Annotated in this window: 199 protein-coding genes, 1 tRNA gene, 3 rRNA genes and 10 pseudogenes (2 of these 213 only partly in view); 134 read left to right on the forward strand and 79 right to left on the reverse strand. The window is 42.7% G+C overall.

The features are described from left to right. From MSWH1_RS13130 to MSWH1_RS13165, 9 genes are all read left to right on the forward strand, one after another. Positions 1 to 761, forward strand: partial view of an acyltransferase gene (locus tag MSWH1_RS13130; protein ID WP_048129211.1) — the 3' portion only. The gene continues 472 nt to the left of window position 1, outside the view; 761 of the gene's 1,233 nt are visible here — the last part of the coding sequence; the start codon falls outside the window, past its left edge; its stop codon occupies positions 759 to 761. A gap of 129 nt (positions 762 to 890) precedes the next feature. Further along, positions 891 to 1,244, forward strand: a complete 354-nt coding sequence (locus tag MSWH1_RS13135; protein ID WP_048129214.1) for a hypothetical protein — start codon at positions 891 to 893, stop codon at positions 1,242 to 1,244. A 474-nt stretch (positions 1,245 to 1,718) separates the two neighbouring features. Further along, positions 1,719 to 2,066, forward strand: a complete 348-nt coding sequence (locus MSWH1_RS13140; protein WP_048129216.1) for a hypothetical protein — start codon at positions 1,719 to 1,721, stop codon at positions 2,064 to 2,066. Between the two features lie 493 nt (positions 2,067 to 2,559). Then, the gene (locus MSWH1_RS13145; protein WP_048129218.1) at positions 2,560 to 4,797 is read left to right on the forward strand and encodes an amino acid permease; all 2,238 of its coding nucleotides are present in this window, start codon (positions 2,560 to 2,562) and stop codon (positions 4,795 to 4,797) included. Between the two features lie 32 nt (positions 4,798 to 4,829). Further along, on the forward strand, positions 4,830 to 4,940 hold the full coding sequence (locus MSWH1_RS20665; RefSeq protein ID WP_304413486.1) for an alpha/beta hydrolase: 111 nt from the start codon (positions 4,830 to 4,832) through the stop codon (positions 4,938 to 4,940). A 714-nt stretch (positions 4,941 to 5,654) separates the two neighbouring features. After that, positions 5,655 to 5,909 carry a hypothetical protein gene (locus MSWH1_RS13150; RefSeq protein ID WP_048129220.1) on the forward strand — a complete coding sequence of 85 codons (255 nt, stop codon included), beginning with the start codon at positions 5,655 to 5,657 and terminating at the stop codon, positions 5,907 to 5,909. A gap of 381 nt (positions 5,910 to 6,290) precedes the next feature. Beyond that, positions 6,291 to 7,058 carry a transglutaminase-like domain-containing protein gene (locus MSWH1_RS13155; protein ID WP_082088254.1) on the forward strand — a complete coding sequence of 256 codons (768 nt, stop codon included), beginning with the start codon at positions 6,291 to 6,293 and terminating at the stop codon, positions 7,056 to 7,058. Between the two features lie 338 nt (positions 7,059 to 7,396). After that, on the forward strand, positions 7,397 to 7,822 hold the full coding sequence (locus MSWH1_RS13160; RefSeq protein ID WP_048129224.1) for a DUF2892 domain-containing protein: 426 nt from the start codon (positions 7,397 to 7,399) through the stop codon (positions 7,820 to 7,822). Positions 7,823 to 8,422: 600 nt separating this feature from the next. After that, complete coding sequence (locus MSWH1_RS13165; protein WP_048129226.1) at positions 8,423 to 8,914, forward strand: hypothetical protein; 492 nt, start codon at positions 8,423 to 8,425, stop codon at positions 8,912 to 8,914. Between the two features lie 339 nt (positions 8,915 to 9,253). On the opposite strand, the gene tnpB is transcribed toward MSWH1_RS13165, so the two are convergent. Further along, on the reverse strand, positions 9,254 to 10,366 hold the full coding sequence (tnpB, locus tag MSWH1_RS13170) for an IS200/IS605 family element RNA-guided endonuclease TnpB (protein WP_048129228.1): 1,113 nt from the start codon (positions 10,364 to 10,366) through the stop codon (positions 9,254 to 9,256). 85 nt (positions 10,367 to 10,451) lie between these two features. On the opposite strand from tnpB, the pseudogene tnpA reads away from it, so the two are divergent. The 12 genes and pseudogenes from tnpA (at position 10,452) to MSWH1_RS13230 (ending at position 22,298) form a co-directional block, all read left to right on the forward strand. After that, positions 10,452 to 10,818 (forward strand): annotated as a pseudogene (tnpA, locus tag MSWH1_RS13175) (IS200/IS605 family transposase). A 256-nt stretch (positions 10,819 to 11,074) separates the two neighbouring features. Continuing rightward, complete coding sequence (gene cfbA / locus MSWH1_RS13180) at positions 11,075 to 11,467, forward strand: sirohydrochlorin nickelochelatase (RefSeq protein WP_048129230.1); 393 nt, start codon at positions 11,075 to 11,077, stop codon at positions 11,465 to 11,467. A gap of 28 nt (positions 11,468 to 11,495) precedes the next feature. After that, complete coding sequence (gene cfbE, locus MSWH1_RS13185; RefSeq protein ID WP_048130560.1) at positions 11,496 to 12,974, forward strand: coenzyme F430 synthase; 1,479 nt, start codon at positions 11,496 to 11,498, stop codon at positions 12,972 to 12,974. A 260-nt stretch (positions 12,975 to 13,234) separates the two neighbouring features. Beyond that, positions 13,235 to 14,347 carry a Ni-sirohydrochlorin a,c-diamide reductive cyclase catalytic subunit gene (cfbD, locus tag MSWH1_RS13190; protein WP_048129232.1) on the forward strand — a complete coding sequence of 371 codons (1,113 nt, stop codon included), beginning with the start codon at positions 13,235 to 13,237 and terminating at the stop codon, positions 14,345 to 14,347. A gap of 104 nt (positions 14,348 to 14,451) precedes the next feature. Further along, the gene (cfbC, locus tag MSWH1_RS13195; RefSeq protein ID WP_048129234.1) at positions 14,452 to 15,249 is read left to right on the forward strand and encodes a Ni-sirohydrochlorin a,c-diamide reductive cyclase ATP-dependent reductase subunit; all 798 of its coding nucleotides are present in this window, start codon (positions 14,452 to 14,454) and stop codon (positions 15,247 to 15,249) included. Positions 15,250 to 15,356: 107 nt separating this feature from the next. Next, positions 15,357 to 16,847, forward strand: coding sequence for a Ni-sirohydrochlorin a,c-diamide synthase (gene cfbB / locus MSWH1_RS13200; protein WP_048129236.1), 1,491 nt, complete (start codon positions 15,357 to 15,359; stop codon positions 16,845 to 16,847). A gap of 176 nt (positions 16,848 to 17,023) precedes the next feature. Further along, entirely contained in the window at positions 17,024 to 18,076 is a 1,053-nt protein-coding gene (gene endA, locus MSWH1_RS13205) for a tRNA-intron lyase (protein ID WP_048129238.1), read from the forward strand. A 241-nt stretch (positions 18,077 to 18,317) separates the two neighbouring features. Next, positions 18,318 to 18,713, forward strand: a complete 396-nt coding sequence (locus MSWH1_RS13210; RefSeq protein ID WP_048129239.1) for a DUF2209 domain-containing protein — start codon at positions 18,318 to 18,320, stop codon at positions 18,711 to 18,713. Then, positions 18,710 to 19,996: a GTPase HflX gene (hflX, locus tag MSWH1_RS13215; protein WP_082088152.1), complete on the forward strand. Its 1,287-nt coding sequence runs from the start codon at positions 18,710 to 18,712 to the stop codon at positions 19,994 to 19,996. Before MSWH1_RS13210 ends, hflX begins: the two co-directional genes overlap by 4 nt. Before the next feature lie 480 nt (positions 19,997 to 20,476). Next, positions 20,477 to 21,151 (forward strand): PHP domain-containing protein, encoded by a 675-nt coding sequence (locus MSWH1_RS13220; RefSeq protein WP_048130563.1) that lies wholly within the window; start codon positions 20,477 to 20,479, stop codon positions 21,149 to 21,151. Positions 21,152 to 21,260: 109 nt separating this feature from the next. Next, the gene (locus MSWH1_RS13225; protein ID WP_052722732.1) at positions 21,261 to 21,767 is read left to right on the forward strand and encodes an SRPBCC domain-containing protein; all 507 of its coding nucleotides are present in this window, start codon (positions 21,261 to 21,263) and stop codon (positions 21,765 to 21,767) included. A gap of 246 nt (positions 21,768 to 22,013) precedes the next feature. After that, the gene (locus tag MSWH1_RS13230; RefSeq protein ID WP_048129241.1) at positions 22,014 to 22,298 is read left to right on the forward strand and encodes a non-histone chromosomal MC1 family protein; all 285 of its coding nucleotides are present in this window, start codon (positions 22,014 to 22,016) and stop codon (positions 22,296 to 22,298) included. A gap of 180 nt (positions 22,299 to 22,478) precedes the next feature. Here MSWH1_RS13230 and MSWH1_RS13235 read toward each other — a convergent pair. Then, positions 22,479 to 23,259 (reverse strand): annotated as a pseudogene (locus MSWH1_RS13235) (IS110 family transposase); the annotation flags it as partial. 779 nt (positions 23,260 to 24,038) lie between these two features. Between MSWH1_RS13235 and MSWH1_RS20310 the strand changes: the two are divergent. The 4 genes from MSWH1_RS20310 (at position 24,039) to MSWH1_RS13260 (ending at position 27,203) form a co-directional block, all read left to right on the forward strand. After that, the gene (locus MSWH1_RS20310; RefSeq protein ID WP_231585448.1) at positions 24,039 to 24,467 is read left to right on the forward strand and encodes a hypothetical protein; all 429 of its coding nucleotides are present in this window, start codon (positions 24,039 to 24,041) and stop codon (positions 24,465 to 24,467) included. A gap of 791 nt (positions 24,468 to 25,258) precedes the next feature. Continuing rightward, positions 25,259 to 25,414 (forward strand): hypothetical protein, encoded by a 156-nt coding sequence (locus MSWH1_RS19295; RefSeq protein ID WP_156148184.1) that lies wholly within the window; start codon positions 25,259 to 25,261, stop codon positions 25,412 to 25,414. A gap of 63 nt (positions 25,415 to 25,477) precedes the next feature. Continuing rightward, on the forward strand, positions 25,478 to 26,650 hold the full coding sequence (locus MSWH1_RS13255) for a transposase (RefSeq protein ID WP_052723182.1): 1,173 nt from the start codon (positions 25,478 to 25,480) through the stop codon (positions 26,648 to 26,650). A 181-nt stretch (positions 26,651 to 26,831) separates the two neighbouring features. Next, the gene (locus tag MSWH1_RS13260; RefSeq protein ID WP_048129245.1) at positions 26,832 to 27,203 is read left to right on the forward strand and encodes a cupin domain-containing protein; all 372 of its coding nucleotides are present in this window, start codon (positions 26,832 to 26,834) and stop codon (positions 27,201 to 27,203) included. A 300-nt stretch (positions 27,204 to 27,503) separates the two neighbouring features. Here MSWH1_RS13260 and MSWH1_RS13265 read toward each other — a convergent pair whose 3' ends face one another. The 5 genes from MSWH1_RS13265 to MSWH1_RS13285 form a co-directional block, all read right to left on the reverse strand. Next, positions 27,504 to 28,634, reverse strand: a complete 1,131-nt coding sequence (locus MSWH1_RS13265) for an ATPase of the PP-loop superfamily implicated in cell cycle control (RefSeq protein ID WP_048129249.1) — start codon at positions 28,632 to 28,634, stop codon at positions 27,504 to 27,506. A 323-nt stretch (positions 28,635 to 28,957) separates the two neighbouring features. Beyond that, positions 28,958 to 29,998, reverse strand: coding sequence for a methylcobamide:CoM methyltransferase MtaA (mtaA, locus tag MSWH1_RS13270; protein WP_048129251.1), 1,041 nt, complete (start codon positions 29,996 to 29,998; stop codon positions 28,958 to 28,960). A 28-nt stretch (positions 29,999 to 30,026) separates the two neighbouring features. Continuing rightward, positions 30,027 to 30,470 carry a HEAT repeat domain-containing protein gene (locus tag MSWH1_RS13275; protein ID WP_048129253.1) on the reverse strand — a complete coding sequence of 148 codons (444 nt, stop codon included), beginning with the start codon at positions 30,468 to 30,470 and terminating at the stop codon, positions 30,027 to 30,029. 211 nt (positions 30,471 to 30,681) lie between these two features. Beyond that, positions 30,682 to 31,596 carry a quinolinate synthase NadA gene (gene nadA / locus MSWH1_RS13280; protein ID WP_048129255.1) on the reverse strand — a complete coding sequence of 305 codons (915 nt, stop codon included), beginning with the start codon at positions 31,594 to 31,596 and terminating at the stop codon, positions 30,682 to 30,684. A 368-nt stretch (positions 31,597 to 31,964) separates the two neighbouring features. Beyond that, positions 31,965 to 32,780: an aspartate dehydrogenase gene (locus MSWH1_RS13285; RefSeq protein ID WP_082088154.1), complete on the reverse strand. Its 816-nt coding sequence runs from the start codon at positions 32,778 to 32,780 to the stop codon at positions 31,965 to 31,967. A gap of 538 nt (positions 32,781 to 33,318) precedes the next feature. On the opposite strand from MSWH1_RS13285, the gene MSWH1_RS17640 reads away from it, so the two are divergent. From MSWH1_RS17640 to MSWH1_RS13325, 7 genes are all read left to right on the forward strand, one after another. Further along, positions 33,319 to 35,451, forward strand: a complete 2,133-nt coding sequence (locus tag MSWH1_RS17640) for a disaggregatase related repeat-containing protein (RefSeq protein ID WP_052723183.1) — start codon at positions 33,319 to 33,321, stop codon at positions 35,449 to 35,451. A gap of 173 nt (positions 35,452 to 35,624) precedes the next feature. Next, complete coding sequence (gene nadC / locus MSWH1_RS13300) at positions 35,625 to 36,458, forward strand: carboxylating nicotinate-nucleotide diphosphorylase (protein WP_048129259.1); 834 nt, start codon at positions 35,625 to 35,627, stop codon at positions 36,456 to 36,458. A gap of 1,085 nt (positions 36,459 to 37,543) precedes the next feature. Continuing rightward, positions 37,544 to 38,812, forward strand: a complete 1,269-nt coding sequence (locus MSWH1_RS13305) for a BatD family protein (RefSeq protein WP_197073938.1) — start codon at positions 37,544 to 37,546, stop codon at positions 38,810 to 38,812. A 113-nt stretch (positions 38,813 to 38,925) separates the two neighbouring features. Further along, positions 38,926 to 40,041 carry a cell division protein FtsZ gene (locus MSWH1_RS13310; RefSeq protein ID WP_048129261.1) on the forward strand — a complete coding sequence of 372 codons (1,116 nt, stop codon included), beginning with the start codon at positions 38,926 to 38,928 and terminating at the stop codon, positions 40,039 to 40,041. Between the two features lie 296 nt (positions 40,042 to 40,337). Further along, positions 40,338 to 41,552: an iron ABC transporter substrate-binding protein gene (locus MSWH1_RS13315; RefSeq protein WP_048129263.1), complete on the forward strand. Its 1,215-nt coding sequence runs from the start codon at positions 40,338 to 40,340 to the stop codon at positions 41,550 to 41,552. Between the two features lie 18 nt (positions 41,553 to 41,570). Then, the gene (locus tag MSWH1_RS13320) at positions 41,571 to 42,644 is read left to right on the forward strand and encodes an iron ABC transporter permease (RefSeq protein ID WP_048129264.1); all 1,074 of its coding nucleotides are present in this window, start codon (positions 41,571 to 41,573) and stop codon (positions 42,642 to 42,644) included. Beyond that, entirely contained in the window at positions 42,641 to 43,435 is a 795-nt protein-coding gene (locus tag MSWH1_RS13325) for an ABC transporter ATP-binding protein (RefSeq protein ID WP_048129266.1), read from the forward strand. Before MSWH1_RS13320 ends, MSWH1_RS13325 begins: the two co-directional genes overlap by 4 nt. Before the next feature lie 190 nt (positions 43,436 to 43,625). On the opposite strand, the gene MSWH1_RS13330 is transcribed toward MSWH1_RS13325, so the two are convergent. From MSWH1_RS13330 to hisS, 7 genes are all read right to left on the reverse strand, one after another. Next, the gene (locus tag MSWH1_RS13330; RefSeq protein WP_048129269.1) at positions 43,626 to 44,084 is read right to left on the reverse strand and encodes a 30S ribosomal protein S15; all 459 of its coding nucleotides are present in this window, start codon (positions 44,082 to 44,084) and stop codon (positions 43,626 to 43,628) included. 106 nt (positions 44,085 to 44,190) lie between these two features. Beyond that, positions 44,191 to 44,472, reverse strand: coding sequence for a hypothetical protein (locus MSWH1_RS13335; protein ID WP_156148185.1), 282 nt, complete (start codon positions 44,470 to 44,472; stop codon positions 44,191 to 44,193). Positions 44,473 to 44,497: 25 nt separating this feature from the next. Further along, the gene (locus MSWH1_RS13340; protein WP_156148186.1) at positions 44,498 to 45,769 is read right to left on the reverse strand and encodes a hypothetical protein; all 1,272 of its coding nucleotides are present in this window, start codon (positions 45,767 to 45,769) and stop codon (positions 44,498 to 44,500) included. Positions 45,770 to 45,964: 195 nt separating this feature from the next. After that, positions 45,965 to 46,528 carry a hypothetical protein gene (locus MSWH1_RS13350; protein WP_048130576.1) on the reverse strand — a complete coding sequence of 188 codons (564 nt, stop codon included), beginning with the start codon at positions 46,526 to 46,528 and terminating at the stop codon, positions 45,965 to 45,967. A gap of 28 nt (positions 46,529 to 46,556) precedes the next feature. Continuing rightward, on the reverse strand, positions 46,557 to 47,240 hold the full coding sequence (locus MSWH1_RS13355) for a hypothetical protein (protein ID WP_156148187.1): 684 nt from the start codon (positions 47,238 to 47,240) through the stop codon (positions 46,557 to 46,559). 11 nt (positions 47,241 to 47,251) lie between these two features. Next, positions 47,252 to 47,788, reverse strand: a complete 537-nt coding sequence (locus MSWH1_RS13360; protein ID WP_231585447.1) for a hypothetical protein — start codon at positions 47,786 to 47,788, stop codon at positions 47,252 to 47,254. 214 nt (positions 47,789 to 48,002) lie between these two features. Then, positions 48,003 to 49,244 carry a histidine--tRNA ligase gene (gene hisS, locus MSWH1_RS13365; protein ID WP_048129279.1) on the reverse strand — a complete coding sequence of 414 codons (1,242 nt, stop codon included), beginning with the start codon at positions 49,242 to 49,244 and terminating at the stop codon, positions 48,003 to 48,005. A 535-nt stretch (positions 49,245 to 49,779) separates the two neighbouring features. Between hisS and cobD the strand changes: the two genes are divergently transcribed. The 15 genes and pseudogenes from cobD (at position 49,780) to MSWH1_RS19715 (ending at position 63,390) form a co-directional block, all read left to right on the forward strand. Beyond that, positions 49,780 to 51,270 carry a threonine-phosphate decarboxylase CobD gene (gene cobD / locus MSWH1_RS13370; RefSeq protein ID WP_048129281.1) on the forward strand — a complete coding sequence of 497 codons (1,491 nt, stop codon included), beginning with the start codon at positions 49,780 to 49,782 and terminating at the stop codon, positions 51,268 to 51,270. Then, positions 51,267 to 52,265, forward strand: a complete 999-nt coding sequence (locus MSWH1_RS13375) for a cobalamin biosynthesis protein (protein ID WP_048129283.1) — start codon at positions 51,267 to 51,269, stop codon at positions 52,263 to 52,265. Before cobD ends, MSWH1_RS13375 begins: the two co-directional genes overlap by 4 nt. Positions 52,266 to 52,481: 216 nt before the next feature. After that, complete coding sequence (gene cobZ, locus MSWH1_RS13380; protein ID WP_048129285.1) at positions 52,482 to 53,024, forward strand: alpha-ribazole phosphatase CobZ; 543 nt, start codon at positions 52,482 to 52,484, stop codon at positions 53,022 to 53,024. Between the two features lie 17 nt (positions 53,025 to 53,041). Continuing rightward, entirely contained in the window at positions 53,042 to 53,878 is an 837-nt protein-coding gene (gene cobS, locus MSWH1_RS13385; protein WP_048129287.1) for an adenosylcobinamide-GDP ribazoletransferase, read from the forward strand. Continuing rightward, positions 53,863 to 54,474, forward strand: a complete 612-nt coding sequence (locus MSWH1_RS13390) for an NTP transferase domain-containing protein (RefSeq protein WP_048129289.1) — start codon at positions 53,863 to 53,865, stop codon at positions 54,472 to 54,474. Before cobS ends, MSWH1_RS13390 begins: the two co-directional genes overlap by 16 nt. 66 nt (positions 54,475 to 54,540) lie before the next feature. Continuing rightward, a complete protein-coding gene (locus MSWH1_RS13395; RefSeq protein ID WP_048129291.1) occupies positions 54,541 to 55,248 on the forward strand; it encodes an ABC transporter ATP-binding protein in 708 nt (235 codons plus the stop codon). A gap of 3 nt (positions 55,249 to 55,251) precedes the next feature. After that, positions 55,252 to 56,214: a SufD family Fe-S cluster assembly protein gene (locus MSWH1_RS13400; RefSeq protein ID WP_048129293.1), complete on the forward strand. Its 963-nt coding sequence runs from the start codon at positions 55,252 to 55,254 to the stop codon at positions 56,212 to 56,214. Between the two features lie 116 nt (positions 56,215 to 56,330). Continuing rightward, positions 56,331 to 56,696, forward strand: coding sequence for a hypothetical protein (locus tag MSWH1_RS13405; protein WP_048129295.1), 366 nt, complete (start codon positions 56,331 to 56,333; stop codon positions 56,694 to 56,696). A gap of 437 nt (positions 56,697 to 57,133) precedes the next feature. Further along, the gene (mtbC, locus tag MSWH1_RS13410) at positions 57,134 to 57,784 is read left to right on the forward strand and encodes a dimethylamine corrinoid protein MtbC (RefSeq protein ID WP_048129297.1); all 651 of its coding nucleotides are present in this window, start codon (positions 57,134 to 57,136) and stop codon (positions 57,782 to 57,784) included. Between the two features lie 6 nt (positions 57,785 to 57,790). Then, positions 57,791 to 59,197 (forward strand): annotated as a pseudogene (gene mtbB / locus MSWH1_RS13415) ([dimethylamine--corrinoid protein] Co-methyltransferase). A 419-nt stretch (positions 59,198 to 59,616) separates the two neighbouring features. After that, positions 59,617 to 61,104: pseudogene (gene mttB, locus MSWH1_RS13430) on the forward strand ([trimethylamine--corrinoid protein] Co-methyltransferase). A gap of 19 nt (positions 61,105 to 61,123) precedes the next feature. Beyond that, on the forward strand, positions 61,124 to 61,777 hold the full coding sequence (locus MSWH1_RS13440; RefSeq protein ID WP_048129310.1) for a B12-binding domain-containing protein: 654 nt from the start codon (positions 61,124 to 61,126) through the stop codon (positions 61,775 to 61,777). Positions 61,778 to 61,875: 98 nt separating this feature from the next. Next, entirely contained in the window at positions 61,876 to 62,922 is a 1,047-nt protein-coding gene (locus MSWH1_RS13445) for a DMT family transporter (protein WP_048129312.1), read from the forward strand. Positions 62,923 to 62,924: 2 nt separating this feature from the next. After that, a complete protein-coding gene (locus tag MSWH1_RS13450) occupies positions 62,925 to 63,221 on the forward strand; it encodes a hypothetical protein (RefSeq protein ID WP_048129315.1) in 297 nt (98 codons plus the stop codon). Positions 63,222 to 63,240: 19 nt separating this feature from the next. Beyond that, on the forward strand, positions 63,241 to 63,390 hold the full coding sequence (locus tag MSWH1_RS19715; protein ID WP_197073937.1) for a hypothetical protein: 150 nt from the start codon (positions 63,241 to 63,243) through the stop codon (positions 63,388 to 63,390). Positions 63,391 to 63,851: 461 nt separating this feature from the next. Here MSWH1_RS19715 and MSWH1_RS13455 read toward each other — a convergent pair. Together MSWH1_RS13455 and MSWH1_RS13460 are read right to left on the reverse strand one after the other, a co-directional pair. After that, positions 63,852 to 64,094, reverse strand: a pseudogene (locus tag MSWH1_RS13455) (hypothetical protein); the annotation flags it as partial. Positions 64,095 to 64,125: 31 nt separating this feature from the next. Then, complete coding sequence (locus MSWH1_RS13460) at positions 64,126 to 64,434, reverse strand: hypothetical protein (protein WP_048129319.1); 309 nt, start codon at positions 64,432 to 64,434, stop codon at positions 64,126 to 64,128. A 356-nt stretch (positions 64,435 to 64,790) separates the two neighbouring features. Between MSWH1_RS13460 and MSWH1_RS19305 the strand changes: the two genes are divergently transcribed. Beyond that, positions 64,791 to 64,931, forward strand: a complete 141-nt coding sequence (locus MSWH1_RS19305; protein WP_156148189.1) for a hypothetical protein — start codon at positions 64,791 to 64,793, stop codon at positions 64,929 to 64,931. A gap of 15 nt (positions 64,932 to 64,946) precedes the next feature. On the opposite strand, the gene MSWH1_RS13465 is transcribed toward MSWH1_RS19305, so the two are convergent. Next, positions 64,947 to 65,234 (reverse strand): hypothetical protein, encoded by a 288-nt coding sequence (locus tag MSWH1_RS13465; RefSeq protein WP_156148190.1) that lies wholly within the window; start codon positions 65,232 to 65,234, stop codon positions 64,947 to 64,949. 61 nt (positions 65,235 to 65,295) lie between these two features. Here MSWH1_RS13465 and MSWH1_RS19310 point away from each other — a divergent pair, with 61 nt between their 5' ends. Beyond that, positions 65,296 to 65,523, forward strand: coding sequence for a hypothetical protein (locus MSWH1_RS19310; protein WP_156148191.1), 228 nt, complete (start codon positions 65,296 to 65,298; stop codon positions 65,521 to 65,523). Between the two features lie 221 nt (positions 65,524 to 65,744). On the opposite strand, the gene MSWH1_RS19315 is transcribed toward MSWH1_RS19310, so the two are convergent. Together MSWH1_RS19315 and MSWH1_RS13470 are read right to left on the reverse strand one after the other, a co-directional pair. Further along, positions 65,745 to 65,852, reverse strand: coding sequence for a hypothetical protein (locus MSWH1_RS19315; RefSeq protein WP_369798532.1), 108 nt, complete (start codon positions 65,850 to 65,852; stop codon positions 65,745 to 65,747). 186 nt (positions 65,853 to 66,038) lie between these two features. Then, positions 66,039 to 66,245 (reverse strand): annotated as a pseudogene (locus tag MSWH1_RS13470) (ISAzo13 family transposase); the annotation flags it as partial. Here MSWH1_RS13470 and MSWH1_RS20940 point away from each other — a divergent pair. Further along, positions 66,245 to 66,614, forward strand: a pseudogene (locus tag MSWH1_RS20940) (IS5/IS1182 family transposase); the annotation flags it as partial. The pseudogenes MSWH1_RS13470 and MSWH1_RS20940 overlap by 1 nt on opposite strands. On the opposite strand, the gene MSWH1_RS13475 reads toward MSWH1_RS20940, so the two are convergent. Both MSWH1_RS13475 and MSWH1_RS13480 read right to left on the reverse strand, forming a co-directional pair. Beyond that, on the reverse strand, positions 66,591 to 66,836 hold the full coding sequence (locus tag MSWH1_RS13475) for a hypothetical protein (RefSeq protein WP_048129327.1): 246 nt from the start codon (positions 66,834 to 66,836) through the stop codon (positions 66,591 to 66,593). The pseudogene MSWH1_RS20940 and the gene MSWH1_RS13475 overlap by 24 nt on opposite strands. Before the next feature lie 522 nt (positions 66,837 to 67,358). Continuing rightward, positions 67,359 to 68,042, reverse strand: a complete 684-nt coding sequence (locus tag MSWH1_RS13480) for a DUF5591 domain-containing protein (RefSeq protein WP_048129329.1) — start codon at positions 68,040 to 68,042, stop codon at positions 67,359 to 67,361. Between the two features lie 393 nt (positions 68,043 to 68,435). On the opposite strand from MSWH1_RS13480, the gene MSWH1_RS13485 reads away from it, so the two are divergent. Then, entirely contained in the window at positions 68,436 to 68,837 is a 402-nt protein-coding gene (locus MSWH1_RS13485) for a helix-turn-helix domain-containing protein (RefSeq protein WP_048129331.1), read from the forward strand. Between the two features lie 99 nt (positions 68,838 to 68,936). On the opposite strand, the gene MSWH1_RS13490 is transcribed toward MSWH1_RS13485, so the two are convergent. From MSWH1_RS13490 to MSWH1_RS13500, 3 genes are all read right to left on the reverse strand, one after another. Beyond that, on the reverse strand, positions 68,937 to 70,115 hold the full coding sequence (locus MSWH1_RS13490) for an aminotransferase class I/II-fold pyridoxal phosphate-dependent enzyme (RefSeq protein WP_048129333.1): 1,179 nt from the start codon (positions 70,113 to 70,115) through the stop codon (positions 68,937 to 68,939). 82 nt (positions 70,116 to 70,197) lie between these two features. Continuing rightward, a complete protein-coding gene (locus tag MSWH1_RS13495; protein ID WP_048130578.1) occupies positions 70,198 to 70,689 on the reverse strand; it encodes an Lrp/AsnC family transcriptional regulator in 492 nt (163 codons plus the stop codon). Between the two features lie 70 nt (positions 70,690 to 70,759). After that, on the reverse strand, positions 70,760 to 71,137 hold the full coding sequence (locus tag MSWH1_RS13500) for a 30S ribosomal protein S8e (protein WP_048129335.1): 378 nt from the start codon (positions 71,135 to 71,137) through the stop codon (positions 70,760 to 70,762). 240 nt (positions 71,138 to 71,377) lie between these two features. Here MSWH1_RS13500 and MSWH1_RS13505 point away from each other — a divergent pair, with 240 nt between their 5' ends. From MSWH1_RS13505 to MSWH1_RS13530, 5 genes are all read left to right on the forward strand, one after another. Then, entirely contained in the window at positions 71,378 to 71,626 is a 249-nt protein-coding gene (locus MSWH1_RS13505; RefSeq protein WP_048129337.1) for a hypothetical protein, read from the forward strand. Between the two features lie 60 nt (positions 71,627 to 71,686). Next, positions 71,687 to 72,013: a DUF6951 family protein gene (locus tag MSWH1_RS13510; protein WP_048129339.1), complete on the forward strand. Its 327-nt coding sequence runs from the start codon at positions 71,687 to 71,689 to the stop codon at positions 72,011 to 72,013. Between the two features lie 261 nt (positions 72,014 to 72,274). Further along, positions 72,275 to 72,964, forward strand: coding sequence for a DUF169 domain-containing protein (locus MSWH1_RS13515; protein ID WP_048129341.1), 690 nt, complete (start codon positions 72,275 to 72,277; stop codon positions 72,962 to 72,964). Between the two features lie 704 nt (positions 72,965 to 73,668). Further along, positions 73,669 to 74,175 (forward strand): NOB1 family endonuclease, encoded by a 507-nt coding sequence (locus MSWH1_RS13525; RefSeq protein WP_048129345.1) that lies wholly within the window; start codon positions 73,669 to 73,671, stop codon positions 74,173 to 74,175. Between the two features lie 165 nt (positions 74,176 to 74,340). Next, complete coding sequence (locus tag MSWH1_RS13530; RefSeq protein WP_048129347.1) at positions 74,341 to 74,955, forward strand: orotate phosphoribosyltransferase-like protein; 615 nt, start codon at positions 74,341 to 74,343, stop codon at positions 74,953 to 74,955. Positions 74,956 to 75,171: 216 nt separating this feature from the next. Here the strand turns inward: MSWH1_RS13530 and MSWH1_RS13535 are convergent, their stop codons facing one another. After that, on the reverse strand, positions 75,172 to 77,304 hold the full coding sequence (locus MSWH1_RS13535; protein ID WP_048129349.1) for a DHH family phosphoesterase: 2,133 nt from the start codon (positions 77,302 to 77,304) through the stop codon (positions 75,172 to 75,174). Positions 77,305 to 77,835: 531 nt separating this feature from the next. On the opposite strand from MSWH1_RS13535, the gene MSWH1_RS13540 reads away from it, so the two are divergent. Together MSWH1_RS13540 and MSWH1_RS13545 are read left to right on the forward strand one after the other, a co-directional pair. Further along, positions 77,836 to 78,621 carry a slipin family protein gene (locus MSWH1_RS13540; RefSeq protein WP_048129352.1) on the forward strand — a complete coding sequence of 262 codons (786 nt, stop codon included), beginning with the start codon at positions 77,836 to 77,838 and terminating at the stop codon, positions 78,619 to 78,621. A gap of 50 nt (positions 78,622 to 78,671) precedes the next feature. Beyond that, entirely contained in the window at positions 78,672 to 79,976 is a 1,305-nt protein-coding gene (locus MSWH1_RS13545; RefSeq protein ID WP_048130580.1) for a nodulation protein NfeD, read from the forward strand. A 166-nt stretch (positions 79,977 to 80,142) separates the two neighbouring features. Here MSWH1_RS13545 and MSWH1_RS13550 read toward each other — a convergent pair whose 3' ends face one another. The 3 genes from MSWH1_RS13550 to MSWH1_RS18520 form a co-directional block, all read right to left on the reverse strand. Further along, complete coding sequence (locus tag MSWH1_RS13550) at positions 80,143 to 81,477, reverse strand: AIR synthase-related protein (protein WP_048130581.1); 1,335 nt, start codon at positions 81,475 to 81,477, stop codon at positions 80,143 to 80,145. A gap of 198 nt (positions 81,478 to 81,675) precedes the next feature. Beyond that, entirely contained in the window at positions 81,676 to 82,284 is a 609-nt protein-coding gene (gene hisH, locus MSWH1_RS13555; protein WP_048129354.1) for an imidazole glycerol phosphate synthase subunit HisH, read from the reverse strand. A gap of 224 nt (positions 82,285 to 82,508) precedes the next feature. Continuing rightward, the gene (locus tag MSWH1_RS18520) at positions 82,509 to 82,724 is read right to left on the reverse strand and encodes a hypothetical protein (RefSeq protein ID WP_082088157.1); all 216 of its coding nucleotides are present in this window, start codon (positions 82,722 to 82,724) and stop codon (positions 82,509 to 82,511) included. A 231-nt stretch (positions 82,725 to 82,955) separates the two neighbouring features. Here MSWH1_RS18520 and MSWH1_RS13560 point away from each other — a divergent pair, with 231 nt between their 5' ends. Together MSWH1_RS13560 and MSWH1_RS13565 are read left to right on the forward strand one after the other, a co-directional pair. Beyond that, the gene (locus MSWH1_RS13560; protein WP_048129356.1) at positions 82,956 to 83,438 is read left to right on the forward strand and encodes an Ig-like domain-containing protein; all 483 of its coding nucleotides are present in this window, start codon (positions 82,956 to 82,958) and stop codon (positions 83,436 to 83,438) included. A 24-nt stretch (positions 83,439 to 83,462) separates the two neighbouring features. Next, on the forward strand, positions 83,463 to 83,921 hold the full coding sequence (locus MSWH1_RS13565) for a hypothetical protein (RefSeq protein WP_048129357.1): 459 nt from the start codon (positions 83,463 to 83,465) through the stop codon (positions 83,919 to 83,921). 265 nt (positions 83,922 to 84,186) lie between these two features. Here MSWH1_RS13565 and MSWH1_RS13570 read toward each other — a convergent pair whose 3' ends face one another. From MSWH1_RS13570 to hisI, 3 genes are all read right to left on the reverse strand, one after another. After that, complete coding sequence (locus MSWH1_RS13570; protein ID WP_231585446.1) at positions 84,187 to 85,053, reverse strand: hypothetical protein; 867 nt, start codon at positions 85,051 to 85,053, stop codon at positions 84,187 to 84,189. A gap of 152 nt (positions 85,054 to 85,205) precedes the next feature. After that, positions 85,206 to 87,128, reverse strand: coding sequence for a PINc/VapC family ATPase (locus tag MSWH1_RS13575; RefSeq protein WP_048129361.1), 1,923 nt, complete (start codon positions 87,126 to 87,128; stop codon positions 85,206 to 85,208). A 268-nt stretch (positions 87,129 to 87,396) separates the two neighbouring features. Continuing rightward, positions 87,397 to 87,759, reverse strand: a complete 363-nt coding sequence (gene hisI, locus MSWH1_RS13580) for a phosphoribosyl-AMP cyclohydrolase (RefSeq protein WP_048129363.1) — start codon at positions 87,757 to 87,759, stop codon at positions 87,397 to 87,399. 155 nt (positions 87,760 to 87,914) lie between these two features. On the opposite strand from hisI, the gene MSWH1_RS20945 reads away from it, so the two are divergent. Then, positions 87,915 to 88,295, forward strand: a complete 381-nt coding sequence (locus MSWH1_RS20945; RefSeq protein WP_369798607.1) for a S8 family serine peptidase — start codon at positions 87,915 to 87,917, stop codon at positions 88,293 to 88,295. On the opposite strand, the gene MSWH1_RS13585 is transcribed toward MSWH1_RS20945, so the two are convergent. Beyond that, positions 88,205 to 90,184 carry an amylo-alpha-1,6-glucosidase gene (locus MSWH1_RS13585; RefSeq protein ID WP_048129366.1) on the reverse strand — a complete coding sequence of 660 codons (1,980 nt, stop codon included), beginning with the start codon at positions 90,182 to 90,184 and terminating at the stop codon, positions 88,205 to 88,207. The two genes, MSWH1_RS20945 and MSWH1_RS13585, sit on opposite strands and share 91 nt — an antisense overlap. A 160-nt stretch (positions 90,185 to 90,344) precedes the next feature. On the opposite strand from MSWH1_RS13585, the gene MSWH1_RS13590 reads away from it, so the two are divergent. The 6 genes and pseudogenes from MSWH1_RS13590 to MSWH1_RS13615 all read left to right on the forward strand — a co-directional run bounded on the left by MSWH1_RS13590 (position 90,345) and on the right by MSWH1_RS13615 (position 94,299). Continuing rightward, positions 90,345 to 91,490 carry a hypothetical protein gene (locus tag MSWH1_RS13590; protein ID WP_048129368.1) on the forward strand — a complete coding sequence of 382 codons (1,146 nt, stop codon included), beginning with the start codon at positions 90,345 to 90,347 and terminating at the stop codon, positions 91,488 to 91,490. 291 nt (positions 91,491 to 91,781) lie between these two features. Further along, a complete protein-coding gene (locus MSWH1_RS13595) occupies positions 91,782 to 92,102 on the forward strand; it encodes an iron-sulfur cluster assembly accessory protein (protein WP_048129370.1) in 321 nt (106 codons plus the stop codon). 299 nt (positions 92,103 to 92,401) lie between these two features. Next, entirely contained in the window at positions 92,402 to 92,755 is a 354-nt protein-coding gene (locus tag MSWH1_RS13600) for a nascent polypeptide-associated complex protein (RefSeq protein ID WP_048129373.1), read from the forward strand. Between the two features lie 146 nt (positions 92,756 to 92,901). Continuing rightward, positions 92,902 to 93,324: pseudogene (locus tag MSWH1_RS13605) on the forward strand (IS1 family transposase); the annotation flags it as partial. A 157-nt stretch (positions 93,325 to 93,481) separates the two neighbouring features. Continuing rightward, a complete protein-coding gene (locus MSWH1_RS13610; RefSeq protein WP_156148192.1) occupies positions 93,482 to 93,886 on the forward strand; it encodes a hypothetical protein in 405 nt (134 codons plus the stop codon). A gap of 191 nt (positions 93,887 to 94,077) precedes the next feature. After that, positions 94,078 to 94,299 carry a hypothetical protein gene (locus MSWH1_RS13615; RefSeq protein WP_197074596.1) on the forward strand — a complete coding sequence of 74 codons (222 nt, stop codon included), beginning with the start codon at positions 94,078 to 94,080 and terminating at the stop codon, positions 94,297 to 94,299. Between the two features lie 271 nt (positions 94,300 to 94,570). On the opposite strand, the gene rrf is transcribed toward MSWH1_RS13615, so the two are convergent. The 3 genes from rrf to MSWH1_RS13630 all read right to left on the reverse strand — a co-directional run bounded on the left by rrf (position 94,571) and on the right by MSWH1_RS13630 (position 99,345). Further along, positions 94,571 to 94,692: ribosomal RNA gene (gene rrf / locus MSWH1_RS13620) — 5S ribosomal RNA — on the reverse strand. Positions 94,693 to 94,766: 74 nt separating this feature from the next. After that, positions 94,767 to 97,671: ribosomal RNA gene (locus MSWH1_RS13625) — 23S ribosomal RNA — on the reverse strand. A 196-nt stretch (positions 97,672 to 97,867) separates the two neighbouring features. Continuing rightward, positions 97,868 to 99,345, reverse strand: a 16S ribosomal RNA gene (locus tag MSWH1_RS13630). Together the 16S, 23S and 5S rRNA genes form the textbook arrangement of a ribosomal RNA operon. A gap of 845 nt (positions 99,346 to 100,190) precedes the next feature. On the opposite strand from MSWH1_RS13630, the gene eif1A reads away from it, so the two are divergent. From eif1A to MSWH1_RS13645, 3 genes are read left to right on the forward strand one after another with little or no spacing between them, the layout of a single operon-like run. After that, the gene (eif1A, locus tag MSWH1_RS13635; RefSeq protein WP_048129379.1) at positions 100,191 to 100,520 is read left to right on the forward strand and encodes a translation initiation factor eIF-1A; all 330 of its coding nucleotides are present in this window, start codon (positions 100,191 to 100,193) and stop codon (positions 100,518 to 100,520) included. A gap of 8 nt (positions 100,521 to 100,528) precedes the next feature. Further along, entirely contained in the window at positions 100,529 to 101,311 is a 783-nt protein-coding gene (locus MSWH1_RS13640; protein WP_048129381.1) for a serine protein kinase RIO, read from the forward strand. Then, positions 101,308 to 101,856, forward strand: coding sequence for a KH domain-containing protein (locus MSWH1_RS13645; protein ID WP_048129383.1), 549 nt, complete (start codon positions 101,308 to 101,310; stop codon positions 101,854 to 101,856). Before MSWH1_RS13640 ends, MSWH1_RS13645 begins: the two co-directional genes overlap by 4 nt. A 32-nt stretch (positions 101,857 to 101,888) precedes the next feature. Here MSWH1_RS13645 and MSWH1_RS13650 read toward each other — a convergent pair whose 3' ends face one another. The 9 genes from MSWH1_RS13650 to MSWH1_RS13690 all read right to left on the reverse strand — a co-directional run bounded on the left by MSWH1_RS13650 (position 101,889) and on the right by MSWH1_RS13690 (position 115,381). Then, entirely contained in the window at positions 101,889 to 103,292 is a 1,404-nt protein-coding gene (locus MSWH1_RS13650) for a dihydroorotase (protein ID WP_048129385.1), read from the reverse strand. A gap of 115 nt (positions 103,293 to 103,407) precedes the next feature. Then, complete coding sequence (gene phoU / locus MSWH1_RS13655) at positions 103,408 to 104,058, reverse strand: phosphate signaling complex protein PhoU (protein WP_048129386.1); 651 nt, start codon at positions 104,056 to 104,058, stop codon at positions 103,408 to 103,410. 5 nt (positions 104,059 to 104,063) lie between these two features. Further along, on the reverse strand, positions 104,064 to 104,840 hold the full coding sequence (pstB, locus tag MSWH1_RS13660; RefSeq protein WP_048129388.1) for a phosphate ABC transporter ATP-binding protein PstB: 777 nt from the start codon (positions 104,838 to 104,840) through the stop codon (positions 104,064 to 104,066). A gap of 175 nt (positions 104,841 to 105,015) precedes the next feature. Beyond that, complete coding sequence (pstA, locus tag MSWH1_RS13665) at positions 105,016 to 105,894, reverse strand: phosphate ABC transporter permease PstA (protein ID WP_048129390.1); 879 nt, start codon at positions 105,892 to 105,894, stop codon at positions 105,016 to 105,018. A 44-nt stretch (positions 105,895 to 105,938) separates the two neighbouring features. Next, positions 105,939 to 106,829, reverse strand: a complete 891-nt coding sequence (gene pstC, locus MSWH1_RS13670) for a phosphate ABC transporter permease subunit PstC (RefSeq protein ID WP_048129392.1) — start codon at positions 106,827 to 106,829, stop codon at positions 105,939 to 105,941. Positions 106,830 to 106,857: 28 nt separating this feature from the next. After that, a complete protein-coding gene (locus tag MSWH1_RS13675) occupies positions 106,858 to 107,781 on the reverse strand; it encodes a PstS family phosphate ABC transporter substrate-binding protein (RefSeq protein ID WP_048129394.1) in 924 nt (307 codons plus the stop codon). A gap of 805 nt (positions 107,782 to 108,586) precedes the next feature. Beyond that, positions 108,587 to 111,433 (reverse strand): DNA-directed DNA polymerase, encoded by a 2,847-nt coding sequence (locus MSWH1_RS13680; protein ID WP_048129396.1) that lies wholly within the window; start codon positions 111,431 to 111,433, stop codon positions 108,587 to 108,589. Positions 111,434 to 111,545: 112 nt separating this feature from the next. Continuing rightward, entirely contained in the window at positions 111,546 to 113,666 is a 2,121-nt protein-coding gene (locus MSWH1_RS13685) for a putative cobaltochelatase (protein WP_048129398.1), read from the reverse strand. Between the two features lie 20 nt (positions 113,667 to 113,686). Then, positions 113,687 to 115,381, reverse strand: coding sequence for an S-layer protein domain-containing protein (locus MSWH1_RS13690; protein WP_156148195.1), 1,695 nt, complete (start codon positions 115,379 to 115,381; stop codon positions 113,687 to 113,689). 412 nt (positions 115,382 to 115,793) lie between these two features. Between MSWH1_RS13690 and MSWH1_RS13695 the strand changes: the two genes are divergently transcribed. From MSWH1_RS13695 to MSWH1_RS19325, 10 genes are read left to right on the forward strand one after another with little or no spacing between them, the layout of a single operon-like run. Continuing rightward, the gene (locus MSWH1_RS13695; RefSeq protein ID WP_048129402.1) at positions 115,794 to 116,387 is read left to right on the forward strand and encodes a hypothetical protein; all 594 of its coding nucleotides are present in this window, start codon (positions 115,794 to 115,796) and stop codon (positions 116,385 to 116,387) included. Between the two features lie 39 nt (positions 116,388 to 116,426). Further along, positions 116,427 to 117,932: a PQQ-binding-like beta-propeller repeat protein gene (locus MSWH1_RS13700; protein ID WP_048129404.1), complete on the forward strand. Its 1,506-nt coding sequence runs from the start codon at positions 116,427 to 116,429 to the stop codon at positions 117,930 to 117,932. 4 nt (positions 117,933 to 117,936) lie between these two features. Continuing rightward, on the forward strand, positions 117,937 to 119,655 hold the full coding sequence (locus tag MSWH1_RS13705; protein ID WP_048129406.1) for a WD40 repeat domain-containing protein: 1,719 nt from the start codon (positions 117,937 to 117,939) through the stop codon (positions 119,653 to 119,655). A gap of 9 nt (positions 119,656 to 119,664) precedes the next feature. After that, a complete protein-coding gene (cobN, locus tag MSWH1_RS13710; protein WP_048129408.1) occupies positions 119,665 to 123,648 on the forward strand; it encodes a cobaltochelatase subunit CobN in 3,984 nt (1,327 codons plus the stop codon). A gap of 13 nt (positions 123,649 to 123,661) precedes the next feature. Continuing rightward, complete coding sequence (locus tag MSWH1_RS13715; RefSeq protein ID WP_048130582.1) at positions 123,662 to 125,236, forward strand: hypothetical protein; 1,575 nt, start codon at positions 123,662 to 123,664, stop codon at positions 125,234 to 125,236. A gap of 27 nt (positions 125,237 to 125,263) precedes the next feature. Beyond that, positions 125,264 to 127,021 carry an ABC transporter ATP-binding protein gene (locus MSWH1_RS13720; protein WP_048129410.1) on the forward strand — a complete coding sequence of 586 codons (1,758 nt, stop codon included), beginning with the start codon at positions 125,264 to 125,266 and terminating at the stop codon, positions 127,019 to 127,021. A 25-nt stretch (positions 127,022 to 127,046) separates the two neighbouring features. Then, the gene (locus MSWH1_RS13725) at positions 127,047 to 127,940 is read left to right on the forward strand and encodes an energy-coupling factor transporter transmembrane protein EcfT (protein WP_048129411.1); all 894 of its coding nucleotides are present in this window, start codon (positions 127,047 to 127,049) and stop codon (positions 127,938 to 127,940) included. Further along, entirely contained in the window at positions 127,937 to 128,704 is a 768-nt protein-coding gene (locus tag MSWH1_RS13730; protein ID WP_048129413.1) for an ABC transporter ATP-binding protein, read from the forward strand. The genes MSWH1_RS13725 and MSWH1_RS13730 overlap by 4 nt, the downstream gene beginning before the upstream one ends. After that, positions 128,704 to 129,429 carry an ABC transporter permease gene (locus MSWH1_RS13735; RefSeq protein WP_048129415.1) on the forward strand — a complete coding sequence of 242 codons (726 nt, stop codon included), beginning with the start codon at positions 128,704 to 128,706 and terminating at the stop codon, positions 129,427 to 129,429. Before MSWH1_RS13730 ends, MSWH1_RS13735 begins: the two co-directional genes overlap by 1 nt. Beyond that, positions 129,426 to 129,593 (forward strand): hypothetical protein, encoded by a 168-nt coding sequence (locus MSWH1_RS19325; RefSeq protein ID WP_156148196.1) that lies wholly within the window; start codon positions 129,426 to 129,428, stop codon positions 129,591 to 129,593. Before MSWH1_RS13735 ends, MSWH1_RS19325 begins: the two co-directional genes overlap by 4 nt. A 175-nt stretch (positions 129,594 to 129,768) precedes the next feature. Here the strand turns inward: MSWH1_RS19325 and MSWH1_RS13740 are convergent, their stop codons facing one another. Further along, positions 129,769 to 130,773 (reverse strand): phosphate uptake regulator PhoU, encoded by a 1,005-nt coding sequence (locus tag MSWH1_RS13740; protein WP_082088255.1) that lies wholly within the window; start codon positions 130,771 to 130,773, stop codon positions 129,769 to 129,771. A gap of 557 nt (positions 130,774 to 131,330) precedes the next feature. On the opposite strand from MSWH1_RS13740, the gene MSWH1_RS19330 reads away from it, so the two are divergent. Genes MSWH1_RS19330 through MSWH1_RS13750 form a run of 4 tightly spaced genes read left to right on the forward strand, consistent with a single transcriptional unit; the run spans position 131,331 to position 135,270 of the window. Further along, positions 131,331 to 131,483 (forward strand): hypothetical protein, encoded by a 153-nt coding sequence (locus MSWH1_RS19330; RefSeq protein WP_156148197.1) that lies wholly within the window; start codon positions 131,331 to 131,333, stop codon positions 131,481 to 131,483. Between the two features lie 32 nt (positions 131,484 to 131,515). After that, positions 131,516 to 132,163: a PAS domain-containing protein gene (locus MSWH1_RS17645; protein WP_052723184.1), complete on the forward strand. Its 648-nt coding sequence runs from the start codon at positions 131,516 to 131,518 to the stop codon at positions 132,161 to 132,163. Positions 132,164 to 132,193: 30 nt separating this feature from the next. Beyond that, positions 132,194 to 134,431: a GAF domain-containing protein gene (locus MSWH1_RS13745; RefSeq protein WP_052722725.1), complete on the forward strand. Its 2,238-nt coding sequence runs from the start codon at positions 132,194 to 132,196 to the stop codon at positions 134,429 to 134,431. Positions 134,432 to 134,481: 50 nt separating this feature from the next. Then, the gene (locus MSWH1_RS13750; RefSeq protein WP_048129420.1) at positions 134,482 to 135,270 is read left to right on the forward strand and encodes a winged helix-turn-helix domain-containing protein; all 789 of its coding nucleotides are present in this window, start codon (positions 134,482 to 134,484) and stop codon (positions 135,268 to 135,270) included. Between the two features lie 366 nt (positions 135,271 to 135,636). On the opposite strand, the gene MSWH1_RS19335 is transcribed toward MSWH1_RS13750, so the two are convergent. Next, positions 135,637 to 135,780, reverse strand: a complete 144-nt coding sequence (locus MSWH1_RS19335) for a hypothetical protein (RefSeq protein ID WP_156148198.1) — start codon at positions 135,778 to 135,780, stop codon at positions 135,637 to 135,639. Between the two features lie 280 nt (positions 135,781 to 136,060). Between MSWH1_RS19335 and MSWH1_RS13755 the strand changes: the two genes are divergently transcribed. The 8 genes from MSWH1_RS13755 (at position 136,061) to MSWH1_RS13795 (ending at position 148,172) form a co-directional block, all read left to right on the forward strand. Then, the gene (locus tag MSWH1_RS13755) at positions 136,061 to 137,965 is read left to right on the forward strand and encodes a uroporphyrinogen decarboxylase family protein (RefSeq protein WP_048129422.1); all 1,905 of its coding nucleotides are present in this window, start codon (positions 136,061 to 136,063) and stop codon (positions 137,963 to 137,965) included. Between the two features lie 663 nt (positions 137,966 to 138,628). Next, on the forward strand, positions 138,629 to 140,563 hold the full coding sequence (locus tag MSWH1_RS13765) for a hydantoinase/oxoprolinase family protein (RefSeq protein ID WP_048129425.1): 1,935 nt from the start codon (positions 138,629 to 138,631) through the stop codon (positions 140,561 to 140,563). Between the two features lie 98 nt (positions 140,564 to 140,661). Further along, positions 140,662 to 142,161 carry a TCP-1/cpn60 chaperonin family protein gene (locus MSWH1_RS13770; protein ID WP_231591796.1) on the forward strand — a complete coding sequence of 500 codons (1,500 nt, stop codon included), beginning with the start codon at positions 140,662 to 140,664 and terminating at the stop codon, positions 142,159 to 142,161. Between the two features lie 752 nt (positions 142,162 to 142,913). Next, positions 142,914 to 143,627 (forward strand): winged helix-turn-helix domain-containing protein, encoded by a 714-nt coding sequence (locus tag MSWH1_RS13775; RefSeq protein ID WP_231585445.1) that lies wholly within the window; start codon positions 142,914 to 142,916, stop codon positions 143,625 to 143,627. Positions 143,628 to 144,005: 378 nt separating this feature from the next. Further along, on the forward strand, positions 144,006 to 145,076 hold the full coding sequence (mtaA, locus tag MSWH1_RS13780) for a methylcobamide:CoM methyltransferase MtaA (protein ID WP_048129429.1): 1,071 nt from the start codon (positions 144,006 to 144,008) through the stop codon (positions 145,074 to 145,076). A 212-nt stretch (positions 145,077 to 145,288) separates the two neighbouring features. Beyond that, positions 145,289 to 145,480, forward strand: coding sequence for a hypothetical protein (locus MSWH1_RS13785; RefSeq protein WP_197074597.1), 192 nt, complete (start codon positions 145,289 to 145,291; stop codon positions 145,478 to 145,480). 608 nt (positions 145,481 to 146,088) lie between these two features. Next, complete coding sequence (locus tag MSWH1_RS13790) at positions 146,089 to 147,780, forward strand: methylamine methyltransferase corrinoid protein reductive activase (RefSeq protein WP_048129434.1); 1,692 nt, start codon at positions 146,089 to 146,091, stop codon at positions 147,778 to 147,780. 41 nt (positions 147,781 to 147,821) lie between these two features. Then, on the forward strand, positions 147,822 to 148,172 hold the full coding sequence (locus MSWH1_RS13795) for a DUF6951 family protein (RefSeq protein WP_052722724.1): 351 nt from the start codon (positions 147,822 to 147,824) through the stop codon (positions 148,170 to 148,172). Between the two features lie 116 nt (positions 148,173 to 148,288). On the opposite strand, the gene MSWH1_RS13800 is transcribed toward MSWH1_RS13795, so the two are convergent. The 8 genes from MSWH1_RS13800 to MSWH1_RS13835 all read right to left on the reverse strand — a co-directional run bounded on the left by MSWH1_RS13800 (position 148,289) and on the right by MSWH1_RS13835 (position 157,759). Further along, the gene (locus MSWH1_RS13800; RefSeq protein ID WP_048130584.1) at positions 148,289 to 149,365 is read right to left on the reverse strand and encodes a uroporphyrinogen decarboxylase family protein; all 1,077 of its coding nucleotides are present in this window, start codon (positions 149,363 to 149,365) and stop codon (positions 148,289 to 148,291) included. A 186-nt stretch (positions 149,366 to 149,551) separates the two neighbouring features. Continuing rightward, positions 149,552 to 150,316, reverse strand: coding sequence for an ABC transporter permease (locus MSWH1_RS13805; protein WP_048129436.1), 765 nt, complete (start codon positions 150,314 to 150,316; stop codon positions 149,552 to 149,554). Continuing rightward, positions 150,313 to 151,305: an ATP-binding cassette domain-containing protein gene (locus MSWH1_RS13810; protein ID WP_048129438.1), complete on the reverse strand. Its 993-nt coding sequence runs from the start codon at positions 151,303 to 151,305 to the stop codon at positions 150,313 to 150,315. Before MSWH1_RS13810 ends, MSWH1_RS13805 begins: the two co-directional genes overlap by 4 nt. A 227-nt stretch (positions 151,306 to 151,532) precedes the next feature. Then, positions 151,533 to 153,254: an ABC transporter ATP-binding protein gene (locus tag MSWH1_RS13815; RefSeq protein WP_048129440.1), complete on the reverse strand. Its 1,722-nt coding sequence runs from the start codon at positions 153,252 to 153,254 to the stop codon at positions 151,533 to 151,535. A 2-nt stretch (positions 153,255 to 153,256) separates the two neighbouring features. Next, the gene (locus tag MSWH1_RS13820; RefSeq protein WP_048129442.1) at positions 153,257 to 154,216 is read right to left on the reverse strand and encodes an ABC transporter permease; all 960 of its coding nucleotides are present in this window, start codon (positions 154,214 to 154,216) and stop codon (positions 153,257 to 153,259) included. Next, complete coding sequence (locus MSWH1_RS13825) at positions 154,213 to 155,196, reverse strand: ABC transporter permease (RefSeq protein WP_048129444.1); 984 nt, start codon at positions 155,194 to 155,196, stop codon at positions 154,213 to 154,215. The genes MSWH1_RS13820 and MSWH1_RS13825 overlap by 4 nt, the downstream gene beginning before the upstream one ends. 27 nt (positions 155,197 to 155,223) lie before the next feature. Further along, positions 155,224 to 156,084 (reverse strand): class I SAM-dependent methyltransferase, encoded by an 861-nt coding sequence (locus MSWH1_RS13830; RefSeq protein ID WP_048129446.1) that lies wholly within the window; start codon positions 156,082 to 156,084, stop codon positions 155,224 to 155,226. Beyond that, complete coding sequence (locus MSWH1_RS13835) at positions 156,062 to 157,759, reverse strand: ABC transporter substrate-binding protein (protein WP_048129448.1); 1,698 nt, start codon at positions 157,757 to 157,759, stop codon at positions 156,062 to 156,064. The genes MSWH1_RS13830 and MSWH1_RS13835 overlap by 23 nt, the downstream gene beginning before the upstream one ends. Before the next feature lie 247 nt (positions 157,760 to 158,006). Between MSWH1_RS13835 and MSWH1_RS20950 the strand changes: the two are divergent. Further along, positions 158,007 to 158,102, forward strand: a pseudogene (locus MSWH1_RS20950) (hypothetical protein); the annotation flags it as partial. A gap of 256 nt (positions 158,103 to 158,358) precedes the next feature. Here MSWH1_RS20950 and MSWH1_RS13845 read toward each other — a convergent pair. Next, positions 158,359 to 158,468: transfer RNA gene (locus MSWH1_RS13845), tRNA-Met, on the reverse strand. A 799-nt stretch (positions 158,469 to 159,267) separates the two neighbouring features. Between MSWH1_RS13845 and MSWH1_RS13850 the strand changes: the two genes are divergently transcribed. The 4 genes from MSWH1_RS13850 (at position 159,268) to MSWH1_RS13865 (ending at position 163,507) form a co-directional block, all read left to right on the forward strand. Then, complete coding sequence (locus MSWH1_RS13850; RefSeq protein WP_048129452.1) at positions 159,268 to 159,651, forward strand: molybdopterin dinucleotide binding domain-containing protein; 384 nt, start codon at positions 159,268 to 159,270, stop codon at positions 159,649 to 159,651. Positions 159,652 to 159,723: 72 nt separating this feature from the next. Next, positions 159,724 to 161,028: a formylmethanofuran dehydrogenase subunit B gene (locus MSWH1_RS13855; RefSeq protein WP_048129454.1), complete on the forward strand. Its 1,305-nt coding sequence runs from the start codon at positions 159,724 to 159,726 to the stop codon at positions 161,026 to 161,028. Between the two features lies 1 nt (position 161,029). Then, positions 161,030 to 162,748, forward strand: a complete 1,719-nt coding sequence (locus MSWH1_RS13860) for a formylmethanofuran dehydrogenase subunit A (RefSeq protein ID WP_048129456.1) — start codon at positions 161,030 to 161,032, stop codon at positions 162,746 to 162,748. Beyond that, positions 162,749 to 163,507: a formylmethanofuran dehydrogenase subunit C gene (locus tag MSWH1_RS13865; protein ID WP_048129458.1), complete on the forward strand. Its 759-nt coding sequence runs from the start codon at positions 162,749 to 162,751 to the stop codon at positions 163,505 to 163,507. 364 nt (positions 163,508 to 163,871) lie between these two features. Here the strand turns inward: MSWH1_RS13865 and MSWH1_RS13870 are convergent, their stop codons facing one another. Together MSWH1_RS13870 and MSWH1_RS13875 are read right to left on the reverse strand one after the other, a co-directional pair. Next, on the reverse strand, positions 163,872 to 164,459 hold the full coding sequence (locus tag MSWH1_RS13870) for a hypothetical protein (RefSeq protein WP_048129460.1): 588 nt from the start codon (positions 164,457 to 164,459) through the stop codon (positions 163,872 to 163,874). A gap of 177 nt (positions 164,460 to 164,636) precedes the next feature. Then, complete coding sequence (locus tag MSWH1_RS13875; protein WP_048129462.1) at positions 164,637 to 166,637, reverse strand: S-layer protein domain-containing protein; 2,001 nt, start codon at positions 166,635 to 166,637, stop codon at positions 164,637 to 164,639. Positions 166,638 to 167,749: 1,112 nt separating this feature from the next. On the opposite strand from MSWH1_RS13875, the gene MSWH1_RS13880 reads away from it, so the two are divergent. The 7 genes from MSWH1_RS13880 to MSWH1_RS13910 all read left to right on the forward strand — a co-directional run bounded on the left by MSWH1_RS13880 (position 167,750) and on the right by MSWH1_RS13910 (position 176,078). Beyond that, a complete protein-coding gene (locus tag MSWH1_RS13880) occupies positions 167,750 to 168,325 on the forward strand; it encodes a hypothetical protein (protein WP_048129464.1) in 576 nt (191 codons plus the stop codon). Positions 168,326 to 168,615: 290 nt separating this feature from the next. Next, on the forward strand, positions 168,616 to 170,259 hold the full coding sequence (locus MSWH1_RS13885; RefSeq protein WP_048129466.1) for a tRNA uridine(34) 5-carboxymethylaminomethyl modification radical SAM/GNAT enzyme Elp3: 1,644 nt from the start codon (positions 168,616 to 168,618) through the stop codon (positions 170,257 to 170,259). A gap of 306 nt (positions 170,260 to 170,565) precedes the next feature. Next, on the forward strand, positions 170,566 to 170,811 hold the full coding sequence (locus MSWH1_RS13890; protein ID WP_048129469.1) for a hypothetical protein: 246 nt from the start codon (positions 170,566 to 170,568) through the stop codon (positions 170,809 to 170,811). A gap of 449 nt (positions 170,812 to 171,260) precedes the next feature. Continuing rightward, the gene (locus MSWH1_RS13895; protein WP_048125153.1) at positions 171,261 to 172,505 is read left to right on the forward strand and encodes an IS110 family transposase; all 1,245 of its coding nucleotides are present in this window, start codon (positions 171,261 to 171,263) and stop codon (positions 172,503 to 172,505) included. Positions 172,506 to 173,485: 980 nt separating this feature from the next. Continuing rightward, positions 173,486 to 173,881 (forward strand): DUF1699 family protein, encoded by a 396-nt coding sequence (locus MSWH1_RS13900; RefSeq protein ID WP_048130586.1) that lies wholly within the window; start codon positions 173,486 to 173,488, stop codon positions 173,879 to 173,881. Between the two features lie 255 nt (positions 173,882 to 174,136). After that, complete coding sequence (locus tag MSWH1_RS13905; protein WP_048129471.1) at positions 174,137 to 174,679, forward strand: hypothetical protein; 543 nt, start codon at positions 174,137 to 174,139, stop codon at positions 174,677 to 174,679. After that, positions 174,672 to 176,078, forward strand: coding sequence for a DHHA1 domain-containing protein (locus MSWH1_RS13910; protein ID WP_048129473.1), 1,407 nt, complete (start codon positions 174,672 to 174,674; stop codon positions 176,076 to 176,078). Before MSWH1_RS13905 ends, MSWH1_RS13910 begins: the two co-directional genes overlap by 8 nt. 149 nt (positions 176,079 to 176,227) lie before the next feature. Here the strand turns inward: MSWH1_RS13910 and nrpRII are convergent, their stop codons facing one another. The 3 genes from nrpRII to MSWH1_RS13925 all read right to left on the reverse strand — a co-directional run bounded on the left by nrpRII (position 176,228) and on the right by MSWH1_RS13925 (position 178,834). After that, positions 176,228 to 176,986, reverse strand: a complete 759-nt coding sequence (gene nrpRII, locus MSWH1_RS13915) for a global nitrogen regulator NrpRII (RefSeq protein ID WP_048129475.1) — start codon at positions 176,984 to 176,986, stop codon at positions 176,228 to 176,230. Positions 176,987 to 177,127: 141 nt separating this feature from the next. Further along, positions 177,128 to 177,868, reverse strand: coding sequence for a glucose-6-phosphate isomerase family protein (locus MSWH1_RS13920; protein WP_048129477.1), 741 nt, complete (start codon positions 177,866 to 177,868; stop codon positions 177,128 to 177,130). 216 nt (positions 177,869 to 178,084) lie between these two features. After that, complete coding sequence (locus tag MSWH1_RS13925; RefSeq protein WP_048129479.1) at positions 178,085 to 178,834, reverse strand: ribonuclease H-like domain-containing protein; 750 nt, start codon at positions 178,832 to 178,834, stop codon at positions 178,085 to 178,087. Positions 178,835 to 179,309: 475 nt separating this feature from the next. Between MSWH1_RS13925 and mdh the strand changes: the two genes are divergently transcribed. From mdh to MSWH1_RS13955, 6 genes are all read left to right on the forward strand, one after another. After that, complete coding sequence (gene mdh, locus MSWH1_RS13930; RefSeq protein WP_048129481.1) at positions 179,310 to 180,233, forward strand: malate dehydrogenase; 924 nt, start codon at positions 179,310 to 179,312, stop codon at positions 180,231 to 180,233. A 147-nt stretch (positions 180,234 to 180,380) separates the two neighbouring features. Then, positions 180,381 to 180,638, forward strand: coding sequence for a PRC-barrel domain-containing protein (locus tag MSWH1_RS13935; RefSeq protein WP_048129484.1), 258 nt, complete (start codon positions 180,381 to 180,383; stop codon positions 180,636 to 180,638). Positions 180,639 to 180,658: 20 nt separating this feature from the next. Continuing rightward, positions 180,659 to 181,390: a tRNA(His) guanylyltransferase Thg1 family protein gene (locus MSWH1_RS13940; RefSeq protein WP_048129486.1), complete on the forward strand. Its 732-nt coding sequence runs from the start codon at positions 180,659 to 180,661 to the stop codon at positions 181,388 to 181,390. A 38-nt stretch (positions 181,391 to 181,428) separates the two neighbouring features. Beyond that, positions 181,429 to 182,382 carry a tyrosine--tRNA ligase gene (locus tag MSWH1_RS13945; RefSeq protein ID WP_048129488.1) on the forward strand — a complete coding sequence of 318 codons (954 nt, stop codon included), beginning with the start codon at positions 181,429 to 181,431 and terminating at the stop codon, positions 182,380 to 182,382. A gap of 176 nt (positions 182,383 to 182,558) precedes the next feature. Continuing rightward, complete coding sequence (locus MSWH1_RS13950) at positions 182,559 to 183,731, forward strand: hypothetical protein (protein ID WP_048129490.1); 1,173 nt, start codon at positions 182,559 to 182,561, stop codon at positions 183,729 to 183,731. 866 nt (positions 183,732 to 184,597) lie between these two features. Then, positions 184,598 to 186,838, forward strand: a complete 2,241-nt coding sequence (locus MSWH1_RS13955) for a CARDB domain-containing protein (RefSeq protein ID WP_231585444.1) — start codon at positions 184,598 to 184,600, stop codon at positions 186,836 to 186,838. Positions 186,839 to 186,909: 71 nt separating this feature from the next. On the opposite strand, the gene MSWH1_RS13960 is transcribed toward MSWH1_RS13955, so the two are convergent. Together MSWH1_RS13960 and MSWH1_RS20315 are read right to left on the reverse strand one after the other, a co-directional pair. Next, positions 186,910 to 187,266 (reverse strand): DUF5518 domain-containing protein, encoded by a 357-nt coding sequence (locus MSWH1_RS13960; protein ID WP_048129493.1) that lies wholly within the window; start codon positions 187,264 to 187,266, stop codon positions 186,910 to 186,912. A 206-nt stretch (positions 187,267 to 187,472) separates the two neighbouring features. Continuing rightward, complete coding sequence (locus tag MSWH1_RS20315; protein ID WP_231591798.1) at positions 187,473 to 187,661, reverse strand: SemiSWEET family transporter; 189 nt, start codon at positions 187,659 to 187,661, stop codon at positions 187,473 to 187,475. Between the two features lie 220 nt (positions 187,662 to 187,881). Between MSWH1_RS20315 and MSWH1_RS13970 the strand changes: the two genes are divergently transcribed. The 5 genes from MSWH1_RS13970 to MSWH1_RS13990 all read left to right on the forward strand — a co-directional run bounded on the left by MSWH1_RS13970 (position 187,882) and on the right by MSWH1_RS13990 (position 191,213). Beyond that, on the forward strand, positions 187,882 to 188,301 hold the full coding sequence (locus tag MSWH1_RS13970) for an HIT family protein (RefSeq protein ID WP_048129497.1): 420 nt from the start codon (positions 187,882 to 187,884) through the stop codon (positions 188,299 to 188,301). A gap of 211 nt (positions 188,302 to 188,512) precedes the next feature. Then, positions 188,513 to 188,740, forward strand: coding sequence for a sulfurtransferase TusA family protein (locus MSWH1_RS13975; RefSeq protein WP_048129499.1), 228 nt, complete (start codon positions 188,513 to 188,515; stop codon positions 188,738 to 188,740). 19 nt (positions 188,741 to 188,759) lie between these two features. Next, positions 188,760 to 189,179: a DsrE/DsrF/DrsH-like family protein gene (locus MSWH1_RS13980; RefSeq protein ID WP_048129501.1), complete on the forward strand. Its 420-nt coding sequence runs from the start codon at positions 188,760 to 188,762 to the stop codon at positions 189,177 to 189,179. A gap of 149 nt (positions 189,180 to 189,328) precedes the next feature. Beyond that, positions 189,329 to 190,483, forward strand: coding sequence for a cysteine desulfurase family protein (locus MSWH1_RS13985; RefSeq protein ID WP_048129504.1), 1,155 nt, complete (start codon positions 189,329 to 189,331; stop codon positions 190,481 to 190,483). 67 nt (positions 190,484 to 190,550) lie between these two features. Then, the gene (locus tag MSWH1_RS13990; protein WP_048130587.1) at positions 190,551 to 191,213 is read left to right on the forward strand and encodes an iron-sulfur cluster assembly scaffold protein; all 663 of its coding nucleotides are present in this window, start codon (positions 190,551 to 190,553) and stop codon (positions 191,211 to 191,213) included. Positions 191,214 to 191,347: 134 nt separating this feature from the next. Here MSWH1_RS13990 and MSWH1_RS20955 read toward each other — a convergent pair. After that, a pseudogene (locus MSWH1_RS20955) lies at positions 191,348 to 191,857 on the reverse strand (cation diffusion facilitator family transporter). A gap of 65 nt (positions 191,858 to 191,922) precedes the next feature. Here MSWH1_RS20955 and MSWH1_RS20960 point away from each other — a divergent pair. The 5 genes from MSWH1_RS20960 to MSWH1_RS20320 all read left to right on the forward strand — a co-directional run bounded on the left by MSWH1_RS20960 (position 191,923) and on the right by MSWH1_RS20320 (position 195,477). Next, positions 191,923 to 192,090, forward strand: coding sequence for a hypothetical protein (locus MSWH1_RS20960; protein WP_369798535.1), 168 nt, complete (start codon positions 191,923 to 191,925; stop codon positions 192,088 to 192,090). A gap of 849 nt (positions 192,091 to 192,939) precedes the next feature. Then, entirely contained in the window at positions 192,940 to 193,077 is a 138-nt protein-coding gene (locus MSWH1_RS19720) for a hypothetical protein (protein WP_197073936.1), read from the forward strand. A gap of 245 nt (positions 193,078 to 193,322) precedes the next feature. Next, positions 193,323 to 194,141 carry an IS5 family transposase gene (locus MSWH1_RS14000; protein ID WP_048127483.1) on the forward strand — a complete coding sequence of 273 codons (819 nt, stop codon included), beginning with the start codon at positions 193,323 to 193,325 and terminating at the stop codon, positions 194,139 to 194,141. 215 nt (positions 194,142 to 194,356) lie between these two features. Then, entirely contained in the window at positions 194,357 to 195,094 is a 738-nt protein-coding gene (locus MSWH1_RS14005; protein ID WP_082088161.1) for a class I SAM-dependent methyltransferase, read from the forward strand. Positions 195,095 to 195,231: 137 nt separating this feature from the next. Beyond that, a complete protein-coding gene (locus MSWH1_RS20320; RefSeq protein WP_048129506.1) occupies positions 195,232 to 195,477 on the forward strand; it encodes a hypothetical protein in 246 nt (81 codons plus the stop codon). Here MSWH1_RS20320 and MSWH1_RS14015 read toward each other — a convergent pair. From MSWH1_RS14015 to MSWH1_RS14025, 3 genes are all read right to left on the reverse strand, one after another. After that, on the reverse strand, positions 195,412 to 196,281 hold the full coding sequence (locus MSWH1_RS14015) for a winged helix-turn-helix domain-containing protein (RefSeq protein ID WP_048129508.1): 870 nt from the start codon (positions 196,279 to 196,281) through the stop codon (positions 195,412 to 195,414). The genes MSWH1_RS20320 and MSWH1_RS14015 overlap by 66 nt on opposite strands. Positions 196,282 to 196,928: 647 nt before the next feature. Continuing rightward, entirely contained in the window at positions 196,929 to 197,144 is a 216-nt protein-coding gene (locus tag MSWH1_RS19345) for a transposase (protein ID WP_255350526.1), read from the reverse strand. A 348-nt stretch (positions 197,145 to 197,492) separates the two neighbouring features. Continuing rightward, positions 197,493 to 199,544: a glycosyltransferase gene (locus MSWH1_RS14025; protein ID WP_052723186.1), complete on the reverse strand. Its 2,052-nt coding sequence runs from the start codon at positions 199,542 to 199,544 to the stop codon at positions 197,493 to 197,495. A gap of 1,203 nt (positions 199,545 to 200,747) precedes the next feature. Between MSWH1_RS14025 and MSWH1_RS14030 the strand changes: the two genes are divergently transcribed. The 6 genes from MSWH1_RS14030 (at position 200,748) to MSWH1_RS14055 (ending at position 207,185) form a co-directional block, all read left to right on the forward strand. Further along, entirely contained in the window at positions 200,748 to 201,566 is an 819-nt protein-coding gene (locus tag MSWH1_RS14030; RefSeq protein ID WP_048129510.1) for a glycoside hydrolase family 16 protein, read from the forward strand. 612 nt (positions 201,567 to 202,178) lie between these two features. Next, on the forward strand, positions 202,179 to 202,886 hold the full coding sequence (locus tag MSWH1_RS14035) for a glycoside hydrolase family 16 protein (RefSeq protein WP_156148199.1): 708 nt from the start codon (positions 202,179 to 202,181) through the stop codon (positions 202,884 to 202,886). A gap of 1,048 nt (positions 202,887 to 203,934) precedes the next feature. Then, positions 203,935 to 204,939, forward strand: coding sequence for a YbhN family protein (locus tag MSWH1_RS14040; RefSeq protein WP_231585441.1), 1,005 nt, complete (start codon positions 203,935 to 203,937; stop codon positions 204,937 to 204,939). After that, positions 204,915 to 206,045, forward strand: a complete 1,131-nt coding sequence (locus MSWH1_RS14045; RefSeq protein ID WP_048129516.1) for a glycosyltransferase family 4 protein — start codon at positions 204,915 to 204,917, stop codon at positions 206,043 to 206,045. The genes MSWH1_RS14040 and MSWH1_RS14045 overlap by 25 nt, the downstream gene beginning before the upstream one ends. After that, positions 206,020 to 206,736, forward strand: coding sequence for a polysaccharide deacetylase family protein (locus MSWH1_RS14050; protein WP_048129518.1), 717 nt, complete (start codon positions 206,020 to 206,022; stop codon positions 206,734 to 206,736). Before MSWH1_RS14045 ends, MSWH1_RS14050 begins: the two co-directional genes overlap by 26 nt. Positions 206,737 to 206,861: 125 nt before the next feature. After that, positions 206,862 to 207,185 (forward strand): carboxymuconolactone decarboxylase family protein, encoded by a 324-nt coding sequence (locus MSWH1_RS14055; protein WP_048129520.1) that lies wholly within the window; start codon positions 206,862 to 206,864, stop codon positions 207,183 to 207,185. A gap of 67 nt (positions 207,186 to 207,252) precedes the next feature. Here the strand turns inward: MSWH1_RS14055 and MSWH1_RS14060 are convergent, their stop codons facing one another. Next, positions 207,253 to 208,182 carry a radical SAM protein gene (locus MSWH1_RS14060; protein WP_048129522.1) on the reverse strand — a complete coding sequence of 310 codons (930 nt, stop codon included), beginning with the start codon at positions 208,180 to 208,182 and terminating at the stop codon, positions 207,253 to 207,255. A gap of 482 nt (positions 208,183 to 208,664) precedes the next feature. Here MSWH1_RS14060 and MSWH1_RS14065 point away from each other — a divergent pair, with 482 nt between their 5' ends. From MSWH1_RS14065 to MSWH1_RS14075, 3 genes are all read left to right on the forward strand, one after another. After that, complete coding sequence (locus MSWH1_RS14065) at positions 208,665 to 209,741, forward strand: radical SAM protein (protein WP_231591799.1); 1,077 nt, start codon at positions 208,665 to 208,667, stop codon at positions 209,739 to 209,741. 101 nt (positions 209,742 to 209,842) lie between these two features. Beyond that, complete coding sequence (locus tag MSWH1_RS14070) at positions 209,843 to 210,889, forward strand: L-histidine N(alpha)-methyltransferase (RefSeq protein WP_048129524.1); 1,047 nt, start codon at positions 209,843 to 209,845, stop codon at positions 210,887 to 210,889. Continuing rightward, positions 210,876 to 211,892 carry a dimethylarginine dimethylaminohydrolase family protein gene (locus tag MSWH1_RS14075; RefSeq protein ID WP_082088162.1) on the forward strand — a complete coding sequence of 339 codons (1,017 nt, stop codon included), beginning with the start codon at positions 210,876 to 210,878 and terminating at the stop codon, positions 211,890 to 211,892. Before MSWH1_RS14070 ends, MSWH1_RS14075 begins: the two co-directional genes overlap by 14 nt. A gap of 72 nt (positions 211,893 to 211,964) precedes the next feature. Here MSWH1_RS14075 and MSWH1_RS14080 read toward each other — a convergent pair whose 3' ends face one another. The 6 genes from MSWH1_RS14080 to MSWH1_RS20325 all read right to left on the reverse strand — a co-directional run bounded on the left by MSWH1_RS14080 (position 211,965) and on the right by MSWH1_RS20325 (position 218,430). Next, positions 211,965 to 212,858 (reverse strand): prenyltransferase, encoded by an 894-nt coding sequence (locus MSWH1_RS14080; protein ID WP_048129528.1) that lies wholly within the window; start codon positions 212,856 to 212,858, stop codon positions 211,965 to 211,967. 259 nt (positions 212,859 to 213,117) lie between these two features. Continuing rightward, positions 213,118 to 213,339 (reverse strand): zinc ribbon domain-containing protein, encoded by a 222-nt coding sequence (locus MSWH1_RS18530; RefSeq protein ID WP_369798608.1) that lies wholly within the window; start codon positions 213,337 to 213,339, stop codon positions 213,118 to 213,120. A 1,177-nt stretch (positions 213,340 to 214,516) separates the two neighbouring features. Next, the gene (locus MSWH1_RS14085; RefSeq protein WP_048129530.1) at positions 214,517 to 215,239 is read right to left on the reverse strand and encodes an amino acid ABC transporter ATP-binding protein; all 723 of its coding nucleotides are present in this window, start codon (positions 215,237 to 215,239) and stop codon (positions 214,517 to 214,519) included. Next, positions 215,223 to 215,918 (reverse strand): amino acid ABC transporter permease, encoded by a 696-nt coding sequence (locus tag MSWH1_RS14090; RefSeq protein ID WP_231585438.1) that lies wholly within the window; start codon positions 215,916 to 215,918, stop codon positions 215,223 to 215,225. Before MSWH1_RS14090 ends, MSWH1_RS14085 begins: the two co-directional genes overlap by 17 nt. 458 nt (positions 215,919 to 216,376) lie before the next feature. Beyond that, complete coding sequence (locus MSWH1_RS14095) at positions 216,377 to 217,231, reverse strand: basic amino acid ABC transporter substrate-binding protein (RefSeq protein WP_048129532.1); 855 nt, start codon at positions 217,229 to 217,231, stop codon at positions 216,377 to 216,379. A gap of 824 nt (positions 217,232 to 218,055) precedes the next feature. Then, entirely contained in the window at positions 218,056 to 218,430 is a 375-nt protein-coding gene (locus MSWH1_RS20325) for a hypothetical protein (RefSeq protein WP_048129534.1), read from the reverse strand. Positions 218,431 to 218,869: 439 nt separating this feature from the next. On the opposite strand from MSWH1_RS20325, the gene MSWH1_RS14105 reads away from it, so the two are divergent. The 3 genes from MSWH1_RS14105 (at position 218,870) to MSWH1_RS14115 (ending at position 221,816) form a co-directional block, all read left to right on the forward strand. Continuing rightward, complete coding sequence (locus tag MSWH1_RS14105) at positions 218,870 to 219,439, forward strand: YigZ family protein (RefSeq protein WP_048129536.1); 570 nt, start codon at positions 218,870 to 218,872, stop codon at positions 219,437 to 219,439. A 353-nt stretch (positions 219,440 to 219,792) separates the two neighbouring features. Then, the gene (locus MSWH1_RS14110; protein ID WP_231591802.1) at positions 219,793 to 220,872 is read left to right on the forward strand and encodes a DUF5050 domain-containing protein; all 1,080 of its coding nucleotides are present in this window, start codon (positions 219,793 to 219,795) and stop codon (positions 220,870 to 220,872) included. Positions 220,873 to 220,955: 83 nt separating this feature from the next. Beyond that, positions 220,956 to 221,816 carry a GNAT family N-acetyltransferase gene (locus MSWH1_RS14115; protein ID WP_048129540.1) on the forward strand — a complete coding sequence of 287 codons (861 nt, stop codon included), beginning with the start codon at positions 220,956 to 220,958 and terminating at the stop codon, positions 221,814 to 221,816. Positions 221,817 to 221,926: 110 nt separating this feature from the next. On the opposite strand, the gene MSWH1_RS19725 is transcribed toward MSWH1_RS14115, so the two are convergent. Together MSWH1_RS19725 and MSWH1_RS19730 are read right to left on the reverse strand one after the other, a co-directional pair. Beyond that, positions 221,927 to 222,091: a hypothetical protein gene (locus MSWH1_RS19725; RefSeq protein ID WP_197074598.1), complete on the reverse strand. Its 165-nt coding sequence runs from the start codon at positions 222,089 to 222,091 to the stop codon at positions 221,927 to 221,929. Positions 222,092 to 222,101: 10 nt separating this feature from the next. Next, positions 222,102 to 222,362, reverse strand: a complete 261-nt coding sequence (locus MSWH1_RS19730) for a hypothetical protein (RefSeq protein WP_197074599.1) — start codon at positions 222,360 to 222,362, stop codon at positions 222,102 to 222,104. A gap of 93 nt (positions 222,363 to 222,455) precedes the next feature. Here MSWH1_RS19730 and MSWH1_RS14125 point away from each other — a divergent pair, with 93 nt between their 5' ends. Continuing rightward, positions 222,456 to 223,349 carry a DMT family transporter gene (locus tag MSWH1_RS14125; protein WP_048129542.1) on the forward strand — a complete coding sequence of 298 codons (894 nt, stop codon included), beginning with the start codon at positions 222,456 to 222,458 and terminating at the stop codon, positions 223,347 to 223,349. A gap of 70 nt (positions 223,350 to 223,419) precedes the next feature. On the opposite strand, the gene mtaA (MSWH1_RS14130) is transcribed toward MSWH1_RS14125, so the two are convergent. The 4 genes from mtaA (MSWH1_RS14130) to MSWH1_RS14145 all read right to left on the reverse strand — a co-directional run bounded on the left by mtaA (MSWH1_RS14130) (position 223,420) and on the right by MSWH1_RS14145 (position 229,948). After that, positions 223,420 to 224,445, reverse strand: a complete 1,026-nt coding sequence (mtaA, locus tag MSWH1_RS14130; RefSeq protein ID WP_048129544.1) for a methylcobamide:CoM methyltransferase MtaA — start codon at positions 224,443 to 224,445, stop codon at positions 223,420 to 223,422. Positions 224,446 to 224,836: 391 nt separating this feature from the next. Continuing rightward, a complete protein-coding gene (locus tag MSWH1_RS14135) occupies positions 224,837 to 226,531 on the reverse strand; it encodes a histidine kinase N-terminal 7TM domain-containing protein (RefSeq protein ID WP_048129546.1) in 1,695 nt (564 codons plus the stop codon). A gap of 1,115 nt (positions 226,532 to 227,646) precedes the next feature. Further along, positions 227,647 to 228,114, reverse strand: coding sequence for a hypothetical protein (locus MSWH1_RS14140; RefSeq protein ID WP_052723187.1), 468 nt, complete (start codon positions 228,112 to 228,114; stop codon positions 227,647 to 227,649). Between the two features lie 772 nt (positions 228,115 to 228,886). After that, positions 228,887 to 229,948, reverse strand: coding sequence for a hypothetical protein (locus MSWH1_RS14145; protein ID WP_048129548.1), 1,062 nt, complete (start codon positions 229,946 to 229,948; stop codon positions 228,887 to 228,889). A 417-nt stretch (positions 229,949 to 230,365) separates the two neighbouring features. Between MSWH1_RS14145 and MSWH1_RS14150 the strand changes: the two genes are divergently transcribed. Continuing rightward, a protein-coding gene (locus tag MSWH1_RS14150; protein ID WP_048129550.1) for a GNAT family N-acetyltransferase crosses the window boundary here: on the forward strand, positions 230,366 to 230,686 show its 5' portion. It continues 219 nt past the right edge of the window; the window shows 321 of its 540 coding nt (coding positions 1–321); its start codon is at positions 230,366 to 230,368; its stop codon lies beyond the right edge, outside the window.

A 230,686-nucleotide genomic window follows, 5' to 3' on the forward strand; every position in this document is an offset into this window, starting at 1 on the left:
TAGGCGGTAAGATGTCCTACAACCCGGTTTTATGGACGATGAAAATAGAATTTTTCGGGTCGATGTTCGTTTTTGCAATGGCATTACTGTTCGGATCACTGCGCAACCGCTGGACATTCTATCTTGCCGCAATCGTGCTTTTCCACAACTCTTACTATCTTGCTTTTACAATAGGAATGGTGTTCGCCGACACGTTCAACAATAAGACGCCGGAATTTAAAAAAGGTAATCAAATAATATTGTCTATTGTACTGATTTTGGGACTGTTTCTCGGGTCGTACCCTATGAGCCCTGTGAAAGCCGATTCCTTATACTCTTTTCTCAATACCGGCTTCTTCAAAACACCAACGGTGACCTATCATATCATAGGTGCCGGCATGATAATGTATGCCTTATTGAACAGCCGACGGATGCAAAACTTTTTTTCGTCCCCTGTGCCGGTGTTCCTCGGAAAAATTTCCTACTCTCTGTACCTGGTACATTTCCTGGTGATAAGCAGTTTCACCTGTGCAGTGTTCCTCGCCCTGTATCCGGTATTGCCATATGGAGCGGCTGTTTTAATATCGTGCTTCCTGTCACTATTTATAATAATTCCATTGAGCTATCTTTTTTATAAGTACGTAGACACAACAGGTGTGGAATTATCAAAGCTCTTTTACAATTGGCTGGTCAGTTCTTGCGGACGCGGCGGTGCCGAACACATGAAGCAGGAACATCTATCAAGCGCTATTTTTACAATATATAACAAATTCTTCAAATAATTCTAATTTTGAAATCCATTCTTTTAAAATCGTATGTTTATTATATTGTGAGAAAGATTCTTTACAATAAACATTTGATTTGTTTACTACTATGAATAAAAATTTAAATGAAAAAAGGAAGCGAAGAGTTTGGATAAACAAAAAACCAAAAATTTGGTTAGAGAATTTAATAATTATATTGAAATGAATAGGGATTATCAGGCTTATTCAGACTTTAAAGAAGGAGTAAATAAAGGTCTGGATATAGCCAAATACACCTTCGAAGAAAACGCTGGAAAGTTCTCTTTACCCTTAGATGAAGAGTGGACGGTTAGGATAAGGAGCTTACAGGATGAGTTTAATCAGCTTTTAGACGGCATTGTCCTGCCAAAAAAGCCAAATTGTTCTGAAGAACGTTTAGATGGAGTATATAGTGGATTTGAAATATCTAAAAAAATATATGGAGAATTCATAAAAGAGTCTTTTCCCCTGGAAGATTCATAAAAAATATTTACAATCTTAATAGAGCTTTTAAACTCTATTCTTTTCCTCTGTCAAATCTTAGAAATACATTCCTCATCCTTGTGAACTACCGCTAAACTAAAGATTTAGCGGCTTCCTGAGTCATCCTTCCCTCTACTGAGGACAAGTCATACAGACTCTGCCCCGTATACTACAGATGAGATGGAATGAAAGTTGACGCTTATATCCCATGAAATGAAGATTTCATGGGTTTTACGCTTCCTCCTATAAAACACGATTTCTGAGACCAGGCTCAGCAGTATAAGTAAAACTCACGAGCAAGAGCCAATAAAACAGGGATTGAAACGAAAGTACATATAAAGTAGTGATAATAAAAAGTAGTGATAATAATAATTAAATTCATTATTCAAAAGCAAGATCTGCTAAAATATTGATTTGAATTTCTTATTGTGGCATAAACGGTCTTTTTTATCTTTATCTAGGGAGGAGCAAAATTTGGATCAACTACTAATTACAAAAACAGTTAGAAAATTCAGTGATTTAATCGAGAGGAATAAGGATAGCCGGGCTTATTCAGATTTTAAAGAAGGAATAAATGAAGGTTTAGAGATAGTAAAAGATACTTTTGAAGAAAATGTGGACAAATTTCTTTCCCCCGCTTCAGGTGAAGATCCAGCTGCAAAGATACAGAGCCTGCAGGATAGATTTAACCTGATGATAGATACAATTGCAGTTAAAGAAAAACCAAATTATTCTCAGGATCATTTAGATGGAATTCATGAAGGCTTTGAAAGATCCAAAAAATTATTTGGAGAATGTGTAACAGAATACTACAACCCCTGATTTATATTTTATAAATACTCTTATCCCTGATTTATATTTTATAAATACTCTTATCCCTGATTTATATTTATAAAATACTCTTATTATTTAATAACATTCAGTTTAGTCTGGATGGTTCTGTTTTTAATTACCTCCAAAAGTAGCTTCTATTCTCAAAAACAAGACGGATAAGTATATGTACTATTCGAAAACAAGAGGCATTAAAGTATAATTGAACCTTTTGACCAGAAATGGGCTGTCTTCTTCCTCTAAATAACACTAAAGCAAAACCCGCTAAAATACGGATTGAAACCGTACTGCACGAGAAAAACGATATTTTTCGGAGATTTTTATTCGAAAGCAAAATCCATTAAGCAGGGGTTTGAACTCCCGCTATCTGCCCGGATGTATGGTGCGGAAATGTATGCTCAACACTATAAATATAATTATAAAATGAAGGTTTACACAGGGCTTGATTTACTGATTCGGGAGTCCTGAAAAGACGGGGTTATGGATGGCACCAGTTGAAACAACGGAAAGGCTGGGGCGCAGCCTGGGTTTTTTCTCAACTTTTGCAATAGGCACCGGAACAATGATTGGAGCAGGAATATTCATTCTTCCCGGAATAGCCGTAGCAAATGCAGGTTCAGGAGCAATAATCTCATTTCTGCTGGCCGGGCTCATTTCAATAGCCACAGCAATCAGCATGTCAGAGCTGGCAACAGGCATGCCTGTGGCAGGCGGCAGCTATTATTATATCAGCAGGACAATGGGAGCCGCACTTGGTGCAGTAATCGGGCTCGGCTCCTGGATGGCACTGATATTCAAAGGCACTTTTGCACTCATAGGGCTTGCAGAGTATTCTCAGGTCTTTTACCCTCTGCCGCTCTATTTAGTAGCAGCTGTTACAGGAGTGCTCCTGTTAATAATTAATTACCGAGGTGCAAAAAGTAGTGGTTCGCTGCAGAACATTATTGTCGTCATTTTGCTGGTAATACTGGTTCTATTCATGGGAGAAGTATCTTTCATGGTTAAGCCGGAGAATTTCTTCCCGGTAGCATCACATGGAATAATGTCGATATTCACTACAACAGGAATTATTTTCATATCTTATCTGGGACTCGCAGAAGCTGCCGCTGTCTCAGAGGAAGTAAAAAACCCGTCAAAGAACCTTCCGAGGGCGTTTATCGCTTCAGCAATTGTAGTAACCCTCTTCTATGTCGGTATAATAGCAGTAACCGTAGGATTTTCAGGGCCTGAAGGGACTGTAACAACAGTCACCCCACTGGCAGATATCGCAGGCCTGATTGCAGGGGACACCGGGAAATTCTTCATCGCCTTTGCTGCCCTGCTCGCAACACTTTCAACAGCAAACGGCGCCATACTGTCATCTTCCCGTTTTCCTTTTGCAATGAGCAGAGATTCCCTGATGCCAGAATGGTTTGTCCTGATCCATAAAAAATATGAGACCCCTCACAATGCCATACTGGTCACCGGAACTGTAATGGTTTCACTCCTGTTTTTTTTCAACATAGAGCAGCTGGCTAGACTTGGCGGGGCTTTTAACATTTTGATATTCATCCTGCTCAATATGGCAGTAATCATCCTCAGAAAACGGACTTTACCCGGATATGAACCAACATTTCGCGACCCCTTTTTCCCTTTCACGCAAATATTCGGGGTCATAGGGAGCATATTATTGCTGCCTCTTCTTGGTGGTTTTCCTTTATTGTTTTCCGTATTATTGATATGTGTAGGAGCTGGATGGTACATGTTCTATGGGAAAGGCAAAGCTATGCCGGCATATAACCTGTTTGACCTGCTGGAAAACAATGTAGAAAAGGTGAGCGTTGAGCCGTCTTCTGTTGGAAGGGTCCTTGTGCCGGTTTCCAATCCGGGGCATGAGAGTGACCTTTTAAAGCTGGCAGATTTCCTTGGAAGTGAGATAATTTGTCTGCATGTAATCGAAGTTCCGAGTCAGACAACCTTAATGGTAGCTCAGGAAGCCTATCACGAGAAAAAGATAGAAATGGACTGCCGTTTCAAGGAAGATTTTGAGCACTATCCTGCAAAATTCGGAAGTAAAAGAGAATATATCATTGCATTTGACCACAATATCTCAAATTCAATTATTGAACAGGCTGAAATAGAGAACGCAGGCATAATTATCATGGGCTGGCACGAATCAAAGAGGTTCAAGTACTCACTCGGGGATGTAACAAATGATGTTCTCCTGTCCTCAAAAAACCAGATAGCTCTCTTAAAAGGACACCTGCCTGACAATATCAAGAAAATCCTTGTAGCATATAATGGGGAAATAAATTCGGTACACGGCCTTTATCTGGCAAAAAAAATCGCTTCAAATACTGGGGCTACAATTAGAATAATCCGTATTATCAGCCCCGATGAAGATCCGGGAAATAAGGAAAAAATTGCCAGAGAACTTGAAGACCTGGTCAAAAAGATAACTTCAATACCTGTCAGCTTCAAACTGCTCGAAAGATACTCTGTAGAGGATGCCATACTGGAAGTTTCAAATGGTTACGACCTGACAATTATTGGTGATTCGAGCAAGAGGTTTAAAATTTCTTTGCTCGGGACCCTCTCGCAGAGGATTGCCAGGCATTCCAGAAAGCCGGTAATGATAGTTAAGAAATCAAAGCCAATATCAAAAGAAAGTCTGAATAACCTGCTGAAAAAATCTTCCCGGAAGGTGTATGAAAGGATCAGGAAAGAAAAAGACCCGAAGTAAGACCTGTTTCCTGCCATCAGGATTTGTATTTCTTGCTGCATGAACTCGGAATTGAACATGCACATGTATTGGGCTGCTCCATGGGGGAAGAAATAACCATTGATTTTACTCTCGAGCACCCTGAGATGGTGCTACCGCTATAGTTGTCAGTGGGATTCCGGGAAGCCTGGTGATATCGCCGTTCCAGAAAAAGGAATGTGGAATTTACTTATTTTGGTTTCTTCGGTAGCTGTAAATAGTTCCCTTTGAGACTTTTCTGTGTTTTCTTTTCTGGCCAATAATTTAACCGGAGTTTAGATTTTGTAGCATAAAACCACATCAAACGGCACATAAAATCTGAGATATAATAAAAAATTAAATCTGTGGGACAACAATTCAAAGCATTTTAATATAATACCGAAAATATAGAGCTATTAAAATAAACAAATGTATCAGAAAAAACAACTAATTTCCCACCTGTAGGGTTTAACACATAATCTCTTAACGAGATGCCCTATAATGGTTTCTTTATTATGGGGGAGACAGAAACCATATAAGTGCCTATCCGAAAAGTCAAGATAGGCTCTAAGTGCCAATCGGTGGACTAATTCAAGATGTAGTGACATCATAATTTAATTTAAAGGGGGTGGAAATTAATTAATTTTTTGTTATGCCTGCATAATATCAATAGCTATAACTCGATATTGATGATTTCTTATAAACTCCGGTTTAAGGCTTTGAAGGGGAAAAAGCCGAATTATATCAGTGATAAAAAGTTATAGACAAAAACATATAAAAATAATTAAATCTGAGTGAGTGTAGTTTATTTTTTTAAGCATCTGGCGACTAAATAACCATTTTTTAATGGGGGAATAATAATGTCTGTGAAAATTGAATGGAAAATCTTTACAGCTGAAACACAGAGTGATGGGACATGGAAGTCGAACAGCCCCAACCTTGCAGAACTGCTCAACATCATAGCCAGTCCTCTCAAGATTAAGGGTCCCACTCCGGATATCGAATACTCGATGGCTCAGCTGGCAATTAAGGGGCTGCCATACTTTAAAATAACCGAGGTTACTTCAGAAAATGCAATCCCCTTAGAGATTGAAACAGGGCAGATCCATGCTTGAAGAGAACACAATGTAACATATAATATATATGGACAATGCAATATTAACTACGTAGGAGAGTCCATATATGGGGATCTTGTCCATTATCTTACGCAAGAAATGTAAATATTCTTCATCGTGCCCCCAATTCCAGCCTAAAGGAAAATATTGTGAAGGGCTTGACTATCCCAAATGCGGGATATATTTAAAAAGAGAAAGAGAGAAGTAAACACTATATAAAACCCAGAGGTCAAGGTTATATATAAATTTACTTTATTATATTTAGAGAAGTTTATTAAGCTGTAATACTTATACAGTACCTCTGGATCTGATTTTGTGGTCTATGTGAAGGTTTCAAAATTTATATTTCTTATTTTTCTTGTCTCACTGACAGCCGGCTGTATGGATACTGGCAGCCTTAAGGAGAACATTGTCACTGATGAGGTGAATAAACTCCTGCCTGAAGGAGCTGTCCAGGAAAATGAGTTCAAAGCCGAAGAGACTGATCTTACCGGAGTTGGCGAAAGAGTTGAAAGTATTACCCCCCGGGGGATACCTGAGGTGCCCACTTATCCCAAAGAAAAGTCAGGTGCTGTTTATCCAAAAGAATACAGATTGCTGTCTCAGAACTTCCAGAGAGCTATAGGATCAGGAGAGGAAAGGGTCGGAGAAGAGGTCTTCAATATCACGGGAAAGACTTCAGGATACAATATGGAAGATGCCTGTGCAGTTTTTAATTACGTAAACAGGAATTGGCAGTACAGGTATGACAAAAACGCCGAGTTTTTCTTCGGGGCTTCCCAGACTATCGACAGTGGATATGTAGGGGACTGTGATGATTACTCAATTGTTATGTCTGCCCTTTTGAAAAATATGGGATTCAATACAAGGGTAGTTACGGCATACAACGAGTCTTATGGGCACGCTTATCCCGAACTCTACATAGGGAATGACAGGGATACGGCGTACAGGATACTGGATTATATTTCAGAAAGATACCCCTCTGCCAGGAATATCTGGTACTCGGAAAGATTCCTTGGAGAGGGGCAGGCAAAGCAATACTGGCTCAACTTCGACTGGAGCGGGTCAAACGGATACAGACATCCCGGAGGCGAATACTTCCGTGGGGCGTGTATTATATACTACCCAAACGGCCTGATCGAGTTCTAAAGCAGGAGTCAACTACCCCTGAGCTAAAACTCAGGGGCTTCCTGCTGAAGGTTTAAAAAAATAATCGGAGAATCAACCCCGCAAATAAGAGAGATTAAACAGTGAAAAACTGCTCCCAGGGTCAAAAGAATATTTTCCCCAACCAGGGAAACCGACTTTTAATTCTCAGTTACATATTTCTGCTGTTTTGAGCTATTATTTTCTCCAGATAAACTAAGTATCGAATAAATTTTTATGATTAACTTTATATGATCGTACCTCTACCCTCTTTTAATTACAGGCAGTTCCTATCAGGGTTAAAACCTGAAGATTTGTTTATTAAAAGGGGGAATTTTACATTGATAACTGATTTTGGTGAATTCGTAAGGGGAGACAGGGTAAGATCCAGAACCTCTCCCGAAATTAACGAGGCAATCGACCGCGAAATTGCAGCAACAGTCCGATTCTATGCGAGCAAGACCCATTACGAGATTTCAAAAAGAATCGGAGAGCTCGATAATGAATGGGATATAGGACGTTTTATTGAATTTCGTGCGGGGGTAGTTTCTATGATTGGAGTGATGCTTGGTTTAAAAAAGAGCAAGAAATGGTTTATCCTGCCCTTAATAGCTGCAACCTTCCTGCTTCAATATGCTATACTGGGCTGGTGCCCTCCGGTACCTGTGCTCAGAAGATTTGGTATCCGTACGAAACAGGAGATTAACGTGGAAAAATATGCCCTGAAAGCTCTGCGTGGAGACTTTGACAGAGTTGCTTCTCAGTAAAGTGAAATCAAAGTTGCGCTGGCGCACCCCGCTGCAAGCAACGGGGTATGTTCGCGCCACCGCCCCAAATTCCGTAAAAGGAAACAATAACCCTAATACGGTTTAGTTCGAGCAGAAGTCAATAAACGAAAGATGGAATTGATAAATCATATTATCATTAACGGTTACCGGGGAAGTTTTTCATCCCCGCAGCAAGCTAGCGGGGTATTCGACTGAAAATAAAAATGTCTAACATTTGCCTGAATTGAGTTTGTTTTTTGAAGAACCTTTCTTGATTTTCTTGATTTTCTTGATTTTCTTGATTTTCTTGATTTTCTTGATTTTCTTGATTTTAGAGCTTATCCTGAAAGTACCCTAGTTCGGCAGTTATTTCACGGGTTACATCTTCGGCTTCTTATACAACAAAAAATTGTACAAATTTACGACCTTTTCAGGGGCAAAGGGCACAGGGGAAAACGCCGACCTGGAATTTGTGGGCGATATCACAGAACTGATTAAAGGCTTGAAAAATAAAGAACATATTCAGCCGCTCCTGACTGGTTAATTTTAGTTGAAAAGAAGTAAATATCATGAGTATCAATTATATTTGGGGGTAATACTATGCGTATAATCGATAGTTTTGAGCACATGGAAAAACTTTCGTATGAATGCAAAAAATTTAAAGATATCGATGAGTTACTGAGTGAATATGACTATGACTTAAAGGACTGGTATGATAGCGACCGGATTCGCCTTGACATCTACATGTGGATGCTGCAACTTTTACGGGCAAGTTCATGTGTGCGCCCGATTGCTGTTTATGTCGCACTACTCGAAAACGGCTACAAAAGTAGCAGTGAACCACGGCTAACGCGCGAGGTGTGCATACTGACGATTGCGAAGTTGCAGCTGGAGAGTCTGTTGACGTGTGAACTTGAAGAAGAAGGAATCGTCACAGATTATACAAAATTTGAGCCAGTTAGAGGTGACCGATTTGACTATTTTTCATCACGGATATTTGAAATATCAAGAAATCGTATGATTTTTAACCATGGTGACGCTCGGATCTCAATCGATGATATAGATAGAGAATTATTCAAAATAATATCCTAAAGCTCAGACGCTTTAGGGATATGTCCAGGGATGCTTAATATCCCTTCAACCGCTTTTCAATTTATCGTCTCGGATATACATCATTAATATCCTCAAAATCACTGAGTTTGAGAATATATTATTTTATTTTTGGCTCTCGACTAGCCCAGGAAAATACGTACTTCCACAATCTATTTTTTCGTATACATTGCTCATGTTTTTCCCATTACTGTTTGAACTATACTTGAAACTAGCCTGGTTTGTGAACTACCACTCAGCTAAAGACTGAGTGGCTTCTTGGTTCATTCCTCCCTCTATTGAGGGCAAGTCCCCAAGCTCATCCCCGTAGTCCCTACGGTGTCATAATCCAATTAGATTCTGATCTATGAGAGCGAATTTTTTGATATTGATAGCGGCATTAATGTCTCTATCGTGTTTGGTTTTACAGTCTGGACAAATCCATTCTCTGTCTTTTAGCTGAAGCTCTTTATTGTGGTATCCACACACACTACATAGCTTAGAAGAGGGTCCAAATTGTCCTATTCTCAGGACGGTTTTTCCAAACCATTGAGCCTTATATTCCAACTTTGTTACAAAACTACTCCACGCAGAATCACTTATAGCCTGTGCTAAGTGATGATTCTTAACCATGCCTTTAACATTTAGAGTTTCCAGAGCTACAGCTTGGTTTTCGCTAACAAGTCTAAAAGAGAGTTTGTTCTGGAAGTCATTTCTCTGATTTGTTATTTTGTCATGGAGTACAGCAAGTCTTCGTTTAGCTTTTGCCCTGTTCTTAGAGCCTTTCTGTTTCCTTGAGACTCTTTTCTGTAATACTTTGAGCCTTTTAAGAGAGTTTTTCAAGTACTTTGGATTCTCAACCTTTTCTCCTGTTGAAAGGACAGCAAAGTCTTTGATACCTACATCAATTCCTACTGTTGTTGATTCTGTGAAAGCTTCCTTTACTGGAAGTTCTTTTCCATCTTCAACAAGGATACTGATGTAGTAATGTCCTTTACATGTCCTTGATACCGTAGCCGTTTTAGGCTCTCCTTCAAACTTCCTGTGAAGAACTGCTTTAATTGGTTCTATTTTAGGAAGCTTGATAGTATTAGTTTCAAAGTTTACAGTGTAGTGTTGAGGTACAGGGAAAGACTGTATCGGATTCTTTTTTGATTTGAACTTTGGAAACCCTGTTTTCTCTCTAAAGAATCTAGTGAAAGCGGATTCAACCTGCTTAGTCATCCCCTGTAATGATTGAGAGTTAACTTCTCCTAACCACTCATTAGAAGCCTTTAGAGTAGGAATTAATTTGTTTAAGTCAAATCTGGAAATTGATTCCCCTGTCTGCTCATAAGTTTTAATTTTCTGGTCAAGTGCCCAATTATAGACAAATCTACAGCTACCTATATGCTGATTCAATTGAATAGCTTGTGTAGTTGTAGGATAGAGTCTAAATTTGAACGCTTGCATCATACAAAGGCAGTATATGCTTTAACAATATATATACTTTTTGGTAAATACGAAGTATGAAACACGGAATCATAGCAAATTTTTGTTAATGTATCATGTTATTTTTGTTTGCAAATACCGAAAAGTCATACTTGAACCAATTAGCGAAGAACTCAAACAGATTATGATTGACATTTCAAAAGAGTCTAACTTTGAAATCCTTGAAATGGAAACTGACAAAGACCATATTCATTTCTTGATCAAGAGTGAGCCGAAAGTTAGCGTTTTGTCAATTGTCAGAAAATTGAAACAAGAAGAAACAAGAATATACTAACAGGTTATGGAAAACTCAAAAAGAATATCTGAAAAAGTATTATTGGGGTGAGAATACGTTATGGAGTGATGGTTATTTTGCGTCTACTATCGGAAATGTGAGTAAAGAGGCGGCAGAATATTACATACGGAATCAGGGTTGAAGTTGACGCTTATATCCCCTGAGCTAAAGACTCAGGGGTTTTACGCTTCTTCATATAAAGCAGCGAAACAGTGGTGGCTGACTTTATTAAGTAATTAAGACATATCCCCTTTAGAAACGAAGGACTTTTATCATATAAATCCTAACTATGTTAATCTCTTTGATGTTACAAATTCAAAGAATTGTGTTAAACACAATTTGAATGGACATAATCCGAATAACCGCTTTAAGCTTAAACTTAAAATGAGGTTTCAAAAATGACAGAGAAACTCGGAATCCTGGCCATCGGCCACGGGAGCAAGCTTCCTTACAACAAGGAAGTAGTCAGCCAGATCGCAGATTACATCGCCCAGAAGTACTCTGATGTTGTTGTTAGAGCCGGCTTTATGGAAAACAGTGAGCCAACCCTGGAAGAAGCAATTGCAAGCTTTGCAGGTACAGGAGTAACAAAGATATCAGCAGTACCTGTTTTCCTGGCTTCAGGCGTCCATATCACAAAGGATATTCCTAAAATCCTGAATCTTGATGAAAACGGCATCGGAACCCTGGAAATTGATGGGAAAGCAGTTCCCCTCTGCTACGCAAAACCCCTCGGAGCCGACTCCCTGATAGCTGACCTTGTCTTTAAAAGGGTTCAGGAATCCCTATAAATTTGAATATTCGGGTCCGGTTTTTATTATGGACCTTTTCCGGAAGAAGCTCGCCGTGCTCGACCTGACCCACGGCGGCATTCCAATCGCAAAAAAACTCGCAGCTCTGGGAAATGATGTGTCAGGAGTAGACGTTTACGGGACCGTAGACCAGGCGCTGCTCGGGGAGCTTGAGGATAAGTACGGCATACGCTGTTCAAAATCTCCTCTCCCTGTATCCAAATTAGATCTCCTTATAGCGCCTGTGCATCTGGACCCTGCCTATCCCATGCTTTCCCAAGCCAGGTCAGAAGGAAAAATAGTTCTCTCACACCACGAAGCCACAGGGAAAATCCTGCAGGACGACCCTGAGCTTTCGGGTATAAGAATAGTTGAGATAACAGGCGTAAAAGCAAAGACAAGCACTGCATCCCTGCTTGCCGACATGCTCTCCCGCAGATTTGAAGTCGTGCTCCATACCTCGCGCGGGCTTGAAGCCTGGAAAGATGGTGTCCCTTTTCTTATTTACAGGGGCCTGAGCATCACTCCCGGAAGTATCCTGACAGCCATTGAAAAAAGTCTTGAGGCCGGAATCAAGCCAGAATTCTTTATCTTTGAAATCTCGATAGGAGGTACGGGTGCCGCAGACCTCGGAATCCTGACAACCCTTTCCCCTGATTACGGGATTGCAAACAATACTTCCCTTGCAAGTGATGCAAAGCTCCAGCTCATCCTGAAAGCAAAATCCGGAAGCACCCTTCTTCTCAACGCCGGGGCAGAAAAAGCTCTTGTGGCTGCAAAAGGAAGCCGGGCAAAGATTCTCACCTTTAAGGACCCGTTTTATGCAGAGTCCCATGTAAAGACGTCTGAAGTTCCCGATTTTGTTCTGGAAACTGAAGCCGGGACTGCGAAATCCTCAGCTATTCCAGAATCGTCAACCCCCAAAGAACAGGCGATCACTCCCGAAGCTTCAGGCTCTGCCCTGCATTTTCTTCACAGAGGGGAAGAACTTTTTACAGCTTCCCTGCGCCCTGGATATAACAGTTTGGCATACAGGACAGCCTTTGTTGCAGCTTCTGCAGCCGCTCTCGAACTTGGGGTTGAGCGAAAAGCTGTTGTTTCCGTACTTGAAGAATTCAGGGGGCTTTCAGGCAGGATGCAGGAAAAAGAGCTTAATGGGACTTCCCTGGTTGACAATTCCAACTCCGGAATGGACATCCTTTCTGCAGAAAAAGCCCTTGAGTACGCTCTCCTGAAGAAAAAGGATGAAAAAAAGAGAAGTATAATCCTTGTCCTCGGAGAAGAAGCCTCTCAGGTCTGTGAGGGACTGTCTCCGGTCTCAGTGCAGGAATTTGTAGAAAAGTTCGGTATTAAGTGCAGGCATATCATACTCGTCGGAGAGCGGATGAAGGCAGTAGCTGCTAAAAATGTCTCTTATGCAGGCAACCTTCCGGAAGGGCTCTTGAAAGCTTCGGAACTTGCAGGCACGGAAGATATTATCCTCTCCTCAGTAAAATGTTTCCGTTGAGCGATGTTCTTCCGGTGATTTCTCATGCATATTGTTCCCTCATGTACATATTGTTCCCTCATGTAAGTTGTTCCTTTATGATACAATTTTATACAGGGTCTTCTAATCTGTATTCGTTTCCATTACTTGATTAACTTTCAACTGATCATGCTTCCGGATACCTTCTTCCCGTTCTGGTGGGGTTCACAGTCCTGCAGGATTCCGGAATCTCCCGGGTGAAACCCTTATTAATATTCATAGAATCAGAAAGAGGATTTGTCATGACTCAAAAAGAGATTTCAATTATTCACCCCCGACCGAGCTCAATCGTTGCGGCTCTTTATACCCTAAGGGACTTAAACGTCGATGTTGCAATTCTGCACGGACCCCCTGGCTGTTCATTCAAACATGCGAGACTGCTTGAAGAAGACGGGATCCATGTAGTCACTACAGGGCTTGACGAGAACGGCTTTGTTTTCGGGGGGCATGACCGGCTTGTACAGCTAATCAATAAGTCCATCGAACTCTTCAACCCGAAAATTCTGGGCGTTGTCGGCACATGTGCCAGCATGATCATAGGGGAAGAAATGCACGAAGCCGTACTTGAGGCAAACCCGGATATCCCTGTTATTGAAGTCGAAGTGCACGCAGGTTATCACAACAACACAAAAGGCGTGATCTTTGCCCTTGAATCTGCCCTCGATGCCGGGATAATTGACCGTAAAGAATTCGAGCGCCAGGAGTACCTCCTCTTGAAAGCCACAGAGGTTGAAAAGAGGTTCGGGGCTGCAAGTAGGGAATACCTTGCCCCCTCCAGGGGAGACCTCAAATATAAGGTTGCAAGGCGGCTTATTGAACTCCTCAAGGAAGGAAAGAAAGGGCTCATCATAATGAACGCCAAAAAAGAAACCGGCTACATGTTTGCAGACATCACCCTTGCAGTCAATGAGGTTGCAGCTGCGCTCGGGAAAAAGGAAAACCTGGTCAATATGGCAAATATCGACCCGGAACTCGGGCTTCCGCGAGTCAGGCAGCATGCCAAATACATTATGCGGGACTTCATAGCTCATGGGGTTGAGATTCATGAAATCCTCGGCGGTATGGATGAGTACCCGATTACAGGGGAAAAGGTCAGCGAACTAATAAAGACAAAATACAATGATTACGATTTTGCAGTTATCACAGGCGTTCCTCATGCAATCCCAATGGAGAACCTCCAGCACATGGAACTGATCTCGGTTACGAATGGTCCGAGGCAGGTCCTGCCCTTAAAAGAGATGGGGCATGAGCATGTTATGGTTGAGATCGACCTCCACCCAAAGACCCTTGGAGTCAGCGAAATAGTGGAATCCGAATTCGGAGCCACATTAAGGGAAGTTGCAAAGGAAGCCTGAACTGAAAAGAATCAGGATAAAAGTCAGGATAAAAGTCAGGATAAAAGTCAGGATAAAAGTCAGGATAAAAATCAGGATAAGTCAAGTAACGGGAGGAAGATCCTTTGAAAAAACAAAAGATCATTGCAATTTACGGAAAAGGCGGCATAGGTAAGTCGAGCACAGCCTCAAACGTTGCAGCTGCCTGTGCGAAAGCAGGGAAGAAAGTCATGATCATAGGCTGCGACCCAAAAAGCGATTCGTCCATAACCCTTCTCAGAGGCAGGAGAATCCCAACCATACTCGATCTCATCCGTGAAGGTGTGGATGTAAAAGAAAAAGATGTGGTTTTTGAAGGATATGCAGGCGTCAAATGTATAGAAGCCGGAGGGCCCGAGCCCGGCATAGGCTGCGCAGGACGCGGGATCATAGTTGCAATTAAAAAACTGAAAAGCATTTCAGAAGACCTCCTTAAAGAACAGGACCTTATAATCTACGATGTTCCGGGAGACATCGTCTGCGGCGGGTTTGTTGCCCCTATCCGGAAAGGCTATGTAAATGAGGCATACGTTCTGACCTCTGGAGAATATATGCCCCTCTATGCAGCAAACAACATCTGCAAAGGGCTTTCCAAAATCAGTATGCCACTTAGCGGGATTATCTGCAATTCCAGAAACGCGAGCCGGGAAGAAGAAATCGTCAGGAAATTTTCAGAGGAAATCGGCAGTCAGCTTATGGCTTTTATCCCCAAAAGGCAGATAGTCCAGGACTGCGAAAGAGACGGCTACTCTGTTATGGAGAAAGCTCCTGATTCCGACATTGCGGAAATCTACCGCCAGCTTGGAAAAGCAATTCTGACCAACGAAAAGAAAGTTATGGCAGCCCACCTGAGCGATGAGCGGTTAAGGGAAATGACAAAGTGAACTACCCATAAATCTTTAGATTTAACGGGTTTCCTATAACTCGAAAAAACTTACCTGTGCCGCATATACGTTCAATGGATAAACCGACCTCAGAGGGTATTGAAAGCATGTCCTACAGCAAAAGATCAGGAACAGAGGCAGGGAGCATTCCCAGAGTCCTTATTTCTGCAGACCGTTCCTCTTCAGGCAAGACCACAATTTCCATGGGCCTTATGGCTGCCCTTGTTTCAAGAGGGTATAAAGTCCAGCCCTTCAAGGTAGCTCTTGACTATATCGACCCCAGTTATCATACCGAAATCACAGGGAGGTTCTGCCGGAACCTTGATGGATACCTGATGGACGAAGCCGGGATTCTTGACGTCTACTCTCATGCCTGTGAAACCGAAGGTGGGGCTGACATTGCAATTATCGAAGGCGTTAGGGGGCTTTACGAGGGCTTTGAAGGTCTCAGTGACCTCGGAAGTACCGCCCAGATCGCAAAAATCCTCAAATGCCCTGTGGTTTTCGTAATCAATGCCCGCAGCATTACCCGTTCCGCTGCAGCCCTTATAAGTGGCTATAAGAATTTCGATCCTGACGTGGAAATTGCAGGCGTTATTCTGAATAACATCGGAGGCCTTCGCCATGCCGAAAAGGCAAAAGAGGCAATAGAGTACTATACTGGTGTGCCGGTTATAGGGATCATCCCAAGAGACCCCGCCATGCAGATATCCATGCGCCACCTAGGGCTCATGCCTGCGCTTGAAGGCAGGCGGAGGCTTGGAGACGGAGGGTTTGAGGACAGGCTTCGGGGCATTGAAGAGATTATCACTAAAGGAATTGATGTTGACCACTTCCTGAAAATCGCAGGGAGCGCAAAACCTCTGAAAAGTTCCGAAAATAGCATTTTTTTCCCTGCTGCCGGTGTAGGATCTCCCCGGCCAAAAATAGGTATTGCCCTTGACGAAGCTTTCAACTTTTACTACCATGATAATCTCAACCTGCTGGAACTTGCCGGAGCGGAAATTGTTTACTTTAGCCCGGTAAAAGATTCTCGGCTTCCTGAGGTTGACGGGCTCTATATAGGAGGCGGCTACCCTGAACTTTTTGCAGCCGAACTCGAAGCCAACGAGCCCATGCGGAAAAGCATCAAAAAAGCTTCAGCTGCAGGTATGCCCATATACGCCGAATGCGGGGGGCTCATGTACCTCACAGAAAAAATCAGTACCGGAGTCCCGGGAAAAGGCACATACCACGACGCTTCAATGCCTGAGTCCACCTATTTAATGGTGGGTGCACTTCCCGGCCACACAATAATGGGGCAGACAAGGGTTGTCAGTTACAATATCGGGACTCTTGGCAGGGACTGCCTTATCGGAAAAGAAGGCAACAGCTTCAAAGGGCATGAGTTCCACCACTCCGAAATTCGGGAAATCCCCGAAGATGCGGAATTTGCAATAACTCTCTCAAGAGGCACCGGGATAAAAGGAGACCAGGACGGGCTTATTGTTGAAAACACCCTTGGTTCTTACGCCCACCTGCACGGAGCCGCATACAGGGAACTTGCAGGTTCTCTTGTCGAAGCTGCCCGTAAATTTAGGGATTCCAGGACCTCCTGATAAAAATAAAACTTTGTAGGGTTGCTTGCCTGCCTCTGCAGGTCGAAAAAACAATATTATAGAAAGCCAGATTATTACACACCAGTTGCAAACTGGATTATGCAAGCATCCAGAATCTTACAAAATAGATTCTTATAAAACTTATTTTCATTCTATTTTCTTTTCAGGTGAAACTATTGAAAACACAACTTAAAGGAGACCGGGTCCTTGCCGGAAAGGAAGCGGTTGCCGAACTTTACAAAACAGGTTATTTCGGACGTCCCAGGGATAACGGGCTTGAACTCTCCCTTGTAGAAGCCGCATACCTTCAGTTTAGAGGAAAACTCGAGATTGAGCTGGAAGGAAAACTGCTTGATTTCAGGACTTTTTTCGAGCAGGCTTCTCTGAGACAGCCTAATTTCGAGCTGAAGTATATCGTATATAAAGACCTCAAAGAGCGGGGGTATTACGTCCAACCTTCAGCCGTGGACTTCAGGGTGTACCCGAGAGGCAGCCATCCTGGAAAAAGCGCAGCAAAAATCTTTGTCCATGTCCTGTCTGAAAGGCAGCTTCTTTCTGTAAAGCTCTTGCAGGATTCGGTCATCTCGGCAGAAAACGTGCACAAGCAGTTTATCCTGGCTGTAGTGGATGAAGAAAGTGACCTTACCTTCTACGAAATTAAAACCGCTGCCCCTGAGGGGGAGATGCCTGAACCCTCCCCTGCAGTCAAAACTGATGCAACTTTCCTCGAAGACAGGGTAATAGCCTGGGACGCTGAGGCTTCCGGAGCTCTTTATGCAAGAGGGTTCTACGGGAAAATGCTTGACCCGGAAAGGCTGCAGCTCTCTCTTGTTGAGTCTCTTTATCTTTTTTCGCGAGGGATCATAGTAGTCAGGGACAGGAAAGGAAAGGTTTTTTCATTCGAAGAGTTTGTTGAGAAAGCTTCGGAAATCGAAGGTTCTTTTCTGCGGAAATACAGCGCATATAAAGCTCTGCGAGACTCAGGGCATGTGGTCAAGACAGGTTTTAAGTTCGGGACCCATTTCAGGGTCTACAGGAAAGTCGAGTCCATAGAAAAAATTCCCCATTCCGAGTACCTTGTAAACGTAATCCCTGCAGATTACGAGTTCAGGCTTCCGGTTATGTCCGGGGCTGTCCGGCTTGCAAACAGTGTGCGCAAACGAATGCTCTTTGCAGTCGAAAAAGGAGAGGAAGTCGAGTACCTGGATATTGGCAGAGTAAAAATGTAATTCCATAATGTGATTTTATAATATGATTTTATAATGTGATTACAGATTCTGTTTTTATAGAAACGATACTATCTCATGTTTCGATAGAAACGATACTATAATTCTCCGAGAGGTTTGAGTAAGTATAATTTGTCTGAGCAGATTATTGGCCTGGAAGATTATTGACCTGAGTAAATATATTCATCGTTCTCTTGAAGGTTCATAAAACCAGGTTTTATCCAGGCAGGAAGGTGAAACATAAATGTGGGACATTATTGCAGTGGACATTTCGGGCAGGCATAGGATCAAGGACGGCTACTACATGGTCTGTGCAGCTGCAGCCCTTACTGTTTCTGCTGACCACATAGAGAAAGTTAAGCAGGTGAAGATCCTTCCATTCTGGCTTAAAAGAGCACCCGATTTGCTTGACATCGTGCAGTTGATTGAGGATACGGCTAACCAGCTTTCCTTTGAGGGAACAATTGTAGCGGAAAAAGGGGATATGTATAACCAGCCTCTGTGGGTGCCTGAAAGTATGTTTTCAAGGGCATTTAAGTACCAGGAGTCCATAGCTGAGAGAAGAGCTATCGAACTTGCTCACCATATCTCTTTGAGTGCTCGAAATTTACTTATTAAAGAACTTGATATTGAGGCGTGAAAATTCCAGCAGAACAAAATATAGAAAGCGAAAACAGGGTAATTCTCGTAAAAAGAACCAATCCACGAGCTGACCCTGAACGCGGCGAATATCTCTTTGAGGAACTCAGGGAGCTTACAAAGACTGCAGGCTATGTCCCGGCCGGGGAGCTTACTCAGACAAGGTTTCCGGACTCCAGGTACCAGCTGGGGAGAGGAAAAATAGAGGAGCTTGCCGAACTTGTGAGAATAAAGAAGGCTGAAAAGGTCATCTTTTATAACAAGCTCTCTACAATTCAGCTTTTCAATATCTCGGAAATCTGCGGGTGTCAGGTCATAGACAAATTCCAGCTTATACTTGAGATCTTTGCAAAAAGAGCTACCACTCGCAGGTCCAAGCTGCAGGTTGAACTTGCGAGGCTGAGGTATGAGGTCCCAAGGGCGAAAGCTATTGTTTCTCTTCTGAAAAAGGAGGAAAAGGCAGGTTTCATGGGACTTGGGGACTATGAGGACGCTTATGAACTGGACCTGAAAAAAAGGATAACAAGGATTGAAAATGAACTTAAGTCTGCAGAAAAAGACGATGAGTCCCTGCGGGCGTTTAGGCATAGGAAAGGCTTTTCCCTGGTCTGCCTTGCAGGTTATACCAATGCCGGAAAAAGCACTCTCTTCAATGCCATTGTTGATGAAAGCGTTGAAGCACAGAATCTGCTCTTTACAACCCTTGTGCCGACTACCCGGGCCCTTGACCTGGGCGGCAGAAAAGCTCTTTTGACAGATACTGTAGGTTTCATAGAGGATCTCCCACACTGGCTGGTTGACGCCTTCAAATCCACCCTCGATGAGATATTTCTTTCTGATCTTATCCTGCTGGTAGTCGATGTAAGCGAAAAACCTGAGATAATCCTTCAAAAACTTTCCACCTCTCATGATACTCTCTGGGACCGCATTCAGGGGGTTCCGATGATTACGGTGCTTAACAAGACAGATCTGCTTGAAGCATCCGAACTTGAAGCTGTTATGGAAGAAATAGGCTATATGGCTCCCAATCCTGTGTTCATTTCCGCAAAAGAAAAGGTTGGCATGCAGGAGTTAAAAGCCGAGATAATCAAACATCTTCCTGCCTGGTCTTTTTACTCCTTTTCCCTCCCGAACTCAGAAAAAGGGATGTCAATACTCTCCTGGCTGTACGATGAGGGTATTGTACACAGTGTTGAGTACGGGAAGCGAATTTCAGTGGATTATGAGGCAAGAACAGAAATTCTCAACCGGATTAAATCTCTGGAACAGGATATTGATGAATGACGCTGGATAATGTTTTTTGGCGTCTTCTCAGGAGATCTGGCTGAATAAAAAGTTTTACTAATTATATAAATCAATTAGTATATTATCCATACATTTCCGAATTTTTTTCTGTTCCGAAATTCTTTTATCATAACCTGAATATTGTTCGTATATTTACGAAAGATATTTATATCGGAAAGTTGTTTGTTTGTTTGCGAACGGGCGTCTACTGAAGACACAAACCCCTCCTAATTCCTAAACTACCCCTACACCAGACTTTTGATATACATTTGCCCGTTCGCTATTCCTCCTCCCATTATTCTTCGGTTTGCTTATCCTGATTCAACTCTCTTGATTCTTTTTTCCGAATTCAATTCGCTAAACCCCACTTTTTGTATTATTATTCCTATAATCTTTTTTGTTGATCGGTATAACCCTGGAAAGATTTTCAAAATTCCGGTTCAAAATTTATATAACTCCATCGATCATTTTTATATTAGCATGAAATTCGATCTTCACGTACATTCCGAATATTCAAGAGATAGTGAATCAAGCCATGAGGATATCCTCGAAACTGCCCTTAAAAGGGGACTTGACGGATTTGCTATATGTGACCATGATACGGTTGAAGGCGGACTTGCCTGCGCGAGAAAAGTCCTGGAACTTGGCCTTGAAATCACAGTCATTCCCGGTGTAGAGGTTAGCTCTTCAAAAGGACATATCCTGGTTCTGGGAATCAGGGAGAACATAGACCCTCTGTTAAGTCCGGAAGAAACTATCCGCAGGGCCCGAAAACTTGGCGGCACGGTGATTATCCCCCATCCCTTCAAAAGCAGTTCTCACGGGATAGGGAGTTTTGAAGGGCTTGATATTGATGCGGTTGAGGTCTTCAATTCTCGTTGCCTTTTTAACGAAGCAAACAGAAAAGCCTTAATCGAGGCAAAAAGACTTGGAATACCTGAAGTTGCAGGAAGTGACTCCCATATTCCCGAAATGGTAGGGCAGGCTTATACTGAAATCGATGCATCGGAAAACACCGTGGAAGCAGTGCTAAAAGCAATCAGGGAAGGAAAAGTCGCCCCTGCAGGAAAAAAAACACCCACCCCGATCATCCTGAAACAGATGGCGGGAAGCGCAAAACGAAAACTGAGGAATAAATTCTTCGGAAGGGCTTAAAGGACTTTAAGTAAAATGTCTTTTTGAGCTAACCAAACGTAAAGCCGGAAGTTTCTTTTTTCTACTTTATCTCCTCTGCCCCCGGTCTAAATAAGCAGGGTTAATAAGTTTGCCTCCGATAGACTCAAAAAACAGGAAAAGCAAAAGAGGAGTTGCAACCATCAGGTTCAAAAAAGAAATAAGCACAGAAATTGAGATCTTCGCTTCTGCGGACCGGATCTGGCAGATCCTTATGGATTTTGCAGCCTATCCCAACTGGAATCCCTACATAAATGAAATCAGTGGAGAGGCAAAGGTCGGGAGCAAAATTAAAGTCAATATGAAGCCGGAATGGGAAAGAAAAGGCGTGACCCTTCACCCAAGGATCATTCGCCTGGAGCCAAGAAAAGAGCTTACATGGAAAGGAAGTTTCTTTTTTCCCGGGCTGCTCGACGGGGAGCATAGCCTCATCCTTGAAGAAATTTCAGGTCACAAGGTACGTTTAATCCAGAAAGAGATATTCAATGGAATTGCAATTCCTATTATCAGTACTTCATGGTCTATAGAGAAGGGAACAGTACGTAGCTTTGGGGATATGAACAATGCCCTTAAAAAAAGGGCGGAAAGGGTCAAATAAATTTCTGAAATTCTTAACCTGTAATTTAAGAAAGCCAGCTCATTGAAATTTGTTAATCTAATTTCCGTAAATACAGTTATTGATATTGTTTTTTCTGGGCTGGCCAATTCCAAATAAAGTGTATACACAATTCCTAAATCAGGTCAATTTTACATAAACCAATAACTGTCGACAACATATAAAGAAAAATTATAAATACTTTTAATTTAATAAGTTTCTAATAACATATTTTTGGAGATAATCCCTATGTCTGACACAAGAAATTTTGTATTACGAGATGAAGAAGGCAATGAGCACGGTGTTTTCACAGGAAAACAGCCTCGGCAAGCTGCCCTTAAAGCTGCAAACAGGGGCACCGGAACCAAATCAAAACCAGATATTATCCGACTCAGGGAGCGCGGGACAAAGAAAGTTCATGTTTTCAAAGCATGGAAGCAAAATGTCGAAGCCCCAAAAAACAGGCCTGCCTGGATGCCAGCAAAAATCAGTAAGCCTTTTGTCAAGAAAGAGAAAATAGAAAAAATCGAGTAAAATCTAGTTTTCTTCATATACCTTGAAATTTAAGGTTATTTCTTTGGCATGAAAGTACCTCTGATTTCGCACTCCGGACCCTCATTCAGAATTTCTGATTATGTTGGAAGCAAATATAGCATTTTTGTCCTATTAAATTGAAGCCAGGGTCCGGAATGTAGAAGTGAGGACACTTCGCCTTCACTTAATGTCAGGTTTCTTTTTTTCAACAATTGCGAATATTTCACTAATTATTGAGATACGTTCATCAACTGAAAATATCTCGGTCTCAACAATCTTCCTCCTTTGAACTTCTCCCTTGACATATCCCGTTTCATCTTCGTACATCTCATCATTTGTGATAAGGTGCCATATTATTGTTGCAATTTTCCTTGTGAGGGCAAGAATTGCCTTTGCATGTCCAATTGACTTCTTTTTTCTGTTAAAAAACTCTTTTAACTTGCTATTTTTTGTTCTTGCTGCTGCCTGAGCAATCTGTGTTAGAATCCACCTTGCTACCTTTGATCCTCTCTTAGTAATCCTTCCATTGTGGTATTTATCTGCAGATTGGTACACATTAGGAACCAGTCAAAGCCATGAAGCAAGCTTGTCCCCTGAAGCAAAATCCTTAAAATTGTCTATTTCAGCAATTAGAGTTACCGCACCAAGTTTCCCTATACCTGGAACAGACATTAAAATTTCCATTTCCCGCTTATGAGTTCCATAAGCATAATTGAATATTTCTTTTCCCAAATGTTCAATAGAATCGTCAAAATTCTTTATTAGCTTTAAACATATCTGAAGCCTAATTGCAGCACTCTGGGAGATTTCTCTGTCCAGAAGCTCTCGAATCTGAGCGCTTTTTTTACGAACATTTGGAGAAAGGTTTTGTAGAATCTGGTCAACATTTTTACCTGAACAGATTCCTGATAGTATCTCTCTACCATTTTCCAAAAATGTCTGTTAGCACATCTTTTAGATTAAACATGTCACATTTGAGCCTTCGATGACAATTCAATGGTTAGTTTTTTGACGGCTTCGAAGAGCCAAAGAAAAAACAACCCTCCTGTCCTAAGATAATGATGGAGTTAATATACAAAAAAGGTAAGTGAAAAGGACTTTCATTTATTTGAGCATGTTATTCGAAGAATTTCATGTGCGTTTTTTGAATTGTTCTAACACAATATATTCTTTTATCTTCTGTCAGGCATGTATGTTGATATCACTTTTGCCAATTTTATGGTTTAGTGAAGAAAAGAATATTCAGATTATTTGCTAAAAGTGAGGTCAAATTCCTGACGCCAATTAGGACTCTGAGCCTTCATTATTTCAATGAAAAAGCTGATCATTTGAGTGAATGTTAATCAGACTGATGAATATTCGTCGTCGTAATTAATGTATAGAAGAAGGTTGATAGAGATTTTTGGATGTGAAGTTCAAACGAACTTTCCAGAGTGGATTTGAACTCCACATTGCCCGGAGGCATGAGTTAGTGTTAGCTTTGTGAATATTTAAGGTTTGCTTGATCCTGCCTCCTGGGAAACGAAACAGGAGTGAAAATAATGAAGAAACTGTCGAATAAGTGCAATATTTGCAGCAATACTTCTTGTGAGTATTGCTTTTGTACCGGCTGTAAGTGCAAAAGCTGACATTTCTCAAAACGAAAAGTATGGTGATGCAATAGATATCTCGAACGAAAAATAAATTTCTGAAGAAGACATCAAAAAAGCATTAGAAAACACGAATAAAATATCAGGAAGCATGAATGTATTATCAAAAACTGATAATGAAAAGATAGTATATTTCAAAAAAGATGAGGGGTCAATTGGATACGCTATTTTATGGAAAGATGAAAAGAATTCTAACAGAACATATTTTGCTGTTGTAGATCTGGATGAATTGGTAGCTGAAAAATTCGTATCTGCCACGAGTCTAAATGATAGTGCAGCAGTTGCAGCAGCAATCTCTGCGGCTAAGTCAAGTTTTGCGAATGGAAGTTATGTTGAAACATATGGTGATAACATAACAGGTGGACTGCACATCTACTTCTCTCCAAAAGATGCTGATCTACTTGCAGATGGAAGCTCAGCCATAGCTGGGGCATTAGTTGCTGTATTAGGTCTATATGTATCAGGTGGTATGCTTTCAATAGCATTGGGTACACTGGTCGGTCTAGCAGTGCAAACTTGATACTGGTATGAGCAAAATTCAGATGGCAGTTTAGATGTAAGAATACCTTACGTAAACATAGCTACAATACCACTAACAGGTCACGTTTACATGAAGATTGGTAGTCATTGGTATACGATTTAATTGAGTATCGGCTGATTTTTAATCAGCCATTTTTTATTTGGTGATAATATGGAAAGACAACAGATATTAAGGATTTTAATTCCAGTGTTTACGGTTGTTGTTGTGATCGTACTTAGCGGAGTTGTGGCTAAAAATGTAGTACATGATCATCGGTTAATCGAAATTTCACTTATCGGATCTTTTCTTTTTGGGTTTCTTACCTACTGGACTATTGTTAAGTTGGGAATTAATTAGGGAGGATTTTGTTAAGGAATAGCTGAAGAATAACTTCATGTTTATACTTTTGGAATTACCTTATAATTCCATTTTCCCAAATAATGTATCCTCTTCAAATATGAAGGGCTTTCAATCACAGGAAAAATATAATAGTTTTTCCATTTACCGGTATTCACATTTTGGATATAAAGATGACTCCTGAAGCTCTCACACAATTACTGGCCTCTCTGGATATCAATCCTGACAAGATAGAGGATGAAAAGTATGCCAAAATTATTCGTGTTCTACTTTTAATTATTGATGAACTGAGTAGGGAGATAGAATCCTTCAGGTCAGAGGTCCAAAAGCTTCGAGATGAAATCAGCTTACTCAAAGGTGAACAAACCAAGCCTGAAATTCGTTGCCCTAACAAGAATTAGGACATTTCTTCTGAAAAAGAGAGAAAAGAAAGAATGCCTAACAAGCCCAGGGAATCAAATTCAAGAAAGGATAAAATAGAGATCCATCATACTGAAACTTGCAAAATTGATAAATTTACTTTACCCCCTGATGCATGTTTCAAAGGGTATGATGAAGTGGTTATTAGGGACATTCTAATAATGCCCTGAAATACCAGATTTCAGATAGAGAAGTATTATTCACCTTCAGAGGGCAAGACATACAGGGGAAAATTGCCAGAAGGTATAAACGGTGAATTTGGTCCTGGAATTAGATCTGCTGTAATTGCTCTGCACCATATCTCTAATGTTTCAGAACCCAAAATACATGAATTCTTGGAAAATGTCGGTGTTTGCATATCCAGAGCTACAATTTCTCGGATGCTGACAAAAAATATTGATAACTTCCATGAAGAGAAGGCTGATATTTTTCAGGCAGGTCTCAAATCCACAACTTATCAGCAGATTGATGACATAAGTGCCAGAGTCAATGGGGAAAATTGGTATACCCAGATCCTTTGCAATCCTCATTACACTGCTTATTTTACAGTACTCCATAAGGATCGGGAAACAATTTTAGATATACTCTTGTGTGGAATGGAAAAAAAGTACTGCCTTAACGAAGAAGAATTTGATCTGATGGAAACGTTCAATGTAGCAAAAATATGGCAGCAAAAACTCTCTGATTACAAGAATAAGGTATTCAGTGATGAAGAAATGCATCGAATACTGGCTCTTCTATTATCACCAGATAGAAATAAAAATATTAAGAAAAGAATTCTTGAAGCTTGTGCAATTGCTTCATATCATCAGATGACAAACATACCTGTGGTTACCACCTTTTTAAGTGATGATGCTCCTCAATTCAAGCAGCTTACATACCATCATGCTCTTTGCTGGATTCATAATGGAAGGCATTACAAAAAGTTACATACGACAGTACCTTATTATCAGGAAAAGGTGAAAGCGTTCCTGAATAAGTACTGGGATTATTATGTTAAACTCTGTGAGTTTAGGAAAAACCCAAATTCAGACGTAGCGAAGCAATTGTCTGCTGAGTTTGATCGATTGTTTTCAACCGAAACAAATTATCCTCCACTCGATGATAGAATCAGTAAAACAAAAGAGAAAAAGGAAAGTCTATTAATGGTACTAAATTTTCCAGAAATTCCATTGCATAACAAGGGAGCAGAGTTAGGAGCAAGAGCAAAGGTCAGGAAAAGAGATGTCAGCCTTCAATCCGCGACCGATGAAGGAACAAGAGCAAACAATACATTCATGACGATTGTTCAGACAGCAAGGAAACTGAGCGTGAGTGCATATGATTACATCTTGGATAGAGTGAGCAATAGGTGTGAGATGATATCTCTGGCTCAACTCATCCGAGAAAAAAGTGCACTGAATTGAAACTGAAAAGCTTTCCGCTCAATTTGAAGAGGAGGACCTTTCTACCTTAATTTGATTTTGATAGATGCCAGCTTGATTCCGGACTGCCCGGCGTTTTTTTCATACATTCTACAGGACGACGAAGTATCTCCTCCCTTTGAATGAAAAATAATTATATAGTTGCCAGTTTCAGTAGGTCTGAATGCAGCTAATAACCAAATACAAAAAAATCGAACCCTACCCCACAAAAGACGGCTCGATAATCCGCGAACTCATGCACCCCGCAGTCCACGGCAACTCAAACCAGAGCCTTGCCGAAGCCACCGTACCTGCCGGAGGGACAACTCTCCTCCACAAACACAGGCTAAGCGAAGAAATCTATCACATCACCAAAGGCAGTGGGATAATGACTCTCGGCTCTGAAGAATTTGAAGTCCGAAAAGGAGATTCCATCTGTATTGGTCCCGGAACTCCGCACAGGGTCCAAAACACCGGAAAAGAGCCATTAAAGATTCTTTGCTGTTGTACGCCGGCTTATTCGCACGAGGATACGGAATTGGTGGAGTTGCCTTAAAAGAACCCTCTACATCATTTTTTTATTCAATCCTTCTTTTCATGTTGTTCTTCTCTTGTCTCCTTTTCATGTTGTTCTTCTCTTGTCTCCACAACTGCCCTCTTTTTGAAGTTATATCCCCTAAATTAGACCTGCGAAATAAAGTTTAATCCCTAAATTAGACCTGCGAAATAAAGTTTAATCCCTAAATTAGACCTGCGAAATAAAGTTTAATCCCTAAATTAGACCTGCGAAATAAAGTTTATTATCCCTTGAAAAATTGGTCGGTTTGTTAAGGTCTTTAAAGAGAAGCTATTTTACTTATTCAGCCAGTAATTCCTTTCGAATTATCTCCTCTTTATCCCTTTTTAAGTAAGAAATTTCGGTGATTCCGGTATTATCAAGTAGTTTCTGTATTTCATTCATATGTAATTTATTTTCATCTTTTAGCCTTGTTAGCGCTTCTTCACGAGTAATTAAACCTTCTCTCACCATTTTGGAATAAAAATCATCTTTTTCGGTCATGTTGAGAGTTTTCATGTACATAAAATCTTTTAAATGACTTACAATGCAGTCAAATCTCCAGGATGAACTGAATCGTTTCGGGCTTTCCCAGTTCAATTCCTGCTTTATTCTTGACAAAACTTCCTCTTCTTGCCAGGGAATGTAGTGAAATATGTCTATAAACTTAATATTCGGGGACAAAAACCTGGGTCCTAAACTGTAAGGATTTCCGTACAAAAATCCTGATATCATAGTGGGAATGCACATCGGATGGCAATAAAAAGGATTTTTTAACATCTCATTCGCAATTCCTCCAAATCCTTTTATGCCAAAACTTTTTGTTAAGAGATTCATGTAATTTTCATCTGTTGAAACATTCAGTAATTCCCTTTTAAAAGATATGTACTCATATGGATTACCTCCTGTTATTACACATCCCGCATCATACTTTTTTGCGTACTTAATCACATTTGGAAGAATCAATTTACAGGCAATACACATCATAGGTATAGCTGCAGGAGATGGTTTGCGGAGCCATGAAGTAAAATTATGTTTAAATGTTTTTTCATGAATATTATTCTTCAATTTGAAACTAACAACATCAACGTTTAGCGCTTCTACAGCATTTTCAATATTGGCTTTAGCCTGGGGATCAGTAAATGGATTATCGTAATTAACTGCCAGAACTTTTAGATTGTAATCTTTTACAAGTTTAAGGAGTGTATAACTGCTATCCCTTCCGCCACTGATTCCTACAACACAATCATATTTGCTGCTATCTTTGCGGTACGAGTGCAGTAATTCTCTAAGTTTTGATTCCCCTTCATACTGGACTTTTACATGAGAATGGCAAAAATTACAAACACCATCTTTATCAAAAGTAATATTTGGTGTTGTTTCGGGTAGTATACACATGCTACATCTTTTCAAGTATTCATTATCTGTCATAATTCCCCCCACGATGTACTTATTTAATTTTGAATGATTTACACACTTTATAATGAAACTAGACTGGAAAACTATCAAAAATATCTAAATTTGTGTGTGCCTTATCTAATTTCGCGATACTATACACATAATACTATAAATGAACTTAAAATTAACTAATTTTAATAATAATGGATGAACAGGGACTCTGGTCCAAAATTCAGTGATTAGTGTAAACTAAAAAATCACTGGATTTTGAGCCAGAGTCTGAACAAGTCCCCGTATGTTTTATTTATCTGAATCGTAACTTTTTCCCCTTACTTTTGCCCCCCCTCATTTGTTCTTCATTCCTTTTCCTCATACCACTCATCCCTCGCCTCCACAAGCGCCCTCATATTTGCAAGCGGAGTTCTCGGAGCAATCCCGCAGCCCGGGGCAAGGATATCCACGCCAGCTGAGAGACACTGTTTTGCCTCTTCTTTCACGGCGTCCGGGGTCCCGAAGAGCAGAGTCCTTGAGGGGGATACGTTTCCGATTAACCTTGTCCTGCCGCCGATGGCTTCTTTTGCGGCTTTTATGCTGACTTTTTCTTCAGTACTTATGGCTTCAAAACCGCATTCCGAAAGAGTTTTCAGGGAATCTCCTGCATCGCCGCAGATGTGAAGGATTACGGGGCCGTTTGTTTTTTTGCAGAGGCGTTTGTAGAAGGGTTTGACAGTGTTTTCCAGAACCGAAGGGGGCATCATCCTTGAGCCGACTATCCCGCCGTCGGGCATAGAGAGGGCGTCCGCGCCGTGGTCGAAGAGGGAGTTTGCGTATTCTATGCAGATTTCGGTGCAGGTTTCCATGAAAGCATTGACGTAGTCGGGTTTTCTTATAGTCCAGATCAGGTAGTTTTTGACTTCTGTAAGGTGGATTAAAACAGTAAGTGGTCCTTCCATACCTGCGATCAGGGGGATTTCTTCTTTCCCGGTTTTTCCTTCGGTCCGGGTTGCCAGGATTTCCGTTGCTTTGAGAGTGGTGGGGATTCTTCCCTTTTCGAGAAGGGCTTCAGGGACTTCCAGGTTTTCCGGACCTTCGGAGAAGGGATGGGACAGGACCGAGGGCTGGATATCTTTTGTGCCCATCCGCACATTGCAGCCCATGGCTTCGGCAAGCATGGTCAAACAATAGGGATAACTTACGGCTTCAAGGCCCGCAATCTCGTGACCTGCAAGGGCAAGAGCTGCCATCTTTTCCGGGTCCGAATGAGCGATTGGCCAGGCGGCACCGGTCAGGTCCATAAGTTCTACAGTTCCGGTCTGGGTCACGGAGCAAACTGGGACTCTGTCAACCGGCCTGCCCTGAAGCGCGTTAAGAAAGTTTTTCCTGAGATTCTTTACCATTTTTCTGGCTCCTATTTATTGATTTTATTCAGAATTCTAATTTCCTTGAAAAATCTGGATTTTGATTATTCTTCGGTTTCAAAGCTCTCCAAGTCCTCAAAAGCGAGATTTGCTGCAAATTTATTTTCGAGGCAAGTAAAACCTGCAGCTGTGCTTTATCGGATTTCGTACAGATTTCACTGAGTGCACGTGCAGCCTCTACATTTACGAAACGGTTCCAATCATAAAAAGTGTTGATAAGGGATTCGATTGTTTTTTCCGGTTTTATCCTGCTCAGAACCCTTGCCGCCGCCAACCTTGTGAAATCGTCACAGTCGATAAAAGCATTGATTAGAGGGTTGACTGTTTTTTCGACTTTAATCCGCCCAGAGGCTTCGGCTGCACCCCATCTGTCGCCATTGTTTTCACCAAACAGTGCCTCAATAAACGGATCCAGTGCCTCAATAAGCGGGTCAATGGTTTTTTCAGACATTATAACAGGGGGGCACAGAAGATCACGAATACCCCTTCCTTGTAATAAATTAGATTTATTTTTTAAGAGGGGGTCGAAATGTAAAAAAAGAAGAAAATGAAGAAAATTAGTGGGAATATTTGAAGAATATCCCTGTAAAGAAAGATCAGAGATTAATCAAAAATTCCCCTTCAGGAACGGAAAGTATCAAATAGGTAAATTATTCAGATACTTATTTTATTTTTACCGCAAGCATCCGGTCAAGAGCCTCCTTTGCCCTGATCCGAACATCTTCGGGAACAGTTACTACATGTTGCATCTTTTCAAGAGACTCCAGTACATTTTCAAGATTGACCATTTTCATGCTGGGACAGCAGGCGAATTCAGAGACGCAGTAATAAGTTTTTTCCGGAGCTGCCTTACGGAGCCCGTGGATGAGCCCGCACTCGGTGCCTATGATGAACTCCTGTTCAGGAGAGTTTTTCGCGTACAGAATCATCCCCCGCGTGCTTGCCACGTGATCTGCAAGTTCCAGGACATCAGGGCGACACTCGGGATGAGCGATGAATTTGGCAAGAGGATGCTTTTCTTTCATCTTCAGGACATCTTCCTTCAGGACCTGGTGGTGCGTGGGGCAGTGCCCTTCCCAGGGAATAACCTTTTTGTCGGTCAGGGATGCAACGTAGGCTGCCAGGTTTTTGTCAGGAACAAAAATAACCTCTTCGGCATCCAGGGAGTTTACCACTTCTACAGCGTTGGCAGAGGTACAGCAGATATAGGATTCTGCCTTGATTACAGCCGAAGTGTTTACATAGGAGACAACCGGGGCGTCAGGGTGCTTTTCTTTCAGTCTTTTAAGGCCTTCCACATCTACCATATCTGCCATCGTGCAGGTAGCATCAATTTCCGGCAACAGGACCGTCTTTTTAGGAGAAAGGATTGCAGCGCTTTCTCCCATAAAATGAACGCCGCAAAACACGATAACATCTGCGTCCTGGCGGACAGCTTCCTGGCTCAGGGCAAGGGAATCCCCTACGAAGTCCGCAATGTCCTGGACTTCAGAGCGAGAGTAATAGTGAGAAAGAATTACTGCGTTTCTTTTTAATTTCAATTCCTGGATCCTTTTTATAAGGTCTGCTTGATGCATGGGATCACCATAAATATTTTAAGAGAAAAATATAAATTTTAAATTTATTTAGTTTAAACAGGCTTTAATTAACTTTGAGATTTATCACGCAAAAACATTCTGGCAAAAGGGCACATTAAACGTATAAAGGGGTGCAATAAGGATAATTATGACCATAAGGCACTTTTTCACATACTTGCAACCTTCTCCTGAAGATTTACGTGCTTAACTCCTCCGGACTATATAATGTTTGTGAACCTAACGTTTGTGAACCTAACGTTTGTGAACCACACCTACCTTCAATCCGAAGATCCAGGTTAAGGTGCCTGAGTCCTGTTAGTTCAGGTTCAGCACTCAAGGTTCGACCCTCGAAATTCAGCCTGGAAGATTCAGGTCCCGACCTGGACAGGATTCAGAATTTTTTTCAGAGTCGAAACTGCAGAAAGGGCTGCAAGATAACTTGTTTTTGGATTTTCCGGGGAAGGAAGATTTTCCACTCTTGTACTAAACTTTCCGAATTCTCCTTCTACGGTGATCTCATGCACATTTCTGGAAAGAGAAGGGTCAGCTATGACTCTTACCCTGGTCTGCTCAAAACCTACGCCTGCAAGGCTTATCGTAGCTGCCACGTTAACGTTTGCAGGAAAGGCTTTTACGGCTTCTGAAGCAGTCCCTTCAAAAAGTACGGTTTCTTTTTCTAGTTTTTCAAGTTCTATACCGTGTTCCACAACATAAGGAGCTCCCCCGAGTCCTGAAGGAGGTTTCCTGGTGGTCAGAGTGACCGAGGAAATTCCATCCGCAGATGCTGAGTTTAACCCATCAATGCCGACAACTGCTCCCGAAGGGAAATAAAGCCTGCAGTTGTGCTGTTCTGCAAGCCCGAAAAGAGCTACCCTCAGTTCTTCATCTGCAAGAGCGCCCACGCTCAGGACCATCACATCACATCCTGCCTTAAGGGCCTGGGGTACAATGAATCTGACAGCATTCTGGGAGGCGCTTTCTATAACAAGGTCCACACTGCGTATGAGTTCTTCAATCTCCATATATGCAGGCCTGCATTTATTCAGGGAAGCTGAAAGGTCAAGTACCTTGTTTTCCGAAGAGTCACAGAGGGCGTACAGCTCTGCATTAACCTCTCCGTTATCAATTGCCCTGCAAATCTGCCCACCAATGAATCCGCAACCAACAATTCCGATTTTCAGTATTCCAGGCTCCTGAGAATAATCCGTAGATATTAATTGTTTTAGTTAGTAACTTAAGTTGTTTTAGCTGGTATTTTTCAATCCATTATAATTGCTTGCATTATAATTTTCTTTATAGGTCCGGCATAAAGTAAATCCGGTAACGGGATAACTGTATTCTGTCCTCTCACTTAAAATCTTCTGTTTTCCAGCTATTTATGTCACAAAATCGCCTGCACAATTTAGTTTTTTAACTTCTTTTAAGCTTATTTGAAATTCTCAGTTCGGATTTACAACTGAAATCGAAAATCAACATCAATAAACCTTCAGCCGTCTTATTAAAAAATATAATAATCAAGTCACAAGTTCTTGATTATATACATTAAATACGTGTATCCAAAGATATAAGAAGTGGTTGAGGTATCATATAGGGGGACATAAATACTGTTATTTTTAGCAAATGTTGTTAATACTTACTTGTTTCTCAAGCAAAGATATTCGAGGTAGCATTTTTGTGGACTTCAGGGGAAAGTAGGATCGAGAATAGCATTGGAGGATTATAATGAAAGAAAAGAAACGTGATGAAACACAAAGAGGTTATGCTCTTATTAGAATATTAGGACTGCCGATGCTAGTGCTTTTAATGCTGGCAAGTGTTGCAGGCGCAAATCCATATGCATATATTACGGACTCCGACGATGATAAGGTATCTGTAATTGACACAACAACAAACACGGTTACAGCCACTGTGGATGTAGGAGATCGTCCTTTGGGAGTTACAGTCACTCCTGATGGATCAAATGTGTATGTGACGAACTACGGCAGCAATACTGTCTCTGTGATTGACACAGCAACAAACACGGTTACAGCCACTGTGGATGTAGGAGATCATCCTTTAGGAGTTGCAGTCACTCCTGATGGATCAAATGTATATGTGGCGAACTACGGCGACAATACTGTCTCTATGATTGACACAGCAACAAACACGGTTGCAGCTACTGTGGATGTGGGACAAAGCCCCTGGGGAGTTGCAGTTACTCCTGACGGATCAAATGTGTATGTGACAAATATAGGCAGCTGTTCTGTTTCTGTGATTGACACGAGCATGGATACTGTTGTAACTACAATGGAAATGGGAAGAAGTCAACCTCGTGGAATTGCATTCACTCCTGATGGATCAAAGGCATATATGATATCCAGTCCTGGAACTGAGGGCTCCGATGCCTATGTAATTGACACCGCCACAAACACGGCTACATATTTAGATTTAGGAGGTATGGGAGAAGGTCCTTTTGGAGTCGCAGTCACTCCTGATGGATCAAAAGTATATATAACAGCCGGATATACTGATACTGAATCCGACACTCTATATGTAATTGACACTGCAACAAACAATCTTATAACCACGGTGGATGTAGGAGACGGTCCTCGTGGAGTTGCAGTCACTCCTGATGGATCAAAGGTATATGCAGTGAGCTATGATAACATGGTCTCTGTGGTTGACACAGCTACAAACACTGTTACAACCACGGTGAACGTAGGCAACCGTCCTTTTGCCTTAGGGCAGTTTATATGTACTATCCCAGCTTCTTTCGAAATTCAGATAACCCGAATCACCACAAGTGGATCAGCATCTAATCCTCATATTTACGGCGATAGAATTGTGTGGGAAGATAACCGCGATGGAAAAAATAATATCTACACGTATGACCTTTCCACAAAACAGGAAACTCAGATATCCACAAGTGGAACAGCAACTTATCCTGCAATTTATGATAATAAGATAGTGTGGTATGATAGCCGTAATGGGAAGTGCGATGTCTACATGCATGACCTTTCCACTAAACAGGAAACTCAGGTATCCACGAGTGGAACAGCATATGCTTCTTATCCTGGTCCTTATGTCTATACTCCTGCAATATCTGGTAACAGGATAGTGTGGGAGGATTATCGCAATGGACAGAATATCTACATGTACGACCTTTCCAATTCCAAAGAAACTCAGATCACCACCAGTGGCTCAGCGTTCAGTCCTGATATCTACGGTGACAGGATAGTTTGGGTTGATGGTAATGATATTTACATGGGTACTGTCTCAGAAGAGTCTAAGGAAACTGTAGTTTCCGAAATAGAAGTATCTGACAACCTTTTGCGTGAAGCTTCTCCTAACAAAGTCTACAAGAGTTTAACCTATATTGACATCGGTGGAGAAAATAGCTTCAGGTGGAGGAATGTAATAAGATTTAACCTGAGCGAATACAGCAGTGATACTTCTATCAAAAATGCAGCCCTTTCACTCTACTGGTATTATCCAGAAGGAAGTTCAAGACCTGAAGATACCGTAATTGAAGTTTACAGACCTGCTTCTACCTGGAACCCCAACTATGTGAGCTGGAATAAAAGGGACAAAGGCATTGCATGGAAAAATCCCGGAGGAGACTGGTATGATAAAAATGGTGTTTTGCAGGGTAACAGTCCATATGCTACAATAACTATTAAGGGAAGTGATATTCCTAACAACAGGTATTACAAACTGGATGTAACCGATCTCGTAAAAGAGTACACCAGTGGAAAGTATGAAAACACGGGATTTCTGATAAAAGCCCGCACAGAGAGCAATAACTATATTGCATTCTATAGCAGTGACTGCGGAAACGAAAGTAAGGAACCAAAACTTCAACTTGTATACAGCTAAAGGGCAAAATGTTTTTTAAAATGTCTTTAAAGAAGTACTCCGAAATGCTGGCTGCAAGAAATATTAATATTTCCAAGGCTTGCTTTTTGGAAAAAACCTTTTCCCGAAGTGTATAGGAGAAAAGCCCATACCTCTTATAAATCCGGACAGCATTAAGTATCGGGGTAAAAATCATGCTTATCAGAGAAGTAGAAAGCTTCATAGAAGAAGACCTGGGGTACGATGATGTTTCATGCACTATTGTTCCGGACAGGCCTGCAGAAGCCATCATTTTCACAAAAGAAGATTGTACGGTTGCCGGACTTAATGAGGTGGCATCAATATTTTGTTATTTTGGAATTCAGGTAGAAACTGATCTTAAAGATGGAGACCACCTCAGCAAAGGAGATATAATTTTTAGGCTAAGGGGAGGAGCTGTATCCATTCTCAGGGCAGAGCGCCTTAGCCTGAACTTCCTCGGGCACCTTAGCGGGATTGCAACCCTGACCAGGACCTGCGTGGATATCGTAAGAGAGCACTCAGAAACCACAAGGATCGCGTGTACAAGGAAAACCACCCCCGGAATAAGGAAATTCGAAAAGCTGGCTGTTGCTGTAGGGGGGGGAGACCCTCACAGATTTAACCTCTCGGATGCGGTTATGATTAAGGATAACCACATTAAACTCATGGGGATAGAAGCCGCAATCAAAGCAGCCCGAAAAACAAGTTTTACGCGGAAAATTGAGGTAGAGGTCGAGTCTACAGAAGATGCGATTCTTGCTGTGAAACTGGGAGTCGACATTATCATGCTTGATAATATGCCACCTGAGGCAGTCAAAGAGACTCTATCTTTACTTGAAGAAAAAGGACTCAGGAAATCGGTCCTTGTAGAAGCCTCAGGAGGAATTTCCCCCGAAAACCTTGAAGGTTATGCAAAAACAGGAGTAGATATAATATCAATGGGCTCCCTTATCCACAAATCAAGATGGATAGATATCAGCCTGGAAATCATCAACTCCGAAAACTGAAACTATATTTAGTTCGCGGAATCTGCATTTTCTGTGGGCATATATTTTCCTTATGGTCCACATCTTTATTGAGGCTAATGCAGAAATTTTGAGATTGGCTATAAATTAAACCAGTACCCATTAAACCAGTACTCATTAAACCAGTACTCATTTCTTTTTTTAGTTAGACCGGAGTTTATACTTTGTAGTATAAAACTGTATCAAGCGACACATAAAATGTAGGGTATAACAAAATATGAATTCTGTTTGGCACCAATTCAAAACATATTAGTATAAAATCAACAAATATATAACAATTAATATAAACGAGCGTGTAACAAAAAGAGCTAAATTCCCATATATAGGGTATAACACATAATCCCTATAAAAAGACGCTATATATTGTTTTCTTCCTTATAAGGAAGGGAAAAACACATAAGTACCAATCTTTGGGCAAATTCAAGATGTGGTGACACCAAGATTGAATTAGATGGGTTTAGAACTTAATAAATTATTTGTTATACATACACAATATCAATAGCTATAGCCCGATTTTCATGATATCTTATAAACTCCGGTTAAAGGATTTCCTATTGTACATGATTCATTTTCAAATTTATTTACACTTGTAAGTGCAGTAGTATTTAAAGTAGATTCCGTTTTTCTATAAGGAAGTTGAAAACACCGAAAAGATAAAAAGGAAGAAAAGGATAAATATTACAAAGAAGATAGTATAAAAATATAAAAAGATAGAAAGAAAATAAATAGAAACCCCAGATAAAAGGGACTGTGAAATTCAGTCTTTAAAAGTCCACTTGTATAAGAAGTTATACTCGAGGAAGAGGGGGAATATTATGAATCTACCCATATATTTTGCGCTTAAACATAGCAAAAAAAGAGATTAAGATAATAAGAGTTCAATCTGGTTTCCCTTATAAAACTGGACAATATAAATTACAATGTATTGATTGATTCCCGTATTAAACTTATAATAATTAGTTTTGCAGTTTAAAAAGAGAATCAAAAAATAGTTGTCAGAGAATAATTAGAAAGATAATGGCCTGCCATGAATGAACTTTTTTTATCAGAAATTAGAGGTAGCAGAAGTGAAACTGAAAGGGATCCATAAAACTGTTTTATTTACATTTCTTATCCTGCTGACGCTTGGCAGCACAGCGTCAGCAAGATCCACAGTGTATGATGGTGACATTGAGGAAGGAGAGGTATATCAGCTTAACAATTACGTAATAGAAATTACCGATATCTTCCCTGAAGCCAGCACAGCCTCATACTATGTGTACGAAAAAGATAAGGAAATCACAAATGGCCTGCTGAATATAAACGAGAGCTTCGAGTTTGATTTTGAGGATTCCGGGAAAGTCCAGATGCGTCTGAAGTCCGTGCATAGCGGAGGAGTATTACCCAGAGCTACAGTTGAGATAAGCATATCAAACTACAACATAGGAGACCTCTATGCAAGCGAGGTTATTGAAAGCGGACGCTCGGAGGCAAGCTTCGCAGGGGACCCAAAACTTGTAATAGTCAAGAGTATCGATAAGTCCGAAATTGAGGTAGGAGACACCATAACTGTTACTGTAACTGCAAAAACTACCGGAAACGATGCTGCAACCAATGTGCTGTTTACGGACCCCAAGCAGGAACATTTTGTCCTGGAAGAAATTACTTACGAAGTTTCGACCAGTATACCGAAAATTGAGTATGGGAAATCAGTCCCTGAAACCCTGGTGTATATATATAAATTAAAAGCAACCGAGGCAGGAACCTTCGACCTCAAAGCTGTGACTGCTACATATACGAACAGTGCCGGCCAGACCTACCAATCTTCTTCCAACATGCCTTCTATTACCGTAAGTGAAGGAAATAAGCAGAGTGCGAATGTTGACACCATAATGAATGTTGATCTCTCATCTGTAGAAAGGAACGAAAAAATTACCGCAACCATAATCCTGAGGAATAACGGAAGTGCCCCCGCCCAGGCTGTCCGCCTTGATATTATGATTCCGGAAGGTATGGAATATGTGGGAGGAGACGAGGGGATTGAAACCATAAGCGGAACCCCAAGGATATACATTGAAACTCTGCAGCCCAATAACGACAAAGAGTTCAGGTACACTTTAAAAGCAAAAGAAATGGGAACTTACAGTATAAATTCAGAACTTTCATATGAGTACAATAACGGTGTAGATACCCAGAACATTAAGCAGAAAGAGGAGTTTTCAACTTCCAAAATCAGTGTAAAAGAAGGAAAGTTCGATTTTCTGTTAAAAAACCCTTTATACATCATAATTCCGGCAATCATACTTGCAGTCATTGGATTTCAGATATACAGGCGGCACAGGGAATACAGGTATTAAAAGTACAGGTATTAAAAGAGGAGAACTGTAGTAATAAAATGAGGGGAAATAAAAGCCGTGATTGATTCCAGACAGGGAAACTGTTAATTCACCTTTAAAATGGAGGAGTTTTTTTGCTCAATATACTGGTAATAGGAAACGGGCAATGTGGAAACAGGATTCTGGATTCCATTAACCAACATGCAATGGGAGGGGGAAAAAGCTGCAACAAGCTTGCAAAGTTTTATTCAAAACAGAGATTTAAAAGCCATGTTGAAACCCTTGCCTTTAACACTGCCATTAACGACTTAAAAGAAATGAAGTTTACAAAAGCAAAGGATAGAGTCCATATACCCCACCTGCACGGAGTCGGTGCAAACCGAAATATCGGAAAGCGGGTCTTTGAAGAAAATAAAGAAATGATTATGCGGCAGATTGAGGAAAGAGGTAATTTTGATATTGCCTTTGTACTGACCTCAGCTTCGGGAGGTACTGGTTCCTCTTTTACCCCTCTTCTCGTGACAGAGATGAAAAAACGCTATGATTATCCTATTTATTGTGTTGTTGTTCTCCCTTTCAGAGAAGAAGGGACCCTTTACCTTCAAAACGCAGCCTTTTCTATCCGTGACATCCGTCAAAGCGGAGCAGACGGGATTATCCTTGCTGATAACCAGTACCTGAAAAATATAGGAGGAAGCATCCAGGATGCCTATAACGGCATCAATGACATGATTGCAGAACGTCTTCTCTTCCTCCTCGATGCTCTTGACAGTGAGATGATGATGGTAACGGACCTGGGGGATTTCAAGACAGTAATGAGCGGGGGTACAGGACTTGCAACGATCGGCTTTTTCAGGGCTGATAAGGAAATTCCTATCAAAACGGCAATCCAGAATGCACTCTCTCCTTCAGGCCTTCTGTTTTCAACCAATGTTTATGAAGAAGCAAGCAGGGCAATGATCATAATCAAAGGCGACCGCAAATACCTGAGCATAGACGACATCTCAACTGAAATAGAAAAGCTTTCCGGAGCCATAGGGCATGTCTTCAAGGGGATAGTCGTATGCAATGGAGAATATCCGCAGATCCTTTCACTCCTTACCCTGGAATCAGCCCATGAGCTAGAAAAACTCTATAATGTAGCAGTCCAGGCAATCCACTATGAAAAAGCAAAAAAACAGCGCGTGGAAGAAGGAGTGGAAATGGAAAAAACCTTTTCCCAGATTGAAGGGTTGGAACCTGAATATTGAAATACAGGTGCTTCTCCTTCGGACCTTCGTCCCATCTTCTTCTGACTTTTCTACTGTAATCTTTTTCGATTTGGACTTTTCGATTATAACTATGTTGATCCTGAATTTTTGTATTTTCTAAAGTCACAGAGGATTCATGATCTGTTCATGCCCATTGAATTAAATATTACCAAATAAATAAGGAATGGCAATAAATCATACCAATTTTTGGAAATAATTGATCTTATAAGAATTAATCGAATAAAGTAGTTAACTTTATGTAATACTCATTCTCTATTAAATTAGAGGAAAGTAACATGAAAATCTCCCCCTGTATTAAATTAACTAAAATTATTTTCATAGGAGTGCTTATCGCTGCCCTGGTTGTAAGCTCAGGGTGCACGAGCAAATCCACTCCCTCTGAGGACGAAATAAGCACGGCTCCAGCAGAGTCTGCAGGAATCACCACAGGAACCGATGAATTAGCAGAGTCTACGGGAACCACAATCACAGATGGGTTCGGCAGGAGTGTAACCATACCTGAGAACGTAGAAGAGGTCGTCTGCTCAGGATCCGGGTCCCTGCGATACCTTGTATACCTGCAGGCCCAGGACCGAGTAGTCGGAGTTGACAGCCTGGAAAAGAAGGAGTCGGAGATAGAAGGCCGACCTTATGCCCTTGCAAACCCGCAGCTTAAGGACTATCCCCTTATCGGCGAGTTCAGAGGCAATGATGACCCCGAAAAGATAATTATGGTCAATCCACAGGTTATCTTGAGAGCCGGCACAACTGGCCAGCCCCCTGCAACAAGCGCCGTTGAAGCTGACACTCTTCAGGATAAAACCAACATTCCGGTAATCTCATTTCCTTACGGGTCTTTGAAGAATGAGGATCAGAAAGCCGAAATGTACAGTTCACTCCGGATAATGGGTGAGGCAGTGGGTAAACAGGAAAGAGCAGAAGAGGTCATCGCTTATATAGACACTGTGATGGAAGACCTCGAAAAAAGGACTGCAGACATTCCGGAATCCGAAAGAAAGACAGTCTATGTCGGAGGAATAAGCAATGCAGGAGCTCACGGGATAATTTCCACTGAACCAGCTTATCCGCCATTTCTCTGGGTAAATGCAAATAACGTTGCAGCCGGAATAGGCACAGACCATGCAGATATTGCCAAAGAAGCGCTTGTGGACTGGGATCCCGATTATATCTTTATCGACATCGGTACAATCCAGCTGGGTAACGAAGGAGCCATTGGAGAGCTCAAGAACGATCCGTCACTCAAAGGGCTTTCAGCTGTGAAGAATGGTAATGTTTATGGGGTGATCCCCTACAACTTCTACAGCACCAACTATGAGTCAGTGCTTGCAAACGCTTACTTTGTAGGAAAAATGCTCTACCCGGACCAATTTGAGGATATCGACCCTGAAACCAAAGCCGACGAGATATATACTTTCTTCGTTGGCAAACCTGTGTTCTCTGACCTAAATAGACAGTACGATAACCTGGGATTCAAGCAGATCCCGCTATAAAACGGAGGGTATAAATAAGTGCATTTTGCAGATGGAGCGGTTCCCGAAGAATACCTCGTATACGTGCGAAGAAAATACTTCTGGATTATGGGGGGGTTCCTGTTCCTCTTCATTATGTTTATCTATTCAATCTCGGTAGGAGCGGTAACAATACCTCCTCGTGAGGTATTACAAACCCTGATGGGCCAGAGCGTCTCTGATGCATGGGATTCGATTATCTGGAACATCCGCCTCCCTCAAGCCCTGGCTGCGATAGTTGCAGGCGCCGGGCTCTCAGTTGCAGGGGTGGTAATGCAGTCTATCCTGCGAAACCCTCTGGGGTCTCCGTTTACTCTCGGAATCTCAAACGCCGGAGCTTTCGGAGCTGCCTTTTCGGTAATTGTTCTCGGAACAGGAAAGATGCAATCGAGCGTTGCAAATGCCGTCATCATCAACAACCCTTACCTGACCACAATGGTAGCTTTTATTTTCTGCCTTCTCGCCACAGGAGTGATCCTGCTCATCTCCCGGATCCGCGGGTCTTCTCCTGAGGTAATGGTGCTTGCAGGCGTTTCACTATCATCCCTCTTTACCGCAGGGACGATGTTCCTGCAGTACTTTGCTGACGATACCCAGCTTGCAGCAGTTGTCTTCTGGACCTTTGGCGATGTCGGAAGAGTGAAGAACTGGATGGAACTGGGAATTATGACAGGAGTTGTCCTGTTATCAGTCATATTCTTCATTGCCAACCGATGGAATTACAACGCAATCGATGCAGGGGATGAGACTGCAAAAAGCCTCGGTGTCAATGTGGAAAAGATCAGGCTTATAGGCATGATTATTGCTGCACTGGTCTCGGCTGTAATTGTTTCGTTCCTTGGTGTCATAGGGTTCGTGGGGTTGATCTGTCCACACATGGTAAGACGGGTCATAGGGGATGACCAGAGGTACCTGATCCCGGGCTCAACCCTCCTTGGAGCAATCCTCCTTCTGGTATCGGACACCGCAGCCAGGCTTATAGTGTCACCATATGTGCTTCCCGTCTCTATCCTTACAGCTTTCATGGGAGCACCGACTTTCATTTACCTGCTTATCAGGGGGTATAAACGATGATTCTTTCTGTAGATGAACTCCAGTTTTTATATCGTAACCGTAAGATCCTGCATGAAATCGCCTTTTCAATCGATGAGGGCGAAGTTGTTGCAATCCTGGGGCCCAACGGAGTTGGCAAGACTACCCTGTTAAAATGCCTGAACAGGATCCTCAACCCAAGAGGGGGAACAGTCCATATAGACGGGGAAAACCTTTCCGCCCTCGGGACTATGGAAATTGCACGCCTTATTGGCTATGTACCGCAGCGTGTTGAAACAGGAAGGCTGACAGCTTTTGATGCGGTCCTGCTGGGACGGCGTCCCCATATCAAATGGGATATTACGGAAAAAGACCTCAAGATCGTCGATTCGGTCTTCAAGTTACTCTCAATGGAAAACCTGCGCCTGTCCTATATCGATGAGATGAGCGGAGGCGAACTCCAGAAGGTAGCAATAGCCCGTTCCCTTGTCCAGGAACCAAAAGTCCTTCTCCTCGACGAACCGACAAGCAGCCTTGACCTTAAGAACCAGGTGGAGATCCTTGCAAATATCCGGCAGATAGTACTTGAACACAGGATTGCGGCTGTGATGACGATGCATGACCTCAACCAGGCTTTCAGATATGCAGACCGATTTATTCTCCTGAAGGAAGGAAAAGTTCACGCCTATGGAGGAGTGGAAGTAATTACCCCCCAGGTAATCGAAGAAGTATACGGTCTGCCAGTCGTTATCGGAGAGATTTCAGGTATGAGGTGTGTGGTTCCGGGGAGTCCGACATGGGATTGCAAAATAAGCTATGCTGCAAGTAAATAATAATTAATAAAAAAAGCAGCACAACTGTGAGCAACAAAAGTGAGCAACAAAACAGTGGGTTGAACTTTCTGAAACCTCATATTCGAGGCACAGGAAAGATTTAACTTTTTAAAAAGAACAAAAGGAGGTTTGCCGGAAAGGCAAACTCAATCCTTAAATGGAAAAATCTCTTGAATGGAAATTTCCAGGTTTATCTGGTAATCATCATTTCTGCGGTTTCAGGCTTGTAGAACCAATCTTTCGGAAGTACCTTTTCCTGTTTGTAGTACTTAACAAGCCTTCTGACCTTGGATTCTGTAAGGTTGAGGGAACGCTTGTTGTGGACATCTTTCTTGTTAATAGAAAGGTGTTTCCTCAGTTTCAGAGCCTTCACGATGAGGTTTGTAAGGTCTTCAGGAATGTTAGAATAAACGTTGTTTTCCTTGAGGATTGCTGTGATCTTCTTGCCTGTGATGAGCTTGGCGTCAGGGACTCCATAGCGGTCTCTTAAAATCATTCCGATTTCGGATGTAGAAACACCCTGTTTCCAGAGGTCCAGTGTAATTGAAGTAACTTCTTCTGCTCCAATCTTGCACCACTCGGGCGCTTCGGTTCTGTTAGGTCTGGTGGAACCTGAATTACCTTTTCTTTTGGTATGCATTTTTGCCATATCTGATTCTCCTGATATTAATTGATCGATACCCGAAAGAAAAACTCTTCGGGCTGAGGTTATATCTTTACCGATTATAACGGACCAACACATCGATCGGGAGATTTTAAATCCGCCACATCAAACTGCTGCGTGGCTTTTTCCAGGAACTCCTGCAAAAGCGTAATTGTTTCGGTAAAAACATCACTAGAGATTGCACCATATAATATATACTTTGTGTCGGGAAAAAGAGGAAAAAAGTTAAAAGCATAAAAATAGGATCAGAGCCTTTTCCAGCGAAAATATTTTCTGAAACAGGCTTCAATCCCCCTTCAATATCCCCTTCAATATTCACATTAAATATCCACATTAAATATCCACATAAAATATCCACATAAAATATCCACATTAAATATCCACATAAAATATCCACATTAAAATGGTTTCCAGAGGTAAAGGACTATTCTTGCCCCTCCGGGATTTATCTGCCTGTAAATTGATTCTATCCCGGTATCCCTTAGAACCTGAGCCTCAGAGAGATCTTCAGCCTTGATTATGGCACAAACAGTCTCGTTAATCTCACCTGAAAATTCAGCTTCGAGTTCTGCCCTTATCTCCTTTTCGATATAGTCTGCCAGCATGCCTTCAAAAAGAGAGAGTTCTGCAGTGGATGTATTTTCGGGATAGGTCTCGGAATCTAGTGCAAAACCTGCTTCAAGAAGGTCTGAAAAATAGGTATTAAATTCATCTTCCGTTGAGGAGGAATTTTCCTCACCCGCATTTTCAGAAACCCCATAAAGCAGGGTCTCAAAAGACTCATCTGCATCCTCTCCGAAAACTGACCCCGAATAATCCGACGGGAAAAGCAGCTCAACAACCGTCCCTGCCCCTTCAAGAGCCGCGGCATCAAGAGAAGCATGAAAAGCCTGGAAAAGTGCTGTTGAAGCTTCTTCGTCAGAAGCGTTAAGTGAAGCTTCAAGTACGGAATCATTCACACAGACAAGAAGAGCATCCTTAGAAGGTGCACTTGCATACAGAGGCATGGATAATTTTGTACTCTGTCGGATAGCATCCGCAGGAGGTTCTTCTCCGACTATAAGTTCACTTCCCATCGGGAAGGCTTCCACGGGATGCCAATAAGCTTCAAAGCGATAAGAAAATCTCCCTGCAACCTTTTTGTCCAGATAAGTAGCTATAGTTTCAGAAGCCTGATCGGAATAGTTCTCAGCAAGTGGATTAAGTGAAACAGCTGAGCCGCTGTTTGATAGGGTAAGGGATATGGACAGGTAGTCGGCTGTCAGGTCAGCAAAAGTCCTGTGTTTCTGCTCCTTTTCGAAAAGGGTATGAGCAGGACTTTCCACAATTGAGTCTTCGGGGACTGAAACGTTAAGTACTGAAAGAGGAGAGATTTCGTATTCGAAGTCCTCAAGTTTACAGGAAAGAAAGGATTCTAACAGATAAGAGTCCAGTTCTGAAGAAGTTACATATCCAGCTGCAATATACTGCTCATCAGCCTGCAGGGAAGGCATAAGAAGGACCCCGGAAAGTGAAATTAACACAAGCAAAAATAGGGCATCAAAAACGGTAGAATAACCTGAAGATTCCCAAATATAAACATAAGATTTCTTAACAGCATCACCCATTACTTCTGAATCATTTACTTTTAGTGACGCTCCGGAATTTTGAAAAGCTCTCAAAGGTTTCATCTATTTCACCTATTTCTGTTCTTAATCAGATTTCCTGTCCGGGGCCAGTCAAATCCTGCTTTCAAGAATTGCTCCTGCTTGATTCTGTGCTTGATTCTGTGCTTGATTCTGTGCTTGATTCTGTGCTTGATTCTGTGCTTGATTCTGTGCTTGATTCTGTACTTAATTCTGTGCTCAATCCTGCGTTTGCCCCTGTCACATCCACGGAGTTTTATAAAGCACCACAGTAAGGGTTCCAGGAACCGATTCTGCGGGATTCAACTCGATAACAACCGGTACTGAAGCTGCAACTTTTTCCTGTTTTCCCATGAGATACCCGGGTTCAACAATTTCAGGATCGATTAGCCACTGCCAGCGCCCATCTTCGGTCCGAATTTCAACCAGAAACGGATAGTTTCCGGAAAAAGCCGCAAAAAATTTCGTTTTTTCATCCTGTCCATCGGGGCCTGAAAAATTATCAAGGGCTGATGCAGAAAGCATGCCGGGACTTTCTGCTCTAAAAGCAGGTGCTTTTGCAAGCGTTCCTGCAAGAAGGGAAGCGCTTTCATAGTTCTCAAGGGCAAAAGAGCTGTCCTCATATCCCATGTATGCCCTGGAGAGAAGGGCTGTAAAGACCACGAAACCTATGACCGCAAGAGCAGTGGCAAGAAGATCTGAATGTGGTTCAAGAACTCCTCTTTCATCCCTGAGGATTGAAATATCAGATTTTTTCCAAAATTTTCTTCCAGCTGCCAGTAAATAATTGGTAAACAAGGACACAACCTTATTGAGAAACAAAGATCCAACCTTATTGGTAGACAAGGACACAACCAAAAGCAGAAACCTCCTCATTGTCCTTCACATAAATAAGTTCTTTTTTTATGGAGATGTTTTCACCTGCATTAAAAACCATTTCTTCAGTCCCGGAAACCTGAAGGAAAGCCTTAATTTTGTGACTATCAGCTGTAAGGGGAGAACTTTCACTCCCCTCAGCCCCAAATTTTGTATTCAGCTTTTCCCGGAGTATGTACTCGTTGAAAGGCAGGACCATGAAGGCAAAGGGCCTTACAGCACTGAAACTTTTTTCATCGTATTTCGCCTTCAAATGGACATATTCCCCTGAAACACAAATCTCTATATTTTCCCCGAATGGAGAAGCCAGAAAGACTTCATTCTCATCAAAATGAAAGGAAAGCTCCTCCTGATTCCTCAACGGATTCCCTACCTGGTTCTCCACCTGATACCCTTCCTGATACCCTTCCTGATACCCCTCCTGATACCCCTCCTGAAAACTTCCTGCTCCAGCTTTATCTACTGCGGTTTTGAAATCCCTTGCAAGGAAATCTAGCTGTTCCTGTGCCTCAAGATCTTTAAAACCGGCAGCCAGTTGAAAAAGGGCTGCAAAGAGGATTACGCTGGCAAGAATAAGGGCTGCTTTTGAAATTAAAAAATCAGCCCATGCCGAATCATCCCCTGAAAAATCCTTTATCATACGGACCTCTCCTAACCTAATGTTTGCTCATCAGCTCCGGTTTCAGAGATCAGTACGAAAAGCCTTCCGGACTCAGGCTCGGTCTTTGTTGAAAGGAATACTCTGTGCCTTCCCGGACCAAGTGAAAAGGGTCCTTTAAGCTCTTGATTCGAAAAGGAAGCAACTGCGGGATAAAAGGTTGACTTTCCTCCAGTGGTGATACAATAATTGTCCGCATCCTCAGGCCAGTTCCCCTCCTGACCAGGAAGAATCCCGAAATTTACGGATGCTCCGTCAGGTATCCTTATCTCAAAGGCAATTTCACTCCCTTCTCCGCGTATGGAGAGCTGTTCAGCAGAAGCTGTTAGTTTTGAAACCTCCTCCAGGGTCTTCTGTTCCTTTACCCCCTCCAGAAAATCAGAAACGTAGACGGAAGAGAGAAGCAGAAGTACCGCAAAGAAAATACCCGTAACTGTAAGCCTGAAAGGAAGCCCAAATACAGCAGACTCATCAGTTTCAATATTACAGGCTAAAACTTGATCATTACCAGCCGTGAATTTATCCCCCACACTGAAATTCCGGAAAACTCCGGAAATTTAGAACAATAAAATTTAGGTTGTGTGGTTATAAAAAGATTAGCTTTGGTTTTGATAGAAAAATGAGACAATAAATATATGGTCCAATAAATATCCTCAAAAATAATAAAAAGATAAATAGAGAATATACGTGAAAGAAAAAAAGGAATGGAAAAAACGATGCCTAAAAAGAACAAAAAGAATATATTCAGTTCTGATGCCCTGTAATTTTTCCAATAACTTCTTCCAGCGTTAGAAGTTCCTGTTCTCCAGACACCATATCCTTGAGGGTCAGTTTTCCTGCCTCGAGTTCTCTTTCCCCGACTATGACCACGTAGTCAGCATTGATGTTATTTGCATAGGTTAGCTGGGCTTTAAAATTGCGCTCCATGAGGTCTATATGGACAGGCAGGTAACCCCTCAGGGTAGTTGCAAGTTTTGCAGCTTCCAGATGAGTTTCGGGCTTTGAGACCAGCACCAGTTTTTTGGGTTCCGGGGTTTCGATCGGACAGATCTCCATTATCCTGTCAAAACCTATCCCGAAGCCTGTAGAAGGCACATCTCCGCCACCGAAAAGCTGGATAAGCTGGTAAGAGCCTCCCCCGCAGACCTGCTTCTGGGCGCCAAGACCTTCAGCATAAACCTCAAAGACCATACCCGTGTAATAGTCAAGCCCGCGGGCAATCCCGAAATCAAGTGAGTAATTGACGCCGTATGCATCAAGAAGTTTAAGGGTCTTTTCAAAACTTACAAGCTCGGGGATGTTCCCGACTATTTCTTTTACCTGTGGGAGGATGTACCTGCCTTCAAGGTGTATCAGGCGTAAGAGGTCGGACTTCAACTGTTCTTCTGCCCCAATTTCCTCAAGCAGAGCTTCAAGGCCTGCATACTCTTTCTTATCCACAAGCCTCATGACCTTACTGACGATATCGGATTCAAGCCCTTTTAAAAGTGTACGGATCACTGCAAGGTTTCCAAGCTTCATGTCGCCCTGAATGCCAACGGCTTTTAACAGGGAATCGGCAAGAGCAATGATCTCGGCGTCCGAGTCGGGTTTTCCGCTTCCGATGAGTTCGACCCCAAACTGCCAGAATTCCCTGAAACGGCCTTTCTGGGGGCGTTCGTAGCGGAAACAGTTTTCAAAGTAGAATAACTTCAACGGCTTGGGGAAAGACTGAAGTTCATTTACATACATCCGCATTACAGGAGCCGTAAGTTCCGGTCTGAGGGTCATCTCCCTGCCTCCTTTGTCCGTGAAGTTGTAGAGTTCCCCTATAATGCCTTCTCCGGACTTAAGGGTGAAAAGGTCCAGATGTTCAAACGTGGGCGTAATGATCTCACTGTAACCCCAATTGCGGACAACATTTCGCATAACGCTTTCCACGTACCTTCTCCGGGCAGTATCTGTGGGTAAAAAGTCCCGGGTCCCTCTTGGCCTGTTGACTGTCATTTTTTAATGCACCTGGTATATATCAAATTTTAGAGAATTTATGCTGAAGACTAACCACCTGTTTGGATAATCAGTCATAACCCATCAAGCAGGAAAACCCTGGGTCTTTAGCTCAGGGGTAGTTGACAAGCAGCATATAAAGCTCCTAAGCAGGATATAAAACTCTTGTTAAGCCTATATATATTCTTAATCTGCAGATTTACAACATATCCTGCAGTTGCACGGAAGCTTCTCTGTTCATCTCAGTTATTCTGGATGGAGTAGTCAAAAACAATCTATTTTACTTTTTCGTTATTTGCTCATTACAGGTTAAGAATATGGACACAGAAAGGAGTTAAAAAAGTAGATTATATAAATTATATAAAGGAAAAATCCACAAATAGAATATAAATACAATGTAAAATAAAGTAGAATGGATTACAAAAGGTATAGTTTTCGCAATCAAATAACCATAAAGCAAATAAAGGCAAGTTTGCACTGGTTAATATAATAAACAACTTAATATACATGATTACACTAAATATTTGCGATCACCGTGTCTGAGCAAAGAAATGTACCTCTGAGGAAGCATCTGCTGGCCCTAAAGCCCTGCCTTCATGGAGGGCTAATTCAAGAAACGTCTGAGACTTACGGGATTCCTGAAAGCGAAATTCTTGATTTCAGTGCGAACTTTAACCCGCTGGGAAGCCCTTTTGATTATCCAGAAAATGAATTAAACTTTGACGAGATTCTAAAAAATAGCCTTGAAAAATTTAGGGAGTATCCAGACAACAGATATATGGAGTTCAGGGAAGCTGCTGCCAGGTTTGTAGGACTCGGGGTAGCTCCATATAATATAATTCCTGGCAATGGTTCAACTGAAATTGTCAGGCTTGTAGTTGAATCTGTGGTAGAAAAAGGAGACAAGGTCCTTTTACCATGGCCGACTTTCGGAGAATATGAGATGCAGTGCCGGATCATGGGAGCAGAGCCGGTACATCCTGCACAGGAAGAAGTAAATACACTCTCGGATGAGATGCTGGATAAAGCAAAGATCCTTTTTATCTGTAACCCGAACAATCCGACGGGAAAACTCCGTAGTAGAGAAGAACTTAAAGCTCTTGCAGAACGCTGCAGGGAGCATAAAACACTTCTTTACGTAGATGAAGCCTTCATTGAGCTATCCGATCCTTCAAAGAGTGTTGCAGACCTTCCTGCAGACAACGACTATGTTTTTGTCATGCGCTCCCTTACAAAAGACTTTGCGATCCCCGGGATCCGGATGGGATTCGGGATAGCTTCTCCGGATATGGCTGAGATCTTGAACACAACAAGGTTGTCCTGGAACCTCGGAGCTCTTGCAAACATCACCGGAACCGCACTTCTCAATATAGAAGGCGGGATTGACAGCCCATACCTGAAAAAAGCAAGGAAAATGATCCTGGAAGAAGGAGAAAAACTCAAAGCAAAACTTGACAGGATAAGGGGCTTTGAAGCCGGGGAAGTAAATGTTAACTTTATCTGTGTCAACATCAGCAAATTCATGCTTGACTCAAGTGAGCTGGCTGCCCGCCTTGCAGCCCGCGGAGTCCTTATCCGGGACTGCGTTTCTTTCCACGGTCTCGGAAAAGATTACATAAGGGTTGCAGTCAGAACCGGAGAAGAAAACGACAGGCTCATTACTGCAATAGGGGACGTTATCGTCGAGTGGGGCAGAGAACAGGCAAAGAACGAACTGCAGCACGTAATCGAAAAAGCCAGTGAAGAAGGCATTGGAGGCAGGAAGACATGCGAATATTACCCCTGTCATTTTGAAGGCCAGAACTGCACCTTCTGCTTCTGTCCGTTTTATCCCTGTGAAAACGAAAAAACCGGAGGAAAATGGATCAAGAGTTCAAGAAGCGGCAGAATATGGAGCTGCGTTGACTGTCACCTTGTCCATAAGACGGAAATCGCTCAGAAGATCCTTGACTGCCTTATGCAGGAAGGAGACACCGATGAACTTATAAAAGTAGCCTGGAAAAAAGTAATGGAGCCTATTTTATGATTATCCCTGACAGCGGGCACCTTGCTCTGGTACTTCTGCTCGCTGCAGTCATCGACATTGTTTTTGGGGAACCTCCTGCTGCAGTTCATCCCGTTGTCTGGATAGGAAAATTAATCAGTTTTTTGAAAAACGCAGCCCCAAAAACCCATCGAAAAATCTATGGTATGGCAATGGCTCTTTGCTGTGTTTTCTTCGCATCTTTACTGGGCTATTCCGTCCTCTACATTGCAGCCCTTCTTGCAGCCCTTCCGGGAATTCCGGGCATTTTACCACTTTTTATAGAAGCCTATTTCCTGAAAGCCACCTTTGCGATCAACTGCCTGCTGAGCCCTGCCAGGAAGATTTACAAACACCTTGAAGAAAACCAGTTGGAAAAAGTAAGGGAACTGCTCCCTATCTACGTAAGTCGGAACACCTCCAAACTGACAAAAATTCAGATGTCTTCTGCAGTTATAGAATCCGTTTCCGAAAATTATGTGGACGGCGTCCTGAGCCCGATTTTCTATTACGCCCTTTTCGGAGAACTCGGTCTTGTGGCTGCCTACGCATTTAAAGCCATAAGCACCCTTGACTCGATGGTAGGGTATAAAACCGAACCTTACAGGGAACTTGGATACTTCTCAGCGAAGTCCGATGATGTGTTGAACTGGATCCCTGCACGGATTTCAGTTATCTTTATCCTTGCTGCAGCCTTTACAGTATCCTTATTCCCTAAAAACGGAAGAAAAATCAATCCTCTCGACAGCATAAAGACCGCTTTAGAAGACGGGATGAAGACTCCATCTCCCAATTCCGGCTATCCAATGGCTGCTACTGCCGGGGCTCTGGGAGTTAAACTTGAAAAACCCGACACTTATGTGCTGGGAGCTTCATACCCGCCTACCGAAGTAAAAGATATAAAAAGGGCATCCCAATTAATAGCAATTGCTTCAGGGTTTTCACTTGTTGCGTTTGTGGCAGTAATCCGGATAACGGGAGTTTACCTGTATCCGTGATCTGTAAATGTACCCCCATTAATCTGAACCCATTAATTAGCAGTAAAATCCATAACCCATTAATTAGCAGTAAAACCCATTATATATCCATTACATTAACCGATATAAAGGCTTAAAATAAATTAATCTTCTTAAAAGAATTAATTTTAAGATCAACAATTTTAAGAATTTAAGAAATCCTAAAATAACCGTTTTAACAACCCCGGAGTGATCAGTATGAAGTTATCCGATATTGAGGAAAGGGACCTGAAAAAAGGGCAGCCTGAAAAAATAGAGGGAAAAGCTACCGTCGATATCATCGATGTCCTGGCTGAAGAAGGAATAAGTATCCAGGACCTTGCGGACACAGCTCTCGAAATGTATGTCCCTCACCCCGGACTTGAGACAAGGGAAAAAGCCGAAGCTCTGTTTAAAAGAGAACTAAAATTCGCTCTTTCGGACCCGAACCTCTGCCTTTTGATTTATTCTGGGGTCCTGCTGGAGAGAGAAGGCAGAGCCGGAAACCTTCCAAACCTCAGCAAAAGTTCTTATGAAAAAGACCTGAGTTTCATAATAGCTGATGAAGTGCTGGGCAACAGCATCGCAAACTATATAAGCGGTTCAAAAGGGACATTCGAGTTTGTCAGGTATGACAAACAAAAGCCCGGAATCCTTGCAAATCTGGGGCCTTTCATGGACGACGTAATAGGAGGGCTTATCGGGGGTGTCTCCTCCAATATGTATTCAAGAGGTATGGCAGAGTTTGAAAGAAACGACTAAAAAACAGGCGATAAATAATGAATTCATATTTACTTGCATTTAAGTCCGGTTTTGGGTTCCTGTCCACGATCCCTGTAGGAATCACTATGGAAGGGATCGACGAACTCATGAAAAAGATCTACTTCTACCCTGTCGTGGGAGCTGTACTCGGGCTTCTCATAGGAGCAGTTGCATACGTAGGGCAGTTGATTTTCCCGGATCCTGTTCTGGCAGCTCTTATTATGGGATCTGTATATTATTTTACAGGCTTTAACCACCTTGACGGGGTCACTGACATAGGAGATGGTTTTATGGCCCACGGATCCCGTGAGAAAAAAATCAAGGCCTTAAAAGACACAACCCTCGGGACAGGAGGAGTAGCTTTCGGCATGCTTGTACTGCTTGCCTTTTACGGTTCCATAAGATCGGTTCAGGACGAAGGCATTACTGCTTTTGGTTCTAATCTTCCGCTGCTTATGTTAGGGTCCATGTTTATAGCGGAAGTCAGCGCCAAACAGTCAATGTTAACAATTGCAGCTTTTGGAAAACCACTCCCACGACCGGAAAAACAGGCATATCCTGGCCTGGGGGAAATGACAATAAACGGAGCAACCCTAAAAAATTTCCTCATAGGCTTTATTTTCGGAGCAGTTGTATGTTTCCTGCCCTTCGGGTTCATCGGGCTGCTTCCCTATCTGGCAGCATGTATCTCGTCCCTGGTGCTCCTGAACCGAAGTTATTCACATTTCGGGGGCTTAAATGGTGACGGAATAGGTACTGCAAACGAAATTGGCAGGGTAACTGCCCTGATTATTATTGCGGTTATCCTCAATCTTTCATTAAACACCGGAGGTCTTAAATGGACGCTATTGTAATGGCAGGAGGGTTCGGGCAGAGGCTTGGAATGGGGGAAAAGCCCTGTGTTGAATTACTCGGAAAGCCACTCATTACCTATGTGATAGATACCCTTAGATCAACAAAAAGTATAGACAGAGTGTTCGTAGCAGTCTCACCTGTTACCCCAAAGACCGAGATCATGATCCAGGAACGCTATAAAGGCGAAGTTAAGGTAATCAGGACCTTTGGAGGAAACTATGTCGGGGACATGATCCATGCAGTAGAAACTGCAGAAACGACGGGACCAGTAATGATTATTATGTCCGATCTTCCCCTGATAGATACCGAGCTTATTGATTCGGTAGTTCGGAAATACAGGGAAGAAGGAAAGCCGGCACTTTCCGTATATGTACCTATCAATGTCTGTAAGGGAGCAGGAACCAGGCCGGATACCGTATTTAACAAGGATGGAAAACTTATCGTACCCGCGGGAGTAAATATCCTTGACAGTTCTCAAATCCGAAACGAACAGGAAGACTTTAATCTGATACTTGATAATCCCAAACTAGCAATAAACGTAAATACCGTTAAAGACCTGCAGCGCTGCAAGGATTTACTGCGGTGTACAAACTAAATTCTGCAGTGCTCAAACAAAAATTTGCTAGAGGTGTCATATATTTTATCCTTAAAAAACCTGATATTGAGCCGGGATGGAAAAAAAATTCTGCGTGGGGTCAACCTCGAAGTAGGAGACCGGGAAATCCACAGCATCATCGGCGCAAACGGCGCAGGAAAAAGTACACTTGCCTACACCCTGATGGGGCTTCAGGGTTACGAACATGAAGAAGGCAACATCATTTTTGATGGGGAAGATATTGCAGTACTTTCAATAACCGAACGTGCAAGAAAAGGCATAACCCTTGCCTGGCAGGAACCTGCCCGCTTTGAGGGGCTGAAGGTAAGGGATTATCTTGCAATCGGGGCAAAAGGCAATGGAGGCATTACAGAAGAAAAGATAAAGGAAGCCCTCAGGAAAGTCGACCTGAAACCTGAAAAATACCTTGACAGAGAAGTAGGCGAGGCATTGAGCGGGGGAGAAAGAAAGCGAATCGAGCTTGCATCTATCATTACCATGAAGCCGAAACTTGCAATTCTTGATGAACCTGACTCCGGAATTGACGTGGTTTCCTTAAAAGAAATCGTCTCCCTGATCCAGGCGCTCAAGGAAAACGGTTCGTCGGTGCTTGTAATCACTCACCGGGAAGAAATTGCAGCCGCCTCGGACAAAGCATCCCTTATGTGCGAAGGAGTAATCCTCAGGAGTGGGGACCCCGTGGAGATAAGCGAATTTTTTAAAAACAGATGCATACCCTGTGACAGCAGGGTATCCCCCCCAAAGGTGATCTGAAAAATGACTCAGATTAAATTGAATGCGCTTTCTAGAGAAACTGAAGACATAACTGCAGCTTATACAGCAGCTGGAGGAGATGCTGCAGTCCTGCATAACCATGGGCTTGCTAGCCTTGTGGTAAGCGGGAACAAAGTGCTCAGCGCAAACGGAACCGAAGGCATAGTGCTTGAGAAGAAAGAAAACGAGCACGGTGTGGACATTAAACTGACCATCAAAAAAGGGTACAAAATCCCCCTTCCTGTCCACCTCTGCTTCGGGCTGGTCCCTAAAGACGGGCTTCAGGAAATCAAAATGGACTTCATAGCCGAAGAAGATTCGGCTGTAGAACTTATCGCCCACTGCACCTTCCCAAACGCTGAAAAGGTTATCCACAAAATGGAAGCTGAGATGCTTATCGGGAAGAACGCGTCCCTGAAATACACCGAGACCCATTTCCACGGGCCCCATGGAGGGATTCAGGTACTTCCGAAAGCCCATGTAACGATAGAGGAAGGAGGCAGGTATTACACGAACTTTTCCCTTATCTCCGGAAGGGTAGGGTATATGGAATTCGATTACAGTGTGGATGCCGAAAAAGACTCGATCTGCGAAATGGTTACCAAGGTCTACGGAAAAGCAGACGATATAATAAAGATATTTGAAAAGATCGCTCTTAATGGAGAAAATGCCCGCAGTGTAATTAAAAGCCGGCTTGCCATAACCGATCACGCAGAATCCGTATTCAGGGGAATCACTGAAGGCCACGCCCCGAGAGCCCGCGGACACGTAGACTGTATGGAGGTTATCCAGGGCAACGCAAAAGCTGAAGCCGTGCCAATTGTCCGAGTGGACAACCCCCTTGCAAAGGTTACCCACGAAGCTGCTATCGGCTGCGTGGACAAAAAGGAAGTCGAAACCCTCATGGCCCGCGGCCTTGAAGAAGACGATGCAATAGACATTATAGTAAAAGGAATGCTGGCTTAAAATCTGCCTTCATCCCTTATTTCTCTGAATCCGGCATTCTGTAAACGGAGTTCAGCCGAGCAAGAACAGTTTACCAGGAAAATTTAGGAATCTCAACATGGAAGGAGGTGGAAAGTATGAGTGGTGAAGTAACAATCCTTGAAAAAAAGTATTCGGAAAAAAATCTGCAGCTCATTACCGGAAAAAAGGACATCAGTTCGCATACGATGGATATTCCCGAAGAAATGTTGCTTTTAAGTGAAGCAATAGAGGACCCCAGAAAACTTCCTTACCTGCTGGAAACCTTTTATACTGCGCAGATAAAGAATGAAAAAGCTTTTCATTTTGCCCTGCTCAGGGTCCAGGTAGATTCGGATATAAGGATGCATGAAGACATCCAGAGATACCAGCTGAGAAAATACGTAGCTGAAACCCTTGAGAAACTGCTATACGGGGAACTTATGCTTTCAGTCGGAGAAAACGCGGGGCTTGAAGAGGACTGAGGGCTCTGGTATTAAAAGAGTTCTTTCCTACCTTTACTATATTTCTCTCCCTCAAATTCAGGGACTTGAAGCAGTAATGAGTTATCCAAAACTCCTATTTTGGCATGAAAGTCCTCCCAGGTACTTTCATTATTTGTGCCTGTTATTCGAAGAATTTCATGTGCGTTTTTTCAAAAACCCGGACTTTTGATTTATATACCCCAGATTGAAGAAAGCCGGGGTCCCACTTCGACCAGAAACAAAAACAATATAATAATATTGACTAAATATAAATATATTGATTCAAAACATATTAAATAGGGGGCATAGCCCAGAAAAACGAAACTCGTTTTCTGGAAGGGTGGTTTTTTTCTTTTCCAAATGTAAAGGTTGGGATTCTTCCGACATGAAGAACCCCACCGCTTTTACAAAACAAATCTGGAAAAAGGGGGTTATAAATGGCAAGCAAAGAAGAGTTACTTCAGGAACTTTCGGATGCGATCATTTCCTGCAAGAAGGACAGGGTGATTGAAGCCGTAGAAAAAGCAAAAGGAGTGATGGAACCGGCTGAAATCATTGAAAAGGGGCTTGCTGCCGGGATGAACCAGGTAGGGGTTCTCTTTGAGAGAGGAAAACTTTTCCTGCCTCACGTGATGATGGCTGCCGATGCGATGACTGCAGGGGTCAAGATCCTTGAGGCGGACATACCTGCAGGCGCCCCGAAAAAGACAATGGGAGTCATTGTTAACGGAACCGTAGAGGGGGATGTACACGACATAGGAAAGTCCATAGTTTCCACCATGCTCCAATCTGCAGGATTTGAAGTTCATGACATCGGAAGGGATGTCCCGATCAAAAACTTTGTCGATAAGGCAAAGGAGGTCAATGCGGACATGATAGGACTTTCAGCCCTGATGACCACAACTCTTCCCGGCCAAAAAGGGGTAATCGAACTCCTCAAAGAGGAAGGTATGAGGGAGAGAGTAAAAGTCATGGTTGGAGGAGCCCCTGCAACCCAGGCCTGGGCTGACAAGATAGGGGCAGACTGCTATGCAGAAAACGCCAGTGAAGCCGTAGCAAAGGCAAAGGAACTGCTCCTTGGGAAGTGAGAATAAATGGCAACAGAATACGCTCTGAGGATGGGAGATGGGAAACGTGTCTTCCTTACCAAAGAAAAGATTGTTGAGGAGATCGAAGCCGGAACTGCAAATGCTGCAGACCTCGGGGAGATTTCTGCCCTGGACGGAAACGAGCTTGAAAAGCTTGCAGAAATCCTGATGATGCCCGGAAAGGCAGTTAGTGTTGAACAGGGCATGGAAGTGCCTGTTACCCACGATATCGGCACCATCAGGCTTGATGGGGACCAGGGTAACAGTGGTGTTGGGATTCCTTCCAGCCGGCTTGTCGGCTGCATGATGCACGAAAGGGCTTTTGGCGCCGATACAATGGAACTTGGGCACATCGACTACAGTTTCAAGCCGGTAAAGCCCGTGGTCTCAAATGAGTGCCAGGCAATGGAAGTCTGCCAGCAGAATATGATCATCCCACTCTTCTACGGGGCAATGCCGAACATGGGATTATATTATACTCCGGATGGGCCTTTTGAAAACCCGGGAGACCTCATGAAGGCATTTAAGATTCAGGAAGCCTGGGATGCCATGGAACACGCCGCAGAACATCTTACCAGGGATACAGTCTGGATCATGCAGAAGCTCTTTGCTTCCGGAGCAGATGGGGTCAACTTTGACACCACAGCTGCAGCCGGAGATGCAGACTTCTATGGAACCCTCCACGCAATAGAAGCTCTCAGGAAAGAGTTCCCGAACATGTACATCGAAGCCGGGATGGCGGGTGAAATGGTGCTCGGGATGCACGGTAACCTGCAGTATGACGGCGTAACCCTTGCAGGGCTCTGGCCGCACCAGCAGGCACCCCTGATTGCAAAAGCCGGGGCAAACGTCTTCGGTCCAGTGTGCAACACTAACACCAGCATGACCTCAGCCTGGAACCTGGCTCGCTCCGTGACCTTCATTAAAGAAGCCGTAAAGGCCTCAACCCTGCCCTGCCACGTTGACATGGGTATGGGAGTTGGCGGAATTCCTATGCTTGAAACTCCTCCGGTAGATGCGGTTACAAGAGCTAGCAAGGCAATGGTCGAGATTGCCAGAGTCGATGGCATATAGGTCGGGGTCGGCGACCCTCTGGGTATGCCGATCGCACACATAATGGCTTCCGGGATGACAGGCATGAGAGCAGCTGGCGACCTTGTAGCAAGGATGCAGTTCTCAAAGAACATGCGCATAGAAGAGGCAAAAGAGTACGTGGCAAAGAAACTCAACGTCGACATCCCGGATCTCTCAGACGAACATGTCATGAGAGAACTCCGTGAAGAGCTTGATATTGGAGTCATCACCTCCGTACCAGGAGCTGCAAAGGGTATTGCAGCAAAGATGAACATCGAAAAGCTCCTCGATATAAAGATCAACTCCTGTAATCTCTTCAGAAAACAGACAGGAAGATAAACCCTGGAGAGAAGCTCTATCGAAAAATGAGATAAGAAGTTATCAAAAAATAATATATATAAGAATATACAAAAAAAATAAACTATATAGAGTATTATAAAAAAATAATCCGGAAAAATTCAATCAAAGGGGGCTTAATCCGGAAAATGTGGGGTATTTTGCCGAAAAACGGAGCAGCTTTTTCCCTGCAGCCACGTTGAGAAAAAACGGCTGTCTTTTTGAAAAGTTACGGAAAAACGGATAGTAGAGACTATAGATAAGGGTTTCAAAGAAGGGAATGGGGGGACACCGAGTTTTCCTTTTTTTAGAGGCCTGTAGCTGGAAGCTAACAGGTTTTATCAAAAATCGTGGATTTTCCCCTACAGATGAAAGACTAATGGAAGAAAAGTGAATAAATTCGAGAAGAAGGAGAAAATAAAATGGCACAATGTAATGCAATTGCAGGATTTAATTCTCTTGAGGGCGTGGAACTGAATCTTTTTACCCGTGATGAGCTAAAGGCCATCCACTACGCCACAATGGAAGTCCTGATGAACCCCGGAATCCAGGTCTCCGACCCGGAAGCCAGGCAGATCTTCAAGGAAAACGGCTGTGAAGTTAACGAAAAGACCCAGGTAGTAAAAATCCCTGAATATCTTGTAAGAAGAGCCCTTCAACTCGCACCCTCAAGGTTCGTGCTCTGGGGACGCGACAAGAAGTACAACACCGTACAGGAGTCAGGGGGTAAGGTGCACTGGACCTGTTTCGGGACAGGGGTTAAGATGTGCAGGTACAAGGACGGGAAATACGTCACATTGGACTCGGTAGAGCAGGACATTGCAGACATCGCAAAACTCTGTGACTGGGCCGAAAATATTGACTACTTCTCCCTCCCGGTGTCTGCAAGGGACTGGGCCGGAAAAGGCGCTCAGGACGTCCATGAGACCTTTACTCCTCTTACCAACACCGCAAAACATTTCCACCACATTGACCCTGTCGGTGAAAACGTCGAACACTACCGGGACATCGTAAATGCCTACTACGGCGGCGACGAAGAAGAAGCAAGGAAAAAGCCGATCTTCTCTATGCTGCTCTGTCCAACAAGCCCGCTTGAGCTCAGTGTCAATGCCTGTCAGGTCATCATCAAAGGTGCACGTTTCGGAATGCCTGTAAACGTCCTGAGTATGGCAATGTCCGGGGGTTCTTCTCCTGTATACCTTGCAGGAACCCTGGTTACTCACAATGCCGAAGTCCTCTCAGGTATCGTCCTCGCTCAGCTCACGGTGCCCGGAACCAAAGTCTGGTACGGAAGTTCCACTACCACCTTCGATCTGAAGAAGGGTACTGCTCCTGTCGGATCTCCCGAACTCGGCCTGATCAGCGCTGCTGTCGCAAAGCTTGCCCAGTTCTATGGCCTCCCCGCATTCGTGGCAGGCACCTAGTCTGATGCAAAGATCCCTGACAACCAGGCTGGACACGAGAAGACCATGACATGCCTCCTTCCCGCCCTCGCAGGGGCAAACACCCTCTACGGCGCCGGGATGCTTGAGCTTGGTATGACTTTCTCCATGGAACAGCTCGTTATTGACAATGATATCATCAAGATGACAAAGAAAGCGATGCAGGGAATTCCGGTTTCTACCGAAACCCTGGCAGTCGAATCCATCCAGAAAGTAGGAATCGGAAACAACTTCCTTGCCCTTAAGCAAACGAGAATGCTTGTGAACTACCCCTCCGACCCCATGCTCATCGACAGGCGCATGTTCGGTGACTGGGCAGCAGCCGGTTCAAAGGACCTTGCGGCCGCAGCAAATGAAAAGATGATGGATGTCCTCAAACACCACGAAGTCCCACCAATTGATGCAGACGTCCTCAAGGACATGCAGGCAGTTGTCGACAGAGCTGATAAGACTTTCAGAGAGGGTTAATACAAAGGAGGAGACAAAAATGGCAAGCAAAGAAGAGATTATAGCAAAAGCAAAAGCTTCAATCACCGAGTTTGATGAAGACATTGCAGCTGAAGCCGCAAATGAAGCCCTCACCGCCGGGATCGACCCGGTAGAAATTATCGAACACGGGTATACTGCAGGTATGCAGGAAGTAGGCGAACAGTTCGAGCAGGGGACTCTTTTCCTTCCCCATGTGCTTGCAGCCGCTGAAGCAATGAAAGCAGGAATCGAGGTTCTGACACCCGAGATGGAGAGGCGGAAATCCAAAACCACAAAGCTCGGAACAGTCGTCATCGGGACCATCGAAGGAGACATCCACTCCATCGGAAAGGATATAGTTGCCTCCATGCTCAACATTGCGGGCTTTGAAGTGGTGGACCTCGGAAGAGATGTGGCCGTCAAGGTTTTTGTTGAAAAGGCAAAGGAACTAAAACCCGACATTATTGCATCCTCCGCCCTTATGACCACCACCATGGTAAACCAGATCCAGATTGAAGAACAGCTCAAAGAAGCAGGCATCCGCGGTCAGCTCAAGACCATGGTAGGAGGAGCCCCGGTTACCCAGGACTGGGCAGACAAGATCGGTGCAGACATCTACGGAGAAAGTGCAACAGATGCCGTCAACAAGGTAAAGGCAGCCTTGAAGCACTGAGAATCGGAAGAGCAGGCAGTCCCGGGAGTCCCAAAGGCTATACAGACCTGTCTCCCAGCACACCTGCTCAAAAACTCTAACAAAAAGGAGGAGTTGACATGGGTCTGAAAGCTTTGAAAGCGCAGGAAAGCAAACGAAAAATCAGTAAAGGGTATATGTGGGCTCTTTTTTGTGCTGTTTTCTGGGGAATCTGGTACCTGCCCGGAACTGTTGTGTGGGTACTTAACCCGTTTGATGAAATGTATGGGGTTATTGCCGGGACCAGCGGAGATGCAGTGTCCCTGGTTGTAACAGCGGCCCTGATTACCGCATTTAATGCATTTACAGTTATGCTGGCCCTCATGCTCTGGAATGGGGTGCTTGGAAAATTCAGAGAATTGGGCCGAACACTTAAGGAATTTCATCCCTGCTCCAAGTGGTTCTTCCTGGCTTCAATTTTCGGGGGGCCCATAGCAATACTTGGCTCCTTTATGGCCATGGGTTTTATTGGTGGAGCGTTCGCAGCCGTTGCTGCCCTTCTCTACCCGGTAATCGGCTCGATGCTTGCTTATTACTGGTATGGGGAAAAGATCAGCAAGAGGGCAGCCACAGGAATTATAATCATTATTCTTGGTGGAATCACAATCTTTGGCGGTGGGGTTATAACTGAACTTGCTGCGGGGGGAGTCCCCTGGATTGGATATCTGGGGGGTTTGATGGCTGCTGCAGGCTGGGGGATTGAAGGTGCAATTGCAGGCAAAGGGCTTGACATTTCCGAGCCTGATGTGGGGCTTACCCTTCGGTTTCTTGGGGAAAACATCATCTGGTGGATCATTATCGTGCCAATCCTGGCAATAGTTGGCTACCCTATGTATTCCTTTGCGCTCCAAGCATTTGAACCTCTGACACTGCTGGTCCTGATTTTTGCAGGGATCACCTTCGGGTTCTGTTACGTTTGCTGGTACAAGTCATTCCCGCTGATAGGTGTCGGAAGAGGGCAGGGGATAGGAAACCTCTACGGTCTGTGTGCTATTATCTTCATATTCCTCTTCTTCGGAGATGTCCCGCAGTGGACCATTCTTGTAGGAGGCACCCTCTGTGTTATTGGCAGCTTCGTCATGTTTACGGAAGAAACAAGCGCACTTGAAACCCTGAGAGGTGAGTGAAGGTGGGTACAAACCGTCCAATAAAATTCAGGATACTGGAACTTTTCCTGGATGGAGAAGAGCACTGGAACTATGAAATAGTTTCAAAAATCCAGGAAGAATATAATATGAAGAGAAATTACGGCAGGGACAGCATCAACTTTGACATTATCGAACTGGCTTCCGGCGGGATGTTGAAGGATGTGGAACAGAAGGTTGACGAGGAAGGAATCTACAAAAAAGGATTCCTCCTGCACAAATATGTGATCACCGACTTCGGAAAGGTCCGGGGCTCGGATGCCTGTCTCAGGTATGTCTAAAGGTAAGGAGGGAATAAATATGGTACAAACGACAGCTGCTATGGAAGCTTACAATGCTTACTGGGCAAACTCCTTCATCCCTTCCGCAGAGATAATGTGGATGGTTCTTATCCTGATCCTTGCAGTTATTGCTCTCTGGCAGGCAAGAACCTTTGTTTCGCAGTTCTGAAGGATAGGCAACGAAAATTGGAACCGGCAGAATTTGATTGAAATAAGCAGAATTTAAAACCTGTTACAGGACGTACCAGTCAATATTTTAGACGGTAATAGAAGATATACTTTTAATGAAACTTGATATACTTTTAATGAAACTTGAGAATACATCACGAAAATCAAAAAACAAGCGCCTATTTTATGGCGCTTACTCTATTTTTCAAAATGGTCAATATGTTTCGTTTTTGGCTGCTGCATAGCACCCTCAACACCGGTCTGTATCTCTACTTGATCAGCATATGCAGGATCTGCATGAATGTGCACAGGCATCCATCCACTATCGACCTGTTTTCGGATTTTGTCAATACGAATCCATGAATAATACAAGTAGAATTGAAGCTATTACTGCAATCGGCACAAGATACTTTCCTTTCATACGTAAATCTTCCTCTTCTTTTGCTTCGACGGAATATATTATTATACGTGCGATTTTCCAATAGCCCCAGATAAGACTTTACCAGTGAAGAGAAAAGCAAGGTCACAGTTTGCAGAATCTCTTAAGCCTGAGTTCTCTGACTTAAATTCGCTTAACAAAAGATCCGCATTTGTACTGCTCAAATCGGAATCATAGTAGTAATAGTCTGCGTCTAAATTGACACCGATATCTGAAACTCCATACGCATCGTTCACATCAACCATCATGTTATAGATTTCAGTACCCGGACTAGGGAAATTGTTTACAAACTCAGTATCACATACCGAAAGAACGTATACAGCTTTGTCCCGCTAGCTGAATAGACATCTTACCTGAGTCTGCATCTTTTTTAAAAGCTTCAGGATTCATGAGCACAAGATCGTATTTAGTAATCGTGTCTGGCACATTTATCTTATAATCTCCATATTTTTCAAGCTCGTTAAAACTTATTTCTGTGTAGTACTGATTTAAGGGTGTATCTACAGATTCATAACTTATTTCTGCACTTGCAGTCTCCAAACCTGTAAAAAAACATAGGGCTGCTAATACTACAAGGGTAGCTCCTTTTATGGTTTTGATCTTCACTTATTTCTCACATTCTTCATATTTATGGGAAGGAAATACAGGTTTAAATAAGTGTATGAAAAACAGTTAGAAACTTTGCACAAAAATTATACTTAAAACAAGTCACCACCTATTGTTTGTGCTTGAGTAGATCATTAGCTGTAGATTACTATATGCAGAATTTTTTATAATAGTCCGCAGCAAATGGGTTGACGGTCAGAATCTAGAAATGGGTATTTGCTGGACTGGCTTGGTCAAGGTCATAGGATGTGGGAATGAAAAAATGTGGAGTGATGTACAGGCTGATGGTTGAATCCTGCCAGTCAGAATAGGATTTATATGGGCTTCTCCATATCAAGCCCATAGAAGTGACAGGAATGACAGTAAAAAGAAAGAAAAAACAGAAAATGAAACATGGAAGCTATTTCAAGACGGATAAAAACTTCGAAAGGATCGTCCGGAAAGTAATGGAAGATAGCCGAGAGGTTCTTCAAGCCTTGAAAGAGTCCGGAAACTGAGACTCCATAAGACTCTTACTTTATAGGATATCCCTGCTCTCTCCTTTTTGCCTCTACATCTGCCAACTCCCTGATTTCTTTTGCAGCCCCCGGCGGAAACTCGCCAAAAACAGACATTACATACGCATATTCGCGGGCTGTGTTCACAGTTCCACCCATAGACACACCGTCGCGAAGCACACACTTATCCCCGCGATAGAGCCTCAATGCTGGGAGTGATGCTGGCTCGCCGTATTCGATGTCAACAAGCTGATCAAAGGCAGGTATCTCCATTAGCTCGCGCAGCGTCTGGTGCATGACCATGCATTCACCGCCTCCGTGCACATAATCAAGATCCTTAATGCACTTGTTTTCCGGGAGGATATTGACTCGCAGTGTGTATGGTTTCTTTGCTGCCGAGACCAACCTGAACAGGATAGTAGAAAAGGACTCTTCAGGGTGGATTCTTGCCCTGCGAAGGGCATCATATACCTCATCTGATACCCAAAATACCCGCGTAGAACCTGTGGATTGTGGGAATGGGATTTCTTTCCTGGAAACACAGAACAGGAACTCAAAATTATCGTTTTGCCGTACCGGATATTTTCGCTGAATATTTGGTTATATAAGCCGATCGATATCAAAAATTTTATGAATTATCGATGTATACCAATAAATTGAATAATATACAGATGAATACTAGCGTGAACATAATGAACCTGATATCTGCACTAAGGAACTGTCACAAAATAACTTATGCAGCCCCCTCTTTCTTAGGCTTGAATGTATAGTTTCACTCTCCGTGAAAACTCATCACGAATAATTCCTAATTCTTCAACCTTGTTCCTTAGTCATTTTAATCCCCTTTGGGTATTCATTCTGATCTAACATGCACTTAACTTTAAGCCCTTTTGATGTAGTTGTTGCGACAATAAGATTCACAATTACTGGCTCTTCGCCGTTTCGAGTGGGTACTTATATTCGTCACATGAATGTTGAAGTAGCACTTCTAAAATTCGGAAACATTTTTTGATGAAAACTACATTCAAGCTTGATGTTTCTCTTTTTAACCTGGCTACTTCCTAACTAGGCAACTATTTTCAACCCACATAAAACGGCGAAGAGCCCAATTACTTCATAGCTTGTAAGTGGTTTCCCTCTCCAATTAAAAGTTATATGAGAAAATAGTCTGTGCTCTATTTTATTCCATTTGCTTGTTCCTGGTGGGAAGTGGCAAACCGAAATTTCCATTCCAGTTTCATCAGCTAACTTTTGTAATTCCATTTTCCATAATCGTACTCTTTATCCATTACTCCCACCGCAATCAACAGTAATACAGTATCATGGGCAGCTTTGATCCGGAGCAGTTTATCAACTTTGTTATTGGATTACTTGACAATGTTTGTTCTCGGCGTAAAAGAGGTTTAAATCATATCATAATCGACAGCATAGACATCAATCTTGATCTTAACTGGTTTAAAATTTAAATCTTTGATGGAAAATTGGGGAGCACTTAAGCCTATTAGATCCCTCATTGAGGACGTATTTAAATTAGCCAAAAAAGTATGCAATATGGAGAATTTACACAGGTATACAATGCGTTCTGTAAAAAAGTACTGCTCTTTGGCTGTATTTTTGACAGGGGCAGTTACAGCTTTCTTTATTAGCGATAAAAAGAGATTAAAACGCTTGGCTGAGAGTTAAGAAAAAAAGCACAATAAATCTATCAGATTTACGAGTTTTTGGTTCTCTCGCCCTGAAGTCCAGATACTTTTTTACAGCTTTGGAGGCTTCGGGGCTTAAAAAAGTAAAAAAGTCGATTTTCATTTTTTGCCGTCTCAAATCAAGATACTTCACCCCTGTTTCAGGGTCATAACCGTTAAAAAAATCAGAAACTTTTAAATTGCCGATTTCATTTGCAGCCAATCCTGAACTTACACCAACTGGAACAAGAGCCTTTTCTATTGGAGAACATACCTTTAAAATTTCTTGTATTTCTTCTTTTGTAGGTATTCATGTATTTTCTTTTTTTGTTTTTGGGCTACTGCTCCCTCGTTGCATTCTCGGCAGTTTAATTTCAAAATAAGAATAGAAACTTTTAACCGCTGTCATTCTATTCTTTGTATTCTGCTGCTCCTTTATCCTGCAAAAATTTTTTAAAACCGGTAAGATACGATTTTATCCGTCGTTTCAGAGTCTTCGGATTGTGTTCATCTTTATCGGCTTCCCCGATTAGCTCTGTGGGAGATTTCCCCAAAAATTCTGTGAATTAACGCAATCCTTGTGAAAAGAATATGACTGTATTTTTACTGTTTAGGTTATCCATCCATTCTATTACCATAGAGTCTTCGCGTAATGTTTATAAATCCATCCTAAGATTACCTATTAAAGATATAAAGTATTAAAGATATAAAGATAGTACTTATATAATAAGGGTATCTCTAGATATCACAAAATATACCAGTCCGTATCGTCAACAGAGAGGTCTTCCTTCAAGCCTACTTCCCGCCTGGGAAGCTCAAAAGCATCGGTAATTGCATCGGAAAGGTCCTGCAGGTACTCTTTAGAGGAGAGGCTGTTGTAAATAAAGGGCTTATCGGGCTGGATCATCCTCTGAATTGTAGATTCCCTCGGGACAATATCCACTTTTATGTCGACCATTTCCAGGGCTTTTTCCATTGCAGTCCGGAAATCCCCGATACAGTATGCTATCCTGTGCCTGTAGTTTGCCCTTGTCTTTTCAAGATAAGCGGCAATTCTTTCACTTTCTATTTTTATGAAGTCTCTCTTGATCTTTGTCACATTACATTTTCCCATCATGAAAGTGTAGTGCATGAAAGGGTACTCTGTATCAAGTTCCCTTGGGGCAATCCCGCAGGTCCCGAAGGTGACTATGTGTACATCCTCGGGCTTTAAGAGCCCGAAAATTATCCTGTCGAATTTTTTGTGGGACGGGCTTTCATGGTAAGGCTTTCTTTTGGCGCAGGGAACGAAAATACATACTTCCCTGAAAGGAGCTTCATACTCATTGAGAACCCAGTCATTGGCTTTTATCATATCAGGATGGTAAATAATTCTCTCAGTATCAAGAGGTTCTTCGGAACGTTCATCCTCAGGGATAATGGGCTTCATAAGACCTCAGAGCTTATTGAGTCAGGAAATTATATATATAATTAACTAACCAGAATTATTCAGGATTTATTATTTTTTTAAAAACGCCCAGAAAAGATAAAATGGAATATTTAGCAAATACTGCCTGAAAAAAAAACACAAGAGTTTAAGAGAGATAAATAAGTTTATAAATATATTCACCAATATTGGTAGCGAAATAACACATAATGATACTTAACACAATTGGGGAGTATGCTTTTAAAAAGCAAATTTGGAGACCAGCACAGAGTTTTCTATTTAATGAGCATCCTCAATCCATCTGATATAATGTCTTAACGTGCTGGCCGGTATCCTCAAAGAACTCGAAAGAAATTCAAAAAACAATAGGGCAAACCGTCCCCAAATAGTGGTTTTATGGCGAATTCTATTCATGAGATGATCAGAGCAAGCTTCAGATGCGAGGACATGGTAAAATGTGTACTCGGTCTGAAGTCCCTTGACATCGACGCATACAAGGCTCTGCTTATGCATGGTCCCCTGACAGCAGAAAAATTAGGAGAGATCCTTGACAGGGAAAGGAGCACTGCATACCGTTCCCTGCAGAACCTTATAACTTGTGGAATTGTTTACAGGGAAACACGATCCATCGATAGCGGAGGGTACTACTACGAATATGTAGCTATCGAACCTCAGGAAATGAAACAGATGGTAAAGAAAAACGTTGATGAGTGGTACAGCCAAATGAATGAATTGATTGAAAAAATGGATGATAAAGTAAGCGCCCTCGTCATGCGGATGGACGATGAAGAAAACTGAATAAAAAAAGAGATAGAAGCGAAAATTTAAAGCAAAAGTATCACAAAAAAAGAAAATGAGAAAATAAAAGTAGACCGAATAAAGCTTCGGTCAAATTCATTATTTTAATCCATCTACAAAATCTCCCATTCTCTCGATTGCTTTTTTAAGGTCACCCAAAGATGCTGCATAAGCGCACCGCAGGAAACCTTCGCCTGCATCCCCGAACACATCTCCGGGAATTGTAACAACCTTCTTTTCATTAAGAAGACGTTCTGCAAAAGCAGAAGAGGAAAGACCCGTGTTTCCTATGTAAGGAAAAGCGTAAAAAGCGCCTTTAGGGTTGCTGCATTCAAGCCCTATGCTGTTAAAGCCTTTTACGATAAAGTGCCTGCGCCTGTCATATTCCCGGACCATCCGCCCCATTTCTTCATTACCATTGCGGAGGGCTTCTATTGCCCCTACCTGAGCGGTTATGGGAGCACAGAGCATGGAGTACTGGTGGATCATCATCATCGAATGGATAATATCCGGAGCGCCCATTGCAAAACCGAGTCTTAACCCTGTCATTGCATAAGCTTTGGAAAACCCATTCAGCATGACAGTCCGGTTTTTCATACCTTCGAGAGAAGAGAACGGAACATGGCTGCCACCATAAGTCAGGCACTCGTAAACCTCGTCCGAGATCACAAATAAATCGTTCTCAACAACAAGGTCAGCGATGTCCTCCATTCCCCCCTGTTCCATAATTGCGCCTGTAGGGTTGTTAGGGAAGTTGAGGATGATTGCCTTGGTTTTGCTGGTGATTGCAGGTTTCAGGGCTTCTGCAGTAAGGGCGAACTCATCATCTCTGTGGGTAGAAACAATAACAGGCTTGCCCCCTGCCAGAACCACTGAAGGGACGTATGCCACATAGGAGGGTTGAACCACAATTACCTCGTCTCCAGGATTGACCACAGACCTGACTGCTATATCAAGAGCTTCGCTTACTCCTGTGGTAATCAGGATTTCGGATGCAGGGTTATAGTCCAGGCCGTAGCGCCTGTAATAGGTTCTTGAAAGTTCGTCTCTGAGTTCCGGAAGTCCGTAGTTTGAGGTATATGAAGTCTGCCCCTTTTCGAGAGAGTGGATGCACATCTCACGGATATGCCAGGGAGTGATAAAATCAGGCTCTCCTACACCAAGAGAGATTATATCCTCAAGTCCGGAAACCAGATCAAAAAAACGGCGTATTCCTGATGGAGGGATACTCTTTACAGCTTCCGCAACAAATTTTGAAGGATCACATGGAGGTCTCAAGCAAACACCTCTATAAAAAACTATATGAGTTATGTAAAATGTAAAACGTGATAAGGTGGATCAGGTCTTAAGCGCCATCACATTAAAACGATACCGGAAGCCTTTGAATTAACTCAGGTTCGTGGAGGATTACCCCATCTTCCTTATAGGTCTTCAGCACGAAATGAGTGGACGTACTCTGGACCTGGTCAAGAGTGGCGATTTTTTCTGCCACAAAAAAAGCCACGTCCTTCATTGACTTCCCCCTGACTGTAAGAGAGATGTCATAGTTCCCGGACAGAAGCCTGACAGACCTGACTTCCGGGAACTTGTAGATTCTTTCTGCAATTGCCTGATAGCCCTGGTTACGCTCGAGAGTGACCTTCAACTCAATTACGGCGTAAACGTAGTTTTCCCCAACCAGGTCCCAATCAACTATGGTCTTATAGTGCCGAATAACTCCTGTTTCTTCAAGCTTTGCAATCGTCTGGGAAATTTCCTGTGCGGATGTTCCTGTCAGGGTTGCAATTTCTTCCGGGCTTGTTCGAGCATCATTTTCAAGAATTTCCAGTATATGTCGAATTATTTCGTCCACGTTGATCACCGGCACAAAGTTATGGGATATTGGCACAGAACCCCGGATGAGGGGTAAGGGCTCTCTTCAATTATTCAATTAATACAGCGTTTACAACTCCGTCCTGCCCAGGTCTGCTTGTAACTCTAGCAGTGCCCATGGGAGTCCTTATAACGGAACCCTTTGTCAGAATGTTACGCCTGATATAGTGCTTGTTTGCAGTGTTATCAATTACAGTCTCAATGGGTGCGGTAACTGTCTTCCCGTCTTTAGGATTTGTCACATTTGCAACATTAGACTGGAGAAGCCTTACTTTCCTGTTACCTCCCATAGTAGAAACGTTCTTTCTTTTTACTTCGCTGATACGGGTTTCCGCAGATTCGCGGCCCATCTCAAACTTTCGCTTTCCGCGGGCAGCAATAACCTTCCCACCGGTAACTTTTCTTCTGGAGTTGCCTTGCCATCTCATTATTAAAACCTCGTTATTGTATTGAAATATAAGCCAAAATTTAGATTTAATATTGTATTTAATGCTACTACTAAAGCTGGTTTTTAGTGGACTTCACGAGTCCAAATAGTAAATATCCTGTAATCCTGGTGACCCTGATCTGGTGATCCTTTTTCAAAGCATAAGCATACCTGTCAGTGCTTAATTGCTCTGCTAATATATTAATGTATTAACAGGAATACTTTAATTAGCATATTTGCTATGGATTTAGCAATACGAATAGAATCGTATAAGAACTTTGCGATCACATCGCCAGAAAAACCTTATCTTCCGGAAAGCACCTGCATACGAGTAACTGTAGCTGAAAAAATAGCATCTGAAGACCGTAAAGTTACCGGCATAAAATGGGGCATAAAAAGTTGGCCACGGAAAAATATATATGTAAAATTAAATAAAAAAAGATTGAGAAAAAAAGATTCAGGTACAGGGCAAAAGGGAAATCTCATCTAATAATGTATTGAAGACCCTTCAGACCCCGGACGATTATGCAGAATTACAGGAGGAAAAACAATGGTTTCTGAACTTTCACTCAATACCGTCTGCGGACATACAACAAAAGTTATTGCTACAAAAGAAGGTAAAAACACACACGTGCATATCAAAACCACCTGTGAAAAACTAAGGAAATGGGGCACACAATTCGATATGGGTATGAAAGACCTTATGGGCGGCCCTGAGACCGTGCTTGCCCAGAAAATGGCTGAAGCCCCTTTAACTCCCACCTGCCTTGTCCCAGCTGCAATAATGAATGCCTGCTGGCTTGAAAATGGCATGATTTCTAAAAACCTTGCCAGGGAAATGGGAAAAATGGAGATTATTTTTGACAAACTTGAGTGAGGATTCCTTAATTTTTAGTAATTCAATCTTTATTATTCTGCTTGAGGCAGTAAGTTAGAAACCAAACTCACTAAAAAAGGAAGAGTACTGCGAAAAAATCCGTTATAGATCAAAACTCGAGAGTATTTATATCAGAGTGGGTTGTGTATAATTTAGCCAAAACTCAACAAACATATATATACAATAAGAAAAAAATAATAAGTAAATAATATACATTTCTTTTCAGAATTCTTTTAAATATTATACAAGAAGTGATGGAAAATGGACTTAAAAGAAATCAACAACTTCGGACAGGAACTGGTCGAACGCCTTAAACTCAAGACTTCCCCGGTTGCAATAAAACTGATCCCTACTGGAGGAGAAATTCCCGAAGGAATCAAAAAGGTAGATGACGTCATGAGACACTGCCAGATGATTGATCAGGTAAGGAGAACCGGTGACGAATTCTATTCCCTTGGCGAAGACCAGATGTGCAAAGGTGGATCCGCTTCCATGGGCCTTGGCACAATGCCAGTAAAAGTAGGTAGTGGGGAATTCTACTACAAGGGACTGAAGCATTTCAGCAACATAAACTCCGCAAGGCGTACCGTGGAAAATGCCCCCATGCTCCCTCCAAACAGCACCAGAGCAATCTTATACTCTCCCCTTGAAAAAACGTCTTTCAAACCCGATGTTGTGGTGGTAATATGCAACCCAAAACAGATTATGTTACTCACACAAGCTTTCATGTACAAAAGTGGAGGCAGGCTTGAAGTAAGTTTCGCAGGAAAACAGAGTATCTGCTCCGACGGTGTAGTTCAGGCTTACAGAGACGGAAAGATCGGAATTACCGTGGGATGCAGCGGTAGCAGAGCTTATACAGATATCGCAGATGAAGAAATGATCATGGGAATCCCTGTTGAACTTCTTCCAGAATTAATTTCCGACCTCAAGAAAATCTGTGCAGAATGAAACAAAAACCTACATTTTTCAGATATAAATTCCTCCATGTTAAAGCCCGATAGTGGGCAAGAAATTGATCAAATATGGCAAAACGGATACATTTGATTTGTTTTGTTATATTTGACAATCATTCTTCTGATCCTGATTCTAATTCTGATTCTGATTCAGATCATGATTCTGATCCTGATTATAATTCTGATTCTGATTCAGATCATGATTATAATTCTGATTCTGATTCAGATCATGATTATAATTCTGATTCTGATTCAGATCATGATTATAATTCTGATTTTGATACTGCTTTCAGTCGCTTATCCCATTATTAATTCTATCTGCTGATTGAACCAACCTATTTTAGTTTAGAACGTAATATTACTCCTGACCACTCAAGATGCTGTCATTATTAACTGTCATTATTAAAATACACGTAAAAACTGCAACAAAACGCTCGTTGTTAACTATAAAATCAATTAAAAAACATAGTAAGCCCTCTTGAGAAGATCGAAATATACTATTACTTGTCCCTAGGTTAATCCGTTTGAGCGAAGCAGAACGGACCACGTACTGCAGAGCCGCAACTCTGCTGGCGCAACTCGGGAGACAATGGATTATATACTAAAAGAGAAAACAAACATGGAATTCTTCAGATTACAGGCACAAATAAATGAAAGTAATTTTCAAATCGCAGTACTTTCATACCAAAGAGAAGGACAATGACCTCTTACATAGCAGACTCGGCAGTCTTTATAATGGGAAACTGCAGCGTGGATAGTTCACTGCTTATCACCGTCCCTTCGGTTGTAGACGAGTTAAAAAGCAGGGATTCCGTGCTCCGTTTTGACCTTGCAAAAGAGGGAGGACTAAGGGTAGAATGGCCAGAACCGGAAATGGTAAAAGAAGTTCGGAAAAAAGCTGAACAAACCCGGGACTCAGAAGAGCTTTCAAAAACTGACCTGGAAATTCTTGCAAAAGCCCTTGAACACAGGGAAAAGGCAATACTGCTCACGGATGATTATGCAGTCCAGAATGTTGCCATTCAACTCGGGATTCAGGTTAAACCAATAGCCCAGAAAAAGATAAAAGATATCATCATCTGGCAAAAGCGGTGTACTGGTTGTGGAAAAATCTTTGAGAAGGGGGATGACTGCCCTATTTGCGGTTCACCCATGAAGAAAAAGAGAAAAACAAGACTTAAAGGAAAAAGGTCTCAGGAAAGCTGAAGAAAAAGATATAATGCTTGATAGTGTAATAATATCTTAATTGAGAAAAGATATACGTGAATTATAGTTTTTCAGGCAGTAATTCCAGGCAGCATCCGTAAGAAGAGCTGCAAAAATCGGCCGGAAATACCGCCATACAAAAAAATTATAGGTGGGAATGGAGGCATGAAGAACATAGAAGATCTGATTCAGAAAGCTGTGGAACTGCAAAACAATGGGCTTGTAACCGGCCAGATTGCCGACGAACTTAACGTTTCAAGAGAAACGGTTACATGGCTTTTAACCCGCTCAAAAAAAGGAGGAGCAGTCCCCGCTCCAAAAGACATATCCGTAAACTGGAGCAGCATAGGAAAGAGCGCTACACGGCTTCACTACATCTCACTTGCACTCTGCGACATGGTGCTTGAGACCCTGGAAAAGACAAATGCTGAGGTGGACGTGGTAGTTGGTGTTGCGGCCAGTGGCATCCCTCTGGCAAGCATGATGGCAAACGAACTGGGGGCAGACTTTGCCCTTTATCATTCCCGTAAAGGACAGAATGTCGTCCAGCCCGGCCAGAAAGGGACAATCAGCAGAAACTTTGGAAGCGTTGCAGGCAAGAACTGTGTGGTCGTGGACGACGTTATCACGACAGGTTCGACAACCATGGAAGTAATTGAGCAGCTACGGGAAATGGACGCAAAACCCAGAGTCGTAGTTGTTCTTGTAGACAAAAAAGGCGCAGATACAATCGCCAATGTCCCGATTCAGTCCCTGGTAAGGATAGTTCGTGTTGACTAAAAAAACAATAAAAGATAAAACAGGAATAACTCTCTTTGATATGGAAAGCCTCTTATTCTGAGGGGTTTTCCAAAAATTTACACATTTTAGATTGTTTTTTTAGTTTTTTTCTACTTTCTTCTGGCACTTTTGAAAATTTTTGAGAGATTGTTGCTCATAACCAGTTCACTCCAATGCCGAGAAAGAGAAGAATTAAAGGCTTATTGAAGAAGCCTGTTAATACTCAACTTCCGTAGAAGCAATCTTTTCTACAAGCCTTGAGAGCACTTCAGTTCTCATCCCTTCCACGAACTTGATACTGCCTACAACAAGGTGTCCACCGCCGCTGACTCCGGCACCTTTCACTTCTTCCCTGAGTTCCCTCACAATCCGGGGGATGTTCATGAGCACACCTTTTGAGCGGATTACCGCAAAATCCGGGCCATAGCCCAGAGTGACCACGGGCTTGTTCGGGTTCCTTTTGGTGAGTACATCATGCACTTCCCCGGAGGTCTTACCAGGTGGCGGGAAGGTAAACTTCTGGGCATAGTTTTCGACATCTATCACATTCATGATAGTTCCATTCGCCAGTTTCTGGGACTTGACGTTAAAGAGACAGACTTCAAGCTGTTCCTTTATCATGGAATTTGCCTGCTCGCAAAGCAGGGATACCAGATTTTGATGGATTTTGTGATCGCCCAGATCCAGGATATCGTCAACAATTCCTTTCCCACTGCTGAATTTAAGCCAGAACTGTTCGTAATCCAGAGCCAAAGCCATCTCTTTTAATTCCTCAAGAGTATAGCGGTCCGAGACAAGAGAGATATACCTTCCAGCTTCCGGAGCTTCAGAACGGTCTCCTACTGCCGAAACAGCAGGAAGGTGCTTTATCGTATCACTGATACTGGGATTGATCATACGAGCAATTTCAGCACAGAGCATTCCTGCAGTAACCCCGAAGTCTCCCCCTACATGAGCAGGGTTTGCGTGTCCTATAAGATATTGATCAACAATGTCGTCCGGATGGTGGTGGTCAACGACAAGCATATCGATGCCATAGACCTGTGCCTGTCGCATAGAGGGCACGTCCTCTTCTGTTGATCCATTGTCTACAAGGATCACAAGAGGCATTTTCTGCCCGTGCCTGGCACAATCTTCAAGTGCAAAGGAAATATCCCTTGTAACGTCGGCAAGCTCGTAAAAAGGAGCCTTTGAAGGAGCCCGTTTGTAAAAATAGTATTCCGCATCAGTTCCACCGATTTCCGTAATAAGGGGGAGAATTGCCCGCTCAATGGCGATTGCGGAAGTAATTCCATCAGCATCAGCATGATGCCTGAGGATAATGGGTGTTGAATGTAAGATTGCCTTTTTTATCTCTTTGGCGACGTGAAGCATTCTGGGCTTGAGCTTTTCCATAACATCGCTTTCTATAAGGAAAGGAATATCAGCAGGTGTTGCTTTTTCCTCAATTACCCTCTCAACCCTGGACTTGACAGCAGCTTCCTTTTTTCCGGTCAGCAGTTTCATACTCATGACTTCGATCTGGACCTGCTCATCCCGCGGAGTCACTTCCCCGGTAATCGACACAATCATTCCTACATCGATATGTGGGTAAGACCGCTTTCCTGCACTCTCAAAAGCCGCACAGGGAATAAAGCCCCCTTCATCACCAATGGTGAAAATAGTAGGCCCACTGGTCTGTTTTACCTGGATAACTTCCCCTTCGATCCGGACGAGCCTGCCTTTCATGCTGGTATCTATTTCGGATGAACTCTTAAGTGTGAGCTCTTTTTCAAGCTCGATGGTTTCGTACTTTGTAAGAGTTTGTGGGATAAGATCCAGCTTTCCTCCTGCTTTAATACTTTTTACCAGGACGATCACAGAAGCCTTAACTTCCGGCTGGACCCCAACATTGCTTGAATGCATAAGCCCTCTTACATGAGTGTTCAGATCCACAAAGACTCCAAAAGAGGCGATACTGCTCACTATGCCGTGATAAAGTTTTCCTGCTTCCACGTCTTTGAGGTCACAGGATTCATCCAGAGCGTAAACAAGCTGGGAACGTGAACAGGAACTGCAGATCTCTTCATCTGTATCCTTTGATTCATGAATTCTTGCTCCACAAACCTTGCAGGTATAGATCTTTCCAAGCCCCTCGCAGGTTTCACAGGATTTGGTAACTTCGATTGTCCCCTTTCCTTTGCATTTCTCACATACTGCACCATTTTTCAAGAAACTGTCGATGTCTGTTTCCGAAATTCTCATGAAATCAACTGATTTTGACTTGCCTTTTCCCTTACACAAAGGGCAGACCTCAGTTGAAATAACATCATAGCCACGCCCGTGGCAGTCTGGACATTCCTTACTCATAAATATCAACACCAGTGGTTCTTCCGAACCTGTGCTTTCTTACTCTTACGGTTTTTTGGAATTCAAAATATCGCTTTGAACTCTATACGTTTATTATATGGTTTGTCGGTCTTTCAGTCTACTGGCAACTGCATGACCTTCACCCGGCCCGGAAAATCGGCGACTACATGACTCGTTATCTTCCTGCATATCTCCTGTATTTCAGTTCAATATCTTCTGTATGCAAGATATAAGTATTTGTCAGCATGCTATTTTGCACAGCGTCTACAGATATCCAGAACCTTCAGTTTTTGAGATGGTATCTGTCACTTTCAGATATGTAATCTTAAAGACAGGGAAACCGCGGTCTATGAAAAACCGGAGTGAGGACTTATATAGATTCACAGATAATTTAAATAGACGACAGAGCATAAAACTTTTAAATTAGGATTGGTTACTTCGTAAGAATTTTTTAGAATAATTCCCGGATAAAGAACACTTAATTATTATTAAACCCAATTTTAAGATTAATTGATAGGAGGGCATAAAAGTATGGTTAGTATCATCAATGAATTAATGCTTCCTGTATTAATAGTTGTAATATTAATACTCTCACAATCTATAAAAATGGTTAATGAATACGAACGTGTAGTTATATTCAGGCTTGGTAGACTGAGTGGCGTAAAGGGGCCAGGAATATTCCTTATTATCCCTTTTATTGATAAAGCTCTGAAAATAGACCTGAGAATTGTTGCCATTGATGTTCCTAAACAGGCAATTATCACCAAAGATAACGTCACAGTTGAAGTGGATGCTGTTGTCTACTACAAGGTAGTAGAACCTGGAGCTGCAATTACACAGGTTGAGAATTATATGTTTGCAACCTCAACCCTTTCTCAGACTACGCTTAGAGACGTGCTGGGTCAGATGGAACTTGATGAGCTGCTTTCGGAAAGGGAAAACATTAATAAGAAGATTCAGGAACTTCTGGATGCCTATACTGACCCCTGGGGAATCAAGGTTACAGGAGTAACTATCCGGGATGTAGCCCTGCCTGAAAGCATGAAAAGAGCAATTGCAAAACAGGCGGAGGCTGAAAGGGAAAAGCGGGCAAGGATCATCCTCGCAGAAGGGGAATACCAGGCTGCCCAGAAAATGAAGGAAGCTGCTACTCTCTATCAGGGCCTCCCAGTAGCCATCAAACTCAGAGAACTCCAGACCCTTGCCGAAATTGCCAAGGAAAAGAACCTGATAGTTGTTACACAGCAGTCCCAGGATATGCAAACCGGAAATATCGCAGCTCTTTCACAGGCCATCGTCGGAAAGAAAATGGAATAACGATGAGAATGGTCAGAAGAAACATAAAAAAGGAGAACGGATCGATAAACATGCATATGGAAAGGGCATCCCATTTCCTTTCTATTTTTATCCTGTGCTTCATCCTCATAGCTGCCTTTACGCTTCCTGCAAGTGCAGGGCCAGATGAGAAGGTGCTTGTCCTTGAAATAACCGGAGCTATTACCCCGGCTTCCGACAATTTGATAGCTGGCGCAATAGAAAGAGCTGAGATCGGGAACTTTGAGGCTCTCTTAATTACCCTGGATACCCCCGGTGGAGGGCTGGAAGAGACTCAAATAATCATAAAGGCAATTGAGAACACAACCGTTCCTGTGATCGGGTATGTGCCTGAAAGCGGGAAAGCCTGGTCTGCGGGAACCCTCATCCTCATGGGAACTGATATTGCCGCAATGGCTCCCTTTACAGTGATAGGATCAGCTCAGCCGGTGCAGATATCTGCAGAAGGGACAAAACCTATAGAGGATGAGAAAATTATAAATGCCCTCGTTAAATTCTCAACTGAGACGGCAAGAAAACACGGGCGAAATGAGACTTTTGCAGAAGAAGTAATTACCAAAAACCGAAACCTGAACGACGAAGAAGCTCTGGAAGAAGGAGTAATCGAATATAGAGCTCCTTCCGTTTCGAACCTGCTGGATCAGATTGACGGGCAGGTTGTAAAAGGTAGAAAACTGCAAACCGCAAATGCAGGAATAGAGACCTACGAACCTCCCTTTCCCATTTTCTTCCTGACCCTCATTTCAAACCCGGTCCTTTCCTCCCTTCTCCTGACAATAGGGCTTTATGGGATCATCTTCGGGATTTCAAACCCTGGGGCCGGAGCAGAAATTTTTGGCATTATTGCAATTGTGCTAGGGCTGATAGGCACAGGTTTCGACATTAATATAGCAGCATTTTTCCTTATCATTGTCGGAATAGGGCTTCTTATCCTTGAACTTAATTCCCCAGGATTTGGGGTTTTCGGGCTTGCCGGGTTTATCAGCCTGGTAATAGGGAGCATCTTCCTTGTACCTCTTGGAGGGGAAAACATTTACACTCCGGAATTCAGAAGACTGCTGACACTCACAGTTGTTACTCCCACGATTGTTTTCGGGCTTTTCCTTGTCTTTGCAATTTATAAAATCGCCGAAACAAGGGCGAAAAAGCCCGTTATTGGAGCCATTGTTGGAGATACTGCCCGGACAATAGACCCTATAGGACCGAAAAGCCAAGGTTATGTCCGCTATAAAGGAGAATACTGGAAAGCCAGGTCCGAAGAAGAAATAGGAACTGAAGAAGAAGTTGAAATTATAGGAAAAGAGATGGAAGTGCTTCTGGTAAAAAGAAAAATTTAATCCTTCCTTCTTTCTTTCCTTCCTTCTCTACTTTTCCTTTTTGTCTTTCAGCCACTATTAAGCTTAACCGTTAAGCTTAACCATTTCATTTTATCAGGTTTAGTTCCCCGATTTCTTTTTATTGATTTCTATTCCCATTTCTTTTTATTGATTTCTATTCCAGAGTTCACCTTTTCTTTTTATCCCTTATTTTTTCAAGGACTCTCTGCTTTTTATTGATAGCTTCTTCTGCTGCCCTGTCAATTGCATTTCTCATCTCCTCGAAATCTCGCGGGTTCTCTTCCCCGTGAACTTTTTTGACAGGAGTATATGCAGACTCTCTGAACCTGGGTGAAAAGTCCCGGGTTTCTCCATTGACGATAACTTCAGCTCCGTTTCCTTCTTCCACACGCCCTATGATGTCAATCACGACACCTGCAGCCCGGACGGTTTCAAGAATCTCCCCTGCATATTCTGGGGGGACAATAACCAGCAGGGCATCAAGAGATACTCCGAGGTAATCGATTTTAAGGAGCTCAAGCATGGAAAGCACCTTTGGATTAACAAGGGCTCTCATTTTTTCTTCTTCAAAGACCATTTTTACTTTTGCAGTCTTTGAGATTTCCCGTGCATCCCCACGTATTCCACCATTGGTGACATCGGTCATGGCATGGACCTTTTTGTACAACCCGGACTGCAGGAGAGCTTCACAGGCTTCAAGAAAACGGATGTTAATGGTTTCTTCCACAACGTCGTGCATCCCGTAATAAAGTGCAGTTGTAGAAATCGTGCCTCCACCTGCACCTTCAGTCATAAGGATAAGATCTCCTGCTTTTGTCTGGTTGCGTGAGGTAAGGGAAGACGTAACACCAACAGCGCCGACGCCGCCGGTCATTCGGTCGCCTATTACCATGTCCCCTCCTATCCGGAGAGTGCTTCCGGTAACAAGGGGAATTCCGGTAAGGTCGGAAACTGCAGTGATTCCTGCAATGTGGTCGAATATTTTTGCCACATCTCCATCGTCTGCAATATGGATATCCGAAAGCATGGCAAGAGGGCGGGACCCCATTGCATAAACATCACGCAGGGCTGCTCTTGCTACATGAAAACCCGAAAGGAAGGGAAAATCACTCAGGCGGGAGTGGATCCCGTCAATCGTAACCACAAGGTATTCATCACCTATTCTTACAACCCCGGAGTCGTCAAGCTGGGAGCTGTCAACTACTGCACCTGTACTACCTATAACCTCCCCCAGTTTGGAATGAACGTAAAAGTCCCCTGTTCCCCTCGAACCTACCCCGAACTCGCCCATGGAAACTCCTGAGAGAGTGGAGCTTAATACGTCCCCTTCCATGTGAAGAGTTGCTTTTGCTTCACAAATAACTGCAGCTGCAATCTCATGAGCCCTTTCGGGGTTTATGTTCTTGATTTCAAGAATTCTTGAAGCAAGCTGTTCCTCAAGTCCGGCTTCAGTTGAAGGGTCCTTCCTGAGAGCCCGTTTTGCATAGCCTTCTATATCCATTGTAACCATCCTCTTGCAGACATCTGTCACTGCTTTGAAAGGTGCAGGGCAGATAATTTTGGAATTCAAGCATTAATCTCTGGATTAAGTCATAATATAAAATACCTCGGAATTAAAACTTAACCGCCGAAAAAACGAGAAATAAAGGTTTAGCTGCAAAACCGAAGTGTCCTATCAGATACATGATTTCAACATATATCAACACATTTCAACGAAGTTTTTCAGAATCTTAAGCCCTGTGGCTCCACTTTTCTCAGGGTGGAACTGGGTGCCCATAACATTTCCTTTTGAGTTTACGACAGAAGCTGAAAAATCCAGCCCGTATTCACATGACACAAGGGTGTTTTCCACAGCTGTGTCCACATAATAAGAGTGTACGAAGTATACGAAAGAACCGTCAGGAATGCCTTTAAACAGAGGGTGATCCTGTATAATCCTGATGTTGTTCCAGCCCATGTGGGGCACTTTCAGTTCAGACTTTGGAAAGCGAAGCACCCTTCCCTGAATGAGGTTCAGCCCATCGGTCAGCCTGCCTTCTTCAGAAGAGCTCATCATAACCTGCTGTCCAAGACAGATCCCAAGCATTGGTTTTCCAGAGTCTGCAAATTCCGCGATAACCTCTTTGAGAGGAAACAGACATTTCATCGCATCTATAAAAGCACCAACTCCAGGAAGAATAACACCATCTGCCGCCAGGATCTCCTCCGGATTTCCGGAGATTGCGGAACTTGCTCCAACGTGTTCAAGCCCTTTTTGAACACTTCTTAGATTTCCAAGCCCGTAATCGATAATTACGATTCTTTTCATAGTCCTAACAAACAAAGTTAAGATAGATTAAGCTTACGAACAAAGATTTTGTAAAACGTGGGAAAAAAATATAGAAATTAGAAAAGAAAAAACGAAGAAAAAAACGAAGAAAAAAACGAAGAAAAAAACGAAGAAAAAAACGAAGAAAAAAACGAAGAAAAAAACGAAGAAAAAAATGAAGAAAAATAAACCTGAATAATACAATATAATATAAAAATTTCAGGTCAGTATCGGTCTGCAGAAAAATTGCAGGGTCTTTTCTCCTGCTCAAAAATCACCTTGTACTTGCCACAGCGTACACATTCGTAACGTTTTTCGCGTACTGTTGGCATACAGCAGAGCGCTCCGCTTTTTCGTTTCCAGTCATGCAGTCCGAAAAGACACAAAAAACTACGTCTATGGTCCGATTCATCTGTTTCATCAGAACATTCTTGAGTCAAAAACCTGTTTCCCCTTCTTAGCAATTAGTAAGGCTGGTTATACTATAGTAAGAAGAGTATGGTAAAAAGGACTATATAAGGGTATAGATTTCTTGAATTAATAACCACATATTTGATAATAAGAAGCCACATCAGAAAAAATATGACAAAGACATAAATAGAATGGTTGAATATTCATAGAATGTTGTATAATTATGACAAAAATTTACGGAGTGTAAACGGGGGGAAAACATGAAGGGACTTCAATTACTCAGAAATGATGAAAAAGCAATGGAATTACCAATAAATATCGTTGTTATGCTCGTTGTCGGGATGGTGGCTCTTGCAACACTTATCTCTATAATACCGACTCCTACAAAGGAAATGTCAGTGATTGTCAAAGAGACATCAGGAGCAGGAAATATTCAACCCGGGAACTCGATAATAGTAGATGCTACTACCGCACAGAACTCATTTGCCGTTTCCGCGGAAATAAATGTAACAGATAAAGACGGAAACCCTGTGCGAGATGCAAATGTTGTCCTCAGCGGACTCGGCGGGGCAGCCTCAAGCACAACGGACATTAACGGAATCGCAGTGTTGACAACGCCAGAAAATGCGCTGGTCCGACTTGACCCGAACCAGAATGAAGGGACTATGGACCTGAAAATCATGGCAGACGGCTTCTATGACTATGAGAGAAAGGATGCAATTATGATTATCAAAACTCGATAATACAGAGCTGGAGAGAAGCCGCATATGCAGCCTGAAAACTTAAAAGAGAATGAATCAGGAACTGTCGGGCTTCCGATCAGAATTGTAGTTCTTTCGATCGTTGGTTTTATCGGGTTTTATGCGATTCTTTCAACCCTTTCAGCTGCTCCAGCCCCTGCAGAGCCCATGTATGCAACAGCAAATACAAGCACATTTTCACTCTCCTCCGGAGGAGAGGAGTCCAACTTCAGCCTGCAGATAAGCGTGCTTGACAGGGAAAATCGGGGGGTGGGGGAAGCAAACGTAATTGTCTGGAGCCCGGACAGAAAAAAAGCGTATTCAGGCGTCACAAGCCCTGATGGAAATGTTATTATAATGATTCTAAATCCCCAGCTGCCTGCCGGGAAATCCGAGGGGTACGTTGCAGTAAAAGTAATGAGAACGGGATATAGAGATTTTAGCGAGGAGTATTTCGTAAAGGTAACAGGAGTTAAAGCTTCTTGAAAGAATCATTGCAAAATGTTGTTACTATTAATCATGAACCTATTAATCATGAACCACAGCCCAAAGAATGCCATAAAACCTCCGCAGAGGTATACCAGTTTTTCATGTATGGGCTGTGAAATTACTTCTGTTCCTCTGGAAAAGGATAAAGACTCAGCTACAAGAAATCCAAGGTCTGCTATGCAACAAAAAAAGTATTCTGGTTTAAATCAATCGATTTATTCCTGCAATTTTCTACATTATTACTGATTGAACATCACAATCATCAGTTCGTTAACGATTTTTGCTTCCGGTTAACCAGATAAAATTTTAAAAGTACAGCGCCTGCCATAATTACTGCAAGCCCGGTTGAGAAGTAAGGAGACCTTATTATATCCCAGCGGCCAGACCAGATAAGAAACCCTGTGAGGAGAAGAACGGAAGACCCGGCAATTCCTGAGATTTCTATCGGAATTTTTATAGAGCCCAGAGTAAAACGATCTCTATTTTCAATGGCTTCAATGCGGGATTCAGATTTTCGGATATATTCTTGTGATACGCTTTCCTGACCTTGAATTTCCCTGACTTCATTTCTCAGTTTTTCAACATCTGACACGAGGTTGCTGTGCACAAAATCCGAAAGTTCAGATATAGCAGCCTGTAGAGAACGGAGGCTTTCGGAAAGGCTGGAAAAAAGAGTACTTATATCTTTTACTCTGTAGCTGGTTCCTGAAACCTCGGAAGAGATGTCCAGAGAACTCATGGAAACATTTGAGGCTTCTGAAGAGGGAAGCACAGCACTGAAGGCAAAAGTTGAAATATTCTCTTCAGTGAGCGACGGAACAGAGTCAGAAAGCAGAGAATTTCCCGGAAGAGGAAAAGGAGCTTCAGGAAAAACAGAAGGCCCATGTGGAGAAACTGAAGAGCCTGCAGCAAGATTTGCGGAATTTATCTCCTGAAAAGAATCTGGCGACATGCCTGAAAAAGCTTTTCCAGCCTGTAAAGTCTGAGGTGCTTCAAGAGATAAACGGCGCTCAATGGCCCTCATCCGCTTTTCAAAACTTCTGATGCTCTGGTCAAAAACCTCGATTCTTCCCTGCAAATCGTCCCTGATTTCGGGCTCTAAGTGATATGATTTACTCAAATGAACCATAACCCCCATAAAATTTATAATATGAAATCACGCCCGTACAGTATATAAATTTTTTTACAATTTAGCAAAAAAATATATGAAGTATAACTTGAAAAAAGAAAGGACAGGTTGCCCCTTATTAATCAGTTAATATGCCCCTTGACTCCGAAAAATCAGATAGGTCTGACCTCAACAAGATCTCCGCTATCCTGAGCTTCCATAATTCCCACTGCAAGGTCCGAGTTCACCCTGAGTTTCACATCCCCATGCCGGCTAACAGTTGCGCTGAAGAGATATTCGTCTTCGATGAAAATCTCCACGTCCTTTCCTGCAAGTTCGGGAGCCCCAAGGATAAGGTGCTTCTTAGTCCTTTCGATTATCGGATGAACCGGGGATGCAGGAATACCTTTCTCATGCCCGATTTCTCTGGCCTTTCCCGGAAAGGTTTTGCGTTCAGCCCCGCGCTTCTGGGCTTTTACACCTCTTGAAATATCGGCCTCCAGCTCCCTGACGTCGATGTGGAGCCCAAGGATATTTTCGATCCTGTCAATGACGTTCCCGCCTTTGCCGATAACCTTTCTCATATCCTCGTCATGGACCTTTACGATTGCACTGTCGTCTGAAGTCACTTCCACCTCAACGGGACCTGTTGCATATCTGCTGATAACATTCCTTATCTCTTCTTCAGCAAGCTTCCAGGCAGGCTTCCGGCTTTCCCGGGAAGGACCAATTGGCATGACCACAACTTGTTCTCCATATGTGTAAATCTCATAATCGACCTTGCCTGTTTCGAAATCCGCAATGGTAATTACCGGCCTTGCAAGATCCTGCTCGGTCATTCCGTGAGGGACCTTAACTGTAAAGGCTAGTACCAGGACCTTTGTGACCTTTCCCTTGTCGATGAAAATTACAGTATCCACTACCTGTGGGATCACACCCAATTCAACCCTTCCGATAAGACGCTGAATGGCATCCACTGCCCGGGTCGCATGAACTACTCCGATCATCCCGACTCCTGCCAGGCGCATATCCGCAAAGATCAGAAAATCCCCGGTTTTTCGTACTTCATCATAGATAGTGTAGTCCGGCCTGACCAGAAGCAAGAGGTCTGCAGTGTCTTCCATCCTGCCATTGAGAGGAGAATACTGTGTGATCTCAGGAGGCACCTGAAGGTCTCTTGGGGATTCCATGGTTTTGACCACCTGCCCGTGGTCGTTCAGATATCTGGCAACTCCGGCAGCAAAAGTGGACTTCCCGGCACCAGGAGGTCCGGCAATGAGAATCCCACGCTGGCTTACAATACGTTCTTTCAATTTATCGCTCAGGCGGTAATGCTCAAGATCCACAACCACAGTTGGCCTGACAGTCGTGATTTCCATGTCATCGGAAAAAGGCGGGTGAGCAATTGCAATTCGCATGTTCCTTATTTGAAGAACGGTCGCCCCACTTGAAGACATCTCGATGAAAGACTCAGGGTCCAGCCTCGCCCTTTCAATTAGTTCTTTTGAGATGCTGGAAAGTTCCGCAGAAGTTGCAGGTTCATCACGAATCCGTACATACCGCACATTCTCCACAGGTCCCTTCTTGGCCATAGGAGATACACCATTTTTGAGGTGTACGGACATCGTATCGTCAGTGAAAAAATGCTCGATTTTAAGGGGGCCGAATTCTGAAGGATCCAGAACTTTGGGATAAATGTACTCAACATCAAGTCCTTTTGCCTTAGCTATAAGAGACTGTACACGATCTTCACTGACGAACAGCCCTCCAACTTCAAGAGCTGTGCGCCGGATAAGGGCATCCACCCTGCCCTCCTTAGAAAGCCTGATTTCCTCTGAAGTGGGCTGAACCCCACTGAACTGAAGATTAATCTCCCCTCTGCCTGATAGCTTCCGAAGTTCCAAAAGCTCTTCAAGCCCTTTGAAACCTATTTCTCTGCCCCTGTTTGCCTGGGCTTCAAGCTCCGATACCACAGCTTCGGGAACAACAACCTCAACACCCCTGAACTCACCACTTCTGACGCGGGAAGAGAGCCTCCCGTCAATTATCACGCTGGTATCCGGAACGATCCTCGATATCTGCTTCTCATCAGCCATATAAAGGGATATAGAGCCAGAAAGTATATAATAAAACTTCTGCTGCTTTTTTTCAGATGAATGAAGTAAAAAAAACAGGATTGGTGAGAAACCAGGTTTTAAAAAACCTGAAAAAAACCTGAAGAAGATGGAAATAAAGAAGGAGGGGAAAAAATAAAAAAAAGTGAAAAAAAATAAGAAAGGAAAGAAAAAACAAAAGAGTAAAAGAGATAATAGACTAAAAATTATAATAATGAAGAAAGCTCAAAAAAGAATAGAACTTTAGAGTTCAGTAAACATCCTCTGGCTCAAAGACCTTTTCCCCTACGACCTCTCCTTTGAGATTTCGATAGAAACACGACCGGTACCCCATATGGCAGGCCCCTCCAACCTGTTCCACGAGCAGGAGGATGGAATCCATATCACAGTCGATCCTGATTTCCTTCACTTTTTGTACATGCCCCGAAGTTTCACCTTTCTTCCATAGCTGTTTCCTGCTCCGGCTCCAGAAATGGGCAATTCCGGTTTCGACGGTCTTTTCAAGGGCTTCCCGGTTCATATAGGCACACATCAGGACCTCCCTGCTAATCTGGTCCTGAACTACAGCAAGGATCAGGCCGTTTTCATATTTTAGGGTATCAAAGTCAATCATGGGAGATAGATTGCCAAACTAGTATAAAAAGAGAAGTTTACAAAAAAATATAAATAGACAATTGAAAACCTGAAAAAGAACAAGAACATCGCATACATTGAGCCGGACTTTAAGGTTAAAGCTCTCGGGGAAACCTTGCCCTGGAGGATAGAAAAATAGGAGTTATCGGCGTTGCCCCTGAAACAAATTTATACGCACAAAAAATACTCGATAGTACGGGGAGCGGTTCTTCTGGTAACATTATAGCAGCTATCGACTGGGCAATAGCTACTCATGATGATGGAATAGATTCAAACGAGATCCAGATAATTTCAATGAGCCCGGGTTCAGATAGTGGAACGGAAACGCTTAATTCAGCATGTACTTTAGCATACGAGCATGGGATTCTGCTGGTTGCAGCTGTCTTTTTTATTTTTTCAGTAAGCAACTACTTTATTGAAACCTCTCACGGTTTGATTCCAAGAACATCCTCAACATATGCCCTTAAAATCTCTGCAACACTCCATGCCTGGGCAATGCAGCCTCCTGGAGTGTAAGGGTAATTACCATCAAATACCTCGGAAATGGTGCCTATGCCTGCCGTTTCAAGATGCATATCAAAGCCTCTGAGGAGGGAACGCATATCTTCAAGGCTCTCTTTTGAGTAGTTGTGTACTTTCCTGTAGGCTTTGACATAAGGTCCAAGGAGCCAGGGCCAGACGGTCCCGTTGTGGTATGCCAGGTCCCTTATTTTAGGCCCTCCCTGATAGCGCCCCCTGTAAGAGGGATTATCCATTGAAAGTGTCCTTAGCCCGAAAGACGTGAGCAGATCCTTTTCCACCCTGTCCACGATAGCCTTTTCTTTCTCAGGAGAAAGCATTGTGTAAGGAAGAGCCACTGCAAAAATCTGGTTTGGGCGGATAGACGGATCTTTAATCTGATTTCCCGCCTCATCCTCAGACACGACATCATAGAGGCAGTTAGCCTCCGAGTTCCAGAAAATTTCTTCAAATTTAGATGCTACCCCGGCTGCGAGAGTTTCATATGAAGAAGTTTCTTTGCCAAGGAGACCCCCAAGTATGGAAGCACTTTTCAGAGCATTATACCAGAGGGCATTTATTTCACAGGCTTTACCTGCTCTTGGAGTCACGGGATTATCTTCTATATTAGCATCCATCCAGGTCAGTTGAGGACCCTGCCGAATAAGATAATCAGAGTCCATGCCGATTCCAAAGTCTGTGCCTTTACGGTAATTATCTATGATACTTTCTACAGTATCCCAAACGTCAGAGAGAAACAGTAAATCTTTTGTGTATGCAAAATATCGGCCAAGGGCATGAATAAACCAGAGAGAAGCGTCCACGGTATTATATACTGCATCTCCTCCAAGAGCCGGAAATGCGTTAGGGACCAGGCCTCTTCGAGAGTGTCTTGCAAAGTTCTTGAGAGTGGACCTGGCTTCATCGAAGCGGTGGGGAACTAAAAGAAGACCAGGCAGAGAAATCATTGTATCCCGCCCCCAGTCAGCAAACCAGTGATATCCCGCAATCACCGAATTCTGGCCTGTAGAGGGATTCTTCACAATAAAAGAGTCAGTTGCCCTGAGAAGCTTAAGGGCAAAAGGTTCGGTAAGCCTGGAATTAAAAGCAAGAAGATTCTGTCGATATACCTCTCTTGTATAGAGTTCCTCAACCTGCTCAAGAGTAAGAGAAGAAATATCTTCGGTTGAAGCAGCAATAAAAAAACGAGAGGTTCCCAGTTTAAGTTTGCTTTCGAAATAACCGGGGTTAAAGTTGTCTTCCTGGAAAGCAAGTCCGCGTTCCTTTTCAGCATCAAATTCAAAATTGTAGTACCACTTCGGGTCACGATGATACTGGAGATTGGACGAAAGCGAGAAAGAAAAACCATTAGAACTTTCCAGTTTTAATCCTGTAGAATCTGCTTCCTGATAAAAGGAAAGGTATCCGGAGCGAGTAGTGTAATGGAAATCTCTTGAGTTTACCATAGGAAAAATTCTTAGCGAAGCACCCTCTTTTCTGGACCTGATATCATAGACGACACAGGTTGTATTATTATTATGAACCATGAAGACCTTTTTCTTCACGGTAAAAATACCGGGCTGGTAAACCCAGAGGGGAAAAGGGGCAAGAATGAATTTAGAAAGGTAATTGAAGCCCGCAGGAGATACAGTGCCCGGATACTTATGGGTTGCAAGTCGGTAGACTTCGTTATTGAGAGAGATTTCCTCATCAAGGGAAGAAAGTAACAAAACCCGCCCTGGGGAATTCTCTGGAGCCGCTACAAGTAGTCCGTGATAAGTCCTTGTTCCGGCTCCTATAACTGTAGAAGATGCATATCCTCCGAGCCCATTCCCTATAATCCATTCTTTTTTTATACCTTCTTCATAAGTAGAAAATGAATCTGCTCCAAGCCTGATCCCACTCATACATATCTGATTAGGATTTGATTTCTTATATAGTTGTATGTTTGGAAGGAGGGGTTTAAACATAGAAGGAGGTATACAGTATAATAAGTGTAAAAATAATTATATTTCAATTGTAAACATAAACTATTTTAGTTGTACAGGACATAAGAAAGTGAGAATCATGAATCAAGACCTTTTAGAAATCCTTGTTGACATCTTCAAATCATCCGGATACAATGTCATAATATCCAGCCAGTCTGATATCCGTGTAGAGAAAAATGGACATCAAGCTTATGTCATGTGCGCCCTGAAACCAAGCTATGAAGAAATAAAATATTTTTCCGAAAAGATAGCAGCTTGTACCGGAATCTATGTGATGACCCAGAAAATTTCGGGAAAACTGAATGAATATGCAGCTGAACTCGGAATATATATCTGGGACAGAGATGAGCTAGCTCTTCAGATAGGAAGGGCGGTTCTGGCAAATATGGAAAGAAAATCGAGTGCTTATCAGAAAGAGTCTGAAATACCTTTAAAGGAATCTCAGAAACAGGTAGAAACGGCCCCTGAACCCACTAAAGAAAACAGAGAAGACGATGGCTTCAGACAGGAGCTTTACTCTGATGGGAGACTTGTACCACTTCAAGACATGTCGAGAGAAAAAGAAAAAATCTCTTTTGAATCCAGAACCCTGCCAAAGCCGGTTGAGGGGAGAAAACCTCTAAAAAGACTGGAGAATAGCGAAGTTTCCAGAATTGAACCATATGATATGCTGAACATACAATCTGTAGAACCCAAGATATCTAAAGATCAGGCAATTATCATTTCAAAACCCTATATCAGCAGCCCTAAAGATGCGATTTTGAAATTCGTACCTTTCTGGAAGTATTCCTACAATGTTGAGGCAGAAAAACGATTCAGGTCAAAAGTTATGAGCATTACAGGAGAAGGGGAAGGCTATCTTAATGCTCTGAACAAGTCAAAAGAAAATATGGATATAGAAGGTCTTGGTACGCCTACCAGGATTCCGGCAGTGCAATATGAGGTGAAGAGGCCGAATGTAGATAAAAAACAAGCAGAGAAGGTCCTTCTTGAATTAATTATACAGGAAAATACACGCGAGATTCGCTTTAACAATATGGAAGGGCAGGCAATTATCTACGAACAGAAGAGCATCAGCCCAAAAGCCAATGAAATAGAACTTGACATGGATCTTGTATATATTCCTGTGTGGGAAGTGAAGGGTAAAAGGAATTCTCTTGAGATCAATGCTTATAATGCCAGCGTGCTTGAAGAACCTATAGATGAAGATGCCGAATTCCTTTAAGAGAAATTTTTAAAAATATTAGAAGAAAAATATATAAGATAGAAAATATATTTACATATTGGAAGAAAAGCGGATTTCTGGAAAAGAATCCACAATTTGCCCTTCGAAGACTTCTTTGATAAAACTTTTTCAGGAAAAAAGAGATGTCATCTCGCATAAGCGTTATATGTATTAGATGCAAGATTATATAACGCTAAGGAGTTATCTATAAGTTGTAACAGATGGCTTTTTATAGGAGATTAAGGTCTTCAGTGTATTAAACTTATCAAAAATAAAAAGAGGTATATATAAATGATTGAAATAACAGAGAAAGCTGCTGCAGAGCTAAAAGCACTGCTGGAACAGGAAGGGAAATCTGACCTTGCACTCAGGATCTTTGTTGCTGGAGTAGCCTGCAGTGGGGTCCAGTACGGACTCGCCCTCGACGAAGAAGTAAAGGAGGACGATGTGACAATGGAAAGCAACGGAATTAAGCTGGTAATGGCAAAAGACATTGAGAAAAGCTTCACTGAAGGCAACATTGATTTCGTTGAAGATGAAAACGGAAAAGGTTTCGTTATCCGCAACCTCGGTGCCGGCAGCGGATGCGGTAGCTGTGGTGGCTGCCATTAAATAAAAGTTGCGCTGGCGCACTCCACCACAAGCAACGGGGTATTTTCGCGCCACCGCTCCAAATTTCGTTAAAGAAAAAAATAACCCTAAAAACTTTAGTTTGAGTAGAAGTTAACAACCGGAAAGTGGAATTGATAAATTACATATTATCACTAACGGTTATCGGGGAAGTTTTCCATCCCCGCAACAAGCTAGCGGGGTATTCGACTGATAATAAAAGCAAAACCTTGCAAGGGCATGAAAAAATACCCGAACCTGAAGAAGCAAACAAAAAATGAAAACAAAGGAGAAGGGGATCTATGATTCCAGGAATGGGAGGCCGGGGGGCGAACCCGGCTAAAATGAAACAGATGATGAAGCAGATGGGGATTAATGTTAAGGAGCTTAAGGACATTGAAGAGGTAATTATAAAGACTGCGGACTCTAACATAATTATTGAGAACGCAAATGTCACTATAATGACAGTCCAGGGTTCGGAAACATATCAGATTGTAGGTGATGCAAAGGAAGTCCCAAAATCTCTGGAAATCCCTGCCGAAGACATCAAACTCGTAATGGAGCAGACCGGCGTCTCCGAAGAAGAAGCCAGGAAAGCCCTGAAGAACTCAAACGGAGATCTGGCAGAAGCCATTGTGGCACTTTCTTCTGCCTGATCCCTTTTCCTCATTTTATAAAGATCTCACTTTATGAACTTCTAATATTATAAACTTCGATTTTAGAATAATCTCATTTTTACCATATATAATAAAATTAGTTTCAACACTTTGATTTCAACACTTTATTCTAACCTGTTTTTGAAATTATATTCAAGAGGAACGATATAATTGGTGGACGTCAATGCTACAAATGCCATGATTGTGGATATAACTATTCTGTAGAGATGAAATCAACTGCTAGCTCTGCTTCTGTTAAGAGACAGGCTTTACAACTCTATCTTGAAGGATTAGGGTTTCGCTCAATAGGAAGAGTTTTGGGGGCAAGTCATGTTTCTGTCCAAAAATGGATAACGAAATTTGGTTAGGACTTAAAGGATCTAAAAAGCGAAAATGAGATCACTATTGTTGAACTGGATGAGATGCACACTTACATCGGTAACAAAAAAAATATTGCTGGATCTGGATTGCTATTGATAGAGTTGGGAAAAAAATTCATCAACTGTTCTTTTGGCAGCAGAGGAACAGAAACTGAAATACAACTCTGGAATAATTTAAAGAATAAAGAAAAAGTGTTCTTTCAGGTCTTACATAATTTATTAAATTGAAAACGGAAGAGAATACCCTATATCTTTACCATTTTGAGGGATTTCATGAAAAGAAATAAAATGCTGTTTACATCAATTCTAACAATAGCCATCCTACTAGCCCCAGTTGTATCGGCAAATGGAAATGACACAGAAAAAAAAAGAATTAGATTTTCGCCTACAAAAAAACGTTGAAGATTATAATATGATAGTTACAGATAATAACTCATCATATGAAGATGTCCTAATATGTACAGATCAGCTTTATCAAATTATTGATGAATTGAATAGTCTTGGTATGGATATCGAATCTATTCAAACTTCAAATGTAAAAGTAGTATCTAAAAATAAAGTTCTTCCAGCAACCATGTCGGTAAGAATTGTTCCACTTAAAGAAAAAAGTGAACGCATATCAGCTACTGCTAATGAAAGTCAGCTCAAAAAACTCAATGAAATCTATGGAAAAGATAAGTCAATTAGAGAATTAATGGAAGAAGTTTTCCCCGATGTGCAAGCAAAGACACCAAAAGATATAGTAGAATAAGATTATAAAACTAAAATGAGGTGGCCTACCCCAACATTACCTACTGCTAAGTTATTCCCACAATTTAAAATTGAAATACCTTCTCATATAGCATATGCTCAATCAAACCTTTATGCAAACTCAGCACCTGAAGTTGAATTTTCCTTAGGACATTTATGTTTTATCCAACTCCACTCACAATAATGCCCTATATGAAGGTACTTTCTTATCTATATTATCCAGCAGAGGATGAATATATACATGCGGCTGTTGAAGAAGATACATGGTGCTATTCAATAGAGGCAGAAGATAGCGAAGTCGCAGAAGATACTGGTTACTACTGTACAGTAGGATCACATTATGTAATTTTTATTTCAGGAAACCTATACAAATATGTAGCTAGTAACTCAGGCGAGCTATATGTAGATTTTTAAAGAAATAATCCCAAATCAATTTGATTTGACCTGATTATTACTGCTGAGATTACAACACCAAATGATATTTCTTTAATTTCATACTTTGGTAGCAGACAACGTAACAAGAGAAAGAAGAATTCAAAAAAACATTTCAAAAAATCAATATCAAAAAATCAATTTAAAAAATCAATATCAAAAAATCAATTTAAAAAATCAATATCAAAAAATCAATTCAAAAAAACATTTCAAAAAAACAATTTCAGAATAGAGTTAAAGTAGTATAGGGTGAGTTTGGCAGCGATCCAGAGTTCCCGAAGGCTCGCACACTTCAGTACAGTAAGGAACGTGGACAGGCTTATCTTCTGTGTTCGGGATGGGTACAGGAGTTGCCCTGCCGCTATGGCCGCCAAACTCTACCTATAAATGGGATATGGAAAAAGTCATGTATAGATGTGCTGCATACTGAATTTCGCCTGGACCTGAATTAGGTGAAAGGAACGGATAGTTAGTGAACGCGGACTGAACACCTCGTTGCCTTGGTGCTTACATCCCGTTTCTATCAAACCGGTCTTCTACCGGAATCCTTAGAGAGGTCTCTTTTTAGGTCAGATTTCGAGCTTAGATGCATTCAGCTCTTATTCCTTAGCGCGTAGCTGCCCGGCAATGCCTTGTCAGACAACCGGTACACCAGTGGCGCCGCTGCTTGGTTCCTCTCGTACTAAAAGCAGCTTACCCGCAGACCTCTGGCACCTCTAGTAGATAGTAACCGACCTGTCTCACGACGGTCTAAACCCAGCTCACGATCTCCTTTAATAGGCGAACAACCTCACCCTTGGCCGATGCTGCACGGCCAGGATGGAAAGAACCGACATCGAGGTAGCAAGCTGCCGGGTCGATATGTACTCTTGCCGGCAACGACTCAATTATCCCCGGGGTAACTTTTCTGTCATTTTTGGCCCCCACCAAGGAGGCTCAAAAGTTCGCTAGAACCGACTTTCGTCTCGTCATCCACTGCTTTGCTGAATAACGTCAGGCTGACTTATACTCTTGCACTCTTCAGCGAGTTTCCGACCCGCTTGAGTCAACCATTGCGCGCCCTTGATATCTTTTCAAGGGCGTCCCGCCCCAGGCAAACTGCCCACCTATCGGGGTCCTCTTCGCAGAGTTAGGGTCGTAGTTCCAGAAGGGTAGTGTCCCAATTGTGGCTCCACAGATGCTGGCGCACCCGCTTCGACGCCTCCTACCTACTCTGTACATCCAGAACCACAACCCAACGACAGGCTGCAGTAAAGCTCCACGGGGTCTTCACTTCCCCCTAGAGGTCTCTAGACTGTGCACTAGAATGTAAGCTTCACCGGACTCCAGTTAGGGACAGTAGGGCTCTCATTGATCCATTCATGCAAGTCGCCAATTAAGCGACAAGGTACTACGCTACCTTAAGAGGGTCATAGTTACCCCCGCTGTTTACAGGCCCTTCTTCCCGTTGAACCGGGGTTTCAGGTACCTGCACTGAGCAGGATTCAGAGATTGTACTAGCCCTTACGGGTTTGCAATCTCCTATGTTGGTATTAGACAGTTAGAGCCCCCTGGTCACTGCGACCTGCTGTCTTCACAGCAGGCACTCCTTCTCCCGAAGTTACGGAGCTAATTTGCCGAATTCCCTTAACTGAATTACTCCGACACGCCTTAGCCTTTTCAGCTAGGGGCACCTGTGTCAGTTCTCGGTACGGACATTTAGCTGTCCTTTTCACGGGTTCCTGGGTGCAGCCGACTTAAGCCATTACAGATTCGCCCGATTCTCGCCATTACGGCTCTCCACGGGATTCGCTGCTTAGACGGCGCGACGACGCCGCTCGGCCTGCCCGGAAACGTCAGAACTAAGTGCTAAATGGTACAGGAATATTAACCTGTTTCCCTTTTGGCGTACTCGAATTACGGTACGTCTTAGGACCGACTAACCCTCGGCTGACGATCATTGCCGAGGAAACCTGGCCCCTTCGGCGGCAGGGATTCTCACCCTGCTTTGCTGCTACTATTACCAGGATTTTCGTTTGTGAACGGTCCACAGGACTTTACAGCCCTGCTTCAGCCCGAACACAACGCCTTCCTACGAGATTACCTTGCGGTACTCCGTGGTATCGGTGGTCGACTTGAGCCCCGTCAATTTTCGGGGCCCCAAACCTCGACTGGTGAGCTGTTACGCACTCTTTGAAGGGTAGCTGCTTCTAAGCTAACCTTCCAGCTGTCTTGGGCTTGGGACGCCCTTTAGCGTTAACACTTAGTCGACACTTGGGGACCTTAACCACGGGCTGGGTTGTCTCCCTTACGGACTACAAGCTTACCCCAGTAGTCCGGACTCCGACTGTCTCAGATGACGGTGGGTTTGGAGTTTGACAGGCGGGCGAGGGATTTCTCCCCCGGAACCGCCAATCAGTGCTCTACTCCACCGACGATCTCAAGTCAGGTCATGCTGCGACATGTTTCGGAAGGAACCAGCGGATGCCGGGTTAGATTAGCATTTCACTACGAGACGCAGGTCACACGAATGATTTGCAGATCAATACCGCTTGCGGTCCTCCACGTAGCTTTCGCCACGCTTCAACCTGCCCACGCCTAGATCACCCGGCTTCGGGTCGTACCCCGGTGACTCCACGCACTTGTATACGTCGTGCCTCGCCCGAAGGCTGCGCACATGTTGCTTTCGCTTCGGCTGCCCAGATAAAAGGTTAGCCATCGCCACCAAGATACACTCCCTGGCCCGTTCTTCAAAACGTAAGATACAACACTGGCAGTGACATTCGTACTACATCCTCGCGGATGATTTCTTCATGTCAAAGATCCTTTCATGCCGTATCGTTCCATCACTATCAGGTTTCAGGCACTTTGCACCTCCCTTCTCGGGGTACTTTTCAGCGTTCGGTCACCCTACTATTTCGCTATCGGTCTCAAGGAGTATTTAGTTTTGGAGATTGGTGACCCCCAGATTCCCGCACGATATCCAACGCACGGTACTCAGGGACATGTTCCGGTCTGTTAGCTTACACCTAAGTGACTGTCACACTCTATGGTCTGCCGTTCCAGGCAAGTTCGGTTTTGCCGCAAGACGTTTGAACAGCCCTACAACACCACATTTCCCCGAAGGGATTCGGTTTGAACTGTGCCGGTTTCACTCGCCGTTACTAGCGGCATCTCAATTGATTTCTTTTCCAGCTCCTACTGAGATGTTTCAATTCGGAGCGTTCCCGATCATTACTGATCACTATGGAGAGGTCCCATTCGGAGATCCCGGGTTCATTGGATCCATGCACCTATCCCGGGCTTATCGCAGCTTGGCACGTCCTTCATCAGCTCTTGAGCCGAGCCATCCACCTGATAGCATAACTCCTGTTACACCTAACCAGGTCCAGTTAGCGTTCAATATACAGCACCTATACACGACTTCATATGCCCGCGGTTCCGCGCAGGCTATCCATCCTTCCCCGATAAACTACTTATCGGGTGCATTTGATGAGTTATAATTCGAATTTATTAATGGGGTGAGGATTTGTACGGTTTATCGGCATCTGGGTGATAGTGTTTTTAGCTTAGGAGGTGATCCAGCCGCAGATTCCCCTACGGCTACCTTGTTACGACTTAACCCCCCTTGCAAAATTCAGGTTCGAACACGGCACAGAGTCCGTGCCCTCACCCATACCTCACTCGGGTGGTTTGACGGGCGGTGTGTGCAAGGAGCAGGGACGTATTCACCGCGCTATATTGAAACGCGATTACTACGGATTCCAGCTTCACGAGGGCGAGTTACAGCCCTCGATCCGAACTACGGATGGGTTTGTGAGATTACCAGCCCCTTTCGGGGGAGGGACCCATTGTCCCATCCATTGTAGCCCGCGTGTAGCCCGGGAGATTCGGGGCATACTGACCTACCGTGGCCCGCACCTTCCTCCGATTTAACACCGGCGGTCCCCACAGAGTACCCATCGTCCCGGAGGACATGCTGGTAACAGTGGGCACGGGTCTCGCTCGTTGCCTGACTTAACAGGATGCTTCACAGTACGAACTGGCGACGGCCATGCACCTCCTCTCAGCGATTCAGGCAAAGTCTTCAGCTTGGCCTACATATTGCTGTCGCCCCCGGTGAGTTGTCCGGCGTTGAGTCCAATTAAACCGCAGGCTCCACCCGTTGTTGTGCTCCCCCGCCAATTCCTTTAAGTTTCAGCCTTGCGGCCGTACTTCCCAGGTGGCTCGCTTCACGGCTTCCCTGCGGCACCAGACACGGTCGCGCCATGCCTGACACCTAGCGAGCATCGTTTACGGCTGGGACTACCCGGGTATCTAATCCGGTTCGTGCCCCCAGCTTTCGTCCCTCACCGTCGAACCCGTTCTGGTAAGACGCCTTCGCCACAGGTGGTCCCACAGGGATTACAAGATTTCACTCCTACCCCTGTAGTACCTCTTACCTCTCCCGGTTCCAAGCCTGGCAGTATCCCCCGAAAGCCTAATAGTTAAGCTATCAGATTTCCCGGAGGACTGACCAAACCGGCTACGGACCCTTTAGACCCAATAATCACGATCACCACTCGGGCCGCCGGTGTTACCGCGGCGGCTGGCACCGGTCTTGCCCGGCCCTTGCTAACAGGTGTAGTTTAAACACCTGGACAGCCAGCATATGATGCTGGCACTCGGTGTCCCCTTATCACGGTTTCCCGCATTGTAAAGTTTTCGCGCCTGCTGCGCCCCGTAGGGCCTGGATTCATGTCTCAGAATCCATCTCCGGGCTCTTGCTCTCACAACCCGTACCCGTCGTTGGCTAGTAGGTACATTACACCCACTACTACCTGATAGGCCGCAGATCCATCCTTGGGCAGACGAATCCATTTGACGCATAAAGCATTCCAGCAGATATGCGGTATCCGGAATTATCCCCAGTTTCCCGGGGTTATGCCGGACCCAAGGGCAGGTTATCCACGTGTTACTGAGCAGTACGCCATGTTCACGAAGAACATATGACTCGCATGGCTTAGACGAACACCGATAGCAGTAACCTCTGGCAGGATCAACCAGAATTGTTATAGCACACTTGAAATTAAAGGTCTTGGTCGCAGAAACTTGCACTAACAACTATCTAATTCAGTTAGTTCATTTCGCGATAGATATTTGAAAAAACATCTATCACCCAGAATTAACCGAACCGACAAATCCTCGTCAGACAGAAAATAACTCCTGTCTCCATTAAATTGATAATGAGTAGTAATTGCTGCATTTATGATGCAGGAAATTATAGTTACGCACCCATAGTATTTAAAGATATCGAATCTCCCCTTTGACAGGAAGAACTTTCTCAAAATTGCTATGAGAAAAACCCTCTAGCATGTGTTAAGAAACACACTAGAAAAGGATATTTGCTTACACGCTCATAGTATATAAGAGTATCCATTCCCCTTCTAAGAAGAAGAAATATCAAACCATTGTACTATGAGAGAACCAACCAGCACAACAATATTCATGCTGGTACAGGAAACACATATACATTAGTATTAATATATAAAGCTTTTCATCCAGGCACATTTTAAAGAAAAACAAACATAACATATAAATGGAATTTTGTTTATTCAGTTCCTGAATTCCACCCTGGAATTAATAATTCAAGAGCGACGCACGCTTGTTTTACGTGTGAGACATACAAACACACATCCAATATATATACCTGTCGCCTTCCGGAGTACTTAGAAGAAAATAATAAGAAGAAAAGACTAAAAGAAAGCAAAAAAGCGTAGCATTAAAATAACAACAGGAAGTTGAAAGCTGCATGATGAATAACCTTAAAGCTCGAAAAAAGAGATATAATATTTAAGGTTATAAAAATAAAAAATACAAGAATAATTGCAAACTACATATAACGAGGTATCACACTGGCAGACTTAAAGAAACCTACATCAAAAGCCAATCCCAGCACGGAAGAGACATTTACAAGAGTACGCACTCCACGAAGGGAAAATAACGAGATTCTGGCAACCGTTGAAAGTCTTCTTGGTGCAAACCGTCTTAGACTCCGCTGCATGGACGGAGTAGTCCGTATGGGAAGAATTCCGGGCTCAATAAAGAAGAAGACCTGGATTAAAGAGGGAGATGTTGTCATTGTTGTGCCATGGGATTTTCAGAACGAAAAGGCAGACGTGATATGGAAATACACAAGGCCACAGGTAGACTGGCTTGAGAGAAAAGGGTACCTTAAAGGATAAACATAGGAATGGACCAGGACGAGAAAATAAGGCGCATTGACAGCGCCAAAGATAAAGCACGTGCCAGGGAAAAAGACTCCGAAAGGCTGAAGGTGGAAGAAAATGTATTCGATGTGCCCACCCTAAAAGTCCTTTATACCCTTTCCAATAAGGGAATAATAAAGGCGCTGGGAGGCTCCATCAGTACTGGAAAGGAAGCTAATGTCTTCTATGCAGAAGGCGAGGGAAGAGAACTGGCAATAAAGATATACAGAATGGCCAGCAGCACTTTCAAGGCAATGGATGCCTATATTATGAAAGACCCTCGCTTCACAAACATTAGAAATAACAAGCGAGACATAATTTTTGCATGGACACGCAAGGAATTCCAGAACTTGAAGCGTACAAAAAGCGCAGGAGTACGAGTTCCTGAGCCATTGGTTGCTGAGAAAAATATTCTTATCATGGAATTCATGGGAGAAGAAAAAAAACCCTATCCCCTATTGAAGAACACGCACCTGGAAAACGATGAAGCAAAGCTTGTTTATGACAAAATCGTCGAATATATGCACCTCCTCTACAAAGAAGCAAACCTTGTACATGCCGACCTGAGTGAATACAATATCCTCATTGATCCGGCAGACACGACCCCGATTTTCATAGACATGGGGCAGTCTGTGACTCTGGAACACCCCAATGCCAGAGAGTTTCTCTACAGAGACGTGCAAAATATACTCAGGTTCTTCGGCCGCTATGGAATCACGGACAAACCTGAAGAACTACTTTCAAAAATACAGGCGGAAACAACATGACCCAGTATCTCAAAATTCCCAAAGAGCGAATCGGAGCAATTATTGGTCCGAAAGGAGAAACAAAGAAATTTATTGAGGAAAAAACCGCTTGTCAACTGGACATAGACAGCGAAAGCGGAAAAATCGATATTACCTGCGAAGAGGATCCATTAAAAGAATTCAGGATTCTTGAGACCCTCAAAGCCATAGGAAGAGGTTTTAGTCCCGAAAAAGCTCTTGGAATCCTTGAAGACGACATGCTGATGCTTGAGGTCATTGACCTCTCCGACGTTGCCACCACTCCAAAAGAGCTCCAGCGCGTAAAAGGCAGGATTATAGGAAGAGGTGGGCGAACCAGAGAGCTTGCAGAAAGCCTGATAAATGTCAAGATATCCGTATACGGAAAAACCGTATCCATACTCGGATACCCGGAACAGAACACCATAATAAGGACAGCCATAAAAATGCTGCTTGACGGAGCCACTCACGGCGCAGTCTACAAATTCCTTGAGAAGAAGCATCAGGAACTGTTGCACTCACAGCTGGACTCAATCGACTTTTACTGAAAAAGTGTTTAAAAAAGGAGAGTTCCGGAACCTTAATCAGGTCCGGCCTCTTCAGAAATTTCATATTCATCTTCTTTGAATCTTTTACCACTGCCTTCAAGGAAATTACCCCTTCCCGGCTTTGCATTAATGGACTCTTCCATCCAGATTACCTCGCCCCTGGAGAGTGTATATTCCGGAAAGACCGCATCCATTCCTTCAAAGGGCGTCCAGCCAGCTTTACTGTGCAGCATTTCAGCTCTTATGGGTTGAAGGTTGCGCGGATCTACAATCATAAAGTCCGCATCAAAACCCACCTCAAGCCTGCCTTTGCCCTGGAGGTCCAACCCGAAAGCCTTTGCCGGGTTCCAGCTTGTAACCATTATCATCTGCGAAAGGGGCAGAATATTTTTTTTGACCGCAGCAAGCATGAGAGGCATAAGGGTTTCAACCCCCGGCACTCCGGAAGGAGCAACCTTTATATCGAGATCCTTTTCAGACTCAAGGTGTGGAGCGTGATCTGAAGCCACCATATCAATAGTCCCGTCATTCAGCCCGTTTACAAGCGCTTTGATGCTGTGGCTCCCCCGCAGAGGAGGGTTCATTTTGCCAAAAGCCCTGAGACGCTCCCAGTCCTTAGTAGAGAGAAACAGGTGATGAGGAGTAACCTCACATGTAAAAAGGGGTTTTTTATCTTCTCTTTTTGCAAGATATTTTTCTTTTCGGATCATTCCCACAGCTTCAAGCGTACTCAGATGGCAGAAATGTGCCCTAACCTGAAGTTTGGAAATGAGTTCAAGAGCACTCTGGACAGCCGATGCCTCACATGCATTTGGGCGTACTTTTGAATGGTAATCATAAGAAACATCATCTTTCAACAACTGCTCCAGTTCAAAGCGCATCTTTTCGTCCTCGGCATGAATTGTAGCGAGGGCTCCAAGACGTTTGATCTCAGCAAGGGCTTCTTCAAAGGTCTCCTCATTGATATTTAACCCGCCTGTAGACTCAGCCATGAAAATCTCCCCAAAAGCCGTGACTCCCAACCTCCAGAGTTCTTTGAGCTTCTCTACATTTCCTGTAACCCCACCGTTAATCCCGAAATCAACAATAGACTTATTTCGGGCAAATTTGAGCTTCTGTTCAAAAGAGCGCCGATCTGTTGTAGGAGGAATGGTATTTGGCTGGTCAATAACAGTGGCAATGCCCCCAGCAGCTGCAGAACATGACCCTGTGTACCAGTTTTCCTTAAGGGTCATACCCGGTTCCCTGAAATGAACATGCACGTCAATTCCGGCAGGCAAGGTAAGGGAGCCACCTGCATCTATCACCATATCCGAACTCGAGACTCTGAAGTCCTTTCCGATTTTTGTAATTTTGCCATTCTCAATAATGATTTCGGCAGGCTGAAGAGAATTATGATAATAAATTCTCGTATTTTTGATATGAATATCAGGCATGGGCGTCTATATGCTTATAAACATACTTAAAACATGTACATAACTGAAGATTGAAAAATAAGAGAAAAGAGGAGTAAAAAAAGAAAAAATGAAGAAAACTGGCCAGAAAACCTGTTCAGTTTAACTTAACACGTTCAGCCGTCGTTAGATAAATAACACTTTCACATATATTACAGCAGTGATCTGCAATCCTTTCCAGATAGCGAACCAGGAAGAGCAAATGTGTGGCTTTGGAAATAATACTTGTGTCTTTTGCCATCATCTCCAGAAGTTCAACCCAGACTGCATAAAAGATCTTATCGACCTCTTCATCCCGAGCGGCTGTCGTTCGTGCAAGTTCAGGGTCCCGTGTCTCGAAAGCCTGGAGGGAATTTGCAATCATATCTGCGGTGATGTCAGCCATTCTTTTGGTATCTATGAGCGGTTTGATATGCTCACCTTCGATTCGTCCAGGGATTTTGGCAATATTGATTGAAAGACCCACAACCCTTCTAAGGTCTGCCGCAATCTTAAGAGCCGACACAACAAGCCTGAGGTCACTTGCCATGGGCTGCTGAAGCGCCAGCAGGTCAAAAATGGAAACCTCAATACCTTCCTCAAGTTTATCTGCTTCTGGCTCAAGGGCAAGAGTCTTTTTGGCAAGCTCAACATTGAGGTCTATAACCGCTCCCATAGAGTCGTGAAAAATCATTTCAGACATTTCTCCGAGAGAAAGTACGGACTCCCTGAGCAGATCCAGTTGCATAAGATATCGTTCTCGAACCATTTAAATCACCCAAACCTGCCTGTAATATAATCCTCAGTGCTCTGTTCCTTTGGATTTTGAAAAATCTGCCTTGTCTGGCCGAACTCAATCAGTTCCCCCATAAGGAAAAAACCTGTATGGTCTGAAATCCTTGCTGCCTGTTGCATATTATGAGTTACAATTACTATGGTATAATCTATTTTAAGGTTCATAATCAGTTCTTCGATCCTTGACGTTGAAATGGGATCAAGAGCACTGCAAGGCTCATCGAAAAGAATGATTTCGGGCTTTACTGCCAGAGTCCTGGCAATACAAAGCCTTTGCTGCTGCCCCCCGCTCAGGGAAAGGGCAGGTGACTTGAGCCGGTCTGAGGTTTCATCCCAGATGGCAGCCGAACGAAGGGCACCCTCGACAACTCCACCCAGATATTTCTTAGTTACACCATGGATACGCGGCCCATATGCGATGTTGTCATAAATGGACATCGGGAAAGGGTTGGGCTTCTGGAAAACCATTCCCACATGTTTCCGGAGGTCAACAACATCCACGCCTGTTCCATAGATATCCTTACCTTCAATTGAAATTTTACCTTCGATCCTGCAGTTTTTGATAAGATCGTTCATCCTGTTTAAACACCGGATGAAAGTAGACTTTCCGCAGCCAGAAGGACCTATAAGAGCGGTTACGCTGTTTTTGGGGATATGCATGGAAATGTTCTTTAGTGCCTGCTTATCCCCGTACCACAGATTAAGATTTTCGACTTCAATCTGGGATCGAGCTACGTTTTGAACAGCTTCAGTCATTTATGGACCTCGATGATTATATAAATAGGACTTACACAGTTGAACTGAAAACCATAAACGGAAAAAACTTAACGGTATAAATCAGACAAACGTTGAAGAGTCCGTATGCACCTGATTTTATTCTCCAAGTACGTAAATCCTAATAAACACTGATACGTTATTAATAAAACTCAAATCAAATTTTCAATTTTTGCCTGTAATGCCTGCGGATTAGAACTGCTATGAGGTTCAAGCCCAGCACGATCGCCAACAGGACCATAGCCGTACCATACTGAAGGGGCCTGGTTTTGGCAATGTTTGTCCCGGCGGTGGCCAGCACGAAGAGGTGGTAGGGGAGAGCCATGAACTGGGAATAGATCGAGTCAGGCAGCCTTGGCAGGTAGTAAGCTGCACCTGTAAGAAGAATAGGAGCAGTTTCCCCTGCAACTCTTCCGATACTCAAGATGGAACCTGTAACAATTCCCGGGATGGCTGCCGGCAGCACCACATGCCTTATGGTCTGCCACTTGCTGATCCCAAGCGCAAGAGATGATTCCCTATATTCATTCGGAACTGTGATCAGAGCTTCCTGGCTGGAACGGATAATCACCGGAAGGATCAGGAGAGAAAGGGTGAGGGAAGCTGAAAATATAGAAGGACCAAAACCAAAGTACTTAACAAACATTGCAAGCCCGAAAAGCCCAAAAACCACAGATGGAGTTCCTGCAAGATTATTAACTGCCATTTCTATAATCCAGGTAGTCCTGGTTTCTCCTGCATACTCGTTGAGGTAGATGGCAGCCATAATCCCCATGGGAAGAGCCACCGCCATTGACCCTACTATAAGGGCTAAGGTACCCACAATTGCCGGATAGATCCCCCCCTGAGTCATCATCCGTCTGGGCATTTCAGTAAGGAACTCAATGCTAATTGCACTGTATCCATTAAAAACTATATATGCAAGAATTATCAGCACAAAGCTTGCAACTGTCAGAGCGGCAAGGCTGAGCATTGCAAAGGCAATTTTTTCACTTGTTTTTGCACTCAATCTGAAACTCAATCCACTGTGAATCATCCTCACCTTCTAATCGTCATTTATTTTTGCATTCAACCCCATGCTCAATCCACCTTGAACCTGTATCGCTTTTTAATTGAATCTGCAATCAGGTTAATCAGGAGCGTTATGATGAAAAGCACAGACCCTACTGCAAACAGGGCATGGAAGTGGGCACTTCCCTGAGGGACCTCACCCATCTCAAGTGCGATTGTGGCAGTCATTGTCCTCACGGGACCCAGAATACCTCCGGGAAAAGAAGGAATTATTGCAGTATTTCCGGTCACCATCATGACAGTCATTGTTTCTCCTATAGCCCTTCCCATGCCGAGCATTACGGCTGCTGAAATTCCGGAAAGGGCTGCAGGGACTATAACCCTGTATATAGTCTGCCATCTTGTAGCCCCAAGAGCAAGAGAACCCTGTTTCAGAGTGCTTGGAACAGAACTTATGGCATCCTCCGAAATAGTAATTATCGTGGGAAGCGCCATGATCCCGAGCATAATGGAGCCTGTGAAAGCAGATTGTCCCGTAGGCAGGTTGAAGGCACTCCGCACAAACGGGACCAGTACAACAAGCCCGAAGAACCCGAATACAACCGAAGGAATACCTGCCAGGATCTCGACAAAGGGCTTAAGGAAATCCGCAACCTTTGGGTGGGCAATTTCGGAAATATAGATAGCAGAAGCAATCCCCAGAGGCACAGCAAAAAGAATTGCTCCAGCGGTAACAAGAAGGGAACCAAAAAGCAGAGGCAATAACCCGAACTGCCTGTTTACGGATGTCGGATACCAGAACTTCCCTGTAAGGAAATCCAGAAGAGACGTGGCTTTAAAAAGAAGTAAACCGTCCCTGAATAAAAAGATGCATATAAGGAAAAGGATGACGACCGTAAGGGCGCTTACTGAAAAAAGCACCGATTCGATCGATTTTTCCTTATAATTTCGATCAAACATTTTATTCCCTTGAAATTGTTTTCCGATCTTACGAATTTATCGGGAAGTACCCGACTTCACTTACTATGCTCTGCCCATCTGCACTCATAACATAGTCTATGAATTCCTTTGTGAGGCCTGAAGGCTCCCCGTTGGTGTAAAAGTAGAGAGGTCTTGAAAGTGGGTATGCACCACTTATGATGTTGTCAGGACTTGGGGATTCAGAGCCGTTTCCACCATCAAGGCTCAGGGCCTGTACACTTTCATCGAGGTATGCTACACCTATGTATCCGATTGCACCTGGGTTCTGAGTGACCTCACTCACAATTCCACCGGTGGCAGGCTGGGTAAGAGCATCAACCCGGTATTCATCCCCGAACAACACGTCTTCCTTGAAGTATTCATAAGTTCCGGAACTGCTGTCTCTGGAGATTACGGCAATAGGCCTGTCATCTCCACCAACATCCTTCCAGTTGCTGATGCTCCCGTTATAGATGCCACGCAACTGGTCAAAGGTAAGTTCAGAAACAGGATTCTCGGGGTTTACAATCACTGAAATGCCGTCAATGGCAATAGTGTGCTCCACCGGATTGATGCCATTTGCTTTAGCAGCTTCGATTTCATCAGCTTTCATTTCTCTGGATACAGTAGCAATGTCAACCTCACCATCAATGAGCGCAGCAATCCCAACCCCGGATCCGCCCCCGGTAACTGTCACACTCTTATCAGGATATGCAATCATAAATTCTTCAGCTTCAGCCTGTGCGAGGGGGAGAACTGTGTCTGAACCTTTCAGAAAAATACCCTGTGCTTCGGTTACAGGGGCTTCGGCTGCAGGGGTTCCCTCAGAAGAGGTTTCCTGAACCGAAGAAGAGTCTTCACTATTTTCAGTTTCAGTACATCCAATTCCTATAAACACAAGCCCGATCACCATTATTGTCAGGATTGCATAAGTTTTTAATTTATTTACCATGTCACACATACTCCTTTATATAAATAATAATATATAAATAGATAAATAAATTATCTATATTTATCTAAGATGTTAAGATGTTTCCAGTACAATGCACTATAAAAAGAGAACAATATATAAAGATTCTCAACATATAACCTATTGTAGTATATACAAACAATAAACACTAATGAAATTATTAAACTATATAGAATTCACATAAAATATTTAATATAATGTCCAAAAAATATTAAAGGAAAAAGGACTGAGAGCATAAATAGAAGGATTGAGAAATAAAAATGGAAGGGAATAATACAAATTAATTTTGAGGAGCAAACGAATTGATGACCCCTGATTAATTAGTTGATCTATTTCGGAATCCAGGAAGAAATCTTTCAGTCTTCTCCCCCTGAGCCGCACGGCGCCTGGGTCCGCCTGTCAGCCAGATAGATAATTTCCTTTCCCCCGCAAACCTCTTTTCAAATTACAGGCAAATATAAGTACCTCCACAAGCCTGTCTGGTTGATCTTCAAAAAAGGAAGGAATTAAAAAAGAGATATTGAAAAATAGTGTTTTTTCAGGGGTTGCTTTTGATAGCTGAGTTCTTTTCTTTGTTTTTTGTAAGATCGCTCTCCTTCGTCGAGCGTAACAAGAAGGACCAAACATGGAGAATTACGGTTGTGCAGGCCATAAATATTTTTAAGTGGTCCTCTTGAGCACAGAGAAAGGGACCTCGTGCTGTTACGATTACATCGCAACTCCCAGAAAATCTACGATTTCCTGTGATCCCGAAGTGAAACTCGGGTACCGAAGCGCAATTCAGGTGTCAGAAATCAAACAGGGAACGCTGTTCTGCACGCCCGTTCTCCAGGCACTGGGTTTTCTCTTCCTGTACCATCCCTTCGTTCTCTTTTTGGGAAGATACTTTTTCTTTTTCCTGCATTTTTACTTCAGGTTTCTTAACCTCAGGTTTCTTAACTTCAGGTTTCTTAACTTCAGGTATCTTAACTTCAAAATCAAAGAGACCCTTCTGCTTTACGTCAAAGTCAAGAGATGATATTTTGACCCCAAAGACTTCCAGAATACGTTCAACAGGAGGCAATATCTGTTTCTTGACATAATAATCAACGTCTATAGGCACATTGAATTCGCGAACATAGTCCGGGTCTTCGGCACGGTCTACAAAGAGGCCTTTTCCTGCAGTGATGACAAAAGGAATCCTTGTCCCTATTGAAGGCATAACCCCGGTCCTTCTCTTCAGATTTTCCGCGACTGTCAGATGAGGCTGTTTGTTTTTATAGCTATCTGTTTTTCGGGTAAGGGTCCGGGTCAGGACAAGCTTTTCAATAAGTTTGGCATCTTTCCCCAGGTCAAGGTTTCTGACATCACTGACCACGTTACGGACATATTCTACAGCCTGATCAACATCACCCTCTATAAGCACAAGCTCAAGAACCCTGTTAAGGGTCATTGAAGTCAGTTCGCACCAGTCTCTGCGCACGGTTTCCATGCCTTTGACCTTGATTTTGTTTTCCCAGCCTGAATTTTTGGGCTCAAAAAGCCAGAGTGCATAGCGCTTCTTTGCAATGAGAAGAGCACGTTTTGCAACAGATTCAAACTCGAGCTCCATCGGGTCAGGCAGAGAAGCCGAAACAATCTCTGAAAGCCTGTTCCCTACGAGACTGATCTCTTCAAGGGAGATATCCCCTCCGGACCTGCAGTGCACAAAAACACTGTCTGTATCCCCGTAAGCAACTGACAGTTCAACTATTCTGTCCTGGGAGGAAAGTTCCCCTGCTTCTTCAAGAAGCAAAGCTGCCGGTTTTCGGAGGACGATTTTTCCTATAGTATTATTGATAAGGTCCCGTGTATTCAGGATATTACTTCTTCCAAAACTGGTAACAGCATTTGCAAGCGGCAGGCTGTAAAGCCTTGCCCGGGCATATCCGGAATAACCGTAAAAACTGTTCAGCAGGATTTTCAGGGCAAGCTGGGTGGCATCAAGCACACGATACTCGTTTTCATCCAGGGCCCGTTTCATCCTTTTCTTTGTTTCTCCTCTCTGGTTAAGCAAGTCTTCAAGAATGGAAGGCACAATACCCCTGTATACCTCAGGAGGAACGAATTCTCCCCCCGAAGGAGGCTTAATAGTTTCCCCATCAGGCCAGTCCCGGGTCACAACAGTTGTGTAACACAGATTGTGAGCCATCATGATGGTCGGATAGAGAGACTTGTAGTCAAGAATCAACACGTTTTCCAGAAGGCCCTTCTTCGGCTCCAGCACCTCTCCGCCCTTCAGGTCCGAACTCATATCATACCTTTTAGCCGAAAGCTCATCCCTTGGCTTTGGAAGAATAACCCTGTCCTTCCGACCGAATTCTCGGAGAAGAAGAGTCTCAACCATGGAAGTTTGACCCCCGTCAACAATCTCCTGGAGCAGGCTCCCGCTTACCTGGGCAAGAGCGATGTATTTATCAAGGAGCCTCAGCTCGAGGACAAGCTCCAGGGCAAGCTCGGAGTCCCTGCGTGAATAATCAACAAATTTTCGGAATTTATCCCCTGAGTCATTCCAGTGCTCTTCCATCTCCAGCGGAGCAACATCAAGTTTTTCACGGTTCAGAAGTTCTTTTGAGACGACTCTCAGGGTATACTGTTTCAGGCTGAAAGCTCTCCTTACAAGAGGAAGGGCATCCACAACCACCCTTCCTTTCATTTCCGTTCGAGTAATGAGCCCGAACCTTCTATAACCTATCTGGCTGCCGTCCCTGCCAACAACCGAATTGATCACTTCTCCTTTTGCAGCCAGAGCTTTGACCCTGTCCGTGATATAAGGAATATCAAAGTCCTGGTGGTTATACCCTGCAACAATGTCAGGGTCATATTCGCAAATAATCTCGAAAAAACGATTCAACATCTCAGTTTCATCCCTACAGGGAATGACATCGCCGTCCATATCGGCAGCAGGTTTTGCCAGCAGAATAAGGGTCTTATGCCCTTTATATTCGGGCTCGAAAGAAAAGCTGATCATAATTATGGGAGAGACATCGGGAGAAGGCATCCCCCCGTCAAGGGGCAGGCACTCAATATCAAAAGAGAGGTACTTAAGAGGAGCAATGCTCAGGCTTTCAACTCTCTTTAGCTCGGATGCAAAGATTACAGAATCACATGCAAAGTTTTCGCAGCGAGAACTCCCTGCAGAACCTGTCTTTAGGTATCTGGTAGAGTCTACTGACTGTTCTTCTGTAGAAACCCAGACCATGCCCCCAAGGCCCCTGTCAATTAAAAAGCGGTTTCTGAAAAGAATATCACTTTCATAAACCTGCCAGTCATCTTTGGAGTTAAAAACATCCCGGACCTTCAGAATCTCGTTCCTCATCTCAGGCACATCTCTTGGCAGGTGGGTAGTAATCCTGAGCATTTCTTTTTTTGATTTCTGGTACCCTACAGGTTCGAACTTTTCGACAATTTCGACCTTTTTGACCTGCTCAAAAGTATCTTTTATAAGCCTTGCTACGGCATGCAGGTCTCCAGAAGCTTTGAGATAAAAGTAAGGCTCAAAATCCGGGACAAAGCAGCATACACTTTTTCCGTCCGCCCCCCTGCCAAAGAGGCGAATGACAGGACTGCTGTCATTGGTGATTTCGTAATCTGCATCCAAGATCTGAAAATCCATAGGCAAGGTTTACAGCTTTAGATAGACATATAGCTTTTGTTGTATTTTTGAGAAATAAAACCCTGTTTTGAAAAACCTTACCATATCCGAAAAATAGGCAATCTAAAAGGGCTCAAACTGAAAAATCGCCTGAAGGCAACCGAACATCAAACGGAGCTGAAGCTCGAACCGCATCGACTATAGAATCTGATTTTAAATTTTCAAGAGTCAGGTATGTGGCCCCAAGGGCTGTAGAAATCTGCTGTGCAAGCCCGAATTTGATCATGCTGTTTTCCGTGTCAATTACGGCAGCTTGTATACCTTCCTCCCTTAACCGGGAAGCAACTGTTTTTGTTTCCTGAAGAGGGGATTCCCCATTCATACTGACATTGGCCCTGCCGTCAGAGATAAGAACCATAAAAGGGCAGGTATCGGGGTCCCGCTGGAGTTCGGTTTTTATGACCTCATACCCTTTTACAAGGCCCCGTGAAAGAGGCGTCTTTCCCCCTGTAGGCATTTCCTGCAAATACTTTTGAGCCAGTTCTATACTGGAGGTCGGAGGCAGGAGCAGTTCCGCACTATCCCCTTTGAAAGCGATAAGCCCCACTTTGTCGCGTTTCTGGTAGGCGTCCATAAGCATTGAAAGAACTGCACCTTTGGAAGCAACCATACGCTGCCGGGCTCCCATGGAACCGCTTGCATCAACCACAAAGAGTACAAGGTTACCGATCTTTTTCTCCCGGATTTTTTCCCTGAAATCGGATTCATGGATTGCTACGGAATTGCCATTTTTTTCCCGCATAAGCTGGAAAGGAGCGGCTGCCCTCAGGGTGGCATCAAAAGCAAGGTCCGTGGTTTTTTTATGAGGAATGAAACTCTTTATATACCTGCCTTTTTTAGATCTGGTCAGGGTTTTGCTGCGCCTACCGGATCCGTTTCGCTGGTCTCTACGAAATTCAGGAGACAATTGTTTTACCTGATAGTTTTCCCCGATTTCAAAAGTAGTTTCCGAAGAAGCGTCCGGATGCTCTGCATTCTGGTCTCCGGATTCTTCCGGATGATGACCTTCAGCCTGTTTGTGCTGTTGATCCGGGTCTTCGTTCGGTTCTTTTTTTTGCTGCTCGGGTTTATCTTTCTCATTTCCACCCTCATTTTTCTGTTTTTCTTCCTGATTTTTCTGTTTTTCCTTCTGCTTTTCCTTCTGCTTTTCCTTCTGCTTTTCCTTATGTTTCTCAATGCTGTCGTCCAGTTTATCCTGTTTTTCGGGCTGATTATCAAAAGGCTTTCTGCGCATGCGGTGAGAAAGGGTAAGCCCCGCAGCCTCCCGGACATCTTCCTCGGTTACTTTGGTTCTTCCATAAAAAGCTGCAAGCGTGATTGAGGTCTTCATCATGGTGAGGTCTGCCCTGTGCCCGTCCACTCCCATGTCAATACAGATCTGGCTGATCAGTTCAAGCATGTCATCTGAAATCCTGACCTCGGGAAGCAACTGCTTTGCATTGAGGATCTGCCCGCAAAGCTTGGTTTCGGCAGCCTTCCAGTTTGCTGCAAAAGCTTCAGGGCCTGCCTCATAACTGAGCCTGTATTTTATAAGTTCAACTCTTCGGGACACGTCACTGATGCCCTTTATATCCACACATAAACCAAACCGGTCTAGCAATTGAGGCCGCAGTTCCCCTTCTTCCGGGTTCATGGTGCCCACAAGCACAAAGTTCGCAGGATGGGTGTAGGAGATCCCCTCTCTTTCAATAGTGTTTACCCCCATTGCTGCAGAATCAAGAAGCACGTCTACAAGGTGGTCATCGAGAAGGTTAATCTCATCCACATACAGGATACCCCTGTGAGCCATTGCAAGCACTCCGGGCTCAAAACGCTTTTCCCCTGTTTTGATGGCATGTTCAATATCAAGGGTCCCGACAACCCGATCTTCGGTGGCACTTACAGGCAGGTCCGCAACTTTCATTTTTACCCGGGAAATTTTTAGAGCTCCTGCTTTTAGTTTTTCAAGGCATTTCTCACACAATTCGCTTCTATTATTTGGGTTGCATTTGAACTTGCAGCCTTCAACCACCTCAATTTCAGGCAAGAGGTTGGCAAGCGCCCGGACGGCGGTTGATTTGGCAGTTCCTTTTTCCCCCCTGATCAAAACTCCTCCCACTTTAGGGTTGATGAGATTTAAGATCAGGGCTTTTTTCATTTGTTCCTGCCCGACTATAGCGGTAAAAGGGTATGGAGTAATATTGTGGTTCCTCATGGTTTTGCCTCAAGAAGTTTTCAAATTCCGACCAGGTATTCTTCAATACTCATAGCGGGTATGGATACGGGAGTGGTGGAAGGAAGAATGGATTCCACATTTTCCACCCTGTTCATGTAAGGGTAAAAGGTCACATAGAGATTCCCTGAAGTCTTCTTTTCAAACCGGCCAATCCAGGTTTCTTCCATGACATTGATATCCGAACCGGACCAGACCACATGTTTATTTTCGAGCCTGAGTTTCGGATAGGTCTCAACAACAGTAAGCTCTCCGATCTCATCACCATAATTCAATTCCAGAGGGCTGTCAGAGAAATGCAAAAGATACTTCAGATTAACAGCAGAGAGCTCCTCGCCCTGTATGACGCTGTCAACATATACCGAAAAGAAGGGCACTTCAACCCCATTTAATTCCTTTGTGTAGAGGAGGGTGTGGGTACCCAAGTCTGCCGATTTGCCGGGAGAGATTATGCTTGAATACACCGGGAGGTTGTTCCTGAAAACAGTCAAACAGGCACTATCCGAATTTAAATCGGTGACTTTCAGGGTATACCCTTCTTTCAGGTAATATTCTTCACCCGGATGGAGGAGTTTCTTATCTTCATCCAGAAGGATATTTACAATTCCCCGGTCACTCCCAAGATATGCACATTTTTCACCATTCCAGCCAAGCACGGAATATCCTTCATTAAACCATTCATCCCCGTAATCGCTCATCTCCGGGTTTTTATATGCTATTTTAACAGGCAGGGATTCGTAAACCAGGCCCCCTTCAGGAATCCAATCATTTCCAGCATCAAGGGAAAGTTCAAGGCTTTCAGTACTGAGATCGTACTCAGGGTCGTAAAAAAACATACCAAAAGAATCAGCCGTCCAGATGCAGGAATCCATAGAGGAATCCGAGCGGTTTACAGCCAGGGATGTACCCCTGATCTTATACGATTTGATAGTATCCTTAGTCATGTTGTAAGAACATGCCCGGTATACATTATCGGCAACCTGAAAATCGAGTAGGTCGTCAAGGATGGTAGTATAATCTCCTAACTGCAGCCTGATAGGCACGCTGTTTTTCAGCTCAATATATTTACTCGTGACCGCAGTGACTTCGAACTTGCCGTATTCATCTCCTTTTTCGAGCTTAAGAGGTGTATCTGAATAATGATTTACGCTTTTAAGGCGCACAACGGGATCCTTGCTGTCAAGAACCTTTTCCAGGGTCCCTTCCAGGATCACATATTCTGTGCCGTCGACCTCTGTCTTGAAACTAAATTTAGAGCCCTCTTCTACGGATTCCGCAGTAATGGGGACAGAATATTTCTGGAACTCAAGCAGGGCGTAGTTCCCGTTTATACCCTGAAGCACCAGTTTACAGCCGTTCCCGAGATCAAAATCATTCCCCTTTTGAAGATCCCGGCTTCCGTAACTCACCAGGCTTTCACTGAGCAGCCCATCCTCAAGGACCTTATATTTCTTCCCGAAAAAAGCAGTTGAACCGGAACTGATTTTTGAGGTATAGATGGCATCTCCTGTTTCAATAAAGCCATCCTCTGAAAAAGAAAGTTCCAATGATTCATAGTATGTTCCGGAAGTGGTTGAATAATAAAATCCAGGGCAGTTTTCTGCATTGAGAATGTGATGATCTCCTCCTGCAATACTTATGAGTTGTCCTCGCTGTTCAATAGCACATTCTGATGGGATAATAATACATAAAAACATAAATATAAAAAAAGATACACAAAATATTTGAAAAATATAATATCTATTACCAATATTAGTCATAAGAATTATGACAATAATAATACTAAATAATCCTTTTGTTTTTTAGATGCAGGAAAGAACTTTAATTTATTGTAAAAACCCACAAACAAAATAAAATTTTGACTTATAGGGATTTTGCCTTTGAGTCATATATTTGAAATTTAAGCTATTGATATCGAAAATAAAATAAACATGATTCAAAAAATGATTGTTTACTGATTACTGCGAAAATTTAGAGTTAGTTATCGAAAACATAAATGTAAAAATCAGTACTAATAAGTAATCATAATGTGTAAAAAAGTATAACTATATTTGTAAAAGATAAATTTATTTCGAAATGTTTATTAACATCCAGGCATTGATTATTTTCATGCTTCCTGGAAAAAAGATCGTGCTGGGATTCATATTCCTGCTTTTTGCAGTTCTGGCAATATTGTATTTTCAAACAACGTCTGCTGAAAAGATAGTATACGAGGGAAATTTCGAAGATAACTGCAACCTTGAAGGAGACTTTCTTAGCTGCAAAGGCAACGAACTTTATCTTGATACTCAAACCCCTTTCCTGACCGGGGAAGGCATGTGGAATAAAAATGTAAGCCTGTCTCCGGGAAAAATTTCATGGAACTGGAATGGCGAAGACCTGGACAACTTCAGCCTGTGGTTAAAGATCACATTCAGCGACCATAAGTCAATTTATTATGTTACTGCAGGGAGCATGAATCCGCAATCAGAAGGGAATTATTACCGGGATCAGGAAAAAAGGCGGCGCTTTTCCCCTTCCGTTGTAATCGCAGGAATTCCCCTGAGTTATGTTGAAAGAGACCTCGTTGAAGATTATACCAAGTACTGCGGCCCTGCTGAAAATATTAAGGTCGTAAGCGTGAGTGCAGGGCTTGGAGATAACAGTACCCGGTGCAGGAATGTGTTGAAAATATCAGACCTGAAGATCTACGGCCAAGCATAAAAGGAATTAAAGGAGCCTGAAAACCAGAGAGGACTGAAAATGAAAAAGAATATTGTTGTATTGGTGCTCATTTTTTTAATTGTATTTTCAGTCGGTTCGGGATGCATATCTTCCGATGTAATGTCTTCCGCAAATACGTCTTCAGATGAAGCTGATGAAAACCCAGGAAAGAGTGCAGGCAGTGAGCCTAACCAGGAAAATATAACGCCTTATAAAAAATCCTCCCCCTACCTTTACTGGGAATATGAACTTGGAGATGTGACCCCTGAAAATATCCTGGTCGGAAGATCGAGCATCCAGGACTGTGTAAGTTTTGCCCCGGAGGGGAAATCCGTGGCTGTCGGAACAGGCTCGAACCTTACAGTTATTGACATGCCGGAAAAAAATGTGCTCTGGGAAAAGGCCCTCAAAGGAAACATTTCATATATAGCATTCTCAAAAGACGGAAAGTACCTGCTTGCGGGGGAGAGGGGTGCTGATGGTTATATATACTCCCTGGATGCCAGCACAGGAGACGAAATCCGGGTATACAGAACTGCCGATGATCTGGGGACAAGTACCAATCCAAAATACCAGCCCTGCATATACCGAATAACGGCTGCAGAGAATGCTGTGTACATTGCGGCAGGCAGATACTGGAAAGATTCCGGATACGGGCTGGCTTCAAGAGTTTACAGGTTCAGCTCCGATGGCACTCTCTTATGGAAACTTCCGGCGGTAGAAAATTACGCCCGGAGTGTGAACTGGATTGATTCAAGCCAGGACGGAAAAAATGTAGTATTTTCAACAGGAGACTGGACAAATTCCCTTGAAACAGATGCAGTCGTCTACTCTGTGGATGAAAACGGAAAGCTCCGCTGGAAATACGAAATTCCTGCCCTCAGACCTTATTTTGTTTCTGCAGCCATCTGGCACGGGCTTGATGTTTCGGAAGACGGGTCCCTGATAACGGCCTATACAGGAGACGGGAGAAAATACCTCTTTTCTGACTTAGAGATGAAAGAGCCAGGAGACAGAGAGTCCGAGTGGTACTCCGAAGAATATCAGTCCAATGCGACAGTTCCGGAGGAACTTGAAGGAAGTATCATCTACACTTATGGTGAAAATGCAAAAATCGCTGCCAAAAATGAGGTACTTTACCTCACCGGAGCCACACTTCCCGCATATTATCCCGATAAAATCCCCATGGCACACCCCCTTGAAAATTCACTCGTATCATGCAATGCAGAAACAGGAGAAGTTTCCTGGACTTATAACCTGGGAGGGCGCTGTGCAGGAATCTTCTTCTCTCCGGATATGAGGTTCTTTATCCTGCCAGTCGGCAAAGATACGTCCGCGGGCAATACTCAGGTCCACGGGGTCCATGCCTTTGATAACCAGAAATCCGGGAATGGAAATTCAAAGCTGCTCTGGACCTTCAATACCGAAGGGGTTGTTGTGGATGCTGTGATTTCTTCGGACTGCACCGTAGCCGCAGTTGAAGTCCCTCTACAGCTCAAAAATGGGGATGTAACCGGAAAACACAGATTAATAATTGTCAGGTGAGAAAATGAAATGGAAACTTTTGATAGCCCTGCTTATACTGGCTTTAATGACTGCAGGATGTGCTGAAAAAGATCAGGAGTCCGGCAGCAGCGGATCGGCCCAGGCTTCGGGGTCAGGGATACAGGATACGCAGGAAAGAAGTAAATCCGAATCTGGGGTGCCCATAGACTCGGTAGTTTTCTCAAGGACCGGAGCCCTGTTAACCCTGAAAGATGAAATGGAGATCTTAGAGATCAGGATTTCTTCAGACAACAACCCTGTGGCTTCGCTGGGTATTGAAAAAACCGAAGTCCAGGCCTTTGTAACTTTTGATTGGAACCCTGAAACCCGGTATAAGTTTGAGGTGATAACGGATTCAGGAACATCCAGTGCTCTTGAGGTATATGCGCCTGAAAAACCGGCTTTGAAAGAGGAGTACACCGTAGAGCTTGAGGATGTAACTCCCGGACCCATCGAAAAAACTTCAACGAATATAAAAGGTGTGACGAAATTCTCTCCTGACAATAGTTATCTTGCCATTGGGACTCATGGAGGTTCTCTGAAACTAATAGAAGTTGCAACAGGAGAAAAGGTATGGGAAAAGCAGCTTGTTAAGGGGATATCGGATGCGAGAATCGCGGACATAGAGTTTTCAGAAGACATTAAACGCCTTATTGTAGGAGAAGAGAGCCCTGATGCTTTTATATATTGTTTTGACCTCAACGGTACCGAACTCTGGAAATTTGGGGCAAGTGAAGACCTGGGTTCAGACCTCAAGTACATGCCTGCCATGAAAAAGATAAAAATTGATTTAAATGGGAATATTTATGTCGCTGCCAGCAGAGCCTGTGGCTATATAGGTGAGAAATACAAGTACCTCGGAAGGGTTTATTCTTTTGACCCTGAAGGCAAAATGCGCTGGAAATTCCCTGAAACCGAACTCATGGACTCAGGAGTTACATGGATTGATTCCACTCCTGACGGAAAATACGCAACGTTTGGCACCACCTGTTTTACAAAGGCAGATAAATGGCAAGATGGAACCGTGCATGTCCTGAACGGGAATACGGGAGAAGAGCATTGGAGCTACAAAATCCCACCAATTGAACCATTCTTTGACTATTCTGCAATCTGGTACAGCACACAGATCACCCCTGATGGGGAACAGGTAATAACAATGACAAGTGATGGCAGGGCCTTTTTATTCAATAATTCCCGGATAATTGAGACAGGAATTCCTGAGATTACGTGGCAGCAGAACATCTCAACCCCAATAGTCGTAAGTGGAGTCCCCATCTACGGCAGTGCGAATTATGCTTACATTGTCAACGACACCCTGATCTTTTCAATAGGGAGCACTTTTTCCAAAGATAAGAATAAGGATGCTCCTTTTGAACATCCCAATGGAAACAGCCTCTTTGCCTATGATTATGACGGAAACCTGCTGTGGAAATGGAGACTGGACGGCTATGCAGGGGAATGTGCTCGGAATGACCGTTATCTTGTGATACCTATTGCCCAAAACCTGGTAACAGAGGACAGAAGCGTTCACGGGGTCTATGTCTTTGACGTCTCAAAAAGCGGAGGGGCAAGCTCCAGGCTCAGCCAGATCTACGGCACCGAAGGAATAACGGTATCAGCTGATATCTCTTCTGATGGCAGGTATATTGCAGCCTTAGAAGCCCCCGCAAGGCTTGATGACGGCACGGTACTCGGAGAATACAGAGTTCATATCCTGACCTGAGGGGGAAAAATGAAAATCGTTTCAATAACCTGGAATTCATACATCCCCACACTTCTTGAAGCAGCAGAGGAACGTGGAATAGAGCTTGAAGCCTACTACTCAAAAATCCTGGAAGAAAATCCTGAAGAAACTGAGAAGGTGCTTTCTGCATGTGAGCACGCTGATGCCATCTTTATTTACCACATAGCCAACCCGTTCTGGGAAGAATTCTATGAAAGGCTCGAACCCTTAAAAACAAGGATACCCGTAATCTGTGTGGGGAGCAACCCCTCCAGTTTCACCCTTTCTTCCGTAAAACTTGAGATTGCAGCTACATGTTTTTCTTACATAATATACGGGGGAAAAGAAAACTTTGGAAATATGCTGTGCTACCTCCTAAAAGAGGTTTTTGGGGCTGAGCTTGAAGTAAAACCCCCGGAAAAGATTCCATGGGACGGACTCTATCACCCGGATGCCAGGAAAATGTTCTCAAGCCTCCGGGACTACATGAATTGGTACGGGCCCCTGAAAGGTAAAACCGTGGGGCTGCTCATATCCAGGACTTCCTGGGTAAACAATGACCTTGAGATTGAAAAGACCCTCATAAGAGATTTTGAAAACCTGGGCCTTTCTGTCGTCCCTGTTTTTGCATATTCGTTAAAAGATGAAGAACTCGGAAGCAGAGGCATGAATGAGGTCATTGAAGCCTACTTTATGGATAACGGAAAAACCGTCATAGACGCTCTTGTGAAACTCTCCCCATTTTTCATAATGAGCAGCAAAAACAAAGAAGATGAAAACTCATGTGCAGAAAGAAGCGTCGAACTGTTACAGAGCCTTGACGTCCCTGTTTTCCAGCCTGTAATTACCCACTACGTTACCTTAGAACAGTGGCAGGAGTCTCAGGGATTGAGTACAGAGATCGGGTGGGGAGTAGCCATGCCTGAGTTTGAGGGGGTAATTGAGCCCATCCTCATAGGGGCAGGCAAAAATGAAGGGAATTACATAGGGCGTGCCCCTATCCAGGAACGCTGCTCAAAACTTGCATCCAGAATCCTTAAATGGATAACCCTTCGGAAAAAACCGGTAAACCAGAGAAAGGTTGCCTTTATCCTGCACAACAGGCCCTGTACAGGGGTTGAAAGCTCAATTGGAGATGCTGCAAACCTTGATTCCCTTGAAAGTGTGGCAAAGATATTAAACCGGATGCAGGAAGCAGGCTATACTGTCAGTTCTCCCCAGAACGGGAAGGAGCTTATCGAGACCATTCTCAAGAAAAAAGCGATTTCCGAGTTCAGATGGACCCCAATTAATGAAATCGTAAAGAACGGTGGGGCTCTCGCTTTAGTGGAAAAAGAAGAATACGAGAAGTTTTTCAACACCCTGAGCCCGGTTGTCAGGCAGAGGGTAATTGAGAGCTGGGGGAAACCACCCGGGGAAGAAGTCAACGGCATTCCTGCTGCAATGGTCTATGAAAACAAAATCGTTGTGACAGGGATACAGTATGGAAACGCTGTAGTCTGTGTACAGCCGAAGCGCGGGTGTGCAGGAGCCAGATGTGACGGAAAAGTCTGCAAGATCCTGCACGACCCTGATGTCCCTCCAACCCATCAGTACCTTGCTACCTACCGGTATCTGGAAAACACTTTTGGAGCGGATGTACTCGTACATGTGGGGACCCACGGAAACCTTGAGTTCCTGCCCGGAAAAGGGGTGGGGCTTTCAGGAGACTGTTATCCTGATATCGGAATCGGGACTATACCCCACCTATATATTTACAATTCTGACAATCCACCGGAAGGCACTATTGCCAAACGCCGAAGCCTTGCCTGCCTTATTGACCATATGCAGACAGTCATGACCTCAGGAGGGCTTTATGGAAGCCTTGAAGAACTTGACAGGCTGCTAGGGGAATACGAACAGGTAAAATACGATAAGGGAAGGGCACATGCCCTGAAGCACCTGATCCTTGATGAGATTAAAAAATCGAACCTGGACTCCGAGATAAAAGCCGACAACCAGACTCCTTTTGAGGAGATTATAAGGAAAGCACATGAAGTCCTCGGAAAGATAAGGAACAGCCAGATCCACAACGGGATGCACATCTTCGGGCAGCTCCCCGAAGGCGAGAAGAAAGTTGAGTTCATAAATTCTATTTTAAGGTATGATGAGCAGGAAAGTGAGGGAAAAGGAGTTTCTATCCGGAGGCTTATTGCAGGGCTTCTTGGGCTTGACCTTGATGAACTGCTCTCTGACCAGAGCTTGATTTCAGCAAATGGAAAGTCAAATGGGCAAAGGCTTGAGGAGATTGATTCGCTCTCAAAAGATTTCATCAGGACATTCATAAGTAATCCGGAAAAAGTGCCTGCCTCGATAATTAAAGAGGTTCTTTCAGGGCAGAGTTTTGCAGAGCAGAATATTACAAAACAGGAGCAGAATATTACAAAACAGGTTTTGATAGAGCAGGATTTTACAGAGAAAAGTATTGCAGAAGAAAGTTTTATAGAGCCAATTATTACAGAACCGGGATTCAAAAAACAGAGTTTTGAGGTTCAGAGCATAGACCCGACCTCACCCCAGATCGCTGCTGCAATCTGTGAAAGGATTCTTGACCTTGAGTCCAGAATAGATGCCTCTCTGGAGATAGAAGCTCTACTCCATGGTTTTGATGGAGGGTACATCCCGGCCGGACCTTCAGGCCTTATCATGCGCGGAAGAGATGACGTACTTCCAACTGGCAGGAATTTTTATTCTCTTGACCCAAAACGGGTCCCGACAAAAGCTGCCTGGAGAGTGGGACAGCAGCTCTCCGGGGTTTTGATCGATAAACACCTTAGAGATGAGGGGCATTATCCTGAAAACGTAGCATTTTACTGGATGGCAAATGACATCATGTGGGCTGATGGAGAGGGCATGGCCCAGATTATGAGCCTGCTCGGGGTTGAACCGCTCTGGCTTGGCAATGGGCACCTTAAGGGGTTTTCCGTGATACCCCTGAAAGAGCTGGAAAGGCCCAGGATTGATGTTACTATCAGGATCTCGGGAATCCTCAGGGACAACTTTCCGAACTGTCTGGAGGTAATAGACGAGGCAATCCAGGCTGTGGCTTCTCTTGACGAACCTGAGGACATGAACTACCCACGAAAACACAGCCACAGGATGATTGAGGAAGGAGCGGATCCCAGAGAAGCTACTTTAAGGATCTTTTCAAGCAAACCCGGGACCTATTCAGCCGGGGTACAGCTTGCAGTCTATGCAAGTGCCTGGAAAGATGAAAAAGACCTGGCAGACATCTTCCTTTACTGGAACGGGTATGCCTACGGAAAAGAGGTAAAGGGCCAGGAAGCCCACACCCAGCTTGCTTCAAACCTCAAGACGGTTGATGCTACCTTTAACAAAGTCGTCAGTGACGAGTACGACCTCCTTGGATGCTGCTGTTACTTTGGAGTTCACGGAGGGCTTACGGCTGCTGCAAGGCAGGCTTCAGGCAGGGACGTGAAGGTATATTTTGGGGATACAAGAGAACCACAGCATGTAGAAGTCCGGGACATGGCCGATGAACTGCGGAGGGTTGTAAGAACCAGGCTTTTAAACCCAAAATGGATTGAAGGCATGAGACAACACGGATACAAGGGCGCACAGGACATTTCGAAGAGAGTCGGGAGAGTCTACGGCTGGGAAGCTTCCACACAGGAAGTGGATGACTGGATCTTTGATGATATCACAAAGGCTTTCGTGCTTGATGAAGAGATGCGCAGGTTCTTTGAAAAGAACAATCCCTACGCTCTTGAGGAAATATCCCGCAGGCTCCTTGAAGCGCAGTCAAGAGGCCTATGGAACCCGGACCTGCAGGTACTTGAAGCCCTGAAAAACTCTTACCTTGAAATCGAGAGCTGGATGGAAGAGCTGGCAGGAGAAGGAGAATTTCAGGGAGGGGCTGTGGACATCATGAGCTTTGAAGATGTCCCTGACTGGAATCGGAAGATGCAGGAAATCCGAAAAATCCTCAAATAAAAAAGGTTGTGGAATGAAAAACATAATTTTCTTCTTCCTTGTCCTGGGGCTGGCTATACAACCTGCAGCGGCACAGGTGCAGGAGGAATTCAAACCTGAAGATATGACCACATTCCTGATTCAGGTCCCGCATGGGGTGGAAGGAAACGGCCTTGCAGCAGGAGGCAACAACCTCTCTGCATACGTTTTCTTTGAGAGCTACTATGACGGAAACATGAATGTGACACTGGGACTTGACTTCCCTGAGGGTTTTGTGCTTAAGGACACACCTGTCCATTCCTTTTCGCTTCAGACAGAGTATGAAGACTGGTACAGGCTCGTTGATTTTTATGTGCCTGCTAACCTCCCCTCCGGGATCTATAACATAACTACGACTGCAATTGTTGAGGTTGAAGGAATTAAGCATACTATTGTGCGCAAAACCCTTCTTAAGGTCGCTTCGAGAGAAGAAATCGCAGAAGAAATCGAAGTATCTGGACTTACAGTGCCCTCGAATGAGGACGGATACGGAGATCTGAGCCATCCTGCCAGCACCCTGATCATCAGGGAAACATCGCCTGCTCTCAAAAAACTGCTTAAGGTCACAGACCTCCAGATCGATAGGGAGGAACTCACTTCAACCTACATAGGAATGGAACTTACCAACAAAGGAGACAGTACGGTCCCTGTTATAATTACCTATGATGTCCTGGATATTAAGACCGGAGAACCGGTAAAAGCCTTTAAACCAGCCATTATGGGAATGGACGCGGATACCCTCTGCTATACCACCTTAACCCTTGCCCCGGGTTCAAGTTCGCTGGTAAGCCTTCCCCTCTACATATCCGAGAATGCGATGGGAGGAGAGTACCTGCTAAGAGTTAAGGTAAAGCTCACAGGCAGCGACTGGGTTGCAGTAACAAAAGATCAAAAGATAACTGCAATCTCAAGGAAATGGGGACCCATAATAATCACTCTGGTTTCCACTTTATTTGGACTGACTGCCGTAAGCCTCTTCTTTTCAAGATCAAAGGAGATAATGGACAGGTTTAAGACCCGTAACCTTGTGCTGATCTCCCTTTTTGGCACTGTTTCTTTTGCAGCCATAAACCTGCCTATGACAATTCTTTGGGAGCTGTCCCATGCAGTTTTCGGGCCTTTCAGTTTCCTGTTTACGGGGCTCTTCTATGAGATTCTGCTTTACATGCTCATTGCCTCCCTTGTTGTCCTGATTCCAAAACCCGGAGTTGTAAGCCTTTTTATGATGGTGAGGTTCCTGCTTGGAGGCTTTATTACAGGAAATTTCACCCCGATCACTTTCATAACATTGTCCCTGAGCGCGGTACTGCTGGAGGTCATGATGTACACTACCGGCATAACCAGCAAAAATCCGAACCCGGAAAACCGGTTCAGGATGGGGGTGGTCTGCGGAATTGCCGATATGGCCAGCGGGTATGCGTCATTCAATGTCTGGATGGTGCTCTACAGGTTGTTCTACAGCGACTGGTATATTATGGCAAATATCCTGATCGATGGCTTCCTCTACACATTCATAGGAGCCTGGTTTGGAATAAGCCTGGGAAACCGGCTGAAAAAGGTAGCAGAATAAACGTCGCAGGTAGAATAAGGTGATACAGTGAAGCAGAATAAAGGTGATACAGTGATAGAGATCAAAGACCTGTGGTACACCTATCCCGGAAGAACAGACCCGACGTTAAAAGGGATCAATCTGAAAATAGAGGAGGGGGAATTCGTCCTCCTGACAGGACCTACCGGCTGCGGGAAGAGCACTTTACTCAAAACCCTAAACGGTATAATCCCCCATGAATCCGGAGGGATATTTTCAGGCAGCATCCGGGTCAACAGGATGGAAACCAGAGATTCAAACCAGATGGAGCTTTCAAGAAGGGTGGGCCTTGTTTTCCAGAACCCAGATGACCAGATCTTTTCTACGACCGTTGAGGACGAGGTAGCCTTTGGACCCGAAAACCTCTGCATGGAGAGAGAAGAGATTGATAAGAAGGTAGAAGAAGCCCTTCGGATGGTTGGGATGTCCGGACACAGACAGGATTCCACGAATTCGCTTTCCGGGGGACAGAAACAGAGGATCTGCATTGCAAGCACGCTTGCGATGATGCCTGAAATCCTTGCCATGGATGAGCCTGTAAGCCAAATGGACCCTCTGGGCACCCGGGAGGTCCTGAATACTGTGAGGGAACTTAACAGGAAACTGAAGATAACCATTCTGCTGGTTGAGCACAGGCTGCACGAACTTGTACCCTTTGCAGACAGGATTGTCATAATGGATGACGGAAAAATAATCTTTGACCAGCCCACTTCAAAAGCTTTTGATCATCTCGATGTATTTCACAGGCTGGGGCTACGGGTTCCTGAGCCTGTAGAACTCTGCCACAGACTGGAAATAAGGGCAAGTCCCCTCAGTGTCAGGGAAGCTCTTGCCGTTCTGGACAGGAAAAACTTTAAAGAAAATATGAAAACTCCTCAGTTCTTTCTAAACCAAGAAAATACTGAAGCACAATCTGAAACACGAACTGGCTCTCCCGAAAATAATGATTCTATAGGAAAGAATGACTCTATAATATCTATCCGGGACATGTGGTCCGGATATGAAAAAAACAAGATGGTGCTTAAAGGTATAAATCTGGAAATCTGTAAAGGCGAAAGAGTTGCAGTAATGGGTACAAATGGCTCAGGCAAATCAACCCTGCTTTTGAACCTTGCAGCCATACTTAAACCATACAAAGGAAGTGTAAAGATCTTTAAGAAGGACACCAGATCCAGAAATCCATATTCCTTTGCAGGCAGAATCGGGTTCGTGTTCCAGAACCCAGACCTTATGCTCTTCTGTAATTCAGCTGAGGAAGAAGCGAAATTCGGACCGGTCCAGTTAAAGTACAAAAATATCGAGGAAAGGGCAAGGACCTCACTTGAAGCCATGTCAATTCTAAACCTCAAGCAGGACCTCCCCCAGTCCCTGAGCAAGGGGCAAAGACTCAGGACAGCCGTTGCCTCGGTACTTTCCATAAATCCTGAAATCATTCTCCTTGACGAACCTACAACAGGGCAGGACAGAGTAAATATAGAACAGATGATGAATTATTTAAAAAATAACCGTACCACCCTGGTTTTCTGTACCCATGATATCGAAATTGCAATGCTCTATGCTACAAGAATCCTTGTGATGAATGAGGGCCGGATTATAGCAAATGGAAAGGGAAGAGAGGTCATAAAGAACATCGAGATCCTCAGGAAAGCCTCCCTTACCCAACCTCCTGTAGTTGAAATTGCTAAATATCTGGGACTGGACGCCTTTTCAGTCACAGAACTTGTGGAAATGCTGACCCGTAGAACTTCTGAAGTGATAAAATGCTGACCTTTAAAAACCCAGAAGTGATAATATGATAGGTGCCAGATCAATTGCAGAACCAACGATTAAAAACACAGTTATTCATAGAATGGATCCGCGGGCAAAGATCCTGATCCTTATTTCCACGGCTTTTGTAGCAGTAACCCTGGACAATCCCGAAACCATGCTTCTGCTGTTTCTGATCATACTTTCCGGATTCGCACTTGCAAGAATGCCGGCAATAAAACTCAAAACCCTGGCTCTATTACTCGTGCTTTTGATCTGGGGGACTATCTACTCCCAGGCCCTTTTTTATTCCCAGCTTCCAAGAACCGTGATTTTTACCATAATAAGTCCTGACTTTCCGTTTATGGGATGGCTGACAAACGGAGGGCTGTTCGTATATGAAGAAGGGCTCCGACACGGCGCAATTCAGGGTTTAAGGTCGGCTTCAATCCTGTCCCTTGGGTTGTTGATGTGCTGGACCACGGACTCGAGAGATATGCTAAACGGCCTGGTGGAACTCAGGGTCCCTTACAGTGTGGCCTTTATGGTGGTAACAGCAGTCAGGTTCCTGCCAATAATAATCACTGAGGTCCTCACTGTAGTTACAGTCCAAAGGCTCAGGGGTTTTAATCCTAAAAGGTTCGGGTCCGGGATTGTCAGGACATCACTGAATATACTGACACCGACGCTCTCAAACTGCGTAAGAAGAACAGGCACCCTTGCAGTTTCGATCCAGAGCCGGGCTTTTCGGGCAAATCCAGATAGGACATACCTCAAAAAACTAAAGTTTTCGGAACTTGATAAGGCAATGGTCACGGCATGTATTTTTGCTGCCATAAGTATTGTCATCATAAAGCTTCTTTATAATATGTACACAAGTGGAATTTACTATACTTCAGGTTTAAGGCCTGTTTATGCAATTGCAAGGGGATACCTGTGATAGAAATAAAAAAATTATCCCGGTCCTTCGGAAACCTGATTGCTGTTGATAATCTCGACCTTGATGTTGGAAACGAGATATTTGGCCTCCTGGGTCCCAACGGGGCAGGCAAAAGTACGACAGTAATGATACTTACAACCTTGCTAAAACCCAGCAGCGGAACTGCAAAGGTCTGCGGGTATGATGTTGTAAGGGACTCAAAAAAAGTGAGGTCAAAGATAAGCTATGTCCCCCAGGACATGGCAGTGGACCGAAAGCTCACAGGCAGGGAAAATGTGATGCTTTTTGCAAAGCTCTATGGAGTTCCGAACCGAAACTCAAAAGTTGATGAAGTGCTTGAAATGATGGCCCTCTCGGACCGTGCAGGCGACCTTGTCAAAACATACTCGGGGGGAATGAGAAGGCGCCTTGAACTTGCTCAGGCGCTTGTGCACGAACCTGAAGTTCTTTTTCTGGACGAACCCACCCTCGGCCTGGACATAAGCGGCAGAAGGAAGATCTGGGAGCATATCAGGATGTTGAAAGCCGAAGGGATGACCATATTCATGACCACCCATTACCTCGAGGAAGCAGAAAAGTACTGCAACAGGGTCGCCATTATTGATAAAGGCAGAATCACGGCTGTTGGCTCCCCGGAAAACCTGATAAGCTGTATAGGAGAAAATGCTTCTCTTAATGATGTTTTCCTTGAGAAAGTCAAAACCCCTGAAGAGCAGGCAGGGTTCAATTCAACCCAGTATAGAAACCTTCTGAGGCGGAGATAATGAAAGCCGTATTCTACTATTTTGAAAGGGACCTCGTAAAATGGCTCAGAGGAAGGGTAACCGTTATTTCCTCACTTGTCATGCCTGCAGCCTGGCTGGTGTTTGTCGGGCTTGCCCTGCCTACAAAGTTTACTGATAACTATCTTGAGTTTATTACCCCCGGCATCCTTGTCATGACAACTCTCTTTTCCTCCCTGCAAGGTGGCTCCCTTATGATCTTTGATAAAATCCTGGGTTTTTTGAATAAATTCCTCGCCATGCCCTCCCCACGGGAAAGCATGCTGTACGGAAAAATCCTTTTTATCAGCGTAAGGGGCCTCCTACAGGCAACAGTGATCCTCCTGATGGCTACACTCCTTGGAGTAAGAGTACTGAACCCTATAAACATAGTTCTGATATATCTGACCCTGTTCCTGTTCTCAGTATTTTTCTCTGCCCTCTCAACCATGATAGGCCTATACTTAAGTGACCATGACAGCTATGCAGCCGTAAACAGCATGATCAGCATGCCGCTCTTTTTCACGAGCAGTGCACTTATGCCCTATGAGGTCATGCCTACCTGGTTAAGGACAATGGCAAAACTCAATCCTGTCAGCTATGCAATAGACAGTACAAGAATGCTATTTGAAGGTGTAGTGCCAGTGTACGGAATCCTTGGACTCGCAGCAGGAGCCGGAATCATGGTTCTCCTCGGAACATATCAGTTCCGGAAGGCAGTTGTGTGAAAAATAGAAAAAAGGAGAAAGGAGAAAGGAGAAAGGAGAAAGGAGAAAGGAGAAAGGAGAAAGGAGAAAGGAGAAAGGAGAAAGGAGAAAGGAGAACGGAAAAAGGAAAAAATACTCCCCATGACCCGAGAACTGCTTCCCATGACCCCGGAAAACATGTATAATCCACTGTCATTAAGCGCCCCAGCCAGCTCTTCTGACCGGCCCTTCACTCAATTAGTCTTCTTAAGCGCAGCGAAAAGGACCGCGTACTGTTGCGATTACATCGCAACTCCCAGAAAATCTCCGATTTCCTGCGATCCCGAGGCGCAATTCGGGTGCCGAAGCGAAACTCAGGGTTTATACCTGCTTTATGTTCATGTTAAGGGCAACTTCTGCGATATCGGCGCTGTATTCCGAAACCCTCCGCAGGCTCTCCAGGATCATGCTGAGCTCGATATTGCCAGAGCCTTCTTCTCCCTTGGTTTCAAGAGAAACCCCAAACTGGGAAACTTTTTTAGCTTCAACAACGATTTTGTTTATAGCCTGTAGGTCTTCTTCCTGCATTGAATCTATTGAGCTCTCAAAAACTTTCCGGGAGAGTTCAGACATCTTGAAAATAGAGTCATCAGTACTGATTCCGGAGTCCATCTTAAGTACATTTGTAGCTATCTTAACCGCATGATCTCCTACACGTTCTATGCTTTTGGTAATAAGCCTGTACCCAAGACATTCCCGCGGGTGCCTGATTCCTATTTTTTCAGACAATTCTATATCCTCGATTGAGGCTTTGAGCTGGCGGACGGAAAGAAGATAGAAACGGTCCACATCATCATCCCTCTGGATAACATCCTCTGCGATCTCCACATTGTGGTCCCGAAGGGCAGTCATGGAGTCCTCAAGCATGGAAAGGACAAGCCCATACATGTTTTTGATAACACGGCCAAGAGGAAGGTCGTTGTAGTTCAGAAGGCACTGGAAAACAAGTTCATTTCGGGATTCCTCCACCAGTTCCAGACCTATAAGTTTCTGGCGCACAGAGTCCTTTATAAACTTGCGGTCATAGGCGCTGAAACCTTTCTTGGTGATCAACCTGATGACGTCATAACCTACCAGATAATGGGAAATAAGGATTCTCAAGTTGTTTTCCGCACTATCGGAGTGAAGGTAATCTATAGTTGCCTTAAGAGCAGAATGGTCTTTTGGAAACACACTGGAGGAAACCAGCAGGGTTTTGTTAGGCATGGGCGTAAGGGTAAGTGTGTCTCCAGCCTCGATCCCTATATCTCGGACCCATTTTATGGGAAGGGACACTATATAGGTAGAATTTCCGGTAAACTGGACTTTTCGTTTATCCTTGGTAATAAATAAGCCCCCTGAGGAGATACTAATGAATAATACAGGATCTATATAGACAATAGTGATATATAAAGGTATCCTGAAAGTCGAAGAGTAAAATGAGAAATAAACCATGAGTTTGTTGTCTAAGTATAGTATATAGGATTAGGAAAGGATCATAGAAAAACATAGAATTGTTTAAAGTATTATATACAATAAGAATATAAAACAATGATTATAAAAAAATACGGCTTTCCATAAACTCTCTTTGCTGGAAACTGAAAACGTATATTCTCAAGAAGGAACCAAAAGGGAAATAGACAAGAGAATTAAAAGGGAAATAGAGAAAAAAAATCAAAAATATAAAAGAAATACAATTTAAGTGAATATAAGGATAGATGAAAAATAAAAAATAAAAAATAAAAAAATAAAAAATAAAAAAATAAAAGAAATGAAAAATAAAAGAAATAAAAAAATAAAAAAATAAATAAGCCATTACTTCCATTTTATTTGGAAAGAATTCAGTTTTTTAAGCAGAGGCAATTCCTGAGTCCCTGAACAGAAAATGCTCAGAGAACCGGGTTATGGAAGTGGAAAACCGCCTTAAAGCGCTTATGCAGGCATATCTCATAACCCTCAATATTACAGTAGCTCAAAACCAGTGGTTTATGCAGTGTTTGTTCCCTTTACCCAGAACATACAAACATTTCAAGCTTATTGTTCATGGAAATGGGTAATCAGTAAAATTAAAACAAAGGAAATTGGATCGATGAAACAATTCGATATAAATCTGGAATCACTTATAAATAGCAGCCCTGTGGTCATTTTTTTGTGCAAATCAACAGAGAACTGGCCTGTGGAACTTATAACGGAAAACATCTGGCAGTTCGGCTACACAGTTGAAGACTTCATCTTCGGAAATATCCGGTATCTCGACATTATTCATCCTGAGGATATTGAAAGGGTAAAATCAGAGATTGCCGGATGCTCGGAAAAGGGATTCACCGAGTTGACACAGGAATACAGGATAGTGACCGCTTCGGAGGAAACGCGCTGGATTGAGGTAAAGGTTCTGATCCGGAGAGATGGGGATGGAAAAGTTAGCCATTACCAGGGCACCCTCTGCGATGTTACCCAGCGCAAAAAGGCAGAAGAGTCAGTGCAAAAGGCACTGAAAAAAAAGAATGAATTGAAAAACGTCATCAATAGCAGCCCTGTGTTTGTGTTTTTGTGCAAGCCGGAAGAAGGTTGGCCCGTTGAATTTGTTTCTGAAAATATCACAAAGCTGGAATACACCCCTGAAGATTTCACCTCCGGAAAAATAAAGTTTGAAGACCTGATACACCCTGAAGACCGTGAAAGAGTCCGTGCCGAAGTGGCAAAGTTTTCCAAAGAGGGATATAAGGACTGTACCTAGGAGCACCGGGTCCTGACAAAATCGGGAAAAGTGCGATATATAGATGATAGGACCCTCATCAAAAGAAACGAGAAAGGAGAAATTGTTCATTACCAGGGGATCGCTCTGGACATCACAGAACGCAAGCTGGCCGAGGAGATGATAAAAGGACAGAATCTGGTGCTCGGACAGTTGGCTTCAGGAGCTCCACTCGAAGAAGTGCTTCTCCTTCTAATTAAAAATATGGAAAAGATCAAACCGGGATCTATATGCTCGGTAATGCTGCTTGACCGGGAGAAAAAGCATCTTTTTTACTGCGTTGCTCCAGGGCTTCCCTGGTTTTACAGGCAGAAGACGACTGGAGTCGAGATTGGTTTTGGAGCGGCTTCCTTCGGAACCGCAGCCTTCTTGAGAAAAAGGGTAACCGTAGATAATATAATGGAACACCCCTACTGGACTGAATACAGGGAGCTTGCAGCTGAGGCTGGATTGAAAGCCTGCTGGTCAGAACCTGTAATCTCATCCTCCGGAGAAGTCCTTGGTGTTATTTCCATGTACTACGGCGAGGTGCACAGGCCAGAAAAAGAAGACCTGGATTTTATGAAAACAAATGCCCAGCTGGCAGCTATCGCAGTAGAACATAAACTGGCAGAGGAGACTCTCTGGGAGTCCGAGCATAAGTTCAGGACCATTTTCAATAATATCAATGACCAGCTGTACATCCGCGAACCTGAAGGAAAAAATTACATGGATGTAAACCAGGCAGTGGTAAACCGGCTGGGATACGATAAAGAAGAGATCCTGAAAATGGAGGCTGAGGAGATAATTCCAGCCGAGTACTGGGACTCTGTCCGGGAAAATCTAATAAAAATCCAGAGCGAGGGATCCCGGGTATATAATTCAGGGGCGGTATGTGAGGACGGCACAATTGTTCCCCTTGAAGTCAGTGCCAGAATTATTGATTATGACGGCAAGAAAACGATTCTCTCGGTTGCCAGGGACATTACCGAGCGCAAAAAAGCCGAAGCTGCACAGAAACTTAACGAATCCAGGCTTGAAGCCCTTGTAAAACTTAACCGGATGACAGGGGCTTCCTTAAAAGAAATAACAGATTTTGCCCGCGAAGAAGCGGTAAGGCTTACAGACAGCAAACTCGGGTACCTCGCTTTTATGGACGCCTACGAGACTTCCCTGATTATGCATTCCTGGTCAAAGAGCGCAATGGAAGAATGCACAATCGAAGACAAACCCTTTATCTACCCTATAAAAACAACAGGGCTCTGGGGAGAGGCAATCCGGCAGCGTAAGCCCATTATAACCAACGATTATCCAGCTCCGAGTTCCCTGAAAAAAGGATATCCGAAAGACCATGTGCACCTTACCCGCCATATGAACGTGCCGGTTTTTGACGGGGACAGGATAGTTGCAGTTGCAGGAGTTGGGAATAAGGATGAGCCCTATGATGAATCAGACTTACGCCAGGTGACCCTTCTCACGCAGGGCATGTGGCAGCTTATCCAGAGAAAACAGCTTGAGGACGCCCTTAAAACCTACTCGGAAGATATGTCAAAAGTCAATGATGAACTCAGGTCCCTGAACCGGATAAAAGCGGAATTTATGGCTGAAAGCCTCCCCCAGATAAAGGTGAATTACAGCGACCTTATGGATTTCGAGACCCTGGAGACTATCGAAGACCAGCAGCGTAAAGCTATAGATGCTGTAATCAACAGTTCGGAGCGGTTGAAACAGATGGTGGATTCCCTGCTCTACCTGAGCCTTGAACAGGCAGGAAAGATAGAGTACTCTTTTGCCAAAGTAGAGATAAAGAAGATACTTTCTGATGTTTACCTTAACCTAGTCCTCCTGATAGATGAAAAAGAACTGAAGGTCGAAAAGGAACTGCCTGCAAACCTGCCACCCATCCCTGGCGACAAGCAAAAATTGACAGACCTCTTCACAACCCTCATGAGCAATGCCATCAAGTTCACACCTCAAGGGGGGACGCTGGAAGTAACAGCCATAGAAGAAAAAAAGAACATCCACATAACCGTAAAAGACGGGGGAACAGGCATTCATAAAAGGTTGATTCCTCACCTTTTCCACAGAATCTACCAGGTTGAAGATTCTATGACCCGCAGATACCAGGGACTTGAGTCTGGGTTCTATATCTGTAAAAACATTGTTAACGCCCATGAGGGGGAAATCTGGGTAGAAAGCGAGGAAGGTTCGGGAACCACAGTGCATGTCAGGCTTCCAAAAAAGAACGTTAAAACCGGAAATGTGAATTAAATAGAGTCGAAGTTGAAAAATGTTCAAATTAAGTGGCTGGAGATTTTACGATGAAACTGGAACTACTGGGTACTCTGTTCCTTTCGGACAAAAGGAAAGACCTTCTTTTGCTACTGATGGAGGAACCCCGAAACATTGACGATATAAAAAACATACTCAATGTGACTTCAAGTGCGATTATGACCCAGGTCAAGATCCTCATCAGCCAGGGACTTATCATTCATGAGGACGACCTTTACAAACTCTCTGACATAGGGAAGGTAGTTGTTAAGAAAATGAGGCCTCTTCTGAACACCCTTGGCGTGTTTTCAGAGCATATGGACTACTGGGAAAACCACAACATCAACGCAATCCCTGTTCCTCTTCTGGACCGAATAGATGACCTCGGGCACTGTGAATTTATCGAACCCGAACTTGACAGGATGTATGAGATCCCCCAGAAAATAGAAGAAAAGCTGAACAGGTCAACACATGTTATGGAAGTTTCCTCTTATTTTAATCCAGCTTACCCGTCAACCTATGTAGAACTCGTGAAAAAAGGAACAGACGTATCTCTGATAATCACAAAACCGGTATTTGAAAGGCTGAAAAAGGAATACGGCACATCTCTCAAGGAATATCTGGATAGAGACAATGCAAAAATCTTCGTCTGCGACTACCCTGTAAAAGTAGCCTCAAGTGTGGTAACAGACCATTTTCTGGCACTTTCCCTCTTCTACAGAAACGGGATATACCACAACCATGCAATGATGAGTCTGGAAAAAACCGCCCTGAAATGGGGAGAAGACCTCTTTTTGCATTACATGAAAAATTCAAAGGAAATAAAGGAAATCGAATGAGAGAAAATCTGAGAGCTTCATCAGGAAATTAAACTCTACAGGATATAAAAAGATAAAACGCTCCAGAATGTGATGCAATGGATCGAAACAGATGACCTCCAGCCTCTTATTTTTCGATCCACTTAACCATTTGAAAATTTCACTCAATCAATTCACTAACAAATCTACCCGATCCATTCAACAAATCCACACATTAAATGATTCTGATTTACCGGAAATTCAAGATTCTTGTTATTATTCGGGGTTCTTGGCCCTTCTTATTCCCTATATCAATGACTTTTTGGGTTATGGACCTGTTAATGAACATATTTATTCTCACCAGGAGAATCTTCTTATTCATCCAACCCTCTAAATCCAAAATAAGAATCATGTGGCGTAAACAAGCTCCTGATCGCCTGCTTTTCTCCCAGGTTTTTCTGCCAGTTCAGGCGGATCATCCACTATCCGATCAAAGGCTTTGATCAGATGAAAGCCCCTGATCAAATGAGAGATCCACACGAGATCAAGCAAATCCGTAAAATTGGGTCAAACAACGAGATCATGAAGGTTAACAAAATAAGGAAATACTACTGGATCAGAGAGATTTATAAAATCAGGAGAATTAGCAGAATTAAGCATCAAGAGAGATGTTAGCTATGTTAATCAAATCTCTGCGTTTAGGTTATATGTTTTGCAGTAAATGTGTCAATAGAAGTTAACAGTCATACAGAGGTTTACCGAGCAATGAACCCTAATTGAGCTACTTACTGTTAACCAGGAACCCCTTTAATAAAATGGAGGAAGTTTTTTTATGGCAACAGATATTTTAAACCAACTAGCGGAAGCTGTCGTCGACGGAGACGACGACCTTGCAGAAGAACTTGCACAAAAATCACTAACTGACGGCGTTGACCCTTACGACGCGATCATCAATGGGCTGGCAAGAGGAATGGCAATTGTCAGCGACCAGTACGAAAAAGGAGAAGCTTTCGTACCCAACCTGCTCCTTGCCTCTGGAGCAATGTATGCAGGTATGGACATCCTTACTCCCCACATGAAGGCAGCAGACTCAGGCCTGCAGGCAGTGGGCGTAATAGGAACCATTGAGGGAGACGTGCACGACATCGGAAAGAACCTCGTCAAGACGATGCTCAGTGCCGGTGGTTTCAAAATGATCGACCTGGGAGCAGATGTCCCGATCGAGAAGTTTATCGAAACCGCAAAAGAGAACAAGGCAGACCTGATCTCCATGAGCGCCCTGATGACCACAACCATGACCAATATGGAGAAAGTCATTGAAATCCTCCAGGAAGAGGGAATTCGCGACTCCATGATTGTAATGGTAGGAGGAGCTCCTGTCTCTGAAGAGTATGCCGCAGGAATCGGTGCAGACTCAACTCACCCTGATGCAATGCACGCAAACGCCTGGGCATCTGAAGCTGTAAAAGAACTTGAGCCCAAAGATGCAAGATGGAGCGACATGAGGATCAACCTTGGGAAGATAAAATACAGGGAAATCCTCGCAAAGAAGGTAGTCTCCGAAAAGGTTGACATCGGGATTGAGACTGCAAACAAGATCAAGGAAGAATTTGAAAGCATTGGAGTGAAGAGTAAGGAGGAAATGACCCATATCGACAGGACCTTATCCGCTATGTCCGACAAGAAGGTCGACCACCTGCCCGTCTACCCGCTTGCCTGTGGTGTGCTCAGGAAGTTTGTCCCTGTTACCTACAAGAAATACGCAACAAACGAAGACGCTTTTGTCGAGAGCGCATTCCTCGGATCCAAATACCTGGACATGGACATGTTTGTGGGGCTTATTGACCTTTCCGCAACCTCCGCGGACTTCGGATGCAAGATCAAATACCCTGAAGACGACACTCCCTCCTCCGAAGGCCACCTTAAAGCCTACGAACAACTCGAGGTCCCCGAACTCAAGGAAGGCACCCGTGGCTACGAACTTGTCATGGCTTCAAAGAAGGCAAAGGATAAACTCAACAAGGAACTCAAAACCCCCTTCGTTGGCTTCCACGAAGGCCCGCTTCTCACCCTTACCCAGCTCATGGGAGCGGACAGGGTTCTTATGGACATGAGGACAAACCCTGACGTCGTCCTTGAAGGAGTTCAGAAGTGTACCGACTACATCTGCCAGCTTTCCGAGCTTTTCTTTGAAGAAGACGCTTGTGACGGACTCTGTATCGATAACCTCTGGTCCAACAACATCATCATGAGCGAGGAAGATTACTGGAAGTTCGACGGGAAGTTCGTCTACGACCAGCACATCCCTCTCTACAAGAAGTACAACCAGCCCTACATGGTCCACAACTGTGCTGATGCTGTACACTTCGATACCCAGATCAAGAAGTTCGGAACAAGTCTCTTCAGCTACGCCTACTACGAGAAATCCAGGGAAAAGGGCTCCAAGAACTGCGCAGACCTCATCCCCAAATACGGAGACATGTGCTGTATGATGGGAGAAGTCGACCCTGTTGAGTTCATAGACGGCTCCGCTGCAGGTGTCCAGAAGGTCACCGATGACACGAAGAACCTGCTCCAAAACGTAATCCCCGTACTCAAGGAGAGCGGACTCCAGTCCAAGTATATCTTATCCACTGGTTGTGAAATACCACCAGGAGGGCCACTGTCCACTGTCCAGGCAATGGTTAACACCGTAAAGGAACTCGGCCCGGAACTCCAGAAAAATATAATGGGATAAAATCTCCATAATGGAGTAAAATCTCCTTAATGGGGTGAGATCGACTCTCCCCATTTTTCTTTAAAGCCTTAAGAAAAATCAAAATTAAAAACCCAAAACAATACCTAAAAAACCAGAAAATCTCCATAAGAATTCAAAAATAAAAAACCAGAAAATTTCCATAAGAATTCAGAAATAAAAAACAGAAAAACCTCCAGAATCATGAAAATAAACAGAAAATCTCCAGAATCAAGAAAATAAACAGAAAATCTCCATAAGAATTCAGAAATAAAAAACAGAAAAACCTCCAGAATCAAGAAAATAAACAGAAAAAACAGATTTTAATCTCCATAAAGAAGTGAGAATAAGCTTCTGAGTTTCACACTTTTAAAAAAACACCGGGCGCTTCCCGTATAATCGAAAGCGTCATGGTGAAAAACCTCCAATTAATCAAACTCTGAAAAAATAAGAAGAGAGGATATTATCACTCTTCTCCTAATCAGGGGACGCCGGAAAATGTAAGCCATGTTATCTTTTTTTGAAAAACGGTTTGATGCCTTAGAAGAATCGGATTTAACCATTTATAGGCAAAAAAGATGAGAGAAGTATCCGGGCTATGAGAAATAATTGGGACCCGGAAAAAGGGAGAAAATGGATCATAGAAAATTGCAGAGGAGGAATTTAATGTATCTGGGACTGGGCATTGATACTGGTGGGACATATACCGATGCCGCCATTATGGATATGTCAAATGGAACCGTGATCGAGTCAAATAAAGCGCTTACAACTTATCCTGACCTTATAAGGGGAATAAAGAATTCAATTGAAGGACTGACCCCTGATTGCCTGAAAAGGATAAAATTCGTTTCCGTGTCTACAACCCTTGCTACCAATACTACTCTTGAGGGCAAAGGTTATCCTGCGGGGCTAATCCTTATAGGGCACACAATCCCGAAAAAACTTGCCAGCCGTTATGTAATATCAATAGGAGGCGGGCACGATTCAGATGGAAACGAAATAGCCCCTCTTGAAGACCTGGAAACCGTAAAAGAATTTATCAGGCAGGCAAAGAGCAAAGTGGCTGCTTTTGCAGTTTCCGGTTATTTCGGAGTCAGGAACCCGGAACATGAACTCAGGGTCAAGGGAGCAATTCAGGAAATAACTGACATGCCTGTTGTTTGCGGGCACGAACTTTCCATGAGCCTTGGAGCTTACGAAAGGGCTGTGACAGCTCTCCTGAACGCCGAGCTGATCCCGGTAAGCAAGCAGTTCATCAAATCCATCCAGGCAGTAATTGAAGAAAAAGAAATTAAAGCAACCCTGATGATGATGAAATGCGATGGATCCCTGGTCCGCATCGAAGAAGCCCTGCAAAAACCTGTAGAATCAATTTTCTCCGGGCCCGCTGCAAGCCTTGTGGGAGCTGCCCACCTGACAGGTCTGCAAACCTGCGTGACAATGGACGTGGGAGGCACAAGCACGGATATAGCCATGATTTCCAGAGGCATTCCCGAGATAAGCGACACGGGAGCAAAAGTCGGGGGCTGGAAAACAATGGTAAAAGCGATCAGGATGGACACCTCAGCCCTTGGAGGAGACAGCCTGGTCTGGATTAAAAGAAAAACCTACCTGGGGCCCGCAAGAGTGATCCCTCTCTGCCTGGCAACTTCAGAGTTCCCTGATATTCTGGAGAAACTCAAAAAAAGCGATGTTCCAGGTGAACGCATTATGGATGAGATTATACAGCCGACTTCGTTTTTTATAAGGAACGGGGTGAACTCTCCTGAGCTTCTTAGCGGGGAACTTGAAGTAGATGAGAGGGCAATAATCGAACACCTCGGAACAGAGCCTCTTTCGGTATTCGAGATCTCGGAAAGGACTGGAAAACACCCTCTAATGTTTGCAGGAACCCTGAAAACCCTCATCCGAAAGAGACATGTAAACCAGATAGGGTTTACCCCAACCGATGCCCTTCATGTGCTTGGAGAATATGAAAAATGGGACGGGAGAGCTTCCATCATAGGCGCTAAAATCCTTGGAAAGGCTATCAAAAAAGAAGCAAAAGAGTTTTCAACCCAGGTTAAAGCTGAAGTCGTAAGAAAACTCACCCTTGAACTTATTTCCTTCTTTGCAGAAGATCTGAAAAAAGAGGATATTGAAAAAATGATAGGAAAGGAAGCTTTCCTGAAATTCCATATAAAGGTCCCTGTAGTCCTGGTGGGTGCACCTGTAAGAGCCTATCTGAAAGAACTGAATGAGGCTGTGGATGCAGACATAAGGATTCCTGTATTCCACGATGTGGGAAATGCCGTGGGCGCCCTTGTAGGAAAAATCGTCCACAGGACAGAGGTCCTTATCCGTCCTTCGGCAGCAGGGAAAGCAGAATATTCGGTATTCTCCAGGCTTGGAAAGGAGATCTTTGAAGATTACGGAGAAGCCCTGGACTACGGGCTTAAGCTCAGCCACAGGCTGATTTCGGAGTACATGGACGGATACGACCTGGAGATGGACAACGTGGATTTCGACCTCCGACAGAATGACGTGGGAAGCAGGGGAAAAGCTCCGCTGGAAACCCGCCTGGTGGGAGTCGGAGTAGGAACGACTGGAAAGCTGGCATAAGAGAGAATGTAAAAACGGCAGGCACCAGCAGACCATAAACAGTAAGCTATAAACAGCAGAAACAAAACAGCAGGAACAGCAGCAAATGAGGTACGGACATGGCAAGCGAGCTAAAAACACAGGGCAACATGAGCCCGGAAAGCCAGGACGGAATGGCAAAACTGGCCCGGACGATAAGGGACAAGATTCTCATCGACGAGCCGGTAAAAGAAGAAAGGCTTATCGACCAGCTTGAAAGGGCAGCCATAGAGATTGACGAGCTGTTGGGCTCATCCCTTGGGCCAAAGGGGATGAACAAGATAATAGTAAACCCTGTGGGGGATATTTTCGTTACGAACGACGGGAAAGTCATCTTAAAGGAAATGGATGTACTTCACCCGATCGTAACGTCCCTTAAAAAGCTTGCCGAATCAATGGATAAAGCCTGCGGAGACGGCACAAAAACGGCTGTGATTTTTGCAAGCAACCTGATTAAAAACGCGGTAAGACTTATCAGGGCAGGGGTTCATCCGACAATCATTATAGAAGGATACGAACTTGCCATGCAAAAAGCGTATGAGATGCTGCAGTACAGCATAAAGCAGGCCTCAGAAGAGGATATACGCACAACAATAATGTGCTCGGCAACGGGAAAAGGAATTGAAAGGCAGCAGGCAGAAGCTGTTACGGACATCGTACTTCAAGTAATAAAGCACCTGAGCAAAAAGCAGGCAGGAAGACTCGACCTGAACAGGAACATCAAAATCCTAAAAAAGAAAGGTGGGTCGGAAATCGTTGCAATAGAAGGCCTGATTCTTGATGAAAACCCGGCAAGAGAAGATATGCTGAAAAGTTTTCAGGACCCTGCAGTCCTTATCATAAATTATGACCTCAAGAGAAAAAGCGGATACCTAAATCCCCAGCATAACCTCAAAATGGATTCTGTACAGACTTCCTTACTTTTTGAGGAGAAAAAAAAGCAGATGTGCGGGGAAATTGCCCGAAAGATCATTGATTCGGGTGCAAATGTCCTCTTCTGTGAAGGAGATATAGACCCTTATATAGAAACTCTGCTCCGGGACAATGGGATCCTGGCTTTCAAGAAGCTGAAGATGAAAGACCTTGAGAAGCTTGCAGAAGCAACAGGTACAACCCTGAAAGTCTTTCAGGATGAGATTCACCCCCGTGACCTTGGAAAAGCAGACAGCATAAAGCTTGAAAAGAAAAACGGGGAAAACTTTGTTTTCATCACCGTGAAAGAGAAAGCAATAGCCACCATCCTGATATGGGAACCTGTTAAATACGGGCTTGACAAGGTAGAAGAAGCGATAGACGATGCCCTGAATAATGCGGCATTCCTTATGAAAAATAGGAAAATCGTGAATGGAGGAGGGGCAATAGAGTTTGAACTGGCACATATGGTCAGGCTGTTTGCAGCAACACAGACCGGAAAGAAGCAACTTGCAGTTCAGGCGTATGCAGAAGCCCTCGAAAAGATCCCCACGATTCTTGCCAGAAATATGGGAATGAATGCAATTGATGCAGTGGCGCAGATGAGGAATTCATATTCAAGAGGAATAGAAGCCAGGATAGACCTCTCACGAAAGGTAACTGAATAAGGGGCCGGAAGTCTACGATTCGGCAACTGTTAAAAAACTTGCCATAATAGCAGGCACGGAGACGGCAAAAAACGTGCTCAGGATTGATGAGATAGTCCCGAAGAGATGAGATCACGCTGATGATAATGTCCCACCAGTATCCGTGGCATTGTTATCGTTTCCCCAAAAAGTGAGTTAGACCTGCAATACTTTTCCGGGAGGATACAGATTTGCCATTTTATGTGCCTCTCGAAAAGAAAAGTATAGAGCCAGAAAACCCCTCTCGGAAGGAGGCTTCGTGATTTCCTGTTTTAATCATTTTTTGATATCGAAGGCGAAACTCCTGAGACGGTGAGGAGGATATAGCCCATAAAAATCAAAGTGGTCTGAAAAAATGTACATCTGGAAAAAACAGGCCCCATGCAAAATTAAAGCTTTTTGTAAAACCAGAGCCCTTCTCGAGAAGACTCGAATTATGTTATATAGAGTTAGTCCCAAAATTGGATAAATTACCGGAACCCGGATTATTAGTTTAATTGTTGTTGCTGTGGAATCCTGCCAATCCTGGAAATTGCAAAAAATAAAAATCAGTCTGCATTCGGAACTGTCCTGTCCATGGGCGATTCTGAATAGGAGAAGGCACAAAAAGGAATGAACTGTGAGAGGAATTAATAAAAATAGTGATTCTGGGAATGGGGTTGGAAGTTGATATTATGAGTGGACTTATAGATTTGATTTTTTTTTCGGAGAAAAGGAAGGAAATTTTGATTCTGTTGACAAAAGGACCAAAAAGCGCCAATGAAATAAAAAACAGCCTTAATGGCGATACATTTTCAATAATGCCACAGCTAAAAAAGTTAAAAGATATGGATGTTATTGTCCAGGAAAAAAACATTTACAAACTCTCGGACATCGGGAAAATAATCGGGGAAAAAATACTTCCTCTGACGGATCTCCTTCAGGTTTTTGAGGGAAACGACAATTACTGGTCAAAACATGACAGAAGGCCAATCCCCAAGTTTCTGATGAAAAAACTGCAAATGCTTGGAAAATGCAAACTGGATGAACCTGATCCGGACCACCTTTTCGAATTCCCGGAGGATTTGAAAGAAATGGCATTCAGGTCCGAGAGGCTCAGAAGTTTTTATTCATTTTTTTGTCCCGAATGCCCTGCAATTCAGGCAACCTGTGCAAACAATGGAACAAAAGTGGACCTTATTCTGGATGAAAAGGTCTACAACCGACTAAAGAACGACTTTAAGGACACATACGAATCACTGCTTGAAAACGATGTTTCACTCTACATTTATAGGGAAAAAATAAAACCTTCATCCTTCATAATTTCAGATGAATTTATGATGCTGAAACTCTTCGGAAAAGAAGGACAGTTTGACCACAAAAAAATCATGAGTTTCAATAAAAGCTCCATTGAATGGGGAAACGAACTTGCTGATTACTACATAGGACTTTCTGAAAAAGTAAATTAAGCAAAAACGACGAAGCATATCTACACCTCCAGAATCTGAGTAGTTGTGTTTCCGCCAACCAATCCGAATATTTAGACAGCGAGAAAAGACTTCCTACTCCCTCCCCGAAAGTTCTCATTTACTAATCTTTCTTTTCTACAAGCTTTATTTTGTGAAATTCCCTGAATATTTTTTCTACAAGCTTTGTTACCACATAATCAAAAGAGATAGCTAAGACGCGATTTGTCTTCAGAAAAAGCATTTTTGAATGGATTTATATAATTAGTATACAGATATTTTAACTGAAAAATATAAAAGTGATCCAGCCTGTAATAAATATCTAGAAGAAGCCAACTATAAGGCTTAATGTAACAAAAGGATTTTTAATGGCAGGTTAAAATGGCAGATCCAGACCTGAGAGACCGTTTCCTGAATACCCTGAAAGGAAAAGCTGTAGATAAAGTGCCGGCTCTTTCGGTTACCCAGACCGGGACCGTAGAACTCATGACAGAGAGTGGAGCTGCATGGCCTGAGGCCCACTTTGATGCGGAGAAAATGGCAGCTCTTGCGCTTTCGGCCCACACCTTTGCAGGCCTTGAAGCCGTACGCTACCCTTTCTGCCTCACTGTGCTCTCGGAAGCCATGGGATGCAAGATTAATCAGGGAAGGTACGACATCCAGCCTTCTCCAGGTTCTCACCCTTTTGCAGAGGACCCGGAAAAAATGGAACTTCCCTCAGACTTTGCGGAGCGGGGAAGAATTCCCCTTATTGCCGACGTGACTTCGATCCTGAGAGAAAAAGCAGGTGAAGAGATCCCCCTCATAGCAGGTATGGAAGGCCCTGCATCTCTTGCTTCAAGATTGATTGGTACGTACAATTTCCTTACCTGGACACTTAGAAAGCCCGAAACATTAAAAGAATTCATTAAAGTCACCCAAACCGTCTGTTCCAGATACACAGAAGTGCTTTACGAAGCCGGGGCAGATGCTGTCTGCATAGTTGATGGAATAGCAGGGCCTGACACACTTGATCCCAAAGACTTTGAGATTTTTATGAAGCCCGAATATGAAAAATTCTGCAGAGCCGGAAAAGGAATAAAACTCGTACATATCTGTGGAAACTCAACCCCCATCCTCAAATCTATTTCAGAGTGTGGTTTTCAAGGTATAAGTATAGAAGAAAAAGTAACCGACCTGCGGGCTGCAAAAAAACTTGTAGGAAGCAAAACAAAACTGATAGGAAACCTTGCTTCATCAGGAGTCATGCTTAACGGAACCTGTGAAGAAATAAAAAAAGAAGCTCAGAAATGCCTGGAAGACGGTATTGATATACTCGCTCCCGGCTGCGGGATTGCCCCGAAGACTCCGATCAAAAATATAAGAGCGCTGGTTGAAGCAAGAGATGAGTATTACCACCCGAATTGCGCCTCGGGAGTACGCGGTCCTTTTCGCTCCGCTCAAGAGGACTAAACCATAAATGAGAGTCAGCCCTTACAAACCTTATTCGCTATACTGAAACCGTTCGTATCACGTTCGACGAAGGAGAGCAGCCTTTCCCACGAAAAAAGAAGAAATAAAGAACAAATAAGCCAGAATATTCAAACCTTGATCCGGGAGAATAGCAGACCTAGCATTAAACTGCTTCCGGAGAATCTGGAAAATAGAAAGCCATGGTGGATGTTTTGGCGATAATCCTGTTCAAACCTGCCATAAAAGGCTGGCAAATAGCTATTGCAGTTTTAATCAAACCTTTTTTCAATCCGGATAGGTCCCTTACAAGCAAGTATTACCCTCTTTTTCCAGCTTTCTCCGGCCCGAACCAGTTCATTTTCTTCAAATTCCAGGCCCTTGAAGCCCGAACATCTACCCTCTAAACTGTCCTCTAATCCTTAAAAGCCAGTCTAACTTCAGTATATAAACCCAACCCAGTCCAGAAAACTAGCTCAAACTAAAACCTTAAAAGACATCACACAATCCAAAAAACAATATAGTTTTTCTGAAAGTTTTTGAAAGAAAAAGACAAAAGCCAGGTAAAAATAGACTCGTACAGGTTAACAATATGATTTTTATTTTGCCTGTTTTATTAAAGTTGATTGATCACTTAGTTATCCTATAATATATAGGAATAGGCACAATTTGGACGGTTAAATAAAATAAAGGATTTCCGGGACTAAAATCTCCCCCTCCGATAGTATCATAGCTTCTGTAAATCACTGCCCTTAAAAAATCAATACCCCCTCAAAAATCAATGCCTTTACTGAAATCAAGACCCTTTACGATAAGCCCCGAATTATGTTATATACATTTAAGCCCAAATTTAGATAAAAAGAACTGAATAACAGTGATGAAACTACGCAGCAATTTCACTGTCTGAAGTTAACCCGGTATACAGTATTCTGAGTATACGGTATCCTGATGTGGACAGGATAGAGAGGGTATTTTTTCTTTATTTTCAACGACTGCTGCAAGTGGAGTATAAAAAATGTATGGGATCGCACTTGATCTGGGTACCAGCGGCTTTCGAGCGCAGCTCATAGACCTGGAAACAAAAAAAGTTGTAAGAACTGCCATGACGATGAGGCACCCCCTGCCAGGGGGCAATGTGATCGACCACCTGGACTTCGCACTGGAAGTCGGGGAAGATGTTGCAAACAACATCATACTGGACGCTGTAAGCAAAATTATTGAGACCTTTGGGGTAGATCCTGCCTGCATTAAGAAACTGGTAGTATGTGGAAACCCTATCCAGCTTTCGCTCTTCCAGAACTCGGAGATCAGGGACCTTGCCTTTGCCGGAAAAAACATGCAGAGAAGGCTTGGAGTAGAGAACGTGGACCGGAGTGCCAGGGTTTTTCCGGCATCCGAACTTTTCACGGATGTTCTGAACCTCCCAAATTGTGAAATAACTGTGCCTCCAGCTATTGCCCATGAGATAGGAGCCGATGCCCTGGCGATGATGATCGAAACTGACTTCCTGAACCAGAAAAAGGTTTCCATTGTCACTGACTACGGTACGAATGCAGAAATGGCGATAAAAACAGAAAACCGGATCATCACAGGCAGTGCAGCTGCAGGTCCGGCCATTGAGGGGCAGGGAATCAGCTGTGGAATGATTGCAAGCCCTGGTGCGATTTCCGACGTGAATCTCGAAAAGAGATGTATGGAAAAAGGCACAGAAAAAGACTGCTGGCGGCTTACGGTCCTGAACGAAAAGATGGAAGGAAGACCCGGAGCCCTTATCGATCCTGTTACCGGCGAGACAGTGGAAAGAGGAGAAATCGAAGCCGTGGGGATTACCGGGACAGGGGTAATTGCAGTCATTGCACTTGCAATGGAGACAGGGCTTATGGAACAGCCTCCGAAACTGCCCAACGGAAGGCTGATCCTTGGCAACGGGATAGAAATCACAAACGAAGATATCGCCGAAGCCGGAAAAGCCATAGGAGCAATCCGGGCAGCCCAGCTCACTCTGTTGCTTGAAGCGGGAGTGCCTTTTGATGAGCTAGAAAATGTCTACATGTCAGGAGCTTCCGGAACATATGTGGACTGCAGGAAAGCCAGAAAAATAGGTTCCTGCCCAGATTTCTCAAAGAAGGCAGTTCAGTTCGGGAACACTTCTATCGCCCTTGCACGCAAACTTCTACTTAATGAGTCCAGTCTTGAGGAAGTAATTGCCCTTGCGGGGTCGATAAAAGCCGACCACCTGATGATGGCTAGCAGCGAGACCTTCAAGAACATCTACACATGCGAGCTTTCCTACTGGACCGAAGGCATGAGCATGAAGTTGTACAAAAAGTTTTTTAAAATGTATAAATATCCACCTCTCCCGGAACCGGTAGAAAATGCGATGATGGAAAAGAAGGCCTCAAAGGATATCGAAGAAACAGGAAACGTGCCCGTAGAGATCGTGGAAGACGTGGGGATCACCATAGAGGTGCCTGTGGAAGGCTGTATCCAGTGCAGCCGCTGCAATGAAGAGTGCCCGGAGAATGCTCTTGTAACCATCGAGAGAAATGGGAGCTTCTTTGCAAGCTGCAGGACTCAGGACTGCCTGGGGACAAGCTGCAGGCGCTGTGTCCGGGCCTGCCCGATAAAGGCGATAGACTTCAAAAATATCGCAATTCAAAACATCGGCGGGCTTCAGAAAGGTAGTATCACCGGCGGCGTCTACTGAAGAGTGAATCTCTAAAAACATAACTGTCCGGAGTTCTGAAAATGACAAAAGTGACCATATCTTCCTGCATGTGCAGTTTTAGCCACATAATAATGGGGAGGGTTGAAGGAGATAAGATCATCATAAAGATCGAAACTCCCTGTGAAAAATTCAAAGAACTCACCTGCCTGGAATTCCCTCTTGAGGAACTGCCTGAGAATCAAAGTAATCTCGCCCTGGAGATGGAAAAACAAACGGACTGCTCCCTTGCATGCACCAGAGAATGCGCCCTGGATTGCACACGGAAATGCATGATTCCCCATGCAGTATTCAATGTCTGCAGTATAGAAAGAGAGCTTGCAGAAATGCCAATTCTTGAAAGTGAGGAATACACGATTTCAGAGTTGCAGTGACTGTTGAGGAGGGGGCTTTTCAAAAGATTACTCCCCACCCCCTCATTAACCAAATATTTAATAATTATATTTACATTGTCGGTTTTTATAAAGATCAGGATTCAGTGCCCGTTACTTCATTCATATCGACCGTATTTTTCTGCTGCATCTACCATTGCCATCACTTTAACAGGTGCTGCATTGACCGGAAATTCGCAGCCAGGTGAAAGAATAAACCCATTTGGAGAGTTTATACCTTCTTCGATGTTCTGCCTGCATAGTTCCAGAACTTCGTCATATGAACTACTAAGGAAAAGTGGAGGGTTTATATTGCCACAAATAACATCATGGTTCCCAAATGCCTTGATCTGATCTTTAATAGGTGTTTCCGGCCCAAAAAGCCAGAAATATTTTCCAGACCAGCCCAGATCTTCTCTTAATTTTGCATAATATGGAAGATTTAAGTTCTGGTCAGCACATGGATGCATGAGCACGGCATTTACACCTAGTTCCTTTGCGTGTGTATGAACCTTTTTCATATACGGATATGCGAATTCCTCGAACATCTGCGGAGAAATCATGTTATTTGATTCAGATGGCCCCCCATCAAAAGGAAGCAGATTTTCTGAACCATACTTATTTGCAAAATAATCCAGCGCATTGATGAACAGGTCACTTACCTTATCGAGTAACAGATGGACAGCTTTTGGTTCCATTAGAAGCCATGTCAAAAACTCAGAGGTATCCGCAACAACCGAAGCCGAAGTAAAATTACTACCTATTTGTATAGTAGCTGGCATTCCGAGTTCAGAACACCTGGCTGCGACCCTATCTGCTATTTTATATCCTCCAGGCAATTCCCTGTCAAAGTCTGGAACTTCAAGTTTTTCGATATCCTCTATGGTTACCACAGGATGTTTTTTTACAAAAGGTGCGCCCTGCCCTTTCCCATAGGGAAAACCTATCTCTCCTCCAAATTCCCACGCCCCGCAAGAAGCATATCCATACATTGGAGTTTGTTCATAACCATGAAGCCGCATGGATGCAAACTGCGCCTCGAAACATTTGTCCCCATCCGCGTAAAAATCTCCTAGAGATATGCCTGTAATTTGTGCAGCATACCCCTCTATAAACGGGATAACTGGTACACGATCAGGTTTTTGGCCGGACATAACAGCTGCCATACGTTCTGGTGATGTCATCCTGGATGCCATTAAAATTATTCCTCCACTATTTATTTTTTCTTTAAAATATGTGACTTTGAGCATAAATATATGCCGAAAGAGTGACAAGTAAAACAAAACAAATCCAAAAATCTCGTATATCCGGCATAAAATTCACAGAGAAGGGAAAGAAAATCCATACATTTTCGATTTAAAAACGAAAATAAATATATAAATTTATATAGTCTCTGCCCTCTGGAAGAAATAACTGCTAGCGCAGACCATCAGAACTGACAGTGTTAAAAGAATACATACGTCCAGTACTATTGAGAATTCACAATGGCCGATCAATACTCCTCGCAAAGCATCCACACCATATGTCAGCGGATCAAAGTAAGACAGAATCCTTATCGGGGCAGGCAAATTTGAAACAGGAAATAAAGCCCCGGATAAAAGGAAGAGGGGGAATGCAATAAAATTAATAACTGTGCTAAACCCATGAAAATCCTTCAGTACGGAGGACAAAATCAATCCTATATTTATAAAGATCATCGATATGAGAACCATTATCACGACAGAGGACAGAATTGCAGGAAGAAGAGGCAGTCTAAAACCTAGTAATACCGACATTATCATAATAATTAGTGCCTGAATGATTGATGTGGTTGCACTTCCGGAGATCATCCCGAGAACAATAGAGACTCTGCTTGCAGGAGTCACCATAACCTCTTTTAAAAATCCGAACTGCTTGTCCATTATGACACTCATACCTGCATAAGCAGCTGTAAAAAGAAGGGTCATCCCGATAATACCCGGCACAAGATACTGAAAATATCCTATTGATTCAGGCAGACCCGGAAATTCAACTCTTCTAAAACCCATACCCTGAAAGATCAGCATAAAAGCCGGCATGCCAATAGCACCCGCTATTCTGGATCTTGCCCTGAAATACTTTATTATCTCACGCCGCCAGAGGACATATACAACTCTTCCCTGAATCATCGGAGCATCCTCCTTCTCATCCGATCACGCCTGGCTGACTGCCTGCTGCCTTCCTGTTCTCGTATTATTGAACCTGTCAGGCGGAGAAAAACATCTTCAAGACTTGGTTTGCTGAAATTTATAGAACTGATCCCGATACCCAGATTGCCGGCAGTTTGAAAAATATAAGGAATATTTTTCCCATAATCCGATAGAATAACATCAAGCGTTTTTCCATTCGGGACAATTTCCTTCACCCATTCCTTCTCCTCAAGTGCAGCAGCAATGAGCTCAATCCTCCCCTCAATAGTCAGGCTGACACAATCCCCCCTAAGACAGTTCTTCAGACCTGATGGAGTATCAAGTGCAATGATCTTCCCATGATCAATTATCGCAATGCGATCACAGAGGTAATCGGCCTCTTCCATATAATGGGTAGTCAGAATTACAGACGTCCCGTAATTTCGGTTCAGGTTTCTGATATGGTCCCATATTGATCTTCGAGTCTGTGCATCAAGCCCGAGAGTAGGCTCATCCAGAAACAAAACCTTCGGATAATGAATAAGCCCCCTTGCAATTTCAAGCCGCCTCTTCATCCCACCCGAATAATTTTCAACAAGAATATCAGCTTTATCAGCCAGACCCACAACATCAAGCACTTCCCAGATTCTTTTTTTCCGCTCATCTGAACCAATGTTGTACATCATGGCATGAAATTCAAGATTTTCCCTCCCGGTAAGCCCTATATCAAGCGAAGGGTCCTGAAATATTATTCCGATACTATTCCTGATCTCACCGGGATCTCTTATAAGACCATATCCTGCAATTTCAGCATCACCTGCAGTAGGAAGAAGAAGAGTAGTCAGCATATTGAGAATAGTTGTCTTTCCCGCACCATTAGGGCCTAAAAGCCCGAAAAGCTCTCCGGGCTCAACCGAAAATGAGACCCTGTCCACAGCAGTAAATTCCCCGAATTTTTTTGTTAGCTCTTTAATAATTATTGAACTCATGTTAAACAAGACCTTCAAACCTAAACAAAACCTTCAAACCTAAACAAAACCTTCAAACCTAAACAAAGCCTTCAAACCTAAACAAAACCTTCAAACCTAAACAAAACCTTCAAACCTAAACAAAACCTTCAAACCTAAACAAAACCTTCAAACCTAAACAAAACCTTCAAACCTAAACAAAACCTTCAAACCTAAACAAAGCCTTCAAAAAACAAGACCCTTAGGGCTTAATGATTATGACAACACAGTCCTATTCTTGAACCCACGAGCCTTTTTGTATACTCATCCGAAGGTGAAAGCATAACATCGTGGGAATTACCCATCTCTACAATCTTTCCGGAATTCATAACGGCTATTCTGTCAGCAATCTTCAGTGTTAGGGAGAGATCATGTGAAATATATATCATTGCAAACCCTCTCCTGTTCTGAAGGCCCTTTAAAAGACGCAATACATTTGCAGAGGTTGAAACATCCAATGCCGAAGTTATCTCATCGGCAATAAGAAGTTTTGGCTCCATAACCATTGCTCTGGCAAGTGCAACCCTTTGCCTCTGCCCTCCGCTGAGTTCGCCGCAATATTTTCCGAGGAAATTATCAGTGGTTGGAAGACGGACAAGTTCAAGAGCATTTTTAACCATTTGCAGTCTATCTCCATTGGACCCGATCTTATTGATATAAAGAGGCTCTTTGATTGCATCAAGCACGGTAAACCTGTTGCTGGTTGAACTGAAAGGGTCCTGGAATACTATCTGAACACCGTTGACCCTGTTTCCATAGTTTCCCCTGCTGACATTCCCCTCCATAAATAATACCTCTCCGCATTCAGGCCTTATTACATTTGCAAGGATATGTGCAAGGGTTGACTTGCCTGAACCGGTCTGACCAACAACTGCAAGAACCTCCCCTTCCATCACTTTCAGATTAACATTATCAACTGCCTTTAGATATTCTCCATTTGGCAGAAGATACCTGAAACTCAGGTTTTTTGCCTCCAGGAGGCCTGCTATGCCGCCTCTATGGCATGCAATTTCCCGCCCGCCTCCTACCGGCATGAGAACCGGGGGAGCTTTATTACATATATCGATTTTTTGTGTACATCTTGGGCTGAAAGGACAACCTTTAAACTCATCCCCTGCCGGAACGTCCCCGGGAATTCCCCATAAATCTTTATAAACGAAAATATCCGGTGTCGAATGGACAAGGCCCCTCGTATAAGGATGACGGGGAGATACGAGAATATCCCTTACAGGTCCGGTTTCAACAACCCTTCCTGAATACATAACAGCAATCTGAGACGCCACAGAAGACACAAAAGTGATATCATGAGAAATCATTAACATCGTGTACCCGTTCTTCTTCTGAAGGTCAACCAGAAGATCCCTGATCTCCTTTCGGGTAAATGCATCAAGGGCAGAAGTAACTTCATCAAGAATCAGTAATTTCGGATCGCATGAAAGAGCCATTGCCAGAAGAACCCTCTGTCTCATACCCCCTGAAAGCTGATGCGGATATGAATCCATCCATTTCGGATCAAGGCCAACGGTCCAGAACAGGTCAGCACATTTACTCCGGGCGTTCTCAGGGCTGATATCAAGATGCTTTATCATTGGTTCCGTTATCTGAACGCCTACTTTCATAACAGGGTTCATCACCTCCAGGCCGTTCTGAAAAACTATTGCAATATCTTTCCATCTGAATCTGTCCATCCCGGATTCAGGCAAAGAAGAGATTAGCTTACCCCTGTAAAGAATTTCACCGGAAATGGCTGTATTTTCCGGCAAAAGCCCCATGATTCCAAGTGCAACAGTGGTCTTACCACTCCCGGATTCTCCGACAATGCCCAGAATGTCTCCTTCTTCAATTTCAAAAGAAATGCCGTCAACCGCCCTGACAGTGTTAATGTCAGTCAGATAATGGCATTTAAGATCATTAATTTTAAGCAGACTCATAATCAGAAACCTTTCTTTATCTTTAATTTCGGATCAAGTATTCTCTCCATATCCCTGCTTATGAACGCAAGACAGAGCAGGAGGAAAATAAGCATAAACAACGGAGGCAATAGCCACCATTGCCAGTAAGGTGTAAAATATATTGACCTGAAACCGGTTGCATGATTAAGCATCATCCCCCAGCTCTTGGAAGTAGGATCTCCGAGGCCCAGAAAGGCAAGCCCTGCTTCAGCTATAATTGCATGGGAAGATATGCCGATAACAAGCACAAGCAGAACAGGCATAACTTCAGGAAATATATGCCTCCAGAGCAGGTAAAATGGTTTTGCACCGTAATTCCGGGCGGCAATAATGTAGTTGTTCTGCTTTAATGACAGCGTCTGGGAACGTGCAATACGTGCGGGTTTGGCCCAGCTGAAAAGAACAAGTATGAAAATTATGTTAAGAACACTTGGTCCGAGAAAAGCGGATATTACAATCAGAAGAGGAAAACTCGGAAGAGCCATTGTCACATCAATTATTCTCATCAGTCCCTGATCAATGCGCCCTCCCATATACCCGGCCAGTATTCCGACAGCCCCTCCCCCAAAACCTGACAAAAAAGCTACTGCAAGCCCTATTGTAAGGCTCATCCTTGCACCGTAACATATCTGTGACCAGATATCCATACCAAGTTCATCGGTTCCGAGTATGTGTCCGGGACCCGGGGGTTCAAGTGAATCCCCTGTGAGCTTCTGAGGAGGATAAATTGTTATCACAGGAGCAAAAACTGCCATTAAAATGATACAGAGAATGCCGAGGACACCAATTTTACCTTCAGTACTGAACCTGGAGAATGGCTTAACTATAGTACTGGACCTGGAGAAAGTCCTGGCTATACTGCTGACAATTCTGTTAATATTTAAAGCCTGAATAAAAGAGAGTATTCCGGCATTTCCAGGGGCAGCAATGTCCTTTATCATATCACGACTCTCGGATCAAGTTTCCCATATATTTTGTCAACCAGCAGGTTGCAGATAAGTATGGAGACTGCAATAATCAGGAGAATACCCTGAATAAGAGGATAATCCCGGCCGATTACAGCACTTCTGAGTGTCATCCCTATGCCAGGATAAGAAAAAACACTCTCAACAAGTACAACACCACCCATCATTATACCGATCATAAAACCTGTTCTTGTTACTACCGGAAGCAGTGCATTTCGGAGTGCATGCCGGATCCATACAGTTTTTTCACCCAGGCCTTTGGCCCGAGCAGTCCTGATATAATCCTTTGTGGTCACTGTAATCAGAGTATTTCTGGTGAGCAGGTACACACCCGTTAGCTGTGAAAGTGATAGAGTCACAACAGGCAAAAAGGCATGGTATAGTATATCCCACGCCTGTTCTACCGGACCAGTATAATCTGCGAAGGGAGTAACAGCACCTGCAAGTGGGAAAAGCCTGAGATATACGCTAAAAATCAGAAGAAGGATCAGGCCGAGCAGAAAAGAGGGAATTTCTGCAAAGGCAATCATACCCGCCATCATGATTCTGTCACTCCCCTTTTTCCGGTTTATTGCCGAAAGTGTTCCGAGAACCACACCGGAGATTGTACTGATTACGGTAGCACCCACGATAATTAACATAGTCCAGGGGAGATGAAGCATTATTACATCACTGACCGGCATTTTGTAATAAATACTCCTGCCCAGGTCGCCAGTAATCAGATTTTTCATGTATACTAAAAACTGTTCATAAAGCGGCCTGTCAAGTCCGTAATAATTCATGTAATAAAGACGCTGTTCCTCTGTCATTACAATAATCTCTTCCCCGACCTCATCTGCGGAAGTGGTTGAGAACGGATCTCCGGGCATCATCCTTGGAAGGAAAAAATTTATGGCAAAAATTACAAAAAGGGTCGATAACAACCTGAAAATAAACGAATTCCTGTCCTTTACCATCCAATCATCTGCCCCTTTACCACCCGGTCATCTGCCGTTAACTTCCCAGACCATCATCCCGGTATATACATCCGACTCGGAACAGTAGATTCCATCCGAAGAGGCATTCTGATAATAGTCCATTATTTTTTCCTTTGTTTCGTCATCAAAATCCCGGCCTCTTCCAATAAACCCTATTGCCTGTTCTGCCGCTTCTTTCCAGTTTGTTTCGTCCTTCCATTCGGAATGGTTGATCTTGAGGGAGGGACTATAGCCTGAGAGGTAAAGATACATGAATGGGTAAATAATGCCGTTCATATTATTCTCGAATTTTTCCCCGAGTATCGAACTCCGGATATCACGATACGCCTTATCCTCAACTCTTCTAAGGAAGTTACTGTAATAACAGAGATTTTTTGAGCAGGCCATCATCATGTCAAAGTTTTCAACATCCTTTATTCCGGGGGTCATGGAGGCAATTACAAGGTCGAATTCGTTCCGGAATCCAAGCTTATCTATGTCTGCCGTCCACCAGGAGCATTCAATGACATCTACCGAAAGAGACTCCTTTTTTATGGCATCTTTTAGTCTGTTGAGCATTCCGGACGAGATATCAAGTGCAGTCACCTCTGCTCCGAACCTTGAAAGAGGAAGAGAAAGGGTACCGGGTCCACACCCGATATCCAGAACTCTGGAACCTTCCGGACTAAAACCGGCTTCTTCAAGAAATTCGAGAATCTCATCGGTTCTCTTATTTCTTTTATCTTTTACAATGTTATTGGCATAGTTATCGGAACGTTTGTTCCAGAAATCTGCCATCCTGCCCTCGTCATGGATCAGCCCGTTTCCCGTGGTTTTTTTCCAGCATTCAATCAGGCTATTAATATCATCTTTTTTCTGCAATTCCATCCCTCTCAAGATATGAAAGAATGCTGTGTGTCCTTGCATGGTGATCGTACATATTCATCCAGCCATCGTATTTTGAGATGCGCCATACATCATACGATGTAGTATAATATAGCGGGATTGCAGGCACATCATTTGCAAGCACGGTCTGCATGTCGTATACTATTTCTTTCCGTTTCTCATCGTCAAGTTCCTGCAGTTCCTGAGCACCAAGAGCATTCAGGGTATCATTGTGGTAACCATATACTGCTGCACCGGATGACACACTGTTTGATGAATGTGAATCCGTATCACAGTACCTTGTACGAAGATAATCTGCATCCTGTCCCCAGCCTCCAAAGCCGGTTATCAGGAGTTCAAAGTCTCCGTTCTTCAGATTGGTATCACGGGACTTGCTTTCAAGGGCTTTTACCTGAACGTCAACCCCCACTTCACTCAGCCTCTCTTTTATGAGTTCCCCGATACGAACTTCACCACTGCCAAGGGACAATACATATGACAGTTTTTCCCCGGTTTTATCACGTATTCCATCCCCATCCGTATCAATCCATCCGGCCTCTTCAAGCAATGCTCCGGCCTTATCCGGATCATAGCTATATTCCGGCTGGTCGGGATTATACCAGATGTGATCTTCTGGGAGTATGCCCATTTCACCGGGTTTTCCTGCACCTCTTGCGATCTTTTCCACCAGTTCCTCGCGATCAATCGCATAAGCAAAGGCCTGCCTTATTCTGCTGTCATTAAGCTCTGGACATTCTTTCATGTTGAAATAAAACTGGTAACCCCAGAAAGCCGGCTGCTGGACTACTCTTACATCAGGGTCCGATGTAAACCTATCAAGAGTATCAGGGGATATACTTGTGAAATCTATTTGCCCCTGTTCAAAAGCTATTAATGAATCACTGACCGGGATAAATTCAATGGACTTAACAGCAGTCTCCAGTCCCCAGAAATTGTCGTTTGTTACAAACCTGTATGATCCGTGCTCTTTATTGTACTCATCGAGAAGGAACGGGCCAGTACCGATGACTGCCTTTGGATCAAGGAAACTGGAAGGGTCCGAGACATCTTTATAGATATGCTCAGGTATGACATTAAAACCCGTGAGCTTGTAAAGGAATGTTGAAACAGGCTGGACCAGCACGAATTTGACGGTATTGGGGTCCACAACCTGGACATTATCTATAACTCCGGACTCAATTCCACCTGAGATAGGTACATTTTCCTGCTCATAATCGAAAGTAAATTTAACATCATTTGCCGTGAAAGGTTCCCCATCACTCCAGATTACACCTTTGCGGAGATGAAATGTATATTCTGTTCCATCTGCACTGACATCCCAGCTTTCAGCCAGCCAGGGAATTATACCGACTTCATCTCTTTCTAACAGACTGTCAAAGATCATTCCGACCTTTGATGAGCCAGGACCCCTCGGATATATCGTAAATGGCTGGGGATAGCCATAATCTCCACCGCTAAGATAAGCAACATCCGCGTGCTGTGACCCTTCAGCAGTATTCTCAGTCAGTGTCTCCTCAGCCAGAGCTTCTTCAACCGACATCCCCTTAGCCGATATTTCCTCAGCTTGGGAACTGTCCTGACTAACGCAGCCTGCCGTCATTAAGATCAGGGCTGTCAGGAAAACAGAAAATAATACAGATAACTTTTTTTTCTCCATTACAAAACACCCTTTTTTTGTGAATTACCCTACTAATCACCTGATAGTCTGAATAAAAGACATAAACAACACACAACGATATTACCTAAACATATAAGAGTATTACTAAATGAGCTCAAAATGAAAAGAACATCAAATAAGATCCTAAAATCCAATCCAATTTGACAATATTTTCTTAAAAATTCTGTTTCCTGTAGTATTTTGTATTTATATCAATACCAGTAGTTGATATGCTAAAACTCAAAAAAATCACTCTGATTTGGTTAGAACAGTTTCCGTCACCCCTGATGAAAAGTATGCTGTTTCAGCTTCAGATGACAGAACACTTAAGTGTGAGATCTAAAAACATGAAAGAAAAGATCAGCTTTAATATAGAAAGTTTTTATTATAGTGTTGTTTTATTTCCAGAAGGTACTATTGTTGTTGCGGAGAACAAGGTTAAAAAGTGCATTATTTCTATTGTAGAGGAACAATAATAAGATAATGAAATTGTTGAGATACAGTATAGAGAAATTAGAGGAATAACAACAAATATCCCACAAACCGAAAAAGCATGAAAACAGAACAGAATTTAAAAATACTTTAAAAAAAGAATCAGGTGCCCGGAGCGTGACTCGAACACGCGACCTCCAGATATCTCAGGAGATTAAAGACGCCTCATATAAGGTCCCTATGAGTCTGGCGCCCCAACCGACTAGGCTATCCGGGCTTGCAACACACAAATGGACAAAGATATATTAAAGGGTAACGATTGGAAATGGGTAAAAAGGGCTTTTTTCATAATTTGAGCATAAGGGGGCGCTCCTAAAAACCATAAGCCTGCGGATCTTTCAACTTTTTTTCAGACAGGAAGCACGTGCTGAAGTTTGTGCTCATTTTTTAAGATTTAATCAATGATTGCCCCCACGCCCCATAATTTGTTGTTCCGGAATGAGGCAGGAGAATAAAACAGACAGATACAGCAGGTATTCGGGAAATGGAAAGGGTAACAGTAAGCACGTTATGTTAGAAGTAACATAATATGGTAATATATAATAAAAAGGATTATTGGGTATGGTAAGTATAGCAGATCAATATATAATTTAAAAGATATAATACACATATTTCACATCGATTTTTAAAAACACGGGAAATATGGGAAAATCACACATAAAGGGTTCCCATCAATCAGGCATAATTAGGGAATGCCACTTATGCATAAAATCTGCTTAGATCTATATAAGCCGCATAATTATAACGAAAAATTAGTACAAATAACGGATAGGAAGAGAAGGCCCCAGATCCAGATAGTAGAGCCACTGGAACTGTAGGACCTTAAAGCTGGACCCTCGGGTGTCCACTCTCAAAAGAAGGACATCGACCCATGATTCAATTTAAACGTTATCAATGGACTTCAGAACCGATTTAGACCTGATCACTTGAACACTAAAAAGACTCAGCTAAGATAACGATTCAGTTTATCGAAACTCTTTATCAAAACTCTATTACACCCCAGATGAGGAATTTCCATGAAAATAAAAGCAAATCTCATATCCGGAAGGACCGCCGACCAGGGCGCACATCTGGAAGCAAAAACACACAAAGGTTATTTTGATGCCTGCGCTTACTGCGAACTGAACTCTGCAGACCTTGAGAGGTTGGGCGCCTCCGAGGGAGACAACCTGAAGGTTGCCACTGAATTTTGGGAAGTGGTGGTATTTGCAAAGGCAAACGAAGGAAATCCAGATGGTCTTGCCTTTATCCCTATGGGCCCCTGGGCAAATGCAGTGCTGAGCCCTGATACACACGGCTGCGGAATGCCAGGATTCAAAGGCGTCCCTGCGGAAATTGAGGTCACGGATGAAAAGCCTCTGGATATGAAGTCCCTGATGAAGAAGTATTTGGAAGATTAAAGGTCCCCTGAAACAAGAAATTCACATTTTCATCCAGGTCCGGAAAAACTTGAAAAATTCGGAGGAAAAAATATGCCAGTAATTAAGGACGCAGTATGTTCCCTCTGCGGATCTCTCTGCGACGATATCACAGTCACTGTTGAAGATAATAAGATTACAAAAATAGAAAATGCCTGTATCCTCGGACACAGCAAATTTGTCGGCATGTTTGAGCATGACAGGATAGAAACCCCGATGATCAGAAAAGATGGAGAACTTGTTTCTGTTTCCTATGAGGAGGCAATCGAAGCTGCTGCAAAAATCCTGGTAAGTTCCAGGAGGACACTTTCCTATGGCTGGTGCTCTACCTCCTGTGAAGCGATCAGCGGAGCAATTCAGCTTGCCGAAGAAACAGGTTCAATTATAGATTCTACAGCAAATGTCTGCCATGGGCCGTCAGCCCTTGCTGCCCAGGAAAAAGGATCCCCATCAGCATCCCTTGGAGAAATAAAGAACAGGGCAGACGTAATCGTCTTCTGGGGCTGCAACCCTGTACATGCCCACCCCAGACATATGTCCCGTTACTCAAGCTTTTCAAAAGGTTTCTTTACCGAGAAAGGCAGGAAAGCCAGGACAATGGCAGTTATTGATGTTAGAAAAACCGACACTGCAAAACTCGCCGATAAGTATGTGGAAATTGAACAGGGATCAGACCTGCTCCTTGTAACTGCTCTCCGCTCAATTGTAAACGGTCACGAGGATGTTATTCCGGAAACCGTTGCAGGTGTTCCTAAGGCAGAAATCATTGAGCTTGCAGAAACCCTGAAGAACGCAAAGTTTGCCTGTATTTTCTTCGGTATGGGAGTCACCCAATCCCGCTCAAAGTACAAGAACGGAGATGCCATGTCTTCCCTTATATCAGACCTTAACCAGCACACAAAAGCCGTAATGATCGGAATGCGTGGGCACTATAACGTTACCGGTTTCGGACAGGTAGCAACCTGGGAGACAGGCTTCCCGATGGCGATCGACTTTGCAAAAGGATACCCCTATTACAACCCCGGAGAAACCGGAGCAAACGACCTGCTTGTGCGCGAGGAACCGGACGCTGCAATTATAGCTGCAGCTGATGCCGGGGCCCACTTCCCACAAAAAGCTGTCAGGCATCTTGCAAGAATCCCTGTAATCCAGATTGACCCGTATGCCAACCCTACAACCGAACTTGCAGATGTGGTGATTCCATCGGCAATTGTGGGAATCGAAGCAGAAGGGACAGCTTACCGTATGGACGCAATTTCCCTGCACATGAAGAAATTGATTGATTCAAAATTCAAGACCGACGAAGAAATCGTAAAAGACCTGACTGAAAAGGTCAGGGAACTGAAGAGAGGTGCATAAGATGTCGGAAATCCTGATTAAAAACGCAAGCGTCTGTGATCCGGCTCAGGGGATTAACTGCGAGACTATGGACATCTGCGTAAGAGACGGCAAGATCGTAGACAGCGTATCTGGAAACGCAAAGGTTATTGATGCGGAAGGCAGGCTCACCATGGCAGGGGGCTTTGACGGGCATACCCACAGCGCCGGAAAAATCAACGTAGGTCGCTTTATCAATCCGAATGATGCCAGAAAAAACCTTGTACCCGGACTTTCGGGCCAGGTTGCACGCACAGAAAAGACGAGAGCGCAGGTAGGGTACAACACCCCCAATACTTACGCAATCGGGTACAGGTATGCAAAACTCGGATACACAACTATCTGTGAGGCTGCAATTCCTCTGCTTGCTGCAAGGCACACCCATGAGGAATTTAAGGAAATACCCATCCTTGACAAAATGGGACTTTCTCTCTTCGGAAGCAACTGGCAGGTTATGGAATACATCAGGGACAAAGAACCTGAAAAACTCGCAGCTTATATTGCCTGGGGCCTGAAAGCCTCAAGAGGATATGGAGTAAAGATCGTAAACCCGGGCGGTGGAGAAGCCTGGGGCTGGGGCAAGAACGTGAGCGGACTCTATGATCCCGTTCCGAACTTTGATGTAACCCCTGAAGAGATCCTCATGGGGCTTGCAGAAGCTAATGAACGCCTGCAGCTCCCTCATTCCGTACATGTGCACTGCAACAACCTGGGAAAGCCTGGTAACTATGCAACCACCATAGAGACCATGAAGCTTTTTGAAAAGGTAAAGCCAAGCAGGGACAGGCAGTCTCTCCACGTTACTCACGTGCAGTTCAACGCCTATGCAGGCACTTCCTGGAGGGACTTTGAGACAGGAGCCCCAATGGTTTCAGATTACATTAACGGGGCAAACCACCTGACTTTCGACCTTGGACAGGTCATCTTTGGCCCTGCAGTGACCATGACTGCAGACGGACCGGTAGAATACGCAAACTCAAGGATGCTGCACGAGAAGTGGAGCAACCAGGATATCGAACTTGAAGATGCTTCCGGTGTTGTGCCCCTGTTCTATTCCCCCAAGAGCTTCGTAAATGCAGTCCAGTGGGCAATCGGGCTTGAGCTTGCTCTGCTCGTAAAAGACCCCTGGAAAATCATGTTCACAACCGACAGCCCTAACGGCGGCTCTTTCGTGAACTATCCTGAAGCCTTTACCTACCTGATGAGCGCAAAAAGGAGAGAAGAGGTTATCTCAGGCTTTTCCAAGATGGCACTTGACAGAATGGTGCTGCCCGGAATTGACAGGGAACTGGACTTCTACGAGCTTGCTGTCATGACCCGGGGAACCCAGTCAAAGATATACAGCAGACCGGAGAAAGGAAACCTGAAAGCAGGATCAGATGCAGATATTGCAATCTATGACATCCTCCCAGGCCAGATTGACCCGGCTACAGAGTACCAAAAAGTAAAGAAAGCTTTCTCAGGTGCCGCGTATACCCTCAAAGACGGAGTTGTCGTTGTAAAAGACGGAGAAATCGAAGCCACTCCTAAAGGCAGGATCTACTGGGTGAATGCAAAGGTTCCCGAAAACATAGACAGCACCATGCAGAAAGATCTAGACTTCAAGTTTAAGAAGTACTACACTGTGAGCAAATCCAACTACATGGTTGAGGATATGTACCTCGAGAACCCTGTTGAAATCGGTACGGAAGGGGTGTTCTAAATGCAGGTTGTAAAACTTTCCCTCAAAAAAGCAAATAAAATCCCCATCGAAGCTGATAATGTAAACCCTGACAACCTTGCAGGCAAAACCGCAGAAGAGATAAAGGCAGTTTCTGTCTGGTACGGAAACGGACAGTGTCCCCTTGGGGACCTCTTCAATGTAGAGGTAGAAGGCAGTGACTCTGTGGAAAACACAAAGATTGTTTTCGAAGGCGATGTCTCCAGGGTAAAACGCATCGGGCAAAACATGAGCGCCGGAGAGATCGAGATCAACAGCAATGTGGATATGCACTGCGGCTTTGGGATGAAGGGTGGAAAGGTTGTAATCAATGGCGATGCTGACAGCTGGCTTGGCTGTGAGATGGCGGGTGGAGAAATTATTCTCAACGGAAACGCTTCCTATTATGTAGGTTCAGGTTACCGCGGAGAGGCCTGCGGCATGCGCGGAGGAAAAATAACCATCAATGGCAATACGAAGGACTACCTCGGAGAACATATGTGCGGAGGAGAGATCCTCGTAAAAGGCAATGTAGGGCTCCTTCCTGCAATCTCAAACAACGGAGGAAAAATAGTCATCGAAGGCAATGCAACCATGCCTGCAAGTGAAATGAAGAACGGTATGGTCATCATCAACGGTGAGGTATCCGACCTACTCCCCTCCTACAAAGAAGAAGGGACAGAAGAAGTTGAAGGCATTACCTATCGCAAGTTTGTTGGTGATGTAAACGCTGGCGGAAAAGGTGTTTTGCTTATAAAGTGAACGACTTTAAATAAGCGAAATTTAATAAGCGAAATTTTCTGATAGCATTCAGAAAGATCCTGAGTAGAATAAACAAAAGTCGGCGGATAAGAGATTGAAGTAAACAAACTCCCAGGGGTTTCTTTCTTATCCGCTTTACTGTTCTTTTGGTGCCCCTTGGTTAATTGGTTGGTATTATTCCAAAATGCCCTTTTATGTTGTATTCCCTTTTCCTTCTTTCCGCACATTGTGCCCTGCTTGAGCCCACCTGCGTACAGCAGATAAAAACGAAAGCATCAGGCAGTGGGGACCTGATACAAAATATTAACCGTGCACCTGGGAATGACCGTTCTTTTTGCTCACCTGAGTTTCGCTTCGAAGAGAATCAGTATCCTGTTGCTTCTGCCAGCTGCTTTACCAGGGTGTTGTCAGTGGTACTTCCGGAAACTACGAGCACATAGTTTTCGTTGCTCCAGATATAGGAATACCTTGGCACGTCAGCTCCTCCGGATCTTACATATTCTGTAATTTTCACGGCAGAGTGCCCGTTAAAGAACTCTTCAACAAAACGGGAGCCTGACTGCAGCGGCATGAAGGAAGACTGGTAGATAGAGATAAAACCGCTTGCATCCTCAGCATTTTCAAACTCGATTACGTCAATATAAAAGTCAGTTACATTTGCACTGGAATATTTGTAGAGACCCTCGGATCCTCCAAGAATTCCTGAGGCATTTTCAGCTTTATAGTCACTTTTAATATCATCTGTAGAGAGAGGAAGAGTGCCAACGTACTCAAAGCCGGTAGGGAGGGTTTCAAGCGTGCTTATTCCAGCTGCATCATCATCAGAGATTGCGTTTGTTTCCGGATTGTTTGAATCTGTCCCGTTAGCTGCAGGGGTATTGTTATCCACGCAGCCTGAAAACGCGATCATCAAAACCGCAAACACAGATATTAAAGCTATACTTTTTTTCATAAGATTCACCTTGATCTGTAAAACCCTGAAAAACCAGGTGGTTAAAGAATCAGGATTTCAGAATTAAAAAGAATCGTCAGAACTAAGAAATCTGCAAATAAAAAGTTATCTACAAAAAATAAACTCAAAAAAGAATTGAAAGAGAGAAGAGTTAAGAAAACCCTTCACTCAGAAAATTTAGTTGTTTCTCCTGACGAGGTAGACAACTGCGAGGAGTCCGACAAGTCCGAAGACAAAGCCGAATCCAGGAGCGCCGGGTTCTTCAGGCTCAGTAACTTCTTCAGTCACATTATCGTCTGCAGGCTCAGTAACTTCTTCAGTCACATTATCGTCTGCAGGTTCAGTAACTTCTTCAGTCACATTATCGTCTGCAGGTTCAGTCTCGGCTGGAGTTTCGATGTCTTCGACGTCGCCTTCTCCTCCAATGACCTTCTCAACGTATGGGTAGTACCTGAGAGCGCTGGAAGCTGTGTCAGCGATCTTGAAGTACATGCCTTCGCCGATTTCCTCTTCGGAGTCCCTGGTCAGAGTGAAGGTGTCTTCATTGCTGATGGTAAGGGTGTCACCGTCGATGGATACATCGTCAAGGTTGCCGAATTCGTCGTCAGACTCGATGGTCATTGCGTTTGCGTAGTCAATGAGCCAGAGACCTTCGATCTGGGCAATGCTGTCGACTGCGCCCTGGAAGACCTGGTTAACGTGGACTCTGAGGACAATAACATCGTCTTCGTCCTGAATGTCATCGAGTTCGACGTCCCAGGTGTTGTCACCGGTACCGACTGAGATGATTTCGTCGTCTACGAATTCTCCGTCCTTGGTGAATTCGAGCCAGACTTTCTCACCGTCAACATCGACCTGCTTGGCTTCGATAGAATAGCCTTCGCCGAGGTCAAGGAGTTCACCGGTTCTGATGGTGTACTTGTCATCGCTGTCAAGGATGAGTTTTGCAAGCTTGTCAGCTTTGTCAGGGTTGAGTGGGATGTATTCTTCTGCAAAGAAGCCGATAACAGGGTACTGGTCCCAGCCTGCTTCTGCATTGGCGTACTCGTAGTCAACGTTCTCGACGGATGTCTGGTAAACAAGACCACCTTCAGGGATCACGTTTCCACTAATGTCGGAGACACTGAGTGTTTCAGTGGATACATCATCGTCAACATCGTAGTAGAAGCCTGCAAAGTTGGCTGCATCCCATTCGAAGTCATCTGCATTAGGAGCGACTTCTCCTCTGATTTCATAGGTGCCGGGCTCTGTGATTTCCTTCATTGCATAGAACCTGAGCACGCTGGAGGGAGTGTCAGCTGTGGTAAAGAAGATGCCTTCAGCGACTTCTTCGTCGGAGTCCCTGGTAAGGGTGAAAGTGTCTTCATTGCTGATGGTAAGGGTGTCTCCGTCGATGGAAACATCGTCGAGTTCGCCGAATTCATCGTCAGACTCGATGGTCATTGCGTTTGCGTAGTCAATGAGCCAGAGACCTTCGATCTGGGCAATGCTGTCGACTGCGCCCTGGAAGACCTGGTTGATATGCACTTTGAGGACAACGACATCGTCTTCGTCCTGGATATCATCGAGTTCGACTTCCCAGGTGTTACTGCCAGTACCGACTGAGATGATTTCGTCATCTACGAATTCTCCGTCCTTGGTGAATTCGAGCCAGACTTTCTCACCGTCAACATCGACCTGCTTGGCTTCGATAGAATAGCCTTCGCCGAGGTCGAGGAGTTCGCCGGTTCTGATGGTGTACTTGTCATCGCTGTCAAGGACGAGCTTTGCAAGCTTGTCAGCTTTGTCAGGGTTGATCGGGATGTACTTCTCTGCGAAGAAACCGAGCAGACTGTAGTTGTCCCATCCATCTGCTGCATTTTCATATTCGTAGTCAACTTTCTGGATGGTTGTCTGATAAACAATTCCGCCTTCTCCAATCACGTTGCCTTCAGTGCCTGCAACGTCTTTAATGGAAAGGGTTTCGGTTGTTACATCATCGTCAATGTCGTAGTAGAATGCTGCAAACTTAGTTGCATCCATTGAAAGGATGGTACCGTCGCCATATGTATCAATTATGTCGTCGATACTAGAGCCGTTATACACTGGACCACGGATCTCAATTGCTGCACTTGCGGCGGATGCAAATACAGTGAGAAGCATGAGAGCAGCCAGTGATAATGCTGCAAATCTCTTCATTTTATTGTTTCCTCCATGTTTGTTAAGATATATCGTATGTAAGAAGAAGTGTCGGGATCGAACACTTAAAGGGTTTCACCATTCTTCACCAAATCAGACATTTCAATTTCGTCGATTGCCGAAGAGGATTTCATTCCCTCCTTATCCCTCTAAATTGGATTACAAGTGTTCTATAAAATAATTGCATTATTAAATCTTTTGTGGTCTATTTCAGAGAAATTAGAGAGGAAAAGCGCAAAACAACGATACAAATGACGGTAAATGTCGAAAGAACCCGGGCAGAATATTCGTCAGAGGTTAACATAGAAGATAAAGTCGAAATACTTATAAAATACTATGAAAAAAAGGTAATGTGTTTAGAGAGGTATGACTAAATAATTTGAAACAATACTAATTTTAAAAAACTATTATGTAAAAACACCATTTATTCGAGACGTATCTATTTTGAAAACCTTTAAGATCAGCAAAAATATCCGACACTTCAAACATGTCGATCTTTTCTCACTGCATAACCGAGTAGAGCATTATTATTCCAAAAGTAGGAATGTATTTTAGATTATACATTGGCAGGCATCTTCCAGAAAGAAAATGTACTTGAATATTCCATAGTAGGGCTGTTTTTTATATGTGCTTTGTTACTGCGCACACCAGGGAGCAGGAAAAGAATCAGTTCACAAAATAGTTCAGTAGGGATGACAAATTTAGATAATTATGGTAAAAGTGAGAATAAACTTTTGAAACAATTCAGTTATTTTTCGCATGGACTTTCATTAATTTTATAATAATAAAAGTCAAAAAATGCCTATTTTACACGATGTACAGTACATTATGCAGCATATTAGAAATTGACGATATAATAAAAGAAATATAAAATAGAGAAGATAAATAAAATAAATATAAAATAAGAAAGATATATAAAAGAAAAGAGTAGAAAATAGTCCGAAAAAAGGATGCCCTGAAGATAGGGCAATCTGGGATTATACAGATAACGATATACTCTGAGATTATACGGATAACGATATACTCTGAGATTATACGGATAACGATATAAGATCATATTTTATACCTGAACAATGCAACATAGGATTAAAAACAACGTGGGGTATCAAGCTTTGGAATGCCAAGATATTATCCAAGATGTCCTCTGCAGGATTAAAGCCATCAAAGGCGTGGAAGATACGTACATTTTGAATGAAGAAGATAAGGAGAAAATAGTTGAGCTCGAGAAAAAAGCCGAAGGTGCGGTCTTGATGGGCATGGGAATAGGAGATAACCAAGGGATCAAGGAAGTTTTCAAACGCCAGGTAATCATAGCCTTTACAACCAACATGGACTACGTCTGGCCTGAGGGACCAAATGTAATATTAATGCAGTATGGAGAGAAAGTAGGTGAAGATGTTTATGACCCCGAAAAACTCGAGGAGTGTAAAAAGTGCAAGGATATGATGGTGATGGGAAATTTTGTAATTTACAGGAGTGCAGTACCGAAGCCGCATATCGCAAAAAAAGAGCCACTTACTGTTGTACTCCCTCCCCAGAGTTGTAAAGAAGTAGAGTGCGTGAGCAACGTGGCTAATACCGTGCTTGCTTCCCCTTCCACTCCATCAGACGAGTACATCAGGTCTGTAATGGGCCTCAAGCCACGGGTAGGGCAGGGGACTTTCATAATCGGATTCGACGTCTGCTGATCACCCTGGACCTGTGGATGGTTACAGAAGAAATTGAGTACTAATTAATACAATACAAAAGGAAAAATTCAAACAACGATCTTAGCATAAAGATCGAAAATACCTTTTTTTAAAGAAATGAAACAGCAGGTTTCAGATGAAGCAAGTTTATTGAGAATTCAGACTACGAGAATTTAAAGAATCCGACATAAGGGAACTCCATACTTAGAGATAAGTCTCAAACCACTTTCATCTGAAACTGCTGCCAAAAGAAATAGCCGGAAATAAATGCCGGAAAGACGGAATTTAAAATGAAGGAAGCTGATTATAAAAGAGCCTGCCGGAGTGTCCTTGAAAAGACACTTGCCGGCGAAATAAAAGACGAAGTCCAGTTGAACAAAGTAAAAAAAGATGTGAGTAAGCTATATCATCTTGCCAGCCTGCCCAGAAATGGAGATATCATTATGCAGGGTACACCTGAGGAGCAGGCTATAATAAAAGAGTTCCTCAGGCGAAAACCCGTACGGACAATTTCCGGAGTTGCGGTAATTGCTGTAATGACCTCTCCTGCCCCATGCCCTCATGGAGTTTGCCTGCCCTGCCCGGGAGGTCCCAATTCAGCATTTAAATCTCCTCAGAGCTACATGGGAAGAGAACCTGCAGCAATGAGAGCCATTCGACACGAGTTTGACCCTTACGCCCAGGTCCAGTCCAGGCTATCTCAGCTAAAGGAGATAGGCCATGATGTAGAGAAAGTGGAGCTGATAGTTATGGGAGGCACATTTTCAGCGCGCAGCCTCGACTATCAGGAATGGTTTAGCAAACGCTGCCTGGAAGCGATGAACGATTTCACAGGCACCGAATGGAGAGAAAATGCCTGGAGGATCGGAAAATCCACCCCTTACATTCCACTTGAAGAAGTTCAAAAAGCCAACGAAACAGCTGAAATCCGAAACGTGGGCATAACATTCGAAACACGTCCAGACTGGGCAGAAGAAGAACATGTGGACGAATTCCTTAGGCTTGGAGGGACAAAGGTTGAGCTTGGAGTCCAGAGTGTTTATGACTTTGTCTTAACCAGAATGCAGAGAGGACATGGAATTGCAGAAATTGTCAGAGCTAACCGGGTTTTAAGAGACAGCGCCTTTAAGGTAGGTTTCCACATGATGCCTCACCTCCCGGGAGCAGATTCTGAACTCGACCTGAGAGGATTTAAGAAACTCTTTGAAGATCCGCGTTTCATGCCGGATTACCTCAAAATTTATCCAACCCTTGTGACTGAAGGCACAGCTCTGCACAGGATGTGGGAAGCCGGAGAATATCAGGCACTTTCAGACGAAGAGGCTGCAGAGCTTGTTGCAGACATAAAGGCTGTCCTGCCTAAATGGGTAAGACTTCAGCGCATCCAGCGAGACATTCCAGCCAATCAAATCTTAGCAGGCGTCAGAAAGAGTAACTTGAGGCAGCTTGCAGAAGAAAAACTCCGGAAAAAAGGAGGAAAATGCCACTGTATACGCTGCAGGGAAGTTGGGCACAACAGCCTGAAAGGAAAAAGGATGAATGAGAAAGATATCGAGCTTACTGTGGAAACTTACGAAGCCTGTAATGGCACAGAACATTTCATTGCTTTTGAAGACCTTTCGGCAGATGTCCTTATAGGTTTTACACGTTTGCGCTTCCCGGCTGTCCCCCACCGCCAGGAACTGCAAGATTCCGCCCTAATAAGAGAACTACATGTTTACGGCTCCATGGTACCCGTAGGAAAAGGGGCAAAACAAAAGGAATGGCAGCACAGGGGCTATGGAACAGAACTCCTTGAGCACGCTGAAAAAACTGCATATGAATCCGGCTACGAAAAACTTGCAATAATCAGTGGAATAGGTGCCAGGGAATACTACAAAAAACTCGGGTATACTCTCGACGGAGCCTATATGTCAAAAACTCTGAAAAACTAAAAAAGAGCTCTCATCCACTTATATGCCTTAAACTGAATATTCCAACCCGAAATTTTATCCTACATTCCGCAGTATTTTTTTGAAAATCAATATTTATTCCGATAGCGTTTTTCAAAAATTCTCAATTAATATACCCAAACTGAAATTTGAATAAAAATTGAATACTAAGTTTTTTGGTCTCTGAACATACCGTATAGCCATTTTTAACTCCTGCATAGAAATCCGAGAAATTCACGCTAGGACAAAAATCGATAGCAAGAAAAATAATGAATATACGAAAAATACTGCGGAAAGTGGGTTTATAGCATGATGTTTGCTTTTTTAACAGATGTTTTTGTTTTTCAGAATTATTTTGCTTTTTTAGTATATACTGAACTTCCAGGAACTACTGAACTTCCTACTGAATTTTCAGGAACTACTGAACTTCCTACTGAACTTCCTACTGAATTTTCAGGAACTACTGAACTTCCTACTGAACTTCCTACTGAACTTCCAAGAACAACATCTCAAGTCCCTGCCGTCTTCTCCATACCCTACATTTATAGAGTCTGATTTTCCACTAACTCTCTTTTCAACTCTCTTTATGTTCCAGTTTATCTAAAACTAACCCCTGTAAAAATTCAAATTATCTGAAAACTTACCCAGGACAATTTAGTTCAGATTTGGGTTAAGGAAAGTATACAGTAGAGATAAATATATAAACTTTGATTGTTAAAAATGTATTAATAAAGTTTAGTAATATAAAACGCATATGAAATTCTTCGAATAACAGGCACAAAGAAATGAAAGTACTTTTTTTTCCTTACCTTTTTTACCTATCAACCTCATCATTCTCTTGGGCAGTAAGGTTGTACTTATTTTGGTTCTTTGAAGCCGTGATAAAACTAACCAGTGAATTGCCATCGAAGGCTCAAATGTGACTTTGATCACGGATGCTAAATTGGCCTTTGAGGCAATTCTACTGCCCAAATTAATTTGGTGATCTAATTTGGTGATCTAAATTGGTTGAAGTCATTAACAAAGCTTGTGGTTTAGACATTCACAAACTCTTTTTCATTGCTACAATCCTCAGTAGATCTGGTGAAAAACAGCAACAATATTTCTCTAGAACCCCTGACGAAATTTTAGCTTTTAAAAACTGGGTTATATCAGATAAATGTGACGTTGTTGCCTGTGAATCAACGAGTGACTTTTGGGTTCCGATTTATGATGCGTTGATAAAACATCTACCTGTTATAGTTGGAAATGCCCGAGATATGAAGGCGTTTACACACAAAAAAACAGATAAGATCGATTCCGAATTCATCGCACAACTTGCATTGAATAATATGATTCAACCATCAAGAGTTTTCCCAAAAAACCATAGAACATTTCGTTCATGTATCCGGCTTCGCCATAACCTTGTACAAAAAAGAACAGATATAAAAAATGAAGCTCACGCCATACTCGCACCTGAAATGTTTAATCTGAAGAATGTGCTAACAGATATTTTTGGTAAGAGTGGTAGAGCAATTCTATCAGGAATTTGTTCAGGTAAAAGCGTTGACCAGATTATAGCAAGCCTTTCCCCAAATGTTCGTAAAAAAAGTGATCAGATAAGGGAAACTCTGGACAGAGAAATCTCTCAAGGTGCTGCATTCAGGCTTCAGATCTGTCTGGATATCATAAAGCATCTTGACAATGAAATCAAAATTTTGGAAAAAGAAATATTCAATTATGCTTATAAAAATCATAAGCAAGAAATGGAAATTTTAATGTCTGTTCCAGGAATAGGAGAACTTGGAGCGGCAACTCTTATTGCTGAAATAGGCGATTTCAAAGATTTTTCTTCAGGGGATAAGCTTGCTTCATGGCTTGGCATAGTTCCGAATGTGTACCAATCAGCGGATAAATACCATAACGGAAGAATCACTAAGAGAGGATCTAAGGAAGCAAGGTGGATTCTAACACAGATTGCTCAGGCAGCAGCAAGAACAAAAAATAGCAGGTTAAAAGAGTTTTTCAACAGAAAAAAGAAGTCGATTGGGCATTCAAAGGCAATTATTGCCCTGGCAAGAAAAATTGCAACAATTATATGGCATCTGATCACAAACGAGGAGATGTATGAAGATGAAACTGGATATAAAAAGGGGGAAATTCAAAAGAGAAAGATAGTGGAGACTGAGATATTCTCAGTTGATGAAAGGATCAAAATAATGAGTGAAATATATGTAATTGCGAGAAATGAAGAAAGAGAGAGTACGTGAGGAAGATCTCCTCATATACTTTCATGCTAAAATATAATATTATTACTTTAACGAGTAAGCTTGGAAAATATAATTAGTAATCAATAAAGAAACACGGACAAAATTGAATAACGTAGCTTTTCCATTATACTCCCGCTTGTAAATAAGGAAGACATAAGGTAAATCAAATAGAATATAATATAAAAATATAAATTTCTGAAAAAATTCAGTTTAGCCGTCAATGAGAAAGAATGATAGGGCCCATATAAAAAAATTAAAAAGTTAAGAAAGATGAGGAGTATTTTATCCACATTACCTGAAAGGTAGGGAAACTAGACAATAAAAAAGAATTCTTTAACTGAAATCCCTAGCCAGAGCATGCGAATCAATAGATTTCACAGGGAAGATTTACAGAAAAATATTAAATAGTATGGTACATTATCGTATATCATCTTCACTAATTATACAAAATGTTTACACCCAATAAATAAAATACCAAATTTTGGTTCCGTAAAAAATGCTCTTCAAGATTCAGGAAAAGAGCTTATCACTTAAAGATAAACTTGCAAAAAGGTAAACCTGCAAAAGATGAATTTTAAAACCTGAGAAAGAAAAAAAAACAGAATGCGCAAAACGTACTTTTATTAAGGGAATTGGCTTTAGGAATAAATTTTTTAGTAAAAAATATAAGTAAAAAAACATTCATAAAAAAATAAATATTATGAGACCTTAACATAAAAAAAACGTAATATATCAGATTCAAAAGCCCACTCAGGTTTTGAATTTAAAAAATAAAAACGAACTTTTAATTAAACCAAAAAAAACCCTGAATTAAACCTAAGAAACCCTGAATTAAACCTAAGAAACCCTGAATTAAACCTAAGAAACCCTGAATTAAACCTAAGAAACCCTAAAAAACCTAAAACAAACTCAAAATTAAACCTAAGAAACCCTAAAAAACCTAAAACAAACTCTAAAAACCTGGAAGAACGGTGATAAAAATGAAAATTAGAGTTGTAAGCTCAAAAGAAGAAATAGACACTTTAAAACTCAATGAGGAAATTATCCATCTAGCATTCAGACCGTCCAACAAGGATATATTTAAACTCATTCTAAAGTGTCCAGAAGTAAAAGCGATCCACATCCCGAGCTCATACAAGAGAACAATTTCCAGTTCTGCACAGATGTATCTTTCTATGCAGAACATTGCTTTGCTTGAGGGCGATGTGTGGGGTCACAGAAAAGACATTAACGAATATTCCGAAGTTTCCCAGCATGTATTTGACCGTATAAGGGAACTAAAAGAAGAAGGTCTTTCCGATGAAGACACTATAGAAAGACTTGTGAGGGAAACAAGGCTCAGTCCGGACTTTGTAACCTTTATCATATCGAATTGAAATAAAGTTATAAATAAGCCGATCAGAATCCTGATCGGCGTTTATTCTCCGGCAAAATTCCCTGCTTAACTTTTTTTAAATAGCTAGAGACAGGTCCTGAAGCAACCGTCATAAGTTTTATATCTGATTCAGGAAAAAATTATCAGAAAATATGTCTCCTGGAATTAATGAATAAGGGTTCCAGTCACCAGCAAGCTTTTAAAGGGAACTATCCTTCTGGATAAAAATTTATTTTAGAACAGGAGAAAGAATTTTATGACCGAGTTCGAACATGTGCTTGTAAACTCATTTAACGCATACATCGAGGAAAAAGGCATAAGAGCTATCTCCTATCGGCTTAAGCAGCACAGGTTTACTTCCCAGTTCCTTGACGTGCTTGTAGATTCCCTTGACCCTGACCTGTACCTGGGGATCGAATGTAAAAGCATCTCTGTGGAGAAAGGAGCAAATGCACTTTATTTTTCCCAGCATTTTACCGTAGACAAAAAAGGTATCCATCAAATAGACAGAATTTCAGATTACCTGAATAGATCGGGGAGGAGGGGATTTCTTGCAGTGGAGCTTCGCCTGGGGACAGGGCGCGAAAGGGAAGCGTATATGGTCCCCTGGGAAGAGCTGGAGAAGAGTTATCATACAAAAAATCTTAAACTCACAATACAGGAAATCCGAAATTTCCCGGAAATCAAAAGGGATGGAAAAGATTACACTATAAACCCAAAAGAATGGAAAAGAAAAAATCGCTGGGAAAAAGATAGTTTAACTGATGCAGCAGAGGATCTCGGAGAGAGTAATGACTGAAATGATGGAAGCATTTAGAAAAGAAGCAGGCAGGTGTGCCGAAGAGATTACAAAACACAGGTCAGTGCACGTAGTATCTCATATCGATGCGGACGGGTTGACTTCTGCAGGTATTATCTGCACAACTCTTGAACGGAGAAATATAGAATATACAGCGCGTTTTGTAAAGCAACTCGATGAAAAAGTCCTTGACACTATCGCAAATGAAAACCCTGAGTTTGTAGTTTTTACGGACCTCGGAAGTGGAATGTGCGAACATATAAAATCCCGCGGGATCAATGCTGTTGTTTCAGACCACCACCAGCCTCAGGGAACTCTGGATTTTCACCTCAACCCGCACCTTTTTGGGGCAAACGGGTCTTACGAACTGAGCGGTTCGGGAACAACTTACCTTCTGGCTTCAGCCCTCGGAAAGAACATAGACCTTTCCCCACTTGCCATAGTAGGGGCTGTAGGGGATATGCAGCACCTGAAAATGGGGCAACTTGTAGGGATTAACAGGGAAATTCTGGAGGAAGGAGTAAAGGGGAAGCACCTGGAATTCAAAAAAGACCTGACTCTGTTCGGAAAACAGACCCGTCCAATCTACAAACTTCTGCAGTACTCTTCTGACCCTTACCTTCCCGGACTTACAGGAAATGAAGAAGCTTGTATAGAATTCCTTCACTCCTTGAATATTCGCTACAGCCATAACGAACGCTGGAGACGCTGGATAGACCTTGAGATTTCGGAAAAACAAAAAATTGTCTCAGGGCTTTTCCAGTACTGCCTTAAATCAGGGATACCGGCATACAGAATCGAACGCCTGATAGGCGAGGTGTATGTCCTTCTCAATGAAAGGGAAGGTACAGAAATGAGAGATGCATCAGAGTTTTCCACTCTTCTCAATGCTACTGCCCGATACGACCATGCTGACATCGGGCTTGCAGTCTGCATGGGAGACAGGGAAAACGCCTACGAAAACGCCAAAAAACTGCTTGCTGAACACAGGCAAAACCTTGTTAACGGACTAATATACGTAAAAGAGAATGGTGTTACCCAGCTCGATAACATCCAGTACTTTGATGCAGGTTCACAGATAAAGGAAACCATTGTAGGAATAATTGCAGGCATGAGTTCCACAATAGTTGAAAACAGAAATCTCCCGATTATTGCCTTTGCAAACACAGAGGGAGGAATTAAGGTCTCAGCAAGAGGGACGCAGGACCTGATCCGCAAAGGAGTAAACCTATCTGAAGCAATGTCAATTGTCTCGGCAGAAGTCGGCGGTGCAGGCGGAGGGCATGATATTGCTGCAGGGGCAACTATTCCTGAGAACGCAAAAGAAGAATTTGCCCGAAAACTTGACCTTTTCATAGGAGGACAGATTCGACGAAAGACAAATTCAAAGCTCAGGTAATAAAGAGCAGGAGGTAATGAGGAGGTAATAAAGAACAGGAGGTAATGAGGAGGTAATAAAGAACAGGAGGTAATGAGGAGGTAATGAAGAGCAGGAGGTAATGAGGAGGTAATAAAGAACAGGAGTTTCTGGGCTGAGGAAAGCAGCCTTCAGACAAGATCTTCAATCCGACTCATTTCTTTAAAAGAAATTAACCTTGACATTGCACTTGTGTCTATAGGAATTCCATACTCCTGCACAACAGCCATCGGATTTGTTCCTCCAATAACGACTATTCCAAGGTGGTCTCTCTCAATAGGGACATCCAGAACCCTTGTGTTCGGTTCCCCTACCTCCAGAATTCCACTGAAGCCTGCATCCAGAAGGTCTGAAAGGCTGCTTTCGATCGCATCTCGTGCAACCATGGGAGCTTCCCTAAGGTTTGCGAGAACCTTTCCTGAACCTGTCCTGAGCATTTCAGATACGGAAGTGATTCCCTGAGACATCAGGACTTCCAGGGGATCTACAGTTGTACTTACATATGTCAGCACATCTGTAAAACGTACAGGGATCCCGTTTCGGATCTGGACAATCCCTCCAAGCTTCGGATTTACAGGAATTCCTGCTTTTAGCAGTACTCCATCAATAGTTATGCTGCAAACCGTCCCGACCCCTACTTTTCCTTTTTCAATGGTCAGGTTTCCGATTGATTCCCCTTCGGAAATTACTTTTACGTAAGGGGTCACGGAAAGCCCGCTTGAGATTACCATCTTGAAGATCCCGAGCACATCGTCCAGGTCTTTTTTATCGATAAGCGAGAGATTAAGTATGACGTCTCCATCCATTTTCTTCGGATCAAATGTAGTCCTGTACATGAGATCTCTGATTTTGGATGATGTAAACTGAATACGGTATCCATTTTTGTGCATTTCAACCCTCTAGTAATTGAAAGTATTTATACCTATTATAAGTTGTGTAAAAGATAAAAACTAAGGTTTCTCGGAGAAGTCTTCGGGAAGAAATGTATTCGAATGTGAGATCATATACATCATGAAAAACTCAAATCCTTTTCACAACACTCCCACTAAGAAGCCCATAAAGTCCTGAGGAGCCGTTAAGAATCTTAGTTTGTCAACTCTGTGCACAAGATCATACATGTACTCTCCGGAATCAAGCCCCAGTTCATCAAAGCTCAGTGGTTTAACATAACGAATGGGCGGGATATCCCTGTAAAGGGGGTTTTTGGCAAATCCATCATTAAGAAGGAAATAGGCAGCTCCAGAGAGTCTTTTTACAGGCTCATAGACTGAAGAGAAATCACGGCAAACCCAGTTTGCCATCTCAAGAGTCTTTTCTGAAGCGTTTATTGTTACATGCCCGTACCCGGGTGGGACAAGCACCATATCTCCTTTTTCTGCTTTGACTACGACCACATCCAGAACAATGTCCTCTTCTCCAGGCTCCACTTTCTGCAACAAATAAATAGCAGAGCCTTCAAGCACCTGGTAAATTTCAGGATAGGATACATCTGTCCCGGGAACATGAGGATGGTAGTGACCTACGGTTTTAATGTATTCCAACCCAAGCATTCCGGGAGGGATTCTTGTAATGTCATACCTGAGATGGTGGGATTTAATGGTCTCAAGATCAGCATCACTTTTGGCAAGATCCCTGAACATATAATACATGTCCTTATTTCTTTCATCTACCCTTTCAAACCATTCCCTGTCAAACACCACATCTTCCATGTCGTGGAGTTTTCTTACATCCGCTACAGTGACTTTATCCCCAAATTTCAGTGTTACTGCCATTGAATTCCCCTTTCTTTTAGAGCATACAGATAACGTTCAATACCACAGAGAGCCTATTCAATTACATACAAGATTTTGCCATAAAAGCTAGCAGTGAATCAGTAAGGCCAAAATCCAGAACAGCAATATGAGTGCATAATTTATTAACTGACAATATATACTTATTGCTGACATTTCTACTTTTTGGCGACACGCTGATAGGAAGATTACACTGTTTCACGTCTTCAAAGCTTTTTCAACCATTTTAGGGTAAGTAAGTTCAATAATAGTTTTCAGATTTACTATATCCTCCCGGTTATATTTAAGAAGCAGGTCCAGCGCTTCCCTGTCACCCTTCTCATACTGTCTCCAGAGCCGGACCGCATCAAATCCGTCCATTCCAATCGTATCCTCACTTCTGCAGATTCCAAGCAGCTTTTCGATATTTTTGAGACCCCCACTGTACCCGATACGCCTGAGTGGATACATCAGGTCGATATGGAGCTGCTTGAATTCTATTTCGGGAAATTCGGATTTTATGAAAGGAATATCAAAGCGGGCTCCGTTAAAAGATACAAGAAGCCTGTATTTTGAGAATTCCTCCACAATATCACCAAGATTAATCCCCCTTACATACATTTTGGACTCATTTCCGTCATAGATTCCAACAACTGTTATCCTATCCCTGCTGGGGGAAAGCCCTGTGGTTTCGATATCAAAGAAAGCGACAGAATCTGAAAACAAAGAATAAGCCCTCCAGTGTTCCGCAGAAGGCAGACGCTGTGAAAAAAAGAAGCAGTCTCTTTCATCCAGATGCTTAGAAGATATTTTTATTTCGTCGCATATTCTGGTTTTCCTTAAAGAAGGAATTGAGATACTATCTTCCATTTCCAGGAACTCGTCCCAGGTATTTATTCCTGAAGCCCAGATTTTCTGCTCGAGGGCTTTTCCAACGCCCGGAATGTGAATATATGTGTTCTTTAGCATTTTTCCCCTGAACCATTGGAGGTGATCTTTAATAAAAATACTGCATGAGGACTGAAAGTGATATAGAACACAGAAAGTTGATTTTACAAACTGTGAAACATGCAATAAACGATCAGAAGAGGTAAACTGCTCGCTAAACAGATCTTAATCCGGGAAAATTATTTTTGACATATATTTAAGAGTCAACCTTGCTGTGAGGAATCGTTTCGGATTCAAACCGACAAGATTAATATACTTTGAAAGTAATAATAAAAGTACTTTTTAATTCTTTGCGGGGGCAAAATATAAAGAGAGCTTATAAAGTTCAACTTAATAAGATTGGGGAAAAAACACAGGTAGGGATTTCTAAAAAGCCAAAAAAATAAATACCAAGATATAGTTACCACCAGACCAATTAGAAATTCAGGATCGAGTTTTAAAGGCAGGAATTAGGAAAGCATCCTGCAAATAAATCTTTGATACAGGTGTGCAAGTAATGTCTAAAATTTCCGTAATTGGTGCAGGAAATGTAGGTGCGACAACAGTCCAGCGGCTGGCCGAACTGGAACCTGGCGAAGTTGTCATGATAGATATTGTGGAAGGGCTACCACAGGGAAAAGCCCTTGACCTCATGCAGGCAGGGGCAATAAATGGGTACGATACACAAGTAACAGGTACTAACGATTATGCTGACATTGCAGACTCTGACCTTGTGATAATTACAGCCGGGATTGCAAGAAAACCCGGAATGAACAGGGAAGACCTTACAAAAACCAATTCAAAAATAATAGGAGAGGTCTCCCGAAATATTGCAAAGTATGCTCCAAATTCTATTGTAATAAACGTCACAAACCCACTTGACATTATAACATATGTAGCTATGAAAGCAACGGGCTTTGAACCAAAAAAGGTCTTCGGGATGAGCGGAGTTCTTGATGCAGGTCGTTTTGCAAGCTTTATAGCAGAAGAACTAAAGTGTTCGAAAAAGGATGTTGAGGCAATGGTTATAGGAGGCCACGGAGACCTTATGGTTCCCCTCCCCCAGTATACAACAGTGTCGGGAGTTCCGCTTCCAGAACTACTTCCGGAAGAGACAATTGCCAGGCTTGTAGAAAGGACAGTGAATGGAGGAGCCGAAATAGTAGGGCTTCTCAAACAGGGCAGTGCCTTTTATTCCCCGTCTGCGGCCATTGTGTGTATGGCAGAAACCGTGCTTAAAGATTCAAAACGCATTCTTCCGGCGTCTGCATATCTTGAAGGGCAGTATGGCCAGGAAGGAATTTACTTCGGTGTGCCCGTAAAACTGGGAGCAAACGGGATAGAAGAAATCCTGGAACTCAAACTTGACGAAAGCCAGTATGAGACACTCAAAAACTCCTCAGAAACAATAAGAAGGGAAATCTCTCAGCTGGAGATATAAAAATCTGGAAATATATTCTTTATAGGGAAAAGAGGCTGGTAAAACTGTAAGATATATAAGTATGTTTTTCATATAAGGTAGAGGAAGAGATTTAAATAAATTTAGGATGCATATATAACTTAAATTAATTAATAGAGCAGGGATATAATGCGCGCAGAACTCACATCACTCTTTGGCCTAAACATATACACAAACAATGGTGTTTATGTAGGGAAGTTGCAGGACCTTGTAATTGATGTAGAGGAACAGAAAGTTACAGGACTTGCTGTTTCGGACATTAACAGGGAACTTTTTGATCTTAGCAGCAGAGGTATTATTATTCCCTACCGGTGGGTTATAACAGCAGCAGATATTATCATAATCAGAGACGTAATCCAGAGATACAAAAAGAGGAAAGAAGACTGAATGGTCTTTAGAAAAGGTATATGAAAACCCGGGAAATCTATGCTGAAATGCGCTGTATCCCGCCAGTGGTCTTGCGCGCTGACGGCAGGAATTTCAAAAATACACTTTCAGGCCTGGGCTTTGAGAAACCCTACGATAAAACCTTCGCCAGAGCGATGGCGGACACTGCCGAACTATTTATTAAAAAAAGTGGTTTAAGCCCTCTTTTTGCCTATACTTTTTCAGATGAAATCAGCTTTCTGTTCACAGACCTTCCTTTTGACGGTAGAGTGGAAAAAATTGACACTGTTGTGGCGAGCTTTCTAGGAAGTGCTCTTACGATAAAACTGCGGCTTGAAGAACCCATAGCTTTTGATTCCAGACTGGTGGCTCTTCAAAAAGAAGAAATCCCAGAGTACTTTCACTGGAGGCAACTGGAAGCCTGGCGCAACTTTGTGGCAGCCTGGGGTTACTATACCCTCAGGAACAAAGGCGCAGGGAAAAATGAAGCTGCAAAGTGTCTGAGAGGAAAAAAGGAATGGGAAATCCACGAGATGCTTTTTGAGAGAGGAATCAATCTTGCGGCACTTCCTGCCTGGCAGAGGAGAGGCATCATTATCTCAAAAGAAGAATGGGAAATCCAGGGATTTAATCCGGAATCTGGCAAAGAGGAAAAATCCCTGCGAAGAAAAATAACCCAGAACTGGGAAATCCCGAAATTCAAATCCGAAGAAGGGATACCGTTTTTAGAGAAACTTATTAATAGAAAATGAGTTTTTCAGAATAAGAAAATAAAAGGAATGTAGACGCAATGGACAGACTTGAGCTTATAAGAAGAAATGTTCAGGAAATTGTAACCGAAGAAGAACTGGAAGGACTCCTAAACAATAAAGAAGCTCCCCGTGCTTATGTAGGATACGAACCGAGCGGAAAAATCCATATGGGGCACGTCCTTACCGTAAACAAGTTAATAGATTTGCAAAAAGCAGGGTTCAAGATCACTGTCCTGCTTGCAGATGTACACGCTTATCTGAACAGGAAAGGCACTCTGGAAGAAGTCCGGAAGATTGCAGACTACAACAGGCGCTGCTTTATCGCTCTCGGGCTTGATGAAATACAAACTGATTTCGTTTACGGGTCAGACTTCCAGCTGGGAGCCGAGTACATGTTAAATGTGCTCAAACTTTCAAGAACAGTCACCCTTAACAGGGCAAAGAGGAGTATGGACGAAGTCGGGCGTGCAATGGATGACCCGACGGTTTCCCAGATGGTATATCCTCTGATGCAGGCTGTTGACATTGCCATGCTTAGGGTGGATGTGGCGGTTGGAGGGATTGACCAGAGAAAAATCCATATGCTTGCCCGCGAAAATTTAAAGAACCTCGGATTTGAAACACCGATTTGTATTCATACTCCTATTCTCCTTGGGCTTGACGGAACCAAGATGGCTTCTTCAAAGGAGAATTTTATTTCAGTAGATGATACGAAAGAAGAGATCTACAGGAAGTTTAAGAAAGCTTTCTGCAAGATAGGAGACGTAGAAGAAAACCCGATTCTTGCTCTTTTCCGCTATCATATCATCCCAAGATACGAGACAGTTGTTATTGAAAGACCTGAAAAATTCGGTGGAAACCTCACATACCACAGTTATGCTGAGATGGAAAGTGAATTTATAGAAGAAAAAGTCCACCCAATGGACCTTAAAAATGCAGCTGCAAAATATATAAATGAGATTCTGGACCCTGTCCGAAAAGTTCTTATCTGAATTCCGGAAGGGAAAATCCCTTCCGGGAAACTTTAGAAAAATCCGGAATGAATGTACATTCTTACGGGGAGAATACAACATTATAAAGTAGCATACAAAGATACTGGATAAAATGTTATATAGCTATAAGGCATAGAATATTTTAAGAGTTAGTTCAGATATCCAGGGTGCTTTTTATGAAATATATTTACCAGGACTCCACGGAACTGCCGGTACAGAGGGATTTCATTGAAGATCTAAAATCATTCATAGACATAACTGCCCGAGTAATCCCTCTGGAAAATTCCATAATAGAACTCAAGTGCAAAAATAAAGAAGCGCTCCATGAATTGAACAACAGAATTACTGGAATGAATATTTTTGAAGAGAAACTCAACTCACTGATAAAGAAATTGGTAAATGACATAGGTACTGAGGATTTAATACCCTGTGCTGACGCAATCCTGATCACCTGCAGTGAAAATCTCGGGCGAAAGTATGAAATTCTAGAAATTGAGTCCAAAAAAATAGAGAGTGAGGCTGCGCATGAATATCAAAAAATTGAGAGTAAGGTCCTTGAAGTTCTCACTCCATTTTTTATTTCAGGAATATATGGAGCAGAAAAAAGATTTGAGCTTTCCAGCAGTATAAATGGAGTTTCAGGGGGAATGGAAGGTGAGTTCTCAGGCCTGAAATACTATTATAGACTCTGGTTTACAGAAGAGCCTCTGACAGTAGAGAGGCTTATTGGTAGCTTTAGCCTGCCAGGATGGACAAAGACAGGAATCCTGCGAAAAGAAGAGAAAATAAAAATGCAGGACCTCTCCGAGTTTCTCGTAAGTTCCCTTGAATATGACAGCGAGAAAAATATCCGTCTTATTTTTGAAAATAAAAAAGCAAACCGGAAGTTCAGGATCGAAGGCGGTGGGCTCAAGTACTTCGTATATGAAGATGAAAGGGAGATTACTGCTGACAAAGAGCTTGGAGCATTTATAGATATGGAAGTCCTTGCCAAAATTCCGGAGAAGGTCCAGAGGTATCTCCGGGAAAATCTCCGAACCTATACCCTTTCAAAGGTCCTGCTTGACGAAGAGGATGCAGTACCTACAAACCAGATTTTTGACTGCCTGAAAGTGATTGCCGAACAGTACGGTGTGATCGTCCATGAATGTTTGGCAAAAGGGCATAATAAAGAAGAAATTACCATCAAAATGGAAGAAGCTGACGGGACAAGAACCGAGAAGTATATCTCAAAAACTGAAATGTACACCCGTCTTTCCGACGTAGGAAGCGAAGGCGTTGAAATCGCTGAAATCCTCGGTGTGGACAGCAGGGCTCAGATTAAGGACAGAAAGTACCTGATCGCCTAAGTTAGTTATATTAGTATATTTCTTTTTTTATATTGTTTAATATATGTTGTGCATGCATGTTATATAAACTAATTTATTATAGATCGGTTAGTTATAAACTAATTTTTTATAGATCAGTTAATTATAAATTAATTTTTTATAAATCAATTAATTATAAATTAATTCATTATAAATCTATTTTTTAGACTTTTTCCACTCCTTTTATCACCCGTAGATATTTAGAGTACAACTCATGAGCTGGAACAGCTGGAGTAATGAAAAATAAAAAGGTATCCACTATGAAATTTTGACACTTTTTTTATATATTATAAAGTAGATACAATCGAGTCACAAGGGAAATCTTCCGGCGATTATTTATGAAAAATAAAATAAAAAAAGATAGATAAATAGATAATATGTCAGGTTTGTTTCTGCAAGAGTACAAAGAATAGAACCTCAAGAAGGCTGGCACTCGAACTACTTTGACAGAGAGAACCCTGAGCAATAGAAGAGGTTTTTTTACTTAATGCTGCAGGGACCAGGCAGAGAGCAAAACTCTCAGGAAAAAATGCTTGAAACAGTTATTCCTCCGGATGGCAAAGTTAGTGGAGGAAAAAAGAATAGAGAATGTAGAGCCTTAAATATGAAGCAAGAGAAGTAATGTATTGTACAAAGTAACCTTCGGGAAAGGTATAAATATTCGGGATCAGGAATTGTCCGAAAAATTTAGTCCGAGTAAAAATTAGAAGCTTAATTTCGACGAATTATATAGCTACTTGTCAATAAGCTACTTATGTACCTTAATTTCGATGAATTAGATATTGTCATAAGTTACTAATGTACCAGAAATTTCTGTTCATAGACTTGTGGGGCGGAGGCTAATAAAAATGAAAGTAAGTTATTTTTATTCTTTGATCTATGTGTTGATAATAACGCTGTTAATTCCGGGGATTATGCCGGTTGTGGTTGTTGCAGCTGAGGACATACCTTCCGAAGATGACGGAAATTCAACTTTTTTACTGCCTGACCTGGTGATTGAGGAGGTATCCTGGAACCCTACAACTCCAGAAGTTGGGACAGAGGTAACCATCTCAGCAATGGTAAAAAACCAGGGAGATGCAACTTCAGGAGCAACAAATCTGGTTTTTTACAGCAATGGGAATAAGATAGGAGAAAGCTCAGTCCCCGAAATAGAAGCTGGAAACAGTGAAGAAATATCGTATTTATGGACCCCAGAAACTGAAAGTGCAGTGGAAATAAGTGCAGAGGTGGACGAAGAAGATTCGGTGGAAGAAAGCAATGAGGATAACAATATCAAAACAGAGGGACATATAACTTTCAAAAAGAACAAATCCCCGGACCTGATAATAGACATTCTTGACTATCCTGAGAACCCCGAACCAGGCAAGCATCAGAGCATACGGATAAGTGTAAAGAACCAGGGGACAGCAGCAGCTTCAGAAACGACGAAACTGGTTCTCTACATTGACGGAAGCTCTGTTAAAGAATGGGATGTACCCAGGTTATTCAGGAAAGAAAGCAGCTATACCTCATATACATGGATTCCGACATCCCAGGGAACTGTAGAGATCAGGGCAGTTGTTGATGAAGAAAACCTGTTAGCTGAGAGTAACGAAGAGAACAACGAAAAAACAGCCACCGTAACAGTAGCAGAAGAATTTCTTCCGGACCTGATCATTGAAGACATTGTGCCTGAATCGGATGAAGGGGAAGTAGGAAAGACCCTGAACCTCACCATGAAAGTAAAAAACCAGGGCACGGTCCCCTCTGAGGAAACGAAGGCAAAATATTATATTAATGGAACCTCCCCCACACAAGATGACATCCAGATTCCAGCTATTTCGGAAGGAGAAGAGACAGATGTTATATTTTCTCTGGTCCCGGATAGAGAAGGACAAATGGAATTAAGAGTACTTATTGACTCCGGAACAGATGTTTATGAGAGTAATGAAAATAACAATGAATTCACAAAAATTATAGACGTGAAAACCATATTTCCGGACCTTATAATAGAGTCCCTTTCTTTAAACCCGGCAGCCCCCAGGATAGGAGACGACATTACTTTTACAGTATCAATAAAGAATAACGGGCTCAGCGACTCGGCAAGCAGCGAGCTAAAATATTATATAAACGGGATAAATGGAACTCAGGATGGAAAAGTATCGATACCTGAAATTGCAGTAGGGGAAACCACAACTGGTATTTTTCACTGGGCTCCTGAAGTAGAAGGAAACGTAGACGTGAGACTGGTAGCAGACTCCGAAAATACCATACGCGAAGACGACGAAACGAACAATGAACTGACCAGGACCGTAAGTATCTCCAAACAAACTACTTCCAGCAATGAAGGGAACTCTGGTTCCAGCGGCAGTAGCAGCGGCAGTAGCAGCGGCAGCGGCAGTAGCAGTAGTGGAATGGGAAGTGGCGTTTCCAAAGAGCCAGCCAGGAATGTAGAGGTCAAAGAGCTTGCTACAAGGAACATCATGAGCGGCTATCATGTCAAATATGATTTCGTGCAAAAAGTCACATGTATCACGTATATCGAGTTTGACCCGAAGAAGAATTTTAAGAAAACGACAGCAACCGTAGAAGTTCTCAAGGAAAAATCCATTTTTGTCCAAAACCAGCCGCCAGGAAGGGTATACAGGCAATTAAACATCTGGCTGGGGAATAAAGGAGCAGGAAGTCAAGATTCACTTCAGAATACCTATACGGGGTTCAAAGTTGAGAAGGAATGGATAGAAAACAATAGTGTTAATGAATCCAATGTAACCCTTCTATGGTACGACAGCAAATGGAAGCCTTTAAGCACCGAAAAAACCAGCGAAGACGAAGATTATGTTTATTTCAGGGCAAAAACAACCGCCTTCTCGTGCTTTGCAATAAGTGAATATACGGGAGAAGAAGGAACTGTAGAAACGGAAGAAGGAATACAAGAAACTCTGAGAGGCTGGGATGACGGCGGAAAGGCAATCCTGGACAGCAGTGCGGAAAAAGAAGGCGGCATCACAAAGGACCCTATGAAAGTAGCTAAAATACTTCTTGCTATTTCCCTGCCCCTGTTCATGATCCTTGTAGAGTACTTTGTTCTGAAGAAAAAGATTTGAAAAGATTCTTTTCTTCAACCCCTATTTTTACTATTCAAAAGATACAGATATTTAACACTTAAAAAAGAGTTTCAGACCATTTTTCTACCAGCCAGAAGAGCTCCGACTACAGAGCCGATAATGCCTGTTATCGCGGTATGAGCTACGATGACTACTGTAAATATAAGAGCAGAAGCTGCTACAAATCCTCCAAGAACAGGAGTATCACGTAACACGACTCCAAGGATTCCCCCAAGAAGAAAGCCAGGAATTATCATGAAAATCGTCATCAGGACTCCGGACTTAAGCCCTCCTCCGAAACCTCCGTCTGCATAATAACCAGCCAGTAAACCTCCCAGTAAAGGAGCTACTGAATTTACAAAAGGAATAAAATAAAAAATTAAAGTACAGACCAGACCTATTAATGCACCGCTTATGGTTCTACCCATTGTTTATATCTCCTTTTAAGCAAGTCGAACCAGAAAATAATATAAACATAGGTTAATAATTAATCAAATATATAGTTGAGCCTTCATACTTCAATATAGTTGAGCCTTCATACTTCAATATAGTTAAGCCTTCATACTTCACTTCCAGAGGGAGGTATTTTTATTTTTAGGTCCTCGAATCTTTTTGCTGAACTCGAAAACTAAACCTATACAATCATTTTTAAGCTTGAACCCCGAAGAGATGCAGCCAGTATAGCGGAAACGCTGTTTGCAGCAATTATTGTGGAATCATTTACCTGAATTCCGTAGAGCAGCCAGAGAGTCATGCCAGAAATCGAGCAAAGCAGCATTAGAAGAGATACATCTTTTGTGGATTTTGCAGTCAGAGTTTTCACAAGCTGAAAGGCAAAAGCTATGATTGTAAGAGCACCTGCAATATAACCAATCGTAATAATTTTACGCCCCAGTATTCCGATCCGATGCTAGGAAAAATGTATGTCAGAATAACTTTAGAATAAAGTAAATAAAGTAAATGTCCGTATTGTAATTAAAACTTATTAAAGAGACAGAACCCTGATATAAGTGTACCCTCCTAAACCTTTATGGAGATACCACATGACAGAAAACTGCCTTTTTTGCAAGATAATATCAGGAGAAATCCCTTCATACAGGATATATGAGGATGATGCCGTTTACGCATTTCTTGACATTTACCCGGCAAGCGAGGGGCATACTCTCGTGGCTCCTAAAAAACATTTCAGCAACTTTACGGATATGAATGCAGAAGACATTGCCCTGCTTTTTGAAGCTGCAAGAAAAGTTACGACTGCCGTTGAGAAAGCGTTTTCAGCAGAAGGATCGAACGTAGGCATTAATAATGGGGAAGTGGCAGGACAGGAAGTCCCCCATGTGCATGTACACGTTATTCCAAGGAAAAAAGGGGATGGGGGACGAGGAATAAAATCAATTGTATGGACTGAACCCGACACTACCAATCTAGGAGAAGTTGCAGAGAAGATAAGAAAAGCCCTGTGAGGAAAAAGAAAAACTCTAAGTAAAAAATGATACAGGCAAAAGACAGGCGAATAACCAGAGAGAAGAGACAGCTTCAGGATAATATTATCAATACGAAATGATAATATATTTTTTGGAATATAGTGAATTTAGGGGAAAAAGGCATAGTCATCTTTAGAAAAGTTCCATTTATCTTACTTTAGGGGGTAAGAACATTTAGGGGGTAAGAACAATGACAGAGCTGGAAGTAGACGTCAGGGGGCAGACCTGTCCAGTCCCGCTGGTAGAGTGCAGAAAAGCATTCAAAAAAACCTCTCCGGGAGACCTTGTAATTGTAAAGGGCACACATCCGGCATCAAAAAAAGAGATTCCCATGGCATGTGAGGCGATGGGGTTCAAGGTACTGGAGATTGAAGACAAAGAGGGAGGGAAAGAGTGGGAGATAAAGATCCGGAGATAAGACCGGAAAAGGGGGGAAAATGGGGGAAAAAGCAGTTATTGTCCTGCACAGTGGGGATATGGACAAGGTATACAGTGCGCTTATAATTGCAAACGGAGCCCTGGCAATGGGAATGGAAGCCTCCATATACTTCACCTTCTGGGGGCTCATGCGGCTTAAAAAAGGGGAGCTTGAAAATGGGCCGCTTTCCAAAATGAACATGATGGGCCTGGGCAGGCAGATGATCAAAAAAAGGATGGATAAAGCCAATGTTGTCTCACTTGAGAGACTGATGAGTGATTTCAAGGAACTTGGCGGAAAGATCATAGCCTGTGAGATGACCATGGAGATAATGGGCATAACAAAAGAAGAGCTTCGAACGGAATGGGTGGACGAATGGGGAGCCGTTGGCTCGTATATCCAGGAAGCAAGAGATGCGAACATAACTCTCTTTATCTAATCCTGAAAGGGGAAGCCAGAATTAAAATTTCTGCATTAGTCCAGATCTTCCGGGTTTGCTTCGATATTAAAACCCTAACACGTCCGTTTTGGCTGTAAATCTCACTATGAATTGAATTACCTGAGGAGGGGAAAGAAATATTTGAAAATATGATTTATCTTGACAACGCTGCATGCACCCGGCTTGATGAGAGGGTGCTTGAAGCAATGAAACCTTACTTTTTTGATACTTATGCGGTAGCAACATCTGAGTTTGGCTATTCTATGGGTATCGATGCAAAAGAGGGATTGGAAAATTCCAGGGAAGGTATAGCTTCAAGGCTTGGTGCAGCTTCCGAAGAAATTGTGTTCACTTCAGGGGATACTGAATCAAGCAACATGGCACTTAAAGGAGCAGCCTGGGCCCTTAAGGAAAAGAAAGGCAAGCATATTATCACCTCGAAGATAGAAGATTTTCCAGTCTTAAATACGGCAAAAACCCTCCAGAAGCAGGGCTTTGATGTAACTTTTCTGGATGTGGATGCAGAAGGATTTGCAGACCTTGAAGGGCTAAAAAAAGCAATTACAAAAGAAACCTTCCTTGTTTCGATCCAGCACGCCAATCAGGAAATAGGGACTGCCCAGGATCTTACAGCTATTTCTGAGATATGTGAAGAAAAAGATGTGCTCCTGCATACCGATGCTACCCACAGCTTTACCAGGCTTCCCCTCAATGTGAAGGAATTGCCTGTTGACCTGGTGACGTTGTCAGCCCATACAATTCACGGACCCAGAGGAATAGGGGCACTCTATATCCGGAAAGATACGCCCATAACTAAATTCATGGACGGAGGCTTTCAGGAATTTAACATGAGATCAGGCGTGGAGAATATTCCCGGAGCCGTAGGTTTTGCAACAGCTGTGGAACTTGTAACCGAAGAAGAAAACCGGCGCCTTGCAGCTATGAGGGACCGCATAATCGAAAAAGCCTTTTCCGAGATCACGGATGTAACCCTCAACGGAAGTCAAACGAAACGCCTGCCTCAGAATGCAAACCTGACTTTCCACTATGTTGAAGGAGAGTCCGTAACCCTGCATATGGACATGCGGGGCTTTGCTGTAAGTACTGGTTCTGCCTGTTTTTCCCGCTCCCTTGAAGCCAGCCATGTGATCAGGGGAATCGGAGGGGACCATGAGAGGGCTCACGGCTCGGTGCGTTTTACTTTCGGGCGCTACAACCAGATGGAAGATGCGGATGCGGCTATTGATGCCATGAGTGAAATTGTGGCAAGGCTCAGGGAAATAAGTCCGCTTGCGAAAAAATAAGCCAAAAAAAGAAGAAAAAAGAACACGTAGAAAGGGCAGGAAAAGAAAAGGAAGGGGAGAGAGGAATATGAAAGTCGAAAGGAAAAGTGAGGGTATAAAGTTTCCTTATAACGAAAAAGTGCTGGAGCATTTCAGGAACCCGCATAATGTAGGGAAAATAGAGAATCCTGATGGAAAAGGCCTGGAAGGAAGTCCGGCGTGTGGGGATATGGTCGCCGTATATATTAAAGTCGAACCCGAAACAAAGGTTATTGAAGACGTAAAATTCGAATCTTACGGGTGTGCTTCAAATATTGCTACAGGATCCGTAATCACAGACCTTGCACGGGGAAAAACTCTGGATGAAGCAAAGAAAATAACATGGAAACAGGCTTCTGAAGAACTGGGAGGGCTTCCTCCGATTAAAGCCCACTGCTCCGTACTTGCAGTTGAGGGTCTGCGTGCAGCAATCCGTGACTACGAGGAGAAGCACGGGCTTGTTACCGAAAAAGAGCCTACAACCGAAGAGGTCGTCCAGCGGAGGCTCAAACATGTTATGAATCCACTAACTGGCCTTGACATTATCCGTACAAACCTGATCCTTAAAACGAGTGTTGAAGCTGGAGTTGTCAGGGTGGTTGTTGACCTGCCTGCAGATCACCAGTTTGCTTCGGCAATAAAAGAAGATGTAATGGAAAAACTGGGAGCTTTGTGGGATGTAGAAAGAGTGGACGTAGTGTTTACAGCCTGAATAGGCTCTTCAGAGACACCACGCAGATGAAAACCTTTGTTGGAAAAAGTAAAAACCTGTGCACTAAAAGGAGCTCAGGAAAGAAACCTGAAACCTCTCTAAGGACCTCAGTTGGGATGGGTAGTCGAATCGTGTCAAAGACTATTTTCAGGATGGTTATGGTTATCAGTATTCCGATGATAGTCAATTATCGGGTACCCAAACCAGACTCCTGCTGCTCCTACCAGAACTGCAAGACTTGTAAAACCGTCGACTCTGGCATAGTAGCCGTCGGCAATTAAAGCCGCACTCCCGATTTCCTTCCCGACCTTCATCCGGAACTGGGCTACTACCTCGTTTCCGACTCAACCTATGATCCCGGCAATAGCTACAGCCTGCAAATGCCCTATCGTCTGCGGGTTGAAAAAGCGGTTCACAGACTCATATCCTGCCACGATCGCACTGAAGAGGATGAGGAAAACAATGATCACACCTGCCAGGTCCTCAACCTTGCCATACCCGTAAGAAAAACGTTTGCTCGGCTTTCTCCGAGCCAGGGTAAAAGCAATTGCAAGAGGAATTGCCATTGATGCATCCCCGAAATAATGGATGGTGTCAGCAAGAAGGGCAACACTGCCTGAGATATAGACAATGAAAATCTGCATGACGGCGGTAATAATCAGCCCGACAAACGACCACTTTACCCATATCCCTTTCTCGGTGGCAAGAATTGAAGGATCTACAGATCCATGGGTGTGACCGTGCCCATAGGAATGTGCCTGGGGATGCTTGTGAGAGTGAGAATGGGAGAGTTTGTGAGAGAGGGAGTGGGGGAAAAGATGCGATTTTAAAAATCTACCGTGTTTATGGCTTTACTCATGAGACTCCTCAGAAGTGATCTTTTTGTAATGCAGGTGAGCGCTGGAATTCTTTATGGACATTTTGCCTCCCCCCATTTTGATTCAGTTCTCTATATTAGACTTGACAATCGTTTTATAAATAGGCATTTATCTTTAAAAAAGAATTTATTATGCACTCAATTAAACCTATTTTATAGAAATAGCATAAAAAGGAGTTTTTTGATTTATACCGCCTACTTTCAGATTGTTGTAAGATACCAAAAAATTGAGTATTTATTACCAGGAAGCGGAACAGTGCCAACATTTCATACCCGGAGCTGACCATGACACAGATTTTTTAGAAACAGCGTTTTCTAAGAAGATTTAGGTTTGATTTTCGGACTCTAAGTTTGATTTTTAAATATAAGAAATTATGAAATTGTGTTATGACATGAACAAATGGGAAAAACATAGTTCGGGAAAGAAAAAATAAAGGGTATATGAGAAGAAGAAAGCAAAGCCACTTCCAGAAGGGAGTAGGGTTCCGAAAAAAAGGAAATTTGATTTTTCCCAACCAAAAAAATGAATTTATATAAAGCCTTATTTTATCTTGCCCGGTCAGGGCTCACAAATCAAGGGCATTCTCATAAATCAAGGGCATTATAACTAAAAACAGATTGTCTGAACTCGTTATCCTCAGAACTAAGACATGTTATCCAAATCCGTACCCTTACGTAGTTTTCGAGTTTTAATTAAAGTGGATAGAAATTAATCCACTATCCTGCAAAGCGAACATGCCTGAAATCAGCTGGCGCTTATCCCGGGAACTGTGCAACCCCGGGAGATATCCAGCAGGATAGAAAAAGGACAAATGCATAAAACCGAAAGGTGAAACAGGGAGGAATAAGATGATTCAAGCTAATGCAATAGCTAGAAAACCGGAGATCATGTGGGATCTCAATATAAGCAAAGACGGGAAATCCTACGAGGAAAATTTCATGCTCTTGTTTCCCAGATACGTAAGTGCCATAAATGAAGAAGAGTGAAAATATAAGAGTGTAAGTTTTTACTTTTAAAAAGAGCTCAAAAGAACAGAACCAGTTTTCAAAATCAAATATAAATATTGCTCGAGGGAGATTCTCTCGGGCAAACCTCCATTATCCTGCAATAATTAGAAATGGGATTACCCATGAAAACCTGAGAAATTTAACTTTTTTTACAGGGAAATCGAACCAGCATTTAGAGCCTATCCGAAAAGTAGAATAACTATATTTTAGGGTAATGTTGATTAGTGGTAACACGAAAAAACGGACATGACTACGAGATTTCTGATGAATTCTGGACTAAAATCAAACCATTATTACCTTTCCCTAAACCCAAAAAGAAGCCTGGACGACCTCGAAAAGATGATAAGAGAATACTGAGTGGTATTTTTTATCTTCTTCGTACTGGTTGCCAATGGAAGGCGTTGCCACGCTTTTATGGAGCTCCAAGCACTGTCCATGATCGGTTTCAGGAATGGCAAAGATCAGGGTTATTTGAGAATATGTGGAAAGCTGGTCTAGTGGAGTATGATAATCAAAACGGATTAGAGTGGGAGTGGCAAGCAATTGACGGTGCTATGACAAAAGCTCCACTAGGTGGAGCTGGGACCGGAGCTAATCCAACTGATCGTGGCAAAAAAGGTACAAAAAGGAGTCTGTTAACAGATGGTAAAGGTATACCACTATCGGTTACTGTTGATGGAGCAAATCGTCACGATAAAAAGCTTGTAAAAGAGACTTTAGATGCCATTATTTTTGAAAGACCGTCTCAAGATGATGTTATTCAGAATATATGTATGGATAAAGGATATGATTTTCCTGATATCAGAGAATTAGTTAAAGAATATGGTTATACTGCCCATATCAAAAGCCGTGGAGAGGAAAACATAAGAATAGAGATACCAGGTTTTAGGGCAAGAAGATGGGTTGTGGAAAGGACACATTCTTGGATAAACAGATTCAGAAGAATGCTTATTAGATGGGAAAAGAAAATTGAGAATTACTTTGCGATGCTTCATTTCGCATGCGCATGGATAACATTCAGAGCAGCGGGACTTTTCGGATAGGTTCTTAGTCCGGAATAACTCAGTCCTTTTTTCTGTCCGGAAAATTAATCTTTTTTAGTTCAGAATAACCTGCCCTCTCTGATTCAGAATGATTCAACCTTCCTATAAATCAGGAAAACTTCCACAATTCAGAATGAATTAACTTCCTGATTCGTTTTCTTCCCACTGGATAAAATAGACAGTTATATAAAAAGTAGGAGTATAAAACAGTACTAATGCAGGTTGAAAGGGGAGTTAACAGGAAGGAAGTGTATGAGATGAAGAAGGAAGCTACAGGTAGTGAAAAAGTAGATAACGTCATGGAAAAAGAGATCCTTAACAGGCAGCAGCCTCACTGGGAAAAAGTATTTTCAAACACTTGCTCGAGGTTTGGGGACGAGGCAAGTTATCCGGCCCGAAAAACTGCAGCCATTTTAGAAAAGGAAGGGAAAACGAAAATTCTGGAACTTGGAGGGGGCCAGGGGAGAGATACCTGTTTCTTTGCCAGCAGAGGTTTTTCAGTCCATTCTCTTGACTATACTGAAAGCGGGCCAAAAATGATAAAAGAAAAAGCCGAAGAAGCAGGATTAGGGAAATATGTTACAGCCCTCAGGCACGATGTAAGAAATTCTCTTCCCTTTGAAGCCGGGACATTCGATGCGTGCTATTCCCATATGCTTTACTGCATGGCCCTTACAACAGATGAACTGGAGTTCCTCTGCAGTGAGATCAAAAGGGTGCTCAAACCAGGCGGAATAAATATCTATACAGCCAGGCACACCGGAGATGCCCATTACGGGACAGGAAAGCACCGGGGAGAGGACATGTACGAAATTACAGGCGGCTTTATAGTGCATTTTTTCAGCAGAGAAAAAGTTAAGCACCTTGCAAAAGGATACGAGAGCTTCGAGCTGGAAACATTTGAAGAAGGCGGGCTCCCAAGAAAACTGTATATGGTAACAATGCAAAAATAAGGAAAAATATATTGCGGCTGCACTTAGCGGGGTTACCGACATCGTCAGAAGAGAAGGATATTTCAGAAGATAATGCTATATTAATTGATAACACCTGATACAGCACTGAATACCAAAAAACCGGGAGCTCCGCGTTCATGGCCGAGTATGTCCATGGTTATTCCGAAAGAGAAGCCCTTCGCCTTTCAGAACAGGCAGAAACGCTTGAAAAATTCCTCCATTATGATACGATCTATTTGCCTGGAGCAAAGGTGCTGGAAGCCGGCTGCGGGATCAACAGGAAAAGAGAAAGTAGAAAACCCAGAGAGCAGAAGAACTTAGAGAGAACGGATCTGCCTGGAATTCTGTTTGTAATATGCAAAAAGTTCTTCTCCCCATTTTAGAGCTCCGGGTTCAAAGCTTACAAGATAGTTGCGGTCAATTCTGTTATTTTTATCAAGCAGAGAAAGCGCAAAGATTTTATCGGTTACTACAAGCATCATTGGTTGTTTCTCCTCATCCGACACAAAAAAATGTGAGTTTTCGCAGGTCAAAAAGAACTGAACTTCCTTTTTGTATTCCGAAAGGTCCAGCTTGAGAACGGAGCTGTCACTGAAAGATGTGGCTGCCTGGGGGAAGCACTCATTCCGGATACTCTCGAAAACCGATTCCGTAAGGATAATTGTAACATCAATCTCTTTTTCTAGAAATTCCAGACAGAGCAGATGGTAAGCGGGATGGATTGCCGAAGTAAATACCATAATGCGGGAAGAACCCAGCATACATTTTACGATATCTTCCTGGACTTTAAATATATGAGAGAGATCAGGTTTCAGGACCTTGCACTGCCCCAACTCCCCGATTCTTATGAGAAGATGGAAAGGAATTGGACTCAAATCATGTTCGGACCAGAAAGCTCTGTTGTCGTCATATATCTTCAGGGTGTTTAGCAAAAACTGTACATTTGTGACTATCACTACCCCCATTTCAGAGAGGGAATACACTCCATCCGTATATATGACCAGATCCAGATCAACCAGCTTTTTGATCTGGGGAATCATTGATTTCCAGGGGAAGTCAAATGCATTTTTAATCTCATCACTGCTTTTAGGACCCTCCTCTTTTAACAGCATAAGAAGGTTCTTTCTTTTTTCAGAAAGGAAAATTGCGTCAAGCAACGAAGAACTGGTACCAGAAACTTGGCTCATGGGTCAATCTCACTTAGAATATATAATAACAAAAAGTTATGAGTTCACTGGAAAATCCTCACGAAATTCAGGATAACTCCCCTACTATTCAAAACTCATAACAAAATGGATAAGTTCCAATAGGAGTTGTAAGATCCAATGCCATTGGAATATTCTAATCGTAAAGTAAAAATCTTCATCGTTTTGGCTATATATGAATAGGAATTATATAAACTAGACAGATAGATAATACTATTCTATTGTCGTTTCGATTGGGTGAATATTAAGATGTGGTAGATACGCTGTGGTTATCTCCAGGAGCTGTCGAGTAGCAATAATATCCCTCAAGATGGAAACACTGTTGATGAAAACGCCTTACATCAATGTGTTTTTAGAAGCTCGGAGATATAACCAACAGCTACTAACCAACAGCTACTACAATTCTGATTTTTAAGAGAGCTGGATAACCAGTCATCGGAATTTCGCCATGTAAGATATGAGGCTCCGGAAATAAAACAGTAAAAGCCGAAAAAATTAGAAATCATTTTTCCAAATATCTTCACATTGCCAGCATTCCGTACAATTTGAAGCCTGGTCTTCAAGGCCACTGTACCGAACCTTTTTCACTTCTGCAGAATCAACCTGGAAACACTGATCTGCGCCGTGAACTACCCCACCCTGCTTTCTGATAGAAAGTGTTCTTTATCACACTCGATATTCAGCACTTCAACATCAAATGTTTCACTTATGCTATGGATTTTTGTTTTGAGAAAATCAACAACTAAAGGATTCGTTAGAGCTTTTCTTCTATATTTCATGCATTGAACGAAACGATAATGGAGTGAATATACAGAATAGCTTCTATGACCCAGTTTATACTTCATAGTTATAACTATATTGATATAACTATAAGTAAAAATAATTATGTTACTGTTGTTTTGTAGAAGTTGACGGCTTTCCTCCCCCACCTGTCGCTTACGCTCCGAGGAAGGGGACTTCCCGCTTTAGAGTTAAAACCGAAAATTACCACTTTCTTACTAGTGTCTTGACAGCTTGTTTATGCAACACTTTAGATATAAAAGCAATAACTAAAGAGATACCGCTATATAAATTGCGTTTCAGATTCAATTTGTCATGACACTAGCCGGGGTATTCGACTGAAAATAAAATATATTAGACATCGTTGGTTTTTAAGTTAAACCGCATAAGTCCATCCTCGTTTATTCTCCATTTTACTTTGCATCAATTGTCCGGGAACCGAATTTAATTTTCAAACCTATTCCTGTCAGATAGCAAATGTAGACATAACTGAGCACGAAGACCCTAAATGTGGAATAAATAATTACATAAGGTATCAATATCAGCAATAGCTTCTTATCGTGTCCAAATAACCAACCCGTCAATATAATATACAGTAGTACAGGGATTATGACATATAGTAGTCCACGCAAAGCGACATACGTCACATCATTGTATTGTAACATGAAATATGGGATCAATAAGATCATGAGAATTGAGCAAACACTAATTATGTAGCTCAGGTAATTATATATCATCCACGAATTTCCTACTGACCATTGCCTGTGTATTTTCCACACCTGAAGATATCCAAACCACCATCTCGTTCTTTGCTTATACCAGGCACCTAGCGTTTCTGGCGCATTCGTGTAAACTTTTGCTTGTAGATTTTGAACGACTTTCATAGATTTTTGAAGGACATTGACTGTGAAATCAGCATCCTCAACTATTGTATCATCACTGAACCTCACAACATCACATACGCTGCGCCTTACTGCAGTACTCGGGCCCGGGCACACAAGAATATTACCACCCAACCCCTGGAGATATCGCATGATTTCTTGCTCAAGCTGATATTCGATCATCTGGCAATATATCATTATTCTTCTCATCACACCACTTTTTTCAGGATTATTTATGAGCACAGTTCCAGTTACCATCTGAGCGTCACTGTCATCCATAAGCGTTTTTACCAGGCAGCTAATAGTATCCTTTACCATATTGGAATCAGAATCAGTGAAGACTAAAATATCGCCTTTTGCTTCTTCAATACCCCTATTAAGAGCATTGGCCTTTCCCCCGTTCTTCTTAAGATCTATGAATTTCACTGGATATGTCGAAATGATTTTGGCAGTTCCGTCACTTGAGCCATCATTGATTACGATTATTTCCATCGGGCCGCCATAATCCTGACAAAGGAGAGCTTCAATACATCTACCTATCGATTTTTCCTCATTATATGCCGGAACTAGTACCGAAACAAGATTAGGATATCTAGCATTTATTTCAGTCTGCGGATCATTTTTGTATTTTCTCTTATTCCAACTGGATAGTAGCCTCCAAACAACAAAGAAGGATAGTGGTAGCAGCGCAATTATGATGAAGAACAAGAAATAGAATTTCATTATGTCGTTCACCTTGATGTTATACACTACCGGGTCATCGTTATCATACACACCTGAAGGAATTATTGCGAATACAACCTTGCTTACTGATTTATATTGAGTAAACTTTGCTGCATCATTAATTACTTCTTTTGGAGTAGCCTGATTAATATCATCCATTCTTACTGTGATATCTGTCTCATTCGTCGATATCAAATAACTAATTAAGAACTGTTCAGTATACTTATTCCAGTCCTGCGCGTGTAACACAATAACTATAGGTTTATTTTGTCTTATTTCTGCAGAAGCTGCCTGGAATATAGGGTCATCAAAACTTGTCATATTTCTCCAGAGCCATGTATATTCGTATATTGGCTCTCCAATTGTTCCAATGGCAATACCTTCTTTTTTTATTGCTTCCACCACTTCTGGATTATCTGGAACTCCAAATATCTCATAAGGGGATACAAACAGTTCTGATTTTAGTCCAGCTTGTTTAAAAACAGCTTCACTTTTTTTTATATCTACTATTGCTTGGTCAGGTGACATCTCTGAATAGTTTTCGTGCTCCCAACCATGAATTGCCATAGTGACACCGCTAGCTTGCGCAGTTTGCAGTGCTTGTAGAAGCTCAGGTTCATCCAGAATAGTTTTATGAGTAAACAAGTTACTCATGTTGCCCGTTGACGTATAAATAAATGTACCCACAGAAACAGTAATCAATATAGCAAAAAAAAGTGAAATAACTGGTATGTATTTATTCTTTATAAATCGGCACACTGTCTTTTGACCGTATTTACCTTTATGTGTGACGTTTAAATCGGATTTAAGTTTAATACTTTTAGTTGTATCTACGTTTTCTATCTCGTTTTTTAGAACCATTCAAACACACCTGAAAACGATTTATTAGTACCTTCACAGCACCCATATTTTCTATATCCAGCAGTCTTAAATTGGAATTTTGAACACATATAGGGATAATTATTCATATAAATGGATAAAAATTGGACAAATATCGTTTTACATAATTATTTTTGCAAAGATATAATAACTAATTAAATATATTAGACAATAAATATTCCAATAGGATATTTATAAATATAAAAGTTTTCAGATCCACATTTAAAGATTTAAAAAAAAACAGATAGAGTTAATTAGTAAATTGCAAAAATTGTATAGATAATTAGTAGAAATCCAAAAGTTATCAAAAATTGATCTTATTTAGTTGTTTTTTGATACTGCACCTGAAAATTCCCCAATGAGTTTTTGATTTTGACACGTTTTGACTATAATTAGTCAATTATGTATTACATTTCCCCATTTTGAAAGGTTCAAATTTCCCCAAATTATGATGTAAATTTATTCAATTTTTTATGAATTCACTCAAAATTACTGGAACAGATTTTCTATTTTTATTTCCTGTTTTTCCTTTAATACTATCTGCAACTTTATTTAGAATGATAATCGTCATACAATAGTGAGGAATTGTTAAAGAGGAAAATAGATAGTATTTGTATGCGAATTTTAAGAACAATGAAGAATAAAAATAGAAATATTTTAAGATAAATAAATAAATTTAAAAATTAACTTATACACATACAGACAAAAAATATTTATATATTAATGTACAATTTAGAGACGTGTACATATATAAAATTTTCATGGATTTTTGAGATATAAATCAATATAATTCTATAATCCATTATAATTTTTAATCTTGGTTTGAAAGTAAATATTCGTTATTGTATTGGATTATACGAAACATGCATTGATAATTACTGATTTTTTAGAGAAGTTAAAGGTATAAAAACACCCTTAAGAAAACTAAATAAATTTTAACTTTTTGCAGGAGAAAAAATGTGAAAAATATCTATTATGATAAAAAAATAGAAAGACAGTGAGATAGAGGGGGGTAAACTGGAGTATATTATTATGACCAAAAGAGATTAAATTTAACCCCCTGTTGACATTAGAAATATAACCAGTGAGTTTGAGTTAGGAAAAAAGTATACACTTTTTCAGATTTGATCAATGGATTCTCCCGATCAACTAAACATCGAATAAAACAATTTGGGGAAAAATAACATGAGAACAGATAAATATTTAAGATGGTTCCTTGCTCTGTTTGTTGTAGTGGTTTCGACTATGCCCTCAGGAGCTACTGAGTACCCATCAAACGGTGAGCTTAACTGGAATGGTCTTACATGGGATGTAAGATCTGGAGGCGGGGCACCCGGGCCGAACACCTGGGATGCAAATGGTGTTTATATTGATGATCAAAACAGGCTGCATTTAACAATTGAAAAAAATGCAGGTGTATGGAAATGTTCAGAGGTTGACAGTCGCAACAAATACGGATATGGAACATTTACATGGACTGTGGACTCTCCTGTATTTTCATATGACAAAAATAGTGTTGTGGGACTTTTTACATATTTAGACGACTTACAGGAATTAGATGTGGAGATCTCCAGATGGGGTGTAGCCTCCGGGAATAACCTCTGGTACTCTGTGCAACCCTACAGCTTGAGCGGTAATAATCAGGGTTCGTTGGAGAGCTATACTGGTACAACTATCCATACAATTGACTGGCAACCATCCTCAATCAAATTTAAGTCCACAACTGAAAGCGGGAAGGTACTCTCTGAATTTACATATACTGGAAAAATCCCTTCAAATCCTCAATATGCGATTATGAATCTCTGGTTAACTGAAGGGTTAGCTCCATCCGATGGAAAGAACATTGATCTTATAATTAGTGACTTTTCCTATGTGGCATATCAGCAAGGATCTACATCAGAAAGCGTAGATGATACCAGTGATTCCAGCGATTCCAGTGATTCCAGTGATTCTAAAGTCACTAGATCCAGGTCGAAACATTCAGGAAGAAGACATAGAAGATGATTCATTGAACAGGGTTAAGGATTTATTTTCCTTCACCCCTCCCTCTTTTCTGAATCCAACTCCTCATTTGTATTCGAAACGTTCATCTTTGTGGTTATTCATAGAGCTGAATAAAAAAAGAACACTTCTTTTTATCTAACTGTAGAAATCAGGTGACATTAGACGGCATTGAGAAGTTACTTATGGTTAATATCCTGTAAGAAATATTAAGTAAATCAAAGTTAAATTAGTTAGATACGCTGATCCTGAATTCAGCACAAATACATATATACACATCTAAATGTTGAATTGAAACTTTTTGATGAGAAATCTGCAAAATCAACCTTATTCAGGCCAGGTTTCTAACGTTATTTGTGATATACCCTATTGACAATAAAATTGCAGTACATTGTCAACACTTCGGACCCACCGCGAAATAACATAGACACCTTTTTAGACTATACTCGTCCATTTTCACAAGTAAGCCACCCGAGTAACTTTCAAAATAATTATGCGTTATCTAGGTAATTTCGTAAAGAGTCCTTAGAGAAAAAGGCTTGATGAATTGAAAAACCAGCATTGACGTCGCAAAAGTCTGGAATGAGGGAACTGAGAATTATGGGAAAAACGAATATGCAGACAATTAAATATTTAATATGTTTATTTACTTTGTTGGTTGTGTTGATTACAGTTTTTCAGTCAGAAACGAATACATACCCATCAAATGGAGCAATTAACTGGAAAGGGCAAGATTGGTATTTGATGGGTGGAAGATCAGATCCAGGTGATAACTACTGGAATAAGACAGGTGCATGGATAGATAACCAAAATAAACTGCATTTAACAGTTGTAAAGGACAAAGGTATATGGAAATGTACAACTTTAATGAGTCAAGACACATATCTTTATGGCACGTTTACCTGGAAAGTCGCCTCGCCTGTCTATACATTTGACAAAAACAGTGTTGTGGGACTATTCACATATTTAAGTGATTCCCAAGAATTAGATATTGAAACTACAAAATGGGGTAAAACCGAAGGAAATCAACTTTGGTATTCTGTACAACCTGCTAAAACTGAAGGGAACACTCAAGGATATCAGGTTCCATTGAGCATTACAGGCACAGACACAATTTATAGAATTGAATGGAAACCCACGTATGTAAGATTCACATCCATGAAGGAAAACGGAGAAATTATAGCAAACTTAAATTACACAAATGTTTCTGGAATCCCGCAGCAGCCCGAGAAAGTTATGATGAATTTATGGTTGTTGGCTCCTCCATCAGATGGAAAAAATATTGAGCTTATTATCAGCGACTTCACAATTAATAACGATTAAATTCAGAAAAGTATTTGTTTCCGACCCAGGATCAACTTTTTGAGTCAAATTTAATCTACCCCAAAGATAAAGTAAAAGGTTGTGGGGGTAAATGATTGAAAAACAAAAGCATCCAACCCTCTCCCTCTATTTTAAAAAAACTGGTGTATGTGCTCATATTTACAGAGATGATTAATGCCTTACCCCCGCGATTGACTCTACTTACCCGGAAGATCATCTTTTTTCACATATAAAAGACCCAGATGGCCTTTTAGCTTACATTCCGCAGTATTTTTATGGGAATCAACAGGTTTCTTGAAAACATTTTTAAAATGAGGGGATCCGTGCCTATACAGCCCCATTTCACGATATTGTAGTAAGGATATAACAGATAATGACTATGCAAACCGGCAAAGCCTATATGTGAGAGAAGAAAGCGCACAAAAGTGAAGAAGAGATGGCATATTGAGGAGAAGGAGAGTTACCTGAAAATCTAAGAGTGATAAAACGGAAAATGATAGAAGAAGGCTAAAATCTTAAAAAACTGGATTATCATAGATATTATATAAAAAGAAATTAAATTTAAAATGGGAATTAAAGGAAAAGAGATGGAACATAAGGGTACCTAAATTAAAAAGGGAAAATATGCATTGATAGGGGAAAGACATTTAAAAAAAACAGGGAAGAAGCGTAATAGGGAAGAAACGTAATAGGGAAGAAGCGTAATAGGGAAGAAACGTAATAGGGAAGAAACGTAATAGGAAAGAAACGTAATAGGGAAGAAACGTAATAGGGAAGAAACGTAATAGGGAGAGGCGTAATAGGGAAGAGGTGTAACTTTGACCGGATATATCTCTTTTCGAATGAATCAAAATACTTGGATCAAAAAGTTTCCAGAGAGGGGGATCCGTGTCAATTACAGATAAGTTTAGTCTCGACAATGATGAAGGATCGGAAGGGTAATTTCCGGCCTTACGGATAGGAAAGACCATGAACCGAATCTGAATATTAAAGGACCTGGTAGTCCAGAAACAAAACTGAATTTTAAAGGATGAGAAAAACATACTGAGTGGGAACTCCCACTCCGAATACGTATTATGAAGGTGTACTGTTGAACCTCGGAGCCTTAAGAAAAGGCATTGCAGTCATCTTACTGTTCGCGATAGCATCAATTCTTATCTATACTCACCGAACAGAAATAATACTTCTTTTGGAGGAAAGCTGGAAGTTGCTCCGGCAAATCCAAATTCGTTATTTCGTTCTGGCGTTTTTAGTCTACCTGCTAAGCGTGTACTTCTTTGCGATTCGCTGGCAAAAGGTGCTCTCTTCCCTAGGATATAATCTAAAAGCAACAGATCTTTTTCCCATTCTCTTTGGAGCGATATTTGTAAATAACTTCACCCCGGCAAGCAGGTTTGGGGGGGAACCCCTCCGAATAATCTGGGTCAACCGACGCTTTGGAGTAAGATATACTCATGCCCTTATAACGATCCTCTTCGAAAGGATGGTTGAAGCAATTCCGATTACCCTGCTATTTCTCTACGCGCTTTATTTTTTTCCCCCCGCCCAGAACATTTTTCAGCTTCATAAAGGTGTTCTATCGTGGAGTACGGCCCTTTTCCTGTTCATAGTCCTCTTTGTAGCAGGGACAGGAACCTGGTTACTCCGAAAAAGACTTGAACCTCATCTGAACAGACTTTATCAAAATTGGGAACAACTCCACAAATCTTTTGTTCCTGCACTCCTGCTTTCATGTGGAGTCTGGGCTCTTGATATTGTGCGCCTTGGACTGATTGCTTCAGCCCTGAGCCTCTCTATCCCCCTGCACGTTATAGCAACTGTATCAATCCTGCACCTGCTGCTCGGATCCCTCCCCATTACACCTGGCGGGCTTGGAATTGTTGATGGGGGGCTGATCTACCTGCTCCTGTATTTCGGGCTACCGCTTGTATCTGCTAGCAGCTTCGTGTTTCTTGAGCGTTTCATATCCTATGGGCTCAGCAGCGCGATCGGATTTCTGTATCTGTTTTGTTACGGAGGGTTTACGGTATGGAAAAACACAAAATCGCACTGATCAGCGACTGGTATTTTCCAAAAGTAGGGGGAATAGAGTACTCCATTCATGCCCTTGCAAAAACCCTGAACCAGAAGGGTCATGAAGTACATGTTATTACCAGAAGCTACCCTGATATCCCCAAATACAGCATAAGGGATGGAGTCTCAGTAATCAGAGTCAAGAGCCGCCCCTTTCCAGGACAGCAGCGGTTCCTGATGCCAGGTGCGTATAAAGAGCTCTATCAGCTCCTTAAAGAAGGAAATTATGACATTGTCAACTCTCACGGGCTGGACTCCCCACTCAGTATGGTGGCTCTTATTGCATCCCGAAAACTGGAAGTCCCTTCGGTGGTTACCAACCATTCCCTGGTAGGGCATACGCCGCTTCGTCTTTTTTTGTATCTTGCAGGAAAGATACTTGTAGGAAATGCCGATGCCGTAATTGCTGTCAGTTCGGCAGTTGAAAAGGATACAAAACTAATGACAAAAAAGCCTGTTTACAGGATCTTCAACGGCATGGAATCTGAGAGAAGCAGCCAGAAAGTCCCCCTCCCCTTTGACAGGAAAGGAAAACTTATAATTATTACAGTTGCCCGCATGACAAAGAAGAAAGGTGTCCAGAATCTCGTTGGCATTGCTCCTTCCCTCCTTAAAAAACATGAAAACCTGATATTCCTAATGATAGGCGACGGCGCCCTTCGAAAAAGCCTGGAAAAAAAGGTGGAAAAATCCGGTTTATCTGAAAATTTCTGCTTTACAGGAGAAGTGCCCCGAAAGACAGTACTGGAATATATGGAACAGGCAGATATCTTTGCCCTTCCTTCCAGTGATGAGGCATTTGGGATTTCGATTCTGGAAGCAATCTCAAAAAATGTCCCTGTTGTGGCAATGAACCATAGTGGAGTCTCAGACATTATCAAGAACGGAGTTAACGGTTACCTTGCAAACGACCTTCCGGAATTTGAATCCTGCGTTCAGGATCTGATAGAAAAACCGGCTTTAAGAGCCGAATTTGCCCGAAAGGCCAGTGAAGGGCTTTCAAATTACGATTGGAACAAAATCTATGAACAGACCGACCTGGTATATAGAGGGGTCATTTATGAAAAACATCACAATAACCATTGATGTAGAAGAAGACTGCCCACCCATGCTTACAAGTACAAGGGGAATGGAAGAGGGAATGCCAAAACTGCTGCAACTCTTCAAAAAAGAAGAGATAAAGGCAACCTTCTTCGTGACAGGAATGATGGCAGAGCAGTATCCTGATCTTATCCGCCAGATCCCGGTAGATGGGCATGAACTGGGCTGCCACGGCTATACACACACCCGTTTTGACCGCATGGGAAGGGAAGAGGCAAAAATTGACCTGAAGCGGGCGGGAAATGTGCTCAGGCAATTTGAAAAGCGGATGGTCTCCTTCAGGGCTCCGAACCTTCAGTTCCCGGAAAGCTATCTTGAACTCCTGGAAGAAGAGGGATTTATGTATGACTCCTCTTTTGCAGCTTACAAGCCCCCCTTTTCCCAAAAAACGAGGATAAACGGCAAAATAACCAGGATTCCGGTAACAGTTACCTCCTCTTTTCTGAGATTATCCCCGGATATTTTCCTCCCACCACTCAGGCGCATAACAGCTCCTGTGATTTTTGTCCATCCCTGGGAATTTGTAGACATGTCCAAAATGCCTGTACGTCTGGACTGCAAGTTCAATACCGGAAAAAAAGCCCTTGAAAACCTTAAAGTTTTGATCCATGCCTTTAAAGCTGAAAACTGCCTTTTTTTAACTCTGGAAGAAAGAGCATCCCTCGAAAAATCATGAACAGGGATTGGGAAAGTGGTTTCAAAATATTTTGAACTAACCCTTAAATAATAAAATTACCTTAGTAGATATATTGATTAACAGCGTGAACCTGCAGGTGTGCGGGTAAAAAAGGAGCCATGGAAATGAGAATGCTGGAAGAATTTTTCCCTGAATTCACCCGGAAGCTGGACGAGATCGACCAGCTCTATGCCGAAAAAAGGATGATTGACGAAAAGACATACCAGTTCATCTGCTTTGCCCTCTCGATCAAAGCCAGATCCAAACCCTGTGTCCTGAAGCACTTCAAAGGTGCCCTTGAAGCAGGAGCAACAGTTAAAGAACTCTCATATATCTTTGCCCTGGTCATGAGGGAAGCCGCGGGTGCAGATGACTGCTGGACTCATGATGTAATTGGGGATTGGAAAGAGATCCTGAAAGGCAACATTTCCTGCAGCTGCGAAAAATAAAAGCTTAACTCTTTTTTACTATTTTTCCTTTTTTCATGCATTCTACAAAAGTAGTTCAAAACTCCTCTTAAAAATCCGTCAACCTGAGCTGCTTTGGGCTTGAAGATTTTATTTTTAAAGGTTTCATGTAGTCGGCTGAGAGATTGTATTTCTGCATGAGATTCCTGAGTAGCCCGTAAAGTTCAGCTTTATAAGCTCTGTCAGCCCCCCCTTTTGCATACAACCTGCAGTAAGGATCAAGAAGTTCGGGGAAATTGCAGGCAAGGAAATTGAAAAAGTGTTTTCTGGTCTCACCCCTGAGGTAAAGAAGACCCGGAAGAGCATAATCAACTTCACATTCGGCTGTGAGGGAAAGAACTTGTTCCAGATTTTCAGGATTGTCCGTAAGAAAAGGAAGAATTGGCATCATATGAAGCCCGGTAGTAGCAGCAGTGTCTTTGAAAGCCCGCATGACTGAGAATCGTTTTTCAGGAGGAGAAGCGACGGGTTCCAGCAGAGAACCTAGCTTTTCATCCATGGTTGTAACTGTAACCGCAATATTTACCTGCGTCAGATCAGCAAGTTCTGAAAGAAGGTCAATATCCCTCAGGATAAGATCCGATTTTGTGGATAAGGTAATAGGGTTTTTGTATTTGATCATAAACGCCAGAACATCACGCATCAAGCCATATTTTTCCTCAGCCGGCTGGTAGCTGTCACATACCCCGCCTATGTTGATTACCTCTTTTTTCCAGGAAGGGGCTCCAAGCTGTTTTTCGAGGGCTTCTGCAATGTTTGTCTTTACATAGATTTTTCGGAAAAAATCAGAGTCTTTTTTCCCTTTACAGGAAATTTTCTCTTCTTTTTCCAGATAGCTGTGAGAGTACATTGCATAACAGTAATTGCAGCCGTGTTCACATCCTCTATAGATATTAAGGTCCCATTGGAAAGGCAGTGAGAATCTACTTGTTTTCTTTATTTTATTGAGGGCTTTTTTAGCCTGAATTTCTTCAAACATCCTGGATAAGATAAGGTTGAAAGCTATAAGAAACTTGATAAAAACAAGCTCGTTTTCTATTATGATTGTTAGAAAAAAATAAAAAAAGCGATTTTCTTGTTGATTTTGCTCATATCAATACCTACAGAAGGAATTGAGACAATCCAAGCTCAAATGTCCAGTTTTTACTGCAGAAATTTAATGATCCATGTATCGTTATTTCTGCATTGATAATTAGTACAGTGTTTTTAGCCATCAATATAAAAAACACATATTCGATTTAGCATGTGTTCGCTCCAAAAAGCAGGTTCGATTCAAAAAAACACTTAGTTTCTTACAACTTGATAAATACCCATTTTCTAGTATTTTAAGGGCAAAATTTGTAAGTTAAGATAATAAATCAGTTAAAAATTAGGGGATTATTTTCAAATATTTAAGGGAGTGAGTGTATCAATCCAAATACAAAAACTCATTTTTCGCAGCCCCCCGTCCTGAGGGGATACATGTACGGGGCACAGGAAGCCCACGAGGCTCGGAATTCAAACAGGCTTTTAGCCATAAGGCTTGAAACGAATACATCATGCAATCTCCGCTGCCGCTACTGTTATGCACAGAGCGGGGAGGATTCCGTAAAAATAGCTGACTTCAATGTCCTCAAACGCATAATATCCGAGGCAAAAGAACTTGGGATCAGGTCTGTGGTTGTGATCGGGGGAGGAGAGCCGACTCTTTACCCTAACTTTAGAGAATTGATTGCCTGCATTGATTCCCTTGGAATCATCCCGATGCTGTTTACGAACACTGTTTTGATGACAGAGGAACTTGCAGGCTTCCTGTACGAACACAACGCCTCTGTTATGGGAAAACTTGATTCCCTCAGGCCAGAGGTCCAGGACTATCTGGCAGGAAGAGAAGGAGCTTTCGATGATATAAAAATCGGGCTTGAAAATCTTATAAAAGCAGGTTTTTCAAAACCTTCGGAGCCGGGAAAACTCCGCCTTGGAATCTCTTTTGTGAGCAATAAAATGAATCTTGAAGAGATTGAGGTGATCTGGCATTTCTGCCGGCAGAACAACATTTTTCCCAATATGGAGATCCTTACGCCGACGGGCAGGGCAAATGACGAACTTGAAGATAAGCTGCTTACAACCGATGAGATAAAAGAATACAAATTAAAACTCCTGGAAATAGACAGAAAATATTACAGGTACGACTGGCTGCCCTATACCCCAATCACTGCAAGCGGCTGCCTTCAGCACCTTTACAGCCTGTACATCAATATCGAAGGAAATGTCAGGCCCTGTGCACCTACAAAACTGGACGAACATCCTGCACTGAGGGTTAACGGAGAATATCCCTATAACATAAACAGGATGAGCCTGAGGGAGATCTACGATTCCGACCTTTTCTCATATGTTAGGAATATTGACAAAGTGCTCGAAGGCAGGTGCGGGAACTGCGAACACACAGAAGAATGCATAGGCTGCCGCGGATATGCCTACAGCGTCGGAATAAATAACGGAGCCGATCCGCTTGAAGCCCTGAAGATGGAATGTAAGCAATGCTTCAAAGAAAGATAAAACAATAAAAAAACAAAATTCAGGCAAGAAATTAGAAAAGTTGTTCATGTACGGAGCTGATATAATATAGATTATGAAATGATTCTGGGAGAAGTGAGAAGTTGAACGGAACAGATAAAGAGAGATTGGAACAGGCTCCGGAAAAAGAAGAAAAGATCATAAAGATCAGCAAGAAAAGTCCCGAAGAGAGGCTGTATGAGAGCCTGAAGAAATACGAACTACCTGATTATCTCCTGTATACAGGTGCGGGAGGAGCAAAAAACTGGCTGAAGCTGGACGGGTCCGGAACATTTCCTGTTGCCCGCCAGCTCAAAAAAATGCTTGAGGAGAATGTTGCTTCAATAGTCAGATTTATTCCTGCGTGCATGAGCCTTGTGAGTGTGGGAGTAGGGGATGGGGAAAAAGAAAGAATTCTTCTCGAAGAGCTGATTAAGAAAAACCGGGCTGAAAAACCAGCCTCGGAAAAAATATCAATACGTTACTATCCTGCAGATATAAACAGCCAGCTTGTAGATATCGCCCTTAAAAAAGTAAAGGACCTGCCTGTAGAAAAGAAAGGGATAGTCGGCTTTATTGAGGACATGCCACTCCTTAAAAAACACTGGCATCTTCCGGTTCTGTTCTGCATTCTGGGAAATACCTTTTGCAATTATGAACCTGAATTCATTCTTCAGCTCGTCCATGAAAATCTTGAGCAGGGAGACCTGTTCTTCTTTGATGCCAATCTTCTCTCTGCACAGGGCTCAGGGGAAGAGGCACAGTCTGCAAGGAAATCCATCCTAGGCACATATACATCAAGAGAAAATGCGCTCTTCAATATGTATCCCCTGCTTCAGTACGGAATGGCTCCTAAGGACTTCGACTTTGAACTTTTGCTTGCACATGTGGACTCCAGAATAGGGGCACTGTACAGGACCCGGAAGAGCCTGAATATCCTGAAGGACTCTGAGGTCAAGATCGGGGAAGAGACCATAGGCTTTAAGGAAGGGGACATCATCCGCATGGGCTTTACCTACAAATATACATATGACCAGATTCTCGCTTTTCTGGACATCTGCGGATTTGAGGTTCTCAAGGCTTTCCTGAGTGAAGACAGGACAAATACGATGATCCTTGCAAAAAAAGCATTTCAGAATGGCAATAATTGAGAATTACAATAAATTAAGGAGGGTTCTGGACATGGGTTGCCAGATAGAAAAATTGAGTGGGGAGAAAAAAACCGGATCGAATATTGCTTACGGCTGTGATGAACTGGGAAAGCTGAGAAGTGTACTTGTGCATACTCCGGGAGATGAACTCACCCTAGTCAACGAATCGAATTATAAACACTGGCTTTACGATAAGGTTCCTGATATCACCGGATATATTGAAGAACACAAACGTTACCAGGAAATTCTGGAATCAAACGGCATCAAAGTCTATGAACTTGCAGACAATGTGGAAGAGAACAGAGATATGATAAAGAAGATGCCAAATATTACGTTTCTGCATGATACTGCAGTCATCTCCAGAAAAGGTGCACTCCTTTCAAAAATGCGCCCGCCTGCAAGGGAAAATGAAGAGGTTGTCGTGAAGGAAGCTCTGAAAAACCTGGGAATTCCCATACTCAACGAATTCAATGGGGGAGAAGGTTTTTTTGAAGGCTGCCTTCTGCTATCAAAAGAAACGATTTTTGTTGCTGACACGGAAAGGCATACCTATCCCTTTATTCGGGAATTTATTTCGAATATCCTGAGCGAGTTTGATGAAGTCATCTACGTCCGCACTCCGAAAGCCAGGCGCTACATGCATCCAGATACGGTTTTCAATCGAATAAGAGAAGACCTTGCCCTTGCTTACCTTCCAGCCTTTGAAGAGACCTGCCTGTTCACGGAAGACTCCAGAGAAAGAATAGATTTTAAAAAGTTCATGCAGGAGAAAGACATGAATATCATCCCTGTTTCGGACTCAGAGCAAAGCCGCCTGGCCTGTTCTTTTGTCCCCCTTGAAAGCGGGACCATCTTCCACTATGACGTTGCACTTGACCAGGAAACAGGGAAAAGACTTGCAAGAGAAGGTGTTGAGATTATTCCTTTCCATCCGGAAGCCCTGCTTGCAGGAGGAGGGAGCCTGCGCTGCCATACCCTGAGGCTCTGCAGAAGAAAAAAATAAAAATATGGTTGAAAAAAGAGGGAAAGCCATGGAAAAAGCCGTGGAAAAAGCCGTAGACGGATTTCACGAAATTTAATAGAAGAAATCAAGAATTATCGAAACCGCATAGATTACCAGAGTTCCATGGTAAACAGGCAGTATCTTCATTCCGGCACCCGGACTTTTTTCATACCACAGGTAAAGGTTTGCTCCTGCAAGGGGTACAAAGCCTGCAAGAAAGCCATAGTGAGCAATAGTCCCGAGCTCCTTAAGGAAGAAAATAGCTGTAAAGAAATGCAGGAGCGTAAAGCCCGTAACCCAGCACATAGCCCCCTTTACACCATAAAGGACAGCAATTGAATTCATGCCTCTTGCCCGGTCGTTTTCCAGGTCTATAAAGTCGTTCAACCCCAGGTGAGCCATCGTCCAGGGATAGACAAAAACCATATAGAGCAGCATGGTCATATCCGGCTGCCCGTAGCAGAGATACCCTGCTGCAGGAAACAGGGTGATATCTGTTCTTCCCAGAAGCTGCGCAATCGGGTATTTCTGGTCTCTTTTTTTAATCTGGTAAAAAACTTCTATGCTGTAAGAATACAGCATTATTGCAAAGACATAGAGAGAATTGGGATATGGAAGGGTGAAGATAAGGGCAGAAGTAATCCCTGCAAGCAGGATAAACAGCCAGAAGGCATTTTTTGAAGAAATCGTCCCTGAGGGAATGGGCCTCTCTTTAAAAGGCCTCCAGTATTTGGTAAGGGTATTCTCGACATCAAACCTGTCTTTATGTCTGTCCACATAATCGTTGAGCACGAAGCCAGCTTCGAACCCCAGCAAGCCTATCAGAGCAGCTTTAATAATTAGAATCCAGGAAAAGCCGCCGTAATTCCCAAAAGCAAGCACAAGTCCGGAGCAGAAAATAAGGGGCCAGGCGGGGAGAAAGTGGGCACGGATGAGGTCGAGGTAGGCTTTCAGGGTTTCTTTCATTTTTTTGGCCTCAGCAACAATATATTTAAGTCTTTTGGCAGCCCAACGTCAAGCTAGCCAACACTTATTGAACGTCGAAATGTTAATAAATTGTAAAATGTAGATTTCGAACTAATTTTAAGTCAGTTTGACGAGTAAAGAGGTGCAGTAGTTCAATAGTATTCTTTTCTTTTTAAACCTTGCATAAATCTTAATAGAAGCTGTGAGCTACCCCGCCCTGCTTTCTGATGAAAGCGAGGACGGAACTTCCTTCGAGTGATTACGTCACCTGGATATTTGCAGTGATGCAAGTATCCATCTGTAATCCTGTTTGTCGAAGATTATCTGAAAAACTCTGATAGCCTGTCCACAAAACATTCTGTGATAAGGACCGCTTCATGATGTTGATAGCACTATTTCTATCTCTATCAATAACGTTTCCACAATCACATTTCATAGTTCTTTCCCAAAGAGGCAGGTCGTGTCTTTTCTTTAGTTGGATTGATCTTTATCTTCTTCGTCAGATGCATATTTGCCCTGGTTATCCACATATTGCTTCAGTATATCTAAGGTTACTTGTCCTTCTAAGGTTACTTGTCCTTCTAAGGTTACTTGTCCTTCTAAGGTTACTTGTCCTTCTAAGATTACTTGTCCTTCTAAGATTACTTGTCCTTCAAAGTTCAGTTCTTATTTAGTACTAAAAGCAGAATAGATTAGTATATTGGAAAGATGAGGTTTGGAAAGATGAGGTGTGACCCCAACGACTCATAAGAATAGTACCCTTGTCGATAGATCGGTTAATTTAACAAAAGCTTCGTAGAACTCTTCAGAATTAAACTCATATAATTTTTGAAAAAAGAGAAAATAATCCTTTAAAGGACATCTCACGAGCATCTAGTTAAACTTGACATTTATGCAGATTTTTAAACCTGGCACATAATTCATATAGTCAGTGAAGAGGGAGGCAAAGCCGAGTGAGATACTCACTGTATGTCAATTTCTATGAATTTTGTGCCCGAACCTGAGGTGATAAAGCTTCAATGCCGATTTTTTGCAAAAAAGCATTATTTTACGGTATCTTTTAGTTTAGGAGAATATGATATTGAAAAATTTAATCGGAGAATAAATAATTGAAAAAATAGAGAAAAAGAAAGGAAGGAGGAAAATTGATGAAGGTTGAACCCCCAACTCCCTATTCAGAGAGTTGAAGAGATAAATAACTCTCTGAATAGCATGCTCTAGGAAGAACGGTCGGCAAATCAAGTAAAATTGATTTACCAATGAGTAATACAACATTATAATAGATAAGTATTTCGAATTCATTCGAATTACTCATTACAACCCACAATATAACAAAACAAGTAAAACTGATAAATATAGATATTTAAAAACCGCAAGCTTGATATTTTTAAATAATAACGCACCACACGACTCACTACACGACTCACTAATACAAGCTATAGATCTTCGTTTCCCATAAAACCTTATTTTTGCAGGGCCACCAGACAGCCTGGCGAAAGAGTTGAGATTTTACTTAAATTGAAAAAAGATTTTGGGCTTAAGTAAAATATTCTCTCAACCAGGGGGCATTTCCACTATATGATCTCCGTTTATCTCTCTAATTACGGCACTGGCTTTTAATTTGGGATTTGCCTGGCTGGCAGGTTGGCAAAATTTCATTACAGAATCTTACTCAAAAATGACTTTGTCCTCTCGTTTTGGGCATTATGGAAGATTTCTTCAGGTGTACCTTTTTCTACTATGATACCGTCGTCCATAAAGAGGACACGGTCTCCGACTTCTCTGGCAAAGCCCATCTCGTGGGTTACGACAACCATTGTCATGCCTTCTTTTGCCAGGTCTTTCATGACATTTAAGACTTCTCCGACCATTTCGGGATCAAGCGCGGAGGTGGGTTCATCAAAGAGCATTGCCTTAGGGCGCATGGCAAGGGCTCGTGCGATTGCAACCCTCTGCTGCTGACCTCCGGAAAGGGAACTGGGATAAACATTTGCCTTGTCTTCAAGCCCTACTTTTTTCAGGAGGGCATAGGCGCGGTCGTAAGCTTCTTTTTCAGGAAGACCGCGGACCTTTATAGGGGCAATGGCTACGTTTTTAAGGGCGGTCATGTGGGGAAAAAGGTTAAAACGCTGGAAGACCATTCCGACTTCCTCGCGGATCTTGTTGATATTCACGTTGGGGTCAGTGACCTTCTCCCCTTCAATCCAGATATCTCCCGAGGTGGGAGTTTCAAGAAGATTCAGGCAGCGGAGGAAGGTACTTTTTCCGGAACCTGAGGGACCTATCACGCAAACCACTTCGCTCTCTTCAACTTTCTCGGTTATTCCTTTAAGGACTTTCAGGCTTCCGAAACTTTTGTGGAGGTTATTCACTTCTATCACTTACGCCAAGCCTCCTCTCAATGTAATTAAGCACGTGGGAAATTCCCATGGTCAGGGCCAAGTACACAAGGGCAACTGAAATGTATGTCGGGAAAGTAGCAAAGGTCTTTGAGACATAAAGCATCCCGTTCTTTGCAAGCTCATGCACGCTGATGATTGCAAGCAGAGACGAATCTTTCAAAAGGGCTATAAACTCGTTTCCGAGGGGAGGGATTATCAGCTTTACAGCCTGCGGCATAATGACTTCCCTCATGGCCTGCCTTTCGGTCATACCCAGGGAACGGGCGGCTTCCATCTGACCTCTGTCAACGGATTTGATGCCTGCACGCACAATCTCCGCATTGTAAGCTCCGCTATTGATACTGCACACCGCGATACCCGCGATAATCGGGTCGATCATGAAAGGATCTCCTGTAATCCCGATGATAAGGCCAGGTATACCATAGTAAAAAAGCAGGATCTGTACGAAAAGAGGGGTGCCCCGGATAAAATCAACATATATTGTACTCGGAATTTTGAAAACCGATCTTTTAGAGAGTTTTCCGAAAGCTGCAATTGTCCCCAGGATTAACCCGAAAAATATCGCAAAGGTAGTGACCTCTATGGTGATTACCGCACCCCGCAACAAACTCGGAAATACATTAATAGCGTGTTCAAGGTAGGACGCTAAAAGAGACAAACTATAACCTCAGTTATTTATAATATATAAAACGGATTACTTTTTGTGAATAATTAGTCTGTTTGTAATGTGTAGCTCCTCTTTGAGCTCGAATTAAATACACCCACCCGATCCAACCAGATGGGGATTTCTCTTCAGCAAATATCTCTGCAAATGGGCTGCAGTAATGCCTTTAGAGCGTGGGATTTTAAAGCAACATCCAGTGCAAATACACGTTTTACAGAAATATATAATTGAAAACACTTTTCCATTATATAAAACCAATCATTTGTAACAAAGATATCGGTGGACATATTTTGTAAATGAAGGGCAAGATAATTAAGGCAAAGCAAAAATCAAAAGATTTGGCCGAATATTGAAGAAACTAGAGAAAAAAGAGCAGAAACAAAACGAGAAGAGATGGGAGAGCAGCACAAAATGTGCCAGCTCTCGAGTTACAGTTAGATTTACTCTTAGATTTACTCTTCCATGTATGTTGGGAGTTTTGTCAGGAGTTCGTCGTACTTGCCACTGGCTTTGACGTTCTCAAGACCCGCGTTGATTTTAATAAGGAGTTCGGTGTTGCCGGTGCGGACGGCAAAGCCATAGTCTTCACTGTTAAGGGGCTCGCCAACGATCTTGATTACATCGGGCTGAGCTGCGATGAAAGCTTCCGTGACAGGCAGGTCGTTGACCATTGCATCGGCACCACCGATCTTGAGTTCTTCGATGGCTTCATTTACATGGGGGAAATCCTTAATCTCAGCAATGATTCCGGCTTTCTGGAGCTCTTCTGCCTTCAGGAACCCGGTAGACCCGGTCTGGACAGCAACGGTCTTGCCCTTCAGGTCATCAACACTCTGAATGTCTTCATTGCCAATGAGTACGGCAAGAGCCAGGCCCGCGTTGATATAAGGTTCACTGAAGTCAACCTCTTCTTCACGTTCATCGGTGATTGTCATGCCTGAGGCAATAATGTCAACATTTCCAGTCTGGAGAGCCGGGATAAGGCCGGCAAAGTCCTGATCAAGATACTCAACCTTAAAGCCCTGATCTTCAGCAATCGCGTTCATGAGATCAACGTCAAAGCCGATTATATTTCCATTGGAATTTACAATTTCAAAGGGTGGGAACTGGGCTTCTGTTCCTACAATATAAGTGGGCATTTCCCCGACGGAAGCATTTCCTTCAACACCGGATCCCTCTTCAGCTGGGGTAGTTTCTTCGGCGGCTCCTTCTGCTGCTTCCTCTGTACTCTGCTCAGCACAGCCGGCTGCAAAGACAACAGTCGTAATAACGAGGAGCATTGCAATGATCTTTAACATTTTTTGCATACAAGTACCTCTGAAAACTCTTCATTAATATTAAATATGTAAGATAATTAAACTTTTATAAAATATCAGACAAAAGATTAATAGCTTTGGATTTCAAATTAATTTCTTCAGATAGGAAAGTGAAATATTTTAAAATGGAAAAAGAACTTAACTAGAAAAGCCATAAAGTTAATAAAACTAAATTAAAAACCACCGGTACCTTCACTTCAATCATTATATTACATAAATACCCGATAAAAAAACTGAAATCTCTTTTGTACTTCCCACGGTACAGGATAGTTCAACAAATTTACAAACATGTGTTTCTATATATATTTCTATATATGTTTCGATATATGTTTTCATATATATATGGAGTCCACTGAAAAACTCTGTACGCACCTAATTTAGAGTATAAAGTTCAGGTAGAATTCAGCAAAGGGAAGAAAATTTGAGCGCACACAGGATACAGGTAAAATAAATTTACAATCCTCGCCGGGGCTCAAATAAGAAAAAATATTGATGTTAACAGGGCTTTGCCCAGAGACTGAGTTGTAAATATTTTATGTGGAAAACTGATATATTCGGAAAATGTCAGTGAGTTCAATATTTACCACATAGTCCCGGTTTTTGTATGATTATGTCTGGGACTTCTGGGTTTGTGACCGAAAAACAGAAGAAACACTCTGGTACAGAGATTTAATAAAAATGCTTTATTGCAATTTTACACTTGCAATTTTACACGGTCATAAACTGGATAATAACCGGTATTTCAAAAAAAGAAATGTGTAGCCTTAAAAGGCCACATTGGCGGATTGTAATTTATAAATTGCTTATGCAGTGGTTTATTCTTCGTCAGCTGGAGCTTTTTCTTCAGTTGAGTTGTCAGCGACGTCTTCTTCAGTTGAGTTGTCAGCGACGTCTTCTTCAGTTAAGTTGTCAGCGACTTCTTCAGTTGAGTTGTCAGCGACGTCTTCTTCAGTTGAGTTGTCAGCGACTTCTTCAGTTGAGTTGTCAGCAACTTCTTCGTCAACGGGTTCTACTTCAGCGACTTCTTCACCTTCAACGATATCTTCTTCTGCTACAGGAGCTTCATCGGTCACTTCTTCATGAGCTGCTTCTTCAGCAGGTTCTTCAGCGGTCTTGTCAGCACATCCGGCTGCAAAGACAACAGTAGCAATTACAAGAAGCATTGCAATAATCTTTAACATTTTTTTCATTAATTATACCTCTAATAGTTCTCTTCCTTTTTTTACACCCATCTCATACAAATTCATGAGATATTTATATGAGATATTTATGCATGAACCCCCAATGAGATTAAAACTTTTCGATTTGACAAAAAAATAAAAGGACGAAGGGTCCAAGACTTACCCAACAGACAAGCCTGATAGATTCTTTTTTGAAATTTACTAATTTATATTAGTGCAATATGAATATATTAGAGTACCAAGTGTCATAAATAAGTTAAGATGGAGAAAATATAGCCAGTTAGGGGGAAGCCGTGAGTCGTCAGTAGGCAGAAAGATTATTTAAAGACATCATAATATTCGTCCGGCGCGCATCTGCAAAACTTTAAAGCCTCAAGTGTAAAATTAGTTAAAAAAGCAGTATGAGGATAAGACCCTGAATACCTATAAAACCCTGAAAAGCTCTGGAATGGCTCAAAGAGAATTCAAAAAATCCATATTCATAGGATATGCCAGGCAGGTAAAAAATGAAACAGAAGCAAAGGCTTTCATAAAAGAGATAAAAGAGCTACATAGAGACGCAAACCATAATGTTTCAGCTTATTTTGTAAAAGAAGAAGGCTCTTTTGCCCTCAAATACGATGACGACGGAGAACCTGCAGGCAGCTCCGGAAAACCCGTTTTTAAGGTTATAGAATCAAAGGGGCTCTATAATACAGCTGTAGTTGTGACCCGGTACTTTGGGGGAATAAAGCTGGGCTTTGGGGGGCTTTCCAGGGCGTACAGGGAAACAGCAATTTCAGCTATTGAAAAGGCAGGTACTGTAGAGATCTTTGAAGAAGTAAGGTTCAGGATACGTTTCAGATATCCGGAGATTCAAAAGATTAAGAATCTCATTGAGGAACACGGAAAAGTAGAGGACGAAAAATATTCTGATAGCGTCGAATTTATTTTCTGTATAAGAAAGATTTGTGAAGAGAAATTTATTGAAAAACTGGTAAAACTGACAAGAAATAAAGTTGAGCTTGAGAAGATTTAACTTTAAGAAGTAGGACTGAACCTTGAATTGAGAGCAAGATTTTGAAATTAGCGCAGGATCTTGAATTAAACTTTAAAGAAGTGCCCCCTCAAATAAAGAAAAACTAAAATGCAGGAAACCGCTAAAAACTATAGGAGATATACATCCTTTAGAGATTGCTCAGCTATTGGGAAATATTCTATGCTAGAAAATGCATAAACTTGAAAAAGATAAGAAAGTTAAACCGAAATTTGATCCGAAGTTGAAAGTATCTATACTCAAAAAACCCACAATGAAACTCAAGAGGGAATATTGGAAGTGTAATATTGAGGTACAACAAATTTTCAATGATACTTATTTCAGTTGTTTTCTTCATGGTACTGAGCGCATGTGCAGGTTCAGCTGCCACCGAGCCATTGGAAGGAGACGAGCAGGAAATTAACTCGGCTATTAGCCACCAGATCAGCCCTGTAGTCTCAGGAGACTACATTGTCTGGCAGGATGAAAGAGACGGAAACTGGGACATCTACATGTACGACATGTCCGTAGGAAGAACTGAAACTCCCCTGTTCGCCGGCCCAAAAGACGAAATAGAACCGGCAATTTCAGGCAACCGAATTGTGTTTTCGGACGAAAATAGAGGCAACTATGATATTTATCTGTACGATCTTGACTCCAAGACCAAAACCCAGATTACATTGGACAGGGCAGACCAGAAAGAGCCGGCAATATCAGGCGACATAATTGTCTGGACAGACCGCAGGAACCAGGACACTGACATTTACATGTATGACATTACCACCAAAAAGGAAACCCGGATAACAACCGATAAAGCAGACCAGAGCCAACCTGCGATCTCGGGGAATATCATCGTCTGGAAAGATCCGCGCAACGGTAATGACGATATTTACATGTACGATATCAATACAGGCAAAGAAAGCCCTGTAGTTACGGACCCTGCAGGGCAGGCAAACCCTGTCATTGAAGGAAACTACATTGTCTGGGAGGACAGGCGGGATGGAAACCTTGATATCTACATGTATGACCTTTCAAGCAAAAAAGAAATACCTGTTTGTATTGACCCGTCCCCACAGAAAACCCCTGCTATCTCGGGCGGAAGAATAGTATGGGCTGATGGGAGGATAAAGGGAACAAACATCTTTATATACGACATAGCCACAGGACAGGAAAATACAGTTTCCACTGCATCTGAATATGAAAGCAACCCTGCAATCGACGGCAACCGGATAGTCTGGCAGGACAAGCGTAAAGGTACCATGGACATCTTTATGTTCACAGAAGAAGGTTCCGGGACAGGCGCTGCTGCCGGGGAAGAAACGGGAGACAAAACCGGGGCAAAAGAATCCCCTCTGGGCATCTATCCTGCATCAACTGCGATTATAGCGGCTTACCTGATAGTAACTTCAGGGAAGAACAGGAAGAGAAAAAATTAACTCCTGCAAACTTGATATTAAGTAAAAAACAGGTCAAGGAAGATACTTAAAAAATAAATAGAAAATGAGAATATTAAACTGTCATGGATAAAGATTCGAAAAAAATAAAAGGGCTTAAAGTCCGAAAAATGAGCAGGGAAGAAACCGGATTCGCAATTGAGATGGCAGTCGCGGAAGGTTGGAACCCTGGCATCCATGACGGAGAACTTTTTTACGAAGCTGATAACGAAGGCTTTTTTATTGCAGAGCTTGAAGGCAAGCCCGAAGGTTGTGCTTCTGCTGTCGCTTATGATGATTCTTTCGGTTTTTTCGGGCTCTACGTAGTCAAACCCGAATTCAGGAAAAAAGGCATCGGAATAAAACTGACCGAAAAATGCCTGGAATATCTGGAAGACAGAAACATCGGGCTAGATGGAGTTGTGGAAAACGAAAAAAAATACCAGCAGGTTATGAAATTCAGGTCTTCTTACAGCAACCTGCGTTTTGAAGGCAGGGGAGGAGGAAAAGTCCCGGATGGACTTGTAAAGATCTCGAAAGTCCCCTTTGAAAAACTGCTTGCCTACGACAGGAAGATGTTTCCTGCCCCAAGGTCCGGCTTTCTTGAGAAATGGATAAATCAACCCGACTCTTCCGCCTTTGCGGCAGTGGAAAAAGGTGACATGAAAGGGTACGGCGTAATCAGGAAGTGCAGGAAAGGGTATAAGATAGGTCCTCTTTTCGCAGACGACCAGGTTACAGCAGAGAAAATATTCAGGGCCCTCAGAGCATCAGTTCCTGAGGAAACCATTTATCTTGATGTCCCCGAACCGAATAAAAAAGCAATGGAAATAGCAAAAAAGTATCACATGAATGTAATGTTCAAAACTATCCGCATGTACAGCCGAAAAGAACCTGATATAGAGCTTGATAAGGTTTATGGGGTTACGAGTTTCGAGCTTGGATAACAAAGAATAAAGTTTCGGACTTGGATAATAAAGAATAAAAACAGACGAGAAGAAAAAACAGTTAAGGGCAAGGAGTATCGTAGGGCAATAGTTGTAGTTCAGGATATCAGTTAGAACTCGATATCCCTTATATGGTGCTCATACTTTTCTTCCCAGGCTGGAGTAGTTATGCAAATCTGCTTCAGGCTGCCCCGGAACCAGAACCTTTTCTCCAGAGGCACCACGACCACGCCCCCTACCCGGACTTCAAACACCCTGCCCTCAATTACCCACATGCCGAACCCTTCAAGAATATAATACAAAAAAATCGCGTTTTTCATGAACAAACTCTTCTGCATGTCCTGTTTCGGTTTCCTGGTACAGGACAACTGCATTCCGGTTGTCTTCTTTCGTAATATAGACCCTCATCCGGACTCCGTGTTTCTCGATTACTTCTGCATTTTCAGGTCTGGAAACTACACGAGAAAAATCCCCCTGAAGGAGCAGGGAGCTCAGGAGAAGAGGATTTTTCTTCAGGGGGATTAAACAGGAGCAGGTTCTCTTCAAACCCACACTTGCCCGGTTTTAACTTACAATGTATATTTTTTAACAGATACTGATCCAATAAATATATAAATGCTATACGTATATCCATGCAGAATGTTTCTAGAGAGCAAAAAAGCGCATATGGCCGTGATTTTAGGCTGTGTATTTTACAGCATGAATGGGCTTTTTATTTCCCGTATCCATGATATGGCTATTTCTCCGGTAATTTTTTACAGATTGCTCTTTGGGCTTCTGTTTTTCTCTATATATATAATTGCGAGAGGGAAAACTTCAGACCTCAGGTTAAAGAAAAAGAAAAAAAGCCTGTTCCTGCAGGGAGTACTCGTTGTTATATGCATGCTGCTCTATTTTACCTGCCTGAAGATTACATGCGTATCCATTGCAATATTACTCCAGTATACAGCTCCAATCTATGTCATGCTGGCTTCCCCTTTTCTCCTGAATGAGAAAATCGGAAAAAAAAGTATAGTTGCCCTCTTCATCGCAATCACAGGAGTTTTGCTTATAGTCAGGCCCGAAAACGGGCTTTCCGGAATTGAGCTTACCGGCACCTACATGCTGGGCATGATAGCAGGGTTGCTTTCGGGAGTTGTCTTTGCGGCTCTGATCCTGAACGTAAAAGTTTTAAAAACGGAATACCCGGAACTTGCAATAGTCTTCTGGCCCATGGGGATTGCTTTTTTGCTGCTAAGCCCCTTTGCATTTGAGGTTTCTCCGGCTGTCCTTTACAGCAACCTGAAAGTGCTTGCTACTTTCGGAATGGTATCCATAGGTTTCGGAGAGATCTTTACAGTTCTCGGACTTGCAAACCTTAAAGCCCAGACCGGAAGCCTCCTTTCCCTGATAGAACCTGTCAGCGGGGTATTTTTTGATGTGGCTGTACTTGGAATTGCACTTTCTGTTGAAACTCTTACAGGTTGTACCCTGATAATAGGTTCTGCAATGATTATAAGCCTTAATGACTCGGAGAAGTTTCCGAAAAACTAAGTGAAGGAACTCCACGGAGCTTGCTAAAAGAGCTTCCTCCGAAGATCCCTCCCAGAACCCTCAGGAAGATTCACAATGAGCAGTACTCATCCCTTGCCCGGAAAAGCGCTTTTATATTCTCGAGTGGGGTATGGGGAGCAAGCCCGCAACCCGGTGCAAGAATATCGATCCCATCTTCAAGGCATGCCCGAGCTTCAATTAGAACCTCTTCAGGCCCTTTTGTCAGCAGGGTATCAGAAGGGGACACATTTCCTATCAGACGCCCCCGGTTACCCACAATTCCCTTTGCAAAACTGATACCCACTTTTTCTTCAATGCTGATTCCCTCAAACCCGGCGTCTGCCAGAGGGTCAAGGACGGCTGTGGCATCCCCACACATATGGAGGATTTTTAATCCTTTCACCTCCCTGCAGAATTTACTATGGAGTGGAAAAACCGAAGTCTCAAACATCTGAGGGGCAATAATATCAGGCCCTGCTTCGGAGTCTATAAGCACTACGGCATCTGCTCCCCTCTCCAGCAAACCATTTGCATATTCAATGCAGGCTTCAGTCAGAGTTCCCATCAGTTCTTCAACAACTTCAGGATTTGTCACAAACCACATAAGGTAATTTTTCATGCCCGCAAGCATAGAAGCGAGTCCTGCAGGACCCACTAGCCCTGCAACAACGGGCACGTCTTCCCCTACATGTTCTTTTAGGATTCCAACTGCATCCAGAACTACCGATGTCCGCCTGCTTTCAAGAAGCAAATCGGGGACTGAAATCTCCTTAACGTCTTTCTTTTTCTTGCAGGGGAAATCAGTCACATAAGGCTGTATATCAACACTGCCTTCAGCGACTGTACAGCCCAGCGTTTCGGCAAGCACTGTAGTGCAAAAAGGACAGCGTACATTCTCAAACCCTGCAATCTCATGTCCTGCCAGGGCAAGTGCCGCCATTTTGCGGGCATCGTAATTAGCCTGGGGCCAGGAAACTCCTGTCAGTTCCATAAGTTCAACAGTGCCTGTCTGGGTTACGGAACAGACAGGGACCATATCAACGGCTTCACCTTTAAGCACCTTTCCAAATCTTGTATTCAAGGTAAATTCACTCATATTGTTCACCATATATAGTACAGAGATATTATGATTACTGAGATTCGGCTGTCAACTCTAAGAATGATTTCAAAGATATTAGTTATGTCATAATATACAAAGAAACAAATATAAAAGAAATATAAATTAATAAACGTCACAGAAGTTAAGAAGAAATTGATGGGTGAGAAGACTGGAAACCTTTATGGAGCTTTTATTCTTGGGCTTGCACTGGATAATACTATGTAAAGGACGGCTATAGGCATTGCAATAGGGATTGGAGCTGGAATAAGTTTAGGAGCTATCCTGAAGTTTGGACCAGACCAGAAAAAAGGAACAAAAAAGAAATTAAGCTGCTGATCACCATGGTGGTTACAACTTTGATTCTGGTCCTGTCAGCTGCATTTATGGCTTATTGAAAAGGGGCTCTACGCCAGTTTCCCGGAGGTACGCTAATTTCAAATCTTGCACCTTCTCCTTCGATTCCTGTTTCAGTAATTTCCATGCCTGTAATGGAAAGTATACCTCTGACAAGGAAAAGACCAAGCCCGGTATTTCGACCTACGGATTTCTCAAAAATAAGTTCTTTCATAACAGAAGAGACCCCTATGCCATTATCTTTTACTTCGATTACAACACTTTCCCCGACTATACGAGAGCTTACATCGATCTCACTGACGTGTTCTCCATGGTTTCTTGCATTGTCAAACAGGTTGTAGAAAGCTTTTTTGAGCAGGGGATCAGCATATACTTCAAGCCCGTTATCCTCGATGGAAAACTTCAATCCCTGCCCGGAAAAAGAAAAAGCTGCCTCTTTTGCAAGGCTGCTTATAGACTGCCAGGTAGGGGAAACAACTCCAAGTTCCTGGTAATCCTTTGTGAAAATAATCTGGCTGTGGATTGTTTCAATTCCTTTGTTAAGATTTCGGAGGTATTTTGAGATCCTTAGGTCTTCTTTTACATCCGGGGGAAGCATTTCCGATATCAACTCGGTATACCCTGAAAGTACATTCACCTGGTTGAGAATATCATGCCTGGTAATATTGCTCATGAGGTTTATCTTCTTGTTTGCCTGCTTCAAAGCTTCCTGATACCGATGTATCTCCGTGATATCATGGATCATTACCAGCTTGCCCTCTTCATAATCCCCTGCCAGAAGGGGACTGACACTGACCGAAAAGAACTTTGTTTCCAAATCGATCTTGAGTGAGATTTCCCTGCTGAAACTGTCCTCCGGAGAATTACCAAAAATCTCCACTCCCTCCCCGAAAATGCTATTTATGTTTTTCCCCAGGACCTCTTTTCTTCCTTTTCCGGCGAGTTCAAGTGCTGCCTGATTAATATCCACGATAGTGTTTGAAAGATCCACAACAATGTACCCATCGTTCATGGATTCTATCACGCTCTGCCTGGCAACAGGAATGATGTTAAGGAACTCATGCTCGATTGTTCCCCAGAAGAGGATCAAGCCGGTTATTGTAAAGGAAAAAGGGGTAGGATCAAAAAATGCAAAGGGCCCTATATCTGCTACGTGTATTATATTTGCAAGAACCGGAACACAGGCTGCTGAAAGGGCAATGGCTGCCGGGGTCCCGTAAGGCGTGATAAGATGGATAAACTGCCGGAAAAAGAAAAAGATTCCTGCAAAGATCAAAACAAAGGAGTAAATATAGAAAATCCAAAAAAATGCCCCATGCTCAAATACAAGGAGAGGAAAGCCTCCTGAAAAATCAAGATAGTAACCTCCAAAGTACAGCCCATGGATGCCATTTGTAAGCATTAGTAGAATTGAAATGAAGGGAAAAATAAAAAGCTGCTTCTCATACTTTCGGGCAAATTGTCTGCATATTCCGGAGTATTCAGCTGCAAATAAAAACCAGGTTACAGGAGCAAAGGCCATCCCCACGTACTGGAGACGAGCAAATAAATACTTATACTCAATATCCATGAACCCGATTTCAAAAGCGTAATTCACAGACCAGAGAGCCATACAGAGCATAATTAAGATAAAATATTTTGAAAAAGGCAAACTGCGGTGATTAAAGGCTTTATATGCTCTGATTGCAAGCAAGGTACATATAAGCCCTGAAAAGATTAATGCCCCCATATAGGGTAACGCAGCGGTGTGGATTTGCAGGCTGATAAGACGACCTTCCTTTTTTGAATTATTGCTAGGGAACAGGGAGAGCCAGGAAATATAAGTAAAAAACACCAAACGTTTTAATAAAAAAACAAAGACTATCTATATAAATTTATGCATTGAATGCAATGGATAAATAAGTTTGCGATGATACTGCTCACGATATAGATTTCCTGAACATAAAAATAAAGAGCCACAAAATTTGCTCTGTTAAAAAAACAATTTTTTTGCTCAGATTAAATATCCATATCATTTAGAGAGCTTTCAGATCATTTGCTCAGACTGTTTAGAAACATATGCGGATTAGAGGCATATGCTGATCATTTATTATCGACAGGTTAACTGAACATCGAAAATCCTTAAGTTTTCCAGATGTTTTTTATTTCCCATTACCTGCAAATATTCCTTTTTAACTAAGTCCCAATTCTTGAAATTTCGTGTGAAATTTCCTCTATACATCATAATCTTTCTTCTTATTGAGTATACATTATAACCTTTCTTCTTATTATATTAGATTATAACCTTTCTTCTTATTGAGTATACATTATAACCATTCTTCTCATGGAATATACATTATAACCTTTCTTCTTATTATATTAGATTATAACCTTTCTTTTTATTATAGTATATTATAACCTTTCTTCTGATTATATTAGATTATATTTCTACCAGGAAGTTACTCTGCATAAAGTTTGATTCCAAATGCAAATTTAAAAAAAGAAGAAAAAATGAAAAGCAAAACAAAACTTTTGTAGAGAATTTAAGAAAACCTTCCCATACCTGTAAAATAAATATTGAGGGGATTTGATATGGATTTTAGATTGCTACAGCTCCTGGCCAAAATGGAATAGATCCTAAGAGGAAATTCCTTAAAGGAAACTCCAGGAAAACTGCTACATAAAAACTGCTACATAAAAACTGCTACATAAAAACTGCTACATATTTTCTTATCAGACTCTATTGTTTTTAAGAGTTGCAAGGATATTGGTGAATTCACTTTGAACCTGCACTTCCCAAAATCTGACGTGTCCAAGATTTTCTACTTAATGTTTTGTAGATCATTCATAAAACATCTTGAATCTTCAAAACCGGATAATCCGGATTTTCCGCACCCTAGATACTCCCCAAAAGGCAAGACATTTACCTCCAGGATTTCCAGGAACCTGGGGGGGGTCAAGATCTTTTGAAAAATAAGTGTCCAGAACAAGAAGATTTACGATTATCTCATAGAATTTTAGAAGCTCGTAGTCTTCACTTCCGGAACTGCAAGAAGAAGCTGTCCTGTAAATCAGTCCATGAATACAGGTCAGATAGATGGAAAGTGTGTTTATCAGGGATTCAAGGTTTTTTTCTTCAGGAAAAACAATAGGAATACGCCTTAAAACTTCCGGATTCGGGCTCCCATTGTAAAACCTGTCATTCTGGCAGATCTCGAAAAAGACCCTTGAAATTGAACTGTTAAGTGCGACGAGGACGTAAGAATATCTTGAAGGGTCCTGAAGCACGATTCCACCACCTTTTTCAAAGATACTGTTTTTGCTCCAGAACATGATTGATTTCACTTCTTTATAAGCCCAGGGTTTATTTAGGGACGGAATTTTGTATATAGAATCAACATTATATTACCAACATTGTATTGTTAATAGTATAATATTAAAAGCATATTATTATCATAATAGTATTAAAGACATATTACCGACGTTATAATATTAATATAATATTCCTAACATCATATCATCAACATATTTATTTAGATAGACGAAAATTATTTTAAATTGTGCAGAGCCGATTCCGGAAACAAAAGGAAATATGGGAAATGAAATTTATGTGGATTAAAAAATTCGGAAGGATTCAGACCATACGTATTAACTTCTAATAAGCAGACCCTAACTTCTAATAAGCAGACCCGTTAATCCGGTTCTTTAAAGGGTAAAAATTATCTCAGGGATATCGTTTTCATTAAAATTTTCGAGCATTAAGGAGGAGGAATGAACTGTCAGGATTGATATCTATGCTCCCGCAGCACCGGAGCCAGGGAAATTAATCCTTCTGTACAGCAAAGATCTGAACCTTTCACAGGCTCAGTGATTCCAAATGGAAAAACTGTCATTCTGCCCTGAGAGCACTTTTACCCCGTGGGTAAAAAAAGGTCAATATATATAAACTTTTTCATAAAAATCTAAATGTAAAATAATGAAGGATAGGGTACTCGAAAAAAAAAATGAAACGGAAAGTAAAAAGCAAAAAGAAACGGAAAGTAAAAAGCAAAAAGTGAGGTCTGAATAAACTTCAAATAAAGAGTTATTCAAACCCTTTATCTATTTAAAGGAAGCTGAGGATTCCAGGGAATTCGGAGTCGAATGCGTACTTTTTAAAGTTAGAGGTTTCGAGAATCTTCTGCTTTATGTAGTAGAGCACACTCATAAGGCTTTCACTGTTTTCCGATTCCATATCTCCTGCATATGGGTGGATATTATCTTCAAGGGCACCCAGAAGCTTCGGATCAATACCATCTCCAAAGTAAACATCCATAACCAGAAGGTTCGAAATTTGCTCATAAAAGTCTGCAAGCTCATCAAGCCAGCCCGCAACACTATTCCCTGCTGCATACTTCTGCCGGTTAAGGAACATGAGATAGCCGGAAATATTAGCGATCAGATCCTCAGTCAGCCTGTCTTCAGGAAATACAATTGGGAATCGTTTCATTACTGCAGGGGTTACAAAGCTTGAGTATATCATCTCATACTCACAGACTGCTGGAAAAAGTCTGGCGATCTGACTGTTAAGGACCGCAGTTACATAAGGGTATTTTTCCGGTTCTTTAAGGACAATCCCACAGCCACCCTCAAATACACGGTTTCCGGAAGCGTCATAAGCTGCCTGCAAACGATAGCCTTCGGTAGCAATGATTTTCGGAGTGCTAAGGTACTCCAGAAGTTTCCTGCCCCTCACACTATAGTAGGCTGCAGAGTCAAGGGGAGAGTTATCATGACCGAACTGATTTTTGAATTCCAGGATCCTCCTGTATGCCATAGGGAACCTGACTTTCAGTTCTTCTGGAGGAATCACTCTGCACTCCTTCCTGTTGCCTTTGTCTGACAGCTCATAAGGCAGCATAAAACGGTAAGGTGAAGAGTTAAATGCAAATCTCTCGGAAAATGTGCCTGAGACATAGGGATAAATTAGTTCAGGTTCTAAAATTACGGGTTTACAGAGACCTTCACAGAGATAAAGCGAGTCAGAATCGCTACCTTCTGGAACGACAAGCCTGTGCAGCAAACCATTTTTTGTGCTGATACCTCCGAAGATACTTTCAGATATGTCTTCAAGTGTGGTCGGGAGTTCACAGATTCTTTCTACAATTCTGTTTTCATTCAGTAACATCTATTATTCACTTCTGTAGAAATATATTGAGAAAATTCCTTTTCTCCTGTTTTTACTCTCAGGGCTGGATCTTACCTGAGTTGTTGAAAAATAATTTAATCTCAGCACTATAGACTTTGATGCCCCATTAAAACCATCAAAATCCGGCCTGAAACGCAGGATAAGTTTTGTATAGTTACCTGCAGGAAATAGTAGAATAACATAGATATATAAATATATTCTCACTGAAAATTAATTATAAATATAAATCATGACAGATAGCTGAAGGGAATAAATATCTGCTTACTGCAAAGTTTCAGGTATGTAATTCTGAGATCCAAAATTAAAGATCCAGTTTTAATTCCATTATTCAAGAGAAGGAAGGGAGGGAGGGACTAACCAAAAAAATTTAAATATTGATTTTCAGACTACTTACATATGCAAGGAAGCAAATATTCCGAAAAATATCAAATAAGAGAAGCTGTAACCGAAGACATTTCCGGAATGCTTGAGGTCTTTAACTATTACATTGAAAATAGTTTTGCAGCATATATAGAAACCAAGGTTGGACCCGAGTTTTTTCAAGCTGTTCAGAGTGAAAAAGAGCAGGATGAAAATGAACATTTTCCTTTTTACGTTATTGAAGAAAAGGGCAAAATAATAGGAATCGGAGCCCTCAGACCATATTTCCCATTCCCGAATTTCCGGCACACAGGTGTAGTTTCTTATTTTATCCTGCCCGGGCACACAAGAAAAGGC

The sequence above is a fragment of the Methanosarcina sp. WH1 genome (genome assembly GCF_000970005.1).
Taxonomy (GTDB): domain Archaea; phylum Halobacteriota; class Methanosarcinia; order Methanosarcinales; family Methanosarcinaceae; genus Methanosarcina.

What these genes read in the sequence shown, in the direction of transcription:
- MSWH1_RS13805 (WP_048129436.1), bottom strand. Translation starts at nt 150,316, where the DNA reads ATGATTCAGGGAAGAGTTGTATATGTCCTCTGGCGGCGTGAGATAATA.
- MSWH1_RS13890 (WP_048129469.1), top strand. Translation starts at nt 170,566, where the DNA reads ATGATGTTTGCTTTTTTAACAGATGTTTTTGTTTTTCAGAATTATTTT.
- hisH (WP_048129354.1), bottom strand. Translation starts at nt 82,284, where the DNA reads ATGAAAAGAATCGTAATTATCGATTACGGGCTTGGAAATCTAAGAAGT.
- MSWH1_RS13615 (WP_197074596.1), top strand. Translation starts at nt 94,078, where the DNA reads ATGAAGGTACTTTCTTATCTATATTATCCAGCAGAGGATGAATATATA.
- MSWH1_RS13220 (WP_048130563.1), top strand. Translation starts at nt 20,477, where the DNA reads ATGAAATTCGATCTTCACGTACATTCCGAATATTCAAGAGATAGTGAA.
- MSWH1_RS19720 (WP_197073936.1), top strand. Translation starts at nt 192,940, where the DNA reads ATGATTCAAGCTAATGCAATAGCTAGAAAACCGGAGATCATGTGGGAT.
- cobZ (WP_048129285.1), top strand. Translation starts at nt 52,482, where the DNA reads ATGAAGTTATCCGATATTGAGGAAAGGGACCTGAAAAAAGGGCAGCCT.
- MSWH1_RS13830 (WP_048129446.1), bottom strand. Translation starts at nt 156,084, where the DNA reads ATGGAATTGCAGAAAAAAGATGATATTAATAGCCTGATTGAATGCTGG.
- MSWH1_RS13335 (WP_156148185.1), bottom strand. Translation starts at nt 44,472, where the DNA reads ATGTGGATATTTTATGTGGATATTTTATGTGGATATTTAATGTGGATA.
- MSWH1_RS13795 (WP_052722724.1), top strand. Translation starts at nt 147,822, where the DNA reads ATGACAAAAGTGACCATATCTTCCTGCATGTGCAGTTTTAGCCACATA.
- MSWH1_RS14015 (WP_048129508.1), bottom strand. Translation starts at nt 196,281, where the DNA reads ATGAGCCAAGTTTCTGGTACCAGTTCTTCGTTGCTTGACGCAATTTTC.
- MSWH1_RS13685 (WP_048129398.1), bottom strand. Translation starts at nt 113,666, where the DNA reads ATGAGGAACCACAATATTACTCCATACCCTTTTACCGCTATAGTCGGG.
- cobN (WP_048129408.1), top strand. Translation starts at nt 119,665, where the DNA reads ATGAAAATCGTTTCAATAACCTGGAATTCATACATCCCCACACTTCTT.
- MSWH1_RS13575 (WP_048129361.1), bottom strand. Translation starts at nt 87,128, where the DNA reads ATGGCTGATGAGAAGCAGATATCGAGGATCGTTCCGGATACCAGCGTG.
- MSWH1_RS13675 (WP_048129394.1), bottom strand. Translation starts at nt 107,781, where the DNA reads ATGGTAAATAAATTAAAAACTTATGCAATCCTGACAATAATGGTGATC.
- MSWH1_RS13765 (WP_048129425.1), top strand. Translation starts at nt 138,629, where the DNA reads ATGTATCTGGGACTGGGCATTGATACTGGTGGGACATATACCGATGCC.
- MSWH1_RS17640 (WP_052723183.1), top strand. Translation starts at nt 33,319, where the DNA reads ATGAAAGAAAAGAAACGTGATGAAACACAAAGAGGTTATGCTCTTATT.
- MSWH1_RS13950 (WP_048129490.1), top strand. Translation starts at nt 182,559, where the DNA reads ATGAAATATATTTACCAGGACTCCACGGAACTGCCGGTACAGAGGGAT.
- MSWH1_RS13505 (WP_048129337.1), top strand. Translation starts at nt 71,378, where the DNA reads ATGGATTTAGCAATACGAATAGAATCGTATAAGAACTTTGCGATCACA.
- mtaA (WP_048129251.1), bottom strand. Translation starts at nt 29,998, where the DNA reads ATGGTAAAGAATCTCAGGAAAAACTTTCTTAACGCGCTTCAGGGCAGG.
- MSWH1_RS13275 (WP_048129253.1), bottom strand. Translation starts at nt 30,470, where the DNA reads ATGTCTGAAAAAACCATTGACCCGCTTATTGAGGCACTGGATCCGTTT.
- nrpRII (WP_048129475.1), bottom strand. Translation starts at nt 176,986, where the DNA reads ATGCACAAAAATGGATACCGTATTCAGTTTACATCATCCAAAATCAGA.
- MSWH1_RS13390 (WP_048129289.1), top strand. Translation starts at nt 53,863, where the DNA reads ATGGACGCTATTGTAATGGCAGGAGGGTTCGGGCAGAGGCTTGGAATG.
- MSWH1_RS14030 (WP_048129510.1), top strand. Translation starts at nt 200,748, where the DNA reads ATGAGAACAGATAAATATTTAAGATGGTTCCTTGCTCTGTTTGTTGTA.
- MSWH1_RS13735 (WP_048129415.1), top strand. Translation starts at nt 128,704, where the DNA reads ATGAAAGCCGTATTCTACTATTTTGAAAGGGACCTCGTAAAATGGCTC.
- MSWH1_RS13465 (WP_156148190.1), bottom strand. Translation starts at nt 65,234, where the DNA reads ATGGTCATGCACCAGACGCTGCGCGAGCTAATGGAGATACCTGCCTTT.
- MSWH1_RS13340 (WP_156148186.1), bottom strand. Translation starts at nt 45,769, where the DNA reads ATGAAACCTTTGAGAGCTTTTCAAAATTCCGGAGCGTCACTAAAAGTA.
- phoU (WP_048129386.1), bottom strand. Translation starts at nt 104,058, where the DNA reads ATGGTTCGAGAACGATATCTTATGCAACTGGATCTGCTCAGGGAGTCC.
- MSWH1_RS20325 (WP_048129534.1), bottom strand. Translation starts at nt 218,430, where the DNA reads ATGAAAAAAATGTTAAAGATTATTGCAATGCTTCTTGTAATTGCTACT.
- nadC (WP_048129259.1), top strand. Translation starts at nt 35,625, where the DNA reads ATGCTTATCAGAGAAGTAGAAAGCTTCATAGAAGAAGACCTGGGGTAC.
- MSWH1_RS13885 (WP_048129466.1), top strand. Translation starts at nt 168,616, where the DNA reads ATGAAGGAAGCTGATTATAAAAGAGCCTGCCGGAGTGTCCTTGAAAAG.
- MSWH1_RS13920 (WP_048129477.1), bottom strand. Translation starts at nt 177,868, where the DNA reads ATGGCAGTAACACTGAAATTTGGGGATAAAGTCACTGTAGCGGATGTA.
- pstB (WP_048129388.1), bottom strand. Translation starts at nt 104,840, where the DNA reads ATGACTGAAGCTGTTCAAAACGTAGCTCGATCCCAGATTGAAGTCGAA.
- MSWH1_RS14105 (WP_048129536.1), top strand. Translation starts at nt 218,870, where the DNA reads ATGGCTCAAAGAGAATTCAAAAAATCCATATTCATAGGATATGCCAGG.
- MSWH1_RS13405 (WP_048129295.1), top strand. Translation starts at nt 56,331, where the DNA reads ATGAGTGGTGAAGTAACAATCCTTGAAAAAAAGTATTCGGAAAAAAAT.
- MSWH1_RS19295 (WP_156148184.1), top strand. Translation starts at nt 25,259, where the DNA reads ATGCCTAACAAGCCCAGGGAATCAAATTCAAGAAAGGATAAAATAGAG.
- MSWH1_RS13265 (WP_048129249.1), bottom strand. Translation starts at nt 28,634, where the DNA reads ATGACAGATAATGAATACTTGAAAAGATGTAGCATGTGTATACTACCC.
- MSWH1_RS14055 (WP_048129520.1), top strand. Translation starts at nt 206,862, where the DNA reads ATGAGAATGCTGGAAGAATTTTTCCCTGAATTCACCCGGAAGCTGGAC.
- MSWH1_RS14045 (WP_048129516.1), top strand. Translation starts at nt 204,915, where the DNA reads ATGGAAAAACACAAAATCGCACTGATCAGCGACTGGTATTTTCCAAAA.
- MSWH1_RS13315 (WP_048129263.1), top strand. Translation starts at nt 40,338, where the DNA reads ATGAAAATCTCCCCCTGTATTAAATTAACTAAAATTATTTTCATAGGA.
- MSWH1_RS13970 (WP_048129497.1), top strand. Translation starts at nt 187,882, where the DNA reads ATGACAGAAAACTGCCTTTTTTGCAAGATAATATCAGGAGAAATCCCT.
- MSWH1_RS13515 (WP_048129341.1), top strand. Translation starts at nt 72,275, where the DNA reads ATGGACTTAAAAGAAATCAACAACTTCGGACAGGAACTGGTCGAACGC.
- MSWH1_RS20310 (WP_231585448.1), top strand. Translation starts at nt 24,039, where the DNA reads ATGAATGTATTATCAAAAACTGATAATGAAAAGATAGTATATTTCAAA.
- hisS (WP_048129279.1), bottom strand. Translation starts at nt 49,244, where the DNA reads ATGACAGTCAACAGGCCAAGAGGGACCCGGGACTTTTTACCCACAGAT.
- MSWH1_RS13210 (WP_048129239.1), top strand. Translation starts at nt 18,318, where the DNA reads ATGTGGGACATTATTGCAGTGGACATTTCGGGCAGGCATAGGATCAAG.
- MSWH1_RS13500 (WP_048129335.1), bottom strand. Translation starts at nt 71,137, where the DNA reads ATGAGATGGCAAGGCAACTCCAGAAGAAAAGTTACCGGTGGGAAGGTT.
- MSWH1_RS13925 (WP_048129479.1), bottom strand. Translation starts at nt 178,834, where the DNA reads ATGCTAAAGAACACATATATTCACATTCCGGGCGTTGGAAAAGCCCTC.
- MSWH1_RS13905 (WP_048129471.1), top strand. Translation starts at nt 174,137, where the DNA reads ATGACCGAGTTCGAACATGTGCTTGTAAACTCATTTAACGCATACATC.
- cobS (WP_048129287.1), top strand. Translation starts at nt 53,042, where the DNA reads ATGAATTCATATTTACTTGCATTTAAGTCCGGTTTTGGGTTCCTGTCC.
- MSWH1_RS13690 (WP_156148195.1), bottom strand. Translation starts at nt 115,381, where the DNA reads ATGTTTTTATGTATTATTATCCCATCAGAATGTGCTATTGAACAGCGA.
- MSWH1_RS13165 (WP_048129226.1), top strand. Translation starts at nt 8,423, where the DNA reads ATGCGTATAATCGATAGTTTTGAGCACATGGAAAAACTTTCGTATGAA.
- MSWH1_RS19330 (WP_156148197.1), top strand. Translation starts at nt 131,331, where the DNA reads ATGGAAGTGGAAAACCGCCTTAAAGCGCTTATGCAGGCATATCTCATA.
- MSWH1_RS13400 (WP_048129293.1), top strand. Translation starts at nt 55,252, where the DNA reads ATGACTCAGATTAAATTGAATGCGCTTTCTAGAGAAACTGAAGACATA.
- MSWH1_RS19725 (WP_197074598.1), bottom strand. Translation starts at nt 222,091, where the DNA reads ATGTGGGTAATTGAGGGCAGGGTGTTTGAAGTCCGGGTAGGGGGCGTG.
- MSWH1_RS13600 (WP_048129373.1), top strand. Translation starts at nt 92,402, where the DNA reads ATGATTCCAGGAATGGGAGGCCGGGGGGCGAACCCGGCTAAAATGAAA.
- MSWH1_RS13445 (WP_048129312.1), top strand. Translation starts at nt 61,876, where the DNA reads ATGGGTCTGAAAGCTTTGAAAGCGCAGGAAAGCAAACGAAAAATCAGT.
- MSWH1_RS13855 (WP_048129454.1), top strand. Translation starts at nt 159,724, where the DNA reads ATGCCAGTAATTAAGGACGCAGTATGTTCCCTCTGCGGATCTCTCTGC.
- MSWH1_RS14060 (WP_048129522.1), bottom strand. Translation starts at nt 208,182, where the DNA reads ATGTTTGAAGAAATTCAGGCTAAAAAAGCCCTCAATAAAATAAAGAAA.
- MSWH1_RS13770 (WP_231591796.1), top strand. Translation starts at nt 140,662, where the DNA reads ATGGCAAGCGAGCTAAAAACACAGGGCAACATGAGCCCGGAAAGCCAG.
- MSWH1_RS13790 (WP_048129434.1), top strand. Translation starts at nt 146,089, where the DNA reads ATGTATGGGATCGCACTTGATCTGGGTACCAGCGGCTTTCGAGCGCAG.
- MSWH1_RS13705 (WP_048129406.1), top strand. Translation starts at nt 117,937, where the DNA reads ATGAAATGGAAACTTTTGATAGCCCTGCTTATACTGGCTTTAATGACT.
- pstA (WP_048129390.1), bottom strand. Translation starts at nt 105,894, where the DNA reads ATGATTCACAGTGGATTGAGTTTCAGATTGAGTGCAAAAACAAGTGAA.
- MSWH1_RS13645 (WP_048129383.1), top strand. Translation starts at nt 101,308, where the DNA reads ATGACCCAGTATCTCAAAATTCCCAAAGAGCGAATCGGAGCAATTATT.
- MSWH1_RS14025 (WP_052723186.1), bottom strand. Translation starts at nt 199,544, where the DNA reads ATGGTTCTAAAAAACGAGATAGAAAACGTAGATACAACTAAAAGTATT.
- MSWH1_RS13910 (WP_048129473.1), top strand. Translation starts at nt 174,672, where the DNA reads ATGACTGAAATGATGGAAGCATTTAGAAAAGAAGCAGGCAGGTGTGCC.
- MSWH1_RS13955 (WP_231585444.1), top strand. Translation starts at nt 184,598, where the DNA reads ATGAAAGTAAGTTATTTTTATTCTTTGATCTATGTGTTGATAATAACG.
- MSWH1_RS13550 (WP_048130581.1), bottom strand. Translation starts at nt 81,477, where the DNA reads ATGGATATAGAAGGCTATGCAAAACGGGCTCTCAGGAAGGACCCTTCA.
- MSWH1_RS20320 (WP_048129506.1), top strand. Translation starts at nt 195,232, where the DNA reads ATGGCCGAGTATGTCCATGGTTATTCCGAAAGAGAAGCCCTTCGCCTT.
- MSWH1_RS13870 (WP_048129460.1), bottom strand. Translation starts at nt 164,459, where the DNA reads ATGAAAAAAAGTATAGCTTTAATATCTGTGTTTGCGGTTTTGATGATC.
- MSWH1_RS14050 (WP_048129518.1), top strand. Translation starts at nt 206,020, where the DNA reads ATGAAAAACATCACAATAACCATTGATGTAGAAGAAGACTGCCCACCC.
- MSWH1_RS13835 (WP_048129448.1), bottom strand. Translation starts at nt 157,759, where the DNA reads ATGGAGAAAAAAAAGTTATCTGTATTATTTTCTGTTTTCCTGACAGCC.
- cfbB (WP_048129236.1), top strand. Translation starts at nt 15,357, where the DNA reads ATGTCCTACAGCAAAAGATCAGGAACAGAGGCAGGGAGCATTCCCAGA.
- MSWH1_RS14095 (WP_048129532.1), bottom strand. Translation starts at nt 217,231, where the DNA reads ATGCAAAAAATGTTAAAGATCATTGCAATGCTCCTCGTTATTACGACT.
- MSWH1_RS13850 (WP_048129452.1), top strand. Translation starts at nt 159,268, where the DNA reads ATGAAAATAAAAGCAAATCTCATATCCGGAAGGACCGCCGACCAGGGC.
- MSWH1_RS13860 (WP_048129456.1), top strand. Translation starts at nt 161,030, where the DNA reads ATGTCGGAAATCCTGATTAAAAACGCAAGCGTCTGTGATCCGGCTCAG.
- MSWH1_RS13985 (WP_048129504.1), top strand. Translation starts at nt 189,329, where the DNA reads ATGATTTATCTTGACAACGCTGCATGCACCCGGCTTGATGAGAGGGTG.
- MSWH1_RS13375 (WP_048129283.1), top strand. Translation starts at nt 51,267, where the DNA reads ATGATTATCCCTGACAGCGGGCACCTTGCTCTGGTACTTCTGCTCGCT.
- cfbE (WP_048130560.1), top strand. Translation starts at nt 11,496, where the DNA reads ATGGACCTTTTCCGGAAGAAGCTCGCCGTGCTCGACCTGACCCACGGC.
- MSWH1_RS13800 (WP_048130584.1), bottom strand. Translation starts at nt 149,365, where the DNA reads ATGGCATCCAGGATGACATCACCAGAACGTATGGCAGCTGTTATGTCC.
- MSWH1_RS13485 (WP_048129331.1), top strand. Translation starts at nt 68,436, where the DNA reads ATGGCGAATTCTATTCATGAGATGATCAGAGCAAGCTTCAGATGCGAG.
- MSWH1_RS13990 (WP_048130587.1), top strand. Translation starts at nt 190,551, where the DNA reads ATGAAAGTCGAAAGGAAAAGTGAGGGTATAAAGTTTCCTTATAACGAA.
- MSWH1_RS14065 (WP_231591799.1), top strand. Translation starts at nt 208,665, where the DNA reads ATGTACGGGGCACAGGAAGCCCACGAGGCTCGGAATTCAAACAGGCTT.
- MSWH1_RS13875 (WP_048129462.1), bottom strand. Translation starts at nt 166,637, where the DNA reads ATGAAGAGATTTGCAGCATTATCACTGGCTGCTCTCATGCTTCTCACT.
- MSWH1_RS13750 (WP_048129420.1), top strand. Translation starts at nt 134,482, where the DNA reads ATGAAACTGGAACTACTGGGTACTCTGTTCCTTTCGGACAAAAGGAAA.
- hisI (WP_048129363.1), bottom strand. Translation starts at nt 87,759, where the DNA reads ATGATTGACTTTGATACCCTAAAATATGAAAACGGCCTGATCCTTGCT.
- MSWH1_RS13535 (WP_048129349.1), bottom strand. Translation starts at nt 77,304, where the DNA reads ATGAGTAAGGAATGTCCAGACTGCCACGGGCGTGGCTATGATGTTATT.
- tnpB (WP_048129228.1), bottom strand. Translation starts at nt 10,366, where the DNA reads ATGATGCAAGCGTTCAAATTTAGACTCTATCCTACAACTACACAAGCT.
- MSWH1_RS13755 (WP_048129422.1), top strand. Translation starts at nt 136,061, where the DNA reads ATGGCAACAGATATTTTAAACCAACTAGCGGAAGCTGTCGTCGACGGA.
- MSWH1_RS13810 (WP_048129438.1), bottom strand. Translation starts at nt 151,305, where the DNA reads ATGAGTTCAATAATTATTAAAGAGCTAACAAAAAAATTCGGGGAATTT.
- pstC (WP_048129392.1), bottom strand. Translation starts at nt 106,829, where the DNA reads ATGTTTGATCGAAATTATAAGGAAAAATCGATCGAATCGGTGCTTTTT.
- mdh (WP_048129481.1), top strand. Translation starts at nt 179,310, where the DNA reads ATGTCTAAAATTTCCGTAATTGGTGCAGGAAATGTAGGTGCGACAACA.
- MSWH1_RS13980 (WP_048129501.1), top strand. Translation starts at nt 188,760, where the DNA reads ATGGGGGAAAAAGCAGTTATTGTCCTGCACAGTGGGGATATGGACAAG.
- MSWH1_RS13230 (WP_048129241.1), top strand. Translation starts at nt 22,014, where the DNA reads ATGTCTGACACAAGAAATTTTGTATTACGAGATGAAGAAGGCAATGAG.
- MSWH1_RS13715 (WP_048130582.1), top strand. Translation starts at nt 123,662, where the DNA reads ATGAAAAACATAATTTTCTTCTTCCTTGTCCTGGGGCTGGCTATACAA.
- MSWH1_RS13700 (WP_048129404.1), top strand. Translation starts at nt 116,427, where the DNA reads ATGAAAAAGAATATTGTTGTATTGGTGCTCATTTTTTTAATTGTATTT.
- MSWH1_RS14125 (WP_048129542.1), top strand. Translation starts at nt 222,456, where the DNA reads ATGTTTCTAGAGAGCAAAAAAGCGCATATGGCCGTGATTTTAGGCTGT.
- MSWH1_RS14035 (WP_156148199.1), top strand. Translation starts at nt 202,179, where the DNA reads ATGCAGACAATTAAATATTTAATATGTTTATTTACTTTGTTGGTTGTG.
- MSWH1_RS14075 (WP_082088162.1), top strand. Translation starts at nt 210,876, where the DNA reads ATGGCAATAATTGAGAATTACAATAAATTAAGGAGGGTTCTGGACATG.
- MSWH1_RS13595 (WP_048129370.1), top strand. Translation starts at nt 91,782, where the DNA reads ATGATTGAAATAACAGAGAAAGCTGCTGCAGAGCTAAAAGCACTGCTG.
- MSWH1_RS13480 (WP_048129329.1), bottom strand. Translation starts at nt 68,042, where the DNA reads ATGAAGCCCATTATCCCTGAGGATGAACGTTCCGAAGAACCTCTTGAT.
- nadA (WP_048129255.1), bottom strand. Translation starts at nt 31,596, where the DNA reads ATGCATCAAGCAGACCTTATAAAAAGGATCCAGGAATTGAAATTAAAA.
- MSWH1_RS13145 (WP_048129218.1), top strand. Translation starts at nt 2,560, where the DNA reads ATGGCACCAGTTGAAACAACGGAAAGGCTGGGGCGCAGCCTGGGTTTT.
- MSWH1_RS13590 (WP_048129368.1), top strand. Translation starts at nt 90,345, where the DNA reads ATGAATCAAGACCTTTTAGAAATCCTTGTTGACATCTTCAAATCATCC.
- MSWH1_RS14115 (WP_048129540.1), top strand. Translation starts at nt 220,956, where the DNA reads ATGGATAAAGATTCGAAAAAAATAAAAGGGCTTAAAGTCCGAAAAATG.
- MSWH1_RS13900 (WP_048130586.1), top strand. Translation starts at nt 173,486, where the DNA reads ATGAAAATTAGAGTTGTAAGCTCAAAAGAAGAAATAGACACTTTAAAA.
- MSWH1_RS13975 (WP_048129499.1), top strand. Translation starts at nt 188,513, where the DNA reads ATGACAGAGCTGGAAGTAGACGTCAGGGGGCAGACCTGTCCAGTCCCG.
- MSWH1_RS13680 (WP_048129396.1), bottom strand. Translation starts at nt 111,433, where the DNA reads ATGGATTTTCAGATCTTGGATGCAGATTACGAAATCACCAATGACAGC.
- MSWH1_RS13650 (WP_048129385.1), bottom strand. Translation starts at nt 103,292, where the DNA reads ATGCCTGATATTCATATCAAAAATACGAGAATTTATTATCATAATTCT.
- MSWH1_RS13815 (WP_048129440.1), bottom strand. Translation starts at nt 153,254, where the DNA reads ATGAGTCTGCTTAAAATTAATGATCTTAAATGCCATTATCTGACTGAC.
- MSWH1_RS13640 (WP_048129381.1), top strand. Translation starts at nt 100,529, where the DNA reads ATGGACCAGGACGAGAAAATAAGGCGCATTGACAGCGCCAAAGATAAA.
- mtaA (WP_048129544.1), bottom strand. Translation starts at nt 224,445, where the DNA reads ATGAGTGAATTTACCTTGAATACAAGATTTGGAAAGGTGCTTAAAGGT.
- mtbC (WP_048129297.1), top strand. Translation starts at nt 57,134, where the DNA reads ATGGCAAGCAAAGAAGAGTTACTTCAGGAACTTTCGGATGCGATCATT.
- MSWH1_RS13565 (WP_048129357.1), top strand. Translation starts at nt 83,463, where the DNA reads ATGCAGCCTGAAAACTTAAAAGAGAATGAATCAGGAACTGTCGGGCTT.
- MSWH1_RS14080 (WP_048129528.1), bottom strand. Translation starts at nt 212,858, where the DNA reads ATGAAAGAAACCCTGAAAGCCTACCTCGACCTCATCCGTGCCCACTTT.
- MSWH1_RS14140 (WP_052723187.1), bottom strand. Translation starts at nt 228,114, where the DNA reads ATGTTCTGGAGCAAAAACAGTATCTTTGAAAAAGGTGGTGGAATCGTG.
- MSWH1_RS13820 (WP_048129442.1), bottom strand. Translation starts at nt 154,216, where the DNA reads ATGATAAAGGACATTGCTGCCCCTGGAAATGCCGGAATACTCTCTTTT.
- MSWH1_RS13825 (WP_048129444.1), bottom strand. Translation starts at nt 155,196, where the DNA reads ATGGTAAAGGACAGGAATTCGTTTATTTTCAGGTTGTTATCGACCCTT.
- MSWH1_RS13540 (WP_048129352.1), top strand. Translation starts at nt 77,836, where the DNA reads ATGGTTAGTATCATCAATGAATTAATGCTTCCTGTATTAATAGTTGTA.
- MSWH1_RS13940 (WP_048129486.1), top strand. Translation starts at nt 180,659, where the DNA reads ATGAAAACCCGGGAAATCTATGCTGAAATGCGCTGTATCCCGCCAGTG.
- MSWH1_RS14110 (WP_231591802.1), top strand. Translation starts at nt 219,793, where the DNA reads ATGGTACTGAGCGCATGTGCAGGTTCAGCTGCCACCGAGCCATTGGAA.
- MSWH1_RS13610 (WP_156148192.1), top strand. Translation starts at nt 93,482, where the DNA reads ATGGAAATGACACAGAAAAAAAAAGAATTAGATTTTCGCCTACAAAAA.
- MSWH1_RS13440 (WP_048129310.1), top strand. Translation starts at nt 61,124, where the DNA reads ATGGCAAGCAAAGAAGAGATTATAGCAAAAGCAAAAGCTTCAATCACC.
- MSWH1_RS14135 (WP_048129546.1), bottom strand. Translation starts at nt 226,531, where the DNA reads ATGGGGGCATTAATCTTTTCAGGGCTTATATGTACCTTGCTTGCAATC.
- cfbA (WP_048129230.1), top strand. Translation starts at nt 11,075, where the DNA reads ATGACAGAGAAACTCGGAATCCTGGCCATCGGCCACGGGAGCAAGCTT.
- MSWH1_RS13725 (WP_048129411.1), top strand. Translation starts at nt 127,047, where the DNA reads ATGATAGGTGCCAGATCAATTGCAGAACCAACGATTAAAAACACAGTT.
- MSWH1_RS13585 (WP_048129366.1), bottom strand. Translation starts at nt 90,184, where the DNA reads ATGAGTGGGATCAGGCTTGGAGCAGATTCATTTTCTACTTATGAAGAA.
- MSWH1_RS14005 (WP_082088161.1), top strand. Translation starts at nt 194,357, where the DNA reads ATGCAGGTTGAAAGGGGAGTTAACAGGAAGGAAGTGTATGAGATGAAG.
- MSWH1_RS13155 (WP_082088254.1), top strand. Translation starts at nt 6,291, where the DNA reads ATGGATACTGGCAGCCTTAAGGAGAACATTGTCACTGATGAGGTGAAT.
- cfbD (WP_048129232.1), top strand. Translation starts at nt 13,235, where the DNA reads ATGACTCAAAAAGAGATTTCAATTATTCACCCCCGACCGAGCTCAATC.
- MSWH1_RS13330 (WP_048129269.1), bottom strand. Translation starts at nt 44,084, where the DNA reads ATGGCAAAAATGCATACCAAAAGAAAAGGTAATTCAGGTTCCACCAGA.
- MSWH1_RS13530 (WP_048129347.1), top strand. Translation starts at nt 74,341, where the DNA reads ATGAAGAACATAGAAGATCTGATTCAGAAAGCTGTGGAACTGCAAAAC.
- MSWH1_RS13355 (WP_156148187.1), bottom strand. Translation starts at nt 47,240, where the DNA reads ATGATAAAGGATTTTTCAGGGGATGATTCGGCATGGGCTGATTTTTTA.
- MSWH1_RS13260 (WP_048129245.1), top strand. Translation starts at nt 26,832, where the DNA reads ATGCAGCTAATAACCAAATACAAAAAAATCGAACCCTACCCCACAAAA.
- MSWH1_RS13570 (WP_231585446.1), bottom strand. Translation starts at nt 85,053, where the DNA reads ATGGTTCATTTGAGTAAATCATATCACTTAGAGCCCGAAATCAGGGAC.
- MSWH1_RS13960 (WP_048129493.1), bottom strand. Translation starts at nt 187,266, where the DNA reads ATGGGTAGAACCATAAGCGGTGCATTAATAGGTCTGGTCTGTACTTTA.
- MSWH1_RS13945 (WP_048129488.1), top strand. Translation starts at nt 181,429, where the DNA reads ATGGACAGACTTGAGCTTATAAGAAGAAATGTTCAGGAAATTGTAACC.
- MSWH1_RS17645 (WP_052723184.1), top strand. Translation starts at nt 131,516, where the DNA reads ATGAAACAATTCGATATAAATCTGGAATCACTTATAAATAGCAGCCCT.
- MSWH1_RS13150 (WP_048129220.1), top strand. Translation starts at nt 5,655, where the DNA reads ATGTCTGTGAAAATTGAATGGAAAATCTTTACAGCTGAAACACAGAGT.
- MSWH1_RS13695 (WP_048129402.1), top strand. Translation starts at nt 115,794, where the DNA reads ATGCTTCCTGGAAAAAAGATCGTGCTGGGATTCATATTCCTGCTTTTT.
- MSWH1_RS13560 (WP_048129356.1), top strand. Translation starts at nt 82,956, where the DNA reads ATGAAGGGACTTCAATTACTCAGAAATGATGAAAAAGCAATGGAATTA.
- MSWH1_RS13525 (WP_048129345.1), top strand. Translation starts at nt 73,669, where the DNA reads ATGACCTCTTACATAGCAGACTCGGCAGTCTTTATAATGGGAAACTGC.
- MSWH1_RS19305 (WP_156148189.1), top strand. Translation starts at nt 64,791, where the DNA reads ATGACAGTAAAAAGAAAGAAAAAACAGAAAATGAAACATGGAAGCTAT.
- MSWH1_RS13935 (WP_048129484.1), top strand. Translation starts at nt 180,381, where the DNA reads ATGCGCGCAGAACTCACATCACTCTTTGGCCTAAACATATACACAAAC.
- MSWH1_RS13325 (WP_048129266.1), top strand. Translation starts at nt 42,641, where the DNA reads ATGATTCTTTCTGTAGATGAACTCCAGTTTTTATATCGTAACCGTAAG.
- mtaA (WP_048129429.1), top strand. Translation starts at nt 144,006, where the DNA reads ATGGCAGATCCAGACCTGAGAGACCGTTTCCTGAATACCCTGAAAGGA.
- MSWH1_RS19715 (WP_197073937.1), top strand. Translation starts at nt 63,241, where the DNA reads ATGGTACAAACGACAGCTGCTATGGAAGCTTACAATGCTTACTGGGCA.
- MSWH1_RS13545 (WP_048130580.1), top strand. Translation starts at nt 78,672, where the DNA reads ATGCATATGGAAAGGGCATCCCATTTCCTTTCTATTTTTATCCTGTGC.
- MSWH1_RS19345 (WP_255350526.1), bottom strand. Translation starts at nt 197,144, where the DNA reads ATGAAGTATAAACTGGGTCATAGAAGCTATTCTGTATATTCACTCCAT.
- MSWH1_RS13865 (WP_048129458.1), top strand. Translation starts at nt 162,749, where the DNA reads ATGCAGGTTGTAAAACTTTCCCTCAAAAAAGCAAATAAAATCCCCATC.
- MSWH1_RS13510 (WP_048129339.1), top strand. Translation starts at nt 71,687, where the DNA reads ATGGTTTCTGAACTTTCACTCAATACCGTCTGCGGACATACAACAAAA.
- MSWH1_RS14145 (WP_048129548.1), bottom strand. Translation starts at nt 229,948, where the DNA reads ATGTTACTGAATGAAAACAGAATTGTAGAAAGAATCTGTGAACTCCCG.